Here is a 224482-nt window from a genome sequence, read left to right on the forward strand (position 1 = left end):
GAGCTGGCGCGCCGCGCGAACCTGCCCTCACGCGCGCTGCGCCTGCTGGCCGAGGCGGATGCGTGCCGGTCGATGGGGCTCGACCGCCGTCCTGCACTCTGGGATGCCCGCCGCGTCCGGCAGGGCGTGCTGCCGCTGTTCGGCGCGGCCGAAACCGACGAGCTTGGCGCCGAGGAGGATCCGCAGTTGCCGCCGACACCGATGGTCGAACATGTGCTCACCGATTATCAGACGACGCGGCTGTCGCTGAAAGGCCATCCGATGGCGTTCCTGCGCCGCGATTTCGAGCGCGAAGGCATATTGAGCGCTTCGCAGGTCTCTGCCGCGAAGAACGGGTCGATCGTCCGCACCGCGGGCGTCGTGCTGATCCGTCAGCGGCCGGGGAAGGGCAATGCGATCTTCATCACGCTCGAGGATGAGGGCGGGATCGTCAACATCCTGTTATGGGCGCGCCATTTCGAACGCTATCGCCGTGCCGTCATGGCGTCGCGGCTGATGCTGGCCGAGGGCGAAGTACAGCGCAGCAAGGAAGGCGTGATCCACCTGATGGCGACGCGGATCGTCGATCGCACCCAAATGCTCGACACGCTGGGGAGCGACCGGCGTTTCGAACCCGAAGTCTGCCGTGCCGACGAGGTCAAGCATCCGCAGCTACCGCGCGGTTATGCGACGAAACATGGTCATCCGCGCGACGTCCGCATCCTGCCCAAGTCGCGTGATTTTCATTGAGCTGCGTTTTCCGGCTGACGCCGGAAGCAGCACCGGCCCGCTCCCCCACCCGGCCTCCCCACATAGTATTCTATGGGAGGCCGGGTGGGGGAGCGGGCCGGTGCCGCGCCTTCGCGAGAAAAGATGATGCCCCGGCTGTGGGGGCCGGGGCATCGGATCAGGCTATCTAAGGGACCAACCAAATATAGCCTGAAATTTGTTCGCGAAGTTTAGCCGCGGAGCAGGTTCATCACGCCCTGCGAGCTCTGGTTCGCCTGGGCGAGCATCGCGGTCGATGCCTGCGCCAGGATGCCGGCAGCCGCGAGGTTCGTCGATTCGACCGAGAAATCGGCGTCTTCGATGCGCGACTTCGATTCCGACATATTCGTGACACTCGACGTCAAATTATCGACAGCCGAGGTCAGGCGGTTCTGCTGCGCACCAAGGTTCGCACGTTCGGTAGCAACCGTCTGGATCGCCGTGTCGAGCGTCGCAAGCGCACCGGTCGCGCCGGCAGCGGTCGAGAAGTCGAGCGCGTTCACGCCGAGACCCGTAGCGTTGAGGTTGGCGATGCGGATGTTCACGACTTCCGTGGCGTTAAGGCCGGTCTGGATGTCGAAACCAGCGGTGGTCGAGACGCCGCCGTTGATCAGCGTGTTGCCGTTGAAGGTGGTACGCGATGCAACGTCACCGATCTGCGAGATCAGCGCGGCGACTTCGGTCTGGACGGCGGCGCGGTCGGTCGTGCCGTTCGTGCCGGTCGAGGCCTGAAGCGCCAGTTCACGCATACGGACCAGAATGTCCGAAATGCTGCCGGCGGCGGTGTCGGCGGTCTGCGCCAGCGAGATGCCGTCGTTGGCGTTGCGGATCGCCTGCGTCAGGCCGCGGGCGTTGGCTTCCATACGAGTCGCGATGGCGAGACCGGCAGCGTCGTCCTTGGCAGCGTTGATGCGCTTGCCGCTCGACAGGCGTTCCATCGCCTGCGACTGCATCTGGTTGGCAACACGCGAGTTATTCTGGGCGCGAAGCGCGCTCACATTGGTGTTGATGACGGTCATTACTTGTTCCTTTCCGGCCTCGATGGCCATTCCCATGATGTGAGGGCTCGAGGAGCGGTCACGAAAGCAGTAACGGCGGCGCCCACCGGCGATTAAGCGCCCGCGTCAAAAAAACGCCAAAGGCCACCGAAGGACTGGCTGCACCTCGATCAATCTATTGAAAATACGCCATTAAAATTTTTGGCACGCGCTTTGCATTCTTATTTGTGCGTGCGGCAGACCGCCGCGCATCAGGACGGATGAAGAAGCAATGAGCACGATTGACCCGAGCCGGCTGCTGCAGATGCGCAGTTCGATTCTCAATCAGAACCAGGCGCTGCAGCGCGCCGCGGGGCGTGGCGGTATCGGCGGCGGCGCAAGCACCGAAGGCGCCCCCGATTTCGGCGCCGCGATCAACAATGCGCTGCAACAGGTCAACGCGCAGCAGTCGAAGGCGAGCCAGATCAGCGAAGCCTATGAGCGCGGCGACACGCACGACATCGTCAGCGTGATGATCGAACGGCAGAAAGCCTCGCTCGGTTTCGAAACCACCCTGCAAGTCCGCAACAAGCTGCTGTCCGCGTATCGCGACATCATGAACATGCCGGTATAATCCATGGCCGAGACCCAGATCCTTACCCCCGTCGACGACGGCTCCGCGAACCGCCTCCCCGCCCCCGTCCTCGGCGGCCGGCTCGCCCCGCTCACCGGCTTCTTCCGCCAGCCCGCGGTGCAGCGCGCGCTGCCCGCGATTGCGATGACCTCGGCGATCGGCATCGCCGCGCTCGCTTATTTCACGATGCAGGCCGCGCCGCAGGCGCAGCTTTTCGCCGGGCTCGACGACACCGACAAGGCCGCGGTCGCCGACGCGCTGCAGACGCAGGGCATCGCGCACAGCATCGACCCCACCACCGGCGCGCTGACCGTCGATGCCGACAAATTGCATCAGGCGCGCATCGCGCTCGCCGGACAGGGGTTGCCCAAGGCGGCGCCGAGCGGCGACAGCCTGATCGCCGCGCTTCCCATGGGGTCGAGCCGCGCGATCGAGGGCGAAGCGCTGCGTTCGGCGCGCGAAGCCGACCTGTCGCGGACGATCGAGACGATCGACGCGGTCAAGAGCGCCCGCGTCCACGTCGCCGCCGCCGAACCCAGCCTATTCGTCCGCGAAGACAAGCCCGCCACCGCGTCGGTCATGCTGACGCTTCAGAACGGCCGCTCACTCAGCGACGGCCAGGTTCAGGCGATCCGTTTCCTCGTCGCCTCGTCGGTCCCCGGCATGAACGCCGATCAGGTTTCCGTGATCGACCAGCGCGGCGCCCTGCTCTCCGACACCGCATCGGGTAGCGACATGAAAGCGTTCCAGCTCCAGCTTCAGGTCGAAGACCGCTTCCGCCGCGCGCTCGACACGCTGCTTGGCCCGATGCTCGGTGCCGGCAATTATACCGTCGAGGTCCACGCCGACGTCGATATGTCGGAAAGCCAGGCGACGCGCGAAAGCTTTCCTGAGAATGACCGCGCGCTGACCAGCGAACAAATCACCCGTTCGACCAGCGGCACGAGCGCCCCTGCGGTCGGCATCCCCGGCGCCCTGTCGAACCAGCCGCCGCAGGCCACGACGGTCACCGCGACCGGCCCGCAGACGGTTCCCCCCGGCGCGGCGCCCGCGCCCGGAACCGAGAGCAATGAAAATGCCGCGCGCGCCTATGAAGTCGGCCGCGAGATTTCGGTGACACACTCGCCCCAGGGCAAGCTGCGCCGCGTTTCGGTCGCCGTCGCGCTCAATCAGGGCAAAAAGGCGCTGACGCAGGCGGACCTCACCAAGATCGACAATCTGGTGAAGGGCGCGATCGGATATGACGCAACGCGCGGCGATCTGGTTGCGATCAACCAGCGCCCGTTCGCACTGGTCGAGGACACGTCGCCCGCTTTCTACGACCAGGGCTGGTTCCTGCCGCTGGTCAAGCAGGTCGGCGCGATCCTCGCCGCACTGCTCGCTTTCCTGTTCATCGGCCGTCCCATGATCCGCGCCGCCAAGGAGCGCGCCGCCAAGCGCATCGCGCAAAATCAGGAACTCGAAGCCTCGCTGCTCGCCGCCACCGACCGCCCGGCGCTCGCCAGCGGTCACGCCGGGCGCGAAATCACGCTCGAGATGATCGAGCAGGCGCCGAGCTATGAAGCGCGCGCGAACTTGGTCCGCGCCTTTGTCCGCCAGGACTCGGCGCGCGCCGCGCTCGTCGTCCGCCACCTGATGCAGGAGGGCGCCCGTGCCTGACGTCGCCGAACTGGATAACGCCCCCGTACCGGCCGCAATCGAAGGGTCGGCCGCCGCCGCGATCCTGCTGATGCTGCTCGACGAAAGCGAAGCCGCAACGATCCTGAAGCAGCTCGATCCCGATGAAGTACGCCAGCTTGCCAAGGCGATGTTCGACACCGCCAATGCCAGCGAACAGCAGATCGGGCTCGCGCTCGACCGCTTCGTAACGCGCAGCCGCGACGTCAGCGCGCTCGCGATCGGCGCCGACATGCGCATCCGTACCGTGATCAACGAAGCCGTCGGCAACGTCCGCGCCGACAATATCCTGGCCGCCGTCGCACCGCAGCGGAGCGCCGCGTCGCTCGAAATGCTGCGCTGGATGGACGTCGATGCGATCAGCGGCCTGCTCGCCAGCGAGCATCCGCAGGTCGGCGCGCTGATCCTTTCGGTGCTCGTCCCCGATGTCGCCGCGCGTGCGATCGAAACGCTCGACGAAGTGCTGCAGGCCGACCTGGTGCTGCGCGCCGCAATGCTCACCTCGGTCCCCGCCGCCGCGATCGAAGATCTGGAATCGGTCCTCGCCAGCGCGAATGTCGACGGCCAGCGCGTCGCCAAACAGGCGATCGGCGGCCCGAGCGACGTCGCAAAGATCATGAAGAAGATGCCGAAGCAGCTCTCGGAACGCACGCTCCGTTCGCTGAAGAAGCACGACCGCATCCTCGCCCAGACGATCGAGGAGGAAATGTTCATCTTCGAAAATCTGCGCGACCTCGACAAAAAGAGCCTCAGCAGCGTGCTGCGCTCGGTCGATGCCGCCCAGCTCGCGATCGCGCTCAAGGGCGCCGACGAGGATATGGTCGACATGTGCCTCGCCACCATGTCGCAGCGTGCCGCCGAAACGATCCGCGACGAGATGGCCGAAATGACGATGGTCAAGCGCGCCGACGTCGACGACGCGCAGAAGAGCGTGATGCAGATCGTGCGCCAGATGGCCGCAGCCGGCGAAATCATGATCGCGGGCGGAGGCGACGACTATGTCTGATCGCACTTCCGAGACCGGCTTCGCGCCTGTCAGCCTTACCGACGCGATGGCGCGCGGTAACGGCTTTCGCCCGATCTCCTTCGCACCATCGGCCTATGCGCCGCAGCCTGTCGAGGAAAGCTTCGACGAGCCCGATCTCGACGACCCGTTCGCGCTTGGCCTCGCCGAAGGCCAGCGCCTCGCCGAAGCGGCCTTTGTCGCCGAACGCCACCAGCTCCTAGCGCTGCTCGCCGGCGCCGAGGCACTGCAGGACGAGCCGAGCGAGGAACTGGCGCAACTGATCGCCACCACCGTCGAGCGGCTGGTCCGCCAGATCGTCGCGACCGCGCCGATCGATACCGAATGGTTGCAAGCGCAGGTCGAAACGGCCGCCGCGATGATCGCCGACGCCGACAAGGCGCGCACGCTCTGGGTCCATCCCGAGGATGCCGCGCTGCTCGCCGATGCGCCGCTCGCAATGGCGATCGAAAGCGATACCGCGATGATGCGCGGTACGGTGCGGATCGAAACCTCGACCGGCTGGATCGAGCATGGCCGCGCGGTTTATCTCGAAGAGCTGCGCTCGGCACTTGGCGAAAGGGAAGCCGCGTGACGCGCCGCCTCGCCCTCTCCGCACAGCAATTGCTCGATCCCGTCGACTTGGCGCACGCCAGCCCGCGCCGCGTCGGGACGCTCGTCTCGCACGAAGGCATCATGCTCGAAGTGTCGGGTTTCCCGATGCCGCTCGGCAGCAATGTCCGCATCCGGTCGGCCGACAACGACTATGTCTATGGCGAGGTCGTCGGCTTTCGCGGTCACCGCAGCCTTGTCCTTCCCTTTGACATGAACAAGCCGCTGGTGACCGGTGCGCCGGTCGAACCGCATGGCGCATCGAGCATGGTGCCCGTCGGCAAGACCTTGCTCGGCCGCATCATGGATGCACAGGGCAACCCGCTCGACGGTCGCCCCGCGATCAAGTCGCAATTCCAATGGCCGCTCGCCGGGCGCAAGGTCAATCCGCTGCGCCGCGGCCGCGTCACCCGCGCGCTCAACATGGGCGTGCGCGCGATCAACGGCCTGCTCACCGTCGGCGAAGGCCAGCGCGTCGCGATCATCGCGGGTTCGGGCGTCGGCAAGTCCGTGCTGATGGGCCAGATGATTGCTGGGACCGAATGCGACGTCATCGTCGTCGGGCTGATCGGCGAGCGCAGCCGCGAAGTCAGCGATTTCGTCGAAACCAAGCTGCCCCCCGAAGTCCGCAAAAAATCGGTCGTCGTCGCGGTTCCCGCCGACCATCCGCCTTTGCTCCGCCTGCGCGCCGCGATGCGCGCGACCGCGATCGCCGAAGCCTTCCGCGCTGAGGGCAAGAAGGTGCTGCTGTTGATCGACAGCCTGACCCGCGTCGCCCATGCGCAGCGCGAGATCGGCCTGACGCTGGGTGAGCCGCCGACGATGAAGGGCTACCCGCCATCGGTGTTCGCGCTCATTCCGTCGCTGTGCGAACGCGCCGGCATCGACCGCGAGACCGGCGGCTCGATCACCGCGCTCTACACCGTGCTCGCCGACGGCGGCGATATCGACGACCCGGTCGTCGACTCGGCACGCGCGATCGTCGACGGCCATATCATCCTGTCGCGCCAGCTCGCCGAACAGGGCGTCTATCCCGCGATCGATGTCGCCCGTTCGCTATCGCGCACGATGGTCGATTCGGTCGATCCCGAGCATGCCGCCGCCGCCGCGCGCTTCCGCCAGCTCTGGTCCGCCTATGAAGAGAATCGCGACCTGATGTTGATGGGCGCCTACGTCGCCGGCGCCGACCCCGTGCTCGACACCGCGATCGCACGCCACGCCGACCAGCTCGCCTATGTTTCGCAGCCTGCCAAGGCGCAGGTCGATTTCGACATTTCCCGCCAAGCCCTGATTGAAGGATATTCCGCATGAACGCCCGTACCGCACGCCGCAAACGTATCATCCGCGTGCGCTCCGTCGAACATCAGATGGCGGAAGCCAATCTGGCGCGCGCCAATGGCGAACTGGCAAGCCTGGTCGAACTGGCGAAGCGGCTTGAGACGCTGCGCGTCGACCTCGCCATGGCGAAGGGTGCGGTCGCGGGTCGCGCGCTCAACACGATGGGCGAGCTCGCAATGCGGCTCGATATCGCGCAGGAAAGCCTGACCGCACCGCTGAGCAATGCCAGCCAGCGTCGCGACCAGGCGGGTGCGCTCGCGCAGAGCGCGATGGCGAAGGAAGAATCGGCGGTTCGCCTGTACGAACGCAGCCGCAAGTCGGCCGAAGCCGAACAGGAACGCCGCGACGACGCCAATCGCCCGCACCGTCCGCGCACGGGTATGCGCCTGCGTCTGATCGAAGGCGGCGCGGCATGATGAGCGCGTCCTCTCTCCCCACGCCGCAGGGCGCAATGCCCGCAGGCTTTGCGACCTTCCTCGCCAACATCGGCCAGCTTCCGGTGGAAGGCGGCGAAGGCGGTTTCGACCAGTTACTCGCCGCAGCGCCGGTCGCGGTCGCCCCGGCCGCTCATACCGCCGTCGCGATCAAGATTGATCCCGCGCTGGGCGCCAATTCGCCTGCTCCGCAGGCCGAAACCCCGGCCGAAGCCGACGTCGCCGTCGAAACCCCGGTGATAAAGGCTGAACCGGCCAAAGCCGATCCGGCGGCATTGGCCACAAATCTTTTGATCGCGCTGAACGGCAACATCGCCGGCGCGGCGCCCGCACCAGGCAAGCCGGTAACAGCGAAGCCCGAAGCGGACGCCGCGTCGCCCGAAACCCTGGAAACCGGTGAAACCGTGGCGACTGCGCCGGCCACGAATTGGGCCGCGATCGTGGCGGCCGTCGTCCCTGCTGCGACGAAACCCGCAAAACCTGCAGAAGCCGCCGCAGCTCCGGCCGACGCCGGCGCGCCTGCACTTCCCGTTGCCCCGCGCCCGCGCGATGCCGCAGCGGCGGCGGTCCTCCCCGGCATCGACGCACCCATCGCCAAGCCTATCGAGGCAGCGCCGTCGATGACGATCCTCTTCGCCCAGCCCGCCGCACAAGGGGCTGCAACGCTCGCACAAGCGGCGGCGCCCGCGGTGATCGCCGAACGGGTGCTCGACATGGACAGCGACGGCGCATGGATCGACCAGCTCGCGCATGACATCGCCGCGACGAAATCGGACAGCGGCGACATCAGCTTTCGCCTGATGCCGAAGCATCTCGGCCGGCTCGACGTTGCGATGCAAATGGGCGACGAAGGCGTGTCGTTGAAGATGGACACCCATCATGAAGCGACCGCGACGATCGTCACCGTCGCGCAGGGCCGCCTCGTCGACGAACTGCGCCAGCAAGGCGTCCGCGTCGCCGGCGCCGAAGTAACCTGCACGCCCGGCGAGACCGGACGCCAGTCGCAAAGCCACAGCCAAGGCCATGGCCGCGCAACCACCCACCTAATCGAAACCGCCACCGAACGCGCCGAGCCGCGTGACGAAGAGCGTGCCGCCGACCGCCGCGGCCGCTTTGCCTGATCAGAAAGGGTCCCACCATGGCCAAGGATAATGTCGAAGGCGCCCCCAAGAAAAAGGGCAAGTTCAAGAAGCTGCTGTTCATCGGCATCGCCGCCATCGCGCTGATCGGCGCGGGCGCGGGTGCCGGCATCTATTTCGGCGCGCTCTCCGCACATGAGGCGAAGCCTGAGGATCATTTTCCCAAGCTTGTCGTGCGCAGCGAAGGCGAGGCCGAAGCGGCCGGTGCCGAAGGCGAGGAAAAGGAAGCGCCGCCGAAGGTCGGCACCGTGTCGGTCCCGAACGACAAGTTCAAGGTCGATCCCAAGAAATATGAGATCACCTATTATCCGATCACCGACAGCTTCACGACGAACCTTGCCGACGGTTCAGGCTTCCTGCAGATCGGTATCAGCCTTTCGACCTTCTATGACGGCAAGGTTATCAATAATATCAAACGGCAGGCCGTGCCAATTCGTTCGGTCGTGCTAATGGTGCTCGCCGAACAGGATCCGGCTCTGCTCTCCACATCACAGGGGAAACAGCGGCTTCAACGTCAGTTGACCGCCGCAATCAACGATGTGCTGCGTGAAAAGGAAGGTTTCGGGGGTATCGACAATGTCTATTTCACAAGCCTGGTGATTCAGTGACCACCAGCACCAAAACCGTCAAAGCCGTGAAGGCACCGGCCGCAGCTGCGGCCGCACCTGCGGACACCAAAGAGTCGCTGCTGCTGCGCAGAGCAGCGGACGGCTATGCCTTCCCCGCGCTTGAGAGCGTGGCGAACCAGTTTGCGCGCAGCTTGCGCGATCTCGTCCGCGCGCTCGGCGCGCCGGCGATCCAGGTCGAACGGTCGGGCGCCGAACAGATGAGCTTTGCCGAGTGGAGCGCGTCCGCGGCCCCCGCCATTTTCTGGCGCTATCATGCACCGCCGCTCAAGGGCCCGGTGCTGCTCGCAGGGTCGCGCTCGCTGCTGCTCCAGCTGGTCGACATCTTCTACGGAGGTCGCGGCCAGCTCGCCGCCGAGCGCGAGGAACTGACCGACGCCGAGGATCGCTTCGCAGCACGTCTCGGCCGTGACATCGGTTTGCAACTTGCCGCCGCATGGCGCGGCAAGCTTGCGATCGAACCCGAACTTGATTGCGTCACCGCCGACCCCGCAAAGCTCGCCGCAGTACGCGCCGACGATGAATTGTTCGTCCAGCGCTTCACGCTGCGCGGCGCGCCGTTCGAGGGACGGACGATCATGTGCGCCTATCCCGTCGCCGCGCTGCGGGGGATCGCAGGCGACGAACTGCTTCCCGACATGCAGGCGAATGGCGGCGGCGACCCTGTTTGGGCGGGCGCGCTCGACAAGGCGCTGCGCGACGTGCGCATGCCGGTCCGCTCGGTGCTCGCACGTCCAGAGATCAGCCTCGTCAAGTTGCTCGCGCTCGAGGTCGGCGACATCATCCCGCTTACCATGCCGCGCCATGTGCCGGTGACCGTCGCCGGACGCAGCTTCGCGCTCGGCAGCATCGGCGAAGCCAATGGCAATGCCGCGATCATGATAGACCATATCGAAAAAGGACCGGACAATGACTGATATCAGCGACGCCCCGAAGGCGCGCGCCGACCGGCGCGACAAGAGCATTGCTGCCGCGCCCAATTTCGACCTGCTTGCCGGCGTCTCGCTGCGCGTGTCGGTCGAGGTTGGATCGACGTCGATGACGCTTTCCGAACTGCTTGCGATCGACGAGGGCAGCGTGATCGAACTCGACCGCGCCGCGACCGACCTCCTCGACATCTACGCCAACGGCACCCTCATCGCGAAGGGTGAGATCGTCAGCGTCGACGGCCGCTATGGCATTCAGGTTGCCGAAGTCGTCGCGCCCGCACGCGGCCTCGAAGGTTTCGAGCGGAGAGGCTGATGTTCGAATATATCCTCCGCCTGCTCATCCTGCTGCCGCTCGTCGGCGGCATGGCGTGGGGCAGCCTGTGGCTGTGGAAGCGCGTCCAGATGGGCGTACCGCTCGTCGGCGGCGCCACAAAGACGCGCGCAGTCGAAATGATCGACGTGCTTCCGCTCGGCCCGGGATCGAAGCTCGCGGTGGTCGAATTCGCGGGACAACGCGTGTTGATCGCGGTTTCGCGTAACGGGATTACCCGCATCGCCGACGACAGCCAGGGCGATTTCCATGCGGACTGATCGCCGCTTCTGGCTGCGCGCCGCCGCACTCGCGGGCGGCGCCGCGCTGCTTTGTGCGGCGCCTGCTGCCTGGGCGCAGGCGGCGGACGGCCTCAATCGCGCGGTGAGCGAAATCGGCGGCGACGGTCGGCCGCTGAGCCTGTCGCTCCAGATCCTAGTCCTGATGAGCCTGTTGACGGTGCTGCCGTCGCTGCTGCTCATGATGACCAGCTTTACACGCATCATCATCGTGCTGTCGATTCTGCGCCACGCGCTCGGGCTACAGCAAACGCCGCCGAATCAGGTACTGGTGGGCCTCAGCCTCTTTCTCTCGCTATTCGTGATGCAACCCGTGATCAGCGAAGTGAACCGCGTCGCGATCGAGCCTTATGGCCAGGAACAGATCGACATCGGCGAGGCTGTGTCGCGCTCGGGCACCGCGCTCCACGGTTTCATGATGAAGCAGACGCGCAAGACCGACTTGATGATGTTCGCCAAAATCGCGAAAGCGCCGACCTATGCGAGCCCGAAGGACGTGCCTTTCTCGATCTTGCTGCCGGCGTTCGTTACCAGCGAGCTCAAGACCGCGTTCCAGATCGGCTTCCTGATCTTCCTGCCCTTCCTCGTCATCGACCTGATCGTCGCCTCGGCGCTGATGTCCTTGGGTATGATGATGTTGTCACCGACGATCATCTCGATGCCGTTCAAGCTGCTGCTCTTCGTTCTCGTCGACGGCTGGGCGCTGACGATGGGATCGCTCGCTTCCTCTTTTGTGAGTTAGCGGCGTGGAGGCTGACTATTTCATTGGGGTGGCACAGCAGTCGCTGTGGATTCTCGCGCTCGCCTCGGCGCCGCTGCTGCTGCCGGTGCTCGTCATCGGCGTGCTGCTCGGCATGGTACAGGCTGCGACATCGATCAACGAACAGACGCTGACCTTTGTACCCAAGCTGATCGTCGCGGCGATCTGCCTCGCTATTTTCGGCGGCAGCATCCTTGTTCTGCTCACCGATTTCACCCGCGAAATCTTCGCGCAGATCCCCAGCCTGGTGAAGTAATCCAGGGATGAATCCCGCCGACATCCCGAACATCGAGGCGATGCTTCAGCTGTGGATGCTGGGGATGATTCGTCCCGGCGCGGCGTTCATCGCCGCACCGGTGTTCGGCGCGACGAGCGTGCCGGTGCAGTTGCGGCTGGTGATCGCACTCGCGGTCGGCGTGCCGGCGGTTGCGGCATCGGGCATGGCGCTACCGCCCGAGGGTATCGTCTCGGTACCGGGCTTCTTCTTCGTCATCGGAGAGGTCGTGATCGGGCTGGCGATCGGTTTCGTACTCCAGATGGGTCTTGCCGCCGCGCTGCTCGCGGGCGAAGTGATCAGCAACGCGATGGGGCTTGGCTTCGCGTCGATGGTCGATCCGCTTAGCGGCGCGTCAAGTTCGGCGATCGGCCAGTTCCTATCAATGATGGCGACCGCGCTGTTCCTCGCCGCCGACGGCCATCTCTTGCTGATCGACATCGTGGTGAGCAGCTATACTGCGCTGCCCCCCGGCAATGCCTTCCCGTCGTGGGACGCGATCGGCGGCGTCATCCGCTTCGGCAGCCTGATGTTCGCGGCGGGCCTGACCATCGCCATGCCGGTCGGATTCGTGCTGATCCTGGTCCAGATCATCATGGGCGTGATCGGCCGCTCAGCACCCGCACTCAACCTGTTCGCGGTCGGCATTCCCGCGACATTGCTCGCGGGGATCGTCCTTCTTGGGGTAGCGACGCCGGCGATGGCTGAGGCGGTCGCGCATATCCTGTCCGACGCTCTCGACGCCGCACGAATGGTGGCGGGGATCTGATCGATGGCGGAAGGCAGCGACAAGGACCAGAAGACCGAACAGCCGACGGCAAAGAAGCTCACCGATTCGGCCCGCGAAGGCGATGTGCTGATGTCGCGCGAGCTGGCGACCGCGCTGATGATGCTCGCCGCCGCGGGTTGGATCGTCGCCGCCGGCGGCTGGTTCGTCCAGTCGGCGAGCGACCTCGTCCGTCGCGGGCTGACGCTGACAGCCGCCGACGTCGCCGACTTCGCTCCCGGCGAAGCGCTGATGCGCAACGGAGTCGAGATATTGCTGCCGCTGGCAAGCCTGTTCGCGCTCGCGCTGGGCGCCGCGGTCGCGGGTCCGGCGATGCTCGGCTCGATGGGTTGGCGCGGCAAAGCCCTGGGTTTCAAGGGCAACCGGATGAACCCGATGAGCGGCCTAAAACGCATGTTCGGGATGCAGGGCGCGACCGAGCTCGGCAAGGCGCTGGCGAAAGTGCTCCTGCTCGGTACGATCGGTTACTGGTTGGTCCAGAACAGCCTGCCCGCGATCATGTCGATGGCGCAGGCCGACCTGATGGCCGCGATCGGCCTCGCTGGAAAGGCGATCGGCCATGCGATGCTGACCCTCGCGGGCGGCCTTGTTGTCATCGCGCTGATCGACGTGCCGGTGCAATGGTTCCAGCGCAACAAGCGGCTGATGATGAGCAAGCAGGAGATCAAGGAGGAGATGCGCCAGTCCGATGGCGCGCCCGAACTCAAGCAGGCACAGCGCCAGCGGGCGCATGAGATTTTGAGCGGGTCGGCGCGCAAGGCGGTGTCGGAGGCGACCGTCGTCCTGACCAACCCGACGCATTTCTCTGTCGCGCTGCGCTATCGCCCAGGGGACGACGCGGCCCCGGTCGTCGTCGCACGCGGGCGCGGGGATGTCGCGCTGTCGATCCGCGAGCTCGCAAGAACCGCCGGCGTCCCGATGCTCGAATATCCCCAGCTCACGCGTGCTATCTATTTTACCGCACGCGCTGGCCGCGTGATTCCCGAGGAACTCTTCGTCGCGGTTGCGACCGTGCTCGCCTTCGTGTTCCAGCTTGAGCGCGCCGCCGCCGAAGGGCTCACGCAGCCCGCGGTCGATATCCCGCCGTCGCATCGTTTCGATCCCGAGGGTCGCCGACAGGCTTAATCTTCCCCGCGCACCGCCGTTAAGGAGTGCGAAGGATATTTGCCATGGTCAGTTCAATTGCCAACAGCCTGGGCTTCGGGTCCGGCCTCGACGTCAAACAGCTTGTCACCGACCTGTCGAATGCGTCGCGCGATCCCAAGATTAAGCGCATGACCGAACTGACGCAGGCGAATCAAACGCGCATCAGCGCGCTTGCGCAGGCGCGGTCGGACCTCGACGGGTTTGCCAATTCGCTGGGCCAGATGGTCAGCGACGGCACGCTCCGCAGCACGCCGACGGTTTCTGACGAAAGCGTGCTCAGCGCCACCAGTCGCGCCGGCCTTTCCGCCGACAGCTTTGCCGCGACCGTCGTGGTGAACCAGCTCGCGCGTGCGCAGACCAATTATTCGGGCGTCGTCGCCGACCGCACTGCCGCGATCGGCGCGGGGACGATGACGCTGACCGTCGGAGGCGTCGCCAAGACGATCACCATTGACGCGACGAACAACAGCCTCGACGGGCTGGCCAATGCTATCAACGCGAGCGGAGCCGGCGTCACGGCGTCGATCATCGCCGACGAAGGCGGCCAGCGCCTGATCCTGAAAGGCCCGACGGGCGACGTCGGCGCCTTTACGCTTACCGCCGACGCGGGTGCCGATCCGGGACTCGCCGCCTTCTCGACCAGCGGCGGCATGACCGTCGGCCAGACTGCGGCGAACGCTGAATTCACGATCGACGGAGTGGCATTCAGCCGCGCGAGCAATATCATCGACGATGTCGTTCCGGGCATGTCGCTGACGCTGAAAAAGGCAGCCCCCGGACAGGGCGTCGACATCGGCGCGAGCCGGCCGCTCGACATGATCAAGCAGACCGTCGGCGATTTCGTCTCGGTCTATAACCAGCTCAAGAAAAGCTTGGTCGCAGCCTCGAATATCTCGGGCGCCGGGTCTTCGCTCCGCGAACTCGAACGCGAACTCGGCAGCCTCGTCAATAAGGTGCTGTCAAGCCACGGCACGATTAACAAACTGTCGGATATCGGCATTTCGACGACGAAAGAGGGCCTGCTCTCCGTCGACAACGCCAAGCTCGACAAGGTGCTCGCCAGCGACGCGGGGGCGGTCGAGGCGCTGTTCAATCCGCGCCGCGATGCAACGCACACCGAAACCACCGATCCGGGCATCGCCTTTGCGCTCGATGCGATCCGGGACAAGGCAGTCGGAACCAACGGCGCGATTGACCGCGTGTCGAAATCGCTCGATGCCAAGAAGGAAAATCTCGCCGACCAGCTCGAAAAGATCGAGGAACGCGAGTCCGCGTACAAAAAAAGGCTCGAGAAGCAATATGGCACGCTCGAAGCCAAGCTTGCGGCATTCAAGGCCACGCAATCCTATCTCGAACAACAGATCAAGCTCTGGTCGAACCAGGGTAACGACTAAAGGCCTCCGACGTGACCGCTACAGCCTCAACCGTCCGGGCGACCGGGCTTTACCGCCGATTGCAGAACGAAAGTCGCGCCGCGGCCGCCGACCCCGTCGAACTCGTCACCATGCTCTATGACGAGTTGGAGACCGCCGTCGGCGTGCTCGGGGCGATGGTACGCCAGGGGCAGCGTATTTCGGCGACCGAGCCGGCGCATCGCGCCCGTGCAATCCTGATCGGCCTCGACGTCAATCTCGACCGTGACAAAGGCGGCGATGTCGCGACGGCTCTATCGCGCGTCTATCGCAGCATGCGACGCAAGCTTGATGATGCCGTGGCGGCGAACAGCGCCGAGGGGCTGGCCGAGCTGCTCGAAGGAATTCTGACGATCAGTGCCGCTTGGCGCCAGCTCCGCTGACACCGACCCGATCAGCCGACGGCAAAACGGCCCGCCCTTTCTAATGAAAGAGCGGGCCGTTGCCGTTTGTGGGCTTGCGAGCCCGCTGGTTACCCGGCCGCCCAAGGTGGGGACGGGCGGCCGGGTGGTGCGGGAGCGGACCAGAGCTCCCTTTTCCAGCGGGTGCTGAAACTCGTATCGCAAGGCCGGTCAGGCAGCCTGCTGGTGAACCCCATATTTGCGCATCTTTTCGATAAGCGTCGTGCGCTTCAGCGTCAGGAGACGCGCAGCTTCCGAAATGATGCCATCGGCAAGGTCGAGCGCGACGTGGATCTGTTCGAGTTCGATTGTCTCGATCTCACGCTTGAGGTCGATCGGGCGCCCCGGCGCCGGCGTCTTCGTCTGCGGCGCGGCCGAAGCGAAGGGCGCGGCGGCAAAGTCTTCCGCGCTGGCCTGCACCGCGGCAGGGCTGCTGGGGACAGCCTGCCGCGGCGCAAGCGCTGCGGTGGGGTTCAGAAGGATGACGACATCTTCGAGACCGAGCGTCTCGCCGCCATGGAGAACACTGGCGCGTTCCACGAAGTTACGCAGTTCGCGGACGTTGCCCGGCCAAGCGTGCTGCATCAGCAGCGCCATAGCGGCATCGTCATAGCGGCACTTGGTCTCCGCCGTCATGTTGCGCTGGAAGTGACGGATGAGCGCCGGAATATCCTCGGCGCGGCTGGCAAGGCTGGGGACCTGCAGCACAACCACGCCGAGCCGGAAGAACAGGTCTTCGCGGAATTTGCCATCGGCGATCGCAGCGCCGAGATCCTGATGGGTGGCCGAGATGACGCGGACGTCGACGGCCTTAACCTCGCTGCTGCCAACGCGGACGATCGTCCGGTCTTCAAGCACGCGGAGCAGTTTCACCTGCATGTCGAAACGCATGTCCCCGATTTCGTCGAGGAAGAGCGTACCGCCCTCGCTCGCTTCGAAATGGCCGATGCGGCGGGCATGGGCGCCGGTAAAGCTGCCCTTTTCATGCCCGAACAATTCGGATTCGATGAGTTCGCCGGGGATCGCGCCGCAATTGATCGCGGAAAAGGCTTTGCCCGAACGAGCGCCTTCGTCGTGGATCGCACGGGCGACGAGTTCTTTGCCGGAGCCCGACGGGCCGCAGAGCATCACCGAGGCGTTTGAACGCGCCACGCGGCGGATCATCTCGCGCAGCCGGCAAGCCGCCGCGCTCGTGCCGATGATCAGCGCTTCGAGCGCCGGATTATTGTTATGCCCCACAGTCATTCTGGTCTCCACCGCACCGCCCGCTCGGTGCCCCTTCGATGGATTCAGGAATTGACGAAACTGGTAAACAAAAGCTTATCGGCCGTTAGCTAAGTCATTCATAACAAAGCGATATTGCCAGTTTGGCAGCATCTGTCGCGCAATCGCGTTAACTAACGTCGATATACTGCCAAACTGGCACTAATTGTCTCCAGCGGATCGCCAGCCGAGCGTGATCGAGATGCGGCGATTGCGCGGATCGAATCGGTCGGAGGGGACATAGGGCTCCCGATCGGCGACCCCTTCGATACGCGAGAAGCGGCCTGAGGAGATGCCGCGGAACTCGAGATAGTGACGCGTGACCTCGGCGCGGTCGACCGACAAGCGCCAGTTGTTCGTGCCCGACTTCGCTGACCAGGGCGCGGCATCGGTATGGCCGCGGATCATCACCTGGTTCGATACGGCCGCGACCGGCTTGGCGATTTCGCTGAACAGCCGCGCGCCGTCCGCGGTCAACTGGCTGGTGCCGATCACGAACATCGAGAAATCGGCGTCGTCGATGACATCGATACGCAGCCCCTCGAGGGTTTCGGTAAAGCGGAGGTTCGGCGCGAGACGCTTGAGGTCGCCCTTGCTCTGCAATTGCTGCATCAGCGTCTGCGCGAGGCGCTGGAAACGTTGTTTGTCGCTCGCACGCTCGCGGCCCGACGCTTCGCGCGGCCCGCCGTCGGCGTCGCGCGGAATTGTCATCGCGCGCGTCCCCGTCTGCGCCGCACCGTGCGGATATTTGTCGACCGAGACGAGCGAGTCGCCGCCGAACAGGCCGTTCGACCCAGCCGTGTCCTGCTTGCTCTGGACGATCGTCGGCGCGAAATAGTCGGCAAGCGCCTTGCGCTGCTTTTCGTTCGTGGCGCCGAGCAGCCACATCAACAGGAAGAAGGCCATCATCGCGGTGACAAAGTCGGCATAGGCGACCTTCCACGCGCCGCCGTGGTGGCCGCCGTGCGCTTCCTGGATCACCTTCTTGACGATGATCGGCCGCGGCATGTTGGGACGCGCGGCCATCAGCGACCCCGCATTCCGTCAAAGACTTCGGCAAAGCTGGGCTGGTTGCTGTGGTCGACACCCGAGCGCGCAGCCTCGATCACCAGCGGCTGCGGATGGCCGTGGAGCGACGCGATGATCAGCTGCTTGACGGTGTGATAGATGGCGTTGTCGCTTTCGATCACCGACTTCGCTCGCGTCGCGAACGGGCCGACGAGACCATAGGCGAGAAGCACGCCGAGGAAGGTGCCGACGAGCGCCGAACCGATCATCCCGCCGAGGATCGCCGGCGGCTTGTCAATCGAACCCATCGTCTTCACGACCCCGAGCACCGCGGCGACGATGCCCAGTGCGGGCAGCGCGTCGGCGAGGCTCTGCAGGCCCTCGGCAGGTTTCATCGAATGATGGTTGTGGCTCTTCAGCGCATTGTCCATCACCTCTTCGACCGCGTGCGGATCAAGCGTGCCCGACGATACGACGACGAGGCGCAGCGTATCGCAAATCAGGTGGACCAGCGTATCGTCCTTCAGAAGCTTGGGATATTGCTGGAAGATCGTCGAGTTCTTCGGATCCTCGATATGCGGCTCGACCGCGACCGGCCCTTCGGTGCGCATCATCTTCATCAAGGTGGAGACGAGCAGGATGCAGTCGAGATAATCCTGCTTCTTGTACTGCGGGCCCTTGAAAACCTTGCCGAGCCCGCCGCCGAGTGCCTTCAGGTCAGCGCCGGAATTGCCGATGATCAGCGACCCGAGCGCGGCGCCACCGATGATCAGCATCTCGTGGGGCAGCGCGTGCATGACGGGACCCAGATTGCCCCCGGTCAGCGCGAAGCCCCCGAAGACCAGCAGGATCAGTACGACAATGCCGACAACGGGAAACATGTGCGAGCAACTCCATTAGGAACCGGCTGTCGAGGCCGGCCTCCGCAAATTCAGGGCGTCTTGATGATTAACGGCAGCAACGCCGCAAAGTTGAGGGGCGTCAGTTCAAAATATCGAACAAGGTCTGGCGGTTGATCTTTGCAAAGGCCGCCTGCGCCGCCTGCAGCGTCAGATCCTGCGCATTGAGCTGCGCGATCGCGACGTCGAGGTCGGTGTCCTCGATATCCGATCGTTCGTCCTTGAGCGTGATCCCGCGCACCGCGAGCCCGTCGCCAATGCGATCGAGCCGCCCGCCCGCCAGGCCGATTTCGGCATGTTTGTCGGCGACATGACCGATGGCAGTGGCAAGAGCGCCCATCGAGGCACTCATCCCGGCCTTGTCGCCAGCAGCCACCGCCGTGGCGGCATCGCGGATGCCGGTGGAAAGGCTATTCCCGCCGATAACGAAAACATCCGCTGCCGAAGGAACCGGCGCGAAGGTCACGTCGGAATCGAAGCGCATCACACGGGCGGTGCCCGTCGCGAATACGGGTTCGCCATTGGAATCGCGCGTCGCCGCGAGTGCGTCGAGTTCGTCGGCAATCGTGCCAAGCTCGGCGGCGATCGTCGCGCGGTCAGCGGGGTTCGCCGTATCGCTCGACGCCGCAATCGTCAGCTCGCGCGCGCGCGTCATCAGATTGGTCACCGACTTCATCACGCCGTCGGCCTGCGACACGAGCGCCGACGCCGAATTGATGTTCGACGACCATGCGGACATGCTCGATTGGGTCGTGCCGATCGTCGCGATGCGCCGCGCCGCAACCGGATCGTCGGACATGCGAAGCAGTTTCTTGCCGCCCGAAATCTGGATCTGCGTCCGCTCAAGCGCATCGGCGAGTTTTTGTTGGCGCGCTATTTCGCGCGTCATGCGATTGCCCACGGCGTTGATCATGATCCTGCCTTCCTTACAGCGAGCTCAGGAGCGTCTGCATCGTTTCGCGCGCGACCTGAATCGTCCGCGCGGCGGCCGAATAGGCCTGCTGGAACCGCAGCAACTCGGCGGCTTCGGTATCCAGATCGACTTGGCTGACGCCATCGCGCGCAGCCGCCGACGCATCGGCGCGCGTTGCTGCGGCGGCGCCCTGCGCGCGCGCCGACGAAACGGCCTGCGCCTGCGTCGCGAGATGTCCCGACCAGCGCGCTTCGGGATCGTTCGCGCCGCGCATCGTACCGAGCGCCAGCATATTGCCGTTGCTGCCCGATGCGTTGGCCGCTGCCACCTGATCGGGAGCCAGCGCCGTCGCGGTCAGCGTTGCCGCGCTGGTGCCGGTGAACAGGGGCTGGCCCGGATTGCCATTGGCGTCGGTACCCGCCTGATGCGCGGCGTTGAGCTGGCTCGCGAACTGCGTCGCCATCGTATCGAGCGATGCTCGCTGGTCGGCAACATGGTTCGCGCCCTCCGCAAGACCGGCGAGCGAGCCCGTCGAGATCGCGAGCGGCGAACCACCTACGCTGTACGACAGGCGGCCATCGGGCGCCGCAGTGACTGAGATCGGGTTCACCACGCCGCCGCCAACGAGCAGGTCGCCCGATCCGGCCGCGCGCAACGTCACCGCGCCATTATTGTCGAACGTCGGACTGACGCCCGCCTGCGACGACAATTTGTCGAGCAGCCGGTCGCGTTCGTCGAGCAGGCTCGCCTCGTTTGTGGAACCCGGCCGCGCCTTGCGCAGCCCGACGTTGATCTGTTCGAGCGCATTGAGGTCTGCGTTGAATTGGTCGACGCCGCTCGCAGCCGCCCCCTCAATCCCCTCGCCCATCTTGTCGAGCTGGTTCGCGGCGGTACGGAAACCCGAGGCGATATCGTCGACCGACTGCAGGAACTGCGCGCGCAGCGTCCGGTTCGTTGGATCGGAGGTCAGCTGGTCGGCCGTGGTATAGAGCTTGGTAAGCCCGGTCTTGATTCCATTGGTTTCGTCGCTGAGTGCGCCTTCGACCTTGTCGAGCCAGGAGAGCTTTACCCCCGAACGTTCAGCATCGCCGGAAGTGATGCGCGAATCTTCGATCAACCAGCCGTCGACCGAACGATCGAGACCGCGGATGTCGACCCCGCCGGGATTGGTGTTGCCGCGATAGAAGATCGAGTTGCCGCCGCCGACGGCCTCCATCATCTCAAGCCGCCGCCGCGCATATCCGGGCGTCTGGGCGTTGGCGATATTGTCGCCGATCGTCGAGAGCGCGCGCGAATAGGCCTTGAGCCCGCTATAGCCGATGCCGAGAAGGTCGCTCATTGCACGCCTCCCCCGGCACGACCAGCGAGACCGGCAAGCTGGCCGCGAAACTGCTGCTCGACCATGTCGGCGATCCCGAACTGGCGCATCGCGGCCAGGCTGTCGGCAGTGCGCGCGTCGGCCATTTCGCGAAAATTGTCGGTCGCGCTCGATCCGAAAATGTCGTCGCCAAGCTTCGCCTGCCGCATCGAGGCCATCAACTGGCGCAGGATCACGGCTTCGAAAGCCTCGGCCGCCTTGCGCAGCCCGCCATCGCCGCCGCCCGCGGCAGCGGGAGACGGGGTGGCACCGATCGAAGAAATGGAGCTCGTCATATGATCACCAGTTCCGCAGTGAGTGCGCCGGCCTGGCTCAGCGCCTCGAGAATGGCGACAAGGTCGCCGGGAGGAACGCCCATGCGATTGATCGCATCGACGAGTTCAGAAAGCGAAGCGGTCGGCTTGACCAGCATCACCGGACGATAGTCCTGCTCGACGCTGATATCGCTCGACTGTTCGACTGCGGTCTGACCGCGGCTGAATGGAGCCGGTTGCACGACCGTCGGCGATTCCTTGATCGAGACGGTGAGCTTGCCCTGCGTGACCGCCGCGGTGCCAACGCGGACCGCGCCATTGATAACGACCGTTCCGGTGCGCGCATTAACAATTACTTTTGCAGGAGGCTCGGCGCGCTGGACGCCAAGGTTCTCAATCTGCGAGATCAGCCGCATGCGCTCGTCACCGCTGCCCGCCGCGCGAATGGCGATGCTGGCACCGTCGATCATCGATGCCGAGCCGGGTAGCGCGGCGTTGATCGCATCGGTCACCCGCTTGGCATTGGTGGCATCGAACTGATGCAGGTTGAAAGTCAGATAGCTCGAAGTCGCAAAGCCGGTATCGACCGCGCGTTCGACCGTCGCACCGCTCGCGATGCGGCCGCTCGACGGCACATTGACCGTCAGCTTCGACCCGTCGGCGGCATCGACGCCGAGCCCGCCGATGACGAGATTGCCCTGCACCATCGCATAAATCTGGCCGTCGGCGCCATAAAGCGGCGCGAGCACGAGCGTGCCGCCGCGCAGGCTTTTGGACTTGCCGATCGCCGACACCGTGACGTCAAGACGTTGACCGGGTTTGGCGAAGGGCGGCAGTTCGGCGGTGATCATCACGGCCGCGGCATTTTTGAGCGCCGGATTGACCCCCGGCGGCAAGGTCAGGCCAAAGCGCGATACCGCGCCCTTCATGCCCAGCGTCGAATAATCGAGGCTGTCGTCACCAGTGCCCGCGAGGCCGACGACGATGCCGTAGCCGGTGAGCTGGTTGGCGCGCAGGCCCTGGAACTGGCCCATATCCTTTATGCGCTCAGCGTGCGCGGGCGCCGCAAAGGCGAGACTCGCGACGAGGAGCGCAAAAAGGGTGAACAGGGTCGGACGCTGGGTCACTTCAAATTCCTCTGTTAGAACGGGCTGATGATCGAGAAGAAGCGCTGCAACCAGCCTTGCTGGCTTGCGCGGGCGATCTCGCCCTTGCCGACGTAACGGATTTTGGCATCGGCTACGCGCGTCGACAGGATGCGGTTGTCGGGGCTGATGTCGATCGCGCGGATGATCCCCGAAATCTGGACGCGTTCGTCGCCGCGATTGAGCGTGAGCAGCTTTTCGCCGCGCACGAACATCGTCCCGTTCGGATAGACTGCGGCGATCGTCACGCTGACTTCCCCCGACAGCGCGTTCGACTGCGACGCATCGCCCTTGCCCTTGAACTGCTGACCGCCGCCCGCCGCGATATCGCTGGGGCTGAACAGCGACAGCGGACCAGTGGTCGGCGGGGTCAGGCCGATGCTGCCGTCGCGCTGTGTGCCGGCGGCATTGCTCTTCGTTGCCGCCGTGCGCTCGACGAGCTGGATCGTGACGATATCGCCGACGGCGCCTGCGCGGCCGCCCGAGGTGAGCGCGACATAGCTGCCCTGAAAGATCGAGCCATTCGCCGGCGGCGATGCCGGCGGTGCCGGCATCGAAACCGAAAAGGCATCGGGCGGCAGCTTGTCCTTCGCGAGCGCCGTCATGGGCGCCAGCGCGAGGGTCAGCATCACCAGTTTAGAGAGTCTGCGAGGCATTTTTCATCATCTCGTCGGTGGCCGAGATCATCTTCGAATTGACCTCATAGGCGCGCTGCGTCTCGATCATGTCGACGAGTTCCTCGACGACATTGACGTTCGATCCTTCGAGCATGCCGCCACGCAGCGTTCCACGACCTTCCTCACCAGCGCCGCCGACAAGCGGCGCGCCCGAGGCCTGCGTTTCGACGAGCATATTGCCGCCGATCGCCTGCAGCCCCGCCGGATTGGCGAAGCGCGCAATTTCGATCCGCCCGAGTTCAAGCGCGGTGCCGTCGGCGCCCGTCGCCGAAACGGTGCCGTCGAGCCCGATCGTCACATTGCTCGCATCTTCGGGAATCTGGATCGCGGGGCTCAGCGGCTTGCCATCCGAGGTCACGATCGTGCCGTCGGGGGCGCGGCCGAAATTGCCCGCGCGAGTATAACCGGTTCGTCCGTCGGGCATTTCGACCTGGAAATAGCCGGCGCCGTCGATCGCGACGTCGAGGCCGTTGCCCGTCGTCTGGAACGTGCCCTGCGTGTCCATGCGCGCGGTACCATTGAGCGCAACGCCGGTACCGAGATTGAGACCGGTGGCATAACGGTTTTCCGCCGTCGACGGCGCGCCCGGCGCGGTCATCATCTGATAGCTCAACGTCTCGAAGCTTGCGCGGTCGCGCTTGAAGCCCGTGGTGTTCACGTTGGCGAGGTTGTTGGCGATCACCTGCATCCGGAAGCCCTGGGCATCCAGACCGGTCCGCGCGACGTGCAAAGCACCGATACTCATTTCATATTCTCCTTAACGGGGGAGCTGCATCAGATTGGCGGTCGCGCTGTCCATGTCGCGCGCGTCGCTGATCATCTTCAATTGGGTGTCCCAGCTGCGGCTCGCCTCGATCATCTCGACGAGCGCGGTGGTGGCGGTGACGTTCGATCCTTCGATCGAGCGGGTCAGTAACCGCGCTTCGGGATCGTCGGGCAGGATGCCGCCGCCCTTCACGCGAAACAGGCCATCGAGCCCCTTGGCGATATCCGACCCAGTCGGGGTCGCGAGACGGAGCCGGTCGACTTCCTGCGGGTTTTCGGGATCGCCGCCCTGCGGAACGATCCATACACGGCCTTCCTGATCGATATTGATCGCGTCGGCGGGCGGGATCGTCACCGGGCCCTGCGTCCCTTGCACGGGACTGCCGTCGCCGGTGGTGAGCAGCCCGCTTGGCGAGATCTGCAGATCGCCGCGGCGCGTATAAGCCTCTTCGCCATTCTTGGCCTGCACGACGAGCAGCGCGTCACCTTGCATCGCGATATCGAGGTCGCGGCCCGTCTGGGTGACGGTGCCGGCCTTCATATCGGCGCCGAGCACTTCCTCGGACGACATGGCGCGCGCATCGAGCCCGCTGCCATCGAGCCACAGCGCCTGCGCGCTCGCCATGTCGGCGCGGAAACCCGGCGTCTGGGCGTTCGCCAGATTGTTGGCGATCGCCGTCTGCCGGGACATGCTGCCCCGCATCGCGGCGAGGCTGGTATAGATAAGGCGGTCCATCTGATTACTCCCGGCAGGCGGCGGTCAGCGATGCGTCAACGCATGCCGATGATCGTCTGGGTCAGCTGCGACGCGCCCTCGATCGCTTTGGCATTCGCCTGAAAGTTGCGTTGCGCCGACATCAGCATCACCAGTTCCTCGGTGATATCGACGTTCGAGCGTTCGAGCGCGCCCGAGCGGATCGCACCCATCGGGCCATTGGTTGCGGCATCGATCGTGGGCGGGCCGCTTTCGCCCGTCGACTGCCAGTGCGCGTCGCCGGTCGGGCGTAGGCCCGACATCGTCGGGAAAGTCGCCATCGCGACCTTCCCGAGCACCTGATCTTCCCCGTTCGCAAAGGTCGCGGTGACGAGACCATCGAGGCCGATCGAGACGTTGACGAGACCCGAGGTCGGGTCCGTCGGAGCCCCCGCGGGCAGGCGCATGTCGAAGGCGCCGGCCAGCGTATTGTTGGTGACATTGCCGTTCGCGTCGACCGGAAGAAGCTGCAGCTTCGCGCCCGTCGAATCGATGACATAGCGGTCGGGGGTCGGTTCGAACGAGCCGTTGCGCGTATAGGTGATGGCTTCACGCGGGGGCTCGCCCTTCACGATGAACATGCCTTCACCGACGATCGCGAGGTCGAGCGTCTTTTCGCTCGCTTCGTACGACCCTTGCGTGAACTGCTGGGTGATGCCGTTGAGGCGCGTGCCCTGGCCAGCGATCATCTTCGTCGACTGCGTCGGCGACGAGGCGAAGATATCGCCGAACTGCGCCTTGCTGCGCTTGAACCCGATCGAGCCGGCGTTCGCGATATTGTTCGAGATGACCGACATGTCGGTCTGCGCGCCCTTAAGGCCCGAAAGCGAAGTATAGAATGACATGGACTTATCCTTCCTGCGTGGTGGGGGTCGAAGGCTGAGCAGCCTTGATGTCTTTGAGCAGCTGGGTCTGCGCGGTGAGCTGTTCCGAAATCTTCGAAAGCACCGTGTTCGTCTCGCTGATCCCGGCGAGGCTCGAAAATTGCGCCATCTGCGCGACCATCTGCTGGTTATCGACCGGGTTAAACGGATCCTGCTGCGAAAGCTGCGCGGTCATCAGGCGCAGAAAATCGCCCTGGTCCATCTGCTGGCTGGTGCCTTTGGGGTGGATCACGGGGTTGTTGTTGGTGATGCTGTTGACGCTCATTTTACTGTCCCATCCTGAGGGTTTCGTTGATCAGGCCCTTCGCGGTTTCGAGGACCTGGACATTGTTTTGATACTGGCGCGCGGTCTCGACCATCTCGACCAGTTCGGCGGCGCTATCGACCGCGGCTTCCCAGACGTTGCCGTCGGCATCGGCGAGTGGGTTAGACGGATCGTGGCGCTTCGACGGCGCCATTTTCGAGGTCGTGACCTGGTCGATCTGGACCGTCGCGCGGCCATGATCGTCCATCACGGTACGAAAGACGGGCTTGAGCGAGCGGAAGGCACCTGCCTCGCTGCCCGCGACCGTCCCCGCGTTGGCGAGGTTCGACGCCGTGGTGTTCAGCCGGACGAGCTGCGCCGACATCGCGCGACCACTGATGTCGAAGACGGAGAAATTGCCGTTCATCGTCATTCGCCCTTGATCGCGCGCGAAAGCGTGTTGATGCGGCCGCTGAGGAACGACAGGCTGGAGCGATAGGCGAGCGCATTTTCGGCATAGGCGGTTTGCTCAGTCGCCATTTCGACGGTGTTTCCATCGAGCGACGCCTGCACCGGGACGCGATAGCTGATCGCACCCTCGGTCGAGGTACCTTGCTGCGCGAGGTCGAGCGCCTTGGCGAAATCGATGTCGCGCGCCTTGTAACCAGGGGTCGCGGAGTTCGCGATGTTCGACGCGAGCATCATCATGCGCTGACTGCGCAACTGCAGCGCCGTCGCATGCAGGCCAAAGAGTTTCTCGGATGCCATCATCAAATTCCTTTCGCCGGGGCTCGGGCCGCTGGGCACGGACGCGCGGAAAAACACCAAGGTATAATGCAATGGCCGTGCCAAAAGATAATAATTCATGTTTTTCAGATATTTAACTTCGAAAGGTCCTTGCCGCGCTAAAATCTCGTCAAAAATCTGACGAGGCAGCGCGACACGCCGTGGAACGACGCACCAAAGCGCGACTGGCACGCTTCCTGCAGATTATCGGGCGACCATTTTGGACCAAAGGAGATGGACCTTGTCCCGTAACATTCTCGCGCGCTTTGCCGCATGCGCTGCCGCCCTGTCGCTCGCCGCCCCAATCGCGGCGCATGCACAGCAGGGCAATGAGGATTGGCAGACGATCGACGTGCTGACCGACATGGTCGCAAACGCGATGGGCCGCAACGCGACCCCCGTCGACCGGCGCATCAAGCTCGCACGCTGCCCCGAACAGGCGTCGGTCACCGCGGTCGACGCCCACACGCTCGCCGTCCGCTGCGCCTCGCTCGGTTGGCGCCTGCGCGTCCCGATGACCGGCCCCGCCAATGCCTCACCGGTCGCCGCCAGCTTCGCCCGCCCCGCGGCGAGCGCCCCCGTCATTCGTCGCGGCGACAACGTCCGCGTCACGATCGAAACCGAAAGCTATTCGATCAGCTATGCCGCGATTGCAACGCAGGACGGCCGCGTCGGCGAGACGATCGCACTGCGAGGGAGCGACGCCAAATCGACGCTCAGCGCGACCGTCACCGGCCCCGGCCGCGCGCGCCTCGACGACTGATTCCCAACTCTCACTACCCACCCACTGGCCCGGGCTGTCGGCTTTCCGACGGCGCCGGGCCTTTCTTTTGTTTTTTTGCGACGGGTCGCCTTAATCGCCGCGTACACCATCCGTTAAAGCCTTCGTGAACCGCGTCGTCACTTTTCTGACGGCATCGGATGGAGGCTTTTATGTCGGGTGACAGCAAGATCGGACCAGTCGGTGGCATCGGCCGTGCCGGCCCGCTGCGCAGGGTCGCCAGTGAAGCGACGACCGCGATGCGCGCGCCGGCGCAGCTCCAGCCGGTGCAGGACAATCTGCCAACCGCACGCTTGACCCGCCTTGCGAGCAGCCTCGCCGACCAGGCACCGCCGGTCGACGTCGCGCGCGTCGCATCGCTGCGTACCGCGATCGCGAACGGCAGCTATGGCGTGCATCCTGCGATCATCGCGAGTGCAATGATAGACTTCCACGGCCGCGGGGGCGAATGATGCAGGCACAGATGGAAGACCTGCAATCGCGGCTCAACGATCTGGTCGGCGCACTGGACGGGCACGATGCTGGAGCGATTATCGCCGCCACCGAAGAGCTCGCGACCGCGGTAATCCTGTTCCGCGGCGTCACGATTCCCGCGGGGAGTGAACATCGCGCGCGGGCACTGATGGGCCAGACGCTCAATCAGCTTGAGGCCGCCGCGATGCGCGTCAACATCCTGAAGAACTGGACGCGTCAGAGGATTGACAAGAGTCACGAGATCCGCGGCACCCGTCCGCGCGGAGCGGCTTTAAGCTACTGATAATATGTTAATTAACTGCCGTTTCGACGAAATGGCACGATGATTGCTTTTGGTTCTGCCGAACAAGCGGAACCAAGAACCATGAACGCAATCAACAATCCCAATGCAGCGACGCGCATCGCCGCACCCGTCATGGATGCGGTGCAGAGCGCGTCGGCGCGCACGGGGATCGATTTCGATTATCTGTTCGACGTTGCGCGCGTCGAGAGCGGCTATAATCCGACCGCGAAGGCACCGACCTCTTCGGCGCGCGGCCTGTATCAGTTCACCAAACAAACGTGGCTCGCGACGCTCGACCGCCATGGCGCGAACCACGGGCTTGCCTGGGCCGCCGATGCCATCGGCCGCGACGCGTCGGGCCGGCTGACCGTTGCCGATCCGGTGCTCCGCCAGCAAATCCTCGACCTGCGCGACGATCCGACGGCATCGTCAAGCATGGCCGCCGCGCTGACCGGCGACAATCGCGACTATCTTGAAAGCCGCATCGGCCGCGCCGCCGAACCGGTCGACCTCTATCTCGCGCATTTCCTAGGAAGCGGCGGCGCCGCCAAATTCCTGACGGCACTCGAAACCAATCCCGACCAGCCCGGCGCATCGATGATGCCCGAGGCGGCGGCCGCAAACCGGTCGGTCTTTTACGCCCCGGACGGCAGCATGCGCAGTCTTGCCGAGATCCGCGAGCGCTTTCGCGTGAAACTCGAAGACGGCGGCAAGATCGAAAATATGAAGCCCTTCGCCCCATCGGGCTGGCACGCGCAGGCGAGCAGTTCGGCGGGCCTCGCGGGCGCAAACGGCGGAAGACCGCCCCTGCAGATGATGGATATCCAGCCTATGCCCAAGAAGCTCTCGATGGGCTTTGCCGCCGATGCCTATCGGCGGCTCGCGTCGCTTTCGGGAGGCGCGGCATGACCGACAACTTCAGCCTCGGCAACATGGGCCGCATGGCCGGCGCCGCCGCGCTCCCCGTTGGGATGTTGATCCTCGTCGGCTTGATGGTGATCCCGGTTTCGCCGCTGATCCTCGACATCAGCTTCGTCGCCAATATCATGATCAGCCTTGCGATCCTGATGGTCGCTTTGTCGGCCGCCAAGCCGCTCGACTTTTCGTCCTTCCCGACCGTCCTGCTGCTCGCAACGCTGTTCCGCCTCGCGCTCAACGTCGCCTCGACGCGCGTCGTGCTCGTCCACGGGCACGAGGGCACCGCCGCCGCCGGCCATGTCATCGAGGCGTTCGGGCAGGTCCTGATCGGCGGCGACTATGTCGTCGGCCTGTTTGTCTTTTTCGTGCTGATGATCATCAACATGGTCGTCATCACCAAGGGTGCGGGGCGCGTGTCCGAAGTGTCGGCGCGCTTCACCCTCGACGCCTTGCCGGGCAAGCAGATGGCGATCGACGCCGACCTCAACGCCGGGCTGCTCAGCCCCGAAGAAGCGAAGGCGCGCCGCGTCGAAGTGGCGACCGAAGCCGATTTCTACGGATCGATGGATGGTGCCTCGAAATTCGTGAAGGGCGACGCGATCGCGGGCCTGCTGATCCTGTTCGTCAATATCGTCGGCGGGCTGATCCTCGGTATCTTCAGCCACGGCCTCAGCTTTTCCGACGCGGGTAGCAACTATGTCACGCTCGCGATCGGCGACGCACTCGTCGCGCAGATCCCGGCGCTTCTCCTCTCGATCGCCGCCGCCGCGATCGTCACCCGGGTCGCCTCGCCGTTCGACCTTAGCGGTCAGATCAGCAGCCAGTTCGCCTCGCCGACGGTGTGGATGGCGGTTGGCGGCATCCTCTTCATCCTCGGCCTGGTCCCCTCGATGCCGCAGATGCTGATTCTGCCCGCCGCGGCGCTCTCCTTTGGCATCGGCTGGCAGTTGCGCCGCAGCGCCGCAGCGGTCGCCGACCTGCCCGAACCCGTCGCCCCGGCACCCGATCCGTCGCATATCGAATGGGCCGACGTCAGCGACGCGAGCGCGTGCCAGCTCGAGATCGGCTATGCGCTCGTTACCCTCGTCGACGAACGCAAGGGTTCGCCGCTGATGACGCGTATCACTGGCATCCGCCGCCAGTTGTCGAAGGAACTCGGCTTTGTCGTGCCGCCGGTGAAGGTCACCGATGACCTGTCGCTGCCCGGCAACGTCTATCGCATCTCGGTAGCTGGTGTGATCGTGGGCGAGGACGAGGTCTTCCCGAACGAAATGCTCGCGCTCGATTCAGGCGATCTTGTCACCAAGGTTGCAGGGCGTCCGTGCAAGGATCCGACCTTCGGCCTCGACGCGCTGTGGATTCCGAAAGCGATGCAGAATGACGCGATCGCGGCGGGCTATACCGTTGTCGATCCGGCGACCGTCGTCGCTACGCACCTCAACAACAGCATCGTCGGTTCGGCCGCCGAACTGTTCGGCATCGACGACGCGCAGGCGCTGATCGAAAATCTGAAGACACATTATCCGCAGCTCGCACAGAATCTCAGCCCACAAGGCTATTCGCTGCCGCGCGTCGCGAGCCTCTGCAAATCGCTGCTCGTCGAGCGGGTGCCACTGCGCGATTTCCGCAAGATCGCCGAGGCGATGGTGGCGCTGTCGCCCCAGCAACTGAGCGAGATCGACCTCATCGAAGCGGTGCGCCAACGCATCGGCGCGCTGATCGTGCAGACGATCGTGCCGAGCCGGATGCCGCTTCCCGTGGTCACCTTCAGCCCCGAGGTGGAGGTGCTGCTGAACCAGGCGGTGCGCGCCAACCCCGCGGCCGAATGGCCCTTCGAACATGGCATGGCGATGACGATCATCGAACAGGTCGGACAAGCGGTCGAACCGCTTCTGCTCCAGACGCGCAGCTTCGCGCTCGTCGCCTCGCCGATTTGCCGCTCCGCCCTTTCGCGCCTTGTGCGCGCCACTTTCCCCGACGTCGCCGTCATCTCCTACCTCGAGATTCCAGCGACCAAGCAGACCGAAATCGTCGCGACGATCGGCGCCGAAGTGCCCCGCCTCGCGTCCGGGCCCGACGCCCACATGGAGGACCAACCGCATGAGAATTGAGCCCGCCGAGCAGTTTGCCGGGGCCACCGGCCGGACGTCGCGTGCGCGCGGCTATGGCGAAAGCGTCGAGGCACTGGTCGAGGAATATTCGCCGCTGGTCCGCAAGATCGCCTGGCAGGTGTTTTCGCGCGTATCGCGGACGAGCGAGCTCGACGACCTGATCCAGACAGGTCTGATCGCGCTGATCGAGGCCAGCCGCAACTATGAGGAACGCGGTTTCGCCTTTGCTACCTATGCAACGACCCGCATACGCGGCGCGATGATCGACCAACTGCGCCGGGAGGCCGATGTTGGCCGTTCGGCGATGGTCGCGGCAAAGCGCATCCACGCAATGCGCGCCACGCTCGAACAGCAGTTGATGCGGACGCCGACCCCTGCCGAAATGGCGGTCGCGTTCGACATGTCGGCGGAAGATTATTTTGCGCTCGAACGCAATGCGACGCACGGCCGCTCGACCTCGCTCGACGAACTCACGGACATCGGCGCCTTCCTGGCGGCCGACGAGGATGACAGCGCGGACGAGCGGTGCGAGCAGGAGGATCTGATGGGCGCGCTGCGCCAATGTGTCGGCCGACTCTCCGAACGTGAGCAAATGGTGCTCCAGCTCTATTTCTTCGAAGAACTCAACCTGCATGAGATCGGACTGACGCTCGACGTCAGCGCCGCGCGGATCTGCCAGATCAAGCGCGAGGCGATGATCAAAGTCGACCGCATGATAAAGGAAATGACCGAATAAGGGCGACCGGGTGCGGTGCGCGCGACCAGTCGGCCCCGCACCCGATCAAGGGGGGATCAAGCCGCCAGCGTCTGCCCATCCTGCCAGGCGGCGCCGATTTTCTCGAAATAGCTCGCCATCCGCTCGGTCCCAATGTCAGTCAGCCGAACGATGGTACGCCGCCGATCGCGCTCGTCGATCGAGCGATGTACGAGCCCCAGCCGATCGAGCGCGCTGATCATGCGCAAGCCCGACGACAACGGAACGCCCGCACCGGTTGCAAGGTCGCTGGCGCTGAGCACGCGGCCGTGTGCGCCCGCCAGCATCAGGTCGAGCATCATGTCCCAGACGGGACCGGACATTTCGGTGGTGCCGAAATGGCTACGGCGGATGCGCCGAATCTGGATACTGAACGACAACTGGTCGAGCAGGCCCGCCTTGAGCGGCGTTCCGGCAGCGTCGACGACGCGCATGGCCGCCGGCGATTCCTCGCCGCGACCTGCAAGCAGCTGATGGATCTGGTCGACCCGTGATTTCAGTTCGGCAATTTCTTGGTTCGAAAATTGCTGCATGTGAAGATGCCCTTTGGGCAGCCACATCAGACCGTGACGTCGTTCCGCCGACCGTGAGATCCCGATGCATAGATGATGAGCAACAGGATCGGGTACGATATATAGACCGAGAGGAGCGAATAGGGTCGCGCCAATATCTCCGAGAACATATATTTCTGGATGTGACCGAAGATGGCGATCAGCTGCCATCCGGTGATCCAGTAAGGCCAGAAACTGTGAGTCCTCATGGCGATGAACCAGAAGCTCAGCAGAACCAGCACGTCTATGATGAAGATATTCAGTTCAATATCGTTCCAGGTGGGGAAAGGCGTCACGGCACTGGTGAGAACCGAGGCGATCAACGCTGTATAAGCTGCCCAGCGTTCGAGCGGCCCGCCGCGTTGGATCGCGACGGCCACCGTAATGAGCAGAACAGCATAATAGATCGCGACGGACCACATTGTGGCTGTCAGCCTTTCTTGCGGATCAACCGGCCTTCGCGAACGTAGTGGCCCCGTCGCCCGAGCGATCGTTGCTGCCTTCATCGACCAGCTTGGCAGCCGGCTTGACGCCCGCACCGAACATGCGCGTGCCCAGGCCGACTTCCTTCTGGGTCACCGTCAGTGCCAGATGCGCGTCGGTCAAGAGCTGCCGGACTTCACCGGCGGCCGCCAGTGCATGCGCGACCTTTGCCATCGCTTCCTGCCCGACGATCGCCGACATGTTGGTTTCGCGGCGCGCCGTGGGCAGCGTCGCGGCAAGCTGGGCGATACGGATCATCGCTTCGTCGATAGCGTCTTCGGCGTGGTGCAGGTCGGAAGCGATCTTCTTCGCTGCAGAAACTCGTTGATTCAGCATCTTCTTTTTCCTTGAAAAAGAATGCTACCGGTTCCCCCCCGCAGCATTCGTTCGAGCATCAGGTCAGAACACGACCGAGCCCGACAAGGATCGAATAGAGGGCGGAGAAGGCCAGGATTGTCGCAAATGCGATCAAAATCGGCCAGATAATCCTTTCCATCAACCCGTGCCGGTTGGCCGGCTGGGACGCGGTAGGAAATGGCGAACCTATATCGAAAAATCGCCGAAACGAACTGCGCCCCGGATCCGCATCGTCGGACGGAGAAACGTCGCCAAGGTCGATCAATTGATATGTCAAAGGCTGATAAGGGGTAACATGGTCGAAGACACCGTTAACCGCCAGGATACGCGCAGCCTCTATTCTGTTGGAAACATTAAGTTTCTTTAACACCCGCCGCACCCGCTCATCGACGGTGTGTGGCGAGACGTTCATCAGCCTGGCGATCTGCTTGGAATTTTTGTGCTCGTAAACATGCCGCAACGTTTCGATCTGCGCGGCAGACAGCAGGCTTATGTAGTTGTCAGGGTCGCCTTGCACGGGGTTGGAATAGAGCATCACGAGTCGAAATCAAGGTCACTAGCCGCCTAATTTCCTGCCTGCCTCATTCCCGGCCACCGGTGTCGCGCGTTTCGGCCAGCCACAGGCGAGTTAACTTAACGGCTTTCCTTGAGCGTCCGATAACGCAGGATCGACTTTTCGATGTGCCGGCGCGCTGCGCGACGTGCCGCGACGGGGTCGCCCGCCTCGATGGCGACGACGATCGCTTCATGGTCCCGGTTGATCGTATGGGCATAGCGTTGATGCTGAACCGGATCATCGCCCTGCAGATAGAGCCGCCGCGACGGAACGAGGCGCACGCCGAGAAACTGGGTGAAGCGCAGGAAATAGGAATTGCCGGTAGCGCTCGCGATCGCCGCATGAAACGCCGCATCGGCAGCGACCGAGGCGTCGACATCGCTGCTTTCTTCCATCGCGTCGAGTGCACGGCGCAGCGCAGCCAGGTCGGCATCGGTGCGGCGGCGCGCGGCAAGGTCGGCCATTTCGGCCTCGAACCCCATGCGCATTTCCAGCAGCTTCAAAACATCTTCGATTTCGCCGATTTCCTCGGCGGTGACCTGAAACGCGCGATATTGCGCACCGTCGGGAACATAGGCGCCCGACCCCCGCCGCGACACGAGCAGGCCGCGGGCCGCGAGGCGTGAATAGGCTTCGCGCACGACGGTGCGGCTGACGCCGAACGTCTCTGTGATTTCTTTTTCGGTCGGGAAACGCGATCCGACGGGCATTTCGCCCGTTTCGATCTGTTCCTCGAAGCGCTGGACCAGATCGTCCGCCAGCGACGCCGCCTTGGTTACCGCCATGGATGCTGCGTTATCATTGCGCCGCAGAACTGGCTAGGGCCGGAAATCGGGCCGCTGCGTATCGACATAGCTATTCCACGCGTCCTCGCTCGCAAAATCACCCCCGCGATCCCACGCCGCGCCGCTGTAATAGACAAAGGCCCTTCCCGGCTGCACGCGAACGAGGACCAGATAATTGTCGGCATCCTCGACAAAGCCTACAAAAACGGCCGGGTCGACAATCACCGCCGCCGCCATTCGGCCCTTTCCGCTATCGCCGTCGCCCTCGGCAGGGCCCCACCAGCTCATGCGTGCATTCGCGCTATCCTTTCTGATCGTGCCCAGCTTGCTTCCATTGATAGGCCGTTTCGAAATACCGATCCCGACGATCAGCTCCGCCTCGCTGCTCGACGCGATCGTCGAGGTCATCCGCGTAAAATTCGTCCCCGCGGGCAAAGTGAAGCGCCGCGTCTCGCTCACGCTGCGCAGCGTATCGACGGGCCAGGGGTCATAATCAACGGTAAAGTCGGCGACCTCGGGGCCCGATTGCAAGATATTCGGCCGCACATAGTTCCGCGAGGTCCAAAGCTTGTTGTCGTACCAGATGCCGAGCCCACCGATACCGCGCCCAGTGCCGACATTATAGAAGTCGATCCCCTCGCCATGGTCGGCGTGCTGATCGCCCGTGCGGAGCTGACGGTCCATGAACGGCCAGCGGACGCGCTTTCCCCATGCGTCGATCCCCGATGACGAGGGCGGCTCAGCCCGCTCAAGCGCGCGGCCATAAATGCGGTGCGCGATCCGGTCGTTTTCCCAGAGCAGGTCGTCGAAGCGGTAATCGGCGACCACAACCGCCGCGCGCGCTTTCTGCTCCTGCGCTGTGGCGGGGCGAAGCGGCGTATGCTCCTGCGCCGCGGCCGGCATGACCAGCAGGGCAAGCGCGAGCAAGGCCGGCCGCATCACCAGCTCCACATCGTGCCGTCCTCGAGCCGGTTCACCGGCAAATAGGCGCGAGCGTAGGGAAAGGTTTCGGCGAGCGCCTCGTCGATGTCGACCCCCAGCCCCGGCGCGTCGCCGGGATGGAGCATGCCGTCCGCGAAACTATATGCGTGCGGGAAGACCGCATCGGTTTCGGTCGTATGGCGCATATATTCCTGAACGCCGAAATTGGGGATCGACAGCCCCAAATGCAGCGCTGCCGCCATTGTCACCGGCGACAGATCGGTCGCGCCGTGGCAGCCGGTGCGAACCTGATAAAGGTCGGCGAGCGAGGCGATCTGGCGCATATGCGTGATCCCGCCCGCGTGAAGCACCGTTGCACGAATATAGTCGATCAGCCGGTTTTCGATCAGCGCTTTGCAATCCCAGATCGACGAGAAAATCTCGCCCACCGCGAGCGGCGTCGTCGTATGCTGGCGGATCAGGCGAAAGGCGTCCTGATCCTCGGCAGGCGTGGCATCCTCGATCCAGAAAGGACGGTACGGCTCAAGATCCTTGCCGAGCCGTGCCGCTTCGATCGGGGTCAGCCGGTGATGGACATCGTGGAGCAGATGGACGTCCCAGCCCAGCGCCTCACGCGCCGCCGCAAAGAGTTCGGGGACGACGCGCATATATTTCGCCGTCGACCAGATATTTTCGGTCGGCAGGTCATTGTCCGCGGGCTCGTAAAAATAGCGATCGTTGCTTACGCCATAGGTCGACGCCATTCCGGGCACGCCGCATTGCAGGCGGATCGCCTTGTAACCCTGGCGCTGATAGTCGAGCGCCGCCTCGATCGTGTCCTCGATCGTCGTTCCGTTGGCATGGCCATAGACCATGCAGCCCTCGCGCGCCGCGCCGCCGAGCAGCTGGTACACCGGCAGGCCCGCGACCTTGCCCTTGATATCCCACAACGCCATGTCGACCCCGGCGATCGACGCCATCGTCACCGGCCCGCGCCGCCAATAGGCACCCTTGTAGAGATATTGCCAGATATCCTCGATCCGGTGCGCGTCGCGCCCAATGAGGCAGGGGACGACATGTTCGGACAGATAGGCCGCGACCGCGAGCTCGCGGCCGTTGAGCGTCGCATCACCGACACCGGTCGTCCCGTCGTCGCATTCGATCTTCAGCGTCGTGAAATTGCGGCCCGGCGAGGTCAAAATCACCCGGGCTGACACGATCTTCGGCATTCTATCCCCTCACCGCCAAATAGCCTAGTTGTGTGACAACCTTATTGACACTCGATCCAAAAGGAAAGACATATGTCACCGGTGTCAAGACGAAAAGCCGGACAGGTCGAGGGAGAGGGTGAAGTGATGCGAAGCGCCTGGCGCGCCTTGGCCGTGGCCAGCCTGTCCGCTGCCGCGTTGTTCGCGGCTCCGGCATCCGCTGCCGCCGACACGGCGGGCACGGCGCATCCTGACCTATGGCCCGCGATAACCGCACGCACCGCCGATCCGGCGATCGAGACGCGAATCGACGCGTTGATCGCGGCAATGTCGCTCGAACAGAAGGTTGGGCAGATCATTCAGGGCGATATCGGCAGCACGACCCCCGACGATGTCGCGCAATATCACCTCGGATCGATTCTCAACGGCGGCAGTTCGTCGCCCGGCGGCGACGAATTCGGCCCCGCGTCGGCATGGGTCGCGGCCGCCGATGCCTATTATGACGCATCGATGCGCCCGAACGGCACGCTGCCGCGCATCCCGGTGATGTGGGGGTCGGACGCTGTCCATGGTCACAACAATATCGTCGGCGCGACGCTGTTTCCGCACAATATTGGCCTCGGCGCGGCGCGAAATCCCGCACTGATGGAGAAGATCGGGCAGGCAACGGCGATCGAGATGCGCGTCACCGGGCTCGACTGGACTTTCGCGCCCACGATCGCGGTCGCACGCGACGACCGGTGGGGGCGCACCTATGAAAGCTTTGGCGAGGACCCGGCGATCGCGACGAGCTACGCCGCCGCGCTCGTCCACGGCATTCAGGGACGCCGCGGCGACAAGGACTGGCTGAGAGGTCCGCATATCATCGCCACCGCCAAGCATTTCCTTGCCGACGGCGGCACGGCGGACGGTCGCGACCGCGGCGATGCCCGGATCGACGAAGCGGAACTGGTCCGCCTTCATGCGCCCGCCTATGTCGCCGCGCTGGGGGCCGATGTCCAAAGCGTGATGGCAAGCTTCTCGGGATGGAATGGCGTCAAGATGCACGGCAACGCCAGCCTTCTGACGCGTGTGCTCAAGCAGCGCTGGGGGTTCGACGGGCTCGTCGTCGGCGACTGGGACGGCCATGCGAAAGTGCCGGGCTGCTCGCCCACCGATTGTCCCGCATCGATCGCGGCGGGGCTCGACATGTATATGGGGCCCGCAAGCTGGAAGGGTCTTTATGCCTCGACGCTCGCCGCCGCGCGGTCGGGAAAGCTGTCGATGACGCGGCTCGACGACGCAGTGCGCCGCATATTGCGCGTCAAGCTGCGCGCCGGTCTGTTCGAAGCGGGCAAGCCGTCGATGCGGCCCTATGCCGGCCGCTACGAATTGCTCGGCGCGCCCGATCACCGCGCGGTCGCGCGGCAAGCCGTTCAAGAATCGCTGGTCCTGTTGAAGAATGATGGCGTGCTCCCGCTCAAGTCCAGCGCGCGCATCCTTGTCGCGGGCGACGGCGCCGACAATGTCGCCAAGCAGTCAGGGGGCTGGACGCTGACCTGGCAGGGCACCGGCACGCGTCCCGAACATTTTCCCGGCGCGACCTCGATCTTCGCCGGGGTGCATGAAGCGATGATCGCCGGTGGCGGCACCGCGGAGCTGGCGGTCGACGGTCGCTACACGGCGAAGCCCGACGCCGCGATCATCGTCTTCGGCGAAGATCCCTATGCCGAATTTCAGGGCGACCGCGCCGACCTCTATTTCGACGACACGCACGATAATCTCGGCATCATGAAACGACTGAAAACGGACGGTATTCCAGTCGTCGCCGTCTTCCTCTCGGGCCGCCCGCTGTGGGTCAATCGCCACATCAATGCAGCCGACGCCTTTGTCGCGGCATGGCTGCCGGGATCGGAAGGCGACGGGGTCGCCGACGTCCTGTTCGGCAAGGCCGATTTCAAGGGAAAACTCCCCTTCTCATGGCCCGCCGACGCCAAGGGTGCGCCGCTCAACGTCGGCGATCCGGATTACAAGCCGCTTTATCCTTTCGGCTTCGGACTGAAACTCGCTGACCGCGCCGCTGCCGCCGCGCTCTCCGTAGACCCCGCTATCATCGTCGAACAATCGCTCACCGGGCCGATATTCGCGCGCGGACGCGGGGTCGGCACACGCCTGCTGCAAATCGACGGCGCCAACGACAGTCCGCAGGCGATCAGCGGCGCGGCGGACAATGGCGCGATCGCGGTGCGCCCGGTCGACCGCGACGCGCAGGAGGATGCACGCGAGATCGACTGGTCGGGCAAGGCGCGCGGAACATTGATCGTCGCCAACGCGCGCGCCGCCGACCTGTCGGGCGTGGGGCCGATCGCGCTGTCCATCGACCTCAAGGTCGATCAGGCGCCGACCGCCCCCGCGACGCTTGAACTGCGCTGCGGTCCCGGCTGCACCGCGCGGCTCGACATCAGCCCTCGCCTCGCCGTGATCGCTGGCCAGGGCTGGCAGACGCTGACGATCCCGCTTTCCTGCCTGTCCGGCGCGCGGCTCGACCATGTCACAGCGCCCTTCGCGCTGTCATCGAGCGCGCCGATGCGCCTCACCCTCTCGTCGATCGCCCTCACGCCCGTAAAGGAAACGCCATGTCGCTGAGCCTCTTTGCCCTGATGATGACCGCCCCCGCCGCCGCGATGGCGCCCGCCGAGCCTGTGATGCCGCGGCCCGCCGCAATCCTGGCGCAGACGCGCCGCGTCGCCGATTGGCAGCTCGCAAACCGGACCAACTGGGCGACGATGCCCGCCGCGCGCAAAAGCGTGCAGGAAGTACGCGACTGGCAACAGGCTACCTTCTGGATCGCACTCACCGAACTCGCAAGCCGCGACAAGGCTTATGCAAAGCCGCTCCTTGACCTCGGCCGCGCCGAAAAATGGCAGATGGGCGACCTGCCCTTTCACGCCGACGATCAGTTGATCGGGCAGGCGTGGCTGTGGGCGGCGCAGAATGGCGAGGGCAAGAAGGCGATCGCCCCGATGCGCGCCTATTTCGACCATGTCCTCGCCAATCGCCCGACGATCAGCCTCGAATTCATTCCGGTCGCGCCGGGCAAGGGAACGTCGAAATGCACCGACCGCTGGTGCTGGTGCGATGCCCTGTTCATGGCACCGCCGACGATGCTGCGCCTAGCCAAGGCGACGGGCGACAAACGTTACGCCGATTTCGTGCACGAGGAATGGAAGGCCACCACCGACTATCTTTTCGACCCGTCGGAACAGCTCTATTTCCGCGACAGCCGCTTTTTCGACATGCGCGACGCCAAGGGACGCAAGCTGTTCTGGAGTCGCGGCAACGGCTGGGTGATGGGAGGCCTCGTCCGCGTGCTGCAGGTGCTGGACAAGAAGGATCCGCAGCGTCCCTATTACGAAAAATTGTTCAAGGACATGGCGGCGAAACTCGTCACGCTGCAAAAGGCCGACGGCTATTGGCCCGCGTCGCTGCTCGACAACGACCCCGGCACACCGCCCGAATCGAGCGGCACCGCCTTTTTCACCTATGCCTTTGCATGGGGCGTCGACAACGGCCTGCTCGACCGCACGACATACGAGCCTTCGGCCGTGCGCGGATGGGATGCATTGCAGCGCGCCGTGCAACCCGACGGGATGCTCGGCTGGGTCCAGCAGGTCGGCGATCGCCCCGACAGCGTGTCCGCGAAGGAAACGCAATTTTACGGCAGCGGCGCCTATCTGCTCGCCGGCACTGCAATGTACGACCTGTCGAAAAGGCGCGTAAAGCGTTGATATGAAACGGGCCGATCCAACCTGATCGGCCCATTCCCGCTTTGCATCGCGGGCGATTGACTTACCCTCTCAAAGTTGTAATACATTTCGCAAGTTGTATTACATCTAAAATTGACACCGGTATCAACCGGGTCAGGGCCGCCAACAGGGGCGGCGCCAAAAAGGAGAGGGAAATGAAGTCACCATCGGCCTTGCCGACCCGCGCAGCTCTACTGGCCTCAGCCGCGCTGTTCGCCGCCCTGCCGGCGCAGGCGCAGGAAGCGCCCGAAAAAATCGCAAGCGAACAGCCCGCAGCGGTCGATGGCGGCGATGAGATTCTGGTGACGGGCACGCGCGCAACGCAGCGCAGTTCGATCGAATTCAAGCGCGCCGCCGACGTCGTCGTCGACGGCCTCGTCAGCGACGAGATCGGCGCGACGCCGGACAATTCGGTGGGCGATACGCTCGAACGCATCGTGGGCGTCTCAGCCGACCGCTTCAAGGGCAACGCCAACGAACTGTCGGTGCGCGGCCTTGGCCCGACCTTGAGCTTCTCGACCTTCAACGGCCGCGAGGTGTCGACCGCGGGTCCCGACCGTTCGGTTGCCTTTCAGCAATTCCCGTCCGAACTCGTCAACGGCGTGCTCGTCTATAAGACCCAGCGTGCCGACTTCCTCGAAGGCGGCGTCGGCGGAGTCATCGAGCTCAAGTCGATGAAGCCGCTCGATTATGGCAAGCGCCGCATCCAGTTCGAAGTGCGCGGCGATTTCCAGCCGCAGGACAACGACGTCTATCAGCACGACGGGCTCGGCTATCGCGCCAATTTTTCCTACACCGACCAATTCACGACGGGGTTAGGCGATATCGGCATCTCGATCGGTTATCAGCGGCAGGACACGACCGCGCCCGAAGATTATTATAACGCCAACGCGACCTTCCAGCTCTGTAATACCTCGGCGAACAATCCCTTCCAGTTGACTGGCACGACCGCAGTGCAGACGGGCGCCGGCGCGAACCAGAATTGCACCTTCGCCACCGGCCCGCGCAGCGCCGGTACGCCCGCCGTCGTGGTCGGAGAGACGCGAGGCGATGCCTATTTCGCCAATTCGTCGCGCAGTTTCCGCACCCAGACGACCTCCGAAGTGCGCGACGGCCTGATCGGGGCGATCCAGTGGCGCCCGTCGCCCGATTTCGAGATTTCGCTCGACGGCCAATATTCAAAGCGCAACAGCCTGGAGGATCGCAATGTCCTGGGCATCACCGAGGGGCTGCGCGGGATTCAGCCGCTGATCATCGGCAATGGCAGCAACGGCTATTCGCCCGGCGCGCTGATGAGCTATCGCGGCAATTCGAACCTCGAAAACCAGCTCGAAACGCGCCGCCGCGTCGAGGAATATCTGGGCGGCGGTTTGAGCCTGATCTGGTCGCCCGACCGCTGGAACGTCGCGTTCGACGCCTCCTATTCGAACAGCCACCGGACCGAGACGCAGAAGCAGACGCGCATGCGATCGACGCGCCGCGTCGGCTATACGCTGACCTATGAGGGCGACGATGTCGTTCCCGTCGTCGCGTTCGACAATTTCGACATCACCGACCCGAGCCTGTTCCTCGCGACCGCAAACAACGCCGTCTATGCGCGCAACCGCTTCGTCACCGACCGCAAGGACCGAATCTGGGCGGCGCGGCTCGACATCGACCGCGAACTCGACGGCTTCATCACCGGGATCAAATTCGGCGGGCGCGTGTCGGATCACCAGCGCACGAACGACAATGCGCGCAACAACGACCTCAACACGATTCCCGGCACGCCCGCCCAGGTGACCGCGCTGATCACACAGGCGAACCAGCAGTGCCGCGTGCCGTTCACGACGACCAGCTATATGAGGGGCATGGGCACGAACGTCACCAAATGGGCGACGTTCGACAATGACTGCCTGTTCCGTACCTTTGCCGGTTCGGATGACGCGCTGCCCTATCCGGCAGACGGCCGCGACCCGAGCGACATCGACGTTACCGAACGCATCTATGCCGCCTATGCGATGGCGAATTTCGCGTCCGACGCCGGCAGCGTGCCGTTCAGTGGCAACGTCGGCCTGCGCTGGGTCAAGACCGACATCACCTCGATCGGTTTCCGCCAGCCGTATCGCATCGTGATCGACACCGTCGGCGACACCTATTCGATCGGGGTCGACCCGGCGGGCCAGCTCCAGACGAACAAGGCCAAGGGCGGTTACGATTATTTCCTGCCGTCGGCGAACATCGCCTTTGACCTGTCGCAGCAGGTCAAGCTGCGCCTCGCCGCCTATCGCGCGATCGCGCGGTCGGGGATCGAAAGCTTCGGCGCCGGGGTCAACCTCAACCCGACGACCTCGGCCACGGGCGTCGACAACATTATCTTCAACGCGACCACCGGCAACCCGAACCTCAAGCCTCTGCGCGCATGGAACCTCGATGCCAGCCTTGAAATTTACGCGTCGCAGGACACGCTGATCTCGGTCGCGGGCTATTATAAATGGGCAAAGGGCACCGTGATCGGCCGCTCCGAACCGATCCCGTCGGACATCACCGTGACGACGATTCGCGACGGCGGAGCGCCGGTGACCGAAACCTTCACGATCAACCCCGTTGCGCCGTCGAACGACCTCGAGACGCGCCATCTCTATGGTGTCGAGGCGACCGCGAGCCATGCCTTTACGTGGCTGCCCGACCCGCTCGACGGTTTTGGCGTGCAGGGATCGGTGAACCGGGCCTTCGCCAATTTCGAATATCCCGATACCTCGCCCATCGCCGATTATGTCGACCCGGCGAATCTGATCGGGCTGTCGAAATGGACCGCGAGCGGATCGGTGTGGTTCGAAAAATGGGGCCTCTCGCTGCGCGCAAACCTTCGTTACCGCTCCGGCTATTACAAGCCCAACGGCGGCACCAACCGTGAGATCCGCGGCGGCACATATCTGAACCTGTCGGCACAATATGACATCACCAAAAACGTCCAATTGAAGCTGCAGGCGCTCAACGTCACGAACACGCAGGATATCATGTACAAGGGCGGATACGACAGCATCGCCGAGGTGTCGCGCAGCGGCCCGCAATATTTCTTCGGCTTCCGGGTCCGCCTGTGAAGCGAGCGACTTTAGCCCGACTCCCTTGGGCTATACTGGCCGCCGCCGCGTCATTTCCGTCCGCGGCGGCGGCTTTTTCCCCGGATTCGACGTGCGAGGCGAGCGAGGGCTATTCGGCCTCGTTCGACGGGCGCCGCACCTTCACGCTGCGTCCGGGCGACCTTGAGGCCATCAAGGCTGCGCTGCCGTCCGATCCGGCGATCGGCGCCGCTTACCGCGATCTGATCGCGCGCGCCGACAAGGCGATCGCGGCAAAACCCGCCTCGGTGATGGACAAGCGCAGCATCCCCGTATCGGGCGACCGCCACGACTATGTCAGCCTTGCGCGTTACTGGTGGCCGAACCCCGCCAATCCGAAGGGCGCCTATGTGCGCCGCGACGGCGACACCAATCCCGACGTCGAAAGCAACCGCTTCGACCGCAGCGCGCTGAGCCGCATGACGCGCGAGGCCGACACGCTCGCGCTCGCTTATTATTACAGCGGCGAGCGTAAATATGCCGAGGGTGCGGCGCGGGTGATCCGCACATGGTTCCTCGACCCTGCGACGCGCATGAACCCGAACATGAATTTCGCGCAGGCGGTGCCCGGCGTATCGAACGGCCGCGCCGAAGGCGTGCTCGACGGCGCCAGCTTTATCGGCGTGATCGATGCCGCGGGGCTGATCGCGCCATCGGGTGCGCTGACGCCCGACGAGACGACCGCGCTCGAAGACTGGTTCGCGCACTATCTCGACTGGATGCTGAAGAGCGCCAATGGCAAGGCCGAGGGCAAGGCGTCGAACAACCACGGCCTGTGGTACGATGCGCAAGTCGCGCGCTTCGCGCTTTTCGCGCGCAAGCCCGAAATCGCACGCGGGATCGCCCTCGCCTTTCCAAAGGGGCGGATCGCGCAGCAGATCGACACGTCGGGTGCGCTGCCCAGGGAACTGACGCGGACGCGCAGCTTCCATTATTCGCTCTATGCGCTGGACGCGGCCTATACCGTCGCCGACAGCGCGGCGTGCCTCGGCGTCGACCTTTATCGCGCCGAAGAAAAGGGACGTTCGTTGCGCGGGGCGACCGATTATGTCGCCGCATATCGCGGCCGCGGCGCCGAATGGCCGTATAAGGAACAGGGCTGGCCCGCCGAAATGCTCGACGAACTGCTGGTGCACGCTGACGATGCCTGGGGTCCCGGCGCCTATCCGCGCACGATAAGCGGCGACCTGTTGCTGCGCCATCGCACGCGATAAGGACGAGGGATGATCGCGCGCCGCTCGCTGCTTCTTGCCGCCCTGCTCGCTGCCCCGGCAGCTTGGGCACGGCCGCGGTTCCGCGCGCCCGACACCCGCACGATCGAGCGCCGCCGCCTGCTGCCCCAAGCCGCTACCCTGCTCGGCGCCGAACCGCGGACGATCGCCGCGATCCCCGCGCCGCGCAGCCCGGCGGGGCCGCAGGACTATTATTCCGAGGGCGATTACTGGTGGCCCGATCCGGCGAACGCCGGCGGTCCCTATGTCCGCCGCGACGGGCGCTCGAACCCCGACAAGTTCGACGGCCACCGCGACTCGCTGATCGCCTTTGGCCGCACCGTGCCCGCGCTGGCGACGCTATGGGATCTCACCGGCGACGCGCGTTTCGCCGACGCCGCGATGCGCCATCTTCGTGCATGGTTCGTCGATCCCAAGACGCGGATGAACCCGAACCTCAACCACGCGCAGGCAATCATCGGGGTAAATAGCGGCCGCGCGATCGGGGTGATCGACACGCTGCAGATCGTCGAAGTCGCGCGCGCCGCCGCGCTGTTTGCCCGCAAGAATGCACCAGGTTACGCCGCGATCCATGAGGAGGTCGAGCGCTGGTTTGCCGAATATCTGACCTGGCTCACAACATCGCCCTTCGGCACCACCGAACGCGACGAGAAGAATAATCACGGCACCTGCTGGCTGCTCCAGACGGCGTCTTTCGCCGCATTGCTTGGCCGCGCGGACGTCCTTGCCGATGCGCGAATCCGATTGAAGACGATCATCATCCCGACCCAGATCGAACCCGACGGCCGTCAGCCGCTCGAACTCGCGCGCACCAAGCCTTTTGCCTATTCATTGTTCAACCTCGACGTGCTTGCCGCCACGGCATGGCTGCTCGGAGGCCGCGAACTGGTCGACTGGACGACCCCCGACGGCCGCTCGATCAGCGGCGCGATCGCATGGATGGCGCCGTTCATCGCCGACAAGACGAAATGGCCGCTGCCGCCCGACATCGAATATTGGGACGGCTTCCCGGTGCGCCAGCCGAGCCTGCTCTTTGGTGGCCTAGCGCGGAAACGCCGCGACTGGCTGGACCTTTGGCAAGCTCTGAACCCCGATCCCACGATCGCCGAAGTCGTGCGCAACTTCCCGGTGCGCCAGCCGCTGCTCTGGCTCTAGTTGCGGCCCTCGACCAGACCGCGCGCGATCACCTGTGCCTGAATCTCTCCGGCGCCCTCAAAGATATTGAGGATGCGCGCATCGCACAGAATACGGCTGATCTCATATTCGAGCGCATAGCCATTGCCCCCGTGGATCTGCAGGCCCGCATCGGCATTCGTCCAGGCGGCGCGCGCGGCCAGCAGCTTCGCCATCCCAGCCTCGATATCGCAACGCTTGCCCGAATCCTTCGCGCGCGCAGCGGCATAGCTCAGCTCGCGCGCGACGGTGAAATCGACAAGGCTCATCGCCAGCTTGTCGGCTACGCGCGGAAAGTGGACGATCGCCTTGCCGAACTGCTTGCGGCTGAGCGCATAGTCGAGCCCGAGTTCGAGCGCACGCCGCGCCACCCCCACGGCGCGCGCGGCGGTCTGGATGCGCGCGCCCTCGAAGGTGCGCATGAGCTGTTTGAACCCTTGCCCTTCGGCGCCGCCGAGCAGCGCATTGGCGGGCGCCACCATTGCATCGAACTGCAGCGCATATTCGCGCATCCCGCGATAACCGAGCACCTCGATCTCGCTGCCGGTCATGCCGGCGACGGGGAATGGTTCGGCTTCGTTGCCGCGCGGTTTGGGGACCAGCAGCATCGACAGACCGGCATAGCCCTTCGCGTCGGGAACGGTGCGCGCAAGCAGCGTCATCAGGTCCGAACGCGCGGCGTGGGTGATCCAATTCTTCGCGCCGTCGATCACCCAATGATCGCCGTCGCGGCGCGCGCGCGTCTGAAGCGAACCGAGGTCCGATCCGACATCCGGTTCGGTGAACACCGCGGTCGGCAGGACTTCGCCGCTCGCGATCCGCGGCAGCCATTCGGCCTTCTGCGCGTCGGTGCCGCCTGTCGCAATCAGCTCGCCCGCAATCTCCGACCGGGTGCCAAGCGACCCCGCGCCGATCCAGCCGCGCGACAATTCCTCGGTGACGATGCACATCACCAGCTTGCCGAGGCCGAGCCCGCCGAACGCCTCCGGGATACAGACGCCGAAGGTGCCAAGATCGGCCATCGCCTGTACGGTCGCATCGGGGATCAGCGCATTCGCGAGGTGCCAGCCATGCGCGTTGGGCAAAATCTCGGCATCGGTGAAGCGGCGAAACTGGTCGCGGATCGAATCGAGATCGGCGTCGTACAGCGACTCGCTCGGCCAATGTCCGCCAGCAAGCGCCGCAGCGACATCCGCACGCATCGCCGCATGATCGGTGTCGAGCAGCGCGGCGCAAGCATCGGCGAGCCCGCGCGCCTGCATCCCCAGGCCAAGGTCTGCGGGACGGAATATCTCATTCTGCCCCATCGGCAAGCCGCCGACGAGCTGGCCGATCCCTTCTGCGAAGGCGAGCGTCGCGATCTTTGCGTCGAGCGGGTTCGCGCCTTGGCCGGCCTCAAACCAGTCAAGCACCGCCTCCAGCGAAGCGGCCGTCGTCGCGACCCACGCGAACCCATGCGCCGCGCGCTGCTCGCTGTCGATGGGCCGCGACGCGAGTCGTTCCGCGAGCGCCATTCGCGCGGCGTCACGATAGGCTTGCGCTGCGTTCAGCGCGTTCTTCAGATCGGCTTGTATTACCAACAATTCGTTTGTCCTGAGCTTGTCGAAGGGCCGTTCTTCGTTTCGGACCTTGCGAAAAAAGACGGCGCTCCGACAAGCTCAGCACAAACGGCTTTTTGTTGAGATGGCGGCTTCATCCTTGTCGATGCACGCCAGGTCGATCTTCGTCCGCTCCACCAACGCTTTCAGATTCTCCGCATGCTGCTCGCCCGCCGTCATCAACGACAAAGCTGCCGCGAAATTGCCGACGGCGGTGCGGATCGGCAATGATGGCGGCGGGGCGAAGGGGCATGACGTCAATTCTCCATGGTCAGGCGATGCCGACGATACCGGCATCGATCAACCGGGCAAGCTCTCCCGATGAAAGCGACAGGCGCTCGCTCAATATTTCCTCGCTATGCTGCCCGTTGCAGGGTGCCGAGCGCGGCGGCTGACGTTCCTGCTGCGGCAATGTCGCGAAAGCGCCTGCGGCGGGATAGGCAAATCCGCTAGGATTGTCGGCTTGCCCGAAGATCGGGTTGTGGGCGACCAGCGTGGGATCCTGCACCGCATCGCGCATCGTTCGGTAAGGCGAATGGACGATTCCCCCGGCGTCGAACACGACAGCAAGGTCGGCATGGTCGCGGCTCGCGATCGCGGTTTCGAACAAGGGATAGAGCGCGTCGCGATGGGTGAAGCGGAGCCCGTCGTCCGTCGCGAAGGAGACGCCGCGCGCGGTCTCGATCGCGGCGACCGCCTCGCCAAGGCCGAGCGCCGCGACCAGATTCGTCCATTGGCGCGGCGTCACCACGACGATCATCGTGCGCCGGCCGTCGCGCGTCACGAAATCGCGCCCGAACAGACCATAGACCGCATTGCCCAGCCGCGGCCGGTTCGCGCCCGCGTAAAGCACCTCGGCAATGCCGCCAAGATTGGCGACGGTGCCGATCGCGACGTCGGACAGTGGCAACCGCACCTCGCCGCCTTCGCCCGTCATGCTCCGCCGCTGCATCGCCGCGAGCAGCGCAAAGGCGGCATAGGCCCCGGTGAGAAGGTCCCATGCGGGCAGCACATGATTGACGGGGTCGGGGCCCGCACCCGTCAGCATCGGATAACCGACGCTGTTGTTCACCGTATAGTCGAGCGCGGGCGAGCCATCGGCCCAGCCCATGACGCGCACGGTGATCAGGTCGGGCCGCCCCTCCGCCAAAAGATCGTGCGACAGGAAGCCGCCGACCGGGAAATTGGTAACGAACTGGCCCGTCGCGCGCACCAACGCCTGCAGCAATTCGCGCCCCTCAGGCCTGCCAAGGTCGAGCGCGACCGATTTCTTGGCGCGGTTGAGATTTTCCCAATAGAGCGAGTCATTGGCGTCGGTCACCGGCCAGCGCCGGAAATCGGGGCCGCCGCCGATCTGGTCGACGCGGATCACCTCGGCGCCCATTTGCGCGCAATAAAGCCCGGCGGTCGGAGAGGCGACGAAAGATGATGCTTCGATCACCGACAAGCCGGCCAGCAGGTCGTACATCGGGCGCCCGTCTCCCTGAAGTCACCGGGCGGAACCGCCGGTTGAAGCTATCTGGCGCACCCGAAGGGATTCGAACCCCTGGCCTCTGCCTTCGGAGGGCAGCGCTCTATCCAGCTGAGCTACGGGTGCTGATAGAGCGCGGCCTCTAGCAAGCCCGCGCGTCGCCAGCAATGGCCTATCGACCAGCGCGCGCCGATGTGCGAAGCGCGGCGGATGGGCATAGGGCATCCGGCGTGAAATCATCCGAACAAGGCTGGCCGATGGCCGCCGATCTTTATGGCGAGATGCAGCTCGAGGCGCACCCGCCCGCCAGGCGGCGGTGGCGCGACTTTCTGCCCGGCATCCTCGTCACCGCCATCGCCGCGCTCGCGGCCGCGTGGCTCGCCGACCATTATGCCGCACCGATCGTCTTGATGGGCCTGCTCATCGGCCTCGCCCTCTCCTTCCTGTCGCAGGACCCCCGCACGCACGCAGGGCTCGACCTGATGTCGCAGACTGCCCTGCGTATCGGGATCGTACTCGTCGGCGCGCGGATTACTGCCGAACAGCTGGTCGAGCTTGGGCCGTTGCCCTTCGCGCTGCTCGTCCTCATCATGCTCGCCGTCATCCTGATTACCGTCGCGAGCGCGCGCCTGTTCGCGCAGGATCGGCACGCCGCGCTGCTCGCAGGCGGGGCGACGGCAATCTGTGGCGCTTCGGCAGCGCTCGCGCTCTATTCGCTGATCGGCGATCGGCGCGTCGACCAAGCACGCTTCACGCTGACACTCGTCGGCATCACTGTGGCAAGCGCGCTTGCGATGACACTCTATCCCGTGCTTGCGGCGGAGCTCGGGCTGACCGACGCACAGGCGGGTTTCCTGATCGGCGCGTCGATTCACGATGTCGCGCAGGCGATCGGCGGCGGCTTTTCCTTCTCGCAGCCGGCGGGCGAGATTGCGACGATCGTCAAGCTGACGCGCGTCGCGCTGCTCGCGCCGATGCTGATGCTCGTCGCGCTCTGGCTTGGAAACAGCGGCGAAAATGGCGGCAAGTCGCGCATCCCGCTGCGTCTCCCCTGGTTCATTCTGGGCTTTCTCGGCGTAGCGGCGGTCAATTCGCTCGTTGCAATCCCGAAGCCCCTACAGGACGGCGCGGCAACGGGCGCGCAGGCGCTGTTACTGCTCGCGATCGTCGCCACCGCGATGAAGGCGCGGCTGCACCTGCTGCTCGATCAGGGATGGCGCAGCTTTGCACCGATCATCGTCGCGACGGTCACGAGCTTTCTGTTGTCGTTGGCGGCCGCGATGAGCCTATGACGTCGCGACGTCATGGCAAGCCCTTCGAATCTCAGCTTTTCGGCAGCGCCCAACTGACGGTCAACTGCGTCGCGCGGCGCGGAATGTCGAGCTTTGCCTCGCTGAAATTGACCTTTTCGTTCGGCGGCAGCATCCGCACCGGCGGCTTGATCGTCCAGCTATAGACGATCGTCCCCTGCGCATCGCGCAGTTCGGCAAGGATCGGCGGCACGCGCTGTTCGCGGTCGGTCGGATTGATGATCACCCCCGACGCGGCAAAATAGATCGTACCGTCGGCCAGTTCGCGATGATCCTGGTTCGGCGGCAGTTCGATCACCAGATCGGGCTCGTCGACCCCGCCCGGCAGGCCAAGGCCCTGCGCCCAGCCCGGCAGACCGAAATACATGAGCCCCGCCGTCGCCGCGAGCATCAGCGCGGCGGCGCTCGCGGCAATGATCGTCCAGCGCTTGGCCGGATTGCGGCGCGGGCGGCGGAACGGCAGCGGTGCATCGTCAATCGGCGGCGCGGCACGGCGCACCGGTTCGGCAGCAAAGCCCGATGGCACCGGCGCACGCGCCGCCTCCGGTTCGGGATAATCGGAATAAGTGGCTGCCGGGACGGGCGAAACCTCCGGAACCGACGTTGGCGCAGGCGCGGCGCCGGGTTCGGGCGCGTTCACGACACGCGGGGCGACGGCCGCCATCGGCGCTGCGGCGGGCTCCTGAAACCAGCTATGGCGGCAATTGGCGCAGCGCACGGTGCGGCCCGTGGGTCCGATCGCCGTATCGGGAACGACATAGCGCGTGTGACAGGACGGACAGGCAAGGATCATGGGCTTCCTCTAAACACGCCGATTCGCACGTTGCAAGCGCCGCGTGGCGTTTGAGGCGGCTACGGCACTTGTCCTCTGTGGATAGCCGTGCGAGATGCTGCCGGATGAGCGGACCAGCGCCCCTGTTCCTTGACCCGGCGTCGGCGCGCAATAGCGCGCTGGTAGCGCCATGACGGACGCGGCTTCAGCGCGGCCAGGCGGCGCGATGGTCGAGTTCGACGGCGTCGGCCTCCGCTATGGCCCCGATGCCGAAATTTTGAGCGATATCAGCTTCAACCTCCAGCCCGGCAGCTTCTATTTCCTCACCGGCGCATCGGGAGCGGGCAAGACGTCGCTGCTCAAGATGCTCTATCTCGCGCAGCGCCCGAGCCGCGGCATCGTTCGCCTGTTCGGCGAGGATCTGGTCGCGATGCCGCGCCACCGCCTGCCCGGCTTTCGCCGTCGCATCGGCGTCGTGTTTCAGGACTTCCGCCTGATCCCCCACCTCAGCGCGCGCGACAACATCGCGCTGCCGCTGCGGATTGCAGGGGTCAGCGAAGAGGATCTGTCGGGCCCGGTCGGCGAAATGCTGAGCTGGATCGGCCTCGGCGACCGGGCCGATGCCCGCCCCGCGACATTATCGGGCGGCGAGCAGCAGCGCGTCGCGATCGCGCGCGCGGTCATCGCGCGGCCGCAATTGCTCGTCGCCGACGAGCCGACGGGTAACGTCGATCCCGAAATGGCAATGCGCCTGCTCGGGCTGTTCGAGGCATTGAACCGCCTTGGCACCACCGTCGTCGTCGCCACCCACGATATCCATCTGATCAGCCGTATCGAAAATGCGCAGATGATGCGGCTCGAACGGGGCCGCCTCTCCGACCCGACGGGCGCCTTGCGCTATCCGCCAGCGAACCGGACCTGATCGATGATCATCCCGCGCGTGCCCGTCCAACATCGCCGCCTGCTCCCCGACCGCCGCCTGTCGGGGCCGACGCCGTGGGTGATCGCGATACTGATGATGCTGACCCTGCTTGCCGCCGCCGCCGGGGTCGGACTCGCGCGGTCGGCGAACGCCATCGGCGCCGCGATTGCGGGACGCGTGACGGTCCAGATCGTTACGGCCAACCCGGTGACGCGCGCCGAACAGGCCGCCGCACTCCGCCGCGCCGCCGCCGCCCAGCCCTTCGTCCTTTCGGCGCGCGCGGTCGAGCAGGAAGAGTTGCAGGCGACGCTGGGCCAATGGTTCGGCAGCGAAGCGGGCGGCGAGGGGGGCGACGATCCGGTACTGAAATCATTGCCCCTGCCCGCGCTCGTCGACATCGACTTCGCCGGCGAGGGCCGCAGCGGCCATATGCGCCAGTTGCAGGCGCTGGTCGCGCGCGAAGCACCCGGCGCGCGGATCATCCCGCACGCCGAATGGCTCGGTCCGGTCGCCCGGCTGATCCGTTCGCTCGCATGGATCGCCGGCGGCATGGTGGTGCTGATGACGCTCGCCAGTGCCGCGGTGGTGATCATGACCGCACGCGCGGCGCTCGCCACCCATTTCCCGACGATCGAAATGCTCCACATGATCGGTGCCACCGACCGCCAGATCACGCGGCTGTTCCAGCGCCGCATCGCGATCGACACCGCCTATGGTATCGCGCTCGGCAGCGCGGTTGCCGCCGCGATCCTGCTGTTGATCGGCTGGCAATGGTCGGGGGTCACGTCGGGCCTTGCCGCGACCGCGTCGTTCGGCCCCGCCGGCTGGGCGCTCTTGCTGGCACTGCCGCTATTGGCTATCGCGCTAGCCGCTCTCACGGCGCGGCAGACCTTGCTCGCCGCGCTTAAGAAGATTCTATGATCAAGCGCCTGATTTCCCTGTTGTTCCTGGCCTGGGTGCTCGGCTTCGCATGGTTCGCGCTGCTGCTGCCCCTGCCCGCCGGCGCACAAAAAACCGATGCTATCGTCGTGCTCACCGGTGGCCCGGGACGCATCGATCGCGCGCTCGAACGGCTCGAAGCGGGCGATGCCAAACGCCTGCTCATCAGCGGCGTCGCTCGCGAGGTAAAGCCCCGCGAGCTTGCGGCCGAATATAAGCGCCCGGTATCGCTGTTCGATTGCTGCATCGCGCTGGGGTTCGAGGCCGAGGATACCCGCTCGAACGCGACCGAGGTCGCGACCTGGGCGCAGCGGCGCAAGTATAAGAGCATCCGGCTGATCACCACCGACTGGCACATGCGCCGCGCCGAATATGAAATCGGCCGCGCGGTCGGCGACACGGTGACGATCCTGCCCGATGCCGTGCGCAGCCAGCCCAATTTCGCCACCCTGTTCCGCGAATATCATAAATATCTCGCGGGGCTGGCGGGCGGCCTCCTCGGGCTCTAAAGCGAGCGCCGATGCGCTACACTGTCGCCCTTTTCCGCTCGATCCTGTTCTGGCTGCTGTTCGTGTTGATGAGCAGCTTCAGCTCGATCGGCGCGGTGATCGCCCTGCCGATCTCGCACCGCGCGACGATCTGGTTCGTCCGTATCTGGGCGCAGTTCCACCGACTGATCTGCCGCTTCGTGCTAGCGCAAAAGATCGTCGTCGAGGGCGAGATGCCCGATATTCCGGTGCTCTATGTCTTCAAGCATGAGGGCGCGTTCGAGACGATCGAACAGCCGGGCCTGTTCAAGCATCCGGCCGTCTTTGCAAAGGAGCAGCTCTTCTCGATTCCCGTCTGGGGACAGGCGGCGCGTTTCTATGGTCTGATCCCCGTCGATCGCGACGGCGGCGGCAAGGCGATGCGCGCGATGCTGAACGCGGCCAAGGCCGCACTCGCCAAGGACCGCCCGCTGGTGCTGTTCGCCGAAGGAACGCGAATTCCCCATGGCGAGGCGCCGCCGCTGCGTTCGGGTTTTGCCGGCATCTACCGCCTGCTCGGCGTGCCCGTGATCCCGGTCGCGGTGAACAGCGGCATCGCTTATCCGCCGCGCCGCTGGGTCAAATGGTCGGGCACGATCACCTATAAGGTCGGCGAGACGATCCCCGCGGGCCTGCCACGCGAGGAAGCCGAAGAACGCGTCTGGCGCGCGATCAATGCGCTGAACCCGCCCGAAGCGCTGCTGGCGAACAAAGCCTCGGCTTAATGCTTGCGCCCGAAATCGGGCGCCGCATCATCCTGCCCCTGTTCGATGATCGAACGACGGATCGCGCGCGTGCGCGTGAACCAGTCCTCCAGCTTGTCGGCATCGCCGCGGCGGATCGCCTGCTGCAGCACGGTCAGATCCTCGTTGAAGCGTTGCAGCGTCGCGAGCACGGCGTCCTTGTTCGCGAGAAACACATCGCGCCACATCACCGGATCGCTCGCCGCGATGCGCGTGAAATCGCGGAAACCGCCGGCCGAATATTTGATCACCTCGCTTTCGGTGACCTCCTCCAGCTCGCTCGCGGTGCCGACGATCGTGTAAGCGATAAGGTGCGGCAAATGGCTCGTGACCGCGAGCACCATGTCGTGGTGCGCTGCATCCATCATCTCGACCTTTGCGCCGAGCGCTTGCCAGAAAGACGTCACCGCCGTCACGGCCGCGTCGGGTGCATTAGCGCCGGGCGTCACGATGCACCAGCGGCCTTCGAATAAAGTCGCAAAACCTGCCGCGGGACCGCTATTCTCGGTCCCCGCGACCGGATGCGCCGGAATGACGGCATGGTTGGGCAGCGTCTTTGCCAGCGCGTCGGCGACCCCCGCTTTCGACGAGCCGACGTCCGAAATGATCGCATCGGATTTGAGCCCAGGCGCAATCGCCACGGCCGCATCGGCCATACGCCCCACCGGCACCGCCAGGATCACAAGGTCGGCATCGGCCACCGCCGCAACGGCGTCGTCGGCGATCTCGTCGCAAATCCCGAGTTCGCGAGCAATCTTGCGCACGTCGCCGCTGGCATCGTGGCCGGTCACCACGACCTGCGGCAACCGCTCGCCGATCGCGCGCGCGATCGACGAGCCGATCAGGCCCAATCCGACAATCGCGACGCGATCAACGCTCGACGCTTTTGGCATCAGCCGTTCAGCGCCGCGCGGATCGCCGCCGCAAGCCCGCGTGTCTCCTCTTCGGTACCGATCGTCATGCGCAGCGCGTTCGGCAGCCCCTGTCCGGGCAGCCAGCGGACGATGTAACCCGCGTCCATCAGCCGATTATAGACGGTCTCGGCGCTGACATCGCCCTCGAACAGCACGAGCAGGAAGTTGCACGCCGACGGAACGACGCGAATGCCATGGTTGCCAAGACTTTCGAGCTCTCCGGCCAGCCAGTCGCGCCATGTCGCATTATGCTCGCGGCTGTGCGCAACAAATTCCTCGTCGCCGAGCGCCGCGACCGCCGCCGCCTGTCCCGCACGCGTGACGTTGAACGGCAGGCGGATGCGGTGCAGCGCCGAAATCACCTCGGCCGCGGCATAGCCCCAGCCGATGCGTTCGGCGGCAAGCCCGTGGATCTTCGAAAAGGTGCGCGTGATAAAGACATTCGGCTGCGTCTTCGCGAGTTCGAGCCCGCCGTCGTCCTCGGCGTCGGACAGATATTCCGAATAGGCCTGGTCGATCACGAACAGGACGTTCTTGGGGAGCCCGGCATAGAGCCGCGCGACCTCGTCGCGCGTCGCGAGCGTGCCGGTCGGATTGTTCGGATTGGCGAGATAGACGACGCGCGTACGCTCGGTCACCGCCGCGAGCAACGCGTCGACGTCGGTCGCATAATCCTTGTCATCGGCCTCGATCGGCACCGCGCCGACGCGGCGCGCCGCGATTTCATAGACCGCGAAACCATAGCGCACATAGAGTATCTCATCGCCCGCGCCCGCATAGGTGCCCGCCGCGAGGTGGAGCAGTTCGTCCGACCCGTTGCCGCAGATGATCCGCGCCGGATCGAGCCCGAACTTTGCCGCGATCGTCTCGCGCAAGATCGCCGAGCCAGGGTCGGGGTAGCGGGAGAGCGCATCGGGCGCCGCCTGCGCCGCAGCAAACGCCGCGCGTGCCTTTTCGCCCGTTCCGAGCGGATTTTCGTTCGCGCTCAATTTGATCAGCGGCCGGCCATCGGCGCCGGCCGACTTGCCGGGAACATAGGGAGCGATGCCGCTGATCCACGGCTTCGGAGCGAGGGTGGCGCTGGTGTCGGTCATGCCGCGCCGTTTAGCGGCTGTACCGCGCGAGTCCAGCACGTTGACACGTCCCGTCCGCCCGCTTAGCCCGGCGCGAACCATGGCGAGCCTGCTCCACCAGATTCAGCACCAAAGCGTGACGATCGCCATGCCGCTGCCGCTCGACAGCGGACAATTGCTGGGCTCGGTGACGATCGCGTATCAAAGCTATGGCGCGCTGAATGCCGACAAGTCGAACGCGGTGCTGATCTGCCACGCGCTGACCGGCGACCAATATGTTGCGAGCGACCATCCGGCGACGGGCAAGCCCGGCTGGTGGGCGCGCATGGTCGGCCCAGGAAAGCCGATCGACACCGACCATTTCCATGTCATCTGCGCCAATGTGCTCGGCAGTTGCATGGGGACGAGCGGCCCCGCTTCGCCCGACGCCGTGACCGGCGCGCCGCTCGGCATGGCCTTTCCCGTCATCACGATCACCGACATGGTACGCGCGCAGGCCATGCTGCTCGATCATCTCGGCATTTCGCGACTTCATGCCGTCGTCGGCGGCTCGATGGGCGGAATGCAGACGCTTGCCTGGGCCGCGACCTATCCCGATCGCCTTGCCTCGGCACTCGTCATTGCAAGCGCTGCGCGGCATTCGGCGCAGAATATCGCCTTTCACGAGGTTGGGCGGCAGGCGATCATGGCCGACCCCGACTGGCAGGACGGCCAATATTACGGCAGCGCGCGTGCGCCCACCAAAGGCCTCGCGGTCGCACGCATGGCGGCCCATATCACCTATCTCTCCGAGGAAGGGCTGACCGAGAAATTCGGCCGCCGCCTGCAGGCGCGCGATATCAAGAGCTTTGGTTTCGACGCAGATTTCCAGGTGGAATCCTATCTCAGGCATCAGGGGCTTGCCTTCACCGACCGCTTTGACGCCAACGCCTATCTCTACATCACGCGCGCGATGGATTATTTCGACCTCGCCGACACGCATGACGGCCGCCTCGCGGGCGCCTTCGCCGCGGCGAAGGACGTGCGCTTCACGCTCGTCAGCTTCGATACCGACTGGCTCTATCCGACCTCCGAATCGCGCCGCATCGTGCAGGCACTGCAAAGCGTCGGCGCTGCGGCAAGCTTCGTCGAACTGTCGGCCCCCTTCGGCCACGACAGTTTCCTCCTCGACGTGCCCGCGCTCGATCGCCTTGTCGCAGGGTCGCTTCGGGCAGGTCCGCCATGAGTGAAACCTATCGCCTGTCCTTCGACCGATCCGACATGCAGCTCGGCGCAATCCACGCCTTTTTGACCAAGAGCTATTGGGCGGAAAATATTGCCCCCGCGACCGTCGAGCGCGCGATAGAGGGATCGTTATGTGTCGGCGTCTTCGCACCGGGCGGCGATCAGGTCGGGTTTGCCCGCGTCGTCACCGATCGTGCGACCTTCGCCTATCTGGCCGACGTCTATGTGCTCGACGCGCATCGCGGGAACGGCCTCGCCGCTCGCATGGTAACCGCGCTGCACGATCATCCCGACCTGCAGGGACTGCGACGATGGATGCTCGCGACCAGCGACGCCCACGGCCTTTATGCCGCGCTCGGCTGGACCGCGATCGAGGATAGGGCACCGTTCATGCAGCGGCATTTCCCCAACATCTACAGGCCGGCCTGACGATGAAGCTGCGCCCCGACCTGGCAATCATCGCCGATGCCGTTCCCCAGGCGTCGCGCGTGCTCGACGTCGGCTGCGGCGATGGCGAGCTGATGGCGGCGCTGCGGGACAAGGGAGTCGATGCGCGGGGGCTGGAGATCGACCCTGACAATGTCACTGCCGCAATCGCGCGCGGCCAGTCGGTCGTGCAGGGCGATGCCAACCGCGACCTCGCCGACTATCCCGATGACGCATTCGACTATGCGATCCTGTCGCAGACGCTGCAAACGACCGAGCGCCCCGACCGCATTGTCGACGAATTGCTGCGCATCGCGCCGCGTGCCTTCGTCAGCTTCCCCAATTTCGCGCACTGGCGCGTGCGGTTGGCCTTGCTGTGGAACGGCCGGATGCCGGTAACCCGCCTCCTGCCTGTCGCCTGGTACGAAACGCCGAATATCCATCATGTCACGGTCAGCGACTTTCGCGATCTCGTCCACGCGAAGGGTATCAAGGTAGAAAGGGTCTGGCACCTTTCAGGCGACAAGCCGGCCAGCGACGCGGCGGCAAGCTGGCGCGCGGAACATGCGATCTTCCTGATTTCGCGCTAATCGCGCTTCTTCAAGCCGTTCGCGAGCAAATCATTCGCGATCCGTGCGATCTCTGAAATGTCGCTCTCCGTATCCCACAAGCCATAGCGCATCCCGAGGAAGACGTTCATCCCGCCGATCGCCCAGGCGTGGATCTCGCTGACGTCGTCCCGGATCTCGCCACGCTCGGCGCCCTTTTCCAGGCGCTGGCGCACGCGCGCGACCGTCGTTTCATAATGGCTGCGATAGCTCGCATAATCGACGAATTCGGCTTCATCGATGATGCGGTAGATCTCCTTATGCTCGCGCACGAAGCCGAGATAGGATTCGAGCCCGATACGCTCGGCGCTGATCTCGTCGGGCGCGGCCTGCACCAGCGGCGTGACATGGTCGCGCAGCTGCTCGCTCATATAGCGGACGAGCGCCTGGAAGATCTCCTCCTTCGAATCGAAATAGGTATAGAAACTGCCGAGCGCGGTCCCGGCGCGGCGCGTGATCGCGCTGATCGACGCCTCGTGAAATCCGCGCTCGCCGAATTCGACCGCCGCGGCGTCGAGCAGCTTGCGCAGCGTACGGCGCCCTCGCTCGGTACGCGGCGTCTTGTCGCGCGCGTCACCCGTGCCCTGTTCCGTTTGATCCATAACGGCCCTCATCTCCCCTCCGTCGCTGCATCGTGGCTTTTCCGCACCACTGGCAAGCAAAAAACGACGGCTGCACATTCCAAGTTGAAACTTGGTTCATGTTTCATTATTGGATGCGACGCGGCTTGGCAAGCACCGGCCCAAGATAAACCAAACAGGGTGGCGAGGGGTCACCCGCCACATGGGAGAGTCATATGCGTCCTTTCGCCCGCCCGCTGCGTCGTGCCATTCTTGCCACCAGCGCGCTTTCGATGATCGCCTTCGCCCCCGCCGCTTTCGCGCAGGAAGCAGGCGCGACCGACGCCAGCGACGGCGATATTGTCGTCACCGCCCGCCGCCGCGAAGAATCGCTGCTCGATGTGCCGATCGCAGTCACCGCTTATTCGGGCGCGGCGCTGGAGCAATCGGGTGCATCCGACATCACCGCCATTTCCGACACGACGCCCAACGTCACGCTGGAAAATTCGCGCGCGACCAATTCGACCCTGACCGCGTTCATCCGCGGCGTCGGTCAGCAGGATCCGGTCGGCGGGTTCGAGGCCGGCGTCGGCATCTATCTTGACGATGTGTATCTGAACCGCCCGCAGGCCGCGGTTCTCGACATTTATGATGTGGAGCGGATCGAGATTCTGCGTGGTCCGCAAGGAACGCTTTACGGCCGCAACACCATCGGCGGCGCGGTGAAATATGTCACCAAGACGCTGCCGCAGGATTTTTCGCTGAAGCTGCGCGCGACCTATGGCACCTATGATCAGGCAGAGGGTGTAATCACGGCCAGCGCGCCCATCGGGGACCTGCTCCGTGTCGGCGGATCGCTTGCACGGCTGTCGCGCGGCGGGTTCGGCAAGAATCTGACGACCGGGCTCGACAATTATAACAAGGATATCTGGGCCGGGCGGGGAACCGTCGAGTTCGGCGGCTATGGCGAACCGGTACTGATCCGGATTTCGGGCGATTACACCAAGGACAAATCGCAACCGCGCGGCGGCCATCGCCTGATCCGCAGCCTGCAGACCGGCACGCCCGTGCTCGACGATGTCTATGATACCCGCGGCGGCCTCGTCACGCCCAAACAGGATATCGAGGCTTACGGCCTCGCCATGAATGTCTCCGCCGAACTGTCGGACACGGTTACGCTGCGCAGCATCAGCGCCTGGCGCAAGGACACCAGCTTTGGCCCGATCGATTTCGACGCGCTTCCCGCTGTCGATGTCGACGTGCCCGGCATCTATAAAAATGAGCAGCTTAGCCAGGAATTCCAGATCCTCTATCAAAGCGACAGGCTGAACGGTCTGGTCGGCTTCTATTATCTCAATGCGTCGGCGATCACCAATTTCGACGTGCTGCTTTACACCACCGGCAACCTGCTCGGTTTCCCGCAATTCTCGTCTTACACCGGGGGTACTGTAAAGACCGACACATGGTCGGCGTTCGGCGATTTCACCTATGACGTCACCGATCAGTTGTCGATCTCGCTCGGCGGACGCTACACGTCGGACGTTCGCGACGCCCGCATCCTGAAGCAGCGCCGGATCCTGGGGCCGGACCCCCAGCTTGGCGGCAACGCGCCGATTGCGCTGGTCACCGATTCCAATTTCACGGGGTCGCGCAAGTTCACCAAATTCACCCCGCGCGCCTCGATCGCGTTCAAGCCGACCGACGATCATCTGATCTATGCATCCTATTCGAGCGGCTTCAAGGGCGGCGGTTTCGACCCGCGCGGCAACTCCACCGGCGCACCGGACAGCAATCGCGACGGCGTGCGCAGCTATGACGAGATATTCAATTTTCTGACCTTCGACCCCGAAACGGTCGACAGCTATGAAATCGGGTATAAGGGATCGCTGGCTGACGGCCGCCTGCGCCTTGCCGTCACCGGCTTCCGCGCCGATTACAAGGATGTGCAGATCCCGGGTTCGGTCGGTGTCGATAATAATGGCGACGGTGTGTTCGAAACCTTTGCCGGTATCACCACCAACGCCTCGAAAGCCCGTTTGCAGGGGGTCGAAGTCGAAAGCTCCGCCACGCTGGCACGCGATTTCGCCGGCGACGGATCGGCGATCAACCTGGCGGGCACGCTTGGCTATATCGATGGAAAATATCTGACGTTCATCAACAATCTGGGCGTCGATGTCGCCGATTTCCGTCGCATCCAGAATACGCCCAAATGGACGGCATCGGGCACGCTTTCGGGGCAGTTGCCGGGCTTCTCGGGCTCGATCAACGCATCAACCACCCTGTCCTATCGCAGCAAGACCACCCAGTTCGAAACCCCCAGCCCCTACCTCGATCAAAAGGGCTATGCGCTGTGGGACGCGAATCTGGTCTGGTCCTCCAGCGACGACAGCTTTTCGATCGGCCTCCACGCCAAGAATATATTGGATAAGCAGTACAAGACATCGGGCTATCAGTTCATCGCGGTCAATCCGACGACGGGCGTCCCCATATTGACGCCCGCCGGCAATGTGTCACCCAGCCTGGGGCAGGAGGGCGTGGTCACCGCCTTTTACGGCAACCCGCGGCAGGTCTTCGTGAGCGGCACGGTCAAATTCTGATTTTCGGATAAGGGGGAGAAAGGGGCGTCCATCGCGGCGCCCCTTTTTCTTGCGCACCGGTCGGCGAAACGTCCGCCATGGGGTGGTGAGCAGGGAGTGCTTCATCCTTCTTCGTCATCCCGGGCTTACCCGGGATCCCGCTTTTTGAAAGCATCGATACACTTCGCAGAATAGCGGGACCCCGGATCAAGTCCGGGGTGACGATTAGAGGGACGGCAACTTCCGGTCGTCAGCCGCCCAGCGGCGGCGCGCCGCTGGGCGAAACCATACGCTCGCCGTCGATGACGATCGGGCTCGCGACGCCGTCGATTGACGCGCCCGCGGGCCGGAAGCGCATCCGGCGCGCAATAACCTGCGGATCGGCGAACACCTGCGCCAGATCATTGATCGGCCCCGCAGGCACACCCTCGGCCTCAAGCGCAAGCGACAGCGGCTGCGCGTCCCACGCCGCAATCTTCGCCGCAAGCAGCGGGACCAGCTCGGCCCGATTCGCAAGCCGCATGGCATTGTTGGCGAAACGCGGATCGTCACCCCATTCGGGCACACCCAATACCGCGCAGAGCTTCCGATATTGCCCGTCGTTCCCGACCGCGATGACGAGCTGGCCGTCGGCGGTCGCAAAGACCTGATAGGGCACGACATTGGCGTGCGCATTGCCCATCCGCTTCGGCGCGACGCCGCTCGCAAGATAATTGGCCGCCTGATTCGCCAGCACCGCGACCTGGCTGTCGAGCAGCGCCATATCGACATGCGCACCCATATTCGTGACGTCACGACGTCGCAACGCCGCAAGGATTGCGACCGCCGAATACATGCCGGTAAAAATGTCGGCGTAAGCGATCCCCGCCTTTTGCGGCGCTCCGTCGGGTTCGCCGGTCAGCGACATAAAGCCGCTCATCGCCTGCACGATATAATCATAGCCGGCACGATGCGCATAAGGCCCGGTCTGGCCGAAGCCGGTGATCGAACAGACGACCAGCCGCGGAAAATCGGCACGCAGCCGCGCGGGATCGAGCCCATATTTGACGAGCCCGCCGACCTTGTAATTTTCGATGACGACGTCGGCGTCGGCGAGCAGCGCGCGCACTTCGGCCTGCCCCTTGGGGCTCGCGATATCGATCGCGACGCTCCGCTTGCCGCGGTTGCAGCTATGATAATAAGCCGCGCCGAGCGCTTCGCCATCCGCGCCGGTGACAAAGGGCGGCCCCCATTCGCGCGTATCATCGCCTGCGCCGGGGCGCTCGACCTTGACCACCTCGGCGCCCAGATCGGCGAGCAATTGCCCGCACCAGGGGCCCGCGAGCACCCGCGCCAGTTCGACGACGCGGATGCCCTCCAGCGGTTTAGGCAAAAGCCGAAATGCCCGTGATCGCGCGGCCAAGGATCAGCGCGTGGACGTCGTGGGTGCCCTCATAGGTGTTCACCGTTTCGAGATTCACCGCATGACGGATCACATGATAATCGGCCGAAATCCCGTTGCCGCCGTGCATGTCGCGCGCGACCCGGGCGATATCGAGCGCCTTGCCGCAATTGTTGCGTTTCAAGAAGCTGATCGCATCGGGGATGAGCCGCCCCTCGTCGATCAACCGCCCGACGCGCAGCGCTGCCTGCGTGCCAAGGGCAATTTCGGTAAGCATATTGGCGAGCTTCAACTGCACGATCTGATTCGCTGCGAGCGGACGTCCGAACTGCTTGCGCTCTCCGGTGTAGTTGCGCGCCGCTTCATAGCAGAATTCGGCGGCGCCCATCGCGCCCCAGCCAATACCGTAACGTGCGCGATTGAGGCAGCCGAACGGTCCTTTCAGCCCCGACACATGCGGCAACAGCGCATCCTCGCCGACCTCGACCGAATCCATCACGATTTCACCGGTAACCGACGCGCGCAGGCTCACCTTGCCTTCGATCTTGGGGGCTGAAAGCCCCTTCATGCCCTTTTCGAGCACAAAGCCGCGAATCGCGCCGTCATGCGCTTCCGACTTCGCCCACACGACGAACACGTCGGCGATCGGCGAGTTGGTGATCCACATTTTCGCGCCTTTGAGGCGGTATCCGCCTTCGATCTTCTCGGCGCGCGTGCGCATCCCGCCAGGGTCGCTACCCGCGTCGGGCTCGGTCAGGCCGAAACAGCCGACGAGCTCGCCCGAGGTCAGCCCGGGCAGATATTTGCGCTTCTGTTCCTCGCTGCCATAGGCGTTGATCGGGTGGATCACGAGCGAGCTTTGAACCGAACAGGCCGACCGGTAACCCGAATCGATCCGCTCGACTTCGCGGGCGATCAGCCCGTAGCTGACATAATTCAGCCCCGCGCCGCCATATTCGGGGTCGATCGTCGCGCCGAGCAGCCCGAGCGCGCCCATTTCGGACATGATCTCACGGTCGAATCGTTCGTCGAGGAACGCCGAAGTCACGCGCGGCAGCAGTGCGTCGGTCGCATAGGAGCGCGCCGTATCGCGGACCATCCGCTCCTCTTCGCTGAGCTCCGCGTCGAGCTGGAGGGGATCGAGCGGGTCGAGCGCTTCGATGCGCTGCGGATCGGCGAGGGCCATGGAACGGGCTTTCTCTCAAAAAGGCGGGCAGCCCTTTGAGAGGCTTGCGCGCTACGGGGTCGGTTCGGCCGTTTTGCGGGCCATTGCGGCAGCAGGGCTGTCGCGCGGCTCCAATATCGCCGCGGTCTCGATCAGGTCAAGCGCGCGCCGCGCTTCATGATAACGCCGCGCCTCGATCAGCCACTCGCTCGCCACTTCCGAACCCGGCATCGCCTCGACCTCGGCGATCGCAAGGTCGGCCTGTCCGGCCGTCAGATAGCGGCGCGCACGATCGAGCCGTTCGGAAGCGCGCGGCGATTGGGTTCCCGCAGCGCGCACGACGAACAGCTCGCCCAGCTCGCGGCGCAGCCCGGTCCACAGGCTGCCGTTTCCGTCGTCGCCGCGCCCGACAAGCTGCGGCGCCATCGCGTCGAGTTCGGCGCGAAGCTGTTCGAGCGTCACCGGCTCGCGCGACGTATCGATGATCGTCTTGACCGCATTCGGTTGGTCGTCGCCGAAGCGCAGCCGTAGCTGCGCGTCGAGATAGCCGAGCGAGAGCCCGCGATCGAGCGCGCGGCGCACCGCAAAAGCCACGAGCAGCCCTTCGGCGCGCGAAGCATTGCCCGATGCAGATTCGGCTTCGAGCGTGATCCGCGACAGCCGCTGTTCGAGTTCGGCGACGCGCGTCGCAAGCGCGTTGGCGCTATCGATCGGCGCCACCATGGACGGCACGGCATTGGCTGTGCCCTTTACGGCAGGTGGGCCGGTGGTTCCTGCGGGCGCCGCAATCATTTTCGCCGGCGGCGGCAGATTATTCCCCGTCAGCCAACGATTCACAGCCCACCCGCCGCCGACGATGCCGATCAGAAGCAGCAGGAAGGCACCGATAGCGATAGCGCGAAACGATAGTCCCTGTGCAGGTACCGCCTCGTCCGCCGACGAGGACGTGTCGATGCTGTCGATTGCCATGTTTCTCTTTCGAACGACCCTATTTTGCACCCTTGTGCCACAAAGCACGCGCCTGTGCCAATATTGCGACATCGTCCGGCTGTGCCGCAATGACGAGCGCGCCCCAGCCCTCACCCGCCGCCGCCGCGGCCGCGGGGCTGATTGCGGCCAGCGACAGATGTCCGCGCGCCGTGCCGACCAGATCGGAAATACGGCGTGCAGCGCGCGGCGAATGCGCGAGCAAGGTGGCCGGGGCGCCGGTCAGTTCGGCCCATCGGGCGGGCGGCGGGACCGGATCCACCGCATAGCAGGGAACCGGCACGATCGCGGCCCCCGGGGCATCGAATTCGGACCGATCGCGGCCGCAAAGCCATAATATATTTCGAATATCTCCTGACGTCATATCGTCAAGAAGCCGCCGGACGTCCGACGATCCGGTCATCGCGACGGCCAGCCCCGCGGCCTCGGCCGCGCGCGCCGTCGCCGCGCCGACGGCATGGACAGGCAGCGACGCGAGCGCGGCCAGCCCCGGACCCGCCAAACGCGCGGCAAAGGCGCTGGTCAGCAACAGCGCATCGAAATCGCCGGCCTGCGGCGGCATCCAGTCGACCGGTCGCGCGGCGAAAAGCGGCATCGCATGCGCGTCGAATCCCATCGCCCTCGCCCGCTCCACCGTCGCCGCATTGCCCGGCTCGGGCCGCGTCACGATCAGCGGCGGGCCATCGGTCATGCCGCGAACAGCCGCCGGACGCTATCGGGCGCTTCATCGAGCAACCGCTGTGCCAACCCCGCCGCGGCCGCATCATCGGCGACGATGACATGCCCCGCCGCATGATCGGCGCCATCGTCGGAGAAAATCTCGGCATCGAGGCGCAGCGCGCCGTCGTCCTGCCACCACGCATGTGCCGCGACCGGTGAGCGGCAATCGCCGCCGAGCGCCGCCAAAAACGCGCGCTCGGCTGCGACAGCAAGATGGGTCGGCGCATGATCGACCGCGGCGAGCAACGCGCGAGTATCCGCATCGTCGGCGCGGCACTCGATCCCGATCGCGCCCTGCGATGCCGCCGGAAGCAGCAGGCTCGCCTCTTGTACCGTCCCGACGTCATGCATTCCGAGGCGGTCGAGCCCCGCCGCCGCGAGCAAGGTCGCATCGGCATCGCCCGCCGCAATCTTTGCAAGCCGCGTCGCGACATTGCCGCGCAGCAGCACCGTCTCAAGGTCGGGGCGGATCCGCTTCACCTGTGCCGCACGGCGCGGGCTGCTCGTCCCCAACCGCGCCCCCGGCGGCAGTTCCGCAATTGTCGCCACGCCGATTCCCTCGCGCACCACCAGCCGGTCGCGCGGATCAGCGCGTTCGAGCATCGCGCCGAGGAAAAATCGCGCGTCGCGGATCGTTTCGACATCCTTCAGCGAGTGGACGGCGATATCGATCGTCCCCGCATCGAGCGCCGCATCGAGTTCGCGCGTCCACAGCGCCTTGCCGCCAACTTCGGCAAGCGCGCGGTCCTGGATCTTGTCCCCCGTCGCGGTCATCGGCACGATTTCGAGCGCCGTCATCTCAATGCCATGGCTGGCAATCAGCGCCGCCATCGCCATATGCGCCTGTGCCATTGCCAACGGCGACGCGCGCGTACCGATGCGCAGCGGGTTTTCGGGGGTCGGAAGTTGGTTCATGGGCTTTGCTGCTAGCGCGGCTTGCCCTGCCGATAAAGGGGCGGGTAAAGGAACGCGCAATAATATGACCCTGATCCTCGGCCTTGAATCGAGCTGCGACGAAACCGCGGCAGCGCTCGTCGACAGCGAGCGGCGCATTTTGGCGCATCGCGTCGCGGGGCAGGAGGCTGAGCACAGCCCCTATGGCGGGGTCGTTCCCGAGATCGCGGCGCGCGCGCATGTCGACCGGCTCGCGCCGATCGTCGAGGGCGTGCTCGCCGACGCGGGGCTGTCGCTCGCCGACGTCGACGCGATCGCCGCGACCGCTGGCCCCGGGCTGATCGGGGGCGTGATGGTCGGGCTCGTCACCGGCAAAGCGCTTGCGCACGCCGCGAACAAGCCGCTGATTGCGGTCAACCATCTCGAAGGCCATGCGCTCAGCCCGCGCCTTGCCGATGCAAGCCTCGAATTTCCGTACCTCTTGCTCCTCGTTTCGGGGGGCCATTGCCAGTTGCTGCTCGTGCGCGGCGTGGGCGACTATCGCCGCCTTGCGACGACGATCGACGATGCCGCAGGCGAGGCTTTCGACAAGACCGCGAAGCTGCTTGGGCTCGGCTATCCCGGCGGCCCCGCAGTCGAGCGCGTCGCAAAGGACGGCGATCCTTTTGCAGTGCCGCTGCCGCGCCCGCTCATCGGCAGCGCCGAACCGCATTTCTCTTTCGCAGGGCTCAAGAGCGCCGTCGCCCGCGCCGCCGCATCAGGCGCGCACAGCATCCCTGATCTCGCCGCTTCCTTTCAGCAGGCGGTCGTCGACTGCCTTGTTGACCGCAGTCGAATCGCGCTCGCGGCTTGCCCGGATGCGACCGCTTTCGTCGTCGCGGGCGGGGTCGCCGCCAATGGCGCGATACGCGGAGCGCTGACCGATCTTGCCGCGCGGTTCGACAAGCCTTTCGTCGCGCCGCCGCTGTGGCTCTGTACCGACAATGGCGCGATGATCGCCTGGGCGGGCGCCGAACGGTTCGCTGCGGGGCTCACCGATCCGCTCGACACCGCCGCGCGTCCACGCTGGCCGCTTGATCCAGAGGCCGAAGCGGTGCGCGGCGCGGGAGTGAAAGCATGACGTCATATCGGAATTTTGGCGTGATCGGCGGCGGCGCGTGGGGTACCGCGCTCGCGCAGCTTCTCGCCGCCGACGGCACTCCCGTGCGCCTGTGGGCACGCGAGGCGGATGTCGTCGCCGCGATCAACGCCGAACATCGCAATCCGGCCTTCCTTCCCGGTGCAGCACTCTCGTCCTCGCTGACCGCAACCGGCAATCTTACCGACATGGCCGATCTTGACGCGTTGCTCGTCGTCGTCCCCGTCCCCTTCCTGCGCGCCGTGCTCGCCGAGCTACCCGCGGGCGGAGCGCCGCTGGTCCTTTGCAGCAAGGGCATGGAGGCCGGAAGCTTCGCCTTCCCGATCGACATGGCGCGCGATCTTGCGCCGAAGCGGCCGCACGCCGTCCTTTCCGGCCCGACCTTCGCGCACGAAGTCGCCGCGGGGCTGCCGACCGCGATCACCCTCGCCGCCGCCGATGCGGGCGTCGCCGCCGACATCGCGCAGACGCTCGCGCGCCCGCATTTCCGTCCCTATGTCTCGACCGACGTCATCGGGGCCGAGATCGGCGGCGCGGTCAAGAATATCCTCGCGATCGCGTGCGGCATCGTCGACGGCGCCGGGCTCGGGCTCAACGCACGCGCGGCGCTGATCAGCCGCGGCTTTGCCGAAATGACGCGTTTCGGCCTGTCACGCGGCGCGCAAGCTGAAACGCTCGCGGGCCTCGCTGGCCTTGGCGACCTTGTCCTCACCTGCACCTCGTCCGCCTCGCGCAACTTCGCGCTCGGCCAGGGGCTCGGGCGCGGCGAAGCCGCCGACGTGCTGATGGCCGACCGCCGCACCGTTGCCGAAGGTGCCTTCAGCGCACCCGTCGTCGCCGCTGCCGCGCGCGCCGATGGCATCGACATGCCGATTACCGACACTGTCGCGCGCCTCGTAGCCGGCGAAACACGCGTCGGCGACGCCATTCAGGCTTTGCTCAGCCGACCGCTGCGACCCGAAGGGCGATGAATTGCTTCGTACAATTGCCTGCCTCCCCCGACCGCGCTAAACTGCGCAACGGGGTAAAGCAGAAGGGGCGCCAGGCTTGAGCCATACCGATAGCGCAGCCGCGCCCCGATCGCCGGACGCCCCGTCGGGAGACGCGGATACTGCCGCGTTGGCCAAGGGCGGGCGCACCAATTTCTTCGGCTTCATCCTCCGCCTCGTCGCACGCCTGCCCTTTCTCTATGTGGCGGGTCGCTGGTACGGGCCCGAAGCGGTCGGCCGCTTTGCCTTCGCCGTGCTCGTCATCGAACTCGTCGCGCAGCTCGCGACGCTGGGGCTGAAGCGCGGCCTTGCGGAACAGCTAAGCGCTCCGGGCGCCGACCAGCGCACCGTCGTTTGGGACGGCATGTTCGTTGCCTTCATCGCCTCGGCCGCCGGATCGCTGCTGCTGGTGCTATTCCCCCAGTTGATGTTCCCCTCGGGCGGCATCGACAGCGCAGATCGCTGGATGGCCTTGCTCGTCTTCGCGATCGCGGGGACGGATATCGCACTCGCCGCCTGCGCTTATAAATTCGACGTCGGCGCCACGGTGCGCGCCCGCGCGGTCGTCGAGCCGTGGGTCATCAGCATAGCCGCTGCCGGATTCTGGTTCATTTCGGCGCGCGACGGGCTGATGCTTTCCTATGGCGCCGCGATGCTCGGCGCCTTCCTGACCGCGCTGATCCCGATGCTACGCCATTATGGGGGCCCGCAGGGGTGGCAGCCGCACCCGGCGCACTTGATCGCAGTTGCGCGGCGCAACGCGCCGCTTGCCGCCGCCGACGCGATCGAATGGGGCACACGCCGCCTCGACCTGTTCATCCTCGGTCAGTTCACCTCGCCGACGATCTACGGCATCTATTATATGGCGCAGCAGGTCGCCTCGCTGCCGCAGAAGCTCAAGACCAGTTTCGAGCCGATCCTGGGCCCCGTCATAACACGCAATCTTGCCGAGAACCGGCTCGCAGCCGTCGCCGCGCAGGTCAGCCAGGTCGGATTCTGGATCATTGCAGCCCAAGCAGGAGTCGCGCTCGCGCTCGGCATCCCCGGCGAAGCGGTTATGGGCCTGGTCGGCCCCGAATTCGTCAGCGGCACGGCCGCGCTCGCCTTCCTGCTCGCTGCCGAGGTCGTCGCCGCGACCGCAGTGGTGAGCGAAGCGGCGCTCGTCTATGTCGCGCGCCATCGCAACCTCTTGATCAGCATCGCAACGCTCGCGCTGCAGGCCGGATTCAGCGTCGCGTTGATCCTGATCGCCAAATCGATGGGCCTGCCGCCGATCTATTATGCCGGAGCCGTCGCGCTCGCACTCATGCTCGCGCTCGGATTTGCGTCGCTGGTGAAGGCACGCCTGCTCGCGCGCATCCTCGGCGCGCCCGTGAACAGCCTGCGTTGGGCGCTCGTCTGGGCCACCGCGGGCGCCACTGTGCTCGGCTATGGCGCGACGCAGCTTCCCGAATGGGCCGAGCTGCTGATCGGCGTTCCCTTCATCCTCGGGGTCTATGGCTGGCTGATCTGGACACGCGGCTTCGGCCCTGCCGACCGCGAACTGTTCAGGAAACACCCCGATCCGGCGGCGTCCTCCGCCGCCTGATCGTCAGTCGACGGCTTTCTGGGCCGCATCGCCGACGTCTTCGGCAGCGTCTCCGACCTTTTGCGCCGCTTCGGCGATCGCCCCGCTCTCGGCCTTTTCGCTAGAAAGAAACTGAAAGGCGAAAAAGGCGGCGATCAGGATCGCAACGAGGAAAATCAGGCCAAGGCCCATTCCCCCGCCGCGCCGCGGTTCGCGATCGATAACCGTGGTGGTGTGCGTCGTCCCGTCGGGATCGCGCGTCGTGTGGATTTCATCGGCCATGGGAAAATCCTCCTGTGCCTGTGATGCGGCATAGGACGCTCCGTGACCGATAAAGTTCCTAGCCGAGGCGTTCGGCGACCTTGGCCTTGAGGTCGGTCTGCGCACGCGGGCCGACCTGCGCGATGATTTCGCGCGCGCATACCGCGCCCATCGTCAGACAATCCTTGATCGAACGGCCTTCGGTAAGACCCGAGAGGAACCCCGCCGCGAACAGGTCGCCAGCGCCCGTCGTGTCGACGACGGTTTCGATCGGTTCGGCGCCGACCTCGGTGCGCGTTCCGCCCTGCAACGCGATCGCGCCATGCGAACCGCGCGTGACGATCAGCAGCGGCACCTGCGGCGCGATCTTCGCAACCGCCGCTTCGAAATCGTCGGTCTCGGCGAGCGCGCAGATTTCGACCTCGTTCGCGAACAGGATGTCGAACAGCCCTTCGGCGATCAGCTTGCGGAAATCGGCGCCGTGGCGGTCGATGATGAAAGCGTCCGACAGCGTGAAGGCGACCTTGCGGCCCCCCGCGCGCGACACGTCGATTGCACGCCGCATCGCCGCGCGCGACAGTTCGGGATCCCACAGATAGCCTTCGAGATACAGAATCTCGCTATCGGCGATCCAAGCCTCGTCGATCATGCGTTGTTCGAGAAGGTGGCTGGCGCCGAGGAAGGTGTTCATCGTGCGCTGCCCGTCGGGGGTGACGAGGATCAGGCAGCGCGCGGTCGGCGCGCCTTCGCTGAGCGGCGGGGTTTCATAAGCGACGCCGAGCGCGCGCAGATCGTGGGTGAAGACATGGCCAAGCTGGTCGTCGGCGACCTGCCCGATGAAGGCGCAGCGTTCGCCGAGCGCCGCCATGCCCGCAAGCGTATTCGCGGCGCTGCCGCCCGAAACCTCGACCGCCGGGCCCATCGCCGCGTACAGCCGCTCAGCCTCTTCACCGTCGATCAGCCGCATCGATCCCTTGGTCAGCCCCTCGGACTCGATCAGCGCGTCGTCGGCGCGGGCAAGAACGTCGACGATCGCATTGCCGATGGCGACAACGTCGAAACGGGCGGTGGAGGCCATGAAAAATCCAGTGCTATATGGGAAAAGCTGCGCGCGCCTTTAGGGGCGACGGCGCGTCAACGCAAGCGCGGGTGCTTGACGCAGCGCGCCGCGCCGCTCATCCACCGGTGATGGCCCGCGCCGTCCACGCTTTCCTGCTCGCGCTCAAAGACCTGCCCCAGCCGCGCGTGCTCCGCGTCCTAGCGCAGAGCCTGGCGCTCACCCTGCTCCTCCTCGCCGTTTCGGGCGCGGCGCTTTTCCTCGGCACGCGCTGGGCGCTCGCCCACTGGAAATGGCTCGACGAGGCACAGCTCGACATGGCGGGGGTCCTGATCGTTCTCCTCATCATCGCGGGAAGCTGGCTGCTGTTTCGCGCGGTCGCTATCGTGGTCGTCGGCCTGTTCGCCGATGCGATCGTCGCCGATGTCGAGGGGCGCCATTATCCCGCCGCCGCCCGTCGCGCCGTCGATGTCGGCTGGCGCCAGAATATCGGCCTCGCGCTCGCATCGCTCGGCCGGCTGATCGGCGGCAACCTGCTCGCGCTGCCAGTCTATATCCTGCTGCTCGTCACGGGCATCGGCACGCCGATCTTTGCCCTGCTCGTCAACGCCCTGCTCCTCGGCCGCGATCTCGAGGCGATGGTGCTCGCGCGCCACCCCGGCCATGCGCGCTTTGACCGGCCGGCGCGCTGGTCGCTCGGCCTGCTGTCCGCCGCAAGCTTCGTGGTACCCGTCGCCAATCTGTTGGCGCCGATTCTCGGCGCCGCTATGGCCGTCCATATGTTGCATCTCGGCAAGGGGGACCAGAATTGACGATCGAAAAACGCCGCCTGGCCGCCATCGCCGGCCCCTCGCTGCTTCTAACTTTGACGCTGGGCGCCTGCGCCGGCTCCGCGATTCCGCGCGCGACACCCCCGCCCCGGACGACTGCGCCGCCGCCAACTACCGTCGTGAAACCGGTGCAGAACAATGCGTTGATCGGAAACAGCGCCGACGCGATCGGCCGCATGTTCGGCAAGCCGCGGCTCGACATCTCCGAGGGCGCCGGCCGCAAGCTGCAGTTCGCCGGATCGAACTGTATCCTCGATATCTATTTTTACGCGCCGCGCGCGGGCGCCAATCCCGTCGCAACGCATGTCGACGCGCGCACTCCGGATGGCCGCAATGCCGAGGTCAACAGCTGCGCGCAGGCCCTGCAGCGCTAAGCGACGTCACGACGTCAGTTCGGCAAGGGCCCATAATGCCGCGTCGGCGACCATAGGCGATTCGTCCATCGCCAGCCGCTCGAGCGCCGGCACGAAGCGCGCATCGCCGCTGTTTCCCGCCGCGATCGCAGCGTTGCGTACCATCCGCCCGCGCCCGATCCGCTTGATCGGCGACCCCGCAAACACCTGCCGGAAATCGGCATCGTCGAGCGCGAGCAGGTCCCCGATCGACGGCGCCACCAGCTCGGCGCGCGGCAGGAAGGCGCGGTGCGTGTGCGCGGTGTCGGCAAACTTGTTCCACGGGCACGCCGCAAGGCAATCGTCGCAGCCATAGATCCGGTTGCCGATCCCGCGCCGCAACGCGACCGGAATCGGACCATTATGTTCGATCGTAAGGTACGAGATACAGCGCCGCGCATCGAGCCGATATGGCGCCGGAAATGCCTGCGTCGGGCAGGCGTCCTGACATGCCGCGCAGCTTCCGCACGTATCGCGCCCGGGCGTTGACGACGTAAGCTCCAACGTCGTGTAGATCGCCCCCAGAAACAGCCAGCTGCCATGGTCGCGGCTGACGAGGTTGGTGTGCTTGCCCTGCCAGCCGAGCCCGGCGGCCGCTGATAGAGGCTTTTCCATCACCGGCGCGGTGTCGACGAACACTTTGACCTCGGCATCCTTGACCTCGGCAACGAGCCAGCGTGCGACAGCCTTCAGCGCCTTTTTGACGATGTCATGATAATCGCCGCCCTGCGCATAGACCGAAATGCGCCCGCGTGTCGGATGCTCGGCGAGCGCCAGCGGGTCGAGCGCGGGGGCATAGCTCATGCCCAAAGCAATCACCGACCGGACCTCGGGCCATAGCCCCTTGGGCGATCCGCGCTGCTCGGCGCGGCTTTCCATCCAGATCATGTCGCCGTGGCGCCCCTCGGCGAGCCACTGGTTCAACCGCGCCGCCGTTTGTGGTGCCGCGTCGGCACGCGCGATTCCGAACGCCGCGAATCCATGCTCGCGCGCGACCGCTTCGAGGCGTTGTTCCAGGGAAGGCAAGGCTTCGGCAACCATTGGCGCTCTATACGCGAGCCGCCTCGCCGTGCCATAGTCCGGTGAGCGAATGATCGGGGACCGAAATTTGAACGATTTCAGCGTCGAGGCGAATGGCCTCACCAAATATTTCGGCAATTACAAGGCGGTCGATCATGTCAGCCTCGCGGTGCCGACGGGCAGCATTTACGGCGTACTCGGCCCCAATGGCGCCGGCAAGACGACGAGCCTGCGCATGACGCTCGGCATTATCGACCCCGACGAGGGCGCAAGCCAGCTCTTCGGCGGACACAAGCCGCAAAGCGTGCGCAATCGTATCGGCTATCTTCCCGAGGAGCGCGGGCTCTATCCCGGGATGAAAGCGCGCGAGGCGATCGCCTTCATGGGCGCGCTGCGCGGGCTCGACTGGGCCGAGGGCCGCCGCCGCGCGGAACGCTTCATGACCGAACTCGGGCTCGAACGCGTCGTCGATACCAAGATCCGCAAGATGTCGAAGGGCATGGCGCAGATGATCCAACTCATCGGCTCGATCGTCCACTCCCCCGACCTCATCGTTCTCGACGAACCTTTCTCGGGGCTCGATCCCGTAAATCAGGAGCGACTCGAAATGCTCGTGCGGCGCGAACGCGACCGCGGCGCGACGATCCTATTTTCGACGCATGTCATGGCGCACGCCGAGCGGCTCTGCGACCGCATCGCAATCATCGCGCGGTCGGCGCGCCGGTTCGAAGGCACGGTCGACGACGCGCGCGCGCTGCTGCCGATGCAGGTGCGCTACACCCCGCGCACGGCGAGCGATCACGCCACGGTCGCTGCGAACCTGCCCACAGGAGCCGAGCTGCGCGGCGATGCCTGGCATTTTGCGATCGGGGACAGCGACGTCGAGCCGTTGCTCGCGCGCATCACCGCGAGCGGCCTTGGCGTCATCGGCCTGTCGATCAGCCGTCCCGCGCTGCACGATGCCTTTGTCCATATCGTCCGGCAGGTCGATGCGGGGTTCGATGCCGATGCGACCGAGGACGCCGTCGAGGAGGCAAGCGCATGACCCCCTTTATCCGCAGCATGTTCGTTGTTGCGCGGCGCGACTTTCTCGCGATCGTTGCGACCCCGACCTTTCTCCTGTTCCTGCTTGCGCCGCTGTTCATGGTCGCGATGGGCCTCGCCGGCGGTGTCGGCGCGTCACAGCTTGCCGACAGCGCGCGCGGTGCTGGCCGAATCGTCGTCGTCGCAGACCCTGCGGACATCGAAGCGTTACGCGCCGCCGACATGCGCCTTCGCGCTGCGATGGCGCGCGAACCCGCGACGCTCGATATCCGGATCGCGGGGCCCGCGAATGCCGATCCCGTCGCGATCGCGCGCGAAAAAGGCAGCGACACCTACGCCGTCATGAGCGGCCCGCTCACCGCCCCCCGCATCGTCGAACGCGAACGGGGCAGCAGCGCGGGCCGCTATCTCGGTCTGCTCGCGGGCGATGTACAGCGCGCGCGCGCCGCCGGCCCGCTCCCATCGATCACCCCCGATTTCGAAGCGCTGTCCAGCGGCGGCGCGAGCATTGCGGTGCAACAGTCGATCGGGTTCGGCGCAGTGTTCGTCATCTTCCTCCTGACCCTGCTCCTGGCGGGCCAGACGGTGAGTTCGCTCGCCGAGGAAAAGGGCAACAAGGTCATCGAGATTCTCGCCGCCGCGGTCCCGCTCGAAAGCGTTTTTCTCGGTAAGCTGCTCGGCATGCTTGGCGTCGCCGTGCTGTTCATCGCCTTCTGGATGGTCGTCGCGATGGGCGGCGGGCTGGTCGCTGCGACACAGGTCGATCCCGCTGCCATCGCCGCCGCGGGCAAGGCCGGCAAGGCGGCGACCGCGCTCGCCGCGATGCCCGCGACCGGCTGGCCCTTTTTCCTCGGTATCGGCTTTGCCTATTTCATCCTGTCCTTCCTCCTCCTCGGCGCGGTCTTCCTCGGTGTCGGCGCACAGGCGGGGTCGGTGCGCGAAATCCAGATGCTCAGCCTGCCGATCACCATCTTTCAGGTCGGCATGTTCAGCCTCTCGGCAGGCGCGGCGAGCGCGCCGGGCAGCGGGCTTGCACATTTCGCGCAGATATTTCCCTTCTCCTCCCCGCTCGCGATGGCGGCCCGCGCCGCAACCGACGATGCGCGAGCCGTCCACCTGCTCGCGCTCGGCTGGCAGGCGATCTGGGTTGCGCTCGTCATATGGCTTTCGGTCCGCCTCTTCCGCGCCGGCGTGCTGAGCAGCGGCAGCGGCTGGAAATTCTGGAAGAAGAGAAAGACCGCCTGAGCCGGCGGGTTCGACGGAGTCGCCAACCCGTCCGTTACCGCCATCCGGACTTGATCCGAGGGCTCGCTCGATACCGAATCCGGAAACTGCGTCAAAAGAAGCGGGATTCCGGATCAAGTCCGGGATGTCGACGCGGCGTAATCTTCCCACCCCAAAGCCCCCCTCCCCATCGTTGACAAAGCTGTAAATAGTGGCATTCTGCAACTCAATTGGCCGCGGACAAGACGGCCGTGAGAGGAGCACCCCATGGCCACCCAGATCCGCGTCGAACCCGAAATCAACCCGCTGGACGTCAGCCGCGCCGAGCTGTGGCGCAAGGATGTCTGGCAGGAACCGATGCGCCAGTTGCGGGCCGAATCGCCGATCTATTATTGCGAGGATTCGAAGTTCGGTCCCTATTGGTCGGTGACGACCTACAAGCCGATCCAGCATATCGAAGCGCTGCCGAAAATCTTCTCTTCCTCATGGGAATATGGCGGCATCACCGTCGCCGGCGACGGGGTCGAATATCTCAAAGAGGGCGAGATCCCGATGCCGATGTTCATCGCGATGGATCCGCCGCAACATACTGCGCAGCGCCGCACTGTCGCGCCCGCTTTTGGTCCGTCGGAGATCGAGCGCATGCGCGCCGACACCGTCGCGCGTACCGCGGCGTTGATCGATACGCTGCCGGTCGGTCAGCCCTTTGACTGGGTCGAGAAACTCTCGATCGAGCTGACGACCGACATGCTCGCGATCCTGTTCGATTTCCCCTGGGCCGATCGCCACAACCTCACCCGTTGGTCCGACGCGCTCGGCGACATCGAATCTTTCGACACGGCCGAACTACGGCATGCGCGCACCGCGACGGCGTTCGAAATGGGTGCGGCGTTCAAGGAATTATGGGATCACAAGGCGAAGAATCCCGGCAAGCACGACCTCATCTCGATCATGCTTCAGTCCGACGCGATGAACCATATGAGCGAGCATGAGTTCATGGGGAATCTGATTCTGCTCATCGTCGGCGGCAACGACACGACGCGCAATTCGATGTCGGCCTATGCCTATGGCCTTCACTGTTTTCCCGAAGAGCGCGCAAAGCTTGAAGCAAATCACGATCCCGACCTCGCAGTCAACGCGATGCACGAGATCATCCGCTGGCAGACGCCGCTGGCGCACATGCGCCGCACCGCGATGGAAGATACCGAACTGTTCGGTCACCAGATCAAGAAGCGCGACAAGCTGGCCCTGTGGTACGCCTCGGCGAACCGGGACGAGGAGATTTTCCCCGACGGCGACCGGATCATCGTCGACCGCGAAAATGCCCGTCGTCACCTGGCCTTCGGTTATGGCATCCATCGCTGCGTCGGCGCGCGCGTCGCCGAGTTGCAGCTCACGACGCTGATCTCCGAAATGCAGAAGCGCCGTCTGCGCGTGAACGTCCTCTCCGAACCCGAGCGCGTCAACGCCAGCTTCGTCCACGGCTATCGCCACATGCAGGTCGAACTCGAAAGATATTGACGCGTGATGTAACCGGTCGCGATCGGCGCGCGTATTTCGGGTAAGGAGTCCCGATATGATCGAACGCCGTACCATCTTGTCCGGTCTCGCGCTCGGCGGCGCGGTGATCGCCGCGCCGATGCTGTTCGCCAGGCCCGGCGCGCGCCCGAAAGGTCAGGCCGGCTGGCAGCTTTCCGACGCCGAATGGAAACAACGCCTGTCCCCGCTTCAGTATCGCGTGCTACGTGAGGCGGCGACCGAGCGCGCCTTTACCAGCCCGCTCGACAAGGAAAAGCGCGCCGGCACCTTCGACTGCGCGGGCTGCGCGCTGCCGCTCTATTCGAGCAAGACCAAGTTCGACAGCGGCACCGGCTGGCCCAGCTTCTGGGCCCCCCTCAAGGGCGCAATCGGCACTGCGACCGATCGCGAACTCGGCTACCCGCGCACCGAAGTGCATTGCCGGCGCTGCGGCGGGCACCTCGGTCATATGTTCGACGATGGGCCGAAGCCCACGGGCAAGCGATATTGCATGAACGGCGCGGCATTGCGCTTCCGCCCCGCCTGAGACCGCCTTACCGGGGCTTCACCCGCCACACCGACAGGCCTGCGCGCGACGCGATCGGCACGGCCTCGAGCCATGCCGGCGGTTTTCCGGCATAAAGCTGCGCCGCGAGCGCATCCTTGCGGGCGCCCCGATATCGGGTGAAATCATTCGCCGTCCGGCAATAGACGATCAGCGTCGCCTGCTGCTTGTGCACGAGCGCTTCCGCCTTCGCCGGATCGTCCGCAAAAATGCGGATTGTGTCGGCCATCGCCTCTTTGTTGCGGTGGTGCGGCGTCGCGACAAGGCTGTGACGCGTCCAGAAAATCACCGGAGCGCCAAGATCGATCGGGGTCAGGATCGTCGTCGTCGGCAGCCCCGCCAAATCGGCGATGGCAGCGGGATCGAGGCAGTTGGCCATATAGGGATTTGCGAGCGCAGCGTCCGCCTCGGCCTTTTTGTCCTCAGCTTTCAGCGACGGGACGAGCGGACCGAGCACCGCTGCGACCGCGATGCTGCCGAGCAGCGGCAACGTCAGCACCGCGGCGACCGACGCCAGAACGCGTGGCACCGTCGATGTGATCGTCCGCGCCCGGACCCATGCACGCACGCCGAGCCAGGCGCAGCCGGGCAAGGCGAAAAGATGCGCGGTCGATGCGCTGCGCAGAACCAACAGCGACAGCGCGGCCGCACCGATCAGCGCGACGATGATCGTCGCCCAGTTTCTGCGGTCGGCCGCGAGGGTGCAGCTCCGCCACGCAAGCAGCGATCCCGCAAGGCCGATCACCGAGGGGACCAGCACATGGATCACATCATGCGCGCGCGACATCCACAAGGGCTGGCCTTCAAGGACATTGCGATACCAATATTTCACGACGATCGGATCGAGCGCGGCGAACGGTCCGTTCGCGCATTGCGGTTCGGTCCACACCAGCGCGACCGCCGCCGAAGCGCCCGCAACGCCGAGCAGCAGGAAGCGGATCGATGCCCGGGCCGGGTTGATCCGGGCCGCGGAAAAGGTCACCGCCGCCGCGGCGGCGAAGGCTGCCATATAGGGCGCCGAAAGCGAATCGCACCATGTGCCCGAAAGGCCGACCGGACCGCGCGTCGCGAACTGTAACAGCAACGCTCCGGCTGCCAGTGATCCCATATAGCCACACAGCCGCGCGCGATCTTCAGCGCCTCCGCCCAGTGCCCAGCGCAGCGCGGCAAGCCCCGCGAACAGTGCGACGATCGGCAATCCTTCGATCGACACCGCTAGCAACGCCGCTGCAAAAATGCCCCCGAGCACGCCCGCCTGCCAGGTCGCGGGGCGCAGCGCCTGCGCCATAATCAGCATCGCGAAGAAAATCTGCCAGCCGTGATGGTCGACCCGAAGCGGACGAAACTGCACCAGTATATAGCCCGACATGATCAGGAAGAGCGGCGCGGCATAGGCGATCCGCCGGTCGGAGAGATTGCGATAACCGAGGACGCAAGCGACGCTGAGCGCCGCGCCGAGCAGCGGGGGCCATAGGGTCATCACGATCCGTTCGGCCATCGCCTGTCCGAACAGCGGCTTCAGCAGCAGGATGCCGGCCGCCAGCGGCGCGTCGACGATACGCGACCAGTGCATCAGCACCCCGCCGCCTGCCGGATTGACGCGATATTGCGACAGGTCCCACCAGCTTTGCCCGGCGAGCAGGTCGCGGACCTGCGCCATGCGCATGGCATCGTCGGTGTCGGACAGATCGAGCGCGCCGATGCCGTGCCATTTCGCGATGATCGCGACGAGGCTCATCAGCCCCCAGATGATCAGCGCGATACGGACCGGCGTGAACCATGGGCCGAGCATGATCCCATCAGACGACGGCGCCCGAGCCGGCGGCGCGCCCGCGGCAAGCGCGCGCGCGTCGCTCATGCTGCGGCGGTCCGGAACACGATATGACGGCGCAGCAAATATGTGGTCTGGAAGCTGACGGCGATCGCGGCGAGCTTCGCGAGCCGAGGATCAAGGCCGAGCGCACTGCCGCCACCGACGATCGCGGTGGTGACCGTAAGCCCGACGAGCGCCGATCCGACAAACAGCAGCTTCTGGCGATGCCGCTCGCCCGTACCGCGCGCCGCGGCGCCGTCGGCAAAGACGAGCCGGCTCGACACCATCCAATGCACCAAGATCCCGGCGCAATAGCCCGTCGCCGACGCCATCACCGGCGACATACCGGCGTCGAGCAACAACAGGAACAGCCCCGCGTCGCTGCCGAGCGCAAGCCCGCTGGCGAGCAGATAGTTCAGCCAGCGAATTTCGCCGCGCCGCACCGACGCGACCAATTTTGTCACAGGCAGCATGCCGATCCCCCGGCCCGGCCCTACGCGGCTTTCGCCACGCGCGCCGGCACTTCGCGAACCGAGGCCAGTGCCGCCTGTTCGCCCTCGGTGCCGCTCTCATGATATTCGGCATCCTCGTTAACGCCCCAGATATCATAGAGTTTTTCGCCAGCGACGATGTTGCGCACCGTCAGCATCGCGGTCATCATCGCGTGATCCTGATTATTATAGCGGTGCATTCCGTTGCGCCCGACCATGTGCAGCGTCGGATAGCGCGCCTCGAGTTCGCTGCGCATCGTCTCGACATGCGCGGCATAATCATCGTCGTAAACCGGATAGGCCTTTTCTTGCCGGACGACGGCGCCGCCGACGACATCTTCGGGGTCGCAAAGGCCCAGAACTTCCATTTCCTTGGTTGCCAGCGCGATCAGTTTCTCGTCGCTCGACGCCCAGAGTCCGTCGCCCTCGAAACAGAAATATTCGAGCCCGACGCACGCCAGTTCGGGGTCGGGCACCATTTCGGGCGACCAGCTTCGGAAATTCTGCACCCGTCCGACCCGCACTTTGCTGTCGTGGATATAGATCCAATTGTCGGGGAACAGGTCTTCGGAGCGTATCTTGAGCGCAACGGTCAGGAAGTCGCGATATTTGAGGTTCGGCGCGGCATTCAGCGCGCACGCGGGCAGCGGATGGATGCGTGCCGCCAGTTCGCGCATCGGCGCCGAACTGATGACATGCGCGGCGTCGATCACGATATCGCCGTCGGGACCGGTCGCGGTCATCCGCCAGCGCCCTGTCTTCTGGTCCTGCGTCAGCTGCTTGAAGCTATGGCCCATCAGCACATGGTTGCCACCCGCGACGACCTTGTCGCGCGCGGCTTCCCACATCATGCCGGGGCCGAGCCGCGGGTAGCGAAAGGTTTCGAGCAACGTCTTCGTCGCCATTCCATCGTTCGGCTTCTTGTTGAGCCCGAGGCTGCGCTTCAGGCCGTCGATCACCGCGCCGCCGAGCGACAAGCCCTTGATACGCTGCGCCGCCCAGTCGGCCGACATTTCGTCGCACGGCATGCCCCACACCTTCTCGGTATAGGTTTTGAAAAAGATCGAATAGAGCTTCCGCCCGAACTGGTTGATCGTCCAGTCCTCGAAACTGCGGACCGCCTTGTTCGGGAACAGTTTGGCCTGCGCATAGCTCACCATGCACAGCGTCGAGCGAAAGATGCCGAGGTTCCACAGCGCCTCGAACGCGCGCAGCGGATAGGAATAGAATTTGCCCTCGTAATAGATGCGGCTCATCCGCGGGCGTTCGATGAAATCATGCGGAAGAATCTCGTTCCACAGGTCGACGACTTCGCGGCTCTTCGAAAAAAAGCGGTGTCCCCCGATGTCGAAGCGAAAGCCCTCATGCTCGACCGTGCGGCTGATCCCGCCGACATAGACCGGGTCCTTTTCGATTACCGTCACATGGTAACCCTGCTGTGTCAGCTGATAGGCGGCGGTAAGCCCCGCCGGCCCCGCGCCGATGATAGCAACGTCGACGCCCGTCGGACGGCTTTTCGAACCAAAGGCTTCGGACATTTTCGATTGTTCCCCACAGGCAAATTCTTGCTCGCTACCCCTGTGGCCAATCATGGATAAAAAGTGGTTAACATCGGGCCTCGATTCTCGCGAAAACGCGGCTTCAAACCTTGGGCTTCGGGCGCTGTTGCGGTAAACTGGCGACAGCCAGGAGGCGCGATATGGCAGGCGGTTTGGCAATCGTATTGAGCGGAGGCGGCGCAAAGGGCGCGTTTCAGGTCGGCGTCGTCCACGAACTCGTCGTCAATCGCGGGGTCCGGCTCGACATCGTCGCGGGCGTGTCGACCGGCGCGATTCAGGCGCTCGGCGTAGCGCAGGATGATATCCCCGCCCTGCTCGACACATGGCTTGCCATTCGTGGCAACAGCTCAATCTACAAATCGCGCCCGCTCGGCGTCGTCGGCGGGCTGCTCGGCGAAGATGCGCTTTACGACACCGCGCCGCTCAAACGGCTGCTCAAGGGCTTCGCGAACGACGCAAAACTCCGCGCGAGCGGGCGCAAGCTGCTCCTTGGTGTAGTCAACTTGTGCACCGGCACCTATCGCACGATCGACGAGAGTGTGCCCGGTATCCACAATTGGGTCTATGCAAGCTGCGCGATGCCGCTCTTCTTCGATCCGCTAAAGACGCGGGCAAGCGACGGAACGGAGGAGCAATGGGTCGACGGCGGCGTCCGCGATGTGACGCCCCTCAGCTCGGCGCTGGAAATGAATCCGCGCGGTGTGATCGCGGTCCGCGCCTCTCCCGCGCCGCGCCCCGGACCCGTGCGCACCTTTCCCAACCTCATCAAGATCGGGCTGCGCGCGGTCGACATATTGCAATCGGAGGTGTCGGCGAACGACCTCGCCGGCGCCGCGCTGATCAACGACCTGATCGCGGCGCGCGAGGGCCAGCTCCGCGCGCTCCAGAACGAAGGCATCGGCGGCGCGCAGGCCGCGCGCATCCTCCGCCCGCTCGACGTCCAGATCGCGCGCTACCGTTTCGCGCCGATCCGCATCATCGAACCCGAGGAAGAGGTCGCCGAAACGCTCGAATTCAACCCGGCAAAGATCCGCGCCGCAATCGACGCCGGCCGCCGCGCCGTCGACCGCGAATGGGACGCGCTGGAACCGTTGCTGAGCTGAATGGATCAAACAGCAGCTTTCGACGGGAAGCGGACAGATTCTCTCCTCGTCACCCCGGGCTTGACCCGGGGTCCCGCTTGAAATCGAAGTCAGTGAGTGAGTCAAAAAGCGGGATCCCGGGTCAAGCCCGGGATGACTGAAGTGGGTGGCTGATCGCCCGCTTCTCACCCCAAAACAAACATCGCCTTCAAATAGGTCTTTCCTACATTATCCGGCCGTGCCAGCTTTAATCCGGCTCTTTCATTCGGTGAACAAAAAGCGGTCTCTGCCTGCTTGCGGGTGCGACCATGATCGGACGTGCCGCGCACATCCAGCACTCCGCGACTTGCAAATCAGGGCTCTCACAGGGCTGAACTTTCCTGAACTTTGGAATATTGCGCCGACCCGATCCCGGATCCAGCCGAGCGATGTCCAAAGAGGGCAACGGCAACTCCCCACCCCTAACCCGCCATCCCGAGCCACCCCGCAAGCCCCCCGCCCGCGACGATCGCCGGCGTGACCCACGCGCCCTTGACGCGCCACACCACCGCCAGCGCCGCGGCAAAGAGTAACAGCGCAAACAGGGGATCCGCCACCCGTGCGCCCGTTGCTTGCCCCAGCTGGACGAACGTCGCGGCAATGATGCCGACCACCGCCGCGGCAACGCCGGCGAGAACGCGGTGCAGTGCGGGATTCTCGACAATCGCCTCCAATCGCTCGAACAGGATCAGCGAAAAGGCGAAGGCCGGCAGGAACATGCCTGCGGTGATCGCCAGCGCGCCGCCCGGACCCCCCGCAACATAACCGACGAAGGTCGCGAAAATGACCAGCGGCGCCGGAAGCACGCCCGCCAGCGCGATCCCATCGAGAAAAGTCCCGTCGCCGATCCAGCCGCGCCCTACGGTATCGGCTCGAACATAGGGGATCGCGGTATAGGCGCCGCCAAAGGTCAACAGCCCACCCTTCAGCCCCGCGACAAACAGCGCCGCGAGCGTGACGGGAGCTGCGGTCGCAGCCGAAGCAGCCGACATCGCGGGCTGAGCCATCAGATCGATCGCCACCGCGACGCCCGTCGCGGCGATCAGGGTCGCTATTGCGACCGCGGGACGATGCGCCGCGGCATAGACGAGGCCCCCGGCAACGAGCGGAATCCAGAAGGGCACGCCCGCCAGCGTGGCGAGCAAGCTCGCCGCGGCAATCAGCGCGAGCAGCCAATCCTCGACGATATGCTGCCCGATCCGAACCACCGCGCGCAGGATGATCGCCAGCACCGCGACCTGCACGCCGAGCAATATTCCCGCAAACCCGGTCCTGCCCGCGATCCACTCGACATAAAGCCAGCCGGCGACGAGCATCAGCGCCAGCCCCGGCAGCATGAACCCCAGCCCCGCGAGCAATCCGCCGATCCGGCCGCGCGCGACCATGCCCAGATGCACGCAAAGCTCGTGCGCCTCCGGCCCGGGCAGGACCTGCAGCACCGCGAGCAGCCGGTTGAAACGCCCCGGATCGATCCAGCGCTCCTCGTCGACCAGCGCCTGCCGGATCATCGCTATCTGCGCGACCGGTCCACCAAAGGCCAAGCATCCGAAACGCAGGAATTTCAGGAACAATGCCGCCAGGCTGAGCTCTGACGGGCGGGTTGAGGCAAGATCGGTTGTCATATTAACGCTCCGAGCGCCGCAAAATGCAGCGGATGGAGCGGAACTTGGGCGGAAGACCCCGCCTGAACGGGCGTCCGCACCGGCCCGTTGCCGCCGATATCGTCCGAAGCCTGAACGAAGTCAATTGTGGTGATGGGCGCAGTTCGAGACCTAACGCGGCCGACCACGGCGGGGTAGGCACATCGATACCGGTCGAAGGTCCCCATTCGAGCGGTTGCCGACCTCTCCATCATCGTCACCCCGGACTTGATCCGGGGTCCCGCTTGATTTCGAAGGCCGGTGGATGCGAATAAAAGCGGGATCCCGGGTCAAGCCCGGGATGACGAAGTGGCTGACGCAACGCCCGCTCACTACCCCAAAACAACCTGACAACTACAACCCGCCATCCCCCTCGCCCGGCGGACCGCGGGCCAAGTTGCCGCCCGATTGCGCTTCGGCCCGTATCGCAACGTCGCGGCTCAGCGGCTTCAGCGCCACCGTCCCCAGCCGCACCCGCGGCATCGCCTTGCCGGGTGCCGCGCTCAGCACAAGCGCGCCGTCGAGCCGCAGCGCCGCCGCCGACGCCTTGCCCGGCCGCACCGTGTAACGGCCGTAAGCGACGCCCTCGAACAGGAAATAGCCGTCGAATTCGGTGATCGTCGTCGCGCGCAAACGTCCCTCGGCATCGACCAGTTCGACGCTCAATCCCTCGACCGGATTGCCGCCGTCGCGGCGCAACACACCCTCGATTTCGCCCGCCGCCGCCATGGGCAGCAGCACGCGCGTCGCCACCCCAGGCCGCGGGGTCACCACGACACCCGGCAACGCGGGCTGGACATAGGGGTCGGGCAGGCTGCCCGCATCGATCCCGATCATCACCGGGCGGAAAGGTTCAAGGCCGTCGATCGCGCCAAACCCCGCCCTGTCGGTCGCCGCATCGACGAACGCATTGCCAGCGGTCAGCGGCACGTCGGGCAACGCAGTTTCGCCGGGCTGGCGGACCCCGTCGCCATTCTCGTCCATCCATACCTCGGCGACGACTTGTCCGCGGCTCGCGAGCTTCTCGCTCGAAACGCGCCAGCCGCCGTTCGATTTCGGCCCAAAGCTGAAGGCGAGCGCCAGCGATGCCGCGACCGATCCGTCGCTCGCGACCTCCCCAAAGCCCGTAAGCTGCAGCTTATTGAAACGGCGCGTATATCCCAGACCCGCCCGCGCGCGATCGAGGCCCCGGTCATAGCCGAGTTCGGTGCGCCATTCGGCATCGCCCCTTCCGGCCCATTCGCCGATCAGCGTCATGCGCGAATCCGCATTGGCGCCCGACAGCGCAAAACGCGCCTCACCACGGACGCGAACGCGCCCGATGCGGGCGTTGGCGAGCAGGCTGGCGGACAGATTGTCAGGCGGATCGGGACCAACCGGCACCTTCGTCCGACTCCAATCGAGCTGCCCGGTAAAGGTCAGCGCGCGAAAACTCGCCGACGCGCGGGCGCTCGCTTCCAGACTGTCCACCCCCGACCATCGTTCGACGTGCCGCACGTCGAAATGCAGCGGCAGCACCGTCCGCCCCAGCTTGACCGACTGGTCGATCGACACCGAAGAGATACCGTTGATATTATTGATCAAACGGTCCGAAACAAACCCGCCCCACCCGCGCATCGCATCGGCGCGAATATAGGTCTCGCCGAATGCCGCAAGCCAGCTCGCGCGCGCCGCCAGACCTCCATTGTCGGCATAGCTTCCGCCCACCTCCAACAAGGTCGGCCCGATCGACCGGCGCAGCGCTACCTCGCCATAATTATAGCGGACATTCTCGATCATCAGGCTGTGGAAATAGGCCGCGGCGGAAGTGCGCGTGTCGAGCCCGCGTTCGAGCCCCATCGTCCCGCGCCAGCCGCGCCGAAATGCGCCGCGCCTTTGATTTCCGAACTCGATCAGATCGGCATTTTCCTGCGCGAACCCCGCCCAATACCAGGTCTGCTGTGGCGGGATCGAATCCATTCCCACCTGCACCTGCCGGATTTCGCGCCTGATCTGCCCCTGCGGTCCGTAAAGCACGATCTCAAAACGGTTCGCGCCATATTGCAGCGGCACATCGACAAATTCGTAGCGGCCGTCGCCGTTCGGGCTCGTAAAGGCGAGCAGCTGCCCGTTGCGATAGAGCTCGGCATCCCAGCCCGCGGGCAAGTCGCCGCGAAAGGTCGTCTTGTCGAAGGCGTCGGGCCGCTCGATCGGCCGGTTGGTGAGCACCGCGCCGCGCCCCGGCGCCGACGCCGCGACGATGCCGGTCGAGAGCAGGCTGACATCGCCCAAGCCATAATGCGTCGCCCTCAACGGGCCGAGCAGCCGCCCCTGCGGATCGGTACGATAGAGCCGCATCCGCAAACTGTCGGGCACCCCCTCATTATCCGATGACAGCCGCGCGTCGAAACTCTGACCTGCCACCTCGCCCGCCGCGAAAATCTCGTAACGTCCCTGGACATAGGACCCGCCGCGCTTGTCCGAGACCACACCCGCCGACGCGACGACATCGACCGACGGCATCGCCCATGCCTGATATGGCCGCGCTGCTTGCGGCAGACTTGCAAGGTCGAAAGCGGCCTGCGGGCGGATCGAGGCTGCGCGCGCGCGGCGTTCGGCGGCGAGCTGGAACGGCAGCTTGTCCTTCGAGTCGATCCGCAGCACCGCATTCGACAGATCGGCGGCGAGCGGAACGCCCAGCCACTCGTTCAGACTGGCCAATTCGACGCACCACCCCGCAGGCGTGTCGCGGATCGTCGTGGCGGTCAGGCGAAAGCTCTGGCTTCCCGCGCGTACTTCGCCCGCGTCGCGGTCTATCGCAAGACTCCGCCGCTCGTCGAACACCCAGCCGGTTGCGCGGCGCAACTTTTTGTCGACGCGCACCGCGAGGTCGAGCGCGAGCACGACATCGCCCAGATCGACGCAGATCCCCTGCGGCGTCTGATAGCCGCGCACCCCGTCGCCGACCCGATATTGCCCCGAGCGCATGTCGAACAGCCAGCTGTCATCCTCGTTCGGCGACCAGCCGTCGCCCGCGATCGAAACGGGCTTTTTTTCTACGGCTTCGGCGCCGGCAGGAAGCAGCCCCACCAGCGCGAACCCGGCCATCGCCGCCTTCATCCATCGGGAAAGCGCCGCGCGGATCATCATCCCGCCCCGCTCCGCTCCCGCAACCTACATCGTCATTTCACCACCCGCTCGGCCTCGTCGATCGTGCCGCCGCCGATTTCGCGATCTTCGGTGTAGCGGATCTGCACCGGACCTTTCAGCTTCGCCGCCAACTCGCCAGGAACGCGGAGCGATACCTTGCGCGCGCCGACTTCCGGATAGACCGCAATCCCGCGCGCAACGAGCAGCGGCTCGGCCAGCCCGGGCCGTGTCACCTCGATATCGCCATAAACCGAACGATTGCCCGTGCGCGAAAGGTCGAAATTGAACGCCGGGCCGTCCTGTGTCTCGCTGACCCAGGCTTCGCCGATCGACGCTTCTGCGCCGAGATCGCCGACCCGTACGATCACCGGAATTGTGATCCCGTAAATCGGCGTGAGTGCGATCGACACGCCTTCGCTTACCGGCTTGGGCTCGGCGGTCGCCGGCGCCGCATCGGGCACCGCGCGGAACAGCATATGCGCGCGATATTCCCCCGGGGGCGTTCCTTCGGGAAGACGCACACCGACGCGCACGACCTGCGGCTGGTTCGGTGGCAGCGTGACGCGGCGCGGGCTGAAGACGATCATGTCGAGCGCGGCGCGCTCCGCAGTCGTCACATTCTCCTCGGCAATCTCGTCGAGCCCGCCGTCGGCCGTCATCCGCTTGATCTCAAGGCTGATGCGATAGGTTGCAGGCGTCTTGCCGATATTGTTCAACACCACTTCGGTCCCGCGCGATCCGTCGAGTATGACGCGCGTCGGCGCGACGAGCAGGTCGCCCGCCGCCAGCGCGGGCGATACCACGGCGCCAAGCGCAGCCGCGGTGAACAGGCCAAAGGCCTTCAAAAAACGAAGCATTGGATACGATCCCCACAATCGTCCGGGAGCCGGCCCCACACCGTCCCGATGGTCGCATCCTGCCTGCACCGACATGGTTGATATTTCGCTAACCAACTGGCGTCAGGACCCGATATCTTCGCCATTCGGTCGCCTCGATCGCGCAATTGGCGGGTTCTGATCCTGGTGGTCCGGACGAAGAAAGGGGTCGCCGGACGCGCGCCCGTCGACCCCATTTTAATGGCTGGCGGATCTCGGCCCGCCAGGCCCCCCAACGCTTATTGGTAGTTTGCGGTGACGTTGAACGTCCCGGAATAGTCGCCCGATGCCTGGTTGGCGCCCACGCTCAGCGTGCCGCCGACCTGAAAGCTGCCACCGGTCGGGCTCAGCGTGATGTTCGGCGACGAATAGGTCAGCGTCGACGTCATCGTGCCGCCGAGCGAACCGTTGAGCGTGACGGTCGAATCGCCGCCAACGAGCACGACGGCGCCGTTCGTACCCTGAACATTATAGCTGCCCGCCGTCGTCGTGCCCGTGCAGGTCAGGCCCGCGCCGCAGGTCGCGGCACCGGCGGTCGACACTGCGACGGTCGAAGCCGTCGCGCCGCTGATGATCGTCGCATATTGCAGGTCGCTGGTCTTGGTGAGCGTGATCTGGCGAAGGATCTTGGCCGTGGCCGTCCCGGTGGCCGACGCCGCCTGCGCCGCCGAGGCGTTCATGGCGAGGGCAGCAATCGCGGCGCCCAGAAGGGCGCGCTTCATTCCAAAGTTGCGCATATGATTTGGTCCCTTGATACCGAAGAATTTCGGTCGAATTTTCGAATGGATATCCCACCCCATTCGCCGACTCGTTTAGACAGGGACCTGTTCAGGCTTTGCCAGCAAGATTGGTTAACGACGCAGCAAGAACTGGCCGGAGGAGACCGATATATTATCGTGAAATCAATATGCTATCTATGAATAGCGAAGAATGCCGCACCGCCCGATTTTTCGTCGACGGCCCGGACTGATACATTTTGATGCGCGTTATGGCGCGAATCAGATCCCCTCGCCCGAAAGCCGCTGGCAAATCATGTCGAGCTGGTCGAGCGACGCGAATTTCAGCGTCAGCGCCCCCTTGCCCTCGCCCGCATATTGGATGGCAACGCCAATCCCAAGCAGCTCGGACAGATGCCGCTCGACCGCGACGATATCGGGATCGCGCCCGCCATCCATGCTCTTATATTCAAGCGGCGCCTTGCGCGGCGCATCGTCGCCCTTGCTCGCGCGGACCAACGCCTCGACGGCGCGGACCGACAGGCCTTCCTTCGCGACGCGGCGCGCGATCGCTTCGGCGTCGTCCGCGCCGATCAGCGCGCGCGCATGCCCCATCGCCAGCGATCCGTCGCCAACCAGCGCCTGCACGCTTTCGGGCAAGTCGAGAAGGCGCATCAGATTTGCAACATGGCTGCGCGACTTGCCGACCAGCTTCGCCAGCGCTTCCTGATTATGCCCGAAATCGTCGATGAGGCGGCGATAGGCACTCGCCTCTTCGATCGCGTTGAGGTCCTGGCGCTGGATATTCTCGACCAGCGCGATCTCATAGGTCGCGGCGTCGTCGAGTTCGCGCACAAGCGCGGGAATCTGATGCAGCCCGGCACGCTGCGCTGCGCGCCATCGCCGTTCGCCCGCAACAAGCTGATAGCCGTCTCCGTCGGGCGACCGGCGGACGATGATCGGCTGCAGCAATCCGCGCAGCCCGATCGAATCGGCCAGTTCGGCGATCGCATTCTCGTCGAAATGGCGGCGCGGCTGACCGGGGAGCGGACGAATCGATCCGACCCCGACATGCTGCACGGCATCGCCCGATACGGGCGCAGCCGCCTTCGCAGCGCCCCCGGGGGTCGCCAGCACCGGGGCCTCGACGGCAACATCACCGAACAGGGCATTGAGCCCGCGGCCGAGCCCCGAGGGCCGCTTGCGCGCTGGCGTCGATTCCGATCCAGTTTCGTATTTATTATCAGCCATTTATGCAGCCTTGCGGACGTTTGGAAGCCGGTCGATCAGCTCACGCGCCAACGCGATATAGGCGGCCGATCCGGCGCAGCGGTGATCATAGATCAGCGCGGGAAGCCCGTGGCTCGGCGCTTCGGACAGGCGGACGTTGCGAGGGATGACCGTTTCGAACACCACCGGGCCAAGCACCTCGCGAACGTCATCCGACACCTGATCTGTCAGCCGGTTGCGGCGGTCGAACATCGTCAGCGCGACGCCGAGGATCGACAATTTCTGGTTGAAGCGCTCGCGCACACGCTCGACCGTGGTGAGGAGCTGGCTGAGCCCCTCGAGCGCGAAAAATTCGCACTGCAGCGGCACGATCAGCGATTCGGCCGCAATCAGCGCATTGAGCGTCAGCATCCCGAGCGACGGCGGACAGTCGATCAGGCAGATATCCCACTGCCCCGCCTCGGCGCTCGACAGCGCCTGTTGCAGGCGGTGCAGGCGATCTTGAAATTCGATCAGTTCGATCTCGGCGCCCGACAGGTCGACCGTAGCGGTGACGATATCGAGCCGCGGGACGGCGGTCGGAATCGCGCATTCGGCAAGCGTCGCGTCGCCGCGTAGCAATTCATAGCTCGAACATTCGCGTTGCGATTGCTTGATACCGAGCCCGGTCGACGCATTGCCCTGCGGATCGAGATCGATGATCAGCGTGCGCCAGCCGGTGGCCGCGAGCGCGGTCGCCAGATTGATCGCCGTTGTCGTCTTGCCGACCCCACCCTTTTGGTTCGCCACGGCAATGCGGATCATCGCTTTCCTCGCTGTTTTGCCGATATTTTTCCGGAGCCGACCAAAATCTGGCTCTCAGCGTCCGTACGGCTCTGTTCCACGTGGAACATTCTCTGCCATGGCTCGGGCAGCAAAGCCAGTTCCTTAACTGCGTTTCGTCCTTTTGGCAGCAGCCAGCGCGTCGATTCGGTGGAAAAACGGGCGGATAAGTCGAGCAGCTTGTCGAGTGGAGCGAAAGCGCGCGCGCTGATCGTCGCGGCCGGCCGCGTTTCAATACGTTCAAGCGGCGCTTCGGCAACCTCGACATGCGCCAGATCAAGTTCGGCGGCGACCGCGCGGAGAAAGTCGCAGCGCCGCTTGCGCGATTCGACAAGCAGCATGGGTCGCGCGCTCAGGATCGCGACGACCAAACCCGGCAGCCCCGGTCCACTCCCCAGGTCGATCCAGAGCCCCTCGCCCTCACACGTGTCGAAAGAAAGAAGCTGCGCACTGTCGGCTATATGGCGAACCCAGATATTGGGGATCGTCGACGCCGCGATCAAATTTTGCTGCCCATTTTCTTCGACGAGCATCTGCACGAATCGTTCGAGCTTCGCCCACTGGTCCGCCGTCGGCGCAAAGCTATCGCCGATCCATCCGCGTGCGCCCTCTTCGCTTTCTACGATCACGCCGCGCGCCGCCGGCTATGCACCATGATCGCCGTCAGTGCCGCAGGTGTCACTCCGTCGATCCGCGCCGCCTGCCCCAGCGTCTCGGGCTGCGCCCTCGTCAGCCGCTCGACCATCTCGCGCGACAGCCCGCCGATCGCCGCATAGTCGAGCGTGGGATCGAGTGCGATCGCTTCATTCGCCGCGAGCGCGCGAAGTTCGGCATCCTGCCGCGCGATATAGGGCGCATAATGCGCGTCCTCGCCGATCTCCGACAGGATAGCTGGATCGATCGAATCGAGTTCGGGCGCCAGAACGGCGAGCCGTGCGACCGACATGTCGGGGTAGCGCAACAGGTCGATTCGCTTGCGCATGATGCCATCGCCCGGAAGCGCGAGGCCGACGGCGGCATAATCGGCCGTTGCGACGGACGCGTCGAGCAAAGCTTCGGCCTTCGCGCGTTCGGCCTGTCGCGCCGCAAACAACGCCGCAGTCGCCGGGCGGACCAGCCCAAGTTCGATCCCTTTCGGCGTCAGCCGTGTAGCAGCATTGTCGGCACGCAGCCGCAGCCGATATTCGGCGCGCGCGGTGAGCATACGATAGGGCTCGGTCACCCCCTGCAGAACAAGGTCATCGACCATCACGCCAATATAGGATTCGCTGCGATCGAGGATCAGCGGGTCTCGCCCCTGCGCGGCCAGCGCGGCATTTGCGCCAGCGACCAGGCCCTGCGCCGCCGCCTCCTCATATCCGGTCGTCCCATTGATCTGTCCCGCGCAATAGAGTCCCGGCATCGCGCGCACCTGCAACGTCCGGTCGAGCGCACGCGGATCGATATGGTCATATTCGACCGCATATCCCGGCACGACCATGTCGACCGTTTCGAGCCCTATCATCGTTCGGAGCATCGCGAGCTGCACGTCAGCGGGAAGCGAGGTCGAAATCCCGTTTGGATAGACCAGAAAACTGTCGAGCCCTTCGGGTTCCAGAAACACCTGATGCCCGTCGCGATCGGCAAAACGATGGATCTTGTCCTCGATCGACGGGCAATAGCGCGGACCCGCTGCGCCGATCGCCCCGGTAAACAAGGGCGAACGATCGAGATTTGCCGCGATGATCGCATGGCTTTCGGCATTGGTGCGCGTGATCGCACAAAAAACCTGCGACACCGTGCGTTCGCTGTTCCACGTGGAACAGGTCCAGCGCGCACCCTCCGCGCTATCCGACGGTTGCTCGTCGAGCCGCGCCCAGTCGATCGTTCGTCCGTCAAGCCGCGGTGGCGTGCCCGTCTTGAGCCGCGCCATCGGGAGATCGGCGGCACGCAATTGTTCGGCGAGCCGGTGTGCGCCGGCTTCACCGATACGCCCGCCCTGCATCCGCTCCTCGCCGCGAAACAGTCGGCCGCCAAGGAATGTCCCGGTTGCGAGCACGACCGCGCTGGCTTTCAGCATCGACCCGTCTGCAAGGTCGAGTCCTTCGACCCGACCCTCGTCCGAAAGCCGAAGCCCCGCCGCCTCACCCGCGACGACGGCGATGCCGTCCTCGGCCGCGAGAAAATTCTGGATCGCCGCGCGATAAAGTTTTCGGTCAGCCTGAATGCGCGGCCCCTGAACTGCCGCGCCCTTCGAAGCGTTGAGCATCCGGTAATGGATTGCGGCGCGGTCGGCAGCGCGCGCCATCCACCCATCGAGCGCGTCGACTTCGCGCATCAGATGCCCCTTGCCCAGCCCACCGATCGCTGGGTTGCAAGACATCGTCCCGATCAGCGAGGGGTCGAAACTGACGAGCGCGACACGCGCACCAAGCCGCGCTGCGGCCGCCGCAGCCTCGGTTCCAGCATGCCCACCGCCAACGACGATGACATCGAAAATCGCTTCATTCTGCATGATTGTGGCGGCCTTTAGCGCAAAGCGCGCATCGAATCCACCGCGCTGCGACCGGCGCGATGTTTCACGTGGAACATCATTTCCCGATGCAGAAACGCCCGAACAACGCGTCGAGCATATCCTCCACTCCGGCGCGCCCGGTGATCCGGTCGAGCGCCGTCGCAGCGAGCCTAAGCCGTTCGGCGAGCAGGATTAAATCGCGCGCTTCGCGTGATCCTACCTCGATCGTGAGCCAATCGCGCGCTTCGGCGAGCGCGACACGCTGACGCTCGCGCAGCGCCGCTTCACCCTCGCGCGGCAGCAAGGTCCGCGCCATGTCGACAATATAGCGATGAAGCCTGTCCATCCCCTCGCCCGTCGTTGCCGACAGGACCAGATCGCAGCGCGCCGCTTCGGCCTCTGCCGCCGCATCACCGGACCAGCGATCGGCCTGCGCTGCGATCAGGATAGCGCGCGGATGTTGGGGCGCTTCTTTCGGCGCCCCAAGCCAAAGCAGGATGTCGGCGCCTTCAACCGCCGCCTTCGCGCGGTCGATCCCGATCGCCTCGATAACATCGGCACCTTCGCTGCGAATTCCCGCGGTATCCGAAAAGCGCATCGCGATGCCGTCGAGCGCGAGCGGGGTTTCGATCACGTCACGCGTCGTCCCGGCCACCGGCGAGACAATCGCCAGCTCGCGCTGCGCCAAGGCATTGATCAAGGTCGATTTTCCGGCGTTCGGCGGACCCGCGATTACAACTGAAAGCCCTTCGGCGATCACCTCCGCCGCCGGCCGCGCCAGCCATTCGTCCATCTCGCCCGAAAGCGTCCCCATCCCCGCAATCAAACGCTGCGCGACACTTTCGCCAACTTCGACATCATCCTCATCGGCAAAATTGAGCTCGGCCTCGGCGCCCGCCATCAATCCGAGCAGCCGATCCTGCCATCCCTCCACCGCGCGCGACACATGCCCGCTTGCCATGCCAAGCGCCTGCACCCGCTGACTCTCGGTCTCCGCGGCGAGAAGATCGGCAAGCCCCTCGGCCTCGGCGAGATCGATCTGCCCATTTTCGAACGCCCGCCGTGTAAATTCGCCAGGTTCGGCGCGCCGCAAGCCCGGCAGTGCGCCCAATGCCGTTTCGACTGCCGCGACCACCGCACGCCCGCCATGCAAGTGCAGTTCGGCGAGGTCTTCGCCCGTCGCCGTCGCTGGACCGGGGAACCACAGGATCAGCGCGCGATCGAGCGGCATACCCTCCGCATCCTTGAGCGCCGCAAGCGAGGCATGGCGCGCTTCGGGCAATCGTCCCGCCAGCGCCCGGAGCGCCGATCCCGCCGCTGGCCCGCTCACGCGTACGACACCGATCGCCGCCGGCGGCATCCCGCTCGACAGCGCAAAAATCGTATCTCTTACATCGGCTTGGATCAGCTCTTGCGCCCCTTGGCGGCCTTGTCGTCGTCGTCCTTGTCGGCCGATTTCGACCCGCCACCCATCAATCCACCGCCGAACTGGCCAAGCAACGACTGCACCAGCTCAAGCCCGCTGCCGCCCATCGGCACCCACGTCTTGACCATAGACTGGACCATATCGGGCGTGATGCCCTTCGCCATCAATTCCTTGACGCGGTCGAGGTAGATATCGTGCAGCGGCTCAAGATCGGGAAGGCCGAACAGCCGCCGGGCCTCTTCGGGGGTGCAATCGATCTCGATATTGAATTTCATCGCCTGTCTCCGCCCCGAAATGCCGGTTAGCCGCTTGAGCCCTGCTCATAGCCCCGCTAGCTTTGCGCTTTCCCAGCAAAGAAGCAAGAGACAGGAGAGCTCCCCACATGGCCGCGACCAACACTATCATCCCGACGCTCGACGGCGCCGGCAACATTCCCGCCTATGTCGCGCGCCCCGACGCCGACAGCACGCGCGCGATCATCGTCATCCCCGAAATTTTCGGGGTCAACGAAGGCATCCGGAAGAAGTGCGACGACTGGGCGGCCGAGGGTTATCTTGCGATTGCACCCGACATTTTCTGGCGGTTTGCCCCCGGCGTCGAGCTTAGCCCCGATGTCGAGGCCGAATTCCAGCAGGCGCTCGGATATTTCGGCCAATATGACGCCGACGACGGCGTCAAGGATATCGAAGCCGCAATCCACTGGCTGCGCGACCAGGGTGCGGACAAGATCGGCTGCGTCGGCTTCTGCCTCGGCGGCCGCCTTGCCTATATGGCGGCGACGCGCACCGATATCGACGCGTCGGTCGGCTATTATGGCGTGATGATCGACCAGATGCTGAATGAAAGCCATGCGATCGCCAATCCGTTGATGCTCCATATCCCAACCGAGGACCATTTCGTCGACCATGCCGCGCAAAAGAAGGTCCACGACGCGCTCGACCCGCATCCGAAGGTCATCCTCCACGATTATCCGGGGCTAGACCATGGCTTTGCCGCGACGATGGGCAATCGTCGCGACGAGGAAGGTGCGCAACTCGCCGACGGCCGCACCCGTGCCTTCTTTGCCGAGAAGCTTGCGTGAGCGCTCATCCTGGTCTCGCCGCCTGGCACGCCTATATGGCGGGCGGCGGCGACCCGCAGGCCTTGCGCGACCTGCTCGCCGAGGATGCGGTCTTTCACTCGCCCGTCGTCCACACACCGCAGGCGGGCCGCGACAAGGTATTCGCCTATCTCCACGCGGCGAGCCATGTCCTTGGCGGCGACGATTTTCGCTATCTTCGCGAGATCGTCGATGGCGATCAGGCGATGCTGGAGTTCCAGAGCAGCCTCGACGGCATCCAGATCAACGGCGTCGACATCATCACATGGAACCATGACGGAAAGATAAGTGATTTCAAAGTGATGGTACGACCGCTCAAGGCGATCAACAAGGTCTGGGAAAAGATGGCGGCGATGCTCCCTGAACAGGCGGGTCAGTAGCGGGCCGAACGGTGCTTCGCTGGATCGCCTTCCCTGTCCTCCTGGCCGCGACGGCGTTCGCGGCCTGGTGGACGCCCGCGCGCTGGACGCTGCTGCTTTGGGTCCCGCTCCTCCTTATTGCCGTCTATGACGCGGTCCAACGCCACCACAGCCTCCGCCGCAACTTCCCCCTGATCGCGCGCATTCGCTGGCTGTTCGAGGAAGCTCGCCCCTTCCTTTACGCCTATGTCGTCGAGGGTCCGTTCGACGGGCGGCCCTTTACGCGTGCCGAGCGCGACATCGTCTATGCGCGCGCGAAGGGCGAACTCGACAGCCATCCCTTCGGCACCGAACTGGACGTCTATTCGGACGAATATGAATGGATGAGCCACAGCATCGCGCCGGCCGCGGGCCCCGACCGCACGCAGCGTGTGCTCGTCGGCGGACCGCAATGTGCGCGGCCCTACGCCGCCGCGCCGCTCAACATCTCGGCGATGAGCTTCGGTTCACTCGGCGCCAATGCGATCGAGGCGCTCAATCGCGGCGCACAAATGGGCAATTTCTACCACGACACCGGTGAGGGCGGCTTCAGCCCCTATCACCGCATCCATGGCGGGGACATCGTGTGGGAGCTTGGCAGCGGCTATTTCGGCTGCCGTGACGACGAAGGCCGCTTCGATCCCGAACGCTTTCGCGACACCGCGCAAAACGACCAGATTCGGATGATCGAGATCAAGCTCAGCCAAGGCGCGAAGCCCGGCCACGGCGGCGTCCTCCCGGGGCCCAAGGTCAGTAGCGAAATCGCCGCGACGCGCGGTGTTCGCGAAGGCCACGACTGCATCTCGCCCGCCTCGCACTCGGCCTTCTCAACGCCGATCGAGATGATCGTGTGGGCGGCCAGACTGCGCGAACTGTCCGGCGGCAAACCCGTCGGGATCAAATTATGCGTCGGGCAGCCGCACGAAATCTATGCCGTCATGAAGGCAATGATCGAAACCGGCATACGGCTCGATTTCATCGTCGTCGACGGCGCTGAAGGTGGCACTGGTGCTGCGCCGGTCGAATTTTCGAACAGCGTTGGCATGCCCTTGAGGGAAGGCCTTATTTTTGTACGCAACGCGCTCGTCGGCTGCGGGCTCAAGGAAGAGATCAAGCTCGCCGCGTCGGGCAAAGTCCATTCGGGCGCGGGGCTCGCGATGAATTGCGCATTGGGCGCCGACTGGTCGAACGCCGCGCGCGCCTTCATGTTCACGCTGGGCTGCGTCCAATCGCTCAAATGCCACACCGACCAATGTCCTACCGGGGTCGCGACGCAGGATCCCGGCCGCCAGCGCGGGCTGGTGGTCGAGGACAAGGCCGAACGCGTACGGCGCTTTCAGGCCGCGACGGTGAACGCGCTGTGGGACATCAGCTCGGCAATGGGGCTCGAATCGCCCTGGCAGATCCAACCGCACCATCTTCACGAGCGCCTGAATTCGGCACGCTCGGACTCGATCGACCGCATCTATAAATTCTACGCGCGCGGGGTGCTGCTCGAAGATCCGGGATCGGTCGCGGGTGCCCGCTATTGGGCCATGGCGCGCGCCGACAGCTTCCGCGCGGCGCTCTAGATCAGGCTTAGTTCCGCCAGTTCGCGATAGAGTTCGGGCGGCAGATCAGCGAGCCCATCGCCCTCGTCCACTCCGCTTGGCGCATCGCTGTCGGCCAGATAACGCCAGCCCTGATGTGCGCGCTTTGGCTGCGGATGAATCCGCTCGAGCGCCGCGACGCAGACGATATCGATCCGCCCGTCGCTGCGATCATCGAAGCGCAGAATTTCAACGCGCGCGACAAGCGTATGCTTGACGATGAAATGCAGCTTGCCGCCGATCAGTTCGTCGGCGCGCTTCGGCTTGAACCGCGTCGTGAAACGGATCTCGCCGTCTTGCGCATAGTTGGTGATCCGCGCCTGCAGCGCCGGATAGTCGGCGCAGCCGACGGCGACGCGGGTCATATGAAGCTGGGACATGCCCGAGAGATGGGAAGCCGGCGAAAAAAAGCCAGCCCCGAAGGACTGGCTTTTCCCTTTTTAGCCGAAGAGCGTCCCGATCCCGACGCCGGGGTCGACCCAGCCTTCGTAGATCATCTTGATCGCAACATAGACGATGACGGCAAGGCCGACATAGGCGATCCAGCGGTAACGCTCGATATATTTGGCGATAATGTTTGCCGCGACGCCCATCAGCGCGACGGCAAAGATCAGGCCGACGATCAGGATTCCCGGATGCTCGCGCGCCGCCCCCGCGACTGCGAGCACATTGTCGAGGCTCATGCTGACGTCCGCGACGGCCACCGCCCAGGCTGCGCCGGCAAAGCTCTTGGCGGGCTTCAGGCCCGAATGCTCATCACCCTCGACTTCCGGCGAACCATGCGACTGGCCGGTGTGGCGCAGCTCGCGCCACATTTTCCACGCGACCCAGATCAGCAGCAGCCCACCGACGAAGATCAGCCCGACGATCTGCATCAACTGTGTCACGACGAGCGCGAAGGCGATGCGCAGGACAAGCGCTGCAAGCACGCCGATCAGGATGACCTTCTTGCGCTGTTCGGCGGGAAGCCCCGCCGCGAGCGCGCCGACGACGATCGCATTGTCGCCCGCAAGGACGAGGTCGATCATCAGCACCTGCAGGAAGGCGGCGAAGGCCGCAGGCTCGGTGATGTTCGAGAAATCCTTGACGATCGCTTCCCACATACCCGCGGGTCCGCCAAATCCGGCGGCATGCGTGCCCGCCTGGGTCAAAAATTCCAAAATCACACCGGCTCTCCGAAATAGCTGACCTCTGGCATAGGGTCATAAAAGTGATGCAGCAATGCCCGCCACTGCTGGTAGCGGTCCGATTGCCGGAAGCCGTCGCGGTGATCCTCGACCGACCTCCACTTCACCAAAAGCAGATAAGCCTGTCCGGTTGCTATCGGGCGACAAATTTTAAGCGAAATAAAGCCCGGCGACGCTTCGATCAGCGGACGAGCTTCGGCCACGGCCGCCTCGAATTCGCTTTCGCGTCCCACGCGGACGTGAAGCAGCGCATGTTCGATGACGGCCATGCCGAAAACCTTATTGGTTCATCGAGTCGAAGAAATCCTCGTTGGTCTTCGAATCCTTGATCTTGTCGAGCAGGAATTCCATCGCGTCGACAGTGCCCATCTGCATGAGGATGCGGCGCAGCACCCACATTTTCGACAGCTTGTCCTTCTCCACGAGCAATTCTTCCTTGCGGGTGCCCGATTTGCCGACGTCGAGCGACGGGAAGATGCGCTTGTCGGCAACCTTGCGGTCGAGCACGATTTCCGAGTTACCCGTGCCCTTGAATTCTTCGAAGATGACTTCATCCATGCGGCTGCCAGTATCGATCAGCGCGGTCGCGATGATCGACAGCGAACCGCCTTCCTCGATATTGCGCGCGGCACCGAAGAAGCGCTTGGGGCGCTGGAGGGCGTTGGCGTCGACGCCGCCGGTCAGCACCTTGCCCGACGAAGGAACGACGGTGTTGTAGGCGCGGCCGAGGCGCGTGATCGAGTCGAGCAGGATGACGACATCCTTCTTGTGCTCGACAAGGCGCTTCGCCTTTTCGATCACCATTTCGGCGACCTGCACGTGGCGCGTCGCGGGTTCGTCGAAGGTCGAGGAAACGACTTCGCCGTTCACGCTACGCTGCATGTCGGTGACTTCCTCGGGACGTTCGTCGACGAGAAGGACGATGAGGTAAACCTCGGGGTGGTTGTCGGTGATCGCCTTGGCGATATTCTGCAGCAGCACCGTCTTACCGGTACGCGGCGGCGCGACGATCAGCGCGCGCTGACCCTTGCCCTGCGGGCTGACGAGGTCGATCACCCGCGCCGACTTGTCCTTGACGGTCGGGTCGACGGTATCGAGCGACAGCTTCTGGTTCGGATAAAGCGGCGTGAGATTGTCGAAATTGACGCGGTGACGCACAGCTTCGGGGTCGTCGAAATTGACCTTGATCAGCTTGGTGAGCGCGAAATAGCGTTCGCCATCGCGCGGGGCGCGAATCTCGCCCTCGACGGTGTCGCCGGTGCGCAGGCCATATTTACGAACCTGGTTTGGCGAGACATAGATGTCGTCGGGACCGGCGAGATAATTCGCATCCGACGAGCGCAGGAAACCGAACGAGTCCGGGAGGACCTCGATCGTGCCCGACCCGATGATTTCCTCGCCCTCTTCGGCGAGTTCTTTCAGGATCGAGAACATCAGGTCCTGCTTGCGCAGCGTCGACGCGCCCTCGACGCCCAGTTCTTCCGCCATTTCGACGAGTTGGGCGGGCGCTTTGGTCTTGAGTTCTTTAAGATGCATTGGATGGATTCCGGGTAGAAAATCAGGGAGAAATGAAACGAATTCGTTGCACCTGCTGGTGCCTATCCGGCCGTGGGACGACCGTTAAAGATAGCGTCGGCGCAAGAAAGCGCCGCCCGCGCTAAGCGGGGTTGATCGGCCCCTATATCCGGGCCGGGTTCAAGTCAATCGCGCTGCGCCGGAAGACGCGGATTCTAAGGGCGGACGACGACGAGGATGACGATGATCGCCGCGGCGATGCCTGGCACCTCGTTGAGCATCCGAAGCTGCTTCTCGCTGAGCGGGCGCTCGCCCTTCTGAAGCTTCTTGAAATATCCGATCATCCAGCCGTGATAGCCCGACAGGGCAACCACGAGCAGGAATTTGGCAATGAACCAACCCTCGCGCCAATAATCGCCGTTGAACGCCAGCATCAGCCCAAAGATCCAGACGATGATCAGCGAGGGGTTCAAAATGATCCGCCGCAACCGATCCTCGCGCTCGATCCATTTTTTATCTTCGTCGGAGCCGACGGGCGCTTGGTGGTGATAGACGAAAAAGCGCGGCATCATGAACAGGCCGGCCATCAGGAAAATCACGAAAATGATATGCGCCGCTTTGACCCAAAGCATCGTCGCCCCCAAAAAGCCTGCCAGTTCCATATTTTATCCGCCGCGAACGCGTCTGATCAGATGTTCGACATGGGCGATCGGCGTGTCGGGCACGATCCCATGGCCGAGATTGAAGATATGGGGACGCGATGGGAAAGCCGCAAGGATACGGTCGATCGCCGTATCGAGCGCGGTGCCGCCCGCGACGAGCGCGAGCGGATCGAGATTACCTTGTACGGGCAGATGCGCCGGCAGGGCCGCGTCGGCCCACACCGGATCGACCGTCTCGTCGAGCCCGATCGCATCGACCCCGGTCTCGTCGGCATAGGCGCGGAGCTTGCCGCCGGCACCCTTTGGAAAACCGATAATCGGCGTATCGGGGTGCAGCGCCTTCAGGCGGCGGACGATCTCGGCGTTGGGCGCGATCACCCATTGCTCATATTGCGCCGGCGACAGGCTTCCCGCCCAACTGTCGAACAATTGGACGGCGTCGACGCCATTCTCGATCTGCCCAGAGAGATAGGTGACGGTCAGGTCGACGATCGCATCGATGATATTCTGGAATGCCGCCGGATCGCCGAACGCGAGCCGCCGCGCGGCCGCCTGATCCTTCGACCCCTGCCCCGCTACCATATAGGTCGCGACCGTCCAGGGGCTTCCTGCAAAGCCGAGAAAGGTCGTTTCGGGCGGCAAGGCTGCGGCAACGCGCGCGACCGTCGCATAAACCGGATCGAGCCGCTGGTGAGCCGTTTCCAGCGACGCTAGCGCGCTATCGACGAGCGGCGGAGCGAGCCGCGGTCCCTCGCCTGCCTCGAACCACAGATGCTGGCCGAGTGCGTGCGGAATCACGAGAATGTCGGAAAAGAGGATCGAGCCGTCGAAACCGAAACGCCGGATCGGCTGCAACGTCACTTCGGCCGCGGCTTCGGGGTCATAGCAAAGCTCAAGAAAGCCGCCCTTGGTTTCGCGAAGGGCGCGATATTCGGGTAGATAGCGTCCGGCCTGACGCATCAGCCAAAGCGCGGGGCGCTCTTGCCGCACCCCGCGCAGCGTTGCGAGCAGACTCTTCGGTGACGCCTTCACGCGGGCCCTCTTTCTCTCTTCATATACATATTTGAATAATATTGTGGTGGTTTGTAGGTCGGCGGACAAGCGCGGCTTTAGGCCGGGGCGTCCTTTTTGCCAACAGCTTGACTCTGCATGCCGCTCGGCCAGCCAGAGAGTCGCAAAGCACATTCCCCCATATTCACAGCCTGTGGATAAGATTCATGCTTTGTGGATAAGCGGTGGAGCGGAATCGACACGGCCGTGGATGAATCCTGCATGCCGATTTCATCCCTGGGCTTATGCCAAAAATTATCCACAGGCCGGCAAAACGCTTCGTGGCTTGCCTTTTTCGGCGCTTTCCCGCCATGGTGCCGCGATGGGCCGGCTCCACTTGCATCTCATATCCGACTCCACGGGCGAGACACTCGAAAATATCGCCAAGGCGGCGATTGCGCAGTTCGACGATGTCGAGGTCGTGCGCCACTTCTGGCCAATGGTGCGATCGGAATCGCATCTCGACCGGATCATGGCCGAAGTGCAGGCAAGTCCGGGGATGATCCTGTTCACGCTGGTGAATGGCGAATTGCGGGTCAGCCTGGAACGCCGCGCGAGTGCGCTCAATCTGCCGACTGTCGCGGCGCTTGACGCCGTCACCGATGCGCTGTCGCGGATGCTCGGACAGGAAGCAAAAGCGCGTCCAGGCCGCCAGCACCAACTCGACGCCGCCTATTTCGCGCGCGTCGAGGCGATCCAGTTCACCGTCGCGCACGACGACGGGATCGGCTGGGAAAATTGGGAACAGGCCGACATCGTCCTTGCCGGCGTGTCGCGGACGTCGAAAACCCCGACGAGCATCTATCTCGCCAATCGCGGTTTCAAGACCGCGAACATCCCGATCGTTCCCGAATCGCCGCCGCCGAACGCGCTGTTCAGCTTGAAGCGCCCGATGATCGTTGGGCTGACGACCGGACTCGACCGGCTGGTGCAGGTGCGCCGCAATCGCCTGCTCTCGCTCAATCAGGCGCCCGAAACCTCCTATGTCGACGACGAGCGGGTAAAGGCCGAACTCGCCTATGCGCGGCGTATGTTCGCCGACAATGGCTGGCCGGTTATCGATGTGACGCGCCGCTCGATCGAGGAAACCGCCGCCGCGGTAATCAAGCTCGTCGAAGATCGCGGCGCGGCATGACCATCCTTCTTGCCTCGCAAAGCAGCGGCCGCGCCGCGATGCTCCGCGCCGCCGGTCTCGAGTTCGAAATCAGCGCCGCGCATGTCGATGAGGAGGCGCTTACTGCTTCGCTGCTCGCCACCGGCCAGACCCCTCGCAACATCGCCGACGCGCTCGCCGAGGCGAAGGCGGTCAAAATCTCGTCGCGGCTTCCGGGTGTCACCGTCATCGGCGCCGATTCCACCCTCGCGCTCGACGATGGGTCGATGCTTTCGAAACCGGAAAGCCCCGAAGAGGCTGAAGATCACCTCCGCCGCATGGCCGGCGCGCGGCACCGACTGTTCAGCGCCGCGGTCGCCGCGCGCGACGGTGCGCCCGTGTGGCGCGCGATTGGCGAGGCGAAGCTGTGGATGCGCCCCTTGTCCGACGCCTTCATCGCCGACTATGTCGCGCGCGAATGGGACAGCATCCGCTGGACCGTCGGTTGTTACGAAATCGAGGGGGCAGGCGTGCAATTGTTCGAACGGGTCGAAGGCGATCCCTGGACCATCATCGGCATGCCGATGCTTCCGCTGCTGGCATGGCTTCGCACCACGGGATTGGCCGTATCATGAGCAATATTCCTTATGCCGAAGTGATCGGCGACCCGATCGCCCAGTCGAAATCGCCGCTGATCCACGGTTTCTGGCTTGAAGCACTGGGGCTCGCCGGCGACTATCGCCGCGCGCATGTAAAATCCGAAGGTCTCGCTGCGTACATCGCGGAGCGCCGTAGCGATCCCGACTGGCGCGGGTGCAATGTCACCATGCCGCACAAGGGTGCGGTGATGGATCTCGTCGATGATCCCGGCGACATTCGCGGTACGATCGGTGCAATGAACACGATCGTTCGGCAGAAGGACGGATCGCTGATCGGTACCAATACCGACGCCGCGGGTTTCTATTCGCCGCTCGCCGAACTCGATCTCGAGGGCGCAGCGGTCGCGGTTATCGGCGCGGGCGGCGCGGCGCGGGCGGTGCTGTTCGCGCTCGCACGGGCGAATGTCGGCGCGGTGACGATCCTCAACCGAAGTCCGCTGAAAGCGATGGGCCTCCTCGCGACATTCGGTCTCAAGGGAGAGGTCGTCGCGCTCGATGCGCAGCTCCCGCCGGTGTCGCTGCTCGTCAATTCGAGCAGCCTTGGCATGAAGGGCCAGCCGCCACTCGACCTCGACCTGTCGCCACTTACCGAAGATGCGATCGTCTACGATCTCGTCTATTCGCCGCTTCAGACCGGCCTGCTCAAGGCGGCCGAGGCGCGCGGGCTCGACACCGTCGACGGGCTCGACATGTTGATCGGCCAGGCCGCGCTCGCCTTCGAGCTGTTCTTCGGGAGCGCCCCGCCCGAGGGCCGCGACGAGGAGCTGCGCGCGCTGCTGACGGCATGACGCATAAGAAACGCCTTGGTTCGCGGCTCCGCCGGCCCTTCATCCTCGGCCTTACCGGATCGATCGGCATGGGCAAGTCGACTGCCGCGGCGATGTTTGTCCGCGAAGGCGTACCCGTCTTCGATGCCGATGCCGAGGTGCACCGGCTGCAAGGTCCCGGCGGTGCGCTTGTCGCTGCGATCGAGGCGCGCTTTCCGGGCACGACGGGTCCGAATGGCGTCGACCGTCAAAAACTCGGCGCGCTGGTGCTCGGCAACGGGCATGAACTCGCAGCGCTCGAGGCGATCGTCCATCCCGCGGTCGGCAAGGCGCAGAAGCGCTTTCTCGCACGCCACCGCGCACGCGACGTCGTTGTGCTGGACATACCTTTGCTCTTCGAAAAGGGCGGCTGGAGAAAAGTCGGCGCGATCGCCGTCGTCTCCGCGCCCGCGTGGATGCAGCGCAAGCGTGTGATGCGTCGTCCCGGCATGACTGCGGCGAAACTGAAGGCGATTCGACGGCTTCAGGTTCCCGATCGCGTTAAGCGGTCGCGCGCCGATTTCATCATCGAAACGGGCCGCCCCAAAAGCGAGACGCACCGTCAGATAAGATTCATCGCCTCTTGTTTCCACGCCCGATAGGGTCCAGATTATGGCTTCGATGCGTGAGATTATTTTCGATACCGAAACTACGGGTTTCGATCCCAAGAGCGGGGACAGGCTGGTCGAAATCGGGTGTGTCGAGCTGGTCGACCGCCGCGAAACCGGCGTCACCTTCCACGCCTATTTCAATCCTGAACGCGACATGCCCGCCGCGGCAGAGGCTGTGCATGGGCTTTCGATCCAGTTCCTCTCGGACAAGCCGCTGTTCGCGACTCGCGTCGACGAGTTGATCGAATTTCTGGGCGATGCGCCGCTCGTCGCGCACAACGCGGCGTTCGACTTCGGTTTCGTCAACGCCGAGCTCGCGCGCGCCGGCCGCCCCGCGCTCGATATGACGCGCATGTGCTGCACGGTGCAGATGGCGCGCAAGTTGCACCCCGGCGCGAAACACAGCCTCGATGCGCTCTGCACACGTTACGGCATCGATCGCAGCCACCGCGTCAAACACGGCGCTTTGCTCGACGCCGAACTGCTCGCGCATCTCTATATCGAAATGACTGGCGGGCGGCAGATCGGCCTCGGCCTCGCCGCTTCGGCTGCAAGCGCGGCCGCCCCGACGGTCGCCGCGCCCGCTGCGTCGCGCGGCCTCGACCGCCCCTTTCGCGAACCCCGTCCCCATATGGCGTCGGCCGCCGAACTCGCGCGCCACGCCGAATTTGTCGCAGGGCTGAATCAGCCGCTGTGGCTCGATACGGTGTGATGACCTTTCCCTAAATCATCGCGCCGGCCAAGAAGGAGAAGAAAAATGGAAATCCGCGTCTCTGGCCACCAGATCGAAACCGGCGAAGCGCTGCAGTCGCACGTATCGGATCGGATGAACGCGATTGCCGACAAATATTTCTCCCGCGCGATCGGCGCGCATGCGACCTTCGGCAAGGGGCCGCATGACAGTTTCCAGTGCGACATCGTCGCGCATGTGATGCAGGGGTTGGTGCTGAAGGGGCATGGCCAGGCACAGGATGCGCATGTCGCGTTCGAAGGCGCCGCCGAGCGTATCGAAAAGCAGCTCAGGCGCTACATGCGGCGATTGAAGGATCACAACAACGGCGTGGCAGCACCTTCGCCGACCGTCGACGAGATCGAGGACAATGCGGGCTACACCGTGTTCGACGCCGGTAGCGAAGAGGATGCGGGCGACGCGCCGGCGATCATCGCCGAAACCCGCGTCGATATTCCGAGCAGCAGCGTGTCCGACGCGGTGATGATGCTCGACCTCCGCAACACCAACGCGCTGCTCTTCGTCAACAGCAAGACCGGCACGCATAATATGGTCTATCGCCGCGACGACGGGACGATCGGCTGGGTCGAACCACGATAAGGCTGGATTTTCTCCGCCATCCGGCTTAAGGGCCGCGCCCAACGATGCCCGAAGCCGGGATGGCGGGGGGCCTGCCACGACAGATCCGCGATCGCCTGCCAGCAATTAAGTGTCTGGCGGCGGCCGGCGTTTAACAAGATTTGACCAGAGCAATGAATCTTTCTTCCCTTCTTTATCCAGCGACCGTGCGCGCGCACGTCCAGCTCGATTCGAAAAAGGCGCTCTTCCCCTTCGTCGGCGACCTCGCGGCGCGTTCGCTCGGTCTCGATGCGGGCGAAGTCAGCGAGGCGCTGCTGGAACGCGAGCGCCTCGGATCGACCGGCTTCGGTCGCGGGATCGCCCTGCCGCACGCCAAGATGGCCGACCTCGGCGGCGTGCGCGGGTTGTTCCTGCAACTCGCGAAACCGATCGAATTCAACGCGGTCGACGGTCTGCCGGTCGACCTGCTGTTCATCCTGCTGTCGCCGCTGGACGCCGGTGCCGACCATTTGAAGGCGCTTGCGGGTGTGTCGCGCATGCTACGCAACGACGCGATCGCCGAACGACTGCGCGGGGCGAAGAATGACGAGGCGCTTTACGCGCTGCTCGCCGACACCGAAACGCGTGACGCGGCGTAACGCCGCACCGCGAGTCATCCCGTGACGCGGCTCAAAAGCCGCTTCCTCGTCGACCTGTTGCTTCGCCGGACCGAAGCGGCGGGCGGTTTCGCGACCGTGCTCGCCAAGGGCGACGAAAATTCGGGCATCATCCTTGTCCAGTGCAGCGATCGCGGCGAACTGGGACCGTTGCTCGAACGGCGTTTTTCGGCGAATGGCCACTATATCTGGGAAGCCGTCGGTCCGGCCGACGCAAAAGATAGTGAATCGCGCGCCGCCTATCAGGAGCGGCGGCGAAAGGCCGATCCCGATCTGTGGCTGATCGAACTGGATATCGCAGATGCGCCACAACTCGTCGCGGAGTGGGCCGCGCTAACTTGACTCTGTTGCGGCGCACAATAACTGGCGCCCATTCGATAACGCGTAGGTCGTTCCGCGGGTTGCACTGCCTTGGCAAAGCACCCGGCAAAACGGTTTGGACACGCAGTCGGACGATGACCGCAGGCGGCGATACAGGACCATAGTCCCCCGCCTGTTTTGAGAGGTTCGGTTCATCGGCCGCACTTTTGACGGACAATATGAGTCGCATTTTGAACGTAGCCGGCATGGCTGCCGTCGGCATGACTGCCGCCTCCATGCTGCTTTTGGCGGAACCGGGCTTCGCAAGCGATCTTGCGGCCGACGCCAATATTCCTGCGATCATCCTGCCGGGCGCCGATGCGCCGGCTGCGGATGAAACGGCGGACCTGCCGACCGATGGCGAACTGCCGGTCGAAGACAGCAAGAAAACCGAAGACGATGTCGCACCCGAGCCGAAGCCGGCCCCGGTGACCGCCGATTCGCTCGCCGAACTCGTCGCCGAAACGCCAAAGCCCGCTGACATCGATCCCGAACTGCGCTGCCTCGCCGGCGCGGTCTATTTCGAATCACGCGGCGAATCGCTTCCTGGCCAACTCGCGGTCGCGCATGTCGTGATCAACCGTGCCCAATCGGGCCGTTTCCCCAAGAGCCTCTGCGGCGTCGTCCATCAGAAAAGCCAGTTCAGCTTCGTGCGCGGCGGCCGGATGCCCGCCATCCGCAACGCCGCGCAGTGGAACAACGCGGTCGCGATCGCGCAGATCGCGCGGGACGGTAGCTGGAAGAACCACGCCCCGGGCGCGCTCTTCTTCCACGCGCGCTATGTCTCGCCGGGCTGGCGCAAGACGCGCATCGCGCAGATCGACAACCACATCTTCTATCGTTGACCCGGGTGGCGCGGCGCAGAGCCGCGCCCTCTTCGTCTCCCGGACTTGATCCGGGACCCAGTCGCGCCATCGTCGGTGGATGCCTGGTCAGGCCCGGCATGACGGAGCAAAGCGCATGCCGTTCATTGCCAAGCCATAATTGCTGGCGCATGATACGGGTATGACGCGTCATCTTTCCGTCGCCCTGCTTGGTTCAGCGGCGCTCGCTCTCGGGGGCTGCGCCACCGCGGTTCCCCCGGTCGAAGTCACCCGCTTTCACACCAACGCGGCGCCGGGTTGGGCACCAGGGACGCGTTACGCCATCGCGACCGCGCCGCTCGATGCTCCGGGGAACGGGGCACCTGGTACGGCCATGCCCTCGCTCGAATGGAACAGCTATCGCGCCGCAGTCGACCAGCAGCTCCAGCGGCAGGGTCTTGTCGCGGCGGGCTCGGGCGAACGCGCGCCGCTCCTCGTCCGTATCGCCTTTGACCGCAGCGAGCAGCTTCCGGAAGGCCGCCGTTCGCCCGTATCGGTCGGCGTTGGCGGTTCGACGGGCAGCTATGGGTCGGGTGTCGGCCTTGGAATCGGGATCAATCTTGGTGGCGGTCCCAAGCGGATGGCCGATCTTCAGCTCTCGGTGCGCATCGACGATGCCGCGACGGGTCAGGCGCTGTGGGAAGGCCGCGCGCTGACCGCCGTTCCGGTAAAGGCGCCCGCCAACCAGCCCAGCCTTGCCGCGGCGAAATTGGCTGAAGCCTTATTCAAGGACTTCCCCGGGGAATCGGGACGCACTATCAGCGTCAAATGACCATCAGCATCAACGCCGCTTTCGACAGCGGCAATATCGTCGTGGAAAATGTCGACGGCACGTCGGCGCGCCTTTCGATTCGCAAGGACCGCGAATCGGACTTTTTCCAATGGTTCCACTTTCGCGTCTCGTGCGCCGTCGGCGATGCGCTCGATCTCGCGATCACGGGCCTCGCCGATTCGGCCTATCCCGACGGCTGGCCTGGCTATGCCGCCTGCGCCAGTACCGATCGCGAAACCTGGTTCCGCCTCGACACCAGCTATGACGCGGGCACGCTGACGATCCAGCACACCGCCGAAAGCCCCATTCTCTATATCGCCTATTTCGCGCCCTATTCGATGGAGCGTCATCACGATCTCGTCGCCCAGATCGCCGAATGCGAAGGCGTGACTTATCGCTGCCTCGGCACCAGCCTTGAAGGTCAACCGATCGACTGCCTCGAAATGGGCACGGGCGACACACAGGTCTGGCTTTATGCGCGCCAGCATCCGGGCGAGAGCATGGCGGAATGGTGGATGGAAGGCGCGCTGGAAAAGCTCGTCGACCCTGCTGACCCGCATGCGCGTTCGCTGCGCCAGAAATGCCGCTTCCACATCGTCCCGAATATGAATCCGGACGGTTCGTGCCGCGGCCATCTGCGCACCAATTTCGCCGGCGTGAATCTCAACCGCGAATGGGACAATCCGACTGCCGAACGCAGCCCCGAGGTGCTTGCGGTCCGCAATGCGATGGACGCGACGGGTGTCGACTGGGCGATGGACGTCCACGGCGACGAAGCGATCCCCGCGGTCTTCCTCGCGGGCTTCGAAGGCATCCCGTCGCTGAAGACGGAGCAGACAGAGAAATATAAGGCTTTCGAAACCGCGCTCGCCGCGAACACCCCTGATTTCCAGCTCGACCTCGGCTATGCCGAAACCGCGCCGGGGCAGGCGAATCTGTCTATGTCGACGACGCAGCTCGCCGAACGTTTCGGTGCGGTGTCGATGACGCTCGAAATGCCTTTCAAGGATAATCGCGACCTGCCCGACCCTGTCGCCGGTTGGTCACCCGAACGTTCGAAATTGCTCGCGCACGCGTGCCTCGCGACGCTGGACCAGCTTCTCTGATGCGAAAGGCGGACGCCTGGCGGATCGTCGAGGATGATTTGTCGGGCGCCGCCATCCGCGCGCTGCTCGAAGTCCATTTCGCCGGCATGCTTGCGAATTCGCCGGCCGAAAGCTGCCACTTCCTCGACTTCGATGGCCTCCGCGCGGATGGGGTGACTTTCTGGTCCATCCACCGCGGCGACGAGCTTGCAGGCTGCGGCGCACTCAAGATGCTGGGTAGCGCGCATGGCGAGATCAAGTCGATGCGCACCGCCGAACCCTTTCTGCGGCAGGGCGTTGCCGCGCACATGCTCGACCATATCATCGGGGTCGCGAGCGAACGGGGTCTCGAACGCCTCAGTCTCGAAACCGGATCGAGCGGGGCGTTCGAACCCGCGCTCGCGCTTTACCGGCGTTATGGTTTCGTCGAGTGCGAGCCATTCGCCGATTACCGGCCTGACCCGTTCAGCCACTTCATGACGCGTATTCTCTGACGCTTCATTCGCGGGAATGACGAACGGTCCATATGAAAACGGGGCCCGGAAGGGACTCCGGACCCCGTATTTTCGGTTGTTCAGGGGGCGTTGTTACGCGGCCTTCTTGTCCACGATCGTCGGCTGTGCGGCGCCGATCGCAATCTTGTGCGGCTTCATCGCCTCAGGCACTTCTCGTACCAGATCGATAACGAGCAGCCCGTCGGCCAGGTCGGCGCTGTCGACGCGCACGAAATCGGCAAGCTGAAAGCGGCGCTCGAACGCGCGCGTTGCAATCCCGCTATAGAGGAGCTGACGCCCCTCGCCTTCGGCGACCGGCGCCTTGCGGCCGCTGACGGTCAGCATATTCTGCTGCGCGGTAATATCGATCTCGTCCGACTTGAAACCGGCGACCGCGACGGTGATGCGGAAATGATCGTCGGCGACCTTTTCAATGTCGAAGGGCGGATAATTTTCGGCGCCCGAACCGCCCGTTTCGAGGAAATCGAACAGGCGGTCGAAACCGACGGTCGAACGGCGATAGGGGGTCCAGTCGAAACTGTTACGCATGGATCTTTCTTCCTTTTCAAAAGCGAAGTCAGGGACCGCGGCGGTAACCGCGATCGCCACCCGGCCCCGTATCGGCGGCCGGATGAGGACAATCTGGTAGCAGGCGAAACCATTTCAAGAGGGTGGTTGGCGTTCGGCGAAAACCCGCGCTAAAGGGCGGCACATCTCTCCATCCGAAGGATCCGAAATGCCCCAGCTCATCCTCATCCGTCACGGCCAGTCGCAGTGGAATCTCGAAAACCGCTTCACCGGCTGGTGGGATGTCGATGTCACCGAAAAGGGCGTCGCCGAAGCGGTCGCCGCAGGCGAGCTGATGAAGGCGAAGGGCATCGCCCCCGACACCTGCTTCACCTCGGTCCAGTCGCGCGCAATCAAGACTTTGAACCTCGCGCTCGAGGCGATGGGCCGTTTATGGCTCCCCGTCACCAAGGACTGGCGCCTCAACGAGCGTCATTATGGTGGCCTCACCGGGCTCGACAAGGCCGAGACTGCGGCGAAGCATGGCGACGATCAGGTCAAGATCTGGCGCCGCAGCTTCGATATCCCGCCGCCGCCGCTCGAAGCTGGTTCGCCGTGGGACCTGTCGACCGATCCGCGCTATGCCGGCATCGATATTCCTTCGGCCGAAAGCCTGAAGGATACTATCGAGCGCGTGCTGCCTTATTATGAAGCCGCGATCGTGCCGCAGCTTGCCGCGGGCAAGACCGTTCTGATCTCGGCGCACGGCAACAGCCTGCGCGCGCTCGTCAAGCATCTGTCGGGCATTTCGGACGCCGATATCACCGGGCTCGAAATCCCGACCGGCCAGCCGATCGTTTATGAGCTGAACGACGATCTGTCGGCGCGCGAGCGTTATTACCTCAGCGAGAAATAATAGACTTCGTCATTGCGAAGACCCCGGCGAAAGCCGGGGGACGCGGCAATCCAGAGTAGTGTAAACCTCCCTGGATTGCTTCGCTTCGCTCGCAATGACGGGTTGGGCGTGGACTAAAGCGTCCCCGTCACCGTCAGCTGGAAAAAGCGCCCGAACTTGCGCAGCCTTTGTTCGCTGAAGGCCACCGGCCCGTCGCGCCGGTCGACGAACACCGTGCGGTTGAACCCGTCCTTCATCCCCGCAAGGTTGCGGTACGACAGCTTTACCGTGAATCCCGCGACATCCTTATGCTCGATAAAGGCGGTGACGAACGGCCCGTCGGTATATTCCTTTTCGATCGCATTGAGCCGCAAATTCGGGCTGTAGCGTTCGTCGAAATAGCCGCCGCCCCATGCCAGATCGGTGCCGGGAATATCGTGACGCAGACTGAGGTCGACGACATATTCCTGCCCCCCGCTCTGGTCGCGCCACAGCCCGGTGAGCGGGTCGCGCACGCGGTTACGGCGCCAGGTGACGTCGCTGTTGATCCGCGCGCCTTTCCACCCCAGCCGGTCGAGCAGAAGCGTCGCCTTCGAACTGATGCGATAGAGATGCGAAGGCGGCAGATTGCCGCGCCCCTCGGTCGTCGGTGACAATGGCACCTGATCGACCAGATCCTGTGCATAGGCATAAGCGAAGGCGACCGACGCATTGCCCCACCCGCCCATGTCCTGAACGAATTCCAGCTCGGTACGATTGAGCACCGGCGGCACCAACAGGCCGTTGCCGCCATTGCCTTGCCCGTTCGCGACGTCGACAGAGCTCGCGAAATCGAAAAAGTCGAGCTGGTCGACGCGGCGCTGCAGGAACCAGTTGATCGTCGTCTTGCCGCCGACCTTCCACGCCAGCGCGACCTTGCCCTTCGGCCGGATGAAGCGGCGCGTCAGCCCGCCCGGGCCCGACGAGGTCAGTTCGCTATATTCGGCGCCAAGATTGACCTGCGCGGTCAGATTCGACGCGAGCGAGCGCCCCCATGTCAGCGACGCCTCGCCGCGCTTCTCCTCGACCTTGGTCCGCTCGCCGCCGAAGGTGACGGGCAGGAAGCTGCCGTCGGGTTGCAGCACCGCAAATTCGGAATCAACGTCGAGCGTGTTGTACGCGCCCTCCAGCGCGACCTGCCAGTCGGTCCCCCCTCCGGTGCGCCAGCTATATTCGCCGCGCAGGATCGACTCGCCTTCGTCGGCGCTTTGCTTGAAGCGCTCGCCCGTCCGCCCGCCGATCTCACGGTCGACGATGAAGCTGTCGACGAACGGGCTGTGCTCGAAGCGGTACAGGGTGATCAGCTTCAGCCGCCCCTTGCCCAGCCCCAGTTCGTAATCGCCGCCGATATCGAAATTATGCTCGTCTTCGGTGAACCGAAATGCCTCGCGCACCGTGCCGGCGCCGGGCTGAACCGAAATCCCGTCCACCCGTTCGTCAAGGTTGACCAGCTGACCGCCCAGATTGAAATTCCATTTGTTGCCGTTCGCGGTCGTGCGTGCGAGCGCCGCCGACAGGCGCGGCTGGTCGGCGTTGTAGCGGCCGAACTCGTCGCGCACGAACAGCAGGTCGCCATTGCCGTCGAAACGCTGTTCGGGGCCCCAATGCCCCTGACGTCGCGCCTCGTTCTTCAGGCTCAGCGTTACATTCGTGCCGCCAAGCTTGCCCGTCGTCGAAATCTCGCCGTTCAGCCAGTTTTTCTCCAGCCGCGGGCGCCATTCGGGCTGCCAACGGATGGTCGTCTTGAATCCGCCGCTCCCTGCGCCCGCGACGAGCACGACATTCGCGACCTGTCCGGTCAGCCCCGGCACATTCAGTCCGGCGCCGTCGACGATGTCGATATAGGCGACCTCGGCGGCGGTGATTCGTGCGAGTGCGGTGCGCGCGTCGGTCGACTTGTTCGCGATGCGCTCGCCGTTGATCAGGACATTCTCGGTCGCTGCCCCCAGTCCGCGGTTGCCTCCGTTGGTGCCGGTGAGGATAAGGAAACCCGGCACCTTTTCGACCATGTCGAGCGCGGTGCGCGGTGCGAAGCGCGTGAAATCGGCGGGCGTATAACGTTCGGCGCCATTCACCGGGACCGGGATCGCGGGCGGCGCGTCGCCGGTGGGCTCCTGCGCCGCGGCGGGCGCGACCGACAGCAGCGCTGCAACGACAATCGATGACCCGTGAAAAACGGCCGACATAATTCCCCCTCGCAGCCGCTATCGAAACAGCGGGCCTCCCCAATCGCGAATAATTCGCAATGATTATTTTGTTATATTGTGTCTACCAACGGGCAGCAGCCGTCGACGAGCGTCGGTGGCGACGCCCTATTTTGCAGCATCGGTTGGGCAATCAGTCGCGCAGCAGCTCGTTGATACCGGTCTTCGCGCGCGTTTGCGCATCGACACGCTTGACGATCACCGCGCAATAGAGCGACGGCCCCGGCGTTCCGTCGGGCAGCGGCTTGCCCGGCAGCGACCCTGGCACAACGACCGAATATGCCGGCACTTCGCCGATGAAAACCTCACCCGTCGCGCGGTCGATGATCTTGGTCGAGGCGCCGAGATAGACGCCCATCGACAGCACCGCGCCCTCGCGCACGATCACGCCCTCGGCAACCTCGGCGCGCGCGCCGATGAAGGCGCCGTCCTCGATCACCACCGGGCCTGCCTGCAGCGGTTCCAGGACGCCGCCGATCCCGGCGCCGCCCGACAGGTGGACGTTCGCGCCGATCTGCGCGCAACTGCCGACGGTAGCCCAGGCATCGACCATCGACCCCTCGCCAACATAGGCGCCGATGTTGACAAAGCTCGGCATCAGCACTGCACCCTTGCTGATATAGGCGCCGCGACGGACGATCGAACCCGGAACGGCGCGGAAGCCCGCGTCACGGAAACGATTCTCGCCCCAGCCGGCGAATTTCGAGGGCACCTTGTCCCACCAGCGCGCGCCGCCGGGCCCGCCTTCGATCAATTCCATGTCGTTGAGGCGGAACGACAGCAACACCGCCTTCTTCAACCACTGATTGACCTGCCACGTCCCGCTCGCATCGCGTGCCGCGACACGATAGCTGCCGTCGTCGAGCCCTGCGAGCGCGGTCTCGACCGCCTCACGTACCGCGCCCGTCGTCGTCAGCCCCAGCGTATCGCGGGCGTCCCATGCGGCTTCGATTGTGGCTTGCAGGTCGGTGCTCATGAAATTCCCCAAGGTAATGGCAGTGTATCGAGCCAGTCGGCGATGTCGGTCGCGTGGAAATCGACATGCTCGGGCAGGTGGTCGCGATGGCCGCTTTCGCTGCCATTGTCCAGCCAGACGGTCGTCATGCCGAGCGCTTTGGCGGGCGTCAGATTGCGCGCCATATCCTCGACGAACAGGCTTTTTGCGGGATCAATGCCAAGGTGAGCGACCATCATGTCATAGGCGGCGGCTTCGGGCTTCGGGGTATAGCGCGTGACGCGGATGTCGCAGATGCCGTCGAACAGGTCCGCGATCCCGCGTGCATCCAGCACGCGCGCTGCGTAATCGGCATCGGCGTTGGTGAAGATCAGCTTGCGCCCCGGCAGCCGTTCCAGCCCCGCGCGCAGCCGCGCATCGACGGTCAGCCGGTCGAGCGCAATGTCGTGAACGTCGACCAGAAAATCCTCTGGATCGACACCGTGGTGGCGCATCAGCCCCGCCATCGTCGTGCCATGATCGTGGAAATATTGCTTCTGGACTCGCCGCGCCTCGACCGCGTCGACGTTCAGAAGCCGCATGATGAAGGCGCCCATGCGCTCGTCGATCAGGTCGAACAGCTTCGCCGACGGCGCATAGAGCGTGTTGTCGAGATCGAAGATCCAGCTGTCGATATGGTCGAGTGCGGGCATGATGGCCGGGCGCATAGAGGCTGGGGTGCGTAGGGGCAAGCTGGGTCGTTTTACCGGACGGCAATATCTATAGATCTAAATGCGAAGATGTTATCTTGACCGTCATCCCGGCGAAGGCGGGAATCTCAACGGCGCATCAAGACCAGAGGTCGAGATCCCGGCCTTCGCCGGGACGACGAAGCCAGGGGAACGGCGATGGCCGACGCGAACCGACGCAACAGCATCCGGTGGGTGGCCGGGCGGCCTTTGCCCCTTTTTCTCAGCATCGCCGCGCTTTCGCTGGCGGGATGCGGCGGTGGTGGCGGCGCGGCCCGCCCCTCGCCGACCCCCGCCCCGCCCTCTGCTCCCACGCCGACGCCAACCCCTACCCCTACCCCTACCCCTACCCCGACTCCCACCCCGCCGCCGACGGGCAATTTCAACACTGCCGAAACGCGCATGTCCGACGGGGTCAATTTCCATGGCGCGATCACCGCCTATCAGGCCGGGGCAACCGGACAGGGTGTCCTCGCGGGCGTGATCGACGACGGGATCGATCAGGACAGCCCCGAATTCGCCGGACGCATTTCGGCGCAATCGGCCGACGTAGCGGGATCGCGCGGTATCAACGGCGAAGGAACCCACGGGACGAATGTCGCACAGGTGCTGCTCGGCGGAAAGAATGACGCCGGCACCTTTGGCATCGCCTTCAACGCCAGCCTGCTCGTCCTGCGCGCCGACCGGCCGGGTAGCTGCGCGAGCGAGGATCCGTCGAACGACGAGAGCGGCTGCCGTTTTCCCGAAGTGGCGATTGCCGCAGGTCTCGACCGCGCGGTCAGCGCGGGCGCGCGCGTCGTCAACATCTCGCTCGGCGGCGAAGACCCGCCCGGGGCGACGTTGCGCGCGGCGGTCTCTCGCGCGACCGCTGCGGGAATCATCGTCATCGTTTCGGCGGGTAACGAAGGTGACACGACCGCGAACGGCAATGATCCGAACAACCCCGATCGCTTTGCGCAGGGGCTTCGCGATGCCGGCGGCGGGCTCGTCGTCATTGCCGGTGCGGTGAACGATCGTGGGGCGATCTCGGGGTTCAGCAATCGCGCGGGCGGCTATGCGGGCTCCTACCTGACCGCGCTCGGCGAAGGCGTGTGCTGCGCATATGAAAATGGCGCGCTCAAGACCGAAGGCAATTTCGTGTTCGTGCTCAATGGCACCAGTTTCGCGGCGCCGCAGGTCGCGGGCGCCGTCGCGCTGATCGCGCAGGCCTTTCCGAATCTTACCAGCCAGCAGATCGTCGCGCTCCTTTATCAGTCGGCACGCGACGCGGGCGCGGCGGGCGACGACGCCGTCTATGGCCAGGGCATTCTGGATATCGCGCGCGCATTCCAGCCGATGGGCGCTACCGCGCTTGCGGGCACTTCGACCGCCGTGGCTCTCGACGCGCCGCTGGGAATGCTCGGCGGTCCGATGGGCGATGCCGGCGGCATCGGAACGACGGGTCTCGTCACCGATGGCTTCGGCCGCGCCTTCAATGTGGATTTCGGCGGCTCGCTCGCTGCACGTCGGCCCGACTTCAAGCTGTCGGGCGCGATCGGCGGGCTGATACGCCAGCAAAGCGCCGCCAACTCGTCGCTCGCGCTTTCGCTTGTCGTCGCGCCGGGCACGGGCGGCACCGATGCACTCGCCGGCCTCTCTTTCTACGATGCGCAGCGTGCGCGTACCCTCGCGGCCTCGGTGATGACGCGCTTCGACGCGCGCACGCGGATCGGGTTTGCGGCGGGTCGCAGCGCCGGCGGCCTGCTCGCGGGTGAGCGCGGCGACAGCGGCCATGCCATGCTCATCGGTGACGCAGCGAACGAGGGGCTCGGCTTTGCCGCCAGCCCTGGCATCGGCACGATGATTCGCTATAATATCATTAATAATCAATATGTTAATCTCATTCTGGAAAATGGATGGGTCTCGGGCTCGCGTTGGCAGGACGATCCACTGCTCCGCTACCGCTCGGGCCGCGACAGTCGCTACCAGCGCGTCGGCGCCGCATGGGACGCCCGCTTTGGTCCTGTCCGGACGGCGCTCGGCGCCAGTTGGCTCCGCGAATCGGACAGTCTTCTCGGAGCCCGCCTTGGGCCGATGTTCGGCGCTGGCGGCGCGACCAGCCTCGTCGGCGACGCCGGCATCCTCCTCGATATGCAGGATGATTGGCAAATTGCGGCCAATTGGCGCCAGATGTGGACACGGCCGGACAACCAAGGCTTGATCGCGGGCGGCGCACTCTGGTCGACCGCCTTCTCCTTCGACGTTGCCAAGGCCAATCTGGTGCAAGTCGGCGACAGCGCCGCGCTCCGTCTCGCCCAGCCCTTGCGCGTCGCGCGTGGCGGCATCGACCTGATGCTCCCTGTCGCGCACGACTATGCGACCGGTCGCACCGACTTCGGGCGCCGCACATATAATCTCGCCCCGACGGGCCGCGAACTGGTTGTCGAGGCAAGCTATGCCATGGGCCTGTTCGGCGGCGAATTGATCGCGAATAGCTGGTGGCGGCGGGACCCGGGCCATATCGCCGCGATGCCCGACGATCGGGGCGCGGCGCTCCGCTTTACGATGGGCTTCTGATCGGCTTTAACGCTTCCCGATATCAAAACAGGGGATGCCAGAATGAAGCTGATTCATATTCCGCTCGCGCTGATCGGCGCGGCGCTCGCTTCGCCGCTCGCCGCGCAGGCGCCCGCGCGCACGATCATCCACGCGGGCCAATTGCTCGCCGAACCCGGCAAGCCCGTGCGCGGCGCATCGACGATCATTGTCGAGGGTGGCAAGGTCGTGTCGATCGCCGACGGCTATCAGCCCGCCGATCCCGGCGCGACGCTGATCGATCTCAAGGACAAATATGTCCTCCCCGGCTTGATCGACAGCCACGTCCATCTGACGAGCGATGCGGGCGGCATCGCGGGGCAGCTTGAGGAAATCACGCTCAGCCCGGCGGCGCAGGCCTTTAATGCCGAGGTGAACGGGATGAAGACGCTGCGCGCGGGCTTTACCACGGTCCGCAATCTCGGCGACGGCGACGGCGCGACCTTGGCGCTTCGCGACGCGATTCTCGCGGGCAAGGTAAAGGGCCCGCGCATCGTCGATGCCGGCAACAGCATTTCGGGCAGCGCGGGACATATGGACGGCTCGCTCGGCTATCGCGACGAGCTGCGGCCTTTCTTCGCGGGGGCCGGCAACACCTGCAACGGCGCCGACGATTGCCGCCGCGCAGTGCGTCTTCAGATCGGCCGCGGGGCCGATGTGATCAAATTCGCCTCGACGGGAGGGGTCAACAGCCGCATCGGCGCCGGTCTCGGCAAGCAGATGTTCGACGACGAGGCGCAGGCGATCGTCGAAACCGCGCATATGTTCGGCAAGAAGGTCGCGGTTCACGCGCACGGCGCCGACGGCATTCGCCTTGCGCTCGCGGCCGGGGTCGATTCGGTCGAGCATGGCACGATCCTCGACGAAGCGACGATCGCGGCCTGGGCGAAGTCGAAGGCTTATTATGTCCCGACGCTCTCGACCGTGAACGGCTACAAGGAACGCATCGCCGCGAACGCCAACGCTTATGAACCGGATGTGCTGGCGAAGATTCAGTGGCGCATCTCGATCACGGGCAAAAGCCTCGAACGGCTTGTGCCCAAAGGCGTGCGCATCGCCTTCGGCACCGACGCCGGCGTGTCGAAGCACGGCCGGAACGGCGACGAGTTCGAACTGATGGTCGAGCACGGCATGACCCCGATCGAAGCCCTGAAGGCGGCGACGGTGAACGCTGCCGACCTGCTCGGCCTGTCGAACGAGATCGGCACGATCGCGCCGGGCAAGAGCGCCGACATCATCGCGGTGGCGAGTGATCCGGTCGCTGACGTGCGCGTGCTCAAGAAAGTCGATTTCGTGATGGCGCGCGGGACGGTGGTCGACTGATCAGAGGGCGCCGCGAAGCGCCATCCAGCTATCGCGCTTCGCCGCGAAACCGATTGTATGCGCGGCGCTGCTCGACGGCAGATCGACGATGGCGATGCGACCGAGCGGTGGAAGCTGTTTTCGCCCGATCGCCGCCGCCTTGCCGCCGTTGAACGCGATCATGCGCAGTTCCGGCAGCCCGGCGATCAGTGCCGCGAGGTTGTGTGCTTCGGCTTCGCGGATCTGCGAGTCGCTGCTCGTTTGCCGTTCGGCGCTACGGATCACGTCCCACAGCCCGACCTTTGCGTCACGCAAGGCGTTGAGCCGGTCGTCATAGATCATGTCCGCGAGCGGACGGTCGATCACCTCGCCAAGCAGACGCCAGAACTGGTTCGTCGGATGGGCATAATATTGCCGTTCGGCGAGCGAACGGACGCCGGGCAGGCTACCGAGGATCAGCAGACGAGTGTCGGGCGCGATGTGCGGCGCAAAGCTGGTGTGGCGGACAGCGGGCATGCGCGACCGATAGCCCGCCCCGACTGGCGCAACAATATTGCCTGCCCCTTGACCGGGACGGGAATCGGGTCTAGGGGCGCGCTCGACCGAAAAGGACGGTTTGCCGCCTTTTTCAGTTACAACAGCGCTTGAACATTGCTGGCGCGGATGGAGCCTCCGGAAGATCATATCGATCGGCCGGGGTCTTTTGCTGTTATCAGGTCGGCCGTTTTCCGCCTTTTCGGGCGGGTTACGGGCCGGAGCTTCATCCACCGCAGTACAGTAACCGTTCGCTTTGATGGGCGGACATTTAAAGGTGAAGCATTCATGCCCACAATCAACCAGCTGGTCCGCAAGGGCCGGACTCCCCAGAAGGTGAAGTCTAAGGTCCCGGCGATGGACGCAAACCCGCAGAAGCGCGGCGTTTGCACCCGTGTCTATACGACGACCCCGAAAAAGCCGAACTCGGCGCTCCGCAAGGTTGCGAAGGTCCGCCTGACCAACAGCCGCGAAGTCATCACCTACATCCCCGGCGAAGGCCACAACCTCCAGGAACACAGCGTCGTGCTGATCCGCGGCGGTCGTGTCCGCGATCTTCCCGGTGTGCGTTACCACGTCCTGCGCGGCGTGCTCGATACGCAGGGTGTTAAGGACCGCAAGCAGAGCCGTTCGAAATACGGTGCGAAGCGTCCGAAGTAAGGACCGCTTTTTCGGCTATTTGATCATCCCAGGCTGCCTTGGCGCCGGGATGCTGTTGTAAAAGGAATTACCTATGGCTCGTCGTCGTCGTCCTGAACGCCGCGAAATCCTGCCCGATCCCCGTTTCGGTGATACGGTGCTGTCGAAGTTCATGAACAGCGTCATGCTGGACGGGAAGAAGTCCGTCGCCGAAAGCATCGTTTACGGTGCGCTCGAATCGGTCGAAGCCCGCGCCAAGAAGGAACCGCTCGGCGTGTTCCACGAAGCGCTCGCGAACATCCGTCCGAACATCGAAGTCCGCAGCCGCCGCGTCGGCGGTGCGACCTATCAGGTTCCGGTCGAAGTCCGTCCGGACCGTGCGCAGGCGCTCGCGATCCGCTGGCTGATCACCGCTGCACGCAACCGCAGCGAAACCACGATGGCCGCGCGTCTGTCTGGCGAACTGCTCGATGCGTCGAACAACCGTGGCAATGCCGTGAAGAAGCGTGAAGATACGCATCGCATGGCCGAAGCCAACCGCGCCTTCAGCCACTACCGCTGGTAAGCGCTCGCGGGACGGCCCGGGTCTCGAGATCCCGTCGTCTCGCAATCGTAACAATCGTTCCTATATCGGGGGTGGCTCCAAAGGCCTCCCCCCAAATCCAAGGAAAAGACCATGGCACGCAGCCATCCGCTCGAACGCTATCGCAATTTCGGTATCATGGCGCACATCGACGCCGGCAAGACCACGACGACCGAGCGCATTCTCTATTACACCGGCAAGTCCTATAAGATCGGCGAAGTCCATGACGGCGCCGCCACGATGGACTGGATGGAGCAGGAACAGGAACGCGGCATCACGATCACGTCGGCTGCCACCACCTGCCTGTGGAAGGCCGAAGAAGGTCAGGGTCCGGAACACCGCCTGAACATCATCGACACCCCCGGCCACGTCGACTTCACGATTGAAGTCGAGCGTTCGCTGCGCGTGCTCGACGGCGCGATCACCGCGTTCGACGGCGTTGCCGGCGTTGAGCCGCAGTCGGAAACCGTGTGGCGTCAGGCGGACAAGTACAAGGTTCCGCGGATGTGCTTCATCAACAAGCTCGACCGTACCGGTGCCGATTTCTATTATTGCGTCCAGACGATCATCGATCGCCTCGGCGCGACCCCGGCCGTGCTTTATCTGCCGATCGGTTCGGAAGGCGGCTTCAAGGGCCTCGTCGACCTGGTCAACGAGCGTGCGATCATCTGGAAGGACGAAAGCCTCGGCGCCGAATTCTTCTATGAAGAAATCCCGGCCGACCTTGCCGACAAGGCTGCCGAATATCGCGAAAAGCTCGTCGAGCTCGCCGTCGAACAGGACGACGACGCGATGGAAGCCTATCTCGAAGGCACTGTCCCCGACGTCGCCACGCTCAAGAAGCTGATCCGCAAGGGTACGCTGGCACAGGCGTTCGTTCCGGTCCTCTGCGGCTCGGCGTTCAAGAACAAGGGCGTCCAGACGCTGCTCGACGCGGTCGTCGACTATCTGCCTTCGCCGCTCGACATTCCTGACGTTCAGGGCATCAACCCGGACACCGACCAGCCCGACTCGCGTGAGACGTCGGACTCGGCTCCTCTGTCGCTGCTCGCGTTCAAGATCATGAACGACCCGTTCGTCGGTTCGCTCACCTTCGCCCGCATCTACTCGGGTACCCTGAACAAGGGCACGTACCTGAACTCGGTGAAGGACAAGAAGGAAAAGGTCGGTCGTATGCTGCTGATGCATGCGAACAGCCGCGAAGACATCGAAGAAGCCTATGCGGGCGACATCGTCGCGCTTGCCGGCCTCAAGGAAACCACCACCGGGGACACGCTCTGCGCCACCAACGCGCCGATCATCCTCGAGCGCATGGAATTCCCCGAGCCGGTTATCGAACTGTCGGTGGAACCGAAGACCAAGGCCGACCAGGAACGTATGGGCATCGCGCTCAACCGCCTGGCTGCCGAGGATCCCTCGTTCCGCGTGTCGACCGACCATGAATCGGGTCAGACGATCATCAAGGGCATGGGCGAGCTTCACCTCGACATTCTCGTCGATCGTATGAAGCGCGAGTTCAAGGTCGAAGCGAACGTCGGCGCGCCGCAGGTGGCGTACCGCGAATCGCTCGCGAAGGCTGTTGACGTCGACTATACCCACAAGAAGCAGTCGGGCGGCTCGGGCCAGTTCGGCCGCGTCAAGGTCAGCGTCGCTCCCGGCGAACGCGGCGCGGGCATCACCTTCATCGACGAAATCAAGGGCGGTAACATTCCGCGCGAATATATTCCGTCGGTTGAAAAGGGCATGCGCGAGTCGGCCGAAAACGGTCACATGATCGGCTTCCCGATCATCGACTTCGAAATCAAGCTCACGGACGGCGCGTATCACGACGTCGACTCGTCGGCGCTGGCGTTCGAAATCGCGGGCCGTGCGGCAATGCGCGAAGTGGCGGCGAAGGCCGGCATCAAGCTGCTCGAACCGGTGATGAAGGTCGAAGTCGTTACCCCTGAGGAATTCATGGGTGACGTGATCGGCGACCTTAACAGCCGTCGCGGGCAGATTCAGGGCACCGACAGCCGGGGCATCGCCCAGGTCGTCGAGGCGATCGTTCCGCTGGCGAACATGTTCGGCTATGTGAATCAGCTGCGCAGCTTCAGCCAGGGTCGCGCAAGCTACTCGATGCAATTCTCGCATTATGAAGAAGTGCCGACCAACGTCGCCGAAGAAGTGAAGGCCAAGATGGCCTGATGGGTCAAAGCCGCGCGGGCTTGCACCGCGCGGCAAGACCCTCTAAGGGCGGCGCCTGATTCAGCAGGCTCGTCCAGGACTGATCAACGCAAACATCGAACAAGAAGGTTGTTACATCATGGCCAAGGCTAAATTTGAGCGGACGAAGCCGCACTGCAACATCGGCACCATCGGTCACGTCGACCATGGCAAGACCTCGCTGACCGCAGCGATCACCAAGGTGCTGGCGGAAAACGTTGCGGGCAACGCCGCCGTTGACTTCGCGAACATCGACAAGGCTCCCGAAGAGCGCGAGCGCGGCATCACCATTTCGACCGCACACGTCGAATATGAAACCAACGGCCGCCACTACGCGCACGTCGACTGCCCGGGTCACGCTGACTACGTCAAGAACATGATCACCGGTGCTGCCCAGATGGACGGCGCGATCCTCGTCGTGTCGGCCGCTGACGGCCCGATGCCCCAGACGAAGGAGCACATCCTGCTCGCGAAGCAGGTCGGCGTTCCGACCATGGTCGTCTTCCTCAACAAGGTCGACCAGCTTGACGATCCCGAACTGCTCGAACTCGTTGAGCTCGAAATCCGCGAAGAACTGTCGAAGCGCGATTTCGACGGCGACAATATTCCGATCATCCCGGGTTCGGCTCTCGCCGCCCTCGAAGGTCGCGACGACAACATCGGCAAGGACGCGATCCTGAAGCTGATGGAAGCCGTCGACGCGTGGATCCCGCAGCCGGAACGTCCGCTCGACAAGCCCTTCCTGATGCCGATCGAAGACGTGTTCTCGATCTCGGGTCGTGGTACGGTTGTTACCGGCCGCGTCGAAACCGGCATCGTCAAGGTCGGTGAAGAAGTCGAAATCGTCGGCATCAAGGACACCAAGAAGACCGTCGTCACCGGCGTCGAAATGTTCCGCAAGCTGCTCGACCAGGGCCAGGCTGGCGACAACATCGGTGCGCTGATCCGCGGCGTCGGCCGTGAAGAAGTTGAGCGTGGCCAGGTTCTGGCTAAGCCGGGTTCGATCACGCCGCACACCGAGTTCACCTCGGAAGTGTACGTCCTGTCGAAGGACGAAGGCGGCCGTCACACGCCGTTCTTCGCGAACTATCGTCCGCAGTTCTACTTCCGCACCACGGACGTCACCGGTGAGGTTATCCTCCCCGAGGGCACCGAAATGGTCATGCCGGGCGACAACGTCCAGCTGTCGGTCAAGCTGATTGCCCCGATCGCCATGGACCCGGGTCTGCGCTTCGCAATTCGCGAAGGTGGCCGCACGGTCGGCGCAGGGGTTGTCGCGACGATCACAAAGTAATATAGGGCCGCGAGCCGCTCGATTCGGAAGTGATTCGGGCGGCTCGTAGCTTTAAGAATTTTGATGGCCGAGCCGGCTTCCACTAGGGGGCCGGAACAGGCCATTTCGGCTCTTTCGCATCGTTAGACGGGATTCGACTGGAACAGTCATGGAAACGCAGAATATTCGCATTCGCCTGAAGGCCTTTGATCACCGCGTGCTCGATCAGGCCACCACCGACATTGCCGACACGGCACGTCGCACGGGCGCACTCATTCGCGGTCCGATCCCGCTTCCGACGCGTATTGAAAAATTCACCGTGAACCGCGGCCCGCATGTCGACAAGAAGTCGCGCGAGCAGTTCGAGGTGCGTACCCACAAGCGGCTGCTCGACATCGTGCAGCCCACCCCGCAGACGGTCGACGCGCTGATGAAGCTCGACCTCGCCGCGGGCGTGAACGTCGAAATCAAGCTGGCCTAAGCCAGCGCAGCCCCGGTGAAAACCGGGGTCTCTATCGGCAGGCCGCTTCGGCGCCTGCATTGTCCGGAGCGATCCGGACCGACGATAGGGTGGATACCGCCGGTCGCTTTCCTTGGAAGGCATTTACGACCGGGCTGCGTCCCCCGTCTCGCCGCAAATCCTTCGGGATGGCGGCACCTCAGCCCGGACGGGGCGATGCATCGAAATTTTGGGCTGGGAGGGTTCTGTTGAGGCTTGCCTCGATGGGTCCCGCAAGCCGTGCGGAATGGTCCGCCCGGCCTCTGTTTAGGAGTATGGATCATGCGTACTGGCGTGATCGCGAAGAAAATGGGGATGACCCGCCTGTTTCAGGACGACGGCCGCCACGTGCCCGTCACCGTCCTGAGCCTCGAAGGCTGTCAGGTCGTCTCTGTCCGCGATAAAGAACGTGACGGCTATGTGGCCGTTCAGCTCGGTGCTGGCTCGGCAAAGGCGAAGAATGTCGCCAAGCCGCAGCGTGGTGCCTATGGCAAGGCCGAAGTCGAGCCGAAGGCAAAGGTCGTCGAATTCCGCGTCGCTGACGACGCGACGCTCGACGTCGGCGCCGAACTGTCGGCCGATCACTTCGTCGCCGGCCAGATCGTCGACATCCAGGGTGTTACCCAGGGTAAGGGCTTTGCCGGTGCGATGAAGCGCTGGGGTTTCGGCGGTATGCGCGCCTCCCACGGTGTTTCGATCAGCCACCGTGCGCATGGTTCGACCGGTAACCGTCAGGATCCGGGCCGCGTCTTCAAGAACAAGAAGATGGCCGGCCACATGGGCGCGCGCAATCGCACCCAGCAGAATCTCGAAATCGTCCGCACCGACGTCGAGCGCGGCCTTCTCTTCGTCAAGGGCTCGGTCCCTGGCTCGAAGGGCGGCTGGTTGCTCGTCCGCGATGCGGTGAAGCTGCCGCGTCACCCCGAGGCCCCCTATCCGGCGGGCATCAAGAGCGCGGCCAACAGCAACGAAGCCCCGGCTGACGCGCCGGTCGAAACGCCGGTTGAAGAAACCGTCGTCGACACCGCGGCCACCGACGGCGCACAGGAGTCCTGATCATGAAGGTCAAGGTTCAGACCCTCGACGGCAAGGCCGGCACCGACATCGATCTCAATGACGATGTGTTCGGCGTCGACGCCCGCGCCGACATCCTGCATCGCGTCGTTGCATGGCAGCTCGAAAAGCGCCGTGGTCCGGCTCGTGCCGCCCGCGAACGCAGCGATGTGTCGCGCACCGGCAAGAAGTTCGGTCGCCAGAAGGGCGGCGGTACCGCTCGTCACGGCGATCGCAAGGCGCCGATCTTCATCGGTGGTGGTAAGGCGCACGGCCCCCGTGCCCGCACCTTCGGCCACTCGCTGAACAAGAAGATCCGCACCCTCGGCCTGAAGATGGCATTGAGCGACAAGGCGAAGGGCGGCAAGCTCGTCGTTCTCGACACGCTCGAGCTCAAGGACGCGAAGACCAAGGCGCTCGCCGGCAAGCTCGGCAAGCTCGAACTCGGCAATCGCGCACTCTTCATCGACGGTGACGCGGTGCACGAAAGCTTCGCAATGGCTTCGGCCAACCTCATCGGTGTCGACGCGCTGCCCGCCATCGGTGCCAATGTCTATGACATCATCCGTGCCGACACGCTGGTCCTGACCCGCGCGGCGGTCGAAAAGCTGGAGGCCCGCTGCAATGGCTAAGGCAAAAACCATCGACGCGCGTCACTATGACGTGATCCTCGCTCCGGTGATCACCGAAAAGTCGACGCTGCTCAGCGAAAATGACGCGGTGGTGTTCAAGGTCGCGAACGACGCGACCAAGCCCGCCATCAAGGCCGCCGTCGAGGCGCTGTTCGATGTCAAGGTGCTGAGCGTCAACACGCTCGTCACCAAGGGCAAGACCAAGCGCTGGAAGGGCAAGCCCTACACCCGCAGCGACGTGAAGAAGGCGATCGTTCGCCTGGCCGCAGGCCAGTCGATCGACGTCACGACCGGCGTCTGATTGTAGGAAGAGGCAGAGAAAATGGCACTTAAATCCTATAATCCGACCAGCCCCGCGCAGCGCGGCCTGATCCTCGTCGACAAGTCGTCGCTGTGGAAGGGCAAGCCCGTCAAGGCGCTGACCGAAGGCAAGCGCAAGACCGGTGGCCGCAACAACAAGGGTCATGTGACCTCGCGCGGTATCGCTGGCGGCCACAAGCAGAAGTACCGCTTCATCGACTTCAAGCGTCGCAAGTGGGACATGCCGGCTGTCGTCGAGCGTTTGGAATATGACCCCAACCGCACGGCGTTCATCGCGCTCGTCAAATATGAAGACGGCGAGCAGACCTATATCCTGGCGCCGCAGCGTCTGGCCGTTGGCGACACCGTCGTCGCCGGCAAGAAGACCGACGTGAAGCCGGGCAATGCGATGGAATTGTCGCAGATGCCGGTCGGAACGATCGTCCACAATATCGAGATGAAGCCGGGCAAGGGTGGCCAGATCGCCCGTTCGGCTGGCACCTATGCACAGGTCGTCGGTCGTGACCGCGGTCTCGTCATCGTGCGTCTCGGTTCGGGCGAACAGCGTTATATCCGCGGCGAGTGCATGGGCACGGTCGGTGCGGTGTCGAACCCCGACAACCAGAACACCAACCTCGGCAAGGCTGGTCGCAACCGCTGGCTGGGCAAGCGTCCGCTGACCCGCGGTGTCGCGAAGAACCCGGTCGATCACCCGCATGGTGGTGGTGAAGGCCGCACCTCGGGTGGCCGTCATCCGGTTACCCCGTGGGGCAAGCCGACCAAGGGTGCTCGTACCCGTCACAACAAGTCGACCGACAAGATGATCATCCGGTCGCGTCACGCGAAGAAGAAGAGGTAAGCCATGGCTCGCTCGGTCTGGAAGGGTCCCTTTGTGGACCTTCATCTCCTCAAGAAAGCCGAAACGGCCCAGGACGGTGGCAGCTCTGCCCCGATCAAGACCTGGTCGCGCCGGTCCACCATCCTGCCGCAGTTCGTCGGGCTGACCTTCAACGTCTACAACGGCCGCAAGTTCGTGCCGGTGTCGGTGAACGAAGACATGGTCGGCATGAAGCTGGGTGAATTTGCGCCGACGCGCTTCTTCCCCGGCCACGCGGCCGACAAGAAGGGCAAACGCTAATGGGCAAGGAAAAGTCCCCCCGCCGCGTCGCCGATAACGAGGCTCTCTCGGTCGGCACGCAGATTCGCGGTTCGGCGCAGAAGCTCAACCTCGTCGCCGCGCTGATCCGTGGCCGCAAGGTCGAAGACGCGATGAACATCCTCACCTTCTCGAAGAAGGCGATGGCTGTCGACGTGCGCAAGGTTCTCGCCAGCGCCGTCGCCAACGCGGAAAACAACCACAACCTCGACGTTGATGCGCTCGTCATCAAGGAAGCCAGCGTCGGCAAGTCGATCTCGATGAAGCGCTGGCACGCACGTGGCCGCGGCAAGTCGACCCGGATCGTCAAGCCGTTCAGCCGCATCCGGATCGTCGTGCGCGAACAGGAAGAAGAGGCGTAAGATGGGCCAGAAGAGCAATCCGATCGGCCTGCGCCTGCAGGTCAACCGCACCTGGGACAGCCGCTGGTTCGCCGAAGGCCAGGACTATGGCCGCATGCTGGTCGAGGATCTGAAGATCCGTCAGTATGTGTTCAAGAACCTGCCGCAGGCCGCGATCTCGAAGGTCGTGATCGAACGTCCGGCCAAGCTGTGCCGCGTTTCGATCTATGCCGCCCGTCCGGGCGTCATCATCGGCAAGAAGGGCGCGGACATCGAAAAGCTTCGCAAGAAGCTCGGTGAACTGACGGGCAGCGACGTGTCGCTGAACATCGTCGAAATCCGCAAGCCCGAAGTCGACGCCAAGCTCGTCGGCCAGGGCATTGCCGATCAGCTCGAACGCCGCGTCGCGTTCCGTCGCGCCATGAAGCGCGCGGTTCAGTCGGCGATGCGTCTGGGCGCCGAAGGCATCCGTATCAACTGCGCCGGCCGTCTGGGCGGCGCGGAAATCGCACGTACCGAATGGTATCGCGAAGGCCGGGTGCCGCTTCACACGCTGCGCGCCAATGTCGACTATGCCGAATCGACCGCGCACACCGCCTATGGCGTGTGCGGGATCAAGGTGTGGATCTTCAAGGGCGAGATTCTCGGCCACGATCCGATGGCGACCGACCGTCTGATGCTCGACGCACAGACGACCGGCGTCCGTCCGGCTCGTGAAGATCGCCGCTAAGGACTGCTGACATGCTGCAACCGAAAAAAACCAAGTTCCGTAAGGCTTTCAAGGGCCGCATCCATGGCAATGCCAAGGGCGGAACCAGCCTGAACTTCGGCTCCTACGGGCTGAAGGCGATGGAACCCGAGCGCATCACCGCCCGCCAGATCGAAGCGGCTCGCCGTGCGATCAGCCGCGCGATCAAGCGTCAGGGCCGTTTGTGGATCCGCATTTTCCCCGACGTCCCCGTGTCGTCGAAGCCTGCCGAAGTCCGTATGGGTAAGGGCAAGGGTTCGCCGGAATTCTGGGCCGCTCGCGTGAAGCCGGGTCGCATCCTGTTCGAACTCGACGGCGTTCCGGGCCCCGTGGCCGCGCTGGCGTTCGAACGCGCCGCGATGAAGCTGCCGATCAAGACGAAGGTGATCGCCCGTCTCGGCGACACCTCGCATCTGGAGGGTTAAGGACATGGCCAAGACCGAAGATTTCAAGGCCAAGACCGACGACCAGCTCGCCGAACAGCTTGGCGAACTGAAGCGCGAGGCGTTCAACCTCCGCTTCCAGGCGGCCACCGGCCAGCTTGAAAAGGCCTCACGCGTCAAGGAAGTGCGCCGCTCGATCGCGCGCATCAAGACGCAGCAGACCGAGCGTACGCGCTCGGCCGCGAAGTAAGGAGACTATCGATGCCGAAGCGCATTCTGACCGGTACGGTGGTGTCCGACAAGGGCGACAAGACCGTCGTGGTGAAGGTCGAACGGAAGGTGAAGCACCCTCTGTACGGCAAGATCATCCGCCGCTCGAAAAAATATCACGCCCACGATGAGGACAACGCCATCAAGGCTGGCGAAACCGTCCGCATCGAGGAAACGAAGCCGATTTCGAAGCTGAAGACGTGGAAGGTGCTCGACAAGGTCGACACCCACAGCAAGCCCAAAACGGCCGCTGACGCCTAAGCTGATTTTCACGGAACCGCCGGGGCATCCCGGTAGGCCAAAAAAGAAGGAAATGCATCGATGATCCAGATGCAGTCACAATTGGAAGTCGCTGACAACAGCGGTGCCAAGCGCGTCCAGTGCATCAAGGTTCTGGGCGGCTCGAAGCGTCGTACCGCCGGCGTGGGCGACGTGATCGTCGTGTCGATCAAGGAAGCTCAGCCCCGCGGCAAGGTGAAGAAGGGTGACGTGCATCGCGCCGTTATCGTTCGCACCGCCAAGGACGTGCGCCGTGCCGATGGCTCGGTCATCCGTTTCGACAGCAACGCTGCCGTGCTCGTCAACAAGAATGAAGAGCCCATCGGCACCCGTATCTTCGGCCCCGTCGTCCGCGAACTGCGCGGCCGCGGCTATATGAAGATCATCAGCCTGGCGCCGGAGGTCCTCTAACCATGGCGAACAAGATCAAGAAGGGCGACACGGTTGTCATCCTGTCCGGCAAGGACAAGGGCAAGACCGGCGAAGTGACGCAGAGCCTGCCGAAAGACGGCAAGGTCGTTGTCGCGGGCGTCAACATCATCACGCGCCACCGCAAGCCGAGCCAGACCAACCCGCAGGGTGGCCTGGAGCGCAAGGAAGCGCCGCTGTACGCGAGCAAGGTCGCGATTGCCGATCCCAAGACCGGCAAGCCGACGCGCGTTCGTTTTGAAACCAAGGACGGCAAGAAGGTCCGCGTGGCCGTGAAGTCCGGGGAGACGCTCAATGGCTGACAATTACACCCCGCGCATGCGCAAGCGCTATGACGATGTGATCGTCAAGGCGATGACCGAGAAGTTCGGTTACAAGAATGCGATGGAAGTGCCGAAGATCGAAAAGATCACGCTCAACATGGGCGTCGGCGAAGCCACGCAGGACAAGAAGAAGGTCGAATCGGCCGCTGCCGAGATGGAACTCATCGCCGGCCAGAAGCCCGTCGTGACCAAGGCGAAGAAGTCGATCGCACAGTTCAAGCTGCGCGAAGGCATGCCGATTGGCTGCAAGGTGACCCTGCGCCGCGAACGCATGTATGAATTCCTCGACCGCCTGATCACGATCGCAATGCCGCGCATCCGCGACTTCCGCGGCGTGTCGGCGACCAGCTTCGACGGCCGTGGCAACTATGCCATGGGCCTGAAAGAGCAGATCATCTTCCCCGAGATCAACTATGACCGCATCGACCAGGTGCGCGGCATGGACGTGATCGTCACCACCACCGCTCGTACGGACGACGAAGCCCGCGAACTGCTCAAGCTGTTCGGCTTCCCCTTCCCGATCGTTGCGCAGGAAAAGGAAGCCGCCTGATCCCTCGGGATCTGGCAGGCTCTTTCAAGAAGGAAAGAGAACTTAAGTCATGGCGAAACTGAGTTCGGTAAACAAGAACGAGCGTCGCAAGCAGCTGGTGAAGAAATATGCCGGCCGTTATGCGAAGCTGAAGGCGATTGCGGCAGATACGTCGCTCGACGATGGCGAGCGTCTGATCGCGCGCCTCAAGATGGCGGAAATCCCGCGCAATGGTAACCCGACCCGCATCCGTAACCGGTGCGAGCTGACCGGGCGCCCGCGCGCTTATTATCGCAAATTCCGGCTGTGCCGTATCCAACTCCGCGATCTGGCCAACAAGGGCCTGATCCCCGGTGTTGTGAAGTCGAGCTGGTAAGGGACTGACAAGATGGCAATGACCGATCCCCTGGGTGATATGCTCACCCGCATCCGCAACGGCCAGCAGGCGAAGAAGGACAGCGTCCTGACTCCCGCCTCGACCCTGCGCGTCCGCGTTCTCGATGTTCTCCAGCGTGAAGGCTATATCCGCGGCTACAGCGAAGAAGCGCTGGGTGCCAAGGGCCAGCACAAGGGCATCCGCATCGAGCTCAAATATTTCGAAGGCCAGCCGGCGATCCGCCATGTGGCTCGCGTTTCGAAGCCGGGCCGCCGCGTCTATTCGGGTTCGAAAGAACTTCCGATCGTGCGCAACGGCCTTGGTATCACCATCGTGTCGACCCCGCGCGGCGTTCTCTCGGACGCCGAAGCACGCGAACATAATGTCGGCGGCGAAGTGCTGGCGGAGGTGTTCTGATGTCGCGCATTGGTAAAAAGGCAGTACCGATTCCGGGCGGCGTCACCGCCGCGATCGATGGCGGTCAGCTGTCGGTCAAGGGACCGAAGGGCACGCTCGCGATGCCGCTTTCCGACCTCATCAACTATGAAGTCGCCGAAGGCAGCATTTCGGTTCAGCCCGCGAACGGCACCCGCGAAGCACGCGCTTTCTGGGGCATGCAGCGTACGCTGGTCCAGAACCTGATCACGGGTGTGACCGAAGGCTTCACCAAGGTCCTCGAGATCACCGGTGTCGGCTATCGCGCCAACTCGCAGGGCAAGACGCTCAAGCTGCAGCTCGGCTACAGCCATGATGTCGATTTTGCGGTGCCCGAAGGCATCGAGATCAAGACGCCGGACAACACGACGATCGAGATCAGCGGTATCGACAAGCAGAAGGTCGGCCAGGTCGCGGCGGAAATTCGCCGTTGGCGTAAGCCCGAACCCTATAAGGGCAAGGGCATCAAATATCGCGGCGAGTACATCTTCCGCAAAGAAGGCAAGAAGAAGTAAGCCATGGCACATCTTACCACTTTCGAAAAACGGCGCCAGCGCGTCCGTACCGCCCTCCGCCAGCGTGCAGCCGGGCGTCCGCGCCTTTCGGTGCACCGTTCGGGCCGTCACATCTATGCGCAGCTCATCGATGACGCCGCCGGCCAGACGCTGGCTTCGGCCTCGACGCTGGACAAGGATGTCCGCGGCAAGACCGGCGCGACCACGGCTGCTGCCGCCGACGTTGGCAAGCGCCTCGCCGCTGCCGCGAAGAAGGCCGGCGTGACCCAGGTCGTGTTCGACCGCGGCGGTTTCCTGTTCCACGGGCGCATCAAGGCGCTGGCCGACGCGGCTCGCGAAGGCGGATTGGAGTTCTGATTATGGCTGACGAAGTACAGAACGTCGAAGGCGCTGTCGAAGCGACCGAAAACACCGGCGCTCCCCGCCGTGGCCGTGGTGGCCGCGACGGCGGTCGTGGCGGTCGTGACGGTGGCCGAGGCCGCCGCGACGATCGTCGCCCGCGCGACGAAGAAGGTGGCGAAGAGCTCATCGAAAAGCTCGTTCACATCAACCGCGTTTCAAAGACGGTGAAGGGCGGCAAGCGCTTCGGTTTCGCCGCGCTCGTCGTCGTCGGCGACGGCAAGGGTCGTGCCGGTTTCGGTCATGGCAAGGCGCGCGAAGTGCCCGAAGCCATTTCGAAGGCAACCGCTGCTGCGAAGAAGGCGATGATTCGCGTTCCGCTGCGCGACGGCCGCACGCTGCACCATGATGGTCGCGGTGTGTTCGGCGCCGGTAATGTGACGCTGCGTTCGGCTCCTGCCGGTACCGGCATCATCGCCGGCGGCCCGATGCGCGCCGTGTTCGAATCGCTGGGCGTTGCGGACGTGGTGACCAAGTCGGTCGGCACTTCGAACCCCTACAACATGATCCGCGCTACTTTCGAAGCGCTCGGTGAGCAGACCAGCCCGAAGTCGGTCGCGCAGCGTCGCGGCAAGAAGGTTTCGGACCTGATCAAGCGTGGCGGTGCTTCCGACCGCGCAGCCGAGGCCGAAGCCGCGGCGGTGACGGAGTAAGACGATGGCTGACAAGAAGATCAAGATCCGCCAGATCGGTTCGCCGATCCGTCGTCCCAAGAGCCAGCGTGCGATCCTGACCGGCCTCGGCCTGGGCAAGATGCACCGCGAGGTCGAACTGGTCGACACCCCGGAAGTGCGCGGCATGATCCGCAAGCTGCCGCACATGGTCGAAGTCGTCGAGGGCTGAGCCCCTCACGACCCGACCTTATATCTATCAGCGCGATAAAAGCGAAAGCGAGTGCAATGACTATCAAGCTTAACGAACTTCGTGACAACAATGGCGCCCGCAAGGGCCGCATGCGCGTTGGACGCGGCATCGGCTCGGGCAAGGGCAAGACCGCCGGTCGCGGTCAAAAGGGCCAGAAGGCCCGTAGCGGCGTCGCGATCAACGGCTTTGAAGGCGGCCAGATGCCCCTTCACATGCGTATCCCGAAGCGTGGCTTCAACAACATCTTCGGCAAGGATTTCGCGATCGTGAATCTGGGCATGATCCAGAAGCTGGTCGACGAGAAGAAGCTCGACGCGAAGGCTGTGATCGATCACGCCGCGCTCAAGGCTGCCGGCGTTGCCCGTGGCGGCAAGGATGGCGTCCGTCTCCTCGCCAAGGGTGAAATCACCGCGAAGCTGAACTTCGCCGTTGCCGGCGCGTCGAAAGGCGCGATCGAAGCGGTCGAAAAGGCTGGCGGCAAGGTTGAATTGCCCGAACCCAAGCCCGAAGGCGAAGGCAAGAAGGCCCAGCGCCGCGCCAAAGCCAAGGCGGAATAATCAAGGCGAAGGGGCGGCTCGGAACACGGGTCGCCCTTCGTCGTTTGACGATCTGTTATTTCCCGTTCGATGCGAACGGATGATGCAGCCGGTATCGACGAGCTGCGTCGCAAAATAGGCCTTTCCCCTTGCGCTTCGTCACCGCCGAACGCACATAGGCGCCGGGTCGCGGGGGGCGCGGTCCGGAATATCCGAGGAAAACACCCATGGCCTCTCGCGCCGACCAGCTTGCTTCCAACCTGAACTTTTCGAAGTTCGGTCAGGCGACCGAACTCAAGAACCGCATCTGGTTCACGATCGGCGCGCTGATCGTCTTCCGTTTCCTGTCGTTCGTGCCGCTGCCCGGGGTCGACCCCGTTGCGCTGGCGTCGCTCTACAGCCAGGCCGCGTCGGGCGGCGTCCTCGACATTTTCAACACCTTCTCGGGCGGCAGCCTTGAGCGGATGAGCATCATCGCGCTCGGCGTCATGCCCTATATCACGGCGTCGATCGTCGTGCAGCTAGCGGCGGCCCTGTCGCCCAGCCTCGCCGCACTCAAGAAAGAGGGCGAAAGCGGGCGCAAGAAGCTCAACCAATATACGCGCTACGGGACGGTCGGACTCACCGCGATCCAGGGTTATTTCATCGCTGTCGGGCTCGAATCGCTCGGCGCGAGCCAGGGCATCGCCGCGGTCGTCGACCCCGGCATGTTGTTCCGCATCGGCGCGGTGATCAGCATCGTCGGCGGTACGCTCTTCCTGATGTGGTTGGGCGAACAGATCACCAGCCGCGGGATCGGGAACGGCGTCTCGCTGATCATCATGGCGGGCATTCTTGCCCAGTTGCCGCGCAGCTTCGCGCAGATGTTCACGCAGGTTCGTGAAGGCTCGATGGGCGGCGGCACGATCCTCGCCGTCGTCGGCGGCGCGATCGTCGTCATCGCCTTCATCAGCTTCATGGAACGTGCACAGCGCCGCGTCCTCGTTCAATATCCCAAGCGCGCGACGCAGCGCGGCGTGATGCAGGCGGACCGCAGCCACCTGCCGCTCAAGGTCAACACCGCGGGCGTGATCCCGCCGATCTTTGCCTCGTCGCTGCTGCTGATGCCGCTGACCGTCACTCAGATGATGGGCCAGAATGTTCAGGGCGACACCGCGACCGGCGATTTCCTGATCACGCTCAACCAGTATCTCGCGCACGGCCAGCCGCTTTATATGGCGCTCTATGCCGCGGGTATCGTCTTCTTCTGCTTCTTCTATGTTGCCGTGGTCTTCAATCCCGAAGAAACCGCCGACAATCTGAAGCGCCAGAACGGCTTCATTCCCGGCATTCGCCCGGGCAAGAACACCGCCGCCTATCTCGATTTCGTGCTGACGCGCATCACCGTGCTCGGTGCGGCCTATCTGGCGGCGATCTGTCTGATCCCCGAATATTTCATCGCGGGGTCGGGGTTGCCGTTCCAGCTCGGCGGCACCAGCCTGCTGATCATCGTGAACGTCACGATCGATACGATCAGCCAGATCCAGAGCCACATGCTCGCGCACCAATATGGCGACCTCATCAAAAAGGCCAAATTGAAGGGCGGCGTTGCGCGGCGTTGATCGCCAAGCTACGGCACTCGCGACACGGTAGGGCAAACAGGGGTCCCCATGACGCTGAATATCATTTTGCTGGGTCCGCCGGGGGCGGGCAAGGGAACGCAGGCGGTTCGGCTCGAAGAAGAGCATGGCATGGTCCAGCTCTCGACTGGCGACATGCTCCGCGCGGCGGTCAAGGCCGGGACGCCGATCGGCGTGCAGGCGAAAGCCGTCATGGACGCGGGCGAACTCGTCTCGGACGAAATCGTCTCGGGCCTGATCGGCGAACGGCTCGACCAGCTTGGCAGTGACGTCTCGGTGATCTTCGACGGCTATCCTCGCACCGCGGCGCAGGCCGAAGCCCTCGATGGCATCCTGTCGGCACGCGGCCGCAAGCTCGACCATGTGATCGAACTGCAGGTCGAGGAAGACGCGCTTGTCGACCGCATCACCGGCCGCTTCAGCTGCGCCAAATGCGGCGCAGGCTATCACGATCGATACAAGCTTCCCAAAGTGGACAATGTTTGTGACGTTTGCGGGTCGGAGGAATTCAAGCGCCGTCCCGACGACAATGAGGAAACGGTGCGCACGCGCATGGCCGAATATCGCGCCAAGACCGCTCCGATCCTGCCGATCTACGAAGCGCGCGGCATCGTGACGCACGTCGACGGAATGGCGCCGATCGACGAGGTCAACGACGCGATCGAAACGATCCTCGCGGGCTGAGGCTAGCCAGTCCTCCCAGCGCCGGTTATTGAGGCGCCAAGGGGGACAGGCTGATGGCATTTTCCAGTTATTTCGCGGGCGCGGCGACGATCGCGGCACTCGCTTTGGCGCCGGCCGCAAACGCCAAGGTCGTCGACCAGAGCGAGGCGGGCTTCACCGTCGCGCACACCGCACAGGTCGCCGCGACCCCCGCCGACGTGTGGAAAATGCTCCGCATGCCCGAAAGCTGGTGGTCAAAGGATCATAGCTGGTCGGGCGACGCCGCGAACTTCTGGCTCGATTCGCAAGCCGGCGGCTGCTTCTGCGAAAAATTGCCCGATACGGGTGCGGGCGTCGGCAGCGTTCAGCACGCGCGCGTCCTCTTTTCGAAACCGGGCCAGATGCTGCGCCTGTCGGGCGCGTTCGGCCCGCTGCAGGGCGAAGCGCTCAATGGCACGCTGACCATCCAGATCAAGGAAACCCCGACGGGCAGCGCGCTGCGCTTCGACTATGTCGTCGGCGGCTATATGCGCTTCAAGGTCGCGGATATCGCGCCCGCGGTCGACAAGGTGATCGGTGAGCAATTGCTCGGCCTCGCCAATGCGCTCGGCGGCGCGCTGCCGCCGACGCGCGACGAAAAGGCAGCGGAAAAGCCGAAATCGGAAACACCGGCGGCGAAGGAAGAGCCTGGGCTCGACGCCGCGGTCGCCGATCTGGTCGAGGAAGAAGCGAAGCCCGTCCCTGACGAAGGTCGTTAGGCGTCGGGCTTTCCGCGCAGCTTCGCTAAGGCCGCAAACGGCCCCGCGGCATCCTCGCTGAGTACGCCCTTTTCGGCAAGGATGCGGTCGGCGTCGGGATGGCGCGGGAACGGGTCGAGCGCGAGCGACAGCGTCTGCACGGCCGAATCGCCAAGATCGACCCTGTCGCCTTCGAGCGGGAGTAGGTCGAGATCCTCGCTTCCGATCTCGATCTCTTCATCTTCGCCCACCGGCGCATCGACATCGCGCAGAAAGCGGAGGTCGAAAGCTTCGTTGATCGTCGCCGGAACGGGCAGGTCGGTCGCGGCGCAGGCCTGTATGACATCGGCCCGCACTTCGCCTTTCGCGCCGATTCCGCCCGCGATCGCGCGGACTTCAGCGGTCAGTACAAAGCGGTCGATCGCAACCAGGCCGAGCCGCCGGGCGATCGCGTCGCGCGCGCCGGCATCGGCTTCGGCTGAAATGACGCGACCATGTGCTGCGTCGGCGAGCGTCACGACCAGCGGAAATTCAGGTGCGCTCACGCCCGCGCTCCGTCCAGCCGATCGGCGACGATCAGGTCGGGCACTGGCGTTGCTGCAAGCTGGCTACGCAGCGATGCGACTTCCGCCATCACATGCGCCAAACCGGCCTCGTCCGGCTCCACCCCGCGCCACAGGTTGCGGACCAGTGCGGCGCGCAACTCGGCCGATCCGTCGGCCGAGCGATATGCGCCCAGCCGGCCGCCCAGCGCGCTCATCATCCGGCCCACCTGTTTGCCCACGACCATGTCGCCAAAGCCGATCTGACGCATCTGTCCGTCCATGTCGCCGACGAACAATTCGGTCAGTTGGACACCCGCGAGACCCTGTGCCGGTTCGTCGTCGATCCGGTGCAGGACGAGCGCAAGCACGAGGCTGATCATGTCAAACCTGCCGTCGAGCGTGTCGGGCACCGTACCTTGCGCATACCAGTGCGGCGCGCGCGCGGTTGCGACGACGGCATTCCACAGCGGGCGACGCGCCTCGCGCGGATCGGGTTCAGACGAGAATAATTTGCGAAGTGAAGAAAACATGCGGACCGCTTAGGCCGAATCACGTCATCGGAAAAGGGGCCTGAGTCAGCTTGGCGCAAGCTTTGCCGCGGCATAAGCCGCTTGTGCGCGCCGACCGCTTGCGGTTAAGAGGCGCGATTGCCAGCGCCCGCTTAAAAAGGGCGCAACGGAGATATGTTGATGCCGATCCATGAGCCCAAACTTTCCGCCCGTCCCGTGCGTCTGATCGTCGCCGGGCTGGCGCTCGCGCTGACCGTCAGCGGCTGTTCGCAGCTCAAGGGCCGGCAGGGCTATGTCGTCGACCCGCTGTTGACCGAAGCGATCACACCTGGCGTCGACAACCGCGAGTCGGTGGAAAAGACGCTGGGCCGTCCGACTTTCGTCGGCCAGTTCAGCAACAATGAATATTATTATGTGTCCCGCGAAACGCGCCAGCTCGCCTTCGCCAAGCCGCGCCCGGTCGATCAGCAAGTGCTGCGCGTCCGCTTCGATCCTGCTGGCAACGTCGCTGCGGTCGACCGTACCGGCCTCGAACTGGTGAGCCGGATCAGCCCCGACGGTGACAAGACGCCGACGCTTGGTCGTCATCGCAGCTTCTTCGAGGATATCTTCGGCAATATCGGCGCGGTGGGTGCGCCGGGTGCGCCCACCGGGCAGTAAAGCCTGCGATCTCTGGATTGGAAAGCGGCGGCGCCCAAGGCACCGCCGCTTTTTCTTATTGTGCGATCCCGCCTGCCGCCAGCACGGCGAGCGTGACAAGGTCCGACGCTGTCGATGCCATCGTCGCGACCTGCACCGGCTTTTCCATGCCGACGAGCATCGGGCCGATGACGGCACCGCCGCCGAGTTCGCGCAGCAGCTTCGCCGACAGGTTCGCCGACTGCAGACCCGGCATGATCAGGACATTCGCGGGGCCCGACAGGCGGCAGAAGGGATAATTCTTCATCACCTTCTCGTTCAGCGCGACGTCGGGCGCCATTTCGCCTTCATATTCGAAACCGGGCTTCCGCTGGTCGAGGATCGACACCGCCTCGCGAATGCTCTCCAGCCAGCTTCCCTCGGGATTGCCGAAGGTCGAATAGGATAGGAAAGCGACGCGCGGTTCGTGACCCATGCGGCGCGCGACCTGCGCGGTGCGTTCGGCGATATCCGCGAGCATTTCGGCCGTGGGCCGCTCGTTCACCGTGGTGTCGGCCATGAAGATCGTGTGATGTTGGTCGACCAGGATATGGATACCGAACGGCGTCTTGCCCTCGGCATGGTCGATCACGCGCCGGACTTCGCGCATCGACTGCGAATAGGTGCGTGTCGTGCCCGTGATCATCGCGTCGCCGAGCCCCATCTTGAGCAGCAGCGAACCGAAGATGTTGCGGTCGCGGTTGACCATGCGCTCGACGTCGCGGCGGAGATATCCCCGGCGTTGCAGCCGCTCATAGAGCATCTCGACCATCTGCGGCACATGCGGCGAATTGACGCTGTTGTGGACTTCGAAGCTTTCGGCATCGGCGACGCCCATCGCGCGCAGCTTGTCGTGCAGCCCTTCGCGCCCGACGAGCACCGGAATGCCGTAGCCGCCATCGCGGAACTGGATCGCGGCGCGCAGCACGACTTCCTCTTCGCCTTCGGCAAAGACGACGCGCTTCGGATTGTTGCGCGCGGCTTCATAGGCGAGCGTCAGGACCGAAGTCGTCGGGTTGAGCCTTGCGCGAAGCTGGGTGCGATATTCTTCGAGATTATCGATAGGGCGCTGCGCAACGCCGGTCTTCATCGCGGCTTCAGCGACCGCCGCGGGGACGATTTCCATCAGGCGCGGGTCGAAAGGCGAGGGGATGATATATTCGGGGCCGAAGCTCGACGCGCGCCCGCCATAAGCCGCGGCGACCTCCTCGGGCACCTGCTGGCGCGCGAGGTCGGCGATTGCGTATGCGGCGGCGATCTTCATCTCTTCGTTGATAGCAGTCGCATGGACGTCGAGCGCGCCGCGGAAGATGAAGGGGAAGCACAGCACGTTGTTGACCTGGTTCGGATAGTCCGAGCGCCCGGTCGCGATGATCGCGTCGGGGCGGGCTGCGCGTGCGTCGGGCGGCGAGATTTCGGGATCGGGGTTCGCCATCGCGAAGATGATCGGCGCGGGCGCCATATCCTTCACCATTTCGGGCTTCAGCGCGCCCGCGGCCGACAGGCCGAGGAACACGTCGGCGCCGACCAGCGCTTCGGTCAGGTTGCGCGCTTCGGTGGGCACGGCATGCGCCGATTTCCACTGGTCCATGCTTTCGGTGCGGCCCTGATAGATGGTGCCCTTACGGTCGCACATGATGACATTTTCGTGCCGCACGCCCATCGCCTTGATCAGCGCGGTGCATGCAATCGCCGCAGCACCGGCGCCGTTCACGACGACCTTCACCGTCGCAAGGTCGCGGCCTGTCAGGTAACAGGCGTTGATCAGGCCCGCCGCGGTGATGATCGCGGTGCCATGCTGATCGTCATGGAACACCGGAATGTTCATGCGTTCTTTGAGCGCCGCTTCGATGATGAAGCAGTTCGGTGCCGCGATATCCTCGAGGTTGATGCCGCCAAAGCTCGGCGCGAGCAGTTCGACCGCTTCGATGAAACGCTGGGGATCTTCGGTATCGACCTCAAGGTCGATGGAATCGACGTCGGCAAAGCGCTTGAACAGCACCGCCTTGCCTTCCATCACAGGCTTCGAGGCGAGCGCGCCGAGGTTGCCGAGGCCAAGGATCGCGGTCCCGTTCGAAATCACGGCGACCAGATTGCCCTTGATCGTATAGTCGTAGGCCTTTGCAGGGTCCTCGGCGATGGCGTTCACCGGAACCGCGACACCGGGCGAATAGGCAAGGCTGAGGTCGCGTTGCGTCGCCATCGGTTTCGATGCGACGATCTCGATTTTCCCGGGCCGGCCATATTCGTGGTAAAGCAGGGCCTCGCGGTCCGAAAACTGCACCTTGCTGCCACTGTCCATCATTAATCCTCTCAACTGATCCACAAGATGCGCGCCCGAGCCCATTCCCTAGCGTCGCCTTGGCGAAATGGAACCCGCGAATCGCGTGGCATGCTTGCCACGGGCCCATATCCATACCAAAGCATGTCGCATGCCTGTCACCGCCCGCTCTGCCGCCAATTCGAATAATGTCGCCCCCGCCGCAACGCCGATGATGGCGCAATATTGGGCGCTGAAGGAAAAAGCGGGCGATTGTTTGCTCTTCTATCGCATGGGCGACTTCTTCGAACTGTTCTTCGACGATGCGAAGGCGGCCGCGTCGACTCTCGATATCGCGCTGACCTCGCGCGGTGAGCATGACGGCCAACCGGTGGCGATGTGCGGGGTGCCGGTGCATGCGGCCGAATCCTATCTCGCGCGGCTGATCCGCGCCGGTCACCGCGTCGCGATCGCCGAGCAGATCGAAACCCCGGCCGAGGCGAAGGCGCGCGGCGGATCGAAGGCGCTCGTCGCGCGCGACATCGTGCGCTTCGTCACCGCGGGCACACTCACCGAAGAATCGCTTCTCGAAGGGCGCAGCGCGAACCGGCTTGCTGCGCTCGCGCAAATCGGCAGCGACGGCGAGGTGGCGATTGCGGCCGCCGATATTTCGACCGGACGGTTCGAGGTTGTCGCTGTGGCCGCTCTGGCGGTCGATGCCGAACTCGCCCGGCTGGCGCCCTCCGAATTGTTGCTCAGCGAAAGTGCCGAAGACTTGCCGATATCCTCGGCGCGGCAGATTGTGCGCCGCCCGTCCGCGGACTTCTCCAGCACCAGCGCGCAAAAACGCCTCGAAACCTTCTTCGGGGTTCAGACGCTCGACGGTTTCGGGCAGTTCGGCCGCGGCGAAATCGCCGCGATGGGCGCGCTCGTTGCCTATCTCGATCATGTCGGCACGGGCGGCCCGACCTTTCTCCAACCACCCCTGCGTCATCTCGCCTCGGGCCGGATGGCGATCGACGCCGCGACGCGCGAAAGCCTCGAACTCGTCCGCACGATGGCGGGCGGCCGCGAGGGTAGCCTGCTCGGCACGATCGACCGCACCGTCACTGCGGCAGGCGCGCGCCTGCTGGCCGACGATCTCGCGAGCCCGTTGACCGACAGGGACGCGATCATCGACCGGCTCGACCTTGTCGATGGTCTCGCGCGCGATGCCTTGTGGCGCGGTGAACTGCGCGCGGCGCTGCGTGCCTTGCCCGACGCCGGGCGTGCGCTTGGTCGCCTCGTCGCGGGACGCGGCGGACCCCGCGACCTTGCGCAACTGCGCGATGCGCTCGGTGGCGCACGGCTTCTGCGCGAACGGCTCGCGCGCCGCGCCGATCTGCCGCCCTTGCTCGCGCGTCTCCTGCCGGGGCTCGACGGTCATGGCACGCTGGTCGACGAACTCAGCCGCGCATTGATCGAGACCCCGCCGGTCGATGCCGCGCAGGGCGGATATGTCGCCGAAGGATACGACCATGCGCTCGACGCGCTGCGCGAAACCGCGCGTGACGGGCGCAAGGCGATCGCCGCGCTAGAGGCCGACTATCGCGACCGCACGGGCATCGCATCGCTCAAGATCCGCCACAATGGCGTGCTCGGCTATCATGTCGAGGTGCCCGCGAAGCACGCCGATGCGCTGATGGCACCGGAATCGGGGTTCACGCATCGCCAGACGCTTGCGGGGGTCGTGCGCTTCAACTCGTCCGACCTGCATGAAGCTGCGAGCCGGGTGACGCAGGCGGGTGTCCACGCCGTTGCCGCTGAGGCTGCGCACCTCGAATCGCTGACCGACGCGGCCATCGCGCGGCGCGAAGCGATTGCTGCGAGCTGCGATGTCCTCGCGCGCATCGACGTTGCCGCCGCGCTTGCCGATCATGCAATGAGCCACAATTGGTGCCGCCCCGATCTCGCCGACGAGCCGTGCCTCGATATCGCGGGCGGTCGTCACCCCGTCGTCGAGGCCGCGCTTGCGAAATCGGGCGAGCGCTTCGTGCCGAACGACGTCTCACTGTCGCCGCGCGATCGCCTCTGGCTCGTCACCGGTCCGAACATGGGCGGTAAATCGACCTTCCTCCGCCAGAACGCGCTGATCGTCGTGCTTGCGCAGGCGGGCGGGTTCGTGCCGGCGGCGTCAGCAAAGCTCGGGCTCGTCGACCGGCTGTTCAGCCGCGTCGGCGCGAGCGACAATCTCGCGCGCGGGCGCTCGACCTTCATGGTCGAGATGGTCGAGACCGCGGCGATCCTGGCGCAGGCCACCCCGCAAAGCTTTGTCATCCTCGACGAGGTCGGGCGCGGCACCTCGACCTATGACGGGCTCGCGCTCGCCTGGTCGGTGGTCGAGGCGGTGCACGAGGTGAACAAGTGCCGCTGCCTCTTCGCGACGCATTATCACGAACTGACGCGTCTCGCCGAAACGCTGAACGCGCTGTCGCTCCACCACGTCCGCGCGCGCGAATGGCAGGGCGATCTGGTGCTGCTGCACGAGGTGGCCGAAGGCCCGGCGGATCGCAGCTACGGCCTCGCGGTCGCGCGGCTCGCGGGCGTTCCGGCGGGCGTGGTCAAGCGCGCAGAGGCGGTGCTCGCGAAGCTTGAGGCGGGACGCGAGGCGACCGGCGGGCTAGCCGCGGGTCTCGACGACCTCCCGCTCTTTGCGGCCACGCTTGCCGAGGCGCCTGCCGCGGTGAAGGATGCGCTGCGCGACGCGCTGGCGGGGATCGACCCCGACGCGCTGGCTCCGCGCGAGGCGCTCGACGCGCTCTACGCGCTCAAGCGGCTGATGGCGGACGAGGCATGAGCGACCTGTTCGACAACCTCGACCAGCGCCGTGCGATCATCGATCGCCGGGCGCTGGCGGGGCGGCTCGACGAGATTGCGGGCGAGACGAGCGACACCGGCAAACGTCGCCGCGCAATGGTCGACCTTCTCAAGGGCGCACTGGAAGCGGGCCGCGCAGAAATCGAACGCCGGCTGCTCGAACGCCCTTCGGCGGGCCGCGTTGCGGCGAACGCGACGGCATTCCTGATCGACCAGATCGTCCGCCTCAGCCACGATTTCACGACGGGTCATCTCTATCCCGCAAGCAACCGGTCGGCGGGTGAGCGGATCACGCTGATCGCGGTCGGCGGCTATGGCCGCGGCGAGATGGCGCCGCACAGCGATATCGACATCGGCTTCCTCACCCCGTTCAAACAGACGAGTTGGACCGAGCAGGTGATCGAGGCGCAGCTCTATACGCTCTGGGATCTCGGGCTGAAGGTCGGTCATTCCAGCCGCTCGCTCGACGAGATGGTGCGCGCGGCGAAAGAGGATCTGACGATCCGTACCGCGCTGCTCGAAGGACGCTTCATCTGGGGCGACCGCGACCTGTACGACCAGGCGTCGGCGCGCTTCGATGCGGAAGTCGTCGCAGGCAATGCCCGGGCGTTCGTTGCCGAAAAACTGGCTGAACGCGACGAGCGCCATAAGCGCATGGGCGATTCGCGCTATGTCGTCGAACCCAATGTGAAGGAAGGGAAGGGGGGACTGCGCGACCTTCACACGCTCTTCTGGATCGGCAAGTTCATCCACCGCGTCCGCACCGTGCCCGAGCTCGTTGACGCCGGACTCCTGTCGGGCCGTGAGCTACGTCAGTTCGAGCGCGCCGAAAATTTCCTGCTCGCGGTGCGCTGCCATCTCCATACGCTTGCGGGGCGCGCCGAGGATCGGCTGACCTTCGACTTCCAGCCCGAAATCGCGCGCCGGATGCATTTCGCCGATCGGCCGGGAAAGAGCGCGGTCGAGCGCTTCATGCAGCTCTATTTCCTCCACGCCAAAAGCGTCGGCGACGTCACCGGCACCTTCCTTGCGCATCTCGACGACCAGATGGCGGCGCGCGGACGCCGCTTCCTGCCGACGATCCGGCGGCGCCCCGGCAAGCTCCACGGCTTCGTCCTCGACCGTGGCCGGCTCGCGCTGCCGAGCGACGATTTCTTTCAGCAGGACCCCGTCCGGCTGGTCGAGATTTTCGCGCTCGCCGACAAACATGGCCTTGAAATCCACCCGCAAGCGATGCGGCAGGCGCGCCACGATGCGAAGCTGATCGACGCGCGCGGGGTGCGCCGCATCGCGCGTGCGAACGAACTGTTCCTCGACGTGCTGACCAGCCCGCGCGATCCCGAAACGGTGCTGCGCTGGATGAACGAGGCGGGGGTGTTCGGCCGTTTCGTTCCCGATTTCGGCCGTGTCGTCGCGCAGATGCAGTTCGACATGTATCATCATTATACCGTCGACGAGCATACGATCCGTGCGATCGGGCTGCTCGCGGACATCGAACAGAACCGGCTGGCGGACGATCATCCGCTGTCGACCGCGATCATGGACCAGATCCATTCGCGGCGCGTCATCTATGTCGCGGTGCTGCTTCACGACATCGCGAAGGGCCGCGGCGGCGATCATAGCGTGCTCGGCGCCGAACTCGCGCTCCGTGTATGTCCGCGACTTGGCCTCAGCGAGGCGGAGACTGAAACCGTTTCGTGGCTCGTGCGCTATCACCTCCTCATGTCGGCGACCGCATTCAAGCGCGATCTCGCCGATTTCAAGACGATCCTCGATTTCGCGCAGGTCGTGCAGTCGCCCGAACGCTTGCGCCTACTGCTCGTGCTGACCGTCGTCGACATCCGCGCGGTGGGACCCGGCGTATGGAACGGCTGGAAGCGCCAATTGCTCACCGAGCTTTACGATGCCGCCGAGGAGGTGCTGCGCCTTGGCCATAAACAGCGCGGCCGCGAAGCGCGGATCGAAAGCAAGAAGGAAGCGGTTGCGGCTCAATTCGGTTTCGACCGCAAGACCTTCGACAAGGTCGCGAAGCGCCTTCCCGAAAGCTACTGGATCGCCGAACCGGTTGAGGTCATCGCGGCCAATCTCGTCCATATCCGGCAGGCGGGCGATGCGCCGCTGCATATCGCTGCGGTCCCCGACGATGACCGCGGCGCGACGCTGGTGATGGTGCTAGCCGCTGACCATCCGGGTCTCTTTTATCGCATCGCCGGCGGCATTCACCTTGCCGGCGGCAACATCATCGACGCGCGCATCCACACGACGCGCGACGGGCTCGCGCTCGACAATTTCCTTGTCCAGGATCCGCTGGGGCGCCCGTTCGCGGAGGCGGGTCAGATCGGCCGGCTGACGCGCGCGATCGAGGATGCGCTCGCCAACCGCCATAAATTGCTGCCCAAGCTCGAGGCGAGGGCGCTACCGCGCACGCGCGCCGAGGCCTTCCGCGTTGCGCCCAACGTCTTTGTCGACAACAAGGCTTCCAATCGGTTTACGGTGATCGAGGTCAATGCGCAGGACCGCCCCGCGTTGCTCAACCAGCTTGCCTATGCGCTCTTCCAGTCGAAGGTCACGGTGCACAGCGCGCATGTCGCGACCTATGGCGAGCGCGCGGTCGACACATTCTATGTGACCGACCTGATCGGCGACAAGATCGACAGCGCGGCGCGCGTGAAAAGCCTGGAAAAACGCCTGCTCGAAGCAGCGACGAACCACAGCGAGGATGCCGTCGCGGCCTAGAAGTCAAAGCCCTGCTGAATCGGGGCAATGGCGAGGGGCACGCCTTCGAGTTCGAGCATCCGGGCCTTGGAGGTCGAGCCGCCCGGTGCAGAGAAGCCGCCGATCTTGCCGCCCGCCGCCAGGACGCGGTGGCAGGGGATGATCAACGGGACAGGGTTTGTCGCCATCGCCTGTCCGACCGCGCGGGCATGTTCGGGGCCGGCGTCCAGCGCCCGCGCGACGGCGCCATAGGTCGTCGTCTCCCCCCAGCCGAGCGTGCGGACGAAAGCATAGACCTGCGCGAAAAAGGGCGGCTGCTGACCCGGATCGACCGGGACCTCGAAAAACTCGATTCGTTCGCCATCGAAATAGCGGATTGCCGCATCGATCACCGCCGCGATTTGGGCCGGCGGTTCCGCGCGGACGGCAGCGGGCAAGCGGCGCAGGATCGACCATGTGGTTTCGGACGCGGCCGGCGCGGGCAGCCGCAGGGCCGTGACGCCGGCCTCCGTCCAGCCGATCGCCGCGACCCCGGCCACGGTTTCGAAAAGCTGATACTCGCTTTGCCCGGCCATGCCTGTTTCTCCGTCGTTGCCGAAGATATAGGACGGATAACGCCCAAGCCATAGCGGCCCGGAACAACTTGCGAACCGATCGACAGCTTTCGGGTGGGAAGCGGAAGTTCAGTCACCCGTTTCCTTCATCCCGGGCTTGACCCGGGATCCCGCTTTTTTGGCACACTCACTGGATGCGACTTCAAGCGGGCCCCGGATCAGGTCGAACGAGCCACATGTCTCATTCGAGAGCGACGAAGAAGGACAGGGAAACTTACGCGCGAAACCCGTCTTCAACTCGCACGGCGTGCGAGGTAGACGCCCGCGATCATCAACGCGATCCCCGCGACGCGTTTGGTGTCGATCGCCGAACGCATTGCACCGAACAGGCCGAAATGATCGATCGTCGCCGCGCTGACGAGCTGGCCGACGAGCACGAAGAAGATCGCGTTGCCGACCCCGAAGCGCGGCGCGATAAAGGTCACCGCGATGACGTAGAAGGCGACGAAGATGCCGCCGAGGTAGAAGTGAAAGGGCGTTTCGGCCGACAGTCGCACTTGTCCCATCGACCCCGTCCACAGCGCGCCGGCAATGGCGATCAGCAGCGCGACCGCGAACAGCACGACCGACGCCGCCATCGGATGGCCGAGCTTTTGCCCCAGTCCGGAATTGAGCGCGGCGAGGATCGGGATGCCGATGCCGGTGAGCAGCATGATCGTGGCAAAGGCGGGTGCGTTGTTGGCGGCCATCTGTCTTCCTCCCCAATGTTCGCTCTTACAGGCCTAATTCCTCGAGCCCCGGATGATCGTCCGGGCGGCGGTCGCCGGTGCCGTCGCGCGGCCAAAGGAACAATCGGTCGCCCTCGGCAATCGCGACGTCGTTTATACTCGCGATGCGCCGCTGCATCTCTCCATTTTCGGAAAACTCCCAATTTTCATTGCCATAGGAGCGCCACCACTGACCCGCATCGTCGTGCCATTCATAGGCGAAGCGCACGGCGATGCGGTTTTCCGTGAACGCCCACAGCCCCTTCACCAGCCGATAGTCATGCTCGCGCCGCCATTTCGCGGTCAGAAAATCGACGATCGCGGCGCGGCCGGTGACGAAGGTCGATCGATTTCGCCACACGCTGTCCTCGGTGTACGCGAGCGCGACGCGCGCGGGGTCGCGGCTGTTCCAGCCGTCTTCGGCAAGGCGAACCTTTTGAACCGCGCTGTCATGGTCAAAGGGTGGGAGCGGGGGGCGGGACATCGGCTGTTCCTTTCTGGGATGGGCCTTTCAGGCAAAGGGTGTCGCGAATTCGATACGGATGCCGCCGGGCATCGCGCAGATGAAATGATGCGTGGTCGCCCCCTCGCGGATCGGTTCGGGATCGAATTCGATCACCGCGCCGGGATGGCCCTGCACGCGCGCGAAGACGGTGCGCAGCGCATCGAGGTCGGCGACGCGAAGCGCGAGATGGTGGAGGCCGATGTTGCCGCGGCGGTCGAAGGGCGTCGCGCTCGCGGGATCGGCGACCTGCCAGAGCGTGAGCAGCGTCGTGCCGTCGGAGACGAAGATCGCGGGATAGTCGGGGCGTTCGGCCGCGACGGTAAAGCCCAGGGCTTCGACGAAAAAATCGCGCGCCTCAACTACGTCGCGAACGGCGAGGCCGATGTGATGGGCGCCTTCTGTCAGCGATTTCGGGGTGATGTCATTGGTCATTCTATGTCCTTTCGTGGTTTTTCGGCTGACGACGGTTAGTGCCGCTCTGATTTGAGCGCGGCGATTTCGGCGCGTAGCTGGTTGAGTTCGGCTGCCATCGGCTGGATCGCGGCGGAAATTTCGGCCTCGGTGAAGCGCGGCGTGATGTGCTGCGAGCAATTCCATTCCCAGCCGATCACGTCGATGAATAGGGCGCGCTCCGGCGTCGCTCGATACGTCGTTGGCATCAGTGCAGTGACCGCGGCGGGGTCGTCGGCGAGTTCGACGCTGTGCGCGTGGCCGACGAGTTTCAGCCGCTCGCGGTTCGGATAATCCATCAGGAACAGCGAGACGCGGTCGTTGCCCTTGATATTGGCGGTGCTGATATATTGTTTGTTGCCGCGATAGTCGGCGAAACCGATCCGGTTGCCGGAGATGTGGCGGAGGAAACCCGCCGGGCCCCCGCGATGCTGCATATAGGGCCAGCCCTCGACATTGACGCTTGCCATATAGAAGCTGTCGCGTTCCTCGATAAAGGCAATTTCCTTGGCTGTCAGCGTGTCGGGGGTGCCGTCTGCACCGGCATCGAGTTTGGCGTAGGAGGCGCGCGATCCGTGGCGTTCTTGCTCCGCTTTCACCGCGTCGTCGAACAGCGTGTGTCGGTAATTCTGCGCCATCGTGCCAGCCTCTCTGCAAAAGGGAGCGAACGAAGGGCGTGGAGGAGGGGCGCGCCTTCGTTCGCCGGACCGGGAATAGGGCATTGTTCGATCGGTGATAATCGGGGAAGATCGAACAAGTTAATTCCATAAACTGGAATAATCATGGACCGGTTGCTCACCCTTGAAATGTTCGTCGCGGTTGCGAACGAGGGCGGTTTCGCTGCCGCGGCGCGCAAGCTTGGCAGTTCCCCGCCTGCCGTCACGCGTGGGATTGCGGCGCTCGAGGCGCGGCTGGGTACGGTTTTGTTTCACCGTTCGACGCGCGCGGTCGCGTTGACCGATGCCGGCGCGGCATTTCTGGAGCAGGCACGGCGCATCCTCGCCGACCTTGCGGGCGCCGAGCGCGAGCTTCGCGGCGCGGAGGCCGAACCGCGCGGACAGTTGCACCTGACCGCACCGGTGATGTTCGGACGGCTGCACGTCCTGCCCGTGGTGAGCGAACTGATGGCGCAGCACCGCGAGCTGTCGGCGCGAATGATGCTGATCGACCGCAATGTCCGGATCGTGGAGGAGGGGATCGACGTCGCGGTGCGCATCGGGCCGCTGGCGGACTCGGGGTTGAAGGCCGTGCGGATCGGCCGGGTGCGGCAGATGCTGGTTGCGAGCCCCGCCTATCTGGCGCGGCGCGGGGCCCCGGCACGCGTGGCAGAACTTACGGGGCACGACCTGATCGCCGCGATGGGGCCGCGTGCGGCGGGCGAATGGCAGTTCGCGTCGGGCCGCTGGCGCATCGAACCGCGCCCGCGGCTGGTCGTCAACACCATCGACGGGATTTTGGCGGCGGCTGAGGCTGGGCTCGGGATCGCCAATCTGCTGAGCTATCAGGTCATCGAGGCGGTCGATGCGGGGCGGCTGATCTCGCTGCTCGCGGATGAACAGCCATCCGCGTTGCCGGTGCATCTATTGTTCGAACCGTCGCGCGCGGGACTGCCCGCAGTGCGGTTGTTCATCGCGGCGATGAAAGCGCGGATGCGGATGGCGGGACTGGTTTGAAGGGTCGGCAGCGGCTGCCATCGGACTAGCGCAGCCCAAATGTTACAAATCAGTGGCTTTTTGGTGACGGCCAGATTCACGATTCTGTCATTTTAGCATAAGAATCGACTCCTAGAGGCCGCAGCGAACCAAGGCGCGGCGGGGCAACCGGTCGTGTTTGTCTGCAAACCCAAAAGGGGGCCTCAATGACCAGAATCCGTAAATTCCTTATGCTGACCGTCGCCCTGCCGCTCGCCGCTTGCGGCGCCGACGATGTGGCTTCGCCCGGCGAAGGTGTTGTCGTCATTCCCGCACCGACCCCCACCCCGACGCCGACTCCCACCCCGACTCCGACCCCCACGCCGACTCCCCCGGCGGCGAGCTGCCCGACGGGCACGGTCGACAAAGGCGTGATCGCGAACCGCCGCAACTGCGAAATCACCGGTCGCCTCAACGCCAATTTCCAGATCGCAAACCTCCCGGGCACGATCTACTCGCTCAACGGACGCGTCGACGTCGGCACCGATGTCGGCGGCGATGGCGCAGCGGCCGGTGGCCAGGCAGCGACGCTCACGATCGATCCGGGCGTCGTCATCTTCGCCTCGTCGGGCAACGACTTCCTCGTCGTCAACCGCGGTTCGAAGCTCAATGCCGAGGGCACTCCGACCAACCCGATCATCTTCACCGCACGTGCGAACGTCGTCGGCACCGCGACCGATACCAGCCAGGGCCTGTGGGGCGGCGTGATCCTGCTTGGCCGCGCGCCGATCAGCGATTGCCTCAGCGGCGCAGTGGGCGGATCGGCCAACTGTCAGCAGAACATCGAAGGCGCGACCAATGCCCTATACGGCGGCGCTACCGCGGCTGATAGCAGCGGCCGGATCCGCTATGTGCAGATCCGCTATTCGGGCTTCGAAATCGCGCCGGGCAACGAATTGCAGGGCCTCACCACGGGCGGCGTCGGCTCGGGAACGGTCATCGACCATGTTCAGGTCCACAACAGCTCCGACGACGGGATCGAAGTGTTTGGCGGCCGCCAGAACATGAAGAATCTGATCATCACCGGCGCCGACGACGATAGCCTCGACACCGACCTTGGCTACAAGGGCCTGATCCAGTTCGTGATCGGGGTGCAGCGCGCCGGCGGCAATTCGGGCGATGCGATGATCGAGGCCGACTCGAACGGTAACGAAGATGCGCAGCCGCGTCAGAACACGCGCCTTGCGAACTTCACCTTCGTGCATCGCAGCACGCTGGCCGCTTCGACCAACGCGATCCTGCTGCGCGGCGGTACCGACTATACGATGGTCAACGGCGTAGTGACGAGCCCCCGCTTCTGCCTTGACGTCGATGGCGCGACGACGATGCAGGCGGCAAACGCCGGTCTCGACGACGTCGGTCCGCCGGTGCTGAACTCGGTGGCCTTCGCCTGCACCGCAGGTGCCTTCGCGGAAGACGGCAACGTCACGGCGGCTGCCATCCAGGCGATCTTCAACCTGGGCACGAACAACAATGCGAGCTTCACCTCGACGCTGAGCAATGTTTTCGTAAACGGCGCCAACGAAACTGCGGTGACCGCATTCAACGCTTCGACGTTGAACCCGTCGGGCACCTCCTTCCTGGTGGCGACGCCGTACATCGGCGCGGTTCGCGACGCGAGCGACACTTGGTACCGCGGCTGGACCTGCGACTCGGCGACCGCCGACTTCGGCAGCGCCTCGTCGTGCACCTCGCTGCCGAGCGCCTGACCGCCAACACATTGACGAGGGGCGACGGCAAGGGCCGTCGCCCCCTTTTTTCGGATTAACTACAAGGGGGGACTCCTCATGAGGAAGTCGCACACATTCTCCAGCCTCCTGCTCCTGACCTCGGCGCTGATCGCGCCGAGCGCCATCGCGCAGACGAGCGAGCCGACCGAATCCGCGCCGGCCGCGACCACGCCTCCCCCCGCGGACGATGAACAGGTCGAGGTTTCGGTTCCCGGCGCCTCGTTCGATGGCGAAATCGTCGTCACCGGCCGTTACATTCCCAATATCGTACGCTCGACGCCGCAAGTCGTGTCGGTGCTCTCGAACGAGGAAATCGAACGCGCCGGCGACGGAGACATCGCGGGCGCGCTCCAGCGCGTTACCGGCCTGTCCGTCGTGGGCAACGGCTATGTATATGTGCGCGGCCTTGGTGACCGTTACTCGCTCGCTCTGTTGAACGGCTCGCCGCTTCCTTCTCCCGAACCGTTGAAGCGCGTCGTTCCCCTCGACCTCTTTCCGACCAGCATCGTCGGCAGCGCGCTCGTCCAAAAGACCTATTCGGCCAATTATCCGGGCGAATTCGGCGGCGGCGTGATCAACCTCACGACGAAAGCCCTGCCCGACGAACCTTTCCTCAAAATCGGGCTCGGCGTCAGCGGCGATAGCGAGACGACCGGCCAGCTCGGCTATACCTATTATGGCGGCGACCTCGACTTCCTGGGCTATGACGACGGCACGCGCTCGATCCGCGGCCCGCTCAAGGCGGCCTTGAACAGCGGCAAGCTCATCACCGAAGGCGCCGACTTCTCGGCGCGCGACATTCATGACATCGCGGCGAGCCTGTCGAACGCGTCGACCTCGCTTCTTCAGCGCAACAACAATATTCCGGTGAATTTCTCCGCGGATCTCAGCGCGGGTTCGCGCTGGGATATCGGCGGCAATCGTCTCGGCTTCATCGCCGCGGCCGGGTTCAGCAACAACTGGTCGACGCGCGATGCGGTCCAGCAGCTCTCGGGCGGCTTCGCCGAAGGGCGTCTCGACCCGAACGTCAATTTCCGTGCGGTGCGCACCGACAACCGGATCGTCGTCAACGGCCTGCTGGGCCTCGGCTTCGAGTTTGGCGAGCACAAGCTGCGTTGGACCAACCTCTATATCCACGACACGCTCAAGCAGTCGCGCCTGGCGACCGGTTTCGATGCCGAGGGTCTCGGCGACAATGTGCGGGTCATGAAACAGGACACCAATTGGGTCGAACGGCAGCTTATCGACACCCAGTTCGTGGGCGAATTCAAGTTCGACGATCTCAGCGTCGACATTCGCGGAACCTATGCGAACACCAAGCGCGACGCGCCCTATGAACGCAGCTTCAGCTATGTGTTCGACGAATCCATCGGCGACTATGTCAACAATCTGCGCGCCGGCGGCCAGAATGCCCGCATCGTGTTCAGCGATCTCAACGAAGATGTGTACGCCGGGGCAATCGACCTCGGTTACAAGCTTCCGACATCGATGAGCATCACGGTTCACGGCGGCTATGCTTACACCAGCACCAAGCGCGACGCTTCACGGCGCGAGTTCCGCTTCGTGCCGGCTGACGAACTGCCGATCCCGGTGACGCAGCAGCGCCCCGACTATCTCCTGTCGGACTTCAACATCTATACCTATGATATCCAGCTTACAGAGACTTCGGGTCAGGCGGGCGCGGCGGCCTATGAGGCCGGCCTTGATATCCATGCGGGCTATGGACAGGTCGAGGCCGAAGTCGGCCCCGGAATCACCCTGATCGCGGGCGTCCGCTATGAATCGGCAAAGCAGCATGTGACGCCGGTCGACCTTTTCGGTATCGGAACCGGCGGCGTCACCTCGACCCGCCTGAACAACAGCTATTGGCTGCCGGCCGCGACGGTCACCTGGAATTTCGCGGAAGACATGCAGCTCCGGCTCAACGCTTCCAAGACGATCGCGCGTCCGCAGTTCCGCGAGCTTGCGTTCCAAATCTATCAGGACACCGAATCCGACCGCCAGTTCTTCGGCAACCCCTTCCTCGTCGACAGCAAGCTGTTCAACGCCGAGGCGCGTTACGAATGGTTCTTTGGAAAGGGCGAACGCTTCACGCTCGCGGGCTTCTACAAAAAGATCGACAATCCGATCGAAGCCTTCGCTTTCCGTTCGACCGGCCAGCTCCAGACGAGCTTCGCAAATGCTCCCGAAGCGCAGCTCTACGGCGCTGAACTCGAGGTCCTGAAATATGTCCCGCTCAGCGGGGTTTCGGAATCGCCCTTCTTCGCATCGCGCCGTCTCGTGCTTGTGGCGAACTACACCTACAGCAAGTCGAAGATTAACGTCGGCGCCGACGACAACATCATCTTCTCGAACGGCGGTGTGCTTCCCGCGGCGGATTTCTTCCGCGATGGCGCGCCGCTCACGGGCCAGTCCGAACATGTCGGCAATCTCCAGATCGGGATCGAGGACCAGGACAAGCTGTCGCAGCAGACCCTTCTCCTTACCTATGCCAGCGAACGCGTGACGAACCGTGGTCCGTCGGGCACGCCGCAGCAGCCCGATATCAAGGAAAAGCCCGGCATCCGACTCGACTTCGTCGCGCGGCAGGGGATCACGCTGCTCGGGACCGAGGTCGAGCTCAAGTTCGAGGCGCGCAACCTGACCGGCACTCGCTATCAGGAGTTCCAGCAGGCCGGCGATTCGCGGATCGACATCAACAACTACAAGGTCGGACGCAGCTTCTCGATCGGCGCCGAACTGAAATTCTGACGTCTTCTATCATCGCGGGAAGGCGAGGGGTCGGCACGGTCCGGCTCGCCCGCCTTCCCCGCGCATGAAAAAGGGCGCAAGGCTGTTTCATGAAGGAAGCCGCGCCGTGAAGACGCCGCCCGGCGCCTTCAGCCGTTCGCCGGCCCCGCCATGGCTGCCGCCGCCGCGAGCAGCCCGCCGTTGAAACGCTGTGACAGCGCGGCGTCGGGGATCGCGTTGAACGCATGGATCGCCCCCGCATAGCTGTGCAGATCGACGGGCACCCCCGCCGCGACCAGGCGGCGCGCATAGTCGAGATTTTCGTCGAAAAAGAGGTCGAGGCTGCCGGTCGCGATATAGGCGGGGGGCAGGTTCGACAAATCCTCGGCCAGGCTTGGCGAAAACCAGCCGCGCCGGTCGTCGTCGGCCTTGTAGTCGCCCTGCAGCGCGCGCCAGCCGAAGCGGTTGCTCGGCCGCGTCCAGATGAATTCGCCGGTCGCCGGGTTGCCATAGGGACAGGCGTCGCTGCCGGTACGATGATCGAGCATCGGATAAGTCAGGAGCTGCCCCGCGATCGCCGGGCCGCCCAGGTCGCGCGCCATGATCGCGAGAGCGGCGGCCAGCCCGCCGCCCGCGCTTTCGCCCGCGACGACGATCCGGTTCGGGTCGAAGCCAAGCGCGTCCGACTGTTCGGCAAGCCATGCCAGCGCCGAGTGGCAATCCTCGTGCGGCGCGGGAAAGGGGTGTTCGGGCGCGAGGCGATATTCGACCGAAGCGACGGGCACCCCGGCGGACGCGGCCAACAATGCAGGGCCCGCCTGCATCTGCTCCACCGATCCCATCACCATCCCGCCGCCATGGATATGCAGGATCGCGCCGCCGCCCGGCCGCGTCTCCGCGGGGCGATAGAGAAATACCGGGATATCCGGTCCGCCATGGATCGACGGCACGACCAGCCTTTCGGGGGCGATCACCGGCGGCGGCAGGATCGAGTAGGTCTCCGCCGCCTTGGCACGAATTTGGGCGATCGGCGCGGAATCAAGATCGACCCGGGGAAACAGGTCGATCAGCGGCGCGATCTCGCGATCGACGAGGTGGCGGGTGTCCATTTCAAACTCTCCCTTTCATCGCTCGCCGACGCGAAGATCAGCCGCGCAATATCGCTCCGACCTTTGCCGCTGCCGCGACCACCTTGTCGGTAATCGCCTTCAACTCGGCATCGTTGAAGCTCTTTTCTGCCGGCTGCAATTCGACCTCGACCGCCAGGCTCACCTGACCCTCGGGCACGCCTTGGCCGGTGAAGCGGTCGAACAATCGCGCTCCGGTGATGCTCGTCTTGTCGGCGCCGCGAATCGCGCGCACCAGATCGGCGGCGGTCAGGCTGGTCGGCGCCAGAAAGGCGAAGTCGCGGCGTACCGACTGCAGCGCGGGCGGCGTGAACGCCGCGCGCGCGGGACCGCTTGCGCGCTTCGCCGGGATCGCGTCGAGGAAGATCTGTACCGCCATCACCGGGCCATCGACGTCGAAGGCGCGCGTCAGCAGCGGGTGGAGCGCGCCGAATTCGGCGAGCACCGCCTTGGGGCCGAGCCGCAGCGTCGCCGACTGGCCGGGATGCCAGATGGCCCCCTCGGTCACGGCTTCCATCACCTGCAAGCGGTCGGCGGGCGCCCCCGCGGCGTCGAGTAACGCCAGCGCGGCGGCCTTGGCGTCAAAGGCGTCGAACGCCGCCGCCTTGCCCGTCTGCCAGCCGCGCGGCGTCCGGTCGCCCGCCATGACGATGGCAAGTGTCGGATGCTCGGCGTCGGCCAGATAGCGGCGACCGATCTCGAACAGGCGAATGCTGCCCGCGCCGCGATTCTGGTTGCGCTGCGCCGCGGCGAGCAGGCCGGGCAGCAGCGACGGGCGCATGACTTTCAGTTCTTCGCTGATCGGATTGGCGAGCGACCAGGTGCCGCCGCCAAAGGGCGCGGCGTCGCTTTCGCTGATGAACGACCAGGTGACGGCTTCGTCGAAACCGGCGGCTGCCGCGGCGCGGCGCAGGCGGCGCTCGGTAAGCTGCTCGGCGGTCGCGGTCGGCTTGGCGACGCCGTCGGTCCGCGGCAGGGCGACCGACGCGATCGCGTCGAAACCGGTGATGCGCGTGACTTCCTCGACGATGTCGGGCGCGCCGTCGATATCGCGGCGCCAGCTCGGCACTGCGACCTGCCAGCGGCCGCCCTGTTCGGCCACCGAAAAGCCCAGCGCGGCGAGTATCTCTTGCTGCCGCTCGGGCGCGATTGCGATGCCGCCAAGCGTCGCCGACAGCGCCGGGTCATAATCGACCGTCTTGACCCCGGCGGGGGGCGTGCCCGCGCGCGTGACGGTCGAGGGCGTGCCGCCGCAGATCGCAAGGATATGCGCGGTGACGATCGCGGTCGCATCGTCCAGGAACGCGGGATCGACGCCGCGCTCGAAGCGGCTGCGCGCGTCGCTGGTCAGGGCAAGCGCCTGCCCGGTCAGCGCGATGCGTTCGGGCGTGAAATAGGCGATCTCGATCAGGACGTCGGTCGTCGTCTCGCTGCACCCTGAATGCTCGCCGCCCATGATGCCCGCGATGTCATGTACTTCGGCCGCGTCGGCGATCACCGTCATCGTGTCGGTGAGCACATAGTCCTTGCCGTTCAGCGCGGTGACGGTCTCGCCATCCTTCGCGCGCCGCGCGGCGAGTGCGCCGCTCAGCTTCGCACGGTCATAAATATGGCTCGGGCGGCCAAGGTCGAACATCACATAATTGCTGATGTCGACGAGTGCGGAGATCGAGCGCTGACCCACCGCTTCCAGTCGGCGGCGCATCCATTCGGGCGCGGTGCCGTTAGTGACGCCGCTGATCGTGCGGCCGAAGAAGGCGGGACAGGCTTCGGGATCGTCGGTCCGGATTTCGGTTGCGGGCGCACCTTCCCCGACGATCGTCGGGACGTCGAGCGGCTTCAGCGTGCCGAGCCCGGCGGCGGCAAGGTCGCGCGCGATGCCGCGCACGCCCATGCAATCCTGCCGGTTCGGCGTGATCGAAATGTCGATCACCGGATCGCCCGCGCCGCTATAGTCGGCAAAGGGCGTCCCGATCGGCGCGTCGGCGGGCAGTTCGATAATCCCGTCATGATCGTCGCCAAGCTCAAGCTCGCGCGTCGAGCACATCATGCCGTTCGATTCGACGCCGCGCACCGCCGCGACCTTCAACTCCATCCCGTTCGCGGGCACGACCGCGCCGGGCAGGCCGAGTACGCCGACCAGGCCTGCGCGCGCATTGGGCGCCCCGCACACGACGGTGAGCGGTGCCCCGCCGTCGCCGGTGTCGACCGTCAGCACCTGCAGCTTGTCGGCCTGCGGATGCTTTTCGGCGGTCAGCACCTTGGCGACGCGGAAACCGGCGAGTTTCTCGGCCGGATTTTCGACGCCTTCGACCTCATGGCCGATGCGGTTCAATGTCGCGACGACGTCGGCGACGCCATAATCGCCGTCCAGATGTTCGCGGAGCCAGTCGAGGGTGATCTTCATGCCGAAATCCCCCCGCTCAGCGTCGGGACACTCAGCGCGCCGAACCCGTAATGCGACAACCAGCGAAGGTCGCCGTCGAAGAAGGCGCGAAGGTCATCCATGCCATATTTCAGCATAGCCAGCCGGTCGACGCCGACCCCGAAGGCAAAGCCCTGCCATTCGTCGGGATCGAGCCCGCAATTTGCGATCACGCGGCGGTTGACCATGCCGCTGCCGAGCAGTTCCATCCACGCATGGCCTTCGTCGTCGCCGTTTCCGCCGACGATCCGGCGGCCCTTTTCCTGTTTATAGCCGACATCGACCTCGGCCGAGGGTTCGGTGAAGGGGAAATAGCTGGGGCGCAGGCGCAGCACGATGTCGTCGCGTTCGAAATAGGCCTTCAGGAAGGTTTCGAGCGTCCATTTGAGATGGCCCATGTGGATGTCGCGGTCGATGACCAGACCTTCGACCTGATGGAACATCGGCGTGTGCGTCGCATCGCTGTCGCTGCGATAGACGCGGCCGGGCGCGATGATGCGGATCGGCGGTTCCTGCGACATCATCGTGCGGATCTGTACCGGCGAGGTGTGCGTGCGCAGCAGCATCGCACGCCCTTCGGCATCCTTGTCGGGGAAATAAAAGGTGTCGTGCATCGCGCGCGCCGGGTGCGTTTCGGGAATGTTGAGCGCGGTGAAATTGCGCCAATCGTCCTCGATCTCGGGGCCCGTTGCGACCGCGAAGCCCATGTCGGCGAAGATTTCGGCAAGCTCGTCCATCACCTGGCTGACCGGATGGACGCTGCCGCGCGGCGCCGGCTCGGCGGGCAGCGACATGTCGACCGCTTCGGCGGCAAGTTTGACGTTGAGCGCCGCGGCGTCGAGCGCCGCCTTGCGCGCGGCAAGCGCGGCGGTGACCGTTTCGCGCAGGCCGTGGATTTCGGGACCCTTCGCCTGCCGCTCTTCGGGAGTCATGCCGCCCAGTGTCTTGAGCAGCGCGGTGATGGTCCCCGCCTTGCCGAGCGCGGACACGCGCAATGCCTCGATTGCGTCGAGGTCGGCGGCTGCCGCTATATCGTCCGCCAGTCGGGTCTGAATGGCCTGAATGTCGCTCATTGTCGTTCGTCCTGTTCCGGCGGCGCTGGCGCTGCCGGCGTGCATTTCTTTGTGTCTTGTGGATGGGGCGGCTGCCGCGCGTCCGTCGCCTGCCGCTTGCACCGAACGCGCCGCGCGGGTCAAGTCACTTGGCGGAAAACGGGGCGGTCCGGCGTCCCTATCCCGCAGGTTTGTGCAGGCCCTGAACCGCGGCGCCGGCGGCCGCGGCGCGTGCAAAAGCTGCGGCGCCCAGGATCGGCTTGGGACGCGCGGCATAGTCGCGCGGGCTCATCCCCATGAAACGCTGGAAATCGCGCGTGAATTGCGCCTGGTCGTAATAATGATGATCCATCGTATCGATCCACGCCATCGATGGATCGAGCATGAAGCGCGCAAGGCTTCGCAGGAAGCGTTGGCGCAGCAACAGCAGCTTGGGCGAAAAGCCGAAAGCGCGGTGGCTCAGCCGCTCGATCGAACGTTCGGAGAGTCCGAGTTTCGCCGAAAGATCGGCAACGCTCGTCACCTCATCGTCGACGAGCGCGCGGTGCGCGGCGAGGATCGCGGGATCGTCGGGCGGCGCATCGGCAAGGAGCGCGCAGACATGCGCGTCGATCAGCGCCGCTGCCGCGTCGACGTCGTTCACGCGCCGCAGGGTTTCAAGCAGGGGGGCGAAGGCCGCGAACGCCGGGTGGATGCTGCCGTCGGTCAGGCGGTCGGCCAGTTCTTCGGCGGGCAGCGGAATGAACTTCGCCCAGCCCATCGGCAGGATGCCGATGCCCCAGGTACGCATGTTGCCCGCCGCGAAATAGGTCGCGACGCTTGTGGGACCGGTCGCGATGAAGCGCGGCATTTCGGCTATCGGGCTGCCCCCGATCGCCGCGAGTGGGGCTTCGCCGTCGACAAATCGCAGGTTCGCCCATTCGGGATGCAGATAATCCTCGACCCGGCCGCCGTCGGCGATGCTGACCTCGCTCAGATAGATGGTGCTGACATAAGGACGCAGCGCGGGCGACAGCGGGAAGAAGCGCGTCGCGACGCGCGCGCCGGTCGAAGGATAACGAGATGCGTCGCTTTGCGGCATGTGTCTCATTTTAACGCGCAAAACGCATGAAAAACAATGTTCGACCGTCTCTGGCTGTCGGGTTCTTACAATTTTATGCGCGCGGGCTGCGTCATAGTTGCGTCGTCCGCTTTCGAATGGGGGCGTGCGAGGAGAATTGTGACGTAGCGCCAAAGGTGGGGATTTGGCGAGGACCTGAAACAAGCGACTGATTTTCCGAGCTTCGTCCCGGCCGGCAGCTTTCTGCGACCCACGGCTTCTCGGAACGGGCGGGGGGGCGATGGTTTACACTGGAACCATTGTCGAGGCGGTGCGGAGCGGGAGCTGCGCGCCGCCTCTTCGCTTGGGCCGCGTATATCTCTGTCGGCAACTCTCGGTCGATTCGTCACCCCGGGCCTGAGCCTGTCGAAGGGTTCGGGGGTGACGAAGATAGAGGGGCGGCAATCGGTCGCCACCCGGCGCGGCGACAGCCTAGTCCCGCGCCCCGAACAGCGCGGTCCCGACGCGCACATGTGTCGCGCCCAGCATGACCGCGGTCTCGTAATCGCCGCTCATCCCCATCGAGCGTAGCGGCAGGCCGTGGCGTGCGGCGAGTTCGTCGAGCAGCGCGAAAAAGGGCGCAGGTTCGATATCGGCAGGGGGAATCGCCATCAGTCCGTCGATCTTCAGCCCCGCGTCCTTCGCCTCGGCCAGCAAGGCGGGTAGGTCGGCGACAGTGCAGCCGCCCTTCTGTTCCTCGTCGCCGATATTGACCTGCACGAACAATTGCGGCTGCTTGCCTGCCTTTTGACTCGCCTTCGCCAGCGCCTGCACCAGCGAACTACGGTCGACCGAATGGATCGCGTCGAACAGCGCGACCGCTTCCTCGGCCTTGTTCGACTGCAACTGGCCGATCAGGTGGAGCAGGATATCGGGGGTTTCGGCGCGCAGCTCGGGCCATTTCGCCGCCGCTTCCTGCACGCGATTCTCGCCGAAGTGGCGCTGGCCAGCGGCGATCAGCGGGCGGATATCGGGGGCATCGTGAGTCTTCGATACGGCGATCAGGCAGATTTCGTCGTCTTTGCGCTGCGCGCGCTGCGCCGCGTCCGCGATATGGGCCTGTACATCGGCCAGCCGGTCTGCTGCTTCGCTCATCGTCTCGTTTCCATCCCGCGCGTTGCGCGCGCTCGCGACGCGCCTATAGAAAGCGCAATGCGCCCGCGCCACCCCTTGCCGAAAACATGGCTGTTCAGCGACGAGCGGACAAAGGCCGGTGCGGGCGAACTCGCCGCGCTGCTTCCGCCGGGCAGCGGCATCGTTCTGCGCCACGACAGCCTGCCTGCCGGCGCGCGCTGGCGCCTGTTGCGGCGTTTGATGCGTATCGCGCGTGTGCGCCGGCTGACCGTGCTGCTCGCGGGGTCACCCGCCACGGCGCGGCGCTGGGGCGCCGACGGCGTTCATCTTCGCCAGCGTGACGCGCTCTATGCGAAGCAGGCGCGGCTTCGGCTGTTGCTGACGATGCCCGTCCATGACGCTGCCGAAGCCCGCCGCGCGCGGCGGTCGGGGGCCGACGGCGTTTTTATCTCCCCGCTCCATCCGACCCGTTCACACCCCGGTGCTCCGACCCTAGGACGTGCGTCATGGCTACGGCTGGCGCGGCTATCGGGCGCGAAGCCGATCGCGCTCGGCGGGATGACCCTGGCACGCTTGCGCGCATTGAACCGCGCGAGCCGGATCGATCCGGGCTGGGCGGCAATCGATGCGTGGGAGGAAAAAGCGACGAAACGCCGCAAGCGTCAGAAGCGGAACGCAGTTCCGACATAGACCGCCTGGCTGTCACGGCGCGTATCGGTCAGCGGCTCGACGCGGTCGTCGCTCTTGTAGCGGACGCCGGCGGTGACATCGATATTCTTCGTCAGTCGATAGCTGCTGACGACATCGACGGCCGACGCTTCGCCGGGAGCCGTGACGCGATCGGTTGCCCCGCTCGGGTCGCTTGGGCGGTTGACCATACGCGTGGCGAAGCGCGACTTCTTCTCGTCCTGTTCCGGGGCCTTCGCGACCGGCAGGTTGCGAAGGTCGGTACCGCGCGGCAGCGCCGGCGTGACGAATTTCTCGAAGCCCACCGATGCGCCCAGATTATAGGCGACGGGGGTGATGGCGATCGGCGCGGTTCGGCCGACAGCAAGAGCCGAAGTGCGCGCGGCGCTCGACGCATCATCGCGCGCGCGGGTCACGACGGTGATCGCGCGATTCTTGCGGCCGTCGTCCGGCAGCGCCGGCGTGAAGCTGAAGCCGCTCCGCTGTTCGGCGGACATCTTGTTATAGCGTGCGATCAGCCGCTCATCACCCGATGCAGGGGTGAACTGGCCGAGCAGCGTTTCCGAAAGCGTAGTGTCGCGGATGCGGTCGCTGCTCGACATCGCGGCCAGGGCCGGCGGGAGCGCAAGCGAAACCACCGCAAAAGCGGTGAGGCTTCCCTTCCAAAAATGTCGCGACGTCCGCGCCATTGCTTTGCGACTCCAACCCCAATCGACTCGTCAGATAGGACTCCTGGCACGATATTGCCAGTGAATCCCGCCCTATTATCTCAGCAAAACCGCTTTTCGCCGAAATTGTTGCGCGATCGTCACAGTGCGTTTCGAATCTGACCAGAATCTGAACAGCCGCGCGGCCGGAATTGCCGCGCTTGCCCGATGGCGGCAACGGCGATAGAGACGCTGACAATTCCGTAATGCGCGGCCGGCTTCCCGGGATTTGGCGGCGCTCAATAGATAAGGTGTTATCGGCATGTTCCAGCTTTCCGTCCTTGCCAAGCTCGGTCGTCGCCCAGCCACGGCCGCGCTGCTCGGACTTGCGGCACTTGGCCTTTCGGCCTGTGCGAACAAGGACCGGCCGCGCGCCGACCTCGCCGCGAGCAAGGTGACGACGATCGGCGTGAACAGCTATTTGTGGCGCGCTTCGCTCGACGCACTGTCGTTCATGCCGTTGCTCCAGGCCGATTCGGCGGGCGGCGTCGTGATCACCGACTGGTATGCGAACCCGTCGAACCCGGGCGAGCGGATGAAGGTCACCGTGTCGATCCTCGACCAGGATCTGCGTGCCGACGCGCTGCGTATCGCTGCATCGCGCCAGGTCGCACAGGGCAGCACCTGGGTCGATGCGCCGGTGCAGGCGGCAACGGTTCAGAAGCTCGAGGAAATCATCCTCACCCGCGCCCGCGACCTGCGTCGCAGCGCCATCAGGGACTAATCCGGCGGCGCGCCTCTCGCGCCCGCCCAGACAGACTAACGGGGTAACCGACGAATGACCCGCGAACCGCGCTTTGGCGCCCTCGCCGCCGACGCCCGCTGGCAAAAGGCGTGGGAGGCGGCGAACAGCTTTGCCACGACCGACAGCAGCGACAAGCCGAAGGCCTATATCCTCGAGATGTTCCCCTATCCGTCGGGGCGCATCCATATGGGCCACGTCCGCAATTACGCGATGGGCGACGTGCTCGCGCGCTTCAAGAAGATGACCGGCCACGACGTCCTCCACCCGATGGGCTGGGACGCGTTCGGCATGCCGGCGGAAAATGCCGCGATGGAAAAGGGCGTCCACCCCGGAGGCTGGACACGCGACAATATTGCGGCGATGCGCGCGCAGCTGAAACGGCTTGGCCTTGCCATCGATTGGAGCCGCGAGCTTGCGACGTGCGAGCCCGATTATTACGGGCAGGAACAGGCGCTGTTCCTCGACCTGTTCGCCGCGGGGCTCGTCACGCGCAAGCATAGCTACGTCAACTGGGACCCCGTCGACATGACCGTGCTCGCGAACGAGCAGGTGATCGACGGCCGCGGCTGGCGTTCGGGCGCGCTGGTCGAGAAGAAGAAGCTGTCGCAATGGTTCCTGAAGATCACCGACTTCGCCGAGGAACTGCTGGAAGGGCTGGGGGCCCTCGATAGCTGGCCCGACAAGGTGCGGCTGATGCAGGAAAACTGGATCGGCAAGTCGCAGGGGCTTGAGTTCAGCTTCAAACTGGCGGGCGGCGCAGTCGGCTTCGATGTCTTCACGACGCGCCCCGACACGCTTTATGGCGCGAGTTTTGCGGCGATCTCGCCCGATCATCCGCTGGCTGAAAAACTCGCGAAGGATTCGCCCGAACTCGCAGCGTTCATCGAGGAATGTCGCCGTCAGGGCACCGCCGCCGAGCAGATCGACACCGCCGAAAAAATGGGCTTCGACACCGGGATTTCAGTCGAGCATCCGCTCGATCCGAACTGGCATCTTCCCGTGTGGGTCGTGAATTATGTGCTGATGGATTATGGCACCGGTGCGATCTTCGGTTGCCCGGCGCACGACCAGCGCGACCTCGATTTCGCACATAAGTACGAATTGCCCGTGTATCGCGTGATCGCCGACGGCGACGAAACGGCACAGCATTTCACCGGAGCCGAGGCTTACACGGGTCCGGGCAAGCTGGTGAACAGCCACTTCCTCGACGGCATGACGATCGACGAAGCCAAAGCGGCCGTGATCGCGCGCGCCGAGCATGAAGGCTGGGGCAAGGGCACCACCGTTTGGCGCCTGCGCGACTGGGGCGTCTCGCGCCAGCGCTATTGGGGCACGCCGATCCCCTTCATCCATTGTTCGGCATGCGGCATGGTTCCGGTCCCGAAGGCCCAGCTTCCCGTCGTGCTGCCCGAGGACGCCGATTTCTCGGTCCCCGGCAATCCTCTCGACCGCCACCCGACCTGGAAGCATGTCGCGTGCCCGTCCTGCGGCGGCGAAGCGGTGCGCGAGACGGACACGCTCGACACCTTCGTCGATTCGTCCTGGTATTTCCTGCGCTTCGCGTCGGCGCCGTCGGACAAGCCGTTCGACCCCGAAGTCATCCGCCGCTGGTTGCCGGTCGACCAATATATCGGCGGCATCGAGCATGCGATTCTCCACCTGCTCTACGCCCGCTTCTGGACGCGCGCGCTGAACAAGCTTGGCATGATCGACATCAAGGAGCCGTTCGCCAGCCTGTTCACGCAAGGCATGGTGACACACGAAACCTACAGCCGTGCGCAGGGTGAAGGCCTGCCGCCGCTCTTCTTCACGCCCGACGAGATCGAGCGCGGCGCGGACAGCGCGACGCTGACCAACGACGGCGCGCCGGTCGAGATCGGCCGCGTGATCAAGATGTCGAAGTCGAAGAAGAATGTCGTCGACCCCGACGCCATCCTCGACCAGTACGGCGCGGACGCTGCACGCTGGTTCATGCTCTCCGACAGCCCGCCCGAGCGTGACCTGCCGTGGAGCGAGGCGGGCATCGAGGGCGCCTGGCGTTTCGTCCAGCGCCTGTGGCGCCTGTTCGGCGACACCGAAAATGCCGGCGACGGCAGCGAAGACAAGGCACTCGCACGCAAGCTGCATCAGGCGATCGCAGGCGTCGCCGCCGATATCGAAGCACTTGGCTTCAACAAGGCGGTGGCCAAGATCCACGCGCTGGCGAACGAAATCGAAAAGGCCAAGCCGTCGGCGACGCGCGCCGAAGCGTGCCGCACGCTGATCCTGCTCGTCGCACCGATGATGCCCCACCTCGCCGAAGAGGCATGGGCCGCGCTGCCGGACAGCCAGCGCGCCACGGCGATGATCGCCGATGCGGCGTGGCCGGCCGCCGATCCGGCACTGCTCGTCGATGACGAGGTGACAATCGCGATCCAGATGGCGGGTAAGCTGCGCGATACGATGACGATCGCCAAAGGCCTCGACAAGGATGCCGTGGAGGCTGCGGCGCTCGCCCGACCGCGCATCGTCGAGCTGCTCGCCGGCGCTGCGCCGAAGAAGGTGATTGTGGTGCCCGACCGTTTGGTGAATATCGTTCCCTGATGCGCTTGCTTCTCGTCTCCTGCCTCGCGGCCGCTTCGCTGACCATCGGCGGTTGCGGTCTGCGCCCGTTATACGCGAACGGCAGCAAGGGGGCGGTGGCGCAAGTGCTCGCCGGCGTCGATGTCGCGGCGATCGAGGGGCATAGCGGCTGGCTCGTGCGCAATGCGCTCCGTGATCGGTTGCAGGCGACGCAGGGCGGCGAAGGCGCGGGCAAGCGCCTGCGGCTCGACGTCCGGCTGGAAGATTCGATCACCGGCTTCGGCGTCCGCGCCGACGATGCGGTGACGCGCGAACGCCGCACCTTGCGCGCGCGCTATCAACTCGTCGACGCCGCGACGGGCGAAGTGCTGCTCGACGCAACAGCTTTCTCCGACGCCGGGATCGACGTCGTCGGCAGCGAATATGCGACGATAGCCGCCGAATCTTCGGCGCTCGAGCGCCTGTCCTCGGCGGTCGCCGACCAGATCGTCGCGCGCCTCGCCGTCTTTGCGAACCGCGGCGGCGGACAACCGGCTGCCGTGCCCACCGGGCAATGAAGACGGTCAAACCGAACGAACTCGAACGCCTGTCGCGCCTCGACCCCGCGGTTCGCTTCACTCTCCTCACCGGTCCCGACGAAGCGACGATGGAAGCCGTCGCGAGTCATTTGCTCGGGCTCGCGGGCAAGGATGCCGAACGGCTCGACCTGACTGGATCGCAGCTCTCGCAGGACCCGTCGCTGCTCGCCGCCGAAGCCGCTTCGATGTCGCTCTTTTCGTCGGCGCGCGTGATCAAAGTCGACCTTAGCGGCAGCGGCGACGACGCCCTCGCCGCGGTTGAGGCGCTGCTGGCGGCCGAAACCGCGATCAACCCGGTGATCGCGACCGGCGCGTCGGTCACCCCCAAATCGAAACTCGTCAAGCTGGTCGAAGGATCGGACCATGCGGTCGCCGCGATCTGTTATCAGCCCGATCGACGCCAACTCGTCGGCATCGCGATGGCGGCGGCGCAGGAACAGGGATTGAGGGTGGCCAACGCCGACGCGCAATTGCTCGTCGACCTCGTCTCGGGCGATCAGGCGCTGATGCGGCGCGAGATCGAGAAGATCGCGCTTTATCTCGACGCGGGTCCCGACCGACAGCGGCAGGTCACCGCCGCCGACATAGCCGCGCTCGGTGCCGCGACGCACGAGGAGGATGTCAGCGAGTGCATCAATGTCGCGCTCGGCGGCAAGGTGCGCGAGCTTCCAGAGATGCTGGCAACGGCGGCAGCGGTCGGCGTTGCCGAGATCCGGATCATCCGCGCGCTCGCGATCCGCGCCATGGCGCTCGCCCGTCTGCGCGCCGAGGTCGACGGCGGCGCGCATCCCGCGACCGTCGTCTCGGCCAGGACCAGCGGGATTTTCTGGAAAGAGCGCGATGCCGTGACCGCGCAGCTCCACATCTGGGATTCGGTCCGCATCGCGCGGCTGATGAGCCGCTTGCTCGATTGCGAACGCGCGCTGAAGGCGTCGGGTACGGCGGGCGCCGTGCTGTTCCGCAAGCTGATGACCGACATCGCACACCAGGCCGCGCGGGCGCGGTAGCGTCGCCAGTTTGGGCGGGAGCGGACCTCCCCATCATCGTCACCCCGGACTTGATCCCGCTTGAAGTCGAAGTCAGTGAGCGCGTCAAAAAAGCAGGATCCCGGGTCAAGCCCGGGATGACGGAAGTGGGTGACGCAACGTCGCTCCCCACTCCAAACCCCCGACTCGCCTTACTGATACTCTACCGTCACCGGAATGCGCCCGCGATAGTCGCCGTCGTCGAGGCCGGCGACCTGAAGCCGGCCGCCGAAGCGGAATATCAGCCGGCCGTCGGCGCCGAGGCGCGGTGCGGCCGACAGGTCGGTGACCAGGCCGGTCACGCGCGCGGTGCGGCCGTGGCCGCTTTCAAGATCGACGCTGGCGGGAAGGATGACGCGAACCTCGGCGCCGGGTTCGCCGCGCACGGTTACGGTGCCGGTCAACGCAAAGCCGCCGAGGTCGACGACATCGCCGCGCACGCGGCGGGCGCCCGAGGCGGGATCGAGTTCGACCTCACCGCCCATCGCCCCCACTGCGACGCGGCCCATGTCGAGCCGGGTTTCGACATCGACGCGCAGCGGTATCTCGGCCTTTCGCGCGGTGATGCCCGCCCCCTTGTCCTGCGCGCAGAGCATGCATTGCGCGCCCACCGAAGGTGCGGCGCCGAAAGCCAGCATAAGCCCAAGGAAAAGACGCCATTTCACGCCCGCCTATCTAGCGCATTCATGGTTAAGCTGCCGTAAAGCCGCGGAGGCGCTAATCGCTGGTCTGTTTCCCGCTTTTCGGCCACATGTGCGCGATGACCATGCCTCCGCCGTCTCCCCGGCTAAACGCCCTCGCCACCGCGGTGCCGGGGCATGATATCCATCGATCCTTCATCGACTGGGCGACGCCGCGGCTGACCGACGAGCGTGTGCGTGCGATCTTTACGCGGATGACCGCGCGGTCGGGGATCGACCATCGCTGGTCGGTGCTGCCACCGACGAAAACTGGCGGATCGCCGGTTGAACCGGGCGGCTTCTACGATGTTCCGGGCCTGCCGCCGACGTCGTTGCGGATGGCGGCTTATGCGCAGCACGCTCCAGAGCTCGCGATGCAGGCGATCGGCGGGCTGGGCGATGCGCTCGATCCGGCGCGCATCACGCATATTGTCGTCGCAAGCTGCACGGGATTCGTCGCGCCCGGGATCGATCAGATTCTCGCAAAGCGGCTCGGCCTTGCGCCGACCGTCGAACGCGTGCTGATCGGGTTCATGGGCTGTTACGCCGGGGTCACCGCGCTGCGTACCGCGCGCCATATCGTGCGCTCGGAGCCCGATGCGGTGGTGCTGGTGGTCAGCGTCGAATTGTCGACGCTCCACCTCAGCCTTGCCGACGAGCCCGAACCTCTGCTTGCGATGCTGCAGTTCAGCGACGGCGCTGCGGCAGGGATCGTGTCGACAGCGCCGCAAGGGCTCGAACTCGGCGAAGGCCGCAGCCTGGCGCTGGACGACAGCGAGGATCTGATCCGTTGGGATATCGGCGACAGGGGTTTCGAGATGACCTTGTCGGGCGAGGTGCCGGGACGGCTGCGCGAAACGCTTGCCAACCCGGGCGTCCAACGCGAGTTGTTTGGCGATAATGGTCCGCCGCCGTTGCTCGCTGTCCACGCCGGTGGCCGGTCGGTGCTCGATGCGGTCGAGCATGCGCTGGCGGTCGCGCCCGAGGCGCTCGCCGACAGCCGCGCGGTACTCGCGCGTTTCGGTAATATGTCGTCGGCGACGATATTGTTCGTACTGGCCGACATGATGGCGCGCGGCGCGGTGGGTGAGGGGGTTGCGATCGCATTCGGGCCTGGGCTGGCGGCCGAAGCGATCCGGTTCAGCGCATGAACCCCTTTGCCAGTCTGCGTGTCCCAATCGAGCGCGACGAGGAAATGGACGCCGCAGAGTTGGCGCCCGAACGCTATGCCAAGGTGCTGGCCGACCTGTCGCGGATCAACGGCCTGACGATGGCGCCGCGCCCGACGCTGGGCTTTCTAGAACGGGTCCGCGCGCGCGGCCTTGGCGACCGGCCTTGGCGCATCCTCGACGTCGGGTTCGGCGCGGGCGACATGCTCGCCCGGATCGCGCGCTGGGGCGACAGGCGCGGGGTTGCGCTCGATCTGGTCGGCGTCGACCTCAACCGCAAGAGCGAAGCCGTGGCGGCGATGCGGCTCGGCGCGCGCGCGCGGTTGATCACCGGCGATTACCGGGCGCTTTCGGGACAGGGATGGGACATCATCCTTTCCAGCCTTGTCACCCATCATATGACGCCCGTGCAGCGCACCGAATTTATCCGCTTCATGGAGGCCGAGGCGGCGCGCGGCTGGCTGGTCAACGACCTCCACCGCCAGCGCCTGCCGTTCGCCGGCTACCCCCTGCTCGCGACGCTGGCCTTTGTCGACCCGATCGTCCGCCGCGACGGGCAGCTTTCGGTCGGGCGCAGCTTTCGCCGCGCCGAATGGCGGGCGATGCTGGCCGAGGCGCTGCCCGATATGGCGAACGAATGCCGCATCTTTCGCAGCTTTCCGTATCGGCTCTGTGTCGAGCATATCCGGTGAGCGACGCGATCGTCGTCGGCGCCGGACCTGCCGGGTCGGCCGCGGCGATCGGGCTGGCGCACGCGGGCGCAAGGACGTTGCTGATCGAGCGCGCACGCGAAACGGGCGACGCGCTGTGCGGCGGCTTTCTGAGCTGGCAAACGCTGATGCGGCTCGAAGCGCTCGGGATCGACCGCGCGATGCTCGGCGGGCAAGCGGTCCGGCGCGTGCGCCTGTTCGCGGGCCGACGACAGAGCGAGGCCCTGTTGCCCGGCGAGGCGATGGGCATATCGCGCCGCACGCTCGACATGGCCTTGCAGGCAGCCGCGCTGACGGCGGGGGCCGGGCTCGAACGCGGCGTTCGCGCAAGTGGACTTGAGCACGGCGCGGTGCTGACGCGCGATGGCGGGGCGCTGACGGCGCCCGCGATCTTCCTCGCTGCGGGCAAGCACGGGTTTCGGGGTTTCGCGCGCGATCCCGCCGACTGGCAGCGCGGCGATCCGGTAATGGGGCTTCGCCTGCGCTTGCCCGCGCATCCGACGCTCGACCGGCTGGTCGGCGATGCCGTCGAACTCCACCTCTTCGATCGCGGTTATGCGGGGCTGGTGCGGCAAGAGGGAGGGACCGGCAATCTTTGCCTCGCGGTCCATAAATCGCGGCTCGACGAGGCGGGGGGCGATCCTTCGGCGCTGCTGCACACGCTTGGCCATAGGATGCCGCACCTCGGCGAACGGCTGGCGCATGCCGACTGGTCGTACAGCGTCGATGCGATCGGGCATGTCCCATACGGATGGCGTGCGCATGATACCGCACCGGGGTTGTTTCGGCTCGGCGATCAGGCCGGGGTGATCCCCAGCCTTGCGGGCGAGGGCATGGGCCTCGCGCTTGCCAGCGCCGATGCCGCGGTGGCGGCGTGGCGTCACGGCGGTGCCGCCGCCGCGCCCGCCTTTCAGAAACGTCTGGCAATGCGGATGACGCGTCCGTTCGCGCTCGCCAACCTCGTCTGGCGAATGGGCGAAAATCCGCGCAGCGCCGGATATATGACCGGCGCGGCGTCACTTTTTCCGTCGTTGGTGCGAATGATATCGCAGGCGACGCGCATCGACCCGCGTTGACTGCCCCCCTTCCGCCCCCTTGCGGTGGGGCGCCGCCGCGCCGATATTATGACCAACAGCGACGGGCCCAGAATCGGCCCGTCTGAAGGAGATTCTCCATGACCGATCCGAAAACCGACAAGACGCTCGACCCGATGGCGCATTATGTGCTGCGCGAGGGCGGCACTGAACGCGCCTTCACCGGCAAATATACCGACCACAAGGGTGATGGCGTCTATCGCTGCGCCGATTGCGGCGAGCCCTTGTTCGACAGCCGGACCAAGTTCGACAGCGGCTCGGGCTGGCCGAGCTATACCGCGCCCGCCGCAGGCAGCGCAGTCAAGGAGCTGACCGACACCAGCCACGGCATGGTCCGTACCGAAGTGCGCTGCGCCAAATGCGAAGGCCATCTCGGCCATGTCTTCCCCGACGGCCCTGGACCGACCGGCCTGCGTTATTGCATCAACAGCGCGGCGCTTGACTTCGCGGACCGCGGGCAGGATGAGGCGTCAACCGGCAAGGATTGAACCTCCTTCCCGGACTGACGCATCAGGGGCGCAGTGAGGGAAGGAACACCGGCTTTGCGCCGCGAAAGACAGCAGGCTTCGTCGAATAAATCGTCATCGTCCAGCAAGCGTAGCGGCACGCCCGGCGGCGAGCCGCCGCGTTGGCGCGTGTGGCTGCGCCGCGCCTTTCGCTGGGGCCTTGGCCTTGCCGTCGTCGGGCTTGTCGCGCTGGCGGTTGCGGTCGGCATCGCGGTGCAACGCATGCCGAGCTTTGAGGAGCTCAAGAAATCGCCGGCGGGGCAGACGATCCGCGTCCGCGCCGCCGACGGCACCGTCTTCCTTTCGCTCGGGCCCAATTACGGTCGCTGGCTGACCCTGCGCGAAACGCCGCAGGTGATGCAGGACGCGATGGTCGCGGTCGAGGATCGACGCTTTCGCTACCATCCGGGGCTCGACCCCGTCGGCATGGCGCGCGCGGCGGCGGTTGCGCTGCAGAACCGCGGCAGCGGCCGGCGCCTGCAGGGCGCATCGACGATCACACAGCAGCTCGCGCGCAATATCTTCCTGTCGAACAGCTATGATTTCAAGCGCAAGGCGCGCGAGATGATCCTCGCGCTCGCGCTCGAATGGAAATTCTCGAAGGACCAGATTCTCGAGCTTTACCTGAACAAGGTGTATTTCGGCGGCGGCAGTTATGGCATCGACGCGGCGTCGAACAGTTTCTTCGGTCATAGCGCGACCGAAATGTCGCTGTCGGAGGCCGCGGTCGTCGCCGGTCTCGTCAAGGCACCGTCGCGTTATTCGCCGACCGCCGACGCGCAGGCCGCGCTGGGCCGCGCCGGGGTCGTGCTGGACGTGATGGTCGATGCGGGCGTCATCACGCGCGCGCAGGCGGACAGCGCCGAACCCGCGAATGTCCAGCTCGCCAAGGAAACCGGGCAGAATAGCGCGCGCTATTTCAGCGACTGGGCCCTGCCACAGCTCGACATGCTGATCGACGAGGGCAGCGAGGCGCTCGACGTCTATACGACGATCGACCTTGGCATGCAGCGCGCGGCGACCGCGGCGATCCAGGCCGATACGCCAAAGGGCGTGCAGGGCGCGCTGGTTTCGCTCGACCGCGACGGCGCGGTGCGCGCGATGGTCGGCGGCCGCGACTATGTCGCATCGAACTATAACCGCGCGACGCAGGCGCTCCGCCAACCGGGGTCGGCGTGGAAATTGTTCGTCTATATGGCCGCGCTCGAAGCGGGCTATAAGGTCAATGACAAGGTCGTCGACGAGCCGGTGACGATCAACGGCTGGAGCCCGCGCAACTCGTCGGGCCGCTTCTCGGGCACGATGGATCTGCGCAGCGCCTTTGCCTATTCGGTGAACACCGTCGCGGCAAAGCTCGGCGACGAGGTCGGTTTCTCGGCGGTCGCCAACATGGCGCGCCGCTTCGGCATCACGACGCCGGTCAACACGCACCCGTCGATGGTGCTCGGCAGCGCCGAGGTGCGGGTGATCGACATGACCGCCGCCTTTGCCGCGGTGTCGCGCGGCGGCGTGTCGGTGCAGCCCTATGGTATCACCAAAGTGACGACCGCGAGCGGCGAGCTGCTCTATCAGCGCCCGGCCGAGCGCGGGAACACGCTGGTCGATCATTGGGTCGCCGCGGGCATCACCGACCTGCTCCAGACCGCGGTCAACACCGGGACCGGCAAGGCGGCGCAGATCGGCCGCCCCGTCGCGGGCAAGACCGGCACGACGTCGAGCAACAAGGACGGCTGGTTCCTCGGTTTTTCGAGCGGGATCACGACCGGCGTATGGATGGGCCGCGACGATGCGAAGCCCGTCGGCGGGTTGCAGGGTGGCCGCGCGCCGGCCAAGGCCTTTGCCGATTATATGCGCGTCGCGGTCGCGCGGCGGCCGGTGGAGCAGTTCGACACCGAGGTCGTGTTGCCCGAATGGCAGCTCGAGGATGAGGGCGAGGCCTATATGGGCGAACCCGGCGAAGAAGGATTTGTCGACGAGAATGGCATGCCGATCGAGCTGCCCTATGACAGCCGCCCGCCCGAAGGCGCTGCGCCGCCGCCGCCGCCCGAAGACGGTCCGGTACTCGACCAGCAGTGGATCGAGGAGCAGACCGGACGGCGGAACCCCGGCGACAATGGCGCGGCACCCAAAAACGGCGGCCAGCCCAAGATCGTCACCGTGCCAAAGGTGACACCGCCGCCGCCGGCCAAGGGCGCGCAACAGCGGCCACCCGCCGACCCGTCCAACTAGATCCCGGCCCTAGGATCAGGCCGTAAAGCGATAGCGGTGCAGCGAGCGCCCTTCGCGCCGCAGCCAGCCGCGCGCCGCTCCGACATCGCCGTCGTGCAATTCGTCGACCAGCGCGTGAAACGCCGCGCTATGGTCCATGTGGCGAAGGTGCGCGACCTCGTGCGCGACGGTCGCGCGGCGGACATGATCGGGTGCCATCACAAGCCGCCAGCTATAGCGCAGATCGCCATCATGCGTGCAACTGCCCCAACGGCTGCGCGGATCGCCGACGCCAATGCGGCCCACTGAAAGGCCCGCCGCGCCCGCGATCTCGCGGCTTTCGCGCTCCATCAGGTCGAGTGCCTGCGTCTTCAACCAACGCTCGATGCGGCGGCCGACGGTCTCGCGCGGGCCGCCGACGCGTAAATTTTCGCCGTCCAGACGGATCGCGCGCGGCGCGGCGGCATCCCAATCGATATGCCGTTCGACGCCAAGAAAGGGCACCGCGCTGCCGGGGCCGACGATGACGGGAAGCGCCGCCTTGCCGACCTGCTCGATCAGCCACGCCTGCTGCTCGCCGGCCCATTTCAATGCTGCGCGCTCGTTCGTCCGTCGTGGAACCGTCAGGCGCAATTCACCGCGCGCGCCGTCGAACACAAGCCGATAGCGGCGCGACTGTGCATGGCGCACGACGCGCACGGGCCAAGCTTCATCGCCGACCCAGATATGCGGCCCTTCGGGGGCGAAGTCAGACGATGCGTTCGACAAGATGATTCTCGAGCGGCCCGGCGACGTCTTCGCCGACCGTCCAGCCGACGATCGATTCGCCCGCGCGGTGCACCGCATCGCGGTCGCCGCAGACGAGATAATGCCAGTCGGGCAGTGGCTCGCCCTCGGCGCGCAGGCGATAGGCGCAGGTCTGCGGCAGCCATTCGAGGTCGTCGACCTTCGCTTTGGTCAGCGTCAGGCAATCGGGAACGTGGCGGCGGCGATGCTTGTAATCGCTGCAGCGCGCGGTCTTGAGGTCGATCAGGCGGCACGCGACATTGGTCGGATAGATGCGGCCCGTGTCCTCGTCCTCAAGCTTGTGCAGGCAGCATTTGCCGCAGCCGTCGCACAGCGCCTCCCATTGCCCGGCGTCAAGCGTGGCGAGCGGCGCTTCCCAGAAGGGGCGGTTCGATGTCGCCCCCGCTGCCATCATTTCACCCACTTCGCCAACTCGGCCGCGACCTTGTCGGGCGCACCCTCGTCGATATCGGACGACGGATCGTCGAGCGGCAGCAGCGCGAGCGGCTTGCCGTCGGGGTCCATCAGAAAGGCAAGCTGGCTGTGCGCCATCAGATAGCGGTCGGGCGCCGAACCCTCGACCTTGTTGTACGTCACGACATAGGCTTTCGCGACCGCCGCAATCTGTTCGGGCGTGCCGGTAAGGCCTAGCAGGCGCGGATGATAACGCGCGACGAAAGGCTTCAGGGCTTCGGGCGTGTCGCGGGCCGGATCGACGGTAATGAATAGCGGGACGACCTTGGCGCCGCGCGCGGCGTCGGTCTTTTCGAACTGCGACAGGCCGCGCATCAGTTTTTGCAGGTCGACCGGGCAGATGTCGGGACAGAAGCTGTAGCCGAAATAGACGAGGCGATATTTGCCCGCGAAATCACTGTCGCGAACCGTCTTGCCGTTCTGGTCGGTGAGCGTGAAGGCGCCGCCGATGCGCGCTCCTTCCAGCGGGGGCTTCGCCGCTGGTGCGTCGCCGCCGCCGCTGCACCCGGCAAGCGCTGCGCCAAAAGCGATCATCAGGCTTGCACGGACCAGCCTTTGTCCCATATTTGCGATATTCATCATGCAGCCAGCCTTGGTCGGCTAGCCGCGGAAAATCAACCTTTGTCGTCGCGCGAGCGGCGGACAAATTGCCCCAGGGGTCGCCGATCATGTTTCGCCGCGCGGAATTCCGCTTCGCCGCTTTCGTCGCTGTGCTGGTCGCCGCGACGGCTCTGTTGCTCAACCCCGCGCAGGCGCAGTACCGCGGCGGCTACGCCTTTCTGCAAGCGGTCGAAAGCCGCGACGGGACGAAAGCGACCGATGCGCTGAAGGACGATCCCTCGTTCATCAACACGCGCAACCCCGACACCGGCGAAACCGCGCTGATCATCGTTGCCAAGCGGCGCGACACCAACTGGCTGCGCTGGTTGCTCGCCAAGGATGCCGATCCGTCGGTCAGCGACCGCCAGGGCGTGACGCCGCTGATGCACGCCGCGCTGATCAACTTCACCGACGGCGCCGAGGAACTGATCAAGGACAAGGCGCCCGTCGACCAGGCCAACCGGCGCGGCGAAACCGCGCTGATCCTCGCGGTTCAGAGCAAGAATGTCGCTATGGTACGTCTGCTGGTCCGGAACGGCGCAAATCCTGACAAGGCTGACCATGTTGCCGGCATGTCGGCGCGCGAGTATGCGAAGCGCGACGACCGTACGGGGCAGATCACGGCGCTCCTCGATGCCAAGCCCGACGGCCCAGTGCGCGATTTCGGGCCCAAGATCGGCCCGAACTGACCAACGCAATGTGATATGAAGATTGACAATCACATTTCAGTGTGAGAAACAATCTTCATGTCTACACAGCTCATCGATCGCATTCGCGCCATCGTCGACGACGGGGCGATGTCCCGCTCGGGTCTCGCCCGCGCCGCGGGCCTCCACGCCAACAGCCTTCGCGATCTCGATTCGCCCGGCTGGAACCCGACGGCGGAGACGCTGCGCAAGCTGGAGAATTGGCTCGCGAACGGCAGCGACCTGTCGCCGATGGCGACGCCGGAGGAAATCATTGCCGAGGCGCGCAACGGGCGCATGTTCATCCTCGTCGACGACGAAGACCGCGAGAATGAGGGCGACCTTGTCATCCCTGCGCAGATGGCGACCCCCGACGCGATCAATTTCATGGCGACGCATGGCCGCGGCCTCATCTGCCTGACGCTCACCAAATCGCGCGTCGACACGCTCGGCCTCGAACTGATGAGCCGCCAGAACGGCACGCGGCACGAAACCGCCTTCACCACGTCGATCGAGGCGCGCGAAGGCGTCACCACGGGTATTTCGGCGGGCGACCGCGCGCGTACCGTGGCCGTGGCGATCGACGCGGGCAAGACCCGCGACGATATCGTCACCCCCGGCCACATCTTCCCGCTGATCGCCCGCGACGGCGGCGTGCTCGTCCGCGCCGGCCATACTGAGGCGTCGGTGGACATCGCGCGGCTCGCCGGACTCAATCCGTCGGGGGTGATCTGCGAGATCATGAACGATGACGGCACGATGGCGCGCCTCGACGACCTCGTTCCCTTTGCGCGGCGCCACGGGCTCAAGATCGGCACGATCGCCGACCTGATCGCTTATCGCAACCGCAGCGACCGGTTGGTCGAATGCGTGTCCGACGACCCGTTCGAATCGGATTATGGCGGCGACTGGCGCCTCAAATCCTATCGCAACAAGATCGACGGCACCGTCAATCTGGTGCTGCAAAAGGGCCCGGTCGACCCGGAGGGCGTGACGCTCGTCCGCATGCATCCGGTGTCGATCTTTGACGACATCATGGGTCGCCCGGGGCCGAAGAAGCGCCGCCTGCAGCGCTCGATGGACGCGATCGGCGAAGCTGGCGCGGGCGTGATCGTGATGCTGATGCGTCCGCTCCCCGGATCGGCCGACGCCGACGCGACCCCCGCGCCGAGCGGCGGCATGGACCTTCGCACTTATGGCATCGGCGCGCAGATTCTCGCCGACCTCGGCGTCCATGCGATGGAACTGCTCACCCCCACCCACAGCAATATCGTCGGCCTCGAAGGCTATGGCCTGTCGGTCGTCGGCGAACGCCCCATTCCCGGAGAAGCCTGATGGCGCATGTCCTGATCGTCGAAGCCCGTTTCTACAGCCACCTCAACGACATGCTGCTCGACGGCGTGCGCAGCGCGCTCGAGGCCGATGGCCATAGCCACGAAACGGTGACCGTGCCTGGTGCGCTCGAGGTGCCTGCGGCGATTTCGCTCGCCGCCGACACCGGGCGTTTTGACGCCTATGTCGCGCTCGGCGTCGTGATCCGCGGCGAGACCTATCATTTCGAGGTCGTGTCGAACGAAAGCGCGCGCGGCATCATGGCGCTGACGCTCGACGGCCTTGCGATCGGCAACGGCATCCTGACCGTCGAAAACGAGGAACAGGCGCTTGCGCGCGCCGACAAGACGCGCAAGGATAAGGGCGGCGAAGCGGCAAAGGCCGCGCTCGCCATGCTCGCGCTGAAGGAGCAATTCGGCATTGGTTGATCGCCCGCCTCCCAGCCGTTTTTCCGTCGTCGAGCGCGGCGGCCGGCTGGTGGTGATCGACAGGGAAACCGGCCAGACCCCGCCGACCGCGGCCGAACGGATGGACCTTCACGACCGCAAGATGGGGGTCGAGCCCATTCGGCCTGCCAAGCCAAGCGCAGCGCCCGATCTGTCCGCCGCGGCGCGCGCCGAATCGGGACTGAGCGCGCGTCCTGCGCCCGCGCGGCAACAGGCGGTATCGGCCGCCCCTGCGAACAGCGGCAGGGAACGTATTGCCGCCGCTGTCGTGGAGCGTAACAAGCGGCCTTGGACTGCTTCGCAGCCGAACGATCGGCCTGCACCGGCCGCGAGCCCTGTTCCCGCGCGGATCGAGGGCCGCGCCGCGCCGCAGGTCGGCGGCCGCAAGACGATCGTCACCGCCAGATGGTGGGATTCAAAGGGACCGCGCACGATCGATCTCGGCCCCAAGGGTCAGGCCGAGCTTACCGGCGGCTTCATGATGCTGTTCTTCGGCCTGGTGATCGCGGCGATCGTCGCGGCCTTCGTCGAGCCGCTGATCCTCTTCGTCGGCGCCTTTGCGCTGTTCCGTTTCGGCAGCAATATCCTGGGGCCGATCGGGGCCGGCATCGTCGACAAGGCGCTCGCCGAAAAGGGATGATCCGGACAGCACCAAGCCGCCCGGATCATGGGACATCTTACGCCGTTTGCAGCGCCGGATAGTCGGTGTAACCAACCGGCCCCGGCGAGTACCAGGTCTGCGGATTGTCGGCCGTCCATTCGGCGCCGGTCTGGATCCGTTCGACCAGGTCGGGGTTGCCGATGAACGGGCGTCCGAATGCGATCGCGTCGGCGCTGCCGTTCGCAAGCGCCTCCTCGGCCAGCGCGACATCATAGTCGCTGTTCAGGATCAGCGGACCTTTGAAGGCGGCGCGGATCGCGGGCGACTGTTTGGGCACGTCGGTGCGGCCGAAGGTGCCCTCGGGCCCCGGTTCGCGCAGCTCCAGGAAAGCGATGCCGAGCGCGTCGAGCGCCGCGGCCGCGGCCGGGAACAGTTTCTCCGGCGCGCTGTCGTCGACGCCCTGCGTCTCGCCATTGGGCGAAAGGCGTACCGCGACGCGCTCCTTGCCCCAGACGCCGATCAGCGCCTCGGTGACTTCGCGCAGCAGGCGGATGCGGTTCTCGACCGAACCGCCATAATCATCGTCGCGCAGGTTCGACCCGTCGCGCAGGAACTGGTCGATCAGATAGCCGTTCGCGCCGTGCAACTGCACGCCGTCGAACCCGGCCTTCTTGGCATTTTCCGCCGCCTTCACATAATCGGCGATGACGCGCGGGATTTCGTCGAGGCGCAGCGGGCGCGCTTCCTCCAGGTCCTTGCGGCCGACCGGCGTATGCGCGCGGCCGGTGCCGGTGGTCGCCGACGCCGAAACCGGCTGCTTGCCATCGTTGAATACCGAATGGACCAGGCGGCCCATGTGCCAGAGCTGCGCAACGATGCGCCCGCCGGCTTCATGCACGGCATCGGTCACCGGCTTCCAGCCTTCGACCTGCGCGTCGGTCCACAACCCCGGCGCGCTCGGCCAGCCAAGGCCTTCCTGCGAGATGCCGGTGGCTTCGGAAATGATCAGCCCGGCCGATGCGCGCTGGCGATAATATTCGAGCGCCAGCTCGTTCGGTACGAAGCCAGGTCCGGCACGACCGCGCGTCAGCGGCGCCATGATGATGCGGTTCGGGGCGTCGATCGCCCCCAGTTTAATCGGATCGAATAGTGATACGGCCATGTTTCCTCCACGTCGCACTTTCTTCGCGACGACCCCTTCGGCCGCCGCTATGGCCCGCGAAGCTATGGACGCAGCGGTGCCGGCACAATGGTACGTAGCAAAAGAAAATCTAAATGACAGCGAAGATGGACAGTATCGGTGCGGCGCCGGCGGGCGAGACGGGGGCGAACCGCTGGGCGTTCGCGGCGCTGATCGGCGGCAATGTCGCGTTGTCGCTCGGCGCGATGCTCGTTCGCCTTGCCGACACCGGCCCCACCGCGTCGGCTTTCTGGCGCATGACAATCGCGCTCCCGCTGATCCTGCTCTTCGCATGGCGCGAAAGCGGCGGGCGGGCGCCCCCGCGCCGGGCGATGTGGATTGCCGCGATCGCCGGAATCTTCTTCGCGCTCGATCTTGGGACCTGGCACATCGGCATCCTCCATACCAAGATCGCCAACGCGACCTTGTTCGGCAATTGCGCCAGCCTGCTGCTCGTCCTGTGGGGCGTGTTTCTGACGCGCACGCTGCCGCACGGCTGGCAGGCGCTCGCCGTGCTCCTCGCCTTCGCGGGGTCGGCGCTGCTCATGGGCCAAAGCTATGAAATGTCGTCCAATTATCTGCTCGGCGACCTGTTGAGCCTGCTCGCGGGCATACTTTATACCTGCTACGTGATCCTGATGCAGCGCGTGCGCGACACGCTCGCGCCATGGACGGCGCTTTGTATCGCCTCGATCGTCTGCGTTCCCGTGCTGCTCGGCACCGCCCTCGCGCTGGGTGAGACGATCGTGCCGCGCGACTGGACCCCGCTGATCCTGCTTGCGCTCACCAGCCAGGTTGTCGGTCAGGGGCTGATGATCTGGTCGTTGCCCCGCTTCTCTCCCCTGGTGCTGGGGCTGACCCTGCTGATCCAGCCCGCGATCGCCGCGCTCGCCGGCTGGCTGATGTTCGACGAACTGCTGGGGCCGGTCGATATTTTCGGCGGCATGCTCGTCGGCGCTGCGCTTGTCTTGATACGGTTGCCGAGCCGCCGCGCGGCGCCTATCTGACGGTCATGGCTTCGATCCTTCCCGCCGACCCGACCCTCGACGAGATTCGCGCTGCGCTTGCGCCGCTGATCGCGGCGTCGGCGGCGTTCGACGGCTTCGGCGACGCCGTCCTCGTCGACGCGGCGGCGCGGGTGGGTATCGACGCCGACGTCGCACGCCTCGCCTTTCCGGGCGGCGGGCGCGACATGGTCGACGCGTGGTTCGCCGATATCGACGCGGCAATGGAGGCCCGCTGGCCCGCCGAGAAACTCGCGACGCTGAAGATCCGCGATCGTATCACGACGTTGGTCGAAACGCGCATCGGGCTGCTCGCGCCGAATCGCGAATCGCTGCGCCGTGCACTATCTTTGCTTGCTTTGCCCACCAACGCGCCGCACGCCGCAAAGCTCGGCTGGCGCGCCGCCGACCATATGTGGCGGCTCGCGGGCGACACCGCGACCGACTATAATCACTACAGCAAGCGCGCGATCCTTGGCACCGTCTATGGCTCGACGATGGCGGTGTTCCTGAACGACGAGAGCGACGACTTTGCCGACACGCGCGCCTTCCTCGCCCGCCGCATCGACCAGGTGATGCGTTTCGAAAGCTGGAAGCATCGCCGCGCATCGCGCAGCATCGAACGGCCAAGCTTCGCACGCTTCGTCGGGCGGCTGCGCTATCCGGGGCGCTGACCGGTTTCGATAAAGGACTGGCGTCGTACGAGCGATATTGATAATCGCTCGCAAATGACTGCTTTCGAAAATATGCTCGATCGTGCGCCGCTGGGCGTCGCGGTCCGGATTGCCCGTATCGACTGGACTGCAATGTCGGAGGATGAAGGACGGCGCCTGCGCGAATTCGGTTTGATGGAGGGGTGCGAAGTCACTCCGCTTCACCGCGGCAGCATCTTTTCGCGCGATCCGCTGGCGCTCACCGTCGGTCGCATGAAAGTGATCATCCGCGGCAAGCAGGCTGCCGCGATCATGGTGGAGCCTGCGGCGTGACCGGCGCAATCCCTTCGATCGCCCTAGTCGGCAATCCCAATGCCGGCAAATCGAGCCTGTTCAACGCGCTGACCGGCGCGCGGCAAAAGATCGCCAATTACCCCGGCGTCACCGTCGAGCGAAAGGCGGGGCATGCAAGCTTTGCCGACGGCCGCCCGATATCGCTCATCGACCTGCCCGGCACCTACAGCCTGACGCCTGCGAGCCTCGACGAGGCGGTGACGCGCGACGTCGTGCTCGGTAAACAGGATGGCGAAAAGCGCCCCGACGCGCTGATCGTCGTGCTCGACGCCGCAAACCTCGACAATCATCTTTGCTTCGCGCTCGAACTGCTCGAACTTGGCCTGCCGACCGTCGTTGCGCTCAACATGCTCGACCTTGCCGAGCGTGACGGGCTGACGCTCGATGCCCAGCGGCTGTCGAAAGAATTGGGCGTGCCTGTCGTGCCGACGGTTGCGGTGCGCAAGCGCGGTTTGACCGATCTTCTCGCGGCGGTCGACGGCGCGCTCCAGTCGCATCAACCGCATGCCGCCGCCGCGCCCGCCCAAGCGAATGATGCATCGCTGCACCAGCGCGCGCGGACGATCGCGCGCGCCGCGATCCTCACCGAAACGCCTGTGCGCCGCTGGACGCAGCGTGTCGACAATGTCGTACTGCACCCCGTCGCGGGCATGATCATCCTGCTCGCGCTGATGTTCGTCATGTTCCAGGCGGTCTATGCCTGGGCCGGCCCGCCTGCCGATGCGCTCGAAGGGCTGGTCGGCGTGCTGCAGGGTTGGGTGGTCGACAATATACCGCAGAACTTCCTGCGCGATCTGGTGGTCGAGGGGCTGCTCGCGGGTGTCGGTGCGGTCGTCGTTTTCCTCCCGCAGATCCTGATTCTCTTCCTCTTCATCCTGTTGCTCGAAGCATCGGGCTATATGACGCGCGCCGCCTTTCTGATGGACGGGCTGATGGGCCGCGTCGGCTTGTCGGGGCGCGGTTTCATCCCGCTGCTGTCAAGCTTTGCCTGCGCGGTTCCCGGCATCATGGCGACACGCGCGATTCCCGATGAAAAGGACCGATTGACGACGATCCTCATCGCGCCGCTGATGACCTGCTCGGCGCGTCTGCCAGTCTATGCTCTGATCATCGCTGCCTTCATCCCCAACCGCGGGGTCGGCGGCACCGGTATCGGGCTGCAGGGGGTCGTGCTCTTCGGCCTCTATCTCGCGGGTATCGTCGGCGCACTTGTCGTCGCCTGGGCGCTGCGCCGTACCGTTGCAAAGGGCACCAACGCGGGCTTCATGATGGAAATGCCGCGATATCAGATGCCGCAGTGGCGCGACATCGCGCTTGGCCTGTGGCAGCGCGCGTGGATTTTTCTTCGCCGTGCGGGCACGATTATCGCGATGACGACGGTCGTCCTGTGGCTGCTTCTTACCTTCCCCCAAGCGCCCGAAGGCGAAAGCCAGGTCGAATATAGCGTCGCCGGCCGGATCGCGAGCGGGCTGGAGGTCGTCGTCGCGCCGATCGGTTTCAACCACGACATCGCTCTCGCGTTGATCCCCGCGATGGCGGCGCGCGAAGTTGCGGTGTCGGCTATGGCGACCGCGAACGCGATCGACGCCGACGGTGATGAAGATGCGATGGCACAGTCGCTCGGCGAACGACTGCAGGGCAAATGGAGCCTCGCGACGGCGCTCGCTTTCCTCGCCTGGTTCGTCTTTGCGCCGCAGTGTATTTCGACCATCGCGATCACACGGCGAGAGACCAATGGATGGAAATGGCCCATGTTCATGGTTGGCTATTTGTTCCTGCTCGCCTATGCCGCTGCCGGAATCACTTACTGGACAGCCGTCGCCTTTGGACTAGGCTGATCCTCCACATTTTATAGCGGAGCGGAGCGGCAATGGCTGGCAGCGTCAACAAGGTAATTTTGATCGGCAACCTCGGCGCCGATCCCGAAATCAAGTCGTTCCAGAACGGTGGCAAGGTCGCGAATCTCCGCATCGCGACGTCCGAACAGTGGAAGGACCGGATGACCGGTGAGCGCAAGGAGCGCACCGAGTGGCATCAGGTCGTGATCAACGGCGAAGGGCTGATCGGCGTCGTCGAGCGCTTCCTGAAAAAGGGCTCGAAGGTTTATATCGAAGGTTCGCTGCGCACCCGCAAATGGCAGGACCGCGACGGCAACGACAAATATACGACCGAGATCGTGATCGCTGGCATGGGCGGCACGCTGACCATGCTCGACGGTGCGCCGGGCGGCGGCGGTGGCGGCTCGCGCGGTGGTGACAGTTGGGCGCAGGGCGGCGGTTCGTCGGGTGGCGGCGCGTCGGGCGGCTGGGATCAGGGTGGCGGTTCGGGCGGCAGCTCGGGCGGCGGCTGGAATCAGGGCGGCGGCGGCAGTTCGGGCGGCGGACGCCCGCCGTTCGACGACGATCTGGACGACGACGTTCCGTTCTGAGGACGGGTTTTAGGCGATGACGGATATGATCACCGCCGCGGATGTCGCGCGCGGGGTATGCCGGCTGTTCGCGCAGCAAGGACTGGTCGCGATTCCCGAGGTGTCCTTGCCCAACGGGCGGCGCACCGACCTCACCGCGATCGACGCCAAGGGCAATATCACGATCGTGGAGATCAAGGTCAGCCGTGCCGATCTGCACGGCGACGGCAAATGGCCCGACTATTGCGACTGGTGCGACCGTTTTTATTGGGCGCTCGCTTCCGGGCTCGACCCCGCGATCCTCGAGACCGAGGGCTATCGCCCCGAAACCTCCGGCCTGATCGTCGCCGACCGTTATGGCGCGGCGGTGGTGCGCGAAGCCGCGAACTGCAACCTCGCGCCCGCGCGGCGCAAGGCCGAGTTGCTGCGGATCGGGCGGCTCGCGATGCGACGCTCAATGATTGCGGCCGACCCCGAACTGGCTGCCGGCTGGATCAAAGGCCAGTAGAGCTTAGGCGCTAGAGCTTAGGCGCCGCGTGCCTGCATTCGCGCGAGGTAGCGCGCGAGGATATCGATCTCGAGATTGACCGGGCGGCCTGCCGCGGCCTCGTCGAGCGTCGTCATTTCCTGCGTGTGCGGGATGATGTTGAGCGTGAAATGCGCCTCGCCATTCGGCTGGTCGGTCACTTCGTTGACCGTCAGCGAGACGCCGTCGACGGTGATCGAGCCCTTCGGCGCGATATGTGGCGCAAGCGTCGCGGGCGCGGCGACGGTGACCGTGATGCTGTCGCCGACGGGTTCGACCGACACGATGCGCCCGATGTCGTCGACATGCCCCGTGACGATGTGCCCGCCAAGCTCGTCGCCGATCTTCAGCGCGCGTTCGAGGTTCAGGCGGCGTCCCTTGTCCCACATGCCGGGAGCGGTACGCGCGAGCGTTTCGCCGCTCGCGTCGATCGCGAACCAACCGCCAGGGCCGTTGCTGCCCGCATCGACACCCTTTTCGACGACGGTCAGGCACGCGCCCGAACAGGCGATCGAAGCGCCAATGTCGATGCTGCCGACATCATAGGCGGTGTCGATGACGAGCCGCGTATCGCCGCGATCCTCGCGGCTGCGAATGGTGCCGATGTCGGTGATGATGCCGGTGAACATGCGTGCGTTATCCTTCTCTGACGCGCTCGTAGACGTCGAGCCGGTCGCTGCCAAGCAGGCGACTGTCGGAAAGGCGCCAGCGGCCATGTGCATCGGCCAGATCGGTGAGGCCGATGTCGCCGAGCGCGGCCTTGCCGCCGCCGATCAGGATCGGCGCGCGATAGAGCAGAAGCCGGTCGACGCGGTCGGCGGTGAGGAAGGCGGATGCTGCTCCGGCGCCGCCCTCGACCAGGATCGAATCGACGCCCTCGATGGCTTCGGGTGAGGCGATCGCGGTCCAGCCGTCGGGCGCGGCTCCCGACGTCAGCAGCAGTTTCTTCGGGCTGCGATCCTCCAGCCCCGGCAGGCGCACGTCGAGCTTTGGCGCGTCGGCTTCGAACGTGCCGCGTCCGACCAGGATCGCCTGATGTTGTGCGCGTTCGAGATGCCCGTGCGCGCGGGCGCGCTCGCCGGTGATCCAGCGGCTCGACCCATCGGCGCGGGCAATGCAGCCGTCGAGCGAGGTCGCGAGCTTCAACGTCACGAACGGCCGCGCTTCCGCGCGGCGCGTCCACCAGGGTGCCATCGCACTCCGCGCTGCGCCCGGAAGGAGGTTGAAAACGACTTCGATCCCGGCCGCCTGCAGCCGCGCGATGCCTTTGCCGTCGGTGCGTGGGTCGGGGTCCTGCGCCGCGATCACGACGCGCGCGATGCCGGCGGCAATCAGCGAATCGCTGCACGCCGGGCCGCGCGGGCTTTCATGCGCACAGGGTTCCAGCGTGACATAGGCGGTCGCCCCGCGCGCTGCTTCGCCCGCTGCCGCGAGCGCAATCGCTTCTGCATGCGGACGTCCGCCCCGCTGCGTCCAGCCGCGCGCGACGATCTTTCCCTGCTTGACGATGAGGCAGCCGACGTTGGGATTGGGTGCCGAGACTGGCCGACCGCGCTGCGACAGCGCGATAGCATTGGCCATCCAGTCGGCATCGGCAGGCCCCCGCTGCATGCGCTCAGTCGGCGGTTTGGTTGGGCTGCGCCCCGCGCGCTGCGCGCTCGGCCAGCGTCGAGCGGACCTGCACTGGTTCGCGCTTCTTCTTTGCCGCCGCGGCCGCCTCTTCGCCCAGCGTCTCGCGCGTCACCTTGTCGGCCTCGGTCGAATCATATTCGATACCCAGGCTGTCGGCGAAGCGCTGATACTCGGCGCGCTTCTGCGCGTTATGCAGCGTTGTTTCCTTGGCACGCGCTACCCAGTCGGCGCGAATATCCGCCGCGCTGCGGTTCGCGGTCCAGTTCTCGAAATAGATGATCTGTTCCTTGGGCTTTTCATAAGGGATCAGATATTTCTCGACGCCGGTGAAAATCAGCCAGGTCAGCGCCAGCGCGACGCCCCAGATCGCCCAGCGATGCGGGCGGGGTTCGCGAACATAGGCCCAGAAATCGGACAGGCCGCCGCTGACATCCATTTTGTTGAACATTCCCATGCGCGCAATTTAGGCGATGTCGCGGCGATTTGCGAGAGGGCGTGCGAATGGGAGCGATTGCGCCGAATGACGAATGTGAGCGTTCTCGATTGCAAAAAATGCAATAGCAGATGTGCTTTTCGCAGTTGCAACATTCATTGTGCAGTGCAATATCACACTTGCCTTTTAGGCATCCTCTCCCAAAACTTTCACGGGCCACCCTCGGGTGGCCCTTTTTTTTCGACCTTTTTGATTGAGAGGGTCGATTCGGAACATCCGCCTCAGTCTTGCGTCGGCATCCGCGTTTCGAATCGTCGTACTTCGGCGATAAAGCTGCCCGGCAGCGGCGTCGGTTTTCCGCTATCGGTATCAAGATGCGCATAGCTGATTTCGATATCGGTCAGCCGCTCGTTTCCGCGAAAAACGCTACAATGAACCGTGAAGTTCGTACGGCCGAAACGGCTGATTCGGGCTGCGATCGTGATTAGTTCGTCAAGCCGCGCAGGCGCGTGATACTCGATCTCACAATGCGTTTCGCGGATGTCTGTACCATATTGGTGAAAATATGGTCCGGGCTGTCCCTCGCCAAGCGCGCGGAAATATTCGGTCACCCCGATGTCGGCGTAGACCAGATAATTGGCGTTGAAGACGATATTCTGCCCGTCGATCTCGTTGAAGCGTACGCGCACGCGCTCCTGTACGCGAAAATCGGCCAGCGGCACGTCGCTGCGGCTATCGGTCATGCCCGGCCTCAGGCCGCGAGCGCGGCGCTGATGCGGTCGAGCGGCGCGCAAGCTGCTTCGAGCCATGCCCGCTCCTCGCCTTCCATCCCCGCGCCGACCTTTTCCAATACCGCGGCGTGATACGCGTCGAGCCAGTCGGCTTCGGCGGGTGAGAGCATCGCGACATCGACCAGATTTTGCGCGATCGGGGCAAAGGTGATCGTCTCGAACCCCAGCATGTCCTCCTCGGCGCCCTCGATGCTTTGCGGCGTGACGACGACGAGATTTTCGATGCGGATGCCGAAATGGCCTGCCTTGTAATAGCCGGGCTCGTTCGAGAGGATCATGCCGGCGTGCAGCGCTTCTTCGGTCCCCGCCTGCCCGCCGGCGGGTTTGGCGATGCGTTGCGGCCCTTCGTGGACCGCAAGATAGGATCCGACACCGTGCCCAGTGCCATGCGCATAGTCGACCCCGTCGGCCCACAGATATTGGCGCGCCAGAATATCGAGCTGGCTGCCGCGCGTCCCCTTGGGGAAGCGCGCGGTGGCAAGTGCGATATGACCTTTGAGCACCTGTGTGAAGCGGCGACGCATCTCGGCGGTGGGTGCCCCGATCGCGATCGTCCGCGTGATGTCGGTCGTTCCGTCGGCATATTGGCCGCCCGAATCGACGAGATAGAGCGTGCCGGTCTCTACCGCCCGGTTGGTCGTCTCATCGACCTTGTAATGCGGTAGTGCGCCGTTGGGGCCGGCGGCCGAGATGGTGTCGAACGACAAATCCTTCAGCACGCCGCTCTGGTCGCGGAATTCGCGGAGCTTCGCCGCTGCGCCGAGTTCGTCTAGTCCACCCTGCGGTGCGACCGCTTCCATCCATTTGAGGAAGCGCGCGACAGCAACGCCGTCGCGGACATGCGCCGCGCGCGTACCATCAAGTTCGGCGTCGTTCTTGATCGCCTTGGGCAGCACCGCGGGATCGCGATGGCGCTCGATCCTGGCGCCCTCCGCTTCGAGTGCGGTGAAGATCGCGGCGACGGCGCGGTCGGGATCGACCGCCACCTTCTTGTCCTTGAGGTCCGCCAGCGCCGCCTCGAACGCGTTTCGATCATGGATCCGGACGCTGTTGCCCAGATGCGCGCGCACGGCGTCGGTGACCTTTTCAGGAGCGATGAACAGGTCGGCGGTGGCATCGGCGTGGAGCAAGGCGAAGGCCAGCCCGACCGGCGTGTGGCTGACGTCGGTGCCGCGGATATTGAACGTCCAGGCGATCGAATCGAGCGCGGTCATCACGGTCGTATCGAGGCCCTTCGCCTTCAGCCAGTCGGCGATGATTTCGCGCTTCTCGACCGCACCCTGCCCCGCGAGCGCGGCATCGTGAACGGTCACCACCGCGTCGCTCGGCGCCGGCTGGTCGTCCCATGCGGCGTCGAGCGGGTTGGGCGTGACGGCGACAAGGCTAGCGCCCTTCGCGGCGAACCCCTTTTCTAGCGACCGTGCCCAGTCGATGCTGTGCAGCCAGGGATCGTAACCCACCTTCTGCCCCGCGCTCACGTTGGCGCCGAGCCATTCGGCGACGCTCGACTGCGGCACGCCGACATAATCGAACAGCGTGCCGTCGACCTGATCGCGCACCTGCACCGTATAACGCCCGTCGACGAACACCGCCGCCTTTTCGGGAAGCACGGCGGCCGTCCCGGCCGATCCGCCGAAGCCCGTCAGCCAGGCCATGCGCTGCGCATAGGCCCCGACATATTCGCTCATATGCTCGTCGCTGATCGGCACGATGAAGCCGTCGAGGCCGCGTGCGGCGAGTTCGGCGCGGACGCGGGCGAGCCGTTCTGCGTGGACGGGGCTGGACATGGCTAGTTCCTTGTTCCTACATCGCAGCATTCCTGCCCGATCGGGGCGACGCTGCGGGGGTTTCTTATGCGCGCTATTTGGATGTTTCTGGCCGCAATTACCACCCCGCTTGTCGTATCCCCGAGCGCCTTCGCCGAAGAGAAAGAGCCCAAATTGACCAACAGCCCCGCCGCGCCCGTCGCGGAAATGCGCCCGCACGACTTGACGCTGCACGGCAAGACGCTGTCCGATCCTTATCACTGGCTGCGGGACGAAAGCTATCCGACCGTCGATGACAAGGATGTGCTCGATTATGTGAAAGCTGAAAACGCCTATTTCGACGCCGCGATGAAGCCGCACGCCGCGCTGGTCGAAACCTTGTTCCAGGAGATGAAGGGCCGCATCAAGGAAGCCGATTCCTCGGTGCCGCAGAAGGACGGCGACTGGGTTTACTGGGTCGAATATGAAGAGGGCGCCGAGTATAAGAAATGGTATCGCAAGCCCCTGGCTGGCGGCGAGGCGTCCTTGATCCTCGACGAGGTCGCAATGGCCGCGGGCAAGGATTACTTCCGCCTTGCCGAAGTGTCGGTCAGCCCGAACGGCAAGCTGATGGCCTATTCGTTCGACGACAATGGCTCCGAACGGTTCGAGGCGCGCGTCCGCAATCTGGAGACGGGCGAGTTGCTGCCCGACACGATCCCCGGCACGCTCTCGTCGCTGGTGTGGACGTCGGGCAACGACGCGATCCTCTATGGCCTCGCGAACGAGAATTGGCGCACCGACAATGTCCGGCTGCACAAGCTCGGCACCCCCGTGAGCGACGATAAATTGCTCTACAAGGAGGCCGACATCGGTTTCGGCGTCGGAATCGGGAAGACCGCCGCCGACAATTATATCGTGATCGCGACGGGCGATAACGAGACGAGCGAGGTCTATCTGCTTCCCGCCGACAATCCGGAGGCGAAGATGCAACTCGTGTCGGCGCGCAAGAAGGGCCGCGAGTACAGCGTCGATGAACGCGAGGGGACGCTCTACATTCATACCAACGACGAGCATCCCAACTTCCGTGTCGCGACCGCGGACATCAAGGCGCCCGGAACGTGGAAGACCCTGATCCCCGGATCGAACGATAATTACCTCACCGGCCTCTCGATCTTTCGCGACTATTTCGTGATCGAATCGCGCGAGAAGGGTATCGATCAGGTCGATATCCGCAAATATGATGCGCCGCTGAACCCCGGCAGGATCAAATTTCCCGAGGCTACTTACGTCGCGGGGCTTGGCGACAATCCCGAATATCATCAGGACAAGCTGCGCCTGGATTATGAATCGATGGTGACCCCCGATACGGTGTTCGACTATGATCTCGCGAGCGGGAAGCTTGAGACGCTGAAGGTTCAGGAAATTCCTTCCGGTTATAATCATGAAGAATATGTAACCGAACTGGTAAATATGCCCTCGCGCGACGGCACGCCGGTTCCGGTGTCGCTCGTCTACAAGAAGGGCACGCCGCGCGACGGCAGCGCACCGATGCACCTCTATGTTTATGGCTCATACGGCTACCGCGTCCCGCCGGGTTTCTCGACGACGCGTCTCAGCCTCGTCGATCGCGGGATGATCTATGCCATTGCGCATGTTCGCGGCGGCGACGATCTTGGCCGCGCCTGGTATCTCGCGGGCAAGACCGATCATCGCAAGAATACGTTCAATGATTTCGTCGATGTCGCCAAAGGCCTGATCGCCGCCAAATATACCAGCGCAGGCAAGATTTCGATCGAGGGCCGCTCCGCGGGCGGACAGGTGATGGGCGCGGTCTATAATCAGGCGCCCGAATTGTGGGGCGCGGTGCTCGCCGGTGTGCCCTTCGTCGACGTGATCAATACGATGGTCGACGAGACGCTGCCGCTGACCCCGGGCGAATGGCCCGAATGGGGCAATCCGATCACCGACAAGGCGGCGTTCGATTATATGTTGAGCTACAGCCCGTACGATAATGTGACGGCGAAGGCTTATCCGCCGATGCTCGTCTCGGCCGGCCTCAACGATCCGCGCGTGACCTATTGGGAGCCTGCGAAGTGGGTCGCGAAGCTGCGCGCGACGCGCACCAACGACGCGACGCTGCTGCTGCGCACCAACATGGGCGCGGGCCACGCAGGCAAATCGGGACGCTGGGGCGCGCTGCGCGAGGATGCCGAGGAGTTCGCCTTCGTGCTGACGCAGTTGGGTGTGGAGAAATAGTGGCGTCGTTCGCTCGCCGTTTCTTTCCCGTTGGCCGATGCACGCGCGGCCGGCTTATCGGCGTGCTGTTTCTGATCAGCATTGCGAAATTCCTGGTCGACCTTGGAAGCCATGGACGAATCGAGCTGACATTCAATTTGGGGTTCAGCTTCGATGCACTGTCCAATCCCGCGAGCTACCCCCTGTGGCGCGTCTTCGTGGAGGTCGTGGTTGGCTTAATCATTGCTTATATGGTGGTGGGGCGGCTCCACGATATTTCGCGTCCGGGCTGGTGGCTTGCGGTCATCATCGCCTTGCCCTTTATCGGAGAGGCGATTGGCTTGCCCGAAATCGCCTTTCTGTCGCTCATCATCTGGCTCGCGCTGCTGTTCTGGTCTCCCACGATCGGGCCAAATATTTATGGTCCGGATCCGCGTGGATGGAAGTCGCGCGAGCATTATGACACGCAACTCGCGGAGCTGAATCGGCCGCAAGGCACGAACGATCAAACGGCGGCGAGGTAACCCCGCGCGACCAGATCGCGCTCCAGCGTCGGCGCATCGACGAACTGGTGACCCGCGATGCCGACCGCTTCGGCGCCCGCGACATTCGCGGCAACATCGTCGATGAAAATCGCGCCCGCGGGGTCGATGCCGAATCGCTCTATCGCGAGGCGGTAAATCGCGGGGTCTGGCTTCAGCAGTTTTTCGGTTCCCGACACTATAATATCGCGGAAGCAATCAAAGACCGGCTGGGTCGGGCGGAACGCTTCCCAGAATTCATGCCCGAAATTGGTGATCGCGAACAGCGGGACCCCGGTAGCGTCGAGTCGTTCGACGAGTTCGAGGCTGCCGGGCATCGGGCCGGGAATCGTCTCGTTGAAACGCGTCGCATAGGCGTCGATCAGCGCGTCATGCCCCGGAAACTCGGTTTTGAGCTCGGGCAGCATGTCGGCAAGCGGGCGGCCCGCGTCGTGCTGAAAATGCCATTGCGGCGTGACGACATTGGTCACGAACCATTCGAGCTCGTCTTTTTCGGCGATCAGCTTGGCGAACAGATAGCGCAGGTCCCAGTCGAACAGGACGCGGCCGACGTCGAAGATCACGCTCTGGCGAATCATACGGCCTCCAGACACGCGAAAGCGCCGCCGGAAGCCTCCGACGGCGTAACGCTGTTCACCAAAAGCAAACGGGACGAAAACGCCCCGCGCAGGGGCATCAGCCCTGGCGCGCCTTGAAGCGGCGGTTGGTCTTGTTGATCACATAGGTGCGGCCACGGCGGCGGATAACGCGGTTATCCCGGTGGCGGTCCTTCAGCGACTTCAGGCTGTTGCGAATCTTCATGGTTCTTGTCCGTAAATCTTGGCGTGTTGACGCGAAGCGGCGCAACTATGGGGATAAGGCCGAAAAGTCAACCGCCCCCTCGCCCATATTTCGTCATGCCGGACTTGATCCGGCATCCATCGCCGCGCTCGATCGCATGGACCCCGGATCAAGTCCGGGGTGACGATGAAAAAGGAGGCCGATCTAACCCGCCAAAGCTTTTTGCCGCCGCCTTTGCACCGACGAGCCATAGCCCATCGCCTCGCGATATTTGACGACGGTGCGCCGTGCGATGTCATGCCCCTCGGCCGACAGTTTTTGCGCGATCGTCTCGTCGGAGAGAATCGCCTTCGCATCCTCTGCCTCGATCATCGCCTTGATCCGGCTTTTCACCGCTTCGGCCGATACCGCGCCGTCGCCCTCGGTCGCCGAAATGCCGCTCGAGAAGAAATATTTAAGTTCGAACAGCCCGCGTGCGCAGCTCAGATATTTGTTGCTCGTGACGCGGCTTACGGTCGATTCGTGCATGCCGATTTCCTCGGCCACCTGCCGCAGGGTCAGCGGACGCATATGCGCGACGCCATGCAGGAAAAAGCCCTCCTGCTGCTTCACGATTGCGCTGGCGACCTTGACGATCGTCCGCTGGCGCTGGTCGAGCGCGCGCACCAGCCAGTTTGCGCCCGCAAGCTGTTCGGACAGCCACGCCTTGCTTTTCGCCGCCGCGCCTTGCGCGAGTTCGGTGTAATATCGGCGATTGACGAGCAGCCGCGGCAGCGTGCCGCCGTTGATCTCGACCGCCCAGCCGTTTGCGGTCTGGCGGATATAAAGATCGGGGACGACCGCCGGCGCGCCCTCACCGCCGAATTTGAGGCCGGGTTTCGGATCATAGCCGCGCAGTTCGCGAATCATGTCGGCAAGATCTTCATCGTCGACCCCGCAGATACGCTTCAGTTGCGGGAAGGCGCCTTTTGCGACCAGATCGAGGTGCGCGATCATCGTCGCCATTGCGGGGTCGTAGCGGTCGGCCTCGCGCGCCTGGATCGCAATACATTCGGCAAGGTCGCGGCCCCCGACGCCCGATGGGTCGAAGTACTGGATGACGGCGAGCACTTCTTCGATCAGTGCAAGCGGTACGCCGAGCTGCGCCGCAAGTTCGGCAAGGTCGGCGCGAAGATATCCCGCCTCGTCGATCAGTGCGACGAGCTGGCCCGCGACGATCGCTTCGATGCCGCCAAAGCGCTCGCCGACTTGCGCCATCAGATGGTCGTGGAGCGTGCCGTCATGTTCGGCAAAGCTGTCGAAATCGATATCCTCACTAGATCCCGACAGCCCGACATTGTCGCTAGCGCTGTCGTGATGAAAGCTGTCGGCGGCGAGGTCGACGTCGAGGTCGTTCGCGGTGCCGCCATCGGCGGACAATGCCTGATCGGTGTCGAGCGACGCGGCTTCGGTCGTCGGTGCGTCGCCGCCGGGCGTGAATTCGGGATCGCCCGCGCTGCCGTCGCTGTCGGCCGAGGCGGTGTCGAGCAGCGGATTGCCCTCGAGCGCCTCGGCCAGATAGGCTTCGAGTTCAAGGTTCGACAGCGCCAGCAGCTTGATCGCTTGCTGCAGCTGCGGCGTCATCACCAGCGATTGCGACTGGCGGAGATCGAGGCGCGGACCCAACGCCATCGGCGACTATTCGATCACAATGAGAAGCCCTCGCCGAGATAGAGGCGGCGCACCTCGGGATCGGCGACGAGCTCTTCCGGGGAGCCGGCAAGCAGCACCTTGCCGTCGTAAATGATGCAGGCGCGGTCGACGAGGTCGAGCGTCTCGCGCACATTATGGTCGGTGATCAACACGCCGATCCCGCGCGTCTTCAAATCGGCGACCAGATCGCGGATGTCGCTGATTGAGAGCGGATCGATGCCCGCGAACGGTTCGTCGAGCAGCATGATCGAGGGGTTCGCCGCGAGCGCGCGCGCGATTTCGGCGCGGCGGCGTTCGCCGCCGGACAGCGCCATCGCTGCCGAATCGCGGAGGCGCGTCAGCCCGAATTCATCGAGCAACTCTTCCATCCGCCGTTCGCGCTCGATCTTGTCGGGTTCGCTGAGTTCGAGCACCGCGCCGATATTCTGCTCGACCGTCATGCCGCGAAAGATCGAGGTTTCCTGCGGCAGGTAGCCGAGACCGAGGATAGCGCGGCGGTACATCGGCAGAGCGGTGATGTCGGCACCGTCGAGCATGATGCGCCCGGCGTCGGGCTTCACCAGTCCCATGATCGAATAAAAGCAGGTCGTCTTGCCCGCGCCGTTCGGGCCGAGCAAGCCGACGACCTCACCCTTGCCGACCGACAGCGACACGTCCGACAGCACCACGCGCTTGTCATAGCTTTTGGCGATCGAAATGACCGCGAGGCCGTTGCCCGCGGCGGCATCCTCACGGACATGCGCCTTGTGCTCGGTGACGCCGTGATCGCCCTCGTTCAGCGTGCCAGTGATGGATTCGTCGTCGGTCATAGGTCGGTCGGTTCCGTTTCTAGCCCCCGAGCGGCGTTACCCCAGCGACGCGGCGAACGTCAATCTGGCAAGATTTTTGCAGGGCAATGAAAGCCGTGAGGGCGGCGGCGCCTAATGCGCCGCCTGCGGCCCGCGTACGATCCCCGACAAGGCGAGCTGTTCGTCGATTGCCGCGAGCAGGCGCGTCAGTGCCGCCTCGTCCTTCGCTTCGGCGCGCGCGACGAGCACGTCCTGCGTGTTGGAGGCGCGGAGCAGCCACCAGCCGTCGTCGGTGAGTACGCGCGCGCCGTCGGTCCGGTCGACTTTCGCGCCCGATTCGCCGAGCCGATCCAGGACTTCATCCACAATGGCGAATTTGCGGCTCTCATCGACCTGGAAGCGCATTTCGGGGGTGTTGACCATCGGCGCCATGCTGCCGCGCAGTTCGGTGACACTCTGCCCAAGCTTCGTTGCCGCCTCGATCAGCCGTATCGCGGCATAGGGCGCATCGTCATAGCCGTAATAACGATCGGCGAAGAAGATATGCCCGCTCATCTCGCCCGCCAGCGGGCTGCCGGTTTCCTTCATCTTCGCCTTGATCAGGCTGTGGCCGGTCTTCCACATCAAGGGCTTTCCGCCGAGTTCGGCAACGCGGTCGAACAGCGCCTGACTCGCCTTCACATCGGCGATGACCGTCGCGCCGGGCAGGTCCTTCAGAACCGCCGCGGCATATATTTGCAAAAGCTGGTCACCCCAGATCACGCGGCCCTCGCCGTCGATCGCGCCGATACGGTCGCCGTCTCCATCGAAAGCGACGCCGAAATCGAGGCTCTTCTCCGCGACGAGCTTGCGCAGGTCCGCGAGATTCTTTTCCTCGGTCGGATCGGGATGGTGATTCGGGAAATGCCCGTCGATGTCGGTAAACAACAGGTGGTGCTCGCCGGGCAGGCGCGCGGTGAGTTTTTCGATGACGGTGCCCGCGGCGCCGTTGCCGGCGTCCCAGCCGATGCGGAAGGCGCCGCCGGCGAAACCTTGGACCAGCCGGTCGACATAGGCGTCGACGATATCGATGCTCTCAGACGAGCCTTCGCCGCTGTCCCAGTCGCCCGCGGCGGCCATTTTACCGATGCCAAGGATGTCGGCGCCGTAGAAGGGACGCCCCTGCATCACAAATTTGAAACCGTTATAGTCGGGGGGATTGTGGCTGCCGGTTATCTGTATGCCGCCATCCACATCTTCGGTTGATGCGGCATAATAGAGCATCGGCGTCGGGCCGAGCCCGACGTTGAGTGCGTCAACGCCCGCGTCATTGACCCCGGCGATCAGCGCATCGGCGAGCATCGGCGACGAAAGCCGCCCGTCATAACCGACGGCGACGCGCTTGCCGCCCGCGCGGCGGACCAACGTCGCGAAGCTGCGGCCGATCGCGTAGGCATCCTTGTCCGACAGCGTGTCGCCGACGACCCCGCGGATGTCGTATTCGCGTAGCATCGTCGGGTGGAAATTGTGCGTCATCTTTGAACCTCTTTGGGGAGAGAAGGGGTCAGGCGGCGGCGAACAGGTCCCCGTCCGGATGCAATCGCTCACGCGCCGGTAGGTTCAGTCCGCCCATCGCCTCGCGGAGTTCCTGCCGCGCGACGACGTGGCCAATCCCCATGCCGCCAAGGTGTGCCTTGTCGAGCAGGGTGAGGCCAGCCGGGAAAAGCTCGCGATAGATGACGCGCTCACCGAGTCCCGGGATGACGCGGAAACCAACGCGGCGCGACAATTGGGTCAATGCTTCGCCGACGCGGCGCATATTGTGCGCGTCGACATGCTGAAGACGGTTGCGCAGGATGATCCAGTCGATCGTCCGCCCGTCAGTCTTTGCGCGTGCCTTGCGCGTGTCCCAGATCAGTTCGGAATAGAAGCTCGGACGCGTAACCTGGAAGGTTTCGGGATCGACCTGCCCGATCAGGTCGAAGTCGATGAAACTGTCGTTGATCGGGGTGACGAGCGTATCGGCGCTCGTCGCAAGGTGGCGCGCGAAGATATCGTCGCGTCCCGGCGTGTCGGCAATCAGATAGTCGGCGTCTTCCGAAAGCCGCGCGACCTGCTCGTCGAGTTCCTCGATCGTTGAGCCGGTGAATACCTCGAAGCGCGGGGTCGGCAATGCGACCTCGCGGCGTTTCGCGGTCTGCTCGCGGTTTTCGAGATAGCGGTGGAAGGTGCGCTGGCGCGGGTCGAGGTCGATCCCCGCGACGCGCCAGCCCTGCGTCGCCAGAGCCACAGCGAAATGCACCGCACAGGTCGATTTGCCGGTCCCGCCCTTTTCATTGGCAAAGATGATGCGGTGCGGTGCTGGCTTCGTCATGAGCGTTGCGATTTTCCTGTTAGCGCGGCATGGGCGGCCGGCGCGCGAAGTGATATAGTCGCGCCAATATCGGAGGGCGACCAACCGTGCAAATCATCCGTGACATCGCGATGCTGCACCGTGCCGTTACGGCACTGAAGCAGGGAGGAAAGAGCGTCGCTCTGGTTCCGACGATGGGATCGCTGCATAACGGCCATCTCTCGCTCGTCCGCATGGCGCGGCGCGTCGCCGACCATGCCGTCGTGTCGATTTTCGTCAATCCGACCCAGTTCGGACCGAACGAGGATTTCGACGCCTATCCGCGCGACGAGGCGCGCGACGCCGCGATGCTCGCGCAGGAGGGCACGGGGCTGCTCTGGGCGCCCGACGTCGCGACGATGTACCCTGGCGGGCACAGCACGCATATCGAGGTTGCCGGACTGGGCGCCGATTATTGCGGTGCCGCGCGCCCGGGCCATTTCGACGGCGTTGCGACCGTCGTCGCCAAATTATTCAATCAGGTGCGCCCCGATGTCGCTATTTTCGGCGAAAAGGATTGGCAGCAGCTCGCGATCATCCGCCGAATGGCGCGCGATCTCGATTTCGGGATCGACATCATGGGGGCACCAATCGCGCGCGACAGCGACGGGCTCGCGCTGTCGTCGCGCAACGCCTATCTGTCCAAGGAGCAGCGCGCGGCAGCGACCGCCTTTCCCGACGCGCTGAGCACCGCGGCGAAGGCGATCGCAGGCGGCGCCGATGTCGGCGAAACGCTTGCCAAGGCCGAAGCTGCGATCATCAAGGGCGGCTTCGACAGCGTCGATTATGTCGCGCTCGCCGACGCCGACAGCCTCGAACGCCTAAGCGTATTTCGCGCGCCCGCGCGGCTTCTCGCAGCGGCACGGATCGGAAAAACGCGGTTGATCGACAATCTTGCCGTCGGTTGACAGGCGTCGAAATTCAAGGATTTTCGTGGGTTTCACAGGATATCCACAAAAAGTTCGATCATCATTAACGCTTTGTTGACCATAAATCGCAAATTTGGGCCCCGAGGTCTCCATGTGGGGTGGAGGCAAAGGGGGTTTATCATGGCGAATAGTCTGAAGTCTGCCCAATATCTGATCGAGAGCCGTCTGCTCGACGCCGCACGCGGCGACGCCAATGCCTATTTCGATCTCGGTATCGCTTTTTCGACCGGCACCGGCGGGGTCGATGTCGACCTGATCCAGGCGCATAAATGGTTCAACCTTGCCGCGCTCGGCGGCAATGTCGAAGGCCAGCAGTGCCGTGCCGACCTGTCGGACGAAATGTCACGCGACGAAATCGCCGAAGCGCAGCGTCAGGCGCGCGCCTGGCTTGACGAGACGGCTCGCCGTCCCGCCGCTCGCCGCTTCGCGGCCTAATCCTTCCGCTTGAAGGGCGTATGCCCTTCCAGCCACTCCATTTCAGATTCTTCGGCGCGGCGTTCCTGTTCGAGGTAATCCGCGACCGCCCGGCGAAAGCCCGGGTCGGCGATGAAATGCGCCGACCAGGTCGCAACGGGCCCATAGCCGCGCGCGAGCTTGTGCCCGCCTTGCGCGCCCGCTTCGACGCGCTTCAAGCCGCGTTCGATCGCAATGTCGATCGCGCGATAATAGCATAGCTCGAAATGCAGATAGGGGATCTCCATAAGGCATCCCCAATAGCGACCATAGAGCGTATCGGATCCGAGGAAGTGCAGAGCGCCCGCGATTGGTCGCTCCTCGCTGTCAAAGGCGATGAGCAGGATGATCCGCTCCGCCATTCGTGCACCCATCAGGTCGAACGCTTCGCGCGTGAGGTAGGGATGTCCCCATTTGCGCGCGCCCGTGTCCTGATAGAAGAGCCACATCGCGTCCCAATGCTCGGGCCGGATCGCGTCGCCGGTGAGTTCCTCGATCCGTAGACCTTCGACGGCTCGCAGCCGTTCCTTGCGCAACTGCTTGCGCTTCTGCGAATTCAGCGTGACGAGGAAATCATCGAAGCTGGCATAGCCGCTATTCGCGAAATGGAACTGGATATCGCGGCGGATCAGCCATCCCGCCTCCTCGAACAGTGACATCTGCTCCGGCGCGACAAAGGTTGCATGCGCCGACGACAGCTCGTTCTGCCGCACCACCGCCTCTGCCGCTCGAAGCAGCAGCAAGGCGTCGCCCCTTTCCTTCGACAACAGGCGCGGCCCCGGCACCGGCGTGAAGGGCGCGGCGATCTGCAGCTTGGGATAATAATCGCCGCCAGCGCGCGCCCAGGCATCAGCCCAGGCATGGTCGAACACATATTCGCCCTGGCTGTGCGATTTGAGATACGCAGGCGCGGCGGCGACGAGCGCGCCGCCGGCATCCTCGACGAGCAAGGGTGCCACCTGCCAGCCGGTACCCGCCCCGACGCTGCCCGATTCTTCGAGCAACGTCAGGAACGCGTGGCTGACAAACGGATTGCCGCCGTCGTGAAGCGCGTCCCAAGCCGCCGCGCCGATCGCGGCCACGCCGCTACCGAGCGATATGGTGCGTGTCGGCGGGTCGGCCTCGGCCATGGCTTATGCTGGTCGCACCGCGACGATTGCGTCGGCCTCGACCGCGGCGCCGAGCGGGAGCACCGCGACGCCGACCGCGGCGCGCGCGTGACGGCCCGCTTCACCGAACAGCGTCTCGAACAGCTCCGATGCGCCATTGGCGACCTTTGCCTGATCGGTGAAGCCGGGCGTGCTGTTGACGAAGACGCCAAGCTTGACGACGCGCTCGACGCGCGACCAGTCGCCGCCCAGCGCCTGCCCGATCTGCGCGACGAGCATCAGCGCGACGCGCTGCGCGGCATCCTGGCCGCCAGCGACGTCGACATCCTCGCCAAGGCGGCCGGTGACGACCTGTCCGTCCCGGAAGGGCAACTGGCCGCTCACGTAAAGCAAGCCGCCATGTTCGACGACAGGCACATAAGCGGCGACCGGCGCGGCGGGCTTGGGGAGTTCGAGGCCGAGTTCGGCAATTTTGGCGGCGATATCCATGCGGCGTTCCTTGATTAGACCGGCTCGGGGGCCGGGGCGGGGATGTTTTCGGCAAGGCGCGCCAATATCCAGCGCTGCGCGTCATTCCAATCGTCGATTCGCGCGTGGGCATATTTCGCCGGGGCGATCTTGTCCGCGATCGCCGGCTCGCCGACCAGGTGCAGCCGCCACACGTCGGGCGCCTCATGCGCGACCGACTGGTGATGGCCGGCAAGATCGTCGATGAAGACCGTAACCGAAGGCTGATATTGCTCGATCAGGCGTCGCACCGGCTCGCCCTTGCCGCCGCGGCTGCCGATCACCGGCGCGTGGAAGTCGTGGAGCGCAAGCTGGTCGATCCGCGCCTGCTGATGTTCGGGGCCGACGTTGGTGAGGACGACGATATCGGCCTCGGCGCCAATCGCCGCCATCGCCGCGAGCGCGCCCATGATCGGATATTGCCGCGTCATTTCCGTGCGGAAAAAGCCGTCGAGGAGCGGCCATACTTCGGCCGCCTCAAGCGGCGTACCGCACTCCTTGCGCTTCAGCGCATTCGCGAAACTTGCATCCTCTATGCGAAAGATCACGCCATGTTCGGCGTCGACCCATTCGGCGAAGGGCACGACCATGTGCATCAGCACCTCGTCGCAATCGGTGATGACGAGCGGGCGGTTCATGCGGTGGTTCCTTCAAGTCTTTGCGCCGCGGCGGCGATGCTGGCGGGCGGCACCTGCAATGCATCGGCGCAGGCGACAAGATCATTTTCGTGGCCCGTCAGGAAAGACATGATCGCCGCAAGCGTCGCCTGCTCGTCCAACGAGGCGCGCAGTTCGTCCGGCGCAAGCCCGGTCAGGCCCAGCAACCGCTCGGCGCGCGGCTCGTCGCTCAATATCCAGCCGAGGGCCTGAAGCGCCAAGGCGGCATCGCCGTCGTTCAAGTCGTAAGTCCCTTCGTCGCGATGCAATTGTGTCATGCGGCCGATTCGCCTAAACGGACCGCGCACGCAAGGTGGGGAACATAAGCAACATGGGCAAGACCATCCTGGTCGTCGAAGATAATGAGCTCAACCTGCGTCTCTTCTGCGACCTGCTCAACGCCCATGGCTATAGCGCGCATCCGGTGCGCGACGGGCGCGATGCGCTGGCGAAGGCGCGCGAGGTTTCACCCGACCTCATCATCATGGATATCCAGTTGCCGCACGTCAGCGGGCTCGACCTGATCGGCCAGATGAAGGCCGACCTGACCCTGCGCGCGGTGCCGATCATGGCGGTCACGGCCTATGCCGGGAAGGGCGATGAGGAGCAGATCAAGGCGGCCGGCGCCGAAGCCTATGTCTCGAAACCGATTTCGGTGATCAAGTTCATCGAGAGCGTCGGCGCGTTCGCCTAGCTTTTGTCGGCCACCTGGCAACGCGTTGCGACGGGCCGCCCAAAATCGTCGGCGAATCGCTGATCCGCGCCGACGGTTGCGTCGTCGGGTTCAGCCACCGGCCAGCTTTCATTTCCTAATCCTGATCGCGGGGGTTCAGGATGGAAGGACATAAAATGTTTTTGATGAAGAGGCTGGCGCTGACCGCCTTGATCGGCGCGACCACGATGGCGGCCTTGCCGACCGAAGCCGATGCGCGCAGCCGCCACCATCGGCACGGCTATTACAGCGACCGCGGCCATGATCGCTATGATCGCCGCGACTACCGGCATCACCGCGACAAACGCTATTATCGCAATTGCCGCACGAGCGGCACGACCGGACTGATCGTCGGCGGCGCTGCAGGCGCATTGCTGGGCCGCGAAGTCGACCGCCGAGGCGACCGCGCGACGGGTACGATCCTCGGTGCCGCGGGCGGCGCGCTGCTCGGACGTGAGATCGACCGCAAGCGTCGCTGCTGACCGCGGCGGGCAGGGCGGACCGTCAGGCGGCGCAAGCGCCGCGGGCGGTCCGTTCCGAATGCGATGAGGTCGATGCGCGCTGCCAGGGCGCCGCATAATGAATGGCGACGGCAGTCGCCGAGGCTTCGACGGCGGCGGTCCAGACGCGGGCAATCCAGTGCGTTTCGGGGGTCGAACGGGTCATCTTCAGTCTCCTTCGTCCGGATTCGCGGACAAGGGAGAGCGCCGCCCGGACGAATCTCTATTAACCCGGTCGACATGACGATTGGTGCCGAAATTCGCCGTGCGGGCGACCAATTTTCGCGTTATGGTCAGACCCATGCAAAAAATCACCGATCTCGACGATTTCGACCGCCGGCTGCTCGAACTTGTACGGCACGATAATCTTCAGCCCGCACGAATCCTTGCCGAAAAGGTCGGGCTGTCGCTGTCGGCAGTTCTGCGCCGCCTGCGCCGCCTGCGCGAAGAGAAGGTGATCATCGCCGATATCGCGGTGGTCGACCCTGCGTTGACCGGATCGGCGCTCACCATGCATATCCTCGTTCGGATGCAACAGGCGGGGCCGCAGAATATGGATGCCTTTGCACGCGAGATCGCCCGTCATCCCGAAATCACGGGGGCGTGGGACGTGACGGGGGACGATGATTTCCTGCTGAAGGTGCAGATCGGTTCGATGGAGGAATATGACGCCTTCACGCGCCGCGCGCTGGGCGAGGACAAGGGCGTTCATTCGTTCAAGACGCTCATCACGATCCGGCACATCATCGAAAATGATGTCGCGCGCCGGCCGCTGCGCGATCGGTGAAGGCGGGGTGCGTCCTGGCGTAGAGGTGGCCTGCTGGACGAGTGGCCTGTCTCGACCGATCGCGGACCTCCACACACCGTCACCCCGGACTTGATCCGGGGTCCCGCTTGAGGTCGAAGCCAGTGAGCGCGTCCAAAAGCGGGATCCCGGGTCAAGCCCGGGATGACGGAAGTGGGGGACGGGATGTCCGCTTCCCACCCCCAAGCGGCCCTTCGTCCGCCACGGTTCGCGCGGCTTTCATATCCTACTTCGCGGCGGGCGCTGCCGCGGGGTCGTAGGACGAGACATGGTTCATCGCGATGACCCAGCGTCCGTCGACCTTGCGGAACAGGCGGGTGTTGATGCCTTGTTGCGCGCGTTCGGGCCGGGTCAGGCGATAATGGCTGATGAGCAGCGCGGCGTCGGGTGCGAGCATGTCGATGCTGATGTCATAGAAATGGACCGTGCCGCGGCGGTCGGGCGAGCCGCCATAATCGTGCACATAATGGTCGAGCGTCCCCTGCCAGCCGTCCTGTATCTTGCCCCCCGAGACGAAGATCACGCCGGGGTTGCGGAAGCCCGCCATATAGCCGGTGAAGTCGCTGCGATTCCACGCGGCCTCCATATCGGCGACGACTTTCAGGATCGCCGACTTTTCGGCCGCCTCGTCGGCATGCGCGGGCGATGCCGTAGCGAAGAGCATCACCGCCGCCAGCATATTCATCCATTTCATCATGGCTCTCTCCCTTAGGGCTTACGCAGGAACAGCGGATGTTCGGGCAGCCGCGAGCGATCGACAAGCTTTCCCTGCGCGATCACCGCCTCGACCTTTTCGATGTTGCGGATATCGGCGAGCGGGTTGGCGGAGAGCAGGACGAGGTCGGCGATCTTCCCCGCCTCGATCGTGCCGAGATCATCGCTCAACCGCGCCGCGGCGGCGCCATGCTTCGTCCCCGCGACGATCGCTTGCATCGGGGTCATGCCGAGTTCGACGAGCCCCTCGATCGCACGGATCGTCCCGATCCCCGGCTCGGCCTCGTCGCCCTTGGGCACGCGGCGGAACTCGGGCGCGTCGCCATAGAAGCTGTCGGTCGCGGGGGTGACGCGGCACCCCGCCTTGATGAGCCGTTCGGCGTTGCGGCGTTGCACGTCCTGATTATCGTCCATCGCCTCGAGCCGGCGCCAACGTTCGGCGCTGGTCGTCGCAGGCGGCATCTTCGCGATCTTCGCTTCCAGTTCGGCGCGCTTCGCGAGATGCTTCTTACGATAGTCGCCGGTGATATAGTTCGACCGTATCCCGCACAGTACATCCTTCTTCACGATCAGCGCGATCAGTTCATCGGGCAAGTCGCGGCTGGTCAGTTCGGGATGCTGGATCAGGTCGATCCCCGCCTCGACCGCGAGCGTCAGTCCTTCCGAACTTGTCGCATGCGTCTCGACCGGCTTGCCGCGCTTGTGCGCCTCTTCGACAATCACCGCCTGCTGGCGCGGTGAAAAGCCGATCAGCGCGGGGCGAAGGAAATGGCTGGTTCCGCCATATTTGATGAAGTCGACCCCCTTGTCGAGATAGCGGTTCATCGCGACGCGGAGCTCCTCGGGCGTCATGTCCATGATCTCTTCGCCCATGTCCTGCGCCAGCAGGTCGTTCCATTTCTCTTGGAACAACGACAGGTCCGAATCCTTGGTAAGCGAGAAGGTCAGCGAAAAGGGCCCGCCCCAGCCGAGGATATTGCCCGCCGCCTTGAGCCGGGCGCCGACGACTTCGCCGCGGTCGATCCGGTCGCGTACCGTCAGGATCGGCGGCAGCACGCCATAGCTGTCGCGCATCGTCGTCACGCCATAGGTCAGCGCGCGCTGTGCAAATTCGAGTGCGAGTTCCTCGCCGCTGTCGGCATATTTCAATGACGTGTCGCGCCGAGCCGGCTGGCCATAGACCGAGACATGAACATTGCTGTCGATGAAGCCGGGGAGCAAATAGCGCCCGCGCCCGTCGATAAGCTGCGCGCCCGCTGCATCGGCCGGGCTATTGCCGATCGAAACGATCCGGCCCTTGTCGACGACGACGGTCATGCCGGGCTTTGGCGGCGCGCCTGTGCCGTCGATCAATGTCACGCCCGTAATCGCAATCCGGCCCGCGCCGGGCGCCTCCGCACGAGTCGCCGCCGGGGCGAAAAGCGCGGAAATCATCAGAAATGTGCCGATAAAAGCGGTTCTAAGACAGTTTGTTGCGGTCACCCGACCCTCCCCGGAAACATGTGGCATTGACTCTCGGAAGATTGAGTATATCGTATTTCGTATACAGTAATAGCAAAAAGGGGTCCGAATGCTGCACCGCGCAGATTTTGCGACGCATTGCGACGCCGCTCGTTCGCGGGCGATCGTTCGCGCGTCGCTGCGGGGCCATCGGACCTCTATTAACCGGGTTGGCGAGACCATCCGGATACCGACCCATCACCGCCCCGCGCGCCATCAAGCGACACGCTTTCGCTTCGATCGGGCAGCCGGCGAGGGCGCCCCCAGCTCCAACATGTTCACCGCTCAGCCAACCGGGTCCCGGTGCGAGATATCGCGCGCGTCCCGGGCAAAAAACGGGGGCTGAGCGGCGTCCGGGGAAGCGTGCAGGAGAACGACGTCGCCCGCCGGCCGGCGGGCGCGAGCGAAGTCAACGACAGGCCAAAGGCCGTACACAGGGAGCGTCCAAATGTCTTACGATCGAACCAATCAGCAGGTCCGTTTTCGCCGCATACTTCTTGCCACAAGTCTCTTGTCGACCATCCTGCTGCCCGGCGCTGCCGCGGCGCAGGTCGCCGCCGATGAAACCGCGGCTGAAGCCCCCACCGAAATCATCGTCACCGGGTCGCGCCTGCAACGCACCGACCTGACCGCGCCGAGCCCGATCACCGTTGTCGGACAGGAAGATGTCCAACTGTCGGGCAACCTAACGCTCGAAAAGACGATGAACGAATTCCCGCAGCTTGCCTCGGGCAACACCTCGACCGTCAACAACGGCGGCGGCGCGGGCGTGCTCACCGCGAACCTGCGCGGTCTCGGCGAAACGCGCACGCTGACGCTGGTCAACGGTCGCCGCTTCATTCCGGCAAACTCGAACGGCTCGGTCGACCTGACCAGCATCCCCGACGCGCTGATCAAGCGGGTCGAGGTGATCACCGGCGGCGCATCGGCCGTTTATGGTTCGGACGCGATCGCAGGCGCGGTGAACTTCATCCTCGACGACAGTTTCGAAGGCCTGCAGATGTCGGCGCAGGCCGGCATTTCGGACCGCGGCGATGCCGCGTCGAAAAAGATCGACATTACCTTTGGCGCCGATCTTGGCGGCGGGCGCGGCAACGTCGCGATTTCGGGCGCCTGGGCGAAGCAGGATCCGATCACGCAGGCCGACCGCCCGTTCGGCAGGGTGCCGCTCGCCGAAATCAACGGCGCACTCGTCTATTCGGGTTCGGGCAATATTCCCGGCACCCGCGTCCCGCTGAGCCAAGCGCAGCGCAATGCGCTCGTCGGCGTCAACATGACGCCAAGTGGCCCCTGCACCTCGATCACCGGCATCCGCTTCGGCGCCGGCGGCACCCCGCTGCCCTATTGCCAGCCCGAGGACACGTATAACTATGCGCCGTTCAACCTGCTTCAGCGTCCGCTCGAACGCATCAACTTCTCGGCCCTGGCGCATTATGATGTCACCGACCATATCACCGCCTATGCCGAGGCCTTTTTCGTCAACGCGCGCAATAATTCGAAACTGGCGCCCGACAGCTTTACGCCGGTAACGCCCGGCGCTGCGTCGTCGACGCTGCTGGTGCCGAACTACGCGACCAGCGCCAGCCTGTCGCCCGCGGTGCGTGATTTCTTCATCAACAATCGCGCGCTCTTCGATGCCGATGGTGACGGTACTGCGGCGGTGGTTGGCGGGGGCCGCCGCGCCGACGAACTCGGCACGCGCGACAGCTTTTTCGAACGCCAGTCCTATGCAATCACAACCGGCCTGCGCGGGGATTTCGACATCGGCAAACAGACCTGGCGCTGGGATGCCTTCTATCAATATCTGCGCAACCGCACCGACACCCGGGCGGAAGGCGTAATCAACCAGACGCGGCTCAGCCTGGGGCTCGATTCGATCGTCAACGGGTCGGGGCAGGTCGTTTGCCGGTCGGGAGTCCCGGGATGCGTCCCCGTCTCGATCTTCGGTCTCGGTTCGATCACGCCCGAAGCCGGCGCCTATCTGACGCCGACGCGTGCCAGCAACGACATCTTCGAACGCCAGGTCGCCGGCGCGTCGCTGAGCGGCACTTTGTTCGATCTGCCCGCGGGGCCGGTCGCGGTCGCGGTGGGCGTTGAATATCGCAAGGACAGCTATCAATCGACGCCAAGCGCCATGGACCTCAACAAGGAATATGGCGCCGCGTCGAACAATGCGCTGTCGGGTTCGTTCGACGTGAAGGAAATCTTCGGCGAACTTCGCATCCCGATCCTGTCGGACACACCCTTCTTCGACACGCTCGCGATCGAGGGTGCGGCGCGCTATTCGGACTATTCGACCGTCGGCGGCGTCTTCACCTGGAAAGCCGGCGGCGAATGGGCGCCGGTCAGCTGGGTCCGTATTCGCGGTGCATATAACAGTGCGATCCGCGCGCCGAACATCAACGAGCTGTTTTCCGCAGTGGGTCAGGGCTTCACCGGGGGCACCGATCCGTGCGCGCGTCCGAACCTGACCGGCGCCGATCCCCGCAGCCAGCAACTGCGCGACTTCTGCGTCGCGCAGGGCGTTCCCGCCGGCGACATCGCGACGTTCACCCAGGCAACGCTGGGGCTGACGCAGGAAACCGGCGGCAATCCCAACCTCGTCGAAGAAAAGTCGAAGACCTATACGATCGGCGCCGTGATCTCGCCGCCGTTCATCCCGCGCCTCAACATCACCGTCGACTATTTTAACGTCGAGGTGAAGGGCGCGATCGCCACGATCAACGCGCAGCAGACGCTGAACGATTGCTACACGGGGCTCAATGCGAACAGCCCGACCTGCCTGTCGGTCTTCCGCCTCTCCAGCGGTCAGATCGACTATGTCCGCACCAACCAGAATAATATCGGTGCGCTCAAGGTCCGCGGTCTCGACGTGCAGGGCGACTACACCATCCCGCTTCCCGCGGCGCTCGGTCAAGACGCCCAGTTGCGCCTGACCGGCGTTGCCAGCTGGCTGTTCGAACGCTCGACGCAGGTGCTCAGCACCGTCGCGCCGCAGGATTGCGCCGGCTTCTATGGCGCGGGCTGCTCGACGGGTACCGGCGGGTTCATCGTTCCGGACTTCAAGCTGAACCTCGGCGCCGCCTACACCAGCGGTCCGCTTGCCATCCGCGGCCAGGCCCGGATGATCGGCGGCCTCAAAGTGTTCCCGACGGTCACCACCACCAATATCAAGACGGCCCCGGCCACCTGGTATTTCGACCTGACCAGCACCTTCGAGATCAACGACAACTTCACCTTCTTCGCCGGCGTCGACAATCTGCTCGACAAGATGCCGCCGATCCTCGGCACCACCTTCGTCGGCGACGCCAACGTCGACGTGTCGCTCTATGACACGCTCGGCCGACGCTATTTCGCCGGTGTCCGGATGAAGTTCTAAAAATGTTGCTCCCGGCCGGCGGTGCGTCCCTGCTCCGCCGGCCTTTTTGTTTCTGCTGATGGAAGGCCCGATTGCATGACCTTCAAACCGCGTCGTATCGCCGCCTTGATGGCGGCCGCTTCGTTATTCGCCGCCCTCCCCGTCACCACCGCAGCGGCGCCCGCGCCGACCGGATCGGCGGCGACCGACGTCATCCCCGCACGCACCGAAGGCATCGGTCCGTTCAAGCGCGTCGTGCTGCGCAACGTCACGATGATCGACGGCACCGGTGCCCCCGCGCAGGGCCCGTTCGATATAGTGATCGAGAATGATCGCATCGCGCAGATCAAGTCGATCGGCGCGCCCGGCGCGATCGATCCCACCGAACGCGCCGCCCCCGGCGATCAGGAGATGGACCTCACCGGCTATTATGTCATGCCGGGTTTCGTCGACGCGCACGTCCATCTTCACTCGCTCAGCGATTCGCAGAAAGTGCCCTCGGACTATATTCTGAAGCTGTGGATGGCTCACGGCATCACGTCGGTCCGCGACCTTGGCAGCGGGCATCCGATCGAATGGCTGGTCGACATCAAGAAACGCAGCGAGCGTAACGAGATCGTCGCGCCGCGCATCGACATCTATCCGATGTTCCACCAGATCCGGGGGCCGGTGAACGACGCCGCGACCGCGCGCGCCGTCATCCAGGAAGCGAAGAAGCGCGGCGCCGACGGCATCAAGTTCATCGGCGGCGCGCCCGAGGATGTGCTCTACGCCGCGATCGACGAGACAAAGAAGCAGGGCCTGCACAGCACGATGCACCATGCGCAGCAACTCGTCGCCTATGCCGATGTGGTCGACACGTCGGGCGCCGGCCTTGAAAGCATGGAGCATTGGTACGGGCTGCCCGAGGCGATGTTCACCGACAAGCGCGTCCAGTCCTTTCCGACCGACTTCATCAACAATGACGAGCAGATGCGCTTCGGCGAAGCCGGGAAATTGTGGGCGCAAACCGCCGAGCCCGGTTCGGACGCATGGAACAAGGTCATGGACACGCTGCTCGAACGCAAGTTCGTGCTCGATCCGACTTTCACCGCCTATCTGACCAGCCGCGACTTCATGCGCATGAGCCGCGCGAGCTGGCACGACGAATATACGATGCCCGCGCTGTGGGACTATTATCGCCCGAGCCGCGTCAATCACGGCGCCTATTGGTTCGACTGGACCACCGAGCATGAGATGGCGTGGAAGGACAATTACCGGCGCTGGATGCGCTTCGTGAACGATTACCAGAACCGCGGCGGCCGGGTCACGATCGGCAGCGACGCCGGCTATATCTATAACCTCTATGGCTTCGGCTATGTTCAGGAGATGGAGCTGATGCGCGAGGCGGGCTTCAGCTCGCTCGAGGTGATCCACGCCGCGACGCAGGAAGGCGCTCGGCTTCTCGGCCATGACGATCAGGTAGGTACGATCCGCGTCGGTCGCAAGGCTGACCTGGTGATCGTCAAGGGCAACCCGCTGGCGAACCTCAAGCTGCTGTTCGGCACAGGCACGGTGAAGCTGAACGACGCGACCGGCAAGGTCGAGCGCGTCGGCGGCGTCGCCTACACCGTCAAGGACGGCATAATCTATGACGCGGCGAAGCTGCGCGCCGAAATCCGCGACATGGTGGCGAAATCCAAGGCCGAGCGCGGCCTGCCGCCGGGACCGATGGTAATTGAAAATGCAGGGACCGCGAACTGAACCGGACGGGCAAAGGGAGAAGATGATGAACGGAGTTTCGGTGGCGCGGACGATCGCGCTGGCGCTGGCGGCCTTCACCGCGCAGGCGGCGATTGCACAGTCGCCTACGTCGGCCAATGCCGATGCGCGGCTCAAGGCGCTGTACGAGCGCGAATGGGATTGGCGCCAGCAACAGGGCTTGCGCAGCGGGCGCGGCGGCGACGGCGACGGCCCGACCCATCTGCCCAAGGTCGACGCCGCGACGCAGAAGGCGCGGCTCGATTACTGGACCAAGGCGCTCGCCGAACTCGACGCGATCCCCGTCGACCAACTTTCGCCCGAGGAAAAGATCAACGCAGCGGTGTTCCGCCAGTCGATCGAAACGATGGCGAACGACATCAAATATAAGACCTATGAGGCGCCCTTCAACGCCGACACCTTCTTCTGGTCGGGGCTGAACCCGCGCAGCGGCGGGTTCGCGACCGCGCAGGCCTATCGCAACTATATCGCCCGGATGCGCGACATCCCGCGTTTCTTCGACGAGCAGACCGCGAATATGCGCGCCGGCCTCGCGCGCGGGTTCAGCGTGCCGCAGATCGCGGTGCAGGGACGCGACGTGACGATCAAGCCGTACCTGCCCGCCGACCAGACCAACAGCTTCTACGACGCGTTCAAGGAAATGCCCTCGACGATCCCCGCCGCCGAACAGGCGTCGCTGCGCGCCGAGGGCGAGAAAGTGATCCGCGAGACCGTCGCGCCCGCCTATGCCAAACTCTACGCCTTCATCCGCGATGACTATATGAAGAAGGCGCGCACCACCCTGGCGGGTGAAAAACAGCCCGACGGCAAGGCCTTTTACCAGGCGCAGATCAAGGGTTTCACGACACTCGACCTGACCCCCGAGCAGATTCACCAGATGGGGCTCAAGGAAGTCGCGCGAATCAAGGCCGAAATGGAGCAGGTCAAGGCGAGCACCGGCTTCAAGGGCGACATGCCGGCGTTCCTGAAATTCCTGCGCACCGACCCGCAATTCTATCCCAAGACGCCGTACGAGCTGCTCGCCAAATCATCTTATGTCGCGAAGCGGATGGACGCGAAGCTGCCCGAGACGATCGGCTTCCTGCCGCGGCGCCGCTTTGCGATCCTGCCGGTACCGCCGGCGCTGGCGCCGATCTATACGGGCGGGCGCGGCGGGCTCGAAAGCTGCCTGATGAACACCTATGATCTGCCGTCGCGGCCGCTCTATACATTAACGGCGCTTACCATCCACGAATGCAATCCCGGCCACAGCTTCCAGTCGGCGGTCGCGCAGGAAGCGACGCGGCGCCCGGCCTTCCGACGCGGCACCGGTTTTTCGGGCTATGGCGAGGGGTGGGCACTCTATTGGGAATGGATGGGCAGCAAGCTTGGCATGTATGAGACGCCGTACGAGGATTTCGGCCGCCTCTCCTATGAGATGTGGCGCGCGTCGCGGCTCGTGATCGACACCGGCATCCACCATTATGGCTGGAGCCGTCAGCAGGCGCAGGACTATCTGCGCGGCAATACCGCGCTGTCCGAACATGAGATCACGACCGAGATCGACCGCTATATCGCGTGGCCCGGACAGGCGCTCGCCTACAAGCTCGGCGAGATGCTGATCCGCCGCAAGCGCGCCGAGGCCGAGGCCGCGCTCGGCGACAAGTTCGACCAGCGCAACTTCCACGATGCGATCCTCGCGCTGGGTTCGGTGCCGCTGCCGGTGCTCGAGGCGCGGCTCGACCAGTTCATCGCCGACGGCGGGGTCAACCCGCCCGGCTTTAACCCTGCGCTGCCGGAGGTCGCCAGCGCCCCTGCGTCCTGAAGAATTCCGTCATCCTGACACTGGGGCGGCCGTAGCGATGCGGTCGCCCTCTTTGTTTCAGGATGACCGGGCCGCCTGGCTCAATAAGCCAGCGCACACCCATCCGCGCGCATCTCGCTGGCCGCGGCATAGACGCGCGTCTTGCCGTCCATGCGATGTTCGACGCACTGATAGCGCCCGAAGCCGCCATCGGACTCGCCCAGAGTCCAGCCGATGTCGGCCAGTTGCCGCTGCGTCGCCGCGGGCACGCCGCTTTCGAGCCGCAGCACGCCATTGATGCCGTCATCGGGCGAATCCTCGCCCATCGTCTCGGACGACCCCTCATGGTGCCAGCGCGGCGAGTCGCCCGCCGCCTGGATCTCCAGCCCATAATCGACGCGGTTGATGACGATCTGCGCCTGGCCCTGCGGCTGCATGTCCCCGCCCATCACGCCAAAGCTCATCCACGGCACGTCGCCGCGTGCGGCGAAACCCGGAATGATCGTCTGGAACGGCCGCTTGCCCGGCGCATAAATATTGGGATGACCGTCAGCCAAGCTGAACAATTGCCCGCGATCCTGGAACATGAAGCCGAGCCCGTCGGCGACGAGTCCCGATCCCATGCCGCGGAAGTTCGACTGGATCATCGACACCATCATGCCGTCCTTGTCGGCGCAGCTGAAATAGGTGGTGTCGCCGCGGCTCGGGGCTTTCCCCGGATAGACCGGCGACAGCAAACGGTCGGGACGGATCAGCTTCGCGCGCTCGGCCGCATAATCCTTTGAGATGAGCCATTCGACCGGAACATTGGCGAAATGCGGATCGGCATAGTAACGCGCGCGATCCTCATAGGCGAGGCGCTTGGCCTCGGCCTGCAAATGGATCGACAGCGCCGACTGGAAGCCGGCGCCCTTCAGGTCGAAATTCTCGAGAATGTTCAGCATCTGCAGCGTCGCGATGCCCTGCGTATTCGCGCCGAGCGCATAGACGTCGGTGCCGCGATAACCGGTCTTGTGCGGCTCGATCCATTCCGACTTGTGCGCGGCAAGATCCTCGTAGCGCAGCCAGCCGCCGATCCGCTTGAAATAGCTGTCGATGGTCCGCGCGATCTCGCCAGAGTAGAATGCGTCGCGGCCGCCTTCGGCGATCAGGCGGAAGGTGCGCGCCAGGTCGGGGTTGCGGAACACCTGCCCCGCATTCGGTCCCTTGCCGTCATTGACGCCCCAGGTGCGCATCGCATTGTCGATTTCCTCGATCCCGCGACCGGGCTGGCGGAAATTGGCGAGCGCGCGGCGGATATAATAAGCGATCATGTCGGGCACCGGCGCGCCGGCCTCGGCATGCGCGATGACGGGTTCGAACAACTCTTTCCACGGCAGTTTTCCGTAACGCTGGTGCATCGTCCACCAGCCGTCGACAGCGCCCGGAACCGAAACGCTGATCGCGCCATAAGCGGGCAATGTCCCGCCCTTGGCGCGCGACCGCACCGTTGCGAGGTCGAGCCCGCGCGGGCTTTTCCCCGATCCCGCAAGCCCGGCGAGCTTCTTCGTCTTCGGGTCCCAGATCATTGCATAGACGTCGCCGCCGATGCCGTTCGCGGTCGGTTCGAGGAGGCCGAGGCATGCATTGATCGCGATCGCCGCATCGACCGCCGACCCGCCGCGCTTCAAAATGTCGATGCCCGCCTGCGTTGCGAGCGGATGCGCGGTGCCGGCGGCACCATGGAGACCATAGGCCGCGGTGCGCGAGGCAAAGCTCGCCCCGACCGGGCGGTCGCCGCCCTGAACGTCGGGCCGGACGAAACGGTCCTCGCCCGCCTCCCACAGCGGCGGTACCGACCCGCTCGCCTTGGGCGCGGGCTTGGGCTGGCCGCCCTGTGCGAAACCCGTGGTCGGCAGCAGTGCGGCGGCCGGAACGGCGGCAAGGAGTGTGCGACGATGCATGAATTCAAATCCTCGTGAAAAAATCATTCTGCGAGATGCGGGCGCGATAGCAAGACCGGATTTGATATACGATCGCAGGGCGCGCAACCCGGAAAGCGAAAGGGCTATGGGGCATCGCTGCACCATAGCCCTTCGTTCGTTCGGCTGGACGGGGATATCGGCCCCGGGACTTCAGATCCCCACCACCGCCTGATCGCGCCGCGCGAGGCTGCGCGCGCGGCCATAAGCGAGATAGACGAGGACGCCGAGGATGTTCCATCCGAGAAAGCGGACCAGCGTCATGCTGGGCAGGCTGAACAGCAGATAGAGGCAGCCGAGCACCGCGAGCGTGCCGACCACATAGGGCGCCGGGCAGCGGAACACGCGCGGCAGGTCGGGTGCCTTCTTGCGCAGTACCATCAGGCAGACGCCGACCGCGATGAAGGCGATCAGCGTGCCGGCATTGGCCAGTTCGGCGATTTCATCGAGGCGGAAGAAGCCGGCCACGGCCGCGACGAAGACACCCGTCACGCCGGTGACGAACACCGGCGTGCCCGTGCGTGCGGACACGCGGCTCAACGATCGCGGCAGCAGGCCGTCGCGGCTCATCACGAAGAAGACGCGGCTCTGCCCGTACATCATTACGAGGATGACCGACGGCAACGCGATGAGCGCTGCCAGCGCGACGAGGTGCGAGGCGGCCGGGTGGCCGAGCGTGCGGAGCACCAGCGCCAGCGGTTCGGGCGAATTGCCGAGCGTCGTATAATGCATCGCGCCGACCGCGCTGATCGCGACGAGCATATAGATGAGCGTGCAGATCGCCATCGACCCGATGATACCGATCGTCAGGTCGCGCTTGGGATTCTTCGTTTCCTCGGCCGAGGTCGCAACCGCGTCAAAGCCGTAAAAGGCGAAGAAGACGATCGCGGCAGCGGCCATCACTCCCTTGGTCGCGCCGCTCGCGTCGACATGGCTGGCAAAGCCATAGGGCATGAAGGGTTGGAGATTGTCGGCGTTGAAAGCGGGCGCTGCAAAGGCGACGAAGATCGACAGCGCGACAAGCTTGATGACCACGAGGATGATGTTGAGCGTCGCGCTCTCGCGCGTCCCGGCCATCAGCATGCCCGCCACGCCGAGCGCGACGAGGACCGCGGGCAGGTTGACGATGCCGCCGGCGTGCGGGCCGGACAGCAGGGCGGGCGGCAGATGGATGCCCGCCGACTGGATCCAGCCGACCAGATAGCCCGACCAGCCGACTGCGACGGTCGAACAGGCCAGCGAATATTCGAGGATCAGGCTCCACCCGACGATCCAGGCGAGCGTCTCACCGAGCACCGAATAGGTGTAGGTATAGGCGCTGCCCGATGTGGGGATCATCGTCGCGAGTTCGGCATAGGCGAGCGCGGCGCAGGCGCAGACCGCGCCCGCGATCGCAAAGGCCAGGATCACCGCGGGGCCCGCCCTCTCGGCGCCGACGCCGGTCAATGTATAGATGCCGGTCCCGACGATCGCGCCCACCCCGAGCGCGACGAGATGCGGCCAGCTCAGCGTGGCGCGCAGGCTATGCCCCGCCTCCTGCTGCGCGACCGCGATGGGCTTTACCGGCCCGAACAAACCTGATGCCACCTGTTGCTCCTCCCTTATATTGGAGCCGACGGCGGCCGGCCCCCTTTTCAGCCGTCGACGAGTTGCTGACGCAGATCGTCGAGTGTCTTGCGGATATGCGCATCGACCAGCACCGTGATCTTGCCGGCGTCGCGCGCCAGCCAGGCTTCGAGTAGCTGGTGATGTTCTTCGTTCGCGCGCTCGTCGCGTCCGAGCGGTTCGAGATGGACGCGGACATAACGTTCGGACAGCACCTGCAGGCGCTCGAGAATGCTGACTGTGATCGGCTGGCCGCACGGGCGGAACAGCGCGCGGTGAAACGCGCGGTTAAAGGCGCCGACGCCGTCGCCATGTTCGTCGGTGACATGGTCAAGCGTTTCGAGCGTTTCGATCGCGTGGGCGTGGTCGGCCTCGGTGGCGCGGAGCGCGGCGAGCGCGGTCGCCTCGGGCTCCAGCTTGATGCGCAGCTCATAAACTTCCCGCGCCTCTTCGGCGCTGAGTGGCCGGACGAAGAAGCCGCGGTTCGCCTGCGAGCGGACCAGCCCTTCCTCTTCGAGACGCGCGAGCGCCTCGCGCAGCGGTATCTTGCTGACGCCGAGTTCGGCCGCGAGTGCGTCCTGACGGATTGCATGGTCGCTGGAAACGGCACCCGAAAGGATGCGGTCGCGGACAAGGTCCACCAGCTGGTCGGACAGGTTTCTGATGATGAGGCTCATAACAGCCTCATAGCACCGAAAATCCATTCCAGAAGCTGTCAGCGTGATCGACCCAGATCGTGTTGAATCCGGTGGCGATCGCCGACCCTTCGATCGAGGGAATGATGCCCGGCGTATCACCGAGCATCGCGCTGTCCTCGACCCGGCCGATGAAGCGGCTGCAGATATAGCTTTCGTGGACGAAATGGTCGCCAACCTGCAGCCGTCCCTTGGCAACGAGCTGCGCCATCCGCGCTGACGTGCCCGTACCGCAAGGGCTGCGATCGATCGCGCGTTCGCCATAAAAGACCGCGTTGCGGCCGTCGGCGCCTTCGCCCTTGGGCCGGTCGGTCCACATGACATGGCTGATGCCACGGATACGGTCGTCAACGGGATGTACCGGTTCGTACGCGGCCTGCATCAGCGACCTTATGGTGCGGCTCAGATCGACGATCCGCGACGCACCGAGCGCCTCAAGACCGATATACGGACCCTGGGGCTCGATGATCGCGTAATAATTGCCGCCATATGCGACATCGACCTTTAGCCGGCCAAAGCCGGGGACGTCGATTTCGATGCCCTCGGCCGCGAGATAGGAGGGGACGTTGCGGATGCGCACCCACGACACACGGTCGCCCTCTGTGCCATATTCGATATCGATGATACCCGCCGGAACCTCGACGCGCAGCTTGCCGGGCACGCGCGGGGTGATCAGCCCGTTCTCGAGCCCGAAGGTGACAAGGCCGATCGTCCCGTGGCCGCACATCGGAAGGCAGCCGCTCGTTTCGATGAACAATATGCCGATGTCGCTGTCCGGCTGGGTGGGCGGGTAAAGAAACCCGCCCGACATCATGTCATGCCCGCGCGGCTCGAAGCAGAGGCTGGTCCGGATCCAGTCGAACCGATCGAGAAAATCCTGACGCCGCTCGCCCATCGACCCTCCGCGGACGAGCGGCGCGCCACCGGCGACCAGCCGGACCGGATTTCCGGCAGTGTGGCCGTCGATGCAGAAGAAAGTGTGGCGCATGGACGCTCCCTGGCCCTTTATGCCGCGATCTTGCTTGGCTGGGTCGCCGCGCATTTTTCGACCATCGCGATCACATCCTTGCGGCGCTGGCCGGCGAGCGGCAGGCGCGGCATGCGGACGCGTTCGGAGCCGCGCCCCATGATTTCTTCGGCGAGCTTGATCGACTGGACCAAATCATGATCGGCGTCGAGGTGAAGCAGCGGCATGAACCAGCGATAGATCGCCAGCGCCTCGTCATATTTGCCCTCGTTGAACGCTTCGACAAGACGGACAGATTCGGTCGGGAAGGCGCTGGTCAGGCCCGAGACCCAGCCGCTGGCGCCGAGGAACAGGCCTTCGAGCGCGACGTCGTCGAGCCCTGCCATCACCGTATAGCGGTCGCCGAAGCGGTTGAACACGTCGGTGAAGCGGCGCGGATCGGGCGCGCTTTCCTTGATCGCGACGATATTGGACACGTCGCGCAGCGCCTCGAGCGTCGCGAAATCGACGTCGACACGGTACGCGGGCGGGTTGTTATAGAGCATGATCGGCAGCGAGGTCGCTTCAGCCACCGCACGGAAATGCGCCTGCAGTTCCTCGGGCGTCGGCACATAGACCATGGCGGGGAGCAACATGATCGCATCGGCACCCAGCTTTTCGGCGTCCTTCGCATATTGGATCGCGCGCGCCGTGGTGAATTCGGACACACCGGCGACGATGGGCACGCGCCCCGCGACCGCCTCGACCGCGCCCTGGAGTATGTTGCGCTTTTCGTCGGGTTCGAGCGAATTATTCTCGCCGCACGTGCCGAGAATGATGAGCCCGGTCACCCCGTCGTCGACAAGCGCGCTCTGCACACGCTGGGTTGCATCATAATCGACCGACAGATCTTCGGCGAATTGAGTGGTAGCTGCGGGATATACGCCTTCCCACAGTGTCCTTATCACGCTCATTCATTACCTCCGTTGAAGCTTCGGATCGTATACGGTATATGATACAAGATGCCAAATGATTTTCCATCCCGCCCGTCCAACCCGCAAAATGCCGTCGTAATCGGCGGCGGCGTCGTCGGACTCGCCACCGCGATCGCGCTGCAAAAGCGTGGTATTTCAGTCATATTGATCGATTCGCCCCCGGCATCCCCTGCCGCATCATGGGGCAATGCGGGGCATATCGCCATCGAACAGGTCGAACCGCTCGCATCGCGCGCGACGATCCGCTCGATGCCGCGCCGCCTGTTCTGGCGCGGCGGGGCGTTGTCCTTGCCGTGGCGCGATATCGGCGCCTGGCTGCCCTTTTCCCTTCGGCTGGTCGCGGCGACGCGCCCCGCGCGCTTCGCGGCGGGACGAAAGGCACTTGGCGAGGTGCTTGGCGATGCGATGGGTGCGTGGCGCCGGCTGCTGAACCGAATCGGAGCAAGCGACCTCTTGATCGAGGATGGCCATTTCATCCTTTGGGAAAGCGAAGAGAGCGCCCAAGCGGGCCGCGCGCATTGGGCGACGACCGACATCGGGCAAGCGCATATGCGCGATGCAACGCCGGCCGAGCTGGAACAGTTGGCGGCACTCACCTCAGTCGCAATAGGCGGCGCGGTGCATATTTCGGGATCGGGCCAGATCGCTGACCTTGATGCGCTGGGCAGGGCGCTACGCGCCGCATTCGACGCCGCCGGGGGCTTGCGAATCGAAACGAAGATCGACCGCCTGAAGATTGAGGATGGTCGTGCCATCGCCATAGCCGCCGACGGGGCGCACCACGCCGCCGATGCAATGGTGATCGCGGGCGGCGCCGGGTCAGGGGCGCTGATGGCGTCGATCGGCCAGCGTGTGCCGATCATCGCCGAGCGTGGCTATCACATCCAGTCGGCGGATACCGGATGGCCGCAGGGCATGCCGCCGGTCGTATTCGAGGACCGGTCGATGATCGTCACCCGTTTTCGCTCGGGACTGCGCGCCGCGAGCTTCGTCGAATTCGGCCGCGGCGCCAGCCCCGCCGATCCGCGCAAATGGGCGCGGCTGCGCAGCCATGTCGCGGCGCTTGGCCTGTCATTCGGCCTGCCCGGTGCCGAATGGATGGGCGCGCGGCCGACCTTGCCCGACTATCTGCCCGCGATCGGGCGGAGCGACCGTGCAGCGAACCTTTTCTATGCGTTCGGGCACCAGCATCTGGGCCTGACCCTCGCGGCGACCACCGGCGATGCTATTGCCGCGCTGGTTACGGGCGACGCGCCGCCCTTCGATCTTTCCCCCTTCGACCTCAAGCGTTTTGGAGCCTGACATGAGCAATGGAATCGGCGGATCGACCGCCGCACAGGAACTTGCCGACATCACCCTCTGGGCGAATCGCGCCGCGCCGATCGCGGCGGCGGAACGCGAGCAGCGCATCGAAAAGGCGCGGCGGCTGATGCACGCGAACGGCGCGGATGCGCTGTTGATCGGGGCGGGCGCTAGCCTGCGCTATTTCGCCGGCATCCCGTGGGGCGCAAGCGAAAGGCTCGTCGCGATGCTCTTGCCGCGCACGGGAAAACCTATCGTGATCGCGCCCGCGTTCGAACTCGGAACGCTAGAGGCTGACCTCAAGATCGAAGTAGAATTGCGATTGTGGGAGGAAGACGAGAGCCCGTCCGCGCTCGTCGTCGGCGCTTTGCAAGACGTCGGCGCGGCGACGCTTGCGATCGATCCGGCGATGGCATTCCTGTTTGTCGACCGTATTCGGCGCGCGGGCCCTTCGCTCGATATCATCGATGGCGGCCCGATCGTCGACGGATGCCGGATGCAGAAGTCGGCGGCCGAACTCGCGCTGCTCCAACAGGCGAAGTCGATGACGCTCGAAGTGCATCGCCGCGCCGCGCGCATCCTTGCCCCCGGCATCCGCGCGAGCGAGGTAACGCGTTTCCTCGACGAAGCGCACCGTGCGATCGGGGCGCCGGCCGGCAACAGCTTCTGCATCGTCCAGTTCGGCCGTTCGACGGCGTTCCCGCATGGACTGCCGGGCGACGCCGAGTTGCGGGAGGGCGAGGTCGTGCTGATCGACGTCGGCTGCGTCATCGAAGGCTATCATTCGGACATCACGCGCACCTATGTCTTTGGCGACGCGACCGAGGAACAGCGGCATATCTGGTCGCTCGAAAAGGAAGCGCAGGCCGCGGCATTCGACGCAGCGCTGCCCGGCGAACCATGCGAGTCGGTCGACGCCGCGGCGCGCGCGGTGCTAGAAAAGGCGGGGCTCGGCCCGGATTATCGCCTGCCCGGCCTGCCGCACCGTACGGGCCACGGTATCGGGCTGTCGATCCACGAGCCCGCCTATCTGGTGCGCGGCGACACGACGCCGCTCGCGCCCGGCATGTGCTTTTCGAATGAGCCCATGATTGTCCTGCCCGACCGCTTCGGCGTCAGGCTGGAGGATCATTTCTATATGACCGAGAGCGGCGCCAAGTGGTTCACCGAACCCTCGCCCGCGATCGACCGGCCGTTCGGCTAGTCGAGCAGGGCGCGCACGTCGTCGTAGAGTTGACGCGGCACCTGTACGCCGTTCGCGAGGCTGCGCGCGCGCGCCTC

Annotated in this window: 236 protein-coding genes and 1 tRNA gene (2 of these 237 cut by a window edge); 132 read left to right on the forward strand and 105 right to left on the reverse strand. The window is 64.7% G+C overall.

Annotated elements, in window-relative coordinates:
- Positions 1-729, forward strand: the end of a protein-coding gene (locus tag SC1_RS19180; RefSeq protein ID WP_062186075.1) for an error-prone DNA polymerase. 2550 nt of this gene lie to the left of the window's left edge; only the last 729 of its 3279 coding nucleotides appear in the window; the start codon falls outside the window, past its left edge; the stop codon is at positions 727-729.
- 209 nt (positions 730-938) lie between these two features.
- Here the strand turns inward: SC1_RS19180 and SC1_RS19185 are convergent, their stop codons facing one another.
- Positions 939-1766: a flagellin gene (locus tag SC1_RS19185; protein WP_062187009.1), complete on the reverse strand. Its 828-nt coding sequence runs from the start codon at positions 1764-1766 to the stop codon at positions 939-941.
- A gap of 250 nt (positions 1767-2016) precedes the next feature.
- Here SC1_RS19185 and fliE point away from each other — a divergent pair, with 250 nt between their 5' ends.
- Genes fliE through fliS form a run of 17 tightly spaced genes read left to right on the forward strand, consistent with a single transcriptional unit; the run spans position 2017 to position 15487 of the window.
- Positions 2017-2358, forward strand: coding sequence for a flagellar hook-basal body complex protein FliE (gene fliE / locus SC1_RS19190; RefSeq protein WP_062186077.1), 342 nt, complete (start codon positions 2017-2019; stop codon positions 2356-2358).
- A gap of 3 nt (positions 2359-2361) precedes the next feature.
- Positions 2362-4017, forward strand: a complete 1656-nt coding sequence (gene fliF / locus SC1_RS19195) for a flagellar basal-body MS-ring/collar protein FliF (RefSeq protein ID WP_062186079.1) — start codon at positions 2362-2364, stop codon at positions 4015-4017.
- On the forward strand, positions 4010-5041 hold the full coding sequence (gene fliG / locus SC1_RS19200) for a flagellar motor switch protein FliG (RefSeq protein ID WP_062186081.1): 1032 nt from the start codon (positions 4010-4012) through the stop codon (positions 5039-5041). The genes fliF and fliG overlap by 8 nt, the downstream gene beginning before the upstream one ends.
- Entirely contained in the window at positions 5034-5633 is a 600-nt protein-coding gene (locus SC1_RS19205) for a FliH/SctL family protein (protein ID WP_062186083.1), read from the forward strand. Before fliG ends, SC1_RS19205 begins: the two co-directional genes overlap by 8 nt.
- Entirely contained in the window at positions 5630-6961 is a 1332-nt protein-coding gene (locus SC1_RS19210) for a FliI/YscN family ATPase (RefSeq protein WP_062186085.1), read from the forward strand. The genes SC1_RS19205 and SC1_RS19210 overlap by 4 nt, the downstream gene beginning before the upstream one ends.
- Positions 6958-7404, forward strand: coding sequence for a hypothetical protein (locus SC1_RS19215; protein ID WP_062186087.1), 447 nt, complete (start codon positions 6958-6960; stop codon positions 7402-7404). Before SC1_RS19210 ends, SC1_RS19215 begins: the two co-directional genes overlap by 4 nt.
- The gene (locus SC1_RS19220; protein ID WP_193749229.1) at positions 7404-8543 is read left to right on the forward strand and encodes a flagellar hook-length control protein FliK; all 1140 of its coding nucleotides are present in this window, start codon (positions 7404-7406) and stop codon (positions 8541-8543) included. Before SC1_RS19215 ends, SC1_RS19220 begins: the two co-directional genes overlap by 1 nt.
- Positions 8544-8560: 17 nt before the next feature.
- Positions 8561-9169, forward strand: a complete 609-nt coding sequence (fliL, locus tag SC1_RS19225; protein WP_062186091.1) for a flagellar basal body-associated protein FliL — start codon at positions 8561-8563, stop codon at positions 9167-9169.
- A complete protein-coding gene (locus SC1_RS19230) occupies positions 9166-10104 on the forward strand; it encodes a flagellar motor switch protein FliM (protein ID WP_062186093.1) in 939 nt (312 codons plus the stop codon). The genes fliL and SC1_RS19230 overlap by 4 nt, the downstream gene beginning before the upstream one ends.
- Entirely contained in the window at positions 10097-10429 is a 333-nt protein-coding gene (gene fliN, locus SC1_RS19235) for a flagellar motor switch protein FliN (RefSeq protein ID WP_062186095.1), read from the forward strand. Before SC1_RS19230 ends, fliN begins: the two co-directional genes overlap by 8 nt.
- The gene (locus SC1_RS19240; protein WP_039577703.1) at positions 10429-10707 is read left to right on the forward strand and encodes a flagellar biosynthetic protein FliO; all 279 of its coding nucleotides are present in this window, start codon (positions 10429-10431) and stop codon (positions 10705-10707) included. Before fliN ends, SC1_RS19240 begins: the two co-directional genes overlap by 1 nt.
- Positions 10697-11467, forward strand: coding sequence for a flagellar type III secretion system pore protein FliP (fliP, locus tag SC1_RS19245; protein ID WP_062186097.1), 771 nt, complete (start codon positions 10697-10699; stop codon positions 11465-11467). The genes SC1_RS19240 and fliP overlap by 11 nt, the downstream gene beginning before the upstream one ends.
- 4 nt (positions 11468-11471) lie before the next feature.
- On the forward strand, positions 11472-11741 hold the full coding sequence (locus SC1_RS19250; protein ID WP_039577709.1) for a flagellar biosynthetic protein FliQ: 270 nt from the start codon (positions 11472-11474) through the stop codon (positions 11739-11741).
- Positions 11742-11748: 7 nt separating this feature from the next.
- Positions 11749-12528: a flagellar biosynthetic protein FliR gene (gene fliR, locus SC1_RS19255; protein ID WP_062186099.1), complete on the forward strand. Its 780-nt coding sequence runs from the start codon at positions 11749-11751 to the stop codon at positions 12526-12528.
- 3 nt (positions 12529-12531) lie between these two features.
- The gene (flhB, locus tag SC1_RS19260) at positions 12532-13671 is read left to right on the forward strand and encodes a flagellar type III secretion system protein FlhB (protein WP_062186101.1); all 1140 of its coding nucleotides are present in this window, start codon (positions 12532-12534) and stop codon (positions 13669-13671) included.
- A gap of 44 nt (positions 13672-13715) precedes the next feature.
- Positions 13716-15086, forward strand: coding sequence for a flagellar filament capping protein FliD (fliD, locus tag SC1_RS19265; protein WP_062186103.1), 1371 nt, complete (start codon positions 13716-13718; stop codon positions 15084-15086).
- A gap of 11 nt (positions 15087-15097) precedes the next feature.
- On the forward strand, positions 15098-15487 hold the full coding sequence (fliS, locus tag SC1_RS19270; RefSeq protein WP_062186105.1) for a flagellar export chaperone FliS: 390 nt from the start codon (positions 15098-15100) through the stop codon (positions 15485-15487).
- A 189-nt stretch (positions 15488-15676) separates the two neighbouring features.
- Here the strand turns inward: fliS and SC1_RS19275 are convergent, their stop codons facing one another.
- From SC1_RS19275 to SC1_RS19340, 14 genes are all read right to left on the reverse strand, one after another.
- The gene (locus SC1_RS19275) at positions 15677-16750 is read right to left on the reverse strand and encodes a sigma-54-dependent Fis family transcriptional regulator (RefSeq protein ID WP_062186107.1); all 1074 of its coding nucleotides are present in this window, start codon (positions 16748-16750) and stop codon (positions 15677-15679) included.
- A 180-nt stretch (positions 16751-16930) separates the two neighbouring features.
- Positions 16931-17794 (reverse strand): flagellar motor protein MotB, encoded by an 864-nt coding sequence (locus tag SC1_RS19280; protein ID WP_062186109.1) that lies wholly within the window; start codon positions 17792-17794, stop codon positions 16931-16933.
- Positions 17794-18657 carry a flagellar motor stator protein MotA gene (motA, locus tag SC1_RS19285; RefSeq protein ID WP_062186111.1) on the reverse strand — a complete coding sequence of 288 codons (864 nt, stop codon included), beginning with the start codon at positions 18655-18657 and terminating at the stop codon, positions 17794-17796. Before motA ends, SC1_RS19280 begins: the two co-directional genes overlap by 1 nt.
- Positions 18658-18757: 100 nt before the next feature.
- Positions 18758-19588 (reverse strand): flagellin, encoded by an 831-nt coding sequence (locus SC1_RS19290; protein WP_062186113.1) that lies wholly within the window; start codon positions 19586-19588, stop codon positions 18758-18760.
- Between the two features lie 13 nt (positions 19589-19601).
- The gene (flgK, locus tag SC1_RS19295) at positions 19602-20927 is read right to left on the reverse strand and encodes a flagellar hook-associated protein FlgK (protein ID WP_062186115.1); all 1326 of its coding nucleotides are present in this window, start codon (positions 20925-20927) and stop codon (positions 19602-19604) included.
- Positions 20924-21241 carry a rod-binding protein gene (locus SC1_RS19300; RefSeq protein ID WP_083436005.1) on the reverse strand — a complete coding sequence of 106 codons (318 nt, stop codon included), beginning with the start codon at positions 21239-21241 and terminating at the stop codon, positions 20924-20926. Before SC1_RS19300 ends, flgK begins: the two co-directional genes overlap by 4 nt.
- On the reverse strand, positions 21238-22347 hold the full coding sequence (locus tag SC1_RS19305) for a flagellar basal body P-ring protein FlgI (RefSeq protein WP_083436006.1): 1110 nt from the start codon (positions 22345-22347) through the stop codon (positions 21238-21240). The genes SC1_RS19300 and SC1_RS19305 overlap by 4 nt, the downstream gene beginning before the upstream one ends.
- A gap of 14 nt (positions 22348-22361) precedes the next feature.
- Positions 22362-22970: a flagellar basal body L-ring protein FlgH gene (locus tag SC1_RS19310; protein WP_238586809.1), complete on the reverse strand. Its 609-nt coding sequence runs from the start codon at positions 22968-22970 to the stop codon at positions 22362-22364.
- Between the two features lie 31 nt (positions 22971-23001).
- Positions 23002-23787, reverse strand: coding sequence for a flagellar basal-body rod protein FlgG (gene flgG, locus SC1_RS19315; protein WP_062186119.1), 786 nt, complete (start codon positions 23785-23787; stop codon positions 23002-23004).
- Between the two features lie 12 nt (positions 23788-23799).
- Entirely contained in the window at positions 23800-24543 is a 744-nt protein-coding gene (gene flgF / locus SC1_RS19320) for a flagellar basal-body rod protein FlgF (RefSeq protein ID WP_062186120.1), read from the reverse strand.
- 35 nt (positions 24544-24578) lie between these two features.
- A complete protein-coding gene (locus tag SC1_RS19325; RefSeq protein WP_062186122.1) occupies positions 24579-25406 on the reverse strand; it encodes a flagellar hook-basal body complex protein in 828 nt (275 codons plus the stop codon).
- Between the two features lie 4 nt (positions 25407-25410).
- Positions 25411-25710 (reverse strand): flagellar hook assembly protein FlgD, encoded by a 300-nt coding sequence (locus SC1_RS19330; RefSeq protein WP_062186124.1) that lies wholly within the window; start codon positions 25708-25710, stop codon positions 25411-25413.
- A gap of 1 nt (position 25711) precedes the next feature.
- On the reverse strand, positions 25712-26122 hold the full coding sequence (gene flgC / locus SC1_RS19335) for a flagellar basal body rod protein FlgC (protein WP_037512556.1): 411 nt from the start codon (positions 26120-26122) through the stop codon (positions 25712-25714).
- Positions 26119-26460, reverse strand: a complete 342-nt coding sequence (locus tag SC1_RS19340) for a flagellar basal body protein (protein WP_083436071.1) — start codon at positions 26458-26460, stop codon at positions 26119-26121. Before SC1_RS19340 ends, flgC begins: the two co-directional genes overlap by 4 nt.
- 256 nt (positions 26461-26716) lie before the next feature.
- Here SC1_RS19340 and SC1_RS19345 point away from each other — a divergent pair, with 256 nt between their 5' ends.
- From SC1_RS19345 to SC1_RS19370, 6 genes are all read left to right on the forward strand, one after another.
- Entirely contained in the window at positions 26717-27238 is a 522-nt protein-coding gene (locus SC1_RS19345; protein ID WP_062186126.1) for a flagella basal body P-ring formation protein FlgA, read from the forward strand.
- A gap of 170 nt (positions 27239-27408) precedes the next feature.
- A complete protein-coding gene (gene flgM, locus SC1_RS19350; RefSeq protein WP_062186129.1) occupies positions 27409-27708 on the forward strand; it encodes a flagellar biosynthesis anti-sigma factor FlgM in 300 nt (99 codons plus the stop codon).
- Positions 27708-28013, forward strand: coding sequence for a hypothetical protein (locus SC1_RS19355; RefSeq protein ID WP_062187016.1), 306 nt, complete (start codon positions 27708-27710; stop codon positions 28011-28013). The genes flgM and SC1_RS19355 overlap by 1 nt, the downstream gene beginning before the upstream one ends.
- Before the next feature lie 81 nt (positions 28014-28094).
- Positions 28095-28922 (forward strand): transglycosylase SLT domain-containing protein, encoded by an 828-nt coding sequence (locus tag SC1_RS19360; protein ID WP_062186130.1) that lies wholly within the window; start codon positions 28095-28097, stop codon positions 28920-28922.
- A complete protein-coding gene (flhA, locus tag SC1_RS19365; protein ID WP_062186131.1) occupies positions 28919-31042 on the forward strand; it encodes a flagellar biosynthesis protein FlhA in 2124 nt (707 codons plus the stop codon). Before SC1_RS19360 ends, flhA begins: the two co-directional genes overlap by 4 nt.
- Positions 31032-31778: a sigma-70 family RNA polymerase sigma factor gene (locus SC1_RS19370; RefSeq protein WP_062186133.1), complete on the forward strand. Its 747-nt coding sequence runs from the start codon at positions 31032-31034 to the stop codon at positions 31776-31778. The genes flhA and SC1_RS19370 overlap by 11 nt, the downstream gene beginning before the upstream one ends.
- Positions 31779-31834: 56 nt before the next feature.
- Here SC1_RS19370 and SC1_RS19375 read toward each other — a convergent pair whose 3' ends face one another.
- The 7 genes from SC1_RS19375 to manD all read right to left on the reverse strand — a co-directional run bounded on the left by SC1_RS19375 (position 31835) and on the right by manD (position 36678).
- Complete coding sequence (locus tag SC1_RS19375; RefSeq protein WP_062187018.1) at positions 31835-32329, reverse strand: MarR family winged helix-turn-helix transcriptional regulator; 495 nt, start codon at positions 32327-32329, stop codon at positions 31835-31837.
- A gap of 26 nt (positions 32330-32355) precedes the next feature.
- Complete coding sequence (locus SC1_RS19380; protein WP_062186138.1) at positions 32356-32769, reverse strand: hypothetical protein; 414 nt, start codon at positions 32767-32769, stop codon at positions 32356-32358.
- 25 nt (positions 32770-32794) lie between these two features.
- Positions 32795-33166 (reverse strand): hypothetical protein, encoded by a 372-nt coding sequence (locus tag SC1_RS19385; RefSeq protein WP_062186140.1) that lies wholly within the window; start codon positions 33164-33166, stop codon positions 32795-32797.
- Positions 33167-33224: 58 nt separating this feature from the next.
- A complete protein-coding gene (locus tag SC1_RS19390; protein ID WP_238586786.1) occupies positions 33225-33722 on the reverse strand; it encodes a response regulator transcription factor in 498 nt (165 codons plus the stop codon).
- Positions 33723-33820: 98 nt separating this feature from the next.
- Complete coding sequence (locus tag SC1_RS19395; protein WP_062186143.1) at positions 33821-34528, reverse strand: FadR/GntR family transcriptional regulator; 708 nt, start codon at positions 34526-34528, stop codon at positions 33821-33823.
- Positions 34529-34561: 33 nt separating this feature from the next.
- Positions 34562-35467: a DUF4861 family protein gene (locus tag SC1_RS19400; RefSeq protein ID WP_062187020.1), complete on the reverse strand. Its 906-nt coding sequence runs from the start codon at positions 35465-35467 to the stop codon at positions 34562-34564.
- Positions 35467-36678 (reverse strand): D-mannonate dehydratase ManD, encoded by a 1212-nt coding sequence (gene manD, locus SC1_RS19405; RefSeq protein WP_062186145.1) that lies wholly within the window; start codon positions 36676-36678, stop codon positions 35467-35469. The genes SC1_RS19400 and manD overlap by 1 nt, the downstream gene beginning before the upstream one ends.
- Before the next feature lie 126 nt (positions 36679-36804).
- Here manD and SC1_RS19410 point away from each other — a divergent pair, with 126 nt between their 5' ends.
- The 5 genes from SC1_RS19410 (at position 36805) to SC1_RS19430 (ending at position 45930) form a co-directional block, all read left to right on the forward strand.
- Positions 36805-39282: an exo 1,3/1,4-beta-D-glucan glucohydrolase gene (locus tag SC1_RS19410; RefSeq protein WP_062186147.1), complete on the forward strand. Its 2478-nt coding sequence runs from the start codon at positions 36805-36807 to the stop codon at positions 39280-39282.
- On the forward strand, positions 39273-40424 hold the full coding sequence (locus SC1_RS19415; protein WP_062186148.1) for a glycoside hydrolase family 105 protein: 1152 nt from the start codon (positions 39273-39275) through the stop codon (positions 40422-40424). Before SC1_RS19410 ends, SC1_RS19415 begins: the two co-directional genes overlap by 10 nt.
- Positions 40425-40597: 173 nt before the next feature.
- Positions 40598-43525, forward strand: coding sequence for a TonB-dependent receptor (locus tag SC1_RS19420; RefSeq protein WP_083436008.1), 2928 nt, complete (start codon positions 40598-40600; stop codon positions 43523-43525).
- Positions 43522-44757: an alginate lyase family protein gene (locus SC1_RS19425; protein ID WP_152682497.1), complete on the forward strand. Its 1236-nt coding sequence runs from the start codon at positions 43522-43524 to the stop codon at positions 44755-44757. The genes SC1_RS19420 and SC1_RS19425 overlap by 4 nt, the downstream gene beginning before the upstream one ends.
- A 9-nt stretch (positions 44758-44766) precedes the next feature.
- Positions 44767-45930 (forward strand): alginate lyase family protein, encoded by a 1164-nt coding sequence (locus SC1_RS19430; protein WP_062186152.1) that lies wholly within the window; start codon positions 44767-44769, stop codon positions 45928-45930.
- Here SC1_RS19430 and SC1_RS19435 read toward each other — a convergent pair.
- From SC1_RS19435 to SC1_RS19445, 4 genes are all read right to left on the reverse strand, one after another.
- On the reverse strand, positions 45927-47462 hold the full coding sequence (locus SC1_RS19435; protein WP_083436072.1) for an acyl-CoA dehydrogenase family protein: 1536 nt from the start codon (positions 47460-47462) through the stop codon (positions 45927-45929). The genes SC1_RS19430 and SC1_RS19435 overlap by 4 nt on opposite strands.
- Before the next feature lie 144 nt (positions 47463-47606).
- Positions 47607-47774 carry a hypothetical protein gene (locus SC1_RS22320; RefSeq protein WP_193749230.1) on the reverse strand — a complete coding sequence of 56 codons (168 nt, stop codon included), beginning with the start codon at positions 47772-47774 and terminating at the stop codon, positions 47607-47609.
- 43 nt (positions 47775-47817) lie between these two features.
- Complete coding sequence (locus SC1_RS19440) at positions 47818-49014, reverse strand: CoA transferase (protein WP_062186154.1); 1197 nt, start codon at positions 49012-49014, stop codon at positions 47818-47820.
- A gap of 52 nt (positions 49015-49066) precedes the next feature.
- Positions 49067-49143 (reverse strand) — tRNA-Arg (locus tag SC1_RS19445).
- Between the two features lie 104 nt (positions 49144-49247).
- Between SC1_RS19445 and SC1_RS19450 the strand changes: the two genes are divergently transcribed.
- A complete protein-coding gene (locus SC1_RS19450; RefSeq protein WP_083436073.1) occupies positions 49248-50309 on the forward strand; it encodes a YeiH family protein in 1062 nt (353 codons plus the stop codon).
- Positions 50310-50340: 31 nt separating this feature from the next.
- Here the strand turns inward: SC1_RS19450 and SC1_RS19455 are convergent, their stop codons facing one another.
- Positions 50341-51120, reverse strand: coding sequence for a zinc-ribbon domain-containing protein (locus tag SC1_RS19455; RefSeq protein ID WP_062186157.1), 780 nt, complete (start codon positions 51118-51120; stop codon positions 50341-50343).
- Positions 51121-51289: 169 nt separating this feature from the next.
- Here SC1_RS19455 and ftsE point away from each other — a divergent pair, with 169 nt between their 5' ends.
- From ftsE to SC1_RS19475, 4 genes are read left to right on the forward strand one after another with little or no spacing between them, the layout of a single operon-like run.
- Complete coding sequence (gene ftsE / locus SC1_RS19460; RefSeq protein WP_062186160.1) at positions 51290-52021, forward strand: cell division ATP-binding protein FtsE; 732 nt, start codon at positions 51290-51292, stop codon at positions 52019-52021.
- Positions 52022-52024: 3 nt separating this feature from the next.
- Complete coding sequence (locus SC1_RS19465; RefSeq protein ID WP_062186162.1) at positions 52025-52942, forward strand: ABC transporter permease; 918 nt, start codon at positions 52025-52027, stop codon at positions 52940-52942.
- Complete coding sequence (locus SC1_RS19470) at positions 52939-53469, forward strand: YdcF family protein (RefSeq protein WP_062186164.1); 531 nt, start codon at positions 52939-52941, stop codon at positions 53467-53469. Before SC1_RS19465 ends, SC1_RS19470 begins: the two co-directional genes overlap by 4 nt.
- Positions 53470-53480: 11 nt before the next feature.
- Positions 53481-54212, forward strand: coding sequence for a 1-acyl-sn-glycerol-3-phosphate acyltransferase (locus tag SC1_RS19475; RefSeq protein ID WP_062186166.1), 732 nt, complete (start codon positions 53481-53483; stop codon positions 54210-54212).
- On the opposite strand, the gene SC1_RS19480 is transcribed toward SC1_RS19475, so the two are convergent.
- Complete coding sequence (locus tag SC1_RS19480) at positions 54209-55123, reverse strand: prephenate/arogenate dehydrogenase family protein (RefSeq protein WP_062186168.1); 915 nt, start codon at positions 55121-55123, stop codon at positions 54209-54211. The genes SC1_RS19475 and SC1_RS19480 overlap by 4 nt on opposite strands.
- Positions 55123-56238, reverse strand: coding sequence for a histidinol-phosphate transaminase (gene hisC / locus SC1_RS19485; protein ID WP_062186170.1), 1116 nt, complete (start codon positions 56236-56238; stop codon positions 55123-55125). The genes SC1_RS19480 and hisC overlap by 1 nt, the downstream gene beginning before the upstream one ends.
- 79 nt (positions 56239-56317) lie before the next feature.
- Here hisC and SC1_RS19490 point away from each other — a divergent pair, with 79 nt between their 5' ends.
- From SC1_RS19490 to metW, 3 genes are read left to right on the forward strand one after another with little or no spacing between them, the layout of a single operon-like run.
- Positions 56318-57442, forward strand: coding sequence for a homoserine O-acetyltransferase (locus SC1_RS19490; RefSeq protein WP_062186173.1), 1125 nt, complete (start codon positions 56318-56320; stop codon positions 57440-57442).
- Positions 57439-57870 carry a GNAT family N-acetyltransferase gene (locus SC1_RS19495; protein ID WP_062186175.1) on the forward strand — a complete coding sequence of 144 codons (432 nt, stop codon included), beginning with the start codon at positions 57439-57441 and terminating at the stop codon, positions 57868-57870. Before SC1_RS19490 ends, SC1_RS19495 begins: the two co-directional genes overlap by 4 nt.
- 2 nt (positions 57871-57872) lie before the next feature.
- Positions 57873-58457, forward strand: coding sequence for a methionine biosynthesis protein MetW (gene metW / locus SC1_RS19500; protein ID WP_062186177.1), 585 nt, complete (start codon positions 57873-57875; stop codon positions 58455-58457).
- Here metW and SC1_RS19505 read toward each other — a convergent pair.
- A complete protein-coding gene (locus tag SC1_RS19505; protein ID WP_062186179.1) occupies positions 58454-59077 on the reverse strand; it encodes a TetR/AcrR family transcriptional regulator in 624 nt (207 codons plus the stop codon). The two genes, metW and SC1_RS19505, sit on opposite strands and share 4 nt — an antisense overlap.
- A 194-nt stretch (positions 59078-59271) precedes the next feature.
- Here SC1_RS19505 and SC1_RS19510 point away from each other — a divergent pair, with 194 nt between their 5' ends.
- On the forward strand, positions 59272-61632 hold the full coding sequence (locus tag SC1_RS19510) for a TonB-dependent receptor domain-containing protein (RefSeq protein ID WP_062186181.1): 2361 nt from the start codon (positions 59272-59274) through the stop codon (positions 61630-61632).
- 229 nt (positions 61633-61861) lie between these two features.
- On the opposite strand, the gene SC1_RS19515 is transcribed toward SC1_RS19510, so the two are convergent.
- The 5 genes from SC1_RS19515 to hemC are packed head-to-tail and all read right to left on the reverse strand — an operon-like array spanning position 61862 to position 66779.
- Positions 61862-62983, reverse strand: a complete 1122-nt coding sequence (locus tag SC1_RS19515) for a CaiB/BaiF CoA-transferase family protein (RefSeq protein ID WP_062186182.1) — start codon at positions 62981-62983, stop codon at positions 61862-61864.
- Complete coding sequence (locus SC1_RS19520; RefSeq protein ID WP_062186185.1) at positions 62976-64178, reverse strand: acyl-CoA dehydrogenase; 1203 nt, start codon at positions 64176-64178, stop codon at positions 62976-62978. Before SC1_RS19520 ends, SC1_RS19515 begins: the two co-directional genes overlap by 8 nt.
- Positions 64179-64229: 51 nt before the next feature.
- Positions 64230-65126, reverse strand: a complete 897-nt coding sequence (locus SC1_RS19525) for a mitofilin family membrane protein (RefSeq protein ID WP_062186187.1) — start codon at positions 65124-65126, stop codon at positions 64230-64232.
- 19 nt (positions 65127-65145) lie between these two features.
- On the reverse strand, positions 65146-65835 hold the full coding sequence (locus tag SC1_RS19530; protein ID WP_062186189.1) for a uroporphyrinogen-III synthase: 690 nt from the start codon (positions 65833-65835) through the stop codon (positions 65146-65148).
- Complete coding sequence (gene hemC / locus SC1_RS19535) at positions 65832-66779, reverse strand: hydroxymethylbilane synthase (RefSeq protein WP_062186190.1); 948 nt, start codon at positions 66777-66779, stop codon at positions 65832-65834. Before hemC ends, SC1_RS19530 begins: the two co-directional genes overlap by 4 nt.
- A 64-nt stretch (positions 66780-66843) precedes the next feature.
- Between hemC and tsaD the strand changes: the two genes are divergently transcribed.
- The 3 genes from tsaD (at position 66844) to SC1_RS19550 (ending at position 70473) form a co-directional block, all read left to right on the forward strand.
- Positions 66844-67878: a tRNA (adenosine(37)-N6)-threonylcarbamoyltransferase complex transferase subunit TsaD gene (gene tsaD / locus SC1_RS19540; RefSeq protein WP_062186192.1), complete on the forward strand. Its 1035-nt coding sequence runs from the start codon at positions 66844-66846 to the stop codon at positions 67876-67878.
- A complete protein-coding gene (locus SC1_RS19545) occupies positions 67875-68867 on the forward strand; it encodes an NAD(P)H-dependent glycerol-3-phosphate dehydrogenase (protein WP_062186194.1) in 993 nt (330 codons plus the stop codon). The genes tsaD and SC1_RS19545 overlap by 4 nt, the downstream gene beginning before the upstream one ends.
- Positions 68868-68943: 76 nt before the next feature.
- Positions 68944-70473, forward strand: a complete 1530-nt coding sequence (locus SC1_RS19550; RefSeq protein ID WP_062186196.1) for a lipopolysaccharide biosynthesis protein — start codon at positions 68944-68946, stop codon at positions 70471-70473.
- A gap of 3 nt (positions 70474-70476) precedes the next feature.
- On the opposite strand, the gene SC1_RS19555 is transcribed toward SC1_RS19550, so the two are convergent.
- Positions 70477-70734 (reverse strand): hypothetical protein, encoded by a 258-nt coding sequence (locus SC1_RS19555; RefSeq protein WP_062186197.1) that lies wholly within the window; start codon positions 70732-70734, stop codon positions 70477-70479.
- 58 nt (positions 70735-70792) lie between these two features.
- Positions 70793-71791 (reverse strand): adenosine kinase, encoded by a 999-nt coding sequence (locus tag SC1_RS19560; RefSeq protein WP_062186199.1) that lies wholly within the window; start codon positions 71789-71791, stop codon positions 70793-70795.
- Between the two features lie 110 nt (positions 71792-71901).
- On the opposite strand from SC1_RS19560, the gene SC1_RS19565 reads away from it, so the two are divergent.
- Together SC1_RS19565 and SC1_RS19570 are read left to right on the forward strand one after the other, a co-directional pair.
- A complete protein-coding gene (locus SC1_RS19565) occupies positions 71902-72582 on the forward strand; it encodes an EI24 domain-containing protein (RefSeq protein ID WP_062187025.1) in 681 nt (226 codons plus the stop codon).
- Entirely contained in the window at positions 72579-72974 is a 396-nt protein-coding gene (locus SC1_RS19570) for a hypothetical protein (RefSeq protein ID WP_238586787.1), read from the forward strand. Before SC1_RS19565 ends, SC1_RS19570 begins: the two co-directional genes overlap by 4 nt.
- A gap of 6 nt (positions 72975-72980) precedes the next feature.
- On the opposite strand, the gene queG is transcribed toward SC1_RS19570, so the two are convergent.
- Entirely contained in the window at positions 72981-74033 is a 1053-nt protein-coding gene (gene queG / locus SC1_RS19575; RefSeq protein WP_062186201.1) for a tRNA epoxyqueuosine(34) reductase QueG, read from the reverse strand.
- A 49-nt stretch (positions 74034-74082) separates the two neighbouring features.
- Here queG and SC1_RS19580 point away from each other — a divergent pair, with 49 nt between their 5' ends.
- The 4 genes from SC1_RS19580 (at position 74083) to msrB (SC1_RS19595) (ending at position 78345) form a co-directional block, all read left to right on the forward strand.
- Entirely contained in the window at positions 74083-75057 is a 975-nt protein-coding gene (locus SC1_RS19580) for an ABC transporter ATP-binding protein (RefSeq protein WP_062186203.1), read from the forward strand.
- A complete protein-coding gene (locus SC1_RS19585; RefSeq protein WP_062186205.1) occupies positions 75054-76301 on the forward strand; it encodes an ABC transporter permease in 1248 nt (415 codons plus the stop codon). The genes SC1_RS19580 and SC1_RS19585 overlap by 4 nt, the downstream gene beginning before the upstream one ends.
- Positions 76302-76547: 246 nt before the next feature.
- Complete coding sequence (locus SC1_RS19590) at positions 76548-77801, forward strand: cytochrome P450 (protein ID WP_062186207.1); 1254 nt, start codon at positions 76548-76550, stop codon at positions 77799-77801.
- A gap of 55 nt (positions 77802-77856) precedes the next feature.
- Positions 77857-78345 (forward strand): peptide-methionine (R)-S-oxide reductase MsrB, encoded by a 489-nt coding sequence (gene msrB / locus SC1_RS19595; RefSeq protein ID WP_062186209.1) that lies wholly within the window; start codon positions 77857-77859, stop codon positions 78343-78345.
- Between the two features lie 7 nt (positions 78346-78352).
- Here the strand turns inward: msrB (SC1_RS19595) and SC1_RS19600 are convergent, their stop codons facing one another.
- From SC1_RS19600 to SC1_RS19610, 3 genes are read right to left on the reverse strand one after another with little or no spacing between them, the layout of a single operon-like run.
- Complete coding sequence (locus SC1_RS19600) at positions 78353-80221, reverse strand: hypothetical protein (protein WP_062186211.1); 1869 nt, start codon at positions 80219-80221, stop codon at positions 78353-78355.
- Complete coding sequence (locus SC1_RS19605) at positions 80218-80649, reverse strand: GtrA family protein (protein WP_062186213.1); 432 nt, start codon at positions 80647-80649, stop codon at positions 80218-80220. Before SC1_RS19605 ends, SC1_RS19600 begins: the two co-directional genes overlap by 4 nt.
- A 20-nt stretch (positions 80650-80669) precedes the next feature.
- Positions 80670-82205, reverse strand: coding sequence for an NAD(P)/FAD-dependent oxidoreductase (locus SC1_RS19610; protein ID WP_062186215.1), 1536 nt, complete (start codon positions 82203-82205; stop codon positions 80670-80672).
- Positions 82206-82366: 161 nt separating this feature from the next.
- On the opposite strand from SC1_RS19610, the gene SC1_RS19615 reads away from it, so the two are divergent.
- Positions 82367-83329, forward strand: a complete 963-nt coding sequence (locus SC1_RS19615) for a patatin-like phospholipase family protein (protein WP_083436009.1) — start codon at positions 82367-82369, stop codon at positions 83327-83329.
- A gap of 440 nt (positions 83330-83769) precedes the next feature.
- Here the strand turns inward: SC1_RS19615 and chrA are convergent, their stop codons facing one another.
- The 10 genes from chrA to SC1_RS19670 all read right to left on the reverse strand — a co-directional run bounded on the left by chrA (position 83770) and on the right by SC1_RS19670 (position 95954).
- Complete coding sequence (chrA, locus tag SC1_RS19620; RefSeq protein WP_062186219.1) at positions 83770-84969, reverse strand: chromate efflux transporter; 1200 nt, start codon at positions 84967-84969, stop codon at positions 83770-83772.
- 372 nt (positions 84970-85341) lie between these two features.
- Positions 85342-88116 (reverse strand): carboxypeptidase-like regulatory domain-containing protein, encoded by a 2775-nt coding sequence (locus tag SC1_RS19630; protein ID WP_238586788.1) that lies wholly within the window; start codon positions 88114-88116, stop codon positions 85342-85344.
- Between the two features lie 32 nt (positions 88117-88148).
- Complete coding sequence (locus tag SC1_RS19635; RefSeq protein WP_062186223.1) at positions 88149-88973, reverse strand: molecular chaperone; 825 nt, start codon at positions 88971-88973, stop codon at positions 88149-88151.
- Positions 88974-89230: 257 nt separating this feature from the next.
- Positions 89231-89728, reverse strand: coding sequence for a DUF4402 domain-containing protein (locus SC1_RS19640; RefSeq protein WP_062187028.1), 498 nt, complete (start codon positions 89726-89728; stop codon positions 89231-89233).
- A 261-nt stretch (positions 89729-89989) separates the two neighbouring features.
- Positions 89990-90958 (reverse strand): ParB/RepB/Spo0J family partition protein, encoded by a 969-nt coding sequence (locus tag SC1_RS19645; RefSeq protein ID WP_062186225.1) that lies wholly within the window; start codon positions 90956-90958, stop codon positions 89990-89992.
- On the reverse strand, positions 90959-91741 hold the full coding sequence (locus tag SC1_RS19650; RefSeq protein ID WP_062186227.1) for a ParA family protein: 783 nt from the start codon (positions 91739-91741) through the stop codon (positions 90959-90961). It abuts the gene before it with no gap.
- Positions 91738-92385, reverse strand: a complete 648-nt coding sequence (gene rsmG, locus SC1_RS19655; RefSeq protein WP_062187029.1) for a 16S rRNA (guanine(527)-N(7))-methyltransferase RsmG — start codon at positions 92383-92385, stop codon at positions 91738-91740. The genes SC1_RS19650 and rsmG overlap by 4 nt, the downstream gene beginning before the upstream one ends.
- The gene (gene mnmG, locus SC1_RS19660) at positions 92385-94253 is read right to left on the reverse strand and encodes a tRNA uridine-5-carboxymethylaminomethyl(34) synthesis enzyme MnmG (protein ID WP_062186229.1); all 1869 of its coding nucleotides are present in this window, start codon (positions 94251-94253) and stop codon (positions 92385-92387) included. Before mnmG ends, rsmG begins: the two co-directional genes overlap by 1 nt.
- Before the next feature lie 76 nt (positions 94254-94329).
- Complete coding sequence (mnmE, locus tag SC1_RS19665) at positions 94330-95634, reverse strand: tRNA uridine-5-carboxymethylaminomethyl(34) synthesis GTPase MnmE (RefSeq protein ID WP_274520288.1); 1305 nt, start codon at positions 95632-95634, stop codon at positions 94330-94332.
- A 23-nt stretch (positions 95635-95657) separates the two neighbouring features.
- Complete coding sequence (locus SC1_RS19670; protein ID WP_062186233.1) at positions 95658-95954, reverse strand: DUF6489 family protein; 297 nt, start codon at positions 95952-95954, stop codon at positions 95658-95660.
- 107 nt (positions 95955-96061) lie between these two features.
- Here SC1_RS19670 and SC1_RS19675 point away from each other — a divergent pair, with 107 nt between their 5' ends.
- The 3 genes from SC1_RS19675 to SC1_RS19685 are packed head-to-tail and all read left to right on the forward strand — an operon-like array spanning position 96062 to position 98747.
- Positions 96062-96760, forward strand: a complete 699-nt coding sequence (locus tag SC1_RS19675; RefSeq protein WP_062186235.1) for a dienelactone hydrolase family protein — start codon at positions 96062-96064, stop codon at positions 96758-96760.
- A 35-nt stretch (positions 96761-96795) separates the two neighbouring features.
- Positions 96796-97158 (forward strand): nuclear transport factor 2 family protein, encoded by a 363-nt coding sequence (locus tag SC1_RS19680; protein WP_062187030.1) that lies wholly within the window; start codon positions 96796-96798, stop codon positions 97156-97158.
- Positions 97159-97169: 11 nt separating this feature from the next.
- A complete protein-coding gene (locus SC1_RS19685; protein ID WP_062186237.1) occupies positions 97170-98747 on the forward strand; it encodes an FMN-binding glutamate synthase family protein in 1578 nt (525 codons plus the stop codon).
- Here the strand turns inward: SC1_RS19685 and SC1_RS19690 are convergent.
- From SC1_RS19690 to hemE, 6 genes are all read right to left on the reverse strand, one after another.
- Positions 98744-99145, reverse strand: coding sequence for a DUF1489 family protein (locus SC1_RS19690; protein WP_062186238.1), 402 nt, complete (start codon positions 99143-99145; stop codon positions 98744-98746). The genes SC1_RS19685 and SC1_RS19690 overlap by 4 nt on opposite strands.
- 60 nt (positions 99146-99205) lie before the next feature.
- Complete coding sequence (locus SC1_RS19695; protein ID WP_152682531.1) at positions 99206-99868, reverse strand: TerC family protein; 663 nt, start codon at positions 99866-99868, stop codon at positions 99206-99208.
- 59 nt (positions 99869-99927) lie between these two features.
- A complete protein-coding gene (locus SC1_RS19700; RefSeq protein ID WP_062186241.1) occupies positions 99928-100221 on the reverse strand; it encodes an antibiotic biosynthesis monooxygenase in 294 nt (97 codons plus the stop codon).
- A 10-nt stretch (positions 100222-100231) separates the two neighbouring features.
- Positions 100232-101488 (reverse strand): transcription termination factor Rho, encoded by a 1257-nt coding sequence (gene rho, locus SC1_RS19705; RefSeq protein ID WP_037557490.1) that lies wholly within the window; start codon positions 101486-101488, stop codon positions 100232-100234.
- A gap of 194 nt (positions 101489-101682) precedes the next feature.
- Positions 101683-102099: a CopD family protein gene (locus tag SC1_RS19710; protein WP_370568761.1), complete on the reverse strand. Its 417-nt coding sequence runs from the start codon at positions 102097-102099 to the stop codon at positions 101683-101685.
- 33 nt (positions 102100-102132) lie between these two features.
- Positions 102133-103161: a uroporphyrinogen decarboxylase gene (hemE, locus tag SC1_RS19715; protein ID WP_062186245.1), complete on the reverse strand. Its 1029-nt coding sequence runs from the start codon at positions 103159-103161 to the stop codon at positions 102133-102135.
- A 340-nt stretch (positions 103162-103501) separates the two neighbouring features.
- Between hemE and SC1_RS19720 the strand changes: the two genes are divergently transcribed.
- The 12 genes from SC1_RS19720 to SC1_RS19775 all read left to right on the forward strand — a co-directional run bounded on the left by SC1_RS19720 (position 103502) and on the right by SC1_RS19775 (position 111887).
- Positions 103502-104314, forward strand: coding sequence for a pyruvate, water dikinase regulatory protein (locus SC1_RS19720; protein ID WP_062187034.1), 813 nt, complete (start codon positions 103502-103504; stop codon positions 104312-104314).
- Positions 104311-104907, forward strand: coding sequence for a Maf family protein (locus SC1_RS19725; protein WP_083436011.1), 597 nt, complete (start codon positions 104311-104313; stop codon positions 104905-104907). The genes SC1_RS19720 and SC1_RS19725 overlap by 4 nt, the downstream gene beginning before the upstream one ends.
- On the forward strand, positions 104904-105719 hold the full coding sequence (aroE, locus tag SC1_RS19730; protein ID WP_193749231.1) for a shikimate dehydrogenase: 816 nt from the start codon (positions 104904-104906) through the stop codon (positions 105717-105719). The genes SC1_RS19725 and aroE overlap by 4 nt, the downstream gene beginning before the upstream one ends.
- Positions 105716-106339, forward strand: a complete 624-nt coding sequence (gene coaE, locus SC1_RS19735) for a dephospho-CoA kinase (protein ID WP_062186247.1) — start codon at positions 105716-105718, stop codon at positions 106337-106339. Before aroE ends, coaE begins: the two co-directional genes overlap by 4 nt.
- Before the next feature lie 19 nt (positions 106340-106358).
- Positions 106359-107060, forward strand: a complete 702-nt coding sequence (gene dnaQ / locus SC1_RS19740) for a DNA polymerase III subunit epsilon (RefSeq protein ID WP_062187040.1) — start codon at positions 106359-106361, stop codon at positions 107058-107060.
- A gap of 45 nt (positions 107061-107105) precedes the next feature.
- Entirely contained in the window at positions 107106-107678 is a 573-nt protein-coding gene (gene hpf / locus SC1_RS19745; protein WP_062186249.1) for a ribosome hibernation-promoting factor, HPF/YfiA family, read from the forward strand.
- A gap of 152 nt (positions 107679-107830) precedes the next feature.
- A complete protein-coding gene (locus tag SC1_RS19750) occupies positions 107831-108295 on the forward strand; it encodes a PTS sugar transporter subunit IIA (protein ID WP_062186250.1) in 465 nt (154 codons plus the stop codon).
- 21 nt (positions 108296-108316) lie between these two features.
- Positions 108317-108655, forward strand: a complete 339-nt coding sequence (locus SC1_RS19755) for a DUF1491 family protein (protein WP_062186252.1) — start codon at positions 108317-108319, stop codon at positions 108653-108655.
- A 197-nt stretch (positions 108656-108852) separates the two neighbouring features.
- On the forward strand, positions 108853-109518 hold the full coding sequence (locus tag SC1_RS19760) for a cell wall hydrolase (RefSeq protein WP_062186254.1): 666 nt from the start codon (positions 108853-108855) through the stop codon (positions 109516-109518).
- 160 nt (positions 109519-109678) lie between these two features.
- Entirely contained in the window at positions 109679-110308 is a 630-nt protein-coding gene (locus SC1_RS19765) for a DUF4136 domain-containing protein (RefSeq protein ID WP_062187042.1), read from the forward strand.
- On the forward strand, positions 110305-111414 hold the full coding sequence (locus SC1_RS19770) for a M14-type cytosolic carboxypeptidase (protein ID WP_062186256.1): 1110 nt from the start codon (positions 110305-110307) through the stop codon (positions 111412-111414). The genes SC1_RS19765 and SC1_RS19770 overlap by 4 nt, the downstream gene beginning before the upstream one ends.
- Complete coding sequence (locus tag SC1_RS19775) at positions 111414-111887, forward strand: GNAT family N-acetyltransferase (RefSeq protein ID WP_062186258.1); 474 nt, start codon at positions 111414-111416, stop codon at positions 111885-111887. Before SC1_RS19770 ends, SC1_RS19775 begins: the two co-directional genes overlap by 1 nt.
- 93 nt (positions 111888-111980) lie before the next feature.
- Here the strand turns inward: SC1_RS19775 and SC1_RS19780 are convergent, their stop codons facing one another.
- A complete protein-coding gene (locus tag SC1_RS19780) occupies positions 111981-112436 on the reverse strand; it encodes an Hsp20 family protein (protein ID WP_062187044.1) in 456 nt (151 codons plus the stop codon).
- A gap of 187 nt (positions 112437-112623) precedes the next feature.
- Here SC1_RS19780 and gpmA point away from each other — a divergent pair, with 187 nt between their 5' ends.
- On the forward strand, positions 112624-113310 hold the full coding sequence (gene gpmA, locus SC1_RS19785) for a 2,3-diphosphoglycerate-dependent phosphoglycerate mutase (RefSeq protein ID WP_062186260.1): 687 nt from the start codon (positions 112624-112626) through the stop codon (positions 113308-113310).
- 113 nt (positions 113311-113423) lie between these two features.
- Here the strand turns inward: gpmA and SC1_RS19790 are convergent, their stop codons facing one another.
- The 3 genes from SC1_RS19790 to SC1_RS19800 all read right to left on the reverse strand — a co-directional run bounded on the left by SC1_RS19790 (position 113424) and on the right by SC1_RS19800 (position 117194).
- A complete protein-coding gene (locus SC1_RS19790; protein WP_062186262.1) occupies positions 113424-115514 on the reverse strand; it encodes a TonB-dependent receptor in 2091 nt (696 codons plus the stop codon).
- Positions 115515-115665: 151 nt separating this feature from the next.
- On the reverse strand, positions 115666-116508 hold the full coding sequence (dapD, locus tag SC1_RS19795) for a 2,3,4,5-tetrahydropyridine-2,6-dicarboxylate N-succinyltransferase (protein ID WP_062186264.1): 843 nt from the start codon (positions 116506-116508) through the stop codon (positions 115666-115668).
- A complete protein-coding gene (locus SC1_RS19800; RefSeq protein WP_193749232.1) occupies positions 116505-117194 on the reverse strand; it encodes a pyrimidine 5'-nucleotidase in 690 nt (229 codons plus the stop codon). Before SC1_RS19800 ends, dapD begins: the two co-directional genes overlap by 4 nt.
- Positions 117195-117374: 180 nt before the next feature.
- Here SC1_RS19800 and SC1_RS19805 point away from each other — a divergent pair, with 180 nt between their 5' ends.
- Positions 117375-119771 carry a S8 family peptidase gene (locus SC1_RS19805; RefSeq protein ID WP_193749233.1) on the forward strand — a complete coding sequence of 799 codons (2397 nt, stop codon included), beginning with the start codon at positions 117375-117377 and terminating at the stop codon, positions 119769-119771.
- Positions 119772-119813: 42 nt separating this feature from the next.
- Complete coding sequence (locus tag SC1_RS19810; RefSeq protein WP_062186268.1) at positions 119814-121112, forward strand: amidohydrolase family protein; 1299 nt, start codon at positions 119814-119816, stop codon at positions 121110-121112.
- Here SC1_RS19810 and SC1_RS19815 read toward each other — a convergent pair whose 3' ends face one another.
- On the reverse strand, positions 121113-121607 hold the full coding sequence (locus SC1_RS19815) for a DNA-deoxyinosine glycosylase (RefSeq protein ID WP_062186270.1): 495 nt from the start codon (positions 121605-121607) through the stop codon (positions 121113-121115). It abuts the gene before it with no gap.
- Positions 121608-121913: 306 nt separating this feature from the next.
- Between SC1_RS19815 and rpsL the strand changes: the two genes are divergently transcribed.
- From rpsL to SC1_RS19955, 28 genes are all read left to right on the forward strand, one after another.
- Positions 121914-122285, forward strand: a complete 372-nt coding sequence (gene rpsL, locus SC1_RS19820; protein ID WP_058805196.1) for a 30S ribosomal protein S12 — start codon at positions 121914-121916, stop codon at positions 122283-122285.
- A gap of 73 nt (positions 122286-122358) precedes the next feature.
- Complete coding sequence (rpsG, locus tag SC1_RS19825) at positions 122359-122829, forward strand: 30S ribosomal protein S7 (protein ID WP_058818022.1); 471 nt, start codon at positions 122359-122361, stop codon at positions 122827-122829.
- A gap of 111 nt (positions 122830-122940) precedes the next feature.
- Positions 122941-125034 carry an elongation factor G gene (gene fusA, locus SC1_RS19830; protein WP_062186272.1) on the forward strand — a complete coding sequence of 698 codons (2094 nt, stop codon included), beginning with the start codon at positions 122941-122943 and terminating at the stop codon, positions 125032-125034.
- Between the two features lie 118 nt (positions 125035-125152).
- On the forward strand, positions 125153-126346 hold the full coding sequence (gene tuf, locus SC1_RS19835) for an elongation factor Tu (protein WP_062186274.1): 1194 nt from the start codon (positions 125153-125155) through the stop codon (positions 126344-126346).
- 148 nt (positions 126347-126494) lie between these two features.
- Positions 126495-126806, forward strand: coding sequence for a 30S ribosomal protein S10 (gene rpsJ / locus SC1_RS19840; RefSeq protein ID WP_003042199.1), 312 nt, complete (start codon positions 126495-126497; stop codon positions 126804-126806).
- A gap of 300 nt (positions 126807-127106) precedes the next feature.
- A complete protein-coding gene (gene rplC, locus SC1_RS19845) occupies positions 127107-127880 on the forward strand; it encodes a 50S ribosomal protein L3 (protein ID WP_062186276.1) in 774 nt (257 codons plus the stop codon).
- A gap of 2 nt (positions 127881-127882) precedes the next feature.
- Positions 127883-128509: a 50S ribosomal protein L4 gene (rplD, locus tag SC1_RS19850; protein ID WP_062186277.1), complete on the forward strand. Its 627-nt coding sequence runs from the start codon at positions 127883-127885 to the stop codon at positions 128507-128509.
- Positions 128502-128810, forward strand: a complete 309-nt coding sequence (locus SC1_RS19855) for a 50S ribosomal protein L23 (RefSeq protein ID WP_062186279.1) — start codon at positions 128502-128504, stop codon at positions 128808-128810. Before rplD ends, SC1_RS19855 begins: the two co-directional genes overlap by 8 nt.
- Before the next feature lie 21 nt (positions 128811-128831).
- A complete protein-coding gene (rplB, locus tag SC1_RS19860; RefSeq protein WP_062186280.1) occupies positions 128832-129668 on the forward strand; it encodes a 50S ribosomal protein L2 in 837 nt (278 codons plus the stop codon).
- 3 nt (positions 129669-129671) lie between these two features.
- Positions 129672-129947, forward strand: a complete 276-nt coding sequence (rpsS, locus tag SC1_RS19865) for a 30S ribosomal protein S19 (RefSeq protein ID WP_037556370.1) — start codon at positions 129672-129674, stop codon at positions 129945-129947.
- Positions 129947-130327 (forward strand): 50S ribosomal protein L22, encoded by a 381-nt coding sequence (rplV, locus tag SC1_RS19870; protein WP_037515650.1) that lies wholly within the window; start codon positions 129947-129949, stop codon positions 130325-130327. Before rpsS ends, rplV begins: the two co-directional genes overlap by 1 nt.
- A gap of 1 nt (position 130328) precedes the next feature.
- Complete coding sequence (gene rpsC / locus SC1_RS19875) at positions 130329-131036, forward strand: 30S ribosomal protein S3 (protein ID WP_037515652.1); 708 nt, start codon at positions 130329-130331, stop codon at positions 131034-131036.
- 11 nt (positions 131037-131047) lie between these two features.
- The gene (gene rplP / locus SC1_RS19880) at positions 131048-131479 is read left to right on the forward strand and encodes a 50S ribosomal protein L16 (RefSeq protein ID WP_037515653.1); all 432 of its coding nucleotides are present in this window, start codon (positions 131048-131050) and stop codon (positions 131477-131479) included.
- Between the two features lie 4 nt (positions 131480-131483).
- Entirely contained in the window at positions 131484-131687 is a 204-nt protein-coding gene (gene rpmC / locus SC1_RS19885; protein ID WP_037515654.1) for a 50S ribosomal protein L29, read from the forward strand.
- Positions 131688-131698: 11 nt separating this feature from the next.
- Complete coding sequence (gene rpsQ / locus SC1_RS19890) at positions 131699-131968, forward strand: 30S ribosomal protein S17 (RefSeq protein ID WP_039578283.1); 270 nt, start codon at positions 131699-131701, stop codon at positions 131966-131968.
- A gap of 60 nt (positions 131969-132028) precedes the next feature.
- The gene (gene rplN / locus SC1_RS19895) at positions 132029-132397 is read left to right on the forward strand and encodes a 50S ribosomal protein L14 (RefSeq protein WP_011543078.1); all 369 of its coding nucleotides are present in this window, start codon (positions 132029-132031) and stop codon (positions 132395-132397) included.
- A 2-nt stretch (positions 132398-132399) separates the two neighbouring features.
- Entirely contained in the window at positions 132400-132717 is a 318-nt protein-coding gene (gene rplX, locus SC1_RS19900; RefSeq protein ID WP_062186282.1) for a 50S ribosomal protein L24, read from the forward strand.
- A complete protein-coding gene (rplE, locus tag SC1_RS19905) occupies positions 132710-133288 on the forward strand; it encodes a 50S ribosomal protein L5 (protein ID WP_062186283.1) in 579 nt (192 codons plus the stop codon). The genes rplX and rplE overlap by 8 nt, the downstream gene beginning before the upstream one ends.
- 49 nt (positions 133289-133337) lie before the next feature.
- A complete protein-coding gene (gene rpsN, locus SC1_RS19910; RefSeq protein ID WP_037556379.1) occupies positions 133338-133643 on the forward strand; it encodes a 30S ribosomal protein S14 in 306 nt (101 codons plus the stop codon).
- 12 nt (positions 133644-133655) lie between these two features.
- The gene (rpsH, locus tag SC1_RS19915; RefSeq protein WP_054589697.1) at positions 133656-134060 is read left to right on the forward strand and encodes a 30S ribosomal protein S8; all 405 of its coding nucleotides are present in this window, start codon (positions 133656-133658) and stop codon (positions 134058-134060) included.
- Positions 134060-134593 (forward strand): 50S ribosomal protein L6, encoded by a 534-nt coding sequence (rplF, locus tag SC1_RS19920; RefSeq protein WP_062186285.1) that lies wholly within the window; start codon positions 134060-134062, stop codon positions 134591-134593. The genes rpsH and rplF overlap by 1 nt, the downstream gene beginning before the upstream one ends.
- A 3-nt stretch (positions 134594-134596) precedes the next feature.
- The gene (rplR, locus tag SC1_RS19925) at positions 134597-134950 is read left to right on the forward strand and encodes a 50S ribosomal protein L18 (RefSeq protein WP_062186287.1); all 354 of its coding nucleotides are present in this window, start codon (positions 134597-134599) and stop codon (positions 134948-134950) included.
- Between the two features lie 2 nt (positions 134951-134952).
- On the forward strand, positions 134953-135645 hold the full coding sequence (gene rpsE, locus SC1_RS19930; protein ID WP_062186290.1) for a 30S ribosomal protein S5: 693 nt from the start codon (positions 134953-134955) through the stop codon (positions 135643-135645).
- A 4-nt stretch (positions 135646-135649) separates the two neighbouring features.
- Entirely contained in the window at positions 135650-135835 is a 186-nt protein-coding gene (rpmD, locus tag SC1_RS19935; protein ID WP_037515666.1) for a 50S ribosomal protein L30, read from the forward strand.
- Between the two features lie 56 nt (positions 135836-135891).
- Positions 135892-136413: a 50S ribosomal protein L15 gene (gene rplO, locus SC1_RS19940; protein WP_083436013.1), complete on the forward strand. Its 522-nt coding sequence runs from the start codon at positions 135892-135894 to the stop codon at positions 136411-136413.
- Between the two features lie 206 nt (positions 136414-136619).
- A complete protein-coding gene (gene secY / locus SC1_RS19945) occupies positions 136620-137993 on the forward strand; it encodes a preprotein translocase subunit SecY (RefSeq protein ID WP_062186292.1) in 1374 nt (457 codons plus the stop codon).
- Between the two features lie 48 nt (positions 137994-138041).
- Complete coding sequence (locus tag SC1_RS19950) at positions 138042-138695, forward strand: adenylate kinase (protein ID WP_193749234.1); 654 nt, start codon at positions 138042-138044, stop codon at positions 138693-138695.
- Positions 138696-138748: 53 nt separating this feature from the next.
- Entirely contained in the window at positions 138749-139432 is a 684-nt protein-coding gene (locus SC1_RS19955; RefSeq protein WP_062186294.1) for a hypothetical protein, read from the forward strand.
- Here the strand turns inward: SC1_RS19955 and SC1_RS19960 are convergent.
- Positions 139429-139956: a DUF177 domain-containing protein gene (locus tag SC1_RS19960; protein ID WP_062186296.1), complete on the reverse strand. Its 528-nt coding sequence runs from the start codon at positions 139954-139956 to the stop codon at positions 139429-139431. The genes SC1_RS19955 and SC1_RS19960 overlap by 4 nt on opposite strands.
- On the reverse strand, positions 139953-140486 hold the full coding sequence (locus SC1_RS19965; protein ID WP_062186300.1) for a ubiquinol-cytochrome C chaperone family protein: 534 nt from the start codon (positions 140484-140486) through the stop codon (positions 139953-139955). The genes SC1_RS19960 and SC1_RS19965 overlap by 4 nt, the downstream gene beginning before the upstream one ends.
- A 153-nt stretch (positions 140487-140639) precedes the next feature.
- On the opposite strand from SC1_RS19965, the gene SC1_RS19970 reads away from it, so the two are divergent.
- Positions 140640-141125, forward strand: coding sequence for an outer membrane protein assembly factor BamE (locus SC1_RS19970; protein ID WP_083436014.1), 486 nt, complete (start codon positions 140640-140642; stop codon positions 141123-141125).
- A gap of 55 nt (positions 141126-141180) precedes the next feature.
- Here the strand turns inward: SC1_RS19970 and SC1_RS19975 are convergent, their stop codons facing one another.
- Entirely contained in the window at positions 141181-143445 is a 2265-nt protein-coding gene (locus SC1_RS19975; RefSeq protein WP_062186302.1) for an NADP-dependent malic enzyme, read from the reverse strand.
- Positions 143446-143575: 130 nt separating this feature from the next.
- Here SC1_RS19975 and mutS point away from each other — a divergent pair, with 130 nt between their 5' ends.
- Entirely contained in the window at positions 143576-146239 is a 2664-nt protein-coding gene (mutS, locus tag SC1_RS19980) for a DNA mismatch repair protein MutS (protein WP_062186305.1), read from the forward strand.
- Positions 146236-148995: a [protein-PII] uridylyltransferase gene (locus SC1_RS19985; protein ID WP_062186307.1), complete on the forward strand. Its 2760-nt coding sequence runs from the start codon at positions 146236-146238 to the stop codon at positions 148993-148995. Before mutS ends, SC1_RS19985 begins: the two co-directional genes overlap by 4 nt.
- Here the strand turns inward: SC1_RS19985 and SC1_RS19990 are convergent.
- The 5 genes from SC1_RS19990 to SC1_RS20010 form a co-directional block, all read right to left on the reverse strand.
- Complete coding sequence (locus tag SC1_RS19990; protein ID WP_062186308.1) at positions 148992-149549, reverse strand: methylated-DNA--[protein]-cysteine S-methyltransferase; 558 nt, start codon at positions 149547-149549, stop codon at positions 148992-148994. The two genes, SC1_RS19985 and SC1_RS19990, sit on opposite strands and share 4 nt — an antisense overlap.
- A gap of 272 nt (positions 149550-149821) precedes the next feature.
- Positions 149822-150277, reverse strand: coding sequence for a DMT family transporter (locus tag SC1_RS19995; RefSeq protein ID WP_062186310.1), 456 nt, complete (start codon positions 150275-150277; stop codon positions 149822-149824).
- Between the two features lie 25 nt (positions 150278-150302).
- A complete protein-coding gene (locus SC1_RS20000; RefSeq protein ID WP_062186312.1) occupies positions 150303-150779 on the reverse strand; it encodes a nuclear transport factor 2 family protein in 477 nt (158 codons plus the stop codon).
- 27 nt (positions 150780-150806) lie between these two features.
- The gene (locus SC1_RS20005; protein WP_062186314.1) at positions 150807-151232 is read right to left on the reverse strand and encodes a VOC family protein; all 426 of its coding nucleotides are present in this window, start codon (positions 151230-151232) and stop codon (positions 150807-150809) included.
- 35 nt (positions 151233-151267) lie between these two features.
- Positions 151268-151888 (reverse strand): pyridoxamine 5'-phosphate oxidase family protein, encoded by a 621-nt coding sequence (locus SC1_RS20010; RefSeq protein WP_062186316.1) that lies wholly within the window; start codon positions 151886-151888, stop codon positions 151268-151270.
- A gap of 144 nt (positions 151889-152032) precedes the next feature.
- Between SC1_RS20010 and SC1_RS20015 the strand changes: the two genes are divergently transcribed.
- From SC1_RS20015 to SC1_RS20025, 3 genes are all read left to right on the forward strand, one after another.
- Positions 152033-152923: a LysR family transcriptional regulator gene (locus SC1_RS20015; protein ID WP_062186318.1), complete on the forward strand. Its 891-nt coding sequence runs from the start codon at positions 152033-152035 to the stop codon at positions 152921-152923.
- A 185-nt stretch (positions 152924-153108) separates the two neighbouring features.
- Positions 153109-154650, forward strand: coding sequence for a hypothetical protein (locus tag SC1_RS20020; protein WP_062186320.1), 1542 nt, complete (start codon positions 153109-153111; stop codon positions 154648-154650).
- Between the two features lie 78 nt (positions 154651-154728).
- The gene (locus tag SC1_RS20025; RefSeq protein WP_062186322.1) at positions 154729-157422 is read left to right on the forward strand and encodes a TonB-dependent receptor domain-containing protein; all 2694 of its coding nucleotides are present in this window, start codon (positions 154729-154731) and stop codon (positions 157420-157422) included.
- Positions 157423-157550: 128 nt separating this feature from the next.
- On the opposite strand, the gene SC1_RS20030 is transcribed toward SC1_RS20025, so the two are convergent.
- The 5 genes from SC1_RS20030 to SC1_RS20050 form a co-directional block, all read right to left on the reverse strand.
- A complete protein-coding gene (locus SC1_RS20030; RefSeq protein ID WP_062186324.1) occupies positions 157551-158510 on the reverse strand; it encodes an alpha/beta hydrolase in 960 nt (319 codons plus the stop codon).
- A gap of 37 nt (positions 158511-158547) precedes the next feature.
- Positions 158548-160935, reverse strand: coding sequence for a phenylalanine--tRNA ligase subunit beta (gene pheT, locus SC1_RS20035; protein ID WP_062186326.1), 2388 nt, complete (start codon positions 160933-160935; stop codon positions 158548-158550).
- Positions 160932-162026 carry a phenylalanine--tRNA ligase subunit alpha gene (pheS, locus tag SC1_RS20040; RefSeq protein WP_062186328.1) on the reverse strand — a complete coding sequence of 365 codons (1095 nt, stop codon included), beginning with the start codon at positions 162024-162026 and terminating at the stop codon, positions 160932-160934. The genes pheT and pheS overlap by 4 nt, the downstream gene beginning before the upstream one ends.
- 157 nt (positions 162027-162183) lie before the next feature.
- Positions 162184-163095: an AraC family transcriptional regulator gene (locus SC1_RS20045; protein WP_238586789.1), complete on the reverse strand. Its 912-nt coding sequence runs from the start codon at positions 163093-163095 to the stop codon at positions 162184-162186.
- A gap of 441 nt (positions 163096-163536) precedes the next feature.
- On the reverse strand, positions 163537-164199 hold the full coding sequence (locus SC1_RS20050) for a YggS family pyridoxal phosphate-dependent enzyme (RefSeq protein ID WP_062187055.1): 663 nt from the start codon (positions 164197-164199) through the stop codon (positions 163537-163539).
- A gap of 57 nt (positions 164200-164256) precedes the next feature.
- Here SC1_RS20050 and SC1_RS20055 point away from each other — a divergent pair, with 57 nt between their 5' ends.
- A complete protein-coding gene (locus tag SC1_RS20055; RefSeq protein ID WP_062186330.1) occupies positions 164257-164868 on the forward strand; it encodes a thiamine phosphate synthase in 612 nt (203 codons plus the stop codon).
- On the opposite strand, the gene SC1_RS20060 is transcribed toward SC1_RS20055, so the two are convergent.
- Positions 164841-165467 (reverse strand): hypothetical protein, encoded by a 627-nt coding sequence (locus SC1_RS20060; RefSeq protein ID WP_238586790.1) that lies wholly within the window; start codon positions 165465-165467, stop codon positions 164841-164843. The two genes, SC1_RS20055 and SC1_RS20060, sit on opposite strands and share 28 nt — an antisense overlap.
- A 367-nt stretch (positions 165468-165834) precedes the next feature.
- Here SC1_RS20060 and SC1_RS20065 point away from each other — a divergent pair, with 367 nt between their 5' ends.
- Genes SC1_RS20065 through holA form a run of 4 tightly spaced genes read left to right on the forward strand, consistent with a single transcriptional unit; the run spans position 165835 to position 170464 of the window.
- Positions 165835-166296, forward strand: a complete 462-nt coding sequence (locus SC1_RS20065) for a DUF3576 domain-containing protein (RefSeq protein WP_062186333.1) — start codon at positions 165835-165837, stop codon at positions 166294-166296.
- A gap of 54 nt (positions 166297-166350) precedes the next feature.
- Positions 166351-168900: a leucine--tRNA ligase gene (gene leuS / locus SC1_RS20070; protein WP_062186335.1), complete on the forward strand. Its 2550-nt coding sequence runs from the start codon at positions 166351-166353 to the stop codon at positions 168898-168900.
- On the forward strand, positions 168900-169436 hold the full coding sequence (gene lptE, locus SC1_RS20075; protein WP_062186337.1) for an LPS assembly lipoprotein LptE: 537 nt from the start codon (positions 168900-168902) through the stop codon (positions 169434-169436). Before leuS ends, lptE begins: the two co-directional genes overlap by 1 nt.
- Positions 169433-170464, forward strand: coding sequence for a DNA polymerase III subunit delta (gene holA / locus SC1_RS20080; protein ID WP_062186339.1), 1032 nt, complete (start codon positions 169433-169435; stop codon positions 170462-170464). The genes lptE and holA overlap by 4 nt, the downstream gene beginning before the upstream one ends.
- Before the next feature lie 170 nt (positions 170465-170634).
- Here the strand turns inward: holA and SC1_RS20085 are convergent, their stop codons facing one another.
- Complete coding sequence (locus tag SC1_RS20085) at positions 170635-171147, reverse strand: DUF4402 domain-containing protein (protein WP_062186341.1); 513 nt, start codon at positions 171145-171147, stop codon at positions 170635-170637.
- A gap of 101 nt (positions 171148-171248) precedes the next feature.
- On the opposite strand from SC1_RS20085, the gene SC1_RS20090 reads away from it, so the two are divergent.
- From SC1_RS20090 to SC1_RS20110, 5 genes are all read left to right on the forward strand, one after another.
- Positions 171249-172313, forward strand: coding sequence for a type III polyketide synthase (locus SC1_RS20090; protein ID WP_062187057.1), 1065 nt, complete (start codon positions 171249-171251; stop codon positions 172311-172313).
- Positions 172310-173023, forward strand: coding sequence for a methyltransferase domain-containing protein (locus tag SC1_RS20095; RefSeq protein WP_062186343.1), 714 nt, complete (start codon positions 172310-172312; stop codon positions 173021-173023). Before SC1_RS20090 ends, SC1_RS20095 begins: the two co-directional genes overlap by 4 nt.
- Complete coding sequence (locus tag SC1_RS20100) at positions 173020-174117, forward strand: NAD(P)/FAD-dependent oxidoreductase (RefSeq protein ID WP_238586791.1); 1098 nt, start codon at positions 173020-173022, stop codon at positions 174115-174117. The genes SC1_RS20095 and SC1_RS20100 overlap by 4 nt, the downstream gene beginning before the upstream one ends.
- A 98-nt stretch (positions 174118-174215) precedes the next feature.
- On the forward strand, positions 174216-174623 hold the full coding sequence (gene msrB, locus SC1_RS20105; RefSeq protein ID WP_062186348.1) for a peptide-methionine (R)-S-oxide reductase MsrB: 408 nt from the start codon (positions 174216-174218) through the stop codon (positions 174621-174623).
- 54 nt (positions 174624-174677) lie between these two features.
- Entirely contained in the window at positions 174678-176870 is a 2193-nt protein-coding gene (locus SC1_RS20110; protein WP_083436016.1) for a transglycosylase domain-containing protein, read from the forward strand.
- Between the two features lie 15 nt (positions 176871-176885).
- Here the strand turns inward: SC1_RS20110 and SC1_RS20115 are convergent, their stop codons facing one another.
- The 3 genes from SC1_RS20115 to SC1_RS20125 are packed head-to-tail and all read right to left on the reverse strand — an operon-like array spanning position 176886 to position 178691.
- The gene (locus SC1_RS20115; protein ID WP_238586792.1) at positions 176886-177617 is read right to left on the reverse strand and encodes a M48 family metallopeptidase; all 732 of its coding nucleotides are present in this window, start codon (positions 177615-177617) and stop codon (positions 176886-176888) included.
- Positions 177598-178050 carry a YcgN family cysteine cluster protein gene (locus SC1_RS20120; RefSeq protein WP_062186352.1) on the reverse strand — a complete coding sequence of 151 codons (453 nt, stop codon included), beginning with the start codon at positions 178048-178050 and terminating at the stop codon, positions 177598-177600. The genes SC1_RS20115 and SC1_RS20120 overlap by 20 nt, the downstream gene beginning before the upstream one ends.
- Positions 178047-178691: an SCO family protein gene (locus tag SC1_RS20125; protein WP_152682498.1), complete on the reverse strand. Its 645-nt coding sequence runs from the start codon at positions 178689-178691 to the stop codon at positions 178047-178049. The genes SC1_RS20120 and SC1_RS20125 overlap by 4 nt, the downstream gene beginning before the upstream one ends.
- A gap of 86 nt (positions 178692-178777) precedes the next feature.
- Here SC1_RS20125 and SC1_RS20130 point away from each other — a divergent pair, with 86 nt between their 5' ends.
- The 4 genes from SC1_RS20130 to SC1_RS20145 are packed head-to-tail and all read left to right on the forward strand — an operon-like array spanning position 178778 to position 181813.
- A complete protein-coding gene (locus SC1_RS20130; RefSeq protein WP_062187063.1) occupies positions 178778-179398 on the forward strand; it encodes an ankyrin repeat domain-containing protein in 621 nt (206 codons plus the stop codon).
- 57 nt (positions 179399-179455) lie between these two features.
- Positions 179456-180730 (forward strand): 3,4-dihydroxy-2-butanone-4-phosphate synthase, encoded by a 1275-nt coding sequence (gene ribB, locus SC1_RS20135; RefSeq protein ID WP_062186354.1) that lies wholly within the window; start codon positions 179456-179458, stop codon positions 180728-180730.
- Complete coding sequence (gene ribH / locus SC1_RS20140; protein ID WP_062186355.1) at positions 180730-181155, forward strand: 6,7-dimethyl-8-ribityllumazine synthase; 426 nt, start codon at positions 180730-180732, stop codon at positions 181153-181155. The genes ribB and ribH overlap by 1 nt, the downstream gene beginning before the upstream one ends.
- The gene (locus tag SC1_RS20145) at positions 181148-181813 is read left to right on the forward strand and encodes a hypothetical protein (RefSeq protein WP_062186357.1); all 666 of its coding nucleotides are present in this window, start codon (positions 181148-181150) and stop codon (positions 181811-181813) included. Before ribH ends, SC1_RS20145 begins: the two co-directional genes overlap by 8 nt.
- A gap of 37 nt (positions 181814-181850) precedes the next feature.
- Here the strand turns inward: SC1_RS20145 and SC1_RS20150 are convergent, their stop codons facing one another.
- Entirely contained in the window at positions 181851-182936 is a 1086-nt protein-coding gene (locus tag SC1_RS20150) for an alkene reductase (RefSeq protein WP_062186359.1), read from the reverse strand.
- Positions 182937-183049: 113 nt separating this feature from the next.
- On the opposite strand from SC1_RS20150, the gene SC1_RS20155 reads away from it, so the two are divergent.
- The 6 genes from SC1_RS20155 to SC1_RS20180 are packed head-to-tail and all read left to right on the forward strand — an operon-like array spanning position 183050 to position 187880.
- On the forward strand, positions 183050-183961 hold the full coding sequence (locus SC1_RS20155) for a DMT family transporter (RefSeq protein ID WP_238586793.1): 912 nt from the start codon (positions 183050-183052) through the stop codon (positions 183959-183961).
- 5 nt (positions 183962-183966) lie between these two features.
- Positions 183967-184632 (forward strand): COQ9 family protein, encoded by a 666-nt coding sequence (locus SC1_RS20160; protein WP_062186361.1) that lies wholly within the window; start codon positions 183967-183969, stop codon positions 184630-184632.
- A 54-nt stretch (positions 184633-184686) separates the two neighbouring features.
- Positions 184687-184944 carry a FeoA family protein gene (locus SC1_RS20165; RefSeq protein WP_238586794.1) on the forward strand — a complete coding sequence of 86 codons (258 nt, stop codon included), beginning with the start codon at positions 184687-184689 and terminating at the stop codon, positions 184942-184944.
- Entirely contained in the window at positions 184941-186803 is a 1863-nt protein-coding gene (locus SC1_RS20170) for a ferrous iron transporter B (protein ID WP_062186363.1), read from the forward strand. The genes SC1_RS20165 and SC1_RS20170 overlap by 4 nt, the downstream gene beginning before the upstream one ends.
- A 32-nt stretch (positions 186804-186835) precedes the next feature.
- Positions 186836-187393, forward strand: a complete 558-nt coding sequence (gene ssb / locus SC1_RS20175) for a single-stranded DNA-binding protein (RefSeq protein WP_062186365.1) — start codon at positions 186836-186838, stop codon at positions 187391-187393.
- A 16-nt stretch (positions 187394-187409) separates the two neighbouring features.
- Positions 187410-187880: an MmcB family DNA repair protein gene (locus SC1_RS20180; RefSeq protein WP_062186367.1), complete on the forward strand. Its 471-nt coding sequence runs from the start codon at positions 187410-187412 to the stop codon at positions 187878-187880.
- Between the two features lie 17 nt (positions 187881-187897).
- On the opposite strand, the gene SC1_RS20185 is transcribed toward SC1_RS20180, so the two are convergent.
- From SC1_RS20185 to SC1_RS20205, 5 genes are all read right to left on the reverse strand, one after another.
- Positions 187898-188527 (reverse strand): riboflavin synthase, encoded by a 630-nt coding sequence (locus tag SC1_RS20185; RefSeq protein ID WP_062186369.1) that lies wholly within the window; start codon positions 188525-188527, stop codon positions 187898-187900.
- Between the two features lie 7 nt (positions 188528-188534).
- Positions 188535-189479: a bifunctional diaminohydroxyphosphoribosylaminopyrimidine deaminase/5-amino-6-(5-phosphoribosylamino)uracil reductase RibD gene (ribD, locus tag SC1_RS20190; protein WP_062187068.1), complete on the reverse strand. Its 945-nt coding sequence runs from the start codon at positions 189477-189479 to the stop codon at positions 188535-188537.
- 34 nt (positions 189480-189513) lie between these two features.
- The gene (locus SC1_RS20195; protein WP_062186370.1) at positions 189514-189984 is read right to left on the reverse strand and encodes a hypothetical protein; all 471 of its coding nucleotides are present in this window, start codon (positions 189982-189984) and stop codon (positions 189514-189516) included.
- A 260-nt stretch (positions 189985-190244) separates the two neighbouring features.
- On the reverse strand, positions 190245-190706 hold the full coding sequence (locus SC1_RS20200; RefSeq protein WP_062186372.1) for a thioesterase family protein: 462 nt from the start codon (positions 190704-190706) through the stop codon (positions 190245-190247).
- A gap of 8 nt (positions 190707-190714) precedes the next feature.
- Positions 190715-192541 (reverse strand): aminopeptidase P family protein, encoded by a 1827-nt coding sequence (locus tag SC1_RS20205; protein ID WP_062186374.1) that lies wholly within the window; start codon positions 192539-192541, stop codon positions 190715-190717.
- 81 nt (positions 192542-192622) lie between these two features.
- On the opposite strand from SC1_RS20205, the gene SC1_RS20210 reads away from it, so the two are divergent.
- The gene (locus SC1_RS20210; protein ID WP_083436018.1) at positions 192623-194758 is read left to right on the forward strand and encodes a S9 family peptidase; all 2136 of its coding nucleotides are present in this window, start codon (positions 192623-192625) and stop codon (positions 194756-194758) included.
- On the forward strand, positions 194758-195261 hold the full coding sequence (locus tag SC1_RS20215; protein WP_062186376.1) for a DUF805 domain-containing protein: 504 nt from the start codon (positions 194758-194760) through the stop codon (positions 195259-195261). Before SC1_RS20210 ends, SC1_RS20215 begins: the two co-directional genes overlap by 1 nt.
- Here the strand turns inward: SC1_RS20215 and SC1_RS20220 are convergent.
- From SC1_RS20220 to SC1_RS20245, 6 genes are all read right to left on the reverse strand, one after another.
- On the reverse strand, positions 195243-195857 hold the full coding sequence (locus tag SC1_RS20220; RefSeq protein ID WP_062186378.1) for an HAD family phosphatase: 615 nt from the start codon (positions 195855-195857) through the stop codon (positions 195243-195245). The two genes, SC1_RS20215 and SC1_RS20220, sit on opposite strands and share 19 nt — an antisense overlap.
- A 97-nt stretch (positions 195858-195954) precedes the next feature.
- Positions 195955-196080, reverse strand: coding sequence for a type B 50S ribosomal protein L36 (gene ykgO, locus SC1_RS20225; RefSeq protein ID WP_003046794.1), 126 nt, complete (start codon positions 196078-196080; stop codon positions 195955-195957).
- A 183-nt stretch (positions 196081-196263) separates the two neighbouring features.
- Positions 196264-197730: an RNA polymerase factor sigma-54 gene (rpoN, locus tag SC1_RS20230; RefSeq protein WP_062186379.1), complete on the reverse strand. Its 1467-nt coding sequence runs from the start codon at positions 197728-197730 to the stop codon at positions 196264-196266.
- A 14-nt stretch (positions 197731-197744) separates the two neighbouring features.
- Positions 197745-198560, reverse strand: a complete 816-nt coding sequence (gene lptB / locus SC1_RS20235; RefSeq protein ID WP_062186381.1) for an LPS export ABC transporter ATP-binding protein — start codon at positions 198558-198560, stop codon at positions 197745-197747.
- Between the two features lie 111 nt (positions 198561-198671).
- Positions 198672-200054 carry a phosphoglucomutase/phosphomannomutase PgmG gene (gene pgmG / locus SC1_RS20240; protein ID WP_062186383.1) on the reverse strand — a complete coding sequence of 461 codons (1383 nt, stop codon included), beginning with the start codon at positions 200052-200054 and terminating at the stop codon, positions 198672-198674.
- A gap of 28 nt (positions 200055-200082) precedes the next feature.
- A complete protein-coding gene (locus tag SC1_RS20245) occupies positions 200083-200892 on the reverse strand; it encodes a division plane positioning ATPase MipZ (protein ID WP_062187072.1) in 810 nt (269 codons plus the stop codon).
- 86 nt (positions 200893-200978) lie between these two features.
- On the opposite strand from SC1_RS20245, the gene panC reads away from it, so the two are divergent.
- Positions 200979-201818 (forward strand): pantoate--beta-alanine ligase, encoded by an 840-nt coding sequence (panC, locus tag SC1_RS20250; protein WP_062186385.1) that lies wholly within the window; start codon positions 200979-200981, stop codon positions 201816-201818.
- Positions 201819-201959: 141 nt separating this feature from the next.
- A complete protein-coding gene (locus tag SC1_RS20255) occupies positions 201960-202274 on the forward strand; it encodes a sel1 repeat family protein (protein WP_039578367.1) in 315 nt (104 codons plus the stop codon).
- On the opposite strand, the gene SC1_RS20260 is transcribed toward SC1_RS20255, so the two are convergent.
- The 4 genes from SC1_RS20260 to SC1_RS20275 are packed head-to-tail and all read right to left on the reverse strand — an operon-like array spanning position 202271 to position 204842.
- Positions 202271-203422 (reverse strand): GNAT family N-acetyltransferase, encoded by a 1152-nt coding sequence (locus tag SC1_RS20260; protein ID WP_062186392.1) that lies wholly within the window; start codon positions 203420-203422, stop codon positions 202271-202273. The genes SC1_RS20255 and SC1_RS20260 overlap by 4 nt on opposite strands.
- Before the next feature lie 3 nt (positions 203423-203425).
- Positions 203426-203890 carry a RidA family protein gene (locus SC1_RS20265; protein WP_062186394.1) on the reverse strand — a complete coding sequence of 155 codons (465 nt, stop codon included), beginning with the start codon at positions 203888-203890 and terminating at the stop codon, positions 203426-203428.
- Between the two features lie 14 nt (positions 203891-203904).
- Positions 203905-204546 (reverse strand): HAD family hydrolase, encoded by a 642-nt coding sequence (locus SC1_RS20270; RefSeq protein WP_062186396.1) that lies wholly within the window; start codon positions 204544-204546, stop codon positions 203905-203907.
- Entirely contained in the window at positions 204543-204842 is a 300-nt protein-coding gene (locus tag SC1_RS20275; protein ID WP_062186398.1) for a DUF3572 domain-containing protein, read from the reverse strand. Before SC1_RS20275 ends, SC1_RS20270 begins: the two co-directional genes overlap by 4 nt.
- A gap of 53 nt (positions 204843-204895) precedes the next feature.
- On the opposite strand from SC1_RS20275, the gene SC1_RS20280 reads away from it, so the two are divergent.
- Both SC1_RS20280 and SC1_RS20285 read left to right on the forward strand, forming a co-directional pair.
- The gene (locus SC1_RS20280; protein ID WP_037515703.1) at positions 204896-205258 is read left to right on the forward strand and encodes a response regulator; all 363 of its coding nucleotides are present in this window, start codon (positions 204896-204898) and stop codon (positions 205256-205258) included.
- A gap of 164 nt (positions 205259-205422) precedes the next feature.
- Entirely contained in the window at positions 205423-205758 is a 336-nt protein-coding gene (locus SC1_RS20285) for a glycine zipper 2TM domain-containing protein (RefSeq protein WP_152682533.1), read from the forward strand.
- A gap of 22 nt (positions 205759-205780) precedes the next feature.
- On the opposite strand, the gene SC1_RS22325 is transcribed toward SC1_RS20285, so the two are convergent.
- Positions 205781-205942: a hypothetical protein gene (locus SC1_RS22325; protein ID WP_193749235.1), complete on the reverse strand. Its 162-nt coding sequence runs from the start codon at positions 205940-205942 to the stop codon at positions 205781-205783.
- A 135-nt stretch (positions 205943-206077) separates the two neighbouring features.
- Between SC1_RS22325 and SC1_RS20290 the strand changes: the two genes are divergently transcribed.
- Positions 206078-206563 (forward strand): Lrp/AsnC family transcriptional regulator, encoded by a 486-nt coding sequence (locus tag SC1_RS20290; RefSeq protein WP_062187074.1) that lies wholly within the window; start codon positions 206078-206080, stop codon positions 206561-206563.
- Between the two features lie 244 nt (positions 206564-206807).
- Here SC1_RS20290 and SC1_RS20295 read toward each other — a convergent pair whose 3' ends face one another.
- On the reverse strand, positions 206808-207278 hold the full coding sequence (locus tag SC1_RS20295; RefSeq protein ID WP_370568763.1) for a DUF4440 domain-containing protein: 471 nt from the start codon (positions 207276-207278) through the stop codon (positions 206808-206810).
- 11 nt (positions 207279-207289) lie between these two features.
- Positions 207290-208729, reverse strand: a complete 1440-nt coding sequence (locus tag SC1_RS20300) for an amidohydrolase family protein (RefSeq protein ID WP_083436020.1) — start codon at positions 208727-208729, stop codon at positions 207290-207292.
- A 514-nt stretch (positions 208730-209243) separates the two neighbouring features.
- Between SC1_RS20300 and SC1_RS20305 the strand changes: the two genes are divergently transcribed.
- The 3 genes from SC1_RS20305 (at position 209244) to SC1_RS20315 (ending at position 215718) form a co-directional block, all read left to right on the forward strand.
- Positions 209244-212174 carry a TonB-dependent receptor domain-containing protein gene (locus SC1_RS20305; protein WP_062186403.1) on the forward strand — a complete coding sequence of 977 codons (2931 nt, stop codon included), beginning with the start codon at positions 209244-209246 and terminating at the stop codon, positions 212172-212174.
- A gap of 75 nt (positions 212175-212249) precedes the next feature.
- The gene (locus SC1_RS20310; protein ID WP_062186405.1) at positions 212250-213896 is read left to right on the forward strand and encodes an amidohydrolase family protein; all 1647 of its coding nucleotides are present in this window, start codon (positions 212250-212252) and stop codon (positions 213894-213896) included.
- A 25-nt stretch (positions 213897-213921) separates the two neighbouring features.
- Positions 213922-215718 carry a DUF885 family protein gene (locus SC1_RS20315; RefSeq protein WP_062187080.1) on the forward strand — a complete coding sequence of 599 codons (1797 nt, stop codon included), beginning with the start codon at positions 213922-213924 and terminating at the stop codon, positions 215716-215718.
- Positions 215719-215798: 80 nt separating this feature from the next.
- Here the strand turns inward: SC1_RS20315 and SC1_RS20320 are convergent, their stop codons facing one another.
- The 5 genes from SC1_RS20320 to SC1_RS20340 form a co-directional block, all read right to left on the reverse strand.
- Positions 215799-217640: a gamma-glutamyltransferase family protein gene (locus SC1_RS20320; protein ID WP_062186407.1), complete on the reverse strand. Its 1842-nt coding sequence runs from the start codon at positions 217638-217640 to the stop codon at positions 215799-215801.
- Positions 217641-217811: 171 nt separating this feature from the next.
- Positions 217812-219245, reverse strand: coding sequence for an amino acid permease (locus SC1_RS20325; RefSeq protein WP_062186409.1), 1434 nt, complete (start codon positions 219243-219245; stop codon positions 217812-217814).
- A 47-nt stretch (positions 219246-219292) separates the two neighbouring features.
- The gene (locus SC1_RS20330; protein WP_062186412.1) at positions 219293-219940 is read right to left on the reverse strand and encodes a GntR family transcriptional regulator; all 648 of its coding nucleotides are present in this window, start codon (positions 219938-219940) and stop codon (positions 219293-219295) included.
- A 7-nt stretch (positions 219941-219947) separates the two neighbouring features.
- Positions 219948-220946 (reverse strand): 4-hydroxyproline epimerase, encoded by a 999-nt coding sequence (locus tag SC1_RS20335; protein WP_062186414.1) that lies wholly within the window; start codon positions 220944-220946, stop codon positions 219948-219950.
- 17 nt (positions 220947-220963) lie between these two features.
- Complete coding sequence (locus SC1_RS20340) at positions 220964-221878, reverse strand: dihydrodipicolinate synthase family protein (RefSeq protein ID WP_062186416.1); 915 nt, start codon at positions 221876-221878, stop codon at positions 220964-220966.
- 48 nt (positions 221879-221926) lie between these two features.
- On the opposite strand from SC1_RS20340, the gene SC1_RS20345 reads away from it, so the two are divergent.
- The gene (locus tag SC1_RS20345; protein WP_062186418.1) at positions 221927-223201 is read left to right on the forward strand and encodes an FAD-binding oxidoreductase; all 1275 of its coding nucleotides are present in this window, start codon (positions 221927-221929) and stop codon (positions 223199-223201) included.
- 1 nt (position 223202) lies between these two features.
- The gene (locus SC1_RS20350) at positions 223203-224405 is read left to right on the forward strand and encodes a Xaa-Pro peptidase family protein (RefSeq protein WP_062186420.1); all 1203 of its coding nucleotides are present in this window, start codon (positions 223203-223205) and stop codon (positions 224403-224405) included.
- On the opposite strand, the gene SC1_RS20355 is transcribed toward SC1_RS20350, so the two are convergent.
- A protein-coding gene (locus SC1_RS20355) for an Ldh family oxidoreductase (RefSeq protein ID WP_083436021.1) crosses the window boundary here: on the reverse strand, positions 224402-224482 show its final stretch. 936 nt of this gene lie beyond the right edge of the window; the window shows 81 of its 1017 coding nt (coding positions 937-1017); the start codon falls outside the window, past its right edge; it ends in the stop codon at positions 224402-224404. The two genes, SC1_RS20350 and SC1_RS20355, sit on opposite strands and share 4 nt — an antisense overlap.

It is taken from the genome of Sphingopyxis sp. C-1 (assembly GCF_001047015.1).
GTDB lineage: Bacteria > Pseudomonadota > Alphaproteobacteria > Sphingomonadales > Sphingomonadaceae > Sphingopyxis.

Coding starts and splice junctions, on each gene's coding strand:
- rpsE (WP_062186290.1), top strand. CDS start 134,953: ATGGCTGACGAAGTACAGAACGTCGAAGGCGCTGTCGAAGCGACCGAA.
- SC1_RS19780 (WP_062187044.1), bottom strand. CDS start 112,436: ATGCGTAACAGTTTCGACTGGACCCCCTATCGCCGTTCGACCGTCGGT.
- SC1_RS20065 (WP_062186333.1), top strand. CDS start 165,835: ATGTTCCAGCTTTCCGTCCTTGCCAAGCTCGGTCGTCGCCCAGCCACG.
- tsaD (WP_062186192.1), top strand. CDS start 66,844: ATGACCCTGATCCTCGGCCTTGAATCGAGCTGCGACGAAACCGCGGCA.
- SC1_RS19300 (WP_083436005.1), bottom strand. CDS start 21,241: ATGACGAGCTCCATTTCTTCGATCGGTGCCACCCCGTCTCCCGCTGCC.
- SC1_RS19505 (WP_062186179.1), bottom strand. CDS start 59,077: ATGGATCAAACGGAACAGGGCACGGGTGACGCGCGCGACAAGACGCCG.
- dapD (WP_062186264.1), bottom strand. CDS start 116,508: ATGAGCACCGACCTGCAAGCCACAATCGAAGCCGCATGGGACGCCCGC.
- SC1_RS20030 (WP_062186324.1), bottom strand. CDS start 158,510: ATGGACACCCGCCACCTCGTCGATCGCGAGATCGCGCCGCTGATCGAC.
- SC1_RS19520 (WP_062186185.1), bottom strand. CDS start 64,178: ATGGCCCTCGCCGATCCGCAGCGCATCGAAGCGCTCGACCCGCTCGAT.
- fliP (WP_062186097.1), top strand. CDS start 10,697: ATGCGGACTGATCGCCGCTTCTGGCTGCGCGCCGCCGCACTCGCGGGC.
- SC1_RS20265 (WP_062186394.1), bottom strand. CDS start 203,890: ATGGATATCGCCGCCAAAATTGCCGAACTCGGCCTCGAACTCCCCAAG.
- rpmC (WP_037515654.1), top strand. CDS start 131,484: ATGGCCAAGACCGAAGATTTCAAGGCCAAGACCGACGACCAGCTCGCC.
- SC1_RS19325 (WP_062186122.1), bottom strand. CDS start 25,406: ATGTCATTCTATACTTCGCTTTCGGGCCTTAAGGGCGCGCAGACCGAC.
- SC1_RS20000 (WP_062186312.1), bottom strand. CDS start 150,779: ATGTCCCGCCCCCCGCTCCCACCCTTTGACCATGACAGCGCGGTTCAA.
- rpsQ (WP_039578283.1), top strand. CDS start 131,699: ATGCCGAAGCGCATTCTGACCGGTACGGTGGTGTCCGACAAGGGCGAC.
- SC1_RS20125 (WP_152682498.1), bottom strand. CDS start 178,691: ATGATGAATATCGCAAATATGGGACAAAGGCTGGTCCGTGCAAGCCTG.
- SC1_RS20195 (WP_062186370.1), bottom strand. CDS start 189,984: ATGGGAATGTTCAACAAAATGGATGTCAGCGGCGGCCTGTCCGATTTC.
- SC1_RS19710 (WP_370568761.1), bottom strand. CDS start 102,099: ATGCTTTGGGTCAAAGCGGCGCATATCATTTTCGTGATTTTCCTGATG.
- rpoN (WP_062186379.1), bottom strand. CDS start 197,730: ATGGCGTTGGGTCCGCGCCTCGATCTCCGCCAGTCGCAATCGCTGGTG.
- rpsS (WP_037556370.1), top strand. CDS start 129,672: ATGGCTCGCTCGGTCTGGAAGGGTCCCTTTGTGGACCTTCATCTCCTC.
- SC1_RS19475 (WP_062186166.1), top strand. CDS start 53,481: ATGCGCTACACTGTCGCCCTTTTCCGCTCGATCCTGTTCTGGCTGCTG.
- ykgO (WP_003046794.1), bottom strand. CDS start 196,080: ATGAAGATTCGCAACAGCCTGAAGTCGCTGAAGGACCGCCACCGGGAT.
- SC1_RS20165 (WP_238586794.1), top strand. CDS start 184,687: ATGACTGCTTTCGAAAATATGCTCGATCGTGCGCCGCTGGGCGTCGCG.
- SC1_RS20095 (WP_062186343.1), top strand. CDS start 172,310: ATGAACCCCTTTGCCAGTCTGCGTGTCCCAATCGAGCGCGACGAGGAA.
- SC1_RS19700 (WP_062186241.1), bottom strand. CDS start 100,221: ATGGCCGTCATCGAACATGCGCTGCTTCACGTCCGCGTGGGACGCGAA.
- SC1_RS20200 (WP_062186372.1), bottom strand. CDS start 190,706: ATGACCGATAGCCGCAGCGACGTGCCGCTGGCCGATTTTCGCGTACAG.
- SC1_RS19490 (WP_062186173.1), top strand. CDS start 56,318: ATGGCGAGCCTGCTCCACCAGATTCAGCACCAAAGCGTGACGATCGCC.
- SC1_RS20310 (WP_062186405.1), top strand. CDS start 212,250: ATGACCTTCAAACCGCGTCGTATCGCCGCCTTGATGGCGGCCGCTTCG.
- SC1_RS20020 (WP_062186320.1), top strand. CDS start 153,109: ATGACCAGAATCCGTAAATTCCTTATGCTGACCGTCGCCCTGCCGCTC.
- SC1_RS20185 (WP_062186369.1), bottom strand. CDS start 188,527: ATGTTCACCGGCATCATCACCGACATCGGCACCATTCGCAGCCGCGAG.
- SC1_RS20055 (WP_062186330.1), top strand. CDS start 164,257: ATGCGCCCGCGCCACCCCTTGCCGAAAACATGGCTGTTCAGCGACGAG.
- SC1_RS20290 (WP_062187074.1), top strand. CDS start 206,078: ATGCAAAAAATCACCGATCTCGACGATTTCGACCGCCGGCTGCTCGAA.
- pgmG (WP_062186383.1), bottom strand. CDS start 200,054: ATGACGCACAATTTCCACCCGACGATGCTACGCGAATACGACATCCGC.
- SC1_RS19990 (WP_062186308.1), bottom strand. CDS start 149,549: ATGGCCGGGCAAAGCGAGTATCAGCTTTTCGAAACCGTGGCCGGGGTC.
- tuf (WP_062186274.1), top strand. CDS start 125,153: ATGGCCAAGGCTAAATTTGAGCGGACGAAGCCGCACTGCAACATCGGC.
- flgM (WP_062186129.1), top strand. CDS start 27,409: ATGTCGGGTGACAGCAAGATCGGACCAGTCGGTGGCATCGGCCGTGCC.
- SC1_RS20050 (WP_062187055.1), bottom strand. CDS start 164,199: ATGAGCGAAGCAGCAGACCGGCTGGCCGATGTACAGGCCCATATCGCG.
- fliD (WP_062186103.1), top strand. CDS start 13,716: ATGGTCAGTTCAATTGCCAACAGCCTGGGCTTCGGGTCCGGCCTCGAC.
- rplF (WP_062186285.1), top strand. CDS start 134,060: ATGTCGCGCATTGGTAAAAAGGCAGTACCGATTCCGGGCGGCGTCACC.
- ribH (WP_062186355.1), top strand. CDS start 180,730: ATGGCGCATGTCCTGATCGTCGAAGCCCGTTTCTACAGCCACCTCAAC.
- SC1_RS20280 (WP_037515703.1), top strand. CDS start 204,896: ATGGGCAAGACCATCCTGGTCGTCGAAGATAATGAGCTCAACCTGCGT.
- SC1_RS19395 (WP_062186143.1), bottom strand. CDS start 34,528: ATGGCGGTAACCAAGGCGGCGTCGCTGGCGGACGATCTGGTCCAGCGC.
- gpmA (WP_062186260.1), top strand. CDS start 112,624: ATGCCCCAGCTCATCCTCATCCGTCACGGCCAGTCGCAGTGGAATCTC.
- flgF (WP_062186120.1), bottom strand. CDS start 24,543: ATGGACCGCCTTATCTATACCAGCCTCGCCGCGATGCGGGGCAGCATG.
- motA (WP_062186111.1), bottom strand. CDS start 18,657: ATGTTTCCCGTTGTCGGCATTGTCGTACTGATCCTGCTGGTCTTCGGG.
- SC1_RS20270 (WP_062186396.1), bottom strand. CDS start 204,546: ATGAACCGCCCGCTCGTCATCACCGATTGCGACGAGGTGCTGATGCAC.
- SC1_RS19415 (WP_062186148.1), top strand. CDS start 39,273: ATGTCGCTGAGCCTCTTTGCCCTGATGATGACCGCCCCCGCCGCCGCG.
- pheT (WP_062186326.1), bottom strand. CDS start 160,935: ATGAAGATCACCCTCGACTGGCTCCGCGAACATCTGGACGGCGATTAT.
- mutS (WP_062186305.1), top strand. CDS start 143,576: ATGCCTGTCACCGCCCGCTCTGCCGCCAATTCGAATAATGTCGCCCCC.
- SC1_RS19525 (WP_062186187.1), bottom strand. CDS start 65,126: ATGGCAATCGACAGCATCGACACGTCCTCGTCGGCGGACGAGGCGGTA.
- SC1_RS20160 (WP_062186361.1), top strand. CDS start 183,967: ATGGCTTCGATCCTTCCCGCCGACCCGACCCTCGACGAGATTCGCGCT.
- SC1_RS20295 (WP_370568763.1), bottom strand. CDS start 207,278: ATGATGAAATGGATGAATATGCTGGCGGCGGTGATGCTCTTCGCTACG.
- SC1_RS20150 (WP_062186359.1), bottom strand. CDS start 182,936: ATGGCCGTATCACTATTCGATCCGATTAAACTGGGGGCGATCGACGCC.
- SC1_RS19815 (WP_062186270.1), bottom strand. CDS start 121,607: ATGCCCGCTGTCCGCCACACCAGCTTTGCGCCGCACATCGCGCCCGAC.
- SC1_RS20275 (WP_062186398.1), bottom strand. CDS start 204,842: ATGACACAATTGCATCGCGACGAAGGGACTTACGACTTGAACGACGGC.
- rho (WP_037557490.1), bottom strand. CDS start 101,488: ATGCATCTTAAAGAACTCAAGACCAAAGCGCCCGCCCAACTCGTCGAA.
- SC1_RS19720 (WP_062187034.1), top strand. CDS start 103,502: ATGGGCCGGCTCCACTTGCATCTCATATCCGACTCCACGGGCGAGACA.
- SC1_RS20180 (WP_062186367.1), top strand. CDS start 187,410: ATGACGGATATGATCACCGCCGCGGATGTCGCGCGCGGGGTATGCCGG.
- rplC (WP_062186276.1), top strand. CDS start 127,107: ATGCGTACTGGCGTGATCGCGAAGAAAATGGGGATGACCCGCCTGTTT.
- SC1_RS20220 (WP_062186378.1), bottom strand. CDS start 195,857: ATGATTCGCCAGAGCGTGATCTTCGACGTCGGCCGCGTCCTGTTCGAC.
- SC1_RS19560 (WP_062186199.1), bottom strand. CDS start 71,791: ATGGCCTCCACCGCCCGTTTCGACGTTGTCGCCATCGGCAATGCGATC.
- SC1_RS19985 (WP_062186307.1), top strand. CDS start 146,236: ATGAGCGACCTGTTCGACAACCTCGACCAGCGCCGTGCGATCATCGAT.
- fliL (WP_062186091.1), top strand. CDS start 8,561: ATGGCCAAGGATAATGTCGAAGGCGCCCCCAAGAAAAAGGGCAAGTTC.
- rpsN (WP_037556379.1), top strand. CDS start 133,338: ATGGCGAAACTGAGTTCGGTAAACAAGAACGAGCGTCGCAAGCAGCTG.
- SC1_RS19360 (WP_062186130.1), top strand. CDS start 28,095: ATGAACGCAATCAACAATCCCAATGCAGCGACGCGCATCGCCGCACCC.
- SC1_RS19410 (WP_062186147.1), top strand. CDS start 36,805: ATGCGAAGCGCCTGGCGCGCCTTGGCCGTGGCCAGCCTGTCCGCTGCC.
- SC1_RS19615 (WP_083436009.1), top strand. CDS start 82,367: ATGGCAGGCGGTTTGGCAATCGTATTGAGCGGAGGCGGCGCAAAGGGC.
- SC1_RS19545 (WP_062186194.1), top strand. CDS start 67,875: ATGACGTCATATCGGAATTTTGGCGTGATCGGCGGCGGCGCGTGGGGT.
- ftsE (WP_062186160.1), top strand. CDS start 51,290: ATGACGGACGCGGCTTCAGCGCGGCCAGGCGGCGCGATGGTCGAGTTC.
- SC1_RS19695 (WP_152682531.1), bottom strand. CDS start 99,868: ATGTGGGAAGCGATCGTCAAGGATTTCTCGAACATCACCGAGCCTGCG.
- SC1_RS19495 (WP_062186175.1), top strand. CDS start 57,439: ATGAGTGAAACCTATCGCCTGTCCTTCGACCGATCCGACATGCAGCTC.
- SC1_RS19480 (WP_062186168.1), bottom strand. CDS start 55,123: ATGCCAAAAGCGTCGAGCGTTGATCGCGTCGCGATTGTCGGATTGGGC.
- flgG (WP_062186119.1), bottom strand. CDS start 23,787: ATGAGTATCGGTGCTTTGCACGTCGCGCGGACCGGTCTGGATGCCCAG.
- SC1_RS20245 (WP_062187072.1), bottom strand. CDS start 200,892: ATGACGAAGCCAGCACCGCACCGCATCATCTTTGCCAATGAAAAGGGC.
- rpsC (WP_037515652.1), top strand. CDS start 130,329: ATGGGCCAGAAGAGCAATCCGATCGGCCTGCGCCTGCAGGTCAACCGC.
- SC1_RS20260 (WP_062186392.1), bottom strand. CDS start 203,422: ATGGCCGAGGCCGACCCGCCGACACGCACCATATCGCTCGGTAGCGGC.
- rplB (WP_062186280.1), top strand. CDS start 128,832: ATGGCACTTAAATCCTATAATCCGACCAGCCCCGCGCAGCGCGGCCTG.
- SC1_RS20315 (WP_062187080.1), top strand. CDS start 213,922: ATGAACGGAGTTTCGGTGGCGCGGACGATCGCGCTGGCGCTGGCGGCC.
- SC1_RS19995 (WP_062186310.1), bottom strand. CDS start 150,277: ATGGCCGCCAACAACGCACCCGCCTTTGCCACGATCATGCTGCTCACC.
- SC1_RS19790 (WP_062186262.1), bottom strand. CDS start 115,514: ATGTCGGCCGTTTTTCACGGGTCATCGATTGTCGTTGCAGCGCTGCTG.
- SC1_RS19215 (WP_062186087.1), top strand. CDS start 6,958: ATGAACGCCCGTACCGCACGCCGCAAACGTATCATCCGCGTGCGCTCC.
- SC1_RS19280 (WP_062186109.1), bottom strand. CDS start 17,794: ATGGCCGCGCGTCCCAACATGCCGCGGCCGATCATCGTCAAGAAGGTG.
- SC1_RS19220 (WP_193749229.1), top strand. CDS start 7,404: ATGAGCGCGTCCTCTCTCCCCACGCCGCAGGGCGCAATGCCCGCAGGC.
- SC1_RS20330 (WP_062186412.1), bottom strand. CDS start 219,940: ATGAGCCTCATCATCAGAAACCTGTCCGACCAGCTGGTGGACCTTGTC.
- SC1_RS19810 (WP_062186268.1), top strand. CDS start 119,814: ATGAAGCTGATTCATATTCCGCTCGCGCTGATCGGCGCGGCGCTCGCT.
- fliN (WP_062186095.1), top strand. CDS start 10,097: ATGACTGATATCAGCGACGCCCCGAAGGCGCGCGCCGACCGGCGCGAC.
- SC1_RS20015 (WP_062186318.1), top strand. CDS start 152,033: ATGGACCGGTTGCTCACCCTTGAAATGTTCGTCGCGGTTGCGAACGAG.
- SC1_RS19750 (WP_062186250.1), top strand. CDS start 107,831: ATGAATCTTTCTTCCCTTCTTTATCCAGCGACCGTGCGCGCGCACGTC.
- SC1_RS19760 (WP_062186254.1), top strand. CDS start 108,853: ATGAGTCGCATTTTGAACGTAGCCGGCATGGCTGCCGTCGGCATGACT.
- SC1_RS19725 (WP_083436011.1), top strand. CDS start 104,311: ATGACCATCCTTCTTGCCTCGCAAAGCAGCGGCCGCGCCGCGATGCTC.
- SC1_RS19330 (WP_062186124.1), bottom strand. CDS start 25,710: ATGAGCGTCAACAGCATCACCAACAACAACCCCGTGATCCACCCCAAA.
- rplO (WP_083436013.1), top strand. CDS start 135,892: ATGACTATCAAGCTTAACGAACTTCGTGACAACAATGGCGCCCGCAAG.
- leuS (WP_062186335.1), top strand. CDS start 166,351: ATGACCCGCGAACCGCGCTTTGGCGCCCTCGCCGCCGACGCCCGCTGG.
- rpmD (WP_037515666.1), top strand. CDS start 135,650: ATGGCTGACAAGAAGATCAAGATCCGCCAGATCGGTTCGCCGATCCGT.
- SC1_RS19950 (WP_193749234.1), top strand. CDS start 138,042: ATGACGCTGAATATCATTTTGCTGGGTCCGCCGGGGGCGGGCAAGGGA.
- SC1_RS19970 (WP_083436014.1), top strand. CDS start 140,640: ATGTTGATGCCGATCCATGAGCCCAAACTTTCCGCCCGTCCCGTGCGT.
- rplX (WP_062186282.1), top strand. CDS start 132,400: ATGGCGAACAAGATCAAGAAGGGCGACACGGTTGTCATCCTGTCCGGC.
- pheS (WP_062186328.1), bottom strand. CDS start 162,026: ATGAGCGACATTCAGGCCATTCAGACCCGACTGGCGGACGATATAGCG.
- SC1_RS20045 (WP_238586789.1), bottom strand. CDS start 163,095: ATGAGACACATGCCGCAAAGCGACGCATCTCGTTATCCTTCGACCGGC.
- rplE (WP_062186283.1), top strand. CDS start 132,710: ATGGCTGACAATTACACCCCGCGCATGCGCAAGCGCTATGACGATGTG.
- aroE (WP_193749231.1), top strand. CDS start 104,904: ATGAGCAATATTCCTTATGCCGAAGTGATCGGCGACCCGATCGCCCAG.
- SC1_RS20210 (WP_083436018.1), top strand. CDS start 192,623: ATGTTTCTGGCCGCAATTACCACCCCGCTTGTCGTATCCCCGAGCGCC.
- SC1_RS20345 (WP_062186418.1), top strand. CDS start 221,927: ATGCCAAATGATTTTCCATCCCGCCCGTCCAACCCGCAAAATGCCGTC.
- chrA (WP_062186219.1), bottom strand. CDS start 84,969: ATGACAACCGATCTTGCCTCAACCCGCCCGTCAGAGCTCAGCCTGGCG.
- SC1_RS20025 (WP_062186322.1), top strand. CDS start 154,729: ATGAGGAAGTCGCACACATTCTCCAGCCTCCTGCTCCTGACCTCGGCG.
- SC1_RS19975 (WP_062186302.1), bottom strand. CDS start 143,445: ATGGACAGTGGCAGCAAGGTGCAGTTTTCGGACCGCGAGGCCCTGCTT.
- SC1_RS19630 (WP_238586788.1), bottom strand. CDS start 88,116: ATGATGATCCGCGCGGCGCTTTCCCGATGGATGAAGGCGGCGATGGCC.
- SC1_RS19240 (WP_039577703.1), top strand. CDS start 10,429: ATGTTCGAATATATCCTCCGCCTGCTCATCCTGCTGCCGCTCGTCGGC.
- SC1_RS19965 (WP_062186300.1), bottom strand. CDS start 140,486: ATGTTTTCTTCACTTCGCAAATTATTCTCGTCTGAACCCGATCCGCGC.
- SC1_RS19340 (WP_083436071.1), bottom strand. CDS start 26,460: ATGATGGCATCCGAGAAACTCTTTGGCCTGCATGCGACGGCGCTGCAG.
- SC1_RS19420 (WP_083436008.1), top strand. CDS start 40,598: ATGAAGTCACCATCGGCCTTGCCGACCCGCGCAGCTCTACTGGCCTCA.
- SC1_RS19400 (WP_062187020.1), bottom strand. CDS start 35,467: ATGCGGCCGGCCTTGCTCGCGCTTGCCCTGCTGGTCATGCCGGCCGCG.
- SC1_RS19565 (WP_062187025.1), top strand. CDS start 71,902: ATGGCCCGCGCCGTCCACGCTTTCCTGCTCGCGCTCAAAGACCTGCCC.
- SC1_RS19355 (WP_062187016.1), top strand. CDS start 27,708: ATGCAGGCACAGATGGAAGACCTGCAATCGCGGCTCAACGATCTGGTC.
- SC1_RS20340 (WP_062186416.1), bottom strand. CDS start 221,878: ATGAGCGTGATAAGGACACTGTGGGAAGGCGTATATCCCGCAGCTACC.
- SC1_RS19390 (WP_238586786.1), bottom strand. CDS start 33,722: ATGCTCTATTCCAACCCCGTGCAAGGCGACCCTGACAACTACATAAGC.
- SC1_RS19805 (WP_193749233.1), top strand. CDS start 117,375: ATGGCCGACGCGAACCGACGCAACAGCATCCGGTGGGTGGCCGGGCGG.
- SC1_RS19775 (WP_062186258.1), top strand. CDS start 111,414: ATGCGAAAGGCGGACGCCTGGCGGATCGTCGAGGATGATTTGTCGGGC.
- SC1_RS22325 (WP_193749235.1), bottom strand. CDS start 205,942: ATGACCCGTTCGACCCCCGAAACGCACTGGATTGCCCGCGTCTGGACC.
- secY (WP_062186292.1), top strand. CDS start 136,620: ATGGCCTCTCGCGCCGACCAGCTTGCTTCCAACCTGAACTTTTCGAAG.
- flgC (WP_037512556.1), bottom strand. CDS start 26,122: ATGACGATGAACGGCAATTTCTCCGTCTTCGACATCAGTGGTCGCGCG.
- msrB (WP_062186348.1), top strand. CDS start 174,216: ATGACCGATCCGAAAACCGACAAGACGCTCGACCCGATGGCGCATTAT.
- ribD (WP_062187068.1), bottom strand. CDS start 189,479: ATGGCCAATGCTATCGCGCTGTCGCAGCGCGGTCGGCCAGTCTCGGCA.
- lptE (WP_062186337.1), top strand. CDS start 168,900: ATGCGCTTGCTTCTCGTCTCCTGCCTCGCGGCCGCTTCGCTGACCATC.
- fliF (WP_062186079.1), top strand. CDS start 2,362: ATGGCCGAGACCCAGATCCTTACCCCCGTCGACGACGGCTCCGCGAAC.
- dnaQ (WP_062187040.1), top strand. CDS start 106,359: ATGCGTGAGATTATTTTCGATACCGAAACTACGGGTTTCGATCCCAAG.
- SC1_RS20060 (WP_238586790.1), bottom strand. CDS start 165,467: ATGTCGAGCAGCGACCGCATCCGCGACACTACGCTTTCGGAAACGCTG.
- SC1_RS19680 (WP_062187030.1), top strand. CDS start 96,796: ATGGCGGGCGGCGGCGACCCGCAGGCCTTGCGCGACCTGCTCGCCGAG.
- SC1_RS19800 (WP_193749232.1), bottom strand. CDS start 117,194: ATGCGCCCGGCCATCATGCCCGCACTCGACCATATCGACAGCTGGATC.
- SC1_RS19610 (WP_062186215.1), bottom strand. CDS start 82,205: ATGTCCGAAGCCTTTGGTTCGAAAAGCCGTCCGACGGGCGTCGACGTT.
- SC1_RS19290 (WP_062186113.1), bottom strand. CDS start 19,588: ATGATCAACGCCGTGGGCAATCGCATGACGCGCGAAATAGCGCGCCAA.
- rpsL (WP_058805196.1), top strand. CDS start 121,914: ATGCCCACAATCAACCAGCTGGTCCGCAAGGGCCGGACTCCCCAGAAG.
- SC1_RS19855 (WP_062186279.1), top strand. CDS start 128,502: ATGGCTAAGGCAAAAACCATCGACGCGCGTCACTATGACGTGATCCTC.
- SC1_RS19635 (WP_062186223.1), bottom strand. CDS start 88,973: ATGCTTCGTTTTTTGAAGGCCTTTGGCCTGTTCACCGCGGCTGCGCTT.
- fliR (WP_062186099.1), top strand. CDS start 11,749: ATGAATCCCGCCGACATCCCGAACATCGAGGCGATGCTTCAGCTGTGG.
- SC1_RS19555 (WP_062186197.1), bottom strand. CDS start 70,734: ATGGCCGATGAAATCCACACGACGCGCGATCCCGACGGGACGACGCAC.
- SC1_RS20005 (WP_062186314.1), bottom strand. CDS start 151,232: ATGACCAATGACATCACCCCGAAATCGCTGACAGAAGGCGCCCATCAC.
- SC1_RS20205 (WP_062186374.1), bottom strand. CDS start 192,541: ATGTCCAGCCCCGTCCACGCAGAACGGCTCGCCCGCGTCCGCGCCGAA.
- SC1_RS19205 (WP_062186083.1), top strand. CDS start 5,034: ATGTCTGATCGCACTTCCGAGACCGGCTTCGCGCCTGTCAGCCTTACC.
- SC1_RS19470 (WP_062186164.1), top strand. CDS start 52,939: ATGATCAAGCGCCTGATTTCCCTGTTGTTCCTGGCCTGGGTGCTCGGC.
- SC1_RS19370 (WP_062186133.1), top strand. CDS start 31,032: ATGAGAATTGAGCCCGCCGAGCAGTTTGCCGGGGCCACCGGCCGGACG.
- SC1_RS19310 (WP_238586809.1), bottom strand. CDS start 22,970: ATGACGGCGCTCGCGAAGGACAAGCTGCCGCCCGATGCCTTTTCGGTT.
- SC1_RS19690 (WP_062186238.1), bottom strand. CDS start 99,145: ATGTCCCAGCTTCATATGACCCGCGTCGCCGTCGGCTGCGCCGACTAT.
- SC1_RS20285 (WP_152682533.1), top strand. CDS start 205,423: ATGAAGAGGCTGGCGCTGACCGCCTTGATCGGCGCGACCACGATGGCG.
- flgK (WP_062186115.1), bottom strand. CDS start 20,927: ATGAGCGACCTTCTCGGCATCGGCTATAGCGGGCTCAAGGCCTATTCG.
- hisC (WP_062186170.1), bottom strand. CDS start 56,238: ATGACCGACACCAGCGCCACCCTCGCTCCGAAGCCGTGGATCAGCGGC.
- SC1_RS20120 (WP_062186352.1), bottom strand. CDS start 178,050: ATGATGGCAGCGGGGGCGACATCGAACCGCCCCTTCTGGGAAGCGCCG.
- rplD (WP_062186277.1), top strand. CDS start 127,883: ATGAAGGTCAAGGTTCAGACCCTCGACGGCAAGGCCGGCACCGACATC.
- coaE (WP_062186247.1), top strand. CDS start 105,716: ATGACGCATAAGAAACGCCTTGGTTCGCGGCTCCGCCGGCCCTTCATC.
- SC1_RS20320 (WP_062186407.1), bottom strand. CDS start 217,640: ATGCATCGTCGCACACTCCTTGCCGCCGTTCCGGCCGCCGCACTGCTG.
- SC1_RS19650 (WP_062186227.1), bottom strand. CDS start 91,741: ATGATCCGCATTGCCGTGGCGAACCAAAAGGGTGGGGTCGGCAAGACG.
- rpsJ (WP_003042199.1), top strand. CDS start 126,495: ATGGAAACGCAGAATATTCGCATTCGCCTGAAGGCCTTTGATCACCGC.
- hpf (WP_062186249.1), top strand. CDS start 107,106: ATGGAAATCCGCGTCTCTGGCCACCAGATCGAAACCGGCGAAGCGCTG.
- SC1_RS20130 (WP_062187063.1), top strand. CDS start 178,778: ATGTTTCGCCGCGCGGAATTCCGCTTCGCCGCTTTCGTCGCTGTGCTG.
- fusA (WP_062186272.1), top strand. CDS start 122,941: ATGGCACGCAGCCATCCGCTCGAACGCTATCGCAATTTCGGTATCATG.
- SC1_RS20255 (WP_039578367.1), top strand. CDS start 201,960: ATGGCGAATAGTCTGAAGTCTGCCCAATATCTGATCGAGAGCCGTCTG.
- SC1_RS19645 (WP_062186225.1), bottom strand. CDS start 90,958: ATGGCTGATAATAAATACGAAACTGGATCGGAATCGACGCCAGCGCGC.
- SC1_RS19580 (WP_062186203.1), top strand. CDS start 74,083: ATGATCGGGGACCGAAATTTGAACGATTTCAGCGTCGAGGCGAATGGC.
- SC1_RS19590 (WP_062186207.1), top strand. CDS start 76,548: ATGGCCACCCAGATCCGCGTCGAACCCGAAATCAACCCGCTGGACGTC.
- SC1_RS20350 (WP_062186420.1), top strand. CDS start 223,203: ATGAGCAATGGAATCGGCGGATCGACCGCCGCACAGGAACTTGCCGAC.
- SC1_RS20155 (WP_238586793.1), top strand. CDS start 183,050: ATGACAGCGAAGATGGACAGTATCGGTGCGGCGCCGGCGGGCGAGACG.
- rplN (WP_011543078.1), top strand. CDS start 132,029: ATGATCCAGATGCAGTCACAATTGGAAGTCGCTGACAACAGCGGTGCC.
- holA (WP_062186339.1), top strand. CDS start 169,433: ATGAAGACGGTCAAACCGAACGAACTCGAACGCCTGTCGCGCCTCGAC.
- rplR (WP_062186287.1), top strand. CDS start 134,597: ATGGCACATCTTACCACTTTCGAAAAACGGCGCCAGCGCGTCCGTACC.
- lptB (WP_062186381.1), bottom strand. CDS start 198,560: ATGACCGACGACGAATCCATCACTGGCACGCTGAACGAGGGCGATCAC.
- SC1_RS19765 (WP_062187042.1), top strand. CDS start 109,679: ATGACGCGTCATCTTTCCGTCGCCCTGCTTGGTTCAGCGGCGCTCGCT.
- fliE (WP_062186077.1), top strand. CDS start 2,017: ATGAGCACGATTGACCCGAGCCGGCTGCTGCAGATGCGCAGTTCGATT.
- SC1_RS19385 (WP_062186140.1), bottom strand. CDS start 33,166: ATGCTGAATCAACGAGTTTCTGCAGCGAAGAAGATCGCTTCCGACCTG.
- SC1_RS19640 (WP_062187028.1), bottom strand. CDS start 89,728: ATGCGCAACTTTGGAATGAAGCGCGCCCTTCTGGGCGCCGCGATTGCT.
- SC1_RS19380 (WP_062186138.1), bottom strand. CDS start 32,769: ATGTGGTCCGTCGCGATCTATTATGCTGTTCTGCTCATTACGGTGGCC.
- SC1_RS19275 (WP_062186107.1), bottom strand. CDS start 16,750: ATGACTGTGGGGCATAACAATAATCCGGCGCTCGAAGCGCTGATCATC.
- rpsH (WP_054589697.1), top strand. CDS start 133,656: ATGGCAATGACCGATCCCCTGGGTGATATGCTCACCCGCATCCGCAAC.
- SC1_RS20305 (WP_062186403.1), top strand. CDS start 209,244: ATGTCTTACGATCGAACCAATCAGCAGGTCCGTTTTCGCCGCATACTT.
- ssb (WP_062186365.1), top strand. CDS start 186,836: ATGGCTGGCAGCGTCAACAAGGTAATTTTGATCGGCAACCTCGGCGCC.
- flhB (WP_062186101.1), top strand. CDS start 12,532: ATGGCGGAAGGCAGCGACAAGGACCAGAAGACCGAACAGCCGACGGCA.
- SC1_RS20335 (WP_062186414.1), bottom strand. CDS start 220,946: ATGCGCCACACTTTCTTCTGCATCGACGGCCACACTGCCGGAAATCCG.
- SC1_RS19530 (WP_062186189.1), bottom strand. CDS start 65,835: ATGACCGATGGCCCGCCGCTGATCGTGACGCGGCCCGAGCCGGGCAAT.
- msrB (WP_062186209.1), top strand. CDS start 77,857: ATGATCGAACGCCGTACCATCTTGTCCGGTCTCGCGCTCGGCGGCGCG.
- SC1_RS19430 (WP_062186152.1), top strand. CDS start 44,767: ATGATCGCGCGCCGCTCGCTGCTTCTTGCCGCCCTGCTCGCTGCCCCG.
- hemC (WP_062186190.1), bottom strand. CDS start 66,779: ATGAACCAACTTCCGACCCCCGAAAACCCGCTGCGCATCGGTACGCGC.
- SC1_RS19435 (WP_083436072.1), bottom strand. CDS start 47,462: ATGGCGCTCGCGGAACGACTCGCGTCGCGGCCCATCGACAGCGAGCAG.
- flhA (WP_062186131.1), top strand. CDS start 28,919: ATGACCGACAACTTCAGCCTCGGCAACATGGGCCGCATGGCCGGCGCC.
- SC1_RS19510 (WP_062186181.1), top strand. CDS start 59,272: ATGCGTCCTTTCGCCCGCCCGCTGCGTCGTGCCATTCTTGCCACCAGC.
- metW (WP_062186177.1), top strand. CDS start 57,873: ATGAAGCTGCGCCCCGACCTGGCAATCATCGCCGATGCCGTTCCCCAG.
- SC1_RS19440 (WP_062186154.1), bottom strand. CDS start 49,014: ATGTACGACCTGCTGGCCGGCTTGTCGGTGATCGAAGCATCATCTTTC.
- SC1_RS20090 (WP_062187057.1), top strand. CDS start 171,249: ATGCCTCCGCCGTCTCCCCGGCTAAACGCCCTCGCCACCGCGGTGCCG.
- rpsG (WP_058818022.1), top strand. CDS start 122,359: ATGGCTCGTCGTCGTCGTCCTGAACGCCGCGAAATCCTGCCCGATCCC.
- queG (WP_062186201.1), bottom strand. CDS start 74,033: ATGGTTGCCGAAGCCTTGCCTTCCCTGGAACAACGCCTCGAAGCGGTC.
- SC1_RS20300 (WP_083436020.1), bottom strand. CDS start 208,729: ATGATTTCCGCGCTTTTCGCCCCGGCGGCGACTCGTGCGGAGGCGCCC.
- SC1_RS19770 (WP_062186256.1), top strand. CDS start 110,305: ATGACCATCAGCATCAACGCCGCTTTCGACAGCGGCAATATCGTCGTG.
- SC1_RS19375 (WP_062187018.1), bottom strand. CDS start 32,329: ATGCAGCAATTTTCGAACCAAGAAATTGCCGAACTGAAATCACGGGTC.
- SC1_RS20010 (WP_062186316.1), bottom strand. CDS start 151,888: ATGGCGCAGAATTACCGACACACGCTGTTCGACGACGCGGTGAAAGCG.
- SC1_RS19600 (WP_062186211.1), bottom strand. CDS start 80,221: ATGAGCGACGCGCGCGCGCTTGCCGCGGGCGCGCCGCCGGCTCGGGCG.
- SC1_RS19185 (WP_062187009.1), bottom strand. CDS start 1,766: ATGACCGTCATCAACACCAATGTGAGCGCGCTTCGCGCCCAGAATAAC.
- SC1_RS19955 (WP_062186294.1), top strand. CDS start 138,749: ATGGCATTTTCCAGTTATTTCGCGGGCGCGGCGACGATCGCGGCACTC.
- SC1_RS19675 (WP_062186235.1), top strand. CDS start 96,062: ATGGCCGCGACCAACACTATCATCCCGACGCTCGACGGCGCCGGCAAC.
- mnmG (WP_062186229.1), bottom strand. CDS start 94,253: ATGCAGAATGAAGCGATTTTCGATGTCATCGTCGTTGGCGGTGGGCAT.
- SC1_RS19670 (WP_062186233.1), bottom strand. CDS start 95,954: ATGAAATTCAATATCGAGATCGATTGCACCCCCGAAGAGGCCCGGCGG.
- ribB (WP_062186354.1), top strand. CDS start 179,456: ATGTCTACACAGCTCATCGATCGCATTCGCGCCATCGTCGACGACGGG.
- SC1_RS19455 (WP_062186157.1), bottom strand. CDS start 51,120: ATGATCCTTGCCTGTCCGTCCTGTCACACGCGCTATGTCGTTCCCGAT.
- manD (WP_062186145.1), bottom strand. CDS start 36,678: ATGCCGAAGATCGTGTCAGCCCGGGTGATTTTGACCTCGCCGGGCCGC.
- rplP (WP_037515653.1), top strand. CDS start 131,048: ATGCTGCAACCGAAAAAAACCAAGTTCCGTAAGGCTTTCAAGGGCCGC.
- SC1_RS19585 (WP_062186205.1), top strand. CDS start 75,054: ATGACCCCCTTTATCCGCAGCATGTTCGTTGTTGCGCGGCGCGACTTT.
- SC1_RS19605 (WP_062186213.1), bottom strand. CDS start 80,649: ATGCTGCCTGTGACAAAATTGGTCGCGTCGGTGCGGCGCGGCGAAATT.
- rplV (WP_037515650.1), top strand. CDS start 129,947: ATGGGCAAGGAAAAGTCCCCCCGCCGCGTCGCCGATAACGAGGCTCTC.
- SC1_RS19465 (WP_062186162.1), top strand. CDS start 52,025: ATGATCATCCCGCGCGTGCCCGTCCAACATCGCCGCCTGCTCCCCGAC.